Source organism: Micromonospora sp. HUAS YX12 (genome assembly GCF_040215685.1).
Taxonomy (GTDB): Bacteria; Actinomycetota; Actinomycetes; order Mycobacteriales; family Micromonosporaceae; genus Micromonospora; species Micromonospora tulbaghiae.
The window spans coordinates 2593939-2820274 of record NZ_CP157974.1 but is presented as its reverse complement, the minus strand read 5'-3'; the positions used below and the strand labels follow the sequence as shown (position 1 = coordinate 2820274).

Sequence of the window (226336 nt, the reverse complement as noted above, 5' to 3'; positions counted from 1 at the left end):
GGTCACCGTCAGCGACCCGGACACGTTCTTCTCCACCCATCAATGGGTGCCGGTGGTGGTCGGCGTGCTCATCGCGCTCGGCGTGCACCTGCTCAAGGCCGCCGCCCGGCCGGTCATCAACGCGACCACGGCCGGTGTGGGCGCGCCGGTGGCCAGCACCGCCGAGGACGCGACGAGCGTGGTCATGTCGGTGGTGGCGCTGCTGCTGCCGGTGCTGGTGCTGGTGTTCCTGGTCGCCCTGGTGTTCTTCGTACCGTGGCTGTTCCGCCGCCGCCGGGAGCGGCGCCGGGAACGCGCCGCCGCCCGGGAGGCCGGTTTCCGCGTCTGATCGCGGCGGCTCAGCGGCTCTCGTAGGTCATGCAGTCGGCCAGGTCCATGTCCGGGCCGACGGTGATGGCCGGGGCGTGGCACTCCAGGTCGGCGTTGTGCCGGCAGTCCGAGCGCGAGCACGCGCCGACCTGGGCCACGATCTGGTCGATGCCGCCCCGCACCGGCATCTCCACGAACGTGTGGCAGTGCGCGTGGTCGCTGCTGCCGATCGTGATGGCGAACGCGTGGCAGTCGTTCGTGTGGTTGTAGGCGCAGGACCGGACGGCGCACTCCTGGACGCGGGGCATCTCCAACGACGCGGTCATCACTCAGCCCTTCAGTGGGTGTCTTGCCCCGACTTTAGGCTTCGTGGTGCTTTCAGCGTGCCGGATCCAGCGCGTTCGCCTCGCGGATCACGGTGACCAGCTCGTCGATGATGCCGGTGAGCGCGAAGTCCTTCGGCGTGAACACCCGGGCCACCCCGGCGGAGCGCAGCGCCTCGGCGTCGACGGCCGGGATGATCCCGCCCACCACCACCGGCAGGTCGCCCCGACCGGCCGCGCGCAGCCCGTCCAGCACCGCGGGCACGGCCGCCAGGTGCGAGCCGGACAGCACGGAGAGGCCGACCAGGTCGACGTCCTCCTCCACCGCCGCCGCCACGATCTGCCCGGCGGTCAGCCGGATGCCCTGGTAGACCACCTCGAAGCCGGCGTCGCGGGCGCGTACCGCGATCTGCTCCGCGCCGTTGGAGTGCCCGTCCAGCCCCGGCTTGCCGACCAGCAGGCGCAGCCGGCCGCTGCCCAGTTCCCGGGCGGTCGCGACGACCCGTTCGCGGACCCCGGCGAGGTTCGCGTCACCGGCTGCCCCGGCCGCCCCCGCCAGGCCGGTCGGCGCGCGGTACTCGCCGTACACCTGGCGCAGCGCGCCCGCCCACTCGCCGGTGGTGACACCGGCCCGCACGCATTCGAGCGTCGCCGCCATCAGGTTCGCCGTGGTGGCGGCGTCAGCACGCAGCCGGTCCAGCGCCGTCTCGACCGCCGCCGCGTCCCGGTCGGCCCGCCACCGGCGTACGCCGTCGGTGGCCGCCTCCTCGACGGCCGGGTCCACCTGCTCGATCGCCTCGGCGCCGGCCGCGGTCAGCGGTGACGGCTCGGTCTCGGTGAACCGGTTGACGCCGACCACCACGTCCGAGCCGGACTCCATCCGGCGGCGCTTGTCGGCGAGCGAGGCCACCAGCGCGCTCTTGAGGTAGCCGGACTCGACGGCGGTCACCACGCCGCCCATCTCCAGCACCTTCTCCATCTCGACCCGGGCGCCGGAGACGATGTCGTCGACCAGCGCGGTCATCACGTGCGAGCCGGCGAACAGGTCCGGGTACTCCAGCAGGTCCGACTCGTACGCCAGCACCTGCTGCATGCGCAGCGACCACTGCTGGTCCCACGGGCGGGGCAGGCCCAGCGCCTCGTTCCAGGCGGGCATCTGCACGGCCCGGGCGCGGGCGTCGCGGGACAGCGTGACGCCGAGCATCTCCAGCACGATCCGCTGGATGTTGTTCTCCGGCTGCGCCTCGGTCAGGCCCAGCGAGTTGACCTGGACGCCGTAGCGGAACCGGCGCTGCTTCGGGTTCTCCACGCCGTAGCGGTCGCGGGTGATCTCGTCCCAGAGCGCGCCGAACGCGCGCATCTTGGCGATCTCCTCGACGAAGCGCACCCCGGCGTTGACGAAGAACGAGATCCGCTGGACCACGTCGCCCATCCGCTCGGGCGGCACCTGGCCGGAGTCGCGCACGGTGTCCAGCACGGCGACGGCGGTGGCCAGCGCGAAGCCGACCTCCTGCACCGGCGTGGCGCCGGCCTCCTGGAGGTGGTACGAGCAGATGTTCACCGGGTTCCACCGGGGCATCTCGCGCAGCGTGTACGCGATCACGTCGGCGGTCAGCCGCAGCGACGCCGCCGGCGGGAAGATGTACGTCCCCCGGGACAGGTACTCCTTGATGATGTCGTTCTGCGTGGTGCCGGCGCAGCGGCTCAGCTCCGCGCCCTGCTCGGCGGCGACGGTGCCGTAGAGGCCGAGCAGCCACATCGCCGGGGCGTTGATGGTCATCGAGGTGTTCATCTCGGCCAGCGGGATGCCCTCGAACAGCGCCCGCATGTCGCCCAGGTGCGCCACCGGCACGCCGACCCGGCCCACCTCGCCGGAGGCCAGCTCGTGGTCCGGGTCGTACCCGGTCTGGGTGGGCAGGTCGAAAGCGACCGACAGGCCGGTCTGCCCCTTCGCCAGGTTGCGGCGGAAGAGCGCGTTGGTGGCCGCGGCGGAGGAGTGCCCGGCGTACGTGCGCATCACCCACGGGCGGTCCCGCTCGGGCAGCCGTCCCGGCATCGCGTCGTCCATGGCCGGAGTTTAAGTTACCGTTCAGTAAAAGAGAGTGTGGAAAACCACACAACCCGATGCCCGCACCGGTGGGCCGGCGTGCGGCCGGCCCACCGTACGGGTCACTCGCTGCGGGCGGTCTCCGGGCCGGTGATCCGTTCCAGCAGTGGCAGGGTGGCCGCGATGACGGCGAGGCAGCCCAGCACGCCGAGGGCCACCACCGCGGCGAACCCGATCCCCGGCACGCGCAGGTCGTACTGCATCTGCGCGCGCAGGAACAGTTGCGCGGCGACCAGTCCCATCCCGACCGCCACCACGGAGACGGTCAGCAGCGGCACCATGCTCTCCAGTGCCACCACCCGGCGCAGCAGCCGTACCGGGGCACCACTGAGCCGGAGCAGGCTGAACGGCCGTTTCCGTTCGCTGAGGCCGGCCGCCACGGCCACGGCCAGGCTGCATCCGGCGAGCGCGAGACCGGCCACCACCACGAGATCGGCCAGCCGCTGCCAGCCCCGCATCGTGTCGGCGAAGTCGGCCTCGAAGTCGCCGGGCACGTTCGGCGCCACGAAGAAGGTGGGGAACGCGGCTTCGAGGACCGTCCGGGCCCGCTCCACAGCGACCGCGTCTTCCGCCTCGACTGCCACCGAACCCGCCGGCAGCGCCGCGAGGGCAGCCGGGTCCACAGGGGACGACGGCCAGACCCGGTCGGCCGAGGCCGACTCCCCCCAGGGGATCAGGTCCGGCGGCACCTCGGCGACGCTCGCCCCCGTGGCGCACCGCCCGTAGGCGGGCGGGATGTCCGCGCAGGCGATCACGCCGGAGTCGCGGCCGTCACCGCGTACCGGGTTCTCCCGGACGAGCACCGGGTTGCGGACGCCGGGAACCGCCGCCAGGTCGGCCAGCAGCGTGCCCGGCGCCGGGGCGTCGTCCATCAGCACCATCGACAGCCGACCGGCCTCCAGGGAACCCCGGGGCGCCGGACCGCGCTCGTGCGCGATCGTCCCCATCACGCCCACGGCCACCGTCGTGACGAACAGCGCGAGCATCACGCCGCTCACCGCCCGGAACCCGGCGGACGGGTTGTCGGCGAGCCGGCGCGCGGCGATCAGCGCGGCCGGCCGGCCGGCCCGGGCGGCCATCGCCCGGGCGCCGACCATGGTCAGCCACGGGCCGCCCGTGATCAGCCCGACCATGACCAGCAGCAGGGCGGGCAGGAACAGCGCGGTCTGACCGTCCGACGTGGGGGGCCGGTACACCAGGGCGAAGCCCAGCCCGGCCAGGCCGAGCGCGAGCGGGATCAGCCGGTACACCCGGGGCGGCCGGGGCGTGACCCGGCGGCTGACACCGAGCGGGGAGATCCGGACCCGGCGCAGCGCGACCCAGGCCGCCGCCGCCGCGCCCGCCGGCACGCCGAGCGCCACCAGGAGGGCCTCCGGCGCACCGAGGGCCATGTCCCCGGGGAAGAACGGCATGCCGGTGAACGGGATGCCGGCGAGCTGCCCACGGAACGCGAAGAACAACGCGAAGCCGACCGACGCGCCGGCCGCCGCCGCGAGCGCGGCCTCGACGGCCGCGACCGCCGAGATCTGCCGGGGCGTGGCCCCGACCAGCCGCATCGCGGCGAACCGTTGCTCCCGGCGCGCGGCGCCGAGCCGGGTCGCCGTGCCGATGAAGACGAGTACGGGAAACAGCAGTCCGCCCGCGGCCACGCCGAGGATGAGGTCGATCGCCGCCCTCGGCAGCGGAGCCCGGTTGTCGTCGAGCCGGGTGACCTTCCGGACCTGGTCCAGCTTCCCGACCTGCTCCGGGGTGCCGCCGACCAGGACGAGCAGGGTGTCCGGCGAGGTGAGCGCCGCCGGCCCGACGGCGCCGAGGTCCCGGCCCGGGTAGCGGTCGGCGAGCTGGTCGGCGGGAGTGGTGGCCAGCAGCTTGCGCAGCGCCGGGGAGGCGTAGTACTCGCCGGGCCCCGGGGCGCGGGGGACGCCGATCGGCGTGGGCGCGTCCGGACCGGTCGCGGCGACGTCGATGCGGAGGATCTGATCGCCCCGGAAGTAGTCGGTGCGGGTGGACCACAGCAGCGGGTCGGCGGACCCGCCCGCCGTCTCCTGCGGGTACATCGACGCGTAGCGGGTGAGCTGGGCGTCGGTGGCGTGCACACCGGCGAGCGTGGTGAGCAGCAGCCCGGTGCCGACCGCGACGGCGGCGGCGATGGCGACCAGCCGGACCAGCGCCTCCCGGCCACCGGCGACGGCGAGCCGGAGCGCGAGCCCGATCACGAGACCACCCCGGCGGGGGCGTTGACCCGGCCGTCCCGCACCATGACCTCCCGGTCGGCGTACGCGGCGATGCGCGCCTCGTGCGTCACCAGGACGACCGTGGTGCCCTTCTCTCGGGCGGCGTCCACCAGCAGCGTCATCACCTCCTCGCCGGTGAGCGAGTCGAGCGCGCCGGTGGGCTCGTCGGCGAACAGCACCCGGGGCTCGGCGACCAGGCCGCGGGCCAGCGCGACCCGCTGGGCCTGCCCGCCGGACAGTTCACCGGAGCGGCGGTGCTCCAGGCCGGCCAGGCCGAGCCGCTCGAACCAGCCCCGCGCGGCGCGCAACGCCGGGGTGCGGCGGACACCGCGCAGCAGCAGCGGCAGCGCCACGTTCTCCGCCGCGGTGAGTTCCGGCACGAGCTGGCCGAACTGGAAGACGAAGCCGAAGCTGTCGCGGCGCAGCGCGCTGCGGCCGGCCTCGCCGAGCGTGTCGATCCGGGTGCCGTCGAACCGGACCTCACCGGAGTCGGGGCGCAGGATGCCGGCCAGGCAGTGCAGCAACGTCGACTTGCCGGAGCCGCTCGGCCCCATCACGGCGACGACCTCGCCGGCCTCCACGGCGAGACTCGCGCCGCGCAGGGCGGGTGTCTCGCCGAACGCGTACGTGACGTCGCGTGCCTCGATCATCGGGCTCATGGCCGTACCGCCTTTCGCAGGGCGTCCAGCCGGGCGCCTGTCGTCTCGATCCACCGCAGGTCCGCCTCCAGGTGGTAGAGGCCGTGGTCGGCGAGCATCACGTCGACGAGTTCGCCGTTGCGTTTGATCTCGGTGAGTTCGCGCATCCGGCGCAGGTGGGCGGCGCGCTGGGTGTCCAGGTACTCCTCGGCCGGGCGGTCGAGCATCAGCGCGAGCACGACCTTGGTGAACAAGAGCGTCTGGAGGTGCGGTTCCGGTTCGACCGGCTCGGTCAGCCAGTGCTCCACCTCGGTGGCGCCGAGGTCGGTGATGACGTAGCGCTTGCGGTCCGGCCCGGCGCCGGGACCGACGTCGCCGACCACCACCTTGCCGTCGCGGGCCAGCCGGCTCAGCGTCGAGTAGACCTGCCCGTACGGCAGCGGCTTGCCGCGCCCGAAGAAGGTGTCGTAGTCGCGCTTGAGGTCGTAGCCATGGCTCGGTTCGCGTTCGAGCAGGCCGAGCAGGGTCAGGGGAACCGTCATGACCAGAGACTACACCGAGTGTATACCTCGCGTATATAGCTGACCCGGCAGTGGATCGGGCGACCGCACGACGCACACTTGACGTCATGGAGAACGAGCTCGCGATTTCCGTGCGAGGGCTGCGCAAGGCGTACGGCGACAACGTCGCCGTCGCCTCGGTGGACCTGGACGTCCGGCGGGGCGAGGTGTTCGCCCTGCTCGGCCCGAACGGCGCCGGCAAGACCACCACGGTCGAGATCCTGGAGGGCTACCGGCAGCGCGACGCCGGCGAGGTACGCGTCCTCGGCGCCGACCCCGCCCACCCCGACGCCGGCTGGCGCTCCCGGGTCGGCATCGTGCTCCAGGGCACCGGCGAGTTCGACGAGCTCAGCGTCATCGAGGTGGTCCGCCACTTCGCCGGCTTCTACGCGGGCGCCGACGACCCCGACAAGGTGGTCGAGCGGGTCGGGCTGGGCGCCAAGGCCAAGGCGCGTACGCACACCCTCTCCGGCGGGCAGAAGCGCCGCCTGGACGTGGCGCTGGGCATCATCGGCCGCCCCGAGCTGCTCTTCCTCGACGAGCCGACCACCGGCTTCGACCCGGAGGCCCGGCGCGAGTTCTGGGAGCTGATCCGGGACCTGTCCGCCGCCGGTACCACGATCGTGCTCACCACCCACTACCTGGACGAGGCCGAGGCGCTCGCCGACCGGGTCGGCGTGATCGCCGCCGGGCGGGTGATCGAGGTCGCGCCGCCGGAGGCGCTCGGCAACCGGCAGGAGTCGCTGGCGACCGTCTCCTGGCGTACCCCGGACGGGACGCCGGACTCGGCGGAGACCGCGACGCCGACGGCGCTGGTGGCCGACCTGGCCGCGCGCTTCGGCGGCGAGGTGCCCGGCCTCACCGTGACCCGGCCGACCCTGGAAGACGTCTACCTGCGGATGATCGGACACTCATGACCACCACGACGAAGCCCGCCGCCCCGGTCGCCACCGCGGCGGCCCGGCGGCCCGGCGCGGGCACGCTGGCGCTGCGTCAGGGACGGCTGGAGATCACCCAGTTCCTGCGCAGCCGGGAGTCCGTCGTGTTCACGATGGGCTTCCCGATCATCATGATCCTGATCTTCGCGGCGATCTTCAGCGACGAGATCGCGCCCGGGGTCAGCTACACGCAGTACTTCATCACCGGCATGATCGCGACCGGCCTGATGACCGTGAGCTTCCAGAACCTCGGCATCTGGATCCCGATCGAGCGGGACCGGGGCGTGCTCAAGCGCTACCGGGGCACGCCGATGCCGAAGTGGGTCTGGTTCGCCGGCAAGGTGATCATGGTGGTGTTCATCGGCATCGCCGAGACCGTGCTGCTGCTCGCCGTCTCGGTGGCGATGTTCGACCTGCAACTGCCGCAGACCACCGCCAAGTGGCTGACGTTCGGCTGGGTCTCCGTGCTCGGCGTCACCGCCTGCACGCTGTGCGGCATCGCCATCTCGTCGCTGGCCCGCACCGCCCGCAGCGGCTCGGCGGTGGTCACCCCGGTCGCGCTCGTGCTCCAGTTCATCTCCGGCGTGTTCTTCGTCTTCACCAGCCTGCCCACCTGGATGCAGCAGGTCGCGGCGATCTTCCCGCTCAAGTGGATGTGCCAGGGGCTGCGCTCGGTCTTCCTGCCGGACAGCTTCGGCGCCCGGGAGCCGGGCGGCTCGTTCGAGCTGGGCACCGTCGCGCTGGTGCTGGGCGCCTGGTGCGTCATCGGCCTGGTGCTGTGCCTGACCACGTTCCGCTGGACCACCAAGCGCGACGGCTGAGGTGTAAGGAAGGGCCCCCTCTTAACGCCTGCGGTAGAGGAAGGGCCCCTTCTTAACGCGCACGTGGCGGTGGCACACTCGCCGGCATGGCATCGACGCTGACCCGGCGTACCCTGCTCGGCGCCGCCGCCGGCGTGGCCGGCGCCGCGGTGGTCGGCGGCCTGGCCGCCCGGCAACTGTCCGGCCCCCGCCCGGGACCGGCCCCGGCCCTGCCGGACGCCCCGGCCGGCGACGAGCGGCTGATCCGCATCGCGTCCGGCGCGCGCGGCCGCGAGGTGGACTTCTGGACGGCCGTGCCCGAGGGGTACGGCGACGGCCGCGGCCTGCCCGTCTGCCTGGTGCTGCACGGCGCGTCGGCCACCCCGCGCGACTACGGCCGGTTCGGGCTGGCCCGCTTCCTCACCGACGCGGTACGCCGGGGAGCCCCGCCGTTCGCGCTCGCGGGCGCCACCGGCGGACGGCTGTCCTGGCGCGCCGCCGGTGACGACGACCCGCAGCGGATGGTGCGCGAGGAGGTGCCCACCTGGTGCGCCCGGCGCGGGTTCGACAGCAGCCGGCTGGCCGTGTGGGGCTGGTCGATGGGGGGCTTCGGCGCGTTGCTGCTCGCCGAGACGTACCCGAAGTGGCTGCGGATGGCGGCGGCCTTCTCCCCCGCGGTGAGCCCCGGCGACGCGGTCTTCACCGGCGTGGAGAAGCTGCGCGGCACCCCGGTAGGGCTCTGGTGCGGGCGGCAGGACAACTTCCTCTCCGACGTCCGCGCGCTGGCCCGGGCGCTGCCCGAGAAGCCGGTACGCGCCGCCTGGGCCGACGGGCGGCACAACTTCGGCTACTGGGGCACGGTCATCCCGGACGCGTTCGCGCTGATCGGCGCCGCGCTCAGCCCGCCCCGGACGTGAACCGGCACCGGACGTGAACCGCCCCCGGCCACGCGGGCCGGGGGCGGGACGGGCCGGTCAGTACGAGTAGAAGCCCTGGCCGGTCTTGCGGCCCAGGTCACCGGCGGTGGCCATGCGCTGGAGCAGCTCCGGCGGGAAGAACTTCTCGTCGGCGGTGTCGGTGTAGATGTTGCGGGTGGCGTTGAGCAGCACGTCCACGCCGGTCAGGTCGACGGTGGCGAGCGGGCCCATGGCGTGGCCGAAGCCCAGCTTGCAGGCGGTGTCCAGGTCCTCGGCGGAGATCACGCCGGACTCGACGAGCTTGACCGCCTCCATCGCCAGCGCGCAGATCAGCCGGGTGGTGACGAAACCGGCGATGTCCCGGTTGACCACCACCACCGTCTTGCCGATCCCCTCGGCGAACGACTTGACGGTGTCCATGGTCGCGTCGCTGGTCTTGTAGCCGCGCACCAGCTCGCAGAGCTTCATCATCGGCACCGGCGAGAAGAAGTGCGTGCCGACGACCGACTCCGGGCGCTCGGTGGCGGTGGCGATCTGGGTCACCGGGATGGCCGACGTGTTGGTGGCGAGCACCGCGTCCGCCTTGCAGATCTTGTCCAGCGCGCGGAACACCTCGTGCTTGATCTCGATCTTCTCGAAGACCGCCTCGACCACGATGTCCGCGTCGGCGGCGGCCTCCAGCTCGGTGGTCGGGGTGATCCGGGCCAGCGTGGCCTCGACGTCGGACGCCTCGATCTTGCCCTTCTCGGCGAACTTCGTCAGCGACTTCCGGATGCCGTCCACGCCGCGCTTCGTGGCCGCGTCGTCGATGTCGCGCAGCGTCACCTGCCAGCCCGCCTGCGCCGCCACCTGGGCGATGCCCGAGCCCATCAGCCCGGCACCGACGACCGCGAGTCGACCCGCCATCTGCTTCTCCCTCGCCGTGTTCTGCAACGTCTGGGAGAACCCTACTTAACGACGGATAAGCACCGGCTGTCAGATGGCCAGGTCCGGCTCCTCCGGCGCGGTGCCGCGCTCCACCTCGACGCCGAGCGCCCGCAGGTCGGCCACGAAGTCCGGGTAGCCCCGGTCGACGTGATGTACGTGCGAGACCTCGGTCAGCCCGTCGGCGCAGAGCCCGGCGATGATCAGCCCGGCGCCGGCCCGGATGTCGGTGGCGCGTACCGGGGCGCCGGACAGCCGCTCCCGGCCGCACACCAGGGCGTGATGACCGTCGGTACGGATCTCCGCGCCCAGCCGCATCATCTCGTTGGCGAACATGAACCGGCCGTCGAAGATGTTCTCGGTGATCAGCGAGCCGCCCTCGCTGACCGCCGCCAGCCCGATCGCCATCGGCAGCAGGTCGGTGGCGAAGCCCGGGTAGGGCAGCGTGACCACGTCGACCGCCCTCGGGCGGTCGTCCATGCGTACCCGGAAGGCGTCGCCCCGGGTCTCCACCAGGCCGCCGGCCGCGACCAGCTTGTCCAGCGCGACCTCCAGGTACGCCGGGTCCACGCCGGTCACCGTCACGTCCCCGCGGGTCATCGCGGCGGCGAACGCCCACGTGCCGGCCACGATCCGGTCCCCCACCGTGGCGTGCCGGACCGGCCGCAGCTCGGGCACGCCGACGATGTGCAGCGTCGACGTGCCGGCCCCTTCGATGAGCGCGCCCATCCGAGTCAGCATGGTACAGATGTCGACGATCTCCGGCTCCCGGGCCGCGTTGTCGATGGTCGTGGCGCCCCGGGCCAGCACCGCCGCCATGACCAGGTTCTCGGTCGCGCCCACGCTCGGGAAGTCCAGGACGATGTCGGCGCCGTGCAGGCCGCCCGGCGCCTCGGCGATGACGAAGCCGTGCTCACCGGAGATCTCCGCGCCCATCCGGGCCAGCCCGGCGATGTGCATGTCCAGCCCGCGCGAGCCGATGGCGTCACCGCCGGGGTGGGCCACCCGGACGTACCCCCGGCGGGCCAGCAGCGGGCCGAGCACGCAGATCGACGCGCGCAGCCGGCGGACCAGGTCGTAGTCGGCCTCCGCGCCCGGCCGCTCCGGCACGTCGATGAGGACCGACCGGGACCGCTCCGCACCACCGTGGGCCACCATCGGGTCGACCGGGTCGTCCGGGCCGAAGCGTACGCCGCAGCCGAGCCGCCGCAGCACCTCGCCCATGATCGCGATGTCGGTGATCCGGGGTACGTTGGTGATCAGGCTGCGGCCGGGCGCGAGCAGCGCGGCGGCCATCAGCTTCAGCGCGGAGTTCTTCGCACCCACCACGTGCACGGTCCCGGCGAGCCGGGCGTCGCCGCGTACCCGGATGACGTCGACGTCGTTGAGCGCCGGATCTCCCGCGTCACCCGGCCCCACCGGACTCGGCCGGGCCGGGATGGTCAGGTCCGGTATCCGTAGGCTGTGCGTCATGGCCGTCCACCTCACGCGCATCTACACCAAGGCCGGCGACGCCGGCATGACCAGGCTGAGCAACAACGAGCAGGTGCCGAAGACCGATCCGCGCATCGCCGCGTACGCGGACGTGGACGAGTGCAACGCCTCGATCGGTGTCGCGCTCGCCCTGGGGCAGCTCCCGGACGAGCTGCGAGCCGTGCTGGAGTCCGTGCAGAACGACATGTTCGACGTCGGCGCGGACCTGGCGACGCCGGTCGAGCCGGACCCGAAGTACCCGCCGCTGCGGGTGACCGAGGAGTACGTCGAGCGCCTTGAAGGCTGGTGCGACGAGTACAACGCGCGCCTGAGCAAGCTCGACTCCTTCATCCTCCCCGGCGGCACCGCGGGCGCGGCACTGCTGCACGTGGCACGGACGACCGCCCGGCGCGCCGAGCGTGCGGCATGGGCGCTGGTCGCACACGACCCCGATCGGACCAGTCCCCTCCCGGCAAAGTATCTCAACCGGCTCTCCGATTTGCTCTTTATCCTGTCAAGAACGGCAAATCCGGACGGCGACGTGCTATGGGTGCCGGGCGGGAAGCGCTGACCATCGGCGGCCTCCATCACGTGGAGGTGTGGGTACCCGACCTGGCGGCGGCCAGTCGTTCCTGGGGCTGGCTTCTCGGCGAGCTGGGCTGGACGCCGTACCAGGACTGGCCCGCCGGCCGGTCCTGGCGGCTCGGGTCCACCTATCTGGTGCTGGAGGAGTCACCGGCGCTCACCGGCCGCACCCACGACAGGTGTGCGCCCGGCCTGAACCACCTGGCCTTCCACGCGGGCCCGCCGGCCGCCGTCGAGCGCCTGGTCACTGCCGCTGGAGAGTACGGCTGGACGCTGCTGTTCCCGGACCGGCACCCGCACGCGGGCGGCCCGGACAGCTACGCCGCGTACCTCACGGACGGGCAGGGGTACGAGGTCGAGCTGGTCGCGGAGACGTGAAGAGGCCGGCACCCCGGGTTCGGGGTGCCGGCCTCTCGCTGTTTCTTACTTGTTCCAGTGCTCGGCGACGAGGTCGGCGGCCTGCTGTTCCCACTGGGCGTAGTGGTCCGGGTAGGCGGACACCTGGACGGTTTGGGCGGCCTTGGTCAGGGGCATGTCCTGCCAGCCGTCGACCTGCTTGAGACCCTTGAGGAACGCGGTGGTGGAGTACTCGGGGTCGGTGATCTGCTCGACCGTGCCCCAACCCGAGGAGGGGCGCTGCTGGAACAGGCCCTGTGAGTCGTGGTCGTTGCGGTCACCGAGGTGGCCGAGGTTCTCCAGCTTCGACTCCTGCAGCGCGGTGGCGATGGAGACGACCGCGGCGCGTTCGTCCATGCCGGCCTTCTTCGTGGCGGCGATGATCGCCTTCACGTTGGCGGTCTGCTCGTCGTTGAGGTCGATGCGGGACTGGGTGCCCTGCACGCCGTGCGGGATCAGCTTGTCACCCTGCACCGTCGCCGTGACCGGCTTCGCGTGGGTGGTGGTGTCCGCGGCGTGGGCGGCGACCGGACCGGCGAACACACCACCGGTGAAGGCCAGACCAGCGATACCCAGGATGCTCTTACGCAGAATCGTGTTCATCAGAAATGCTCCATTCGGGGGTCGACGCACCCGGGGGTGGATGCGCGGGCACCGTCAGGCGCTCAAGAAAGACTTCGAGGGGGGATCCGACTGCTCGCGGGGCACCCGGGGGGTGCCGCTGCGCGGCGCCGGAAGCATGTCCAACGACCCGCCACCCGCCACCATTCCCGAGGCGGTGCACGCCACCAGAGAGCGGCGCGCGGGGGTTCACGTCGCCGGAACCGTGTTCAACGACCGGCCGGCCGGGCTGATTCCCCGCGGCTCACGTCGTCGGAACCGTGTTCAACGACCGGCGGCCCGGGGCTGTTCCCGAAGGCAGCGCGACCCCGGTTCCGGGCTCGGCTAGTGCTCGGTCGTTCACCCGGTTACAACGCCCCCGGCCCGCCGCCGATTCCACCCCCAGAGTGCCGCCCACCACCCCCGAACCCGACACCCCGACCCCACGCAGCCAGACCCCCCAACCGGCCCAGCCAGGGCCAACACGCTCTACACCCCGGTGATCAAGGAGTTTGCGTTCAACGTCCGGCGCGGGCGAGGACACAAACTCCTTGATCACTGCCGAAGAAACCCTCCCCGCCACCCACCCAGAGCGTCGATCATGAGGTTAGCGGCGACAAAACAGACACCACACGCCGTCAACCTCATGATCGACCCGACCCGGGCAAGGCCGGCCGAGGCGCGGGGCAAGGGCGAGGGCGGGGTCACCCCCGCGCGATCTTGCAGGTCGAGTCCTCCGGGTGTCGCATTCGCGTGGCTTGCGGGGTACCGAATTGCAAGATCGCGGGTGCCGTGGGGAGAGGCTCGGGGATCTTGGAGGTGTGGTGCCTTGGGAACGCTGAGAACCGGGCATCGCGGGCGCCACAACTCCACGATCGGCGGCAGCGACGGCGCTCACCACGACCCTCGACGAGGGGTGGGGGTCAGGCGGCGGGCCAGTCCTGGGAGGCCAGACGCGGCGAGGCCGCCCCGGGTGGGGCGGCCTCGAGCCAGGACAGGAATCCGGTGACAGTGGATCGCGCCATGGCGATCTCGATCGGCGCGTGGTGGCTGGTACAGCGCAGGATCACCCACTCGGCGGGCATGGACATGCGCTCCTGCCCCTCGGGCAGCCGGCGTCGCTCGACCGCCAGCCCCTTGCGCGAGAGCACCCGCTTGGGGCGCAGCGCGAAGCTGAACATGCGATACCAGCGGAGTTCGTCGCCCACGAAGCGACCGAACCCGGGTGACCAGCCACGGCCGTCCAGGATCGTGTTGACCCGGACGCTCAGCCGGATGATGCCACCGCTACGCGTGAACAGGGCCCGCCGGATGAAGAGGATCAGAAGCGCGACGACGACGATCGCGACGCCGATTCCGATCCCTTCGACGATCTCCATCGGCGGGTCGGCTCAGCGGGCCGGGGTGGCGGGGGTTGCGCTCTCGGCGAGGACTGTGACGCCCTCACCGGTCACCGACAGGAAGCCGCCGGCCACGTCGTACGCGACCTGCTGGCCACCGGCCTGCTTGATGCGTACCTGGCTGGGTTCGGCGAGCTGGCCGAGCAGAGGTGCGTGCCCGGGCAGCACACCGAGCTCACCCTCGGTCGTCCGTGCGACGACCATCTCGGCCTCGCCGGTCCAGACCTTCTCCTCGACGGCTACGAGCTCGACGTGAAGCTGCTGTGCCACGCTGTCTCCTTGCTGCGGCGGCGGATTGCCGAAAGTCTAGTCGCGCCCCCGCAGCCCACCCAACGCGGGTGGTGAGAGCCGGACCACCACGGCCCCGCACCCGCTTCAGGCTACTTGGTCTTCTGGACGAAGTCGGGGTGCTCCAGCAGGAAAGCGCCGAGCTGTTCGGTACGCAGGGCGGTGAAGAAGTCCTCCGCGGGTTCGAGCAGTTGCTCACCCCGGTAGTTGCTGCCGGTGCCGATACCCCCACCCGGCAGCTTGATCGTCTCGATCGCGTCCGGGCGGATGTCCTTCAGGGCCAGCCCGAAGTCCACCACGCTGTTGCCACGCCCGTTGAAGACCAGCGACTTGCCGGCCGCGCGTAGCACCCGGTCCAGCTTGACCGGGTTGGTCACCACGTCGGCGCTGAACGCCTGGCTCGCCATCGCCTTGACGAACTGCTGCTGGTGCCGCTGCCGGCCGTAGTCGCCGTCCGGCACGCCGTTCTTCGGGTACCGCTGCCGGACGTAGTCCAGCGCCTGCCAGCCCTTCAGGTGGGCGTTGCCCTTCTCGTACACCGCCTGCGGCCCGAGGTAGCCACCGCCGCCGGGCCTGAGCTGGCGCGGTGTGCCGTCCGGCTGGAGGTGCTCGGAGCGCACCTCCCGTTCGATGTACATGTCGACACCGCCCATGGCGTCGACGATCTTCTTGAACCCGCTGAAGTTGATGATCGCGCCGGCGTCGAAGCGCTTGATGCCGGTGACCTCCTGCACGGTCTTGGCGAGCAGCTCGAAGCCCTGTGCGGTGCTGGGGTTCTGCCCCGGCACGTTGCTGCCGTGCGACATGGCCGCGTTGAGCCGGTCGTTGGCGCCCGCGTAGTCGGCCTTGGGGAACGCCGGGATGTCCACCCGCAGGTCGCGTGGGAGCGAGAAGAGGTAGCCGCGGTCCATCGTGGCGGGCACGTGCAGGACCATGATCGAGTCGGCCAGCGGGCGGGCGGTCGACGTCCGGGGGTCCACGCCGACGAGCAGGATGTTGAGCGGGCCCTTGATGTCGCTCTTCTTCTCGTTGGCGCCGGCGGCCTGGTCACCGAAGAGGTCGGCCTTGCCCACCGACCCCTCGTAGCGGGCGACCAGGGCGCGGGAGCCGATCAGCACGGAGCCGCTGAGCACCACCATGACGATGCCCAGGATCGTGCAGACGCGGGCCCACCGGGGCACGCCGCGCCACATGGACCGCTTCCCGCGATCCGCGCCGCCCTTACCACCCACGAGCATCTCCAATCGTCGCGCCCACGGGTAGGAAGACGGGCGCGGGGGTCCGTTCGGTTGCAGAGATCAACGGCCGGGATGTGAAGTCGTGTCAGGAACGGTACCGCGCGATCCGGCGGACTGCTTGCCGGAGAACCGGGCATCTGGTAGTGCAGGGCCCCGAACAGGCGAAGGCCGCCCCGGCTTTCGCCGGGACGGCCCTCGTGGGTGTGAGCGGGCTCTCAGCCCTCCTCGTCCATCAGCTCCTTGGCCTTGGCCCGAAGGTCGTCCAGGCCGCCGCACATGAAGAACGCCTGCTCCGGGAAGTGGTCGAACTCCCCCTCGCTGATCCGGCGGAAGGCGTCGATGGTCTCGGCGATCGGGACCGTCGAGCCGGGCACGCCGGTGAACTGCTCCGCCGCGTACGTGTTCTGCGAGAGGAACCGCTCGATCCGGCGGGCGCGGCCGACGGTGAGCTTGTCCTCCTCGGAGAGCTCCTCGATACCGAGGATGGCGATGATGTCCTGCAGATCCTTGTAGCGCTGCAGGATCCGCTTCACCTCGGTGGCGACGGCGAAGTGCTCCTCGCCGACGAACTCCGGGGCGAGGATCCGGGACGAGGACGCCAGCGGGTCCACGGCCGGGTAGATGCCCTTGTCGGAGATCGACCGCTCCAGGTTGGTGGTCGCGTCGAGGTGGGCGAACGTGGTGGCCGGCGCCGGGTCGGTGTAGTCGTCGGCGGGCACGTAGATCGCCTGCATCGAGGTGATGGCCTGGCCCCGGACGGAGGTGATCCGCTCCTGGAGCTCGCCCATCTCGTCGGCCAGGGTCGGCTGGTAACCCACGGCGCTCGGCATACGGCCGAGCAGCGTGGAGACCTCGGAACCGGCCTGGGTGAAGCGGAAGATGTTGTCGATGAAGAGCAGCACCTCCTGCTTCTTCACGTCACGGAAGTACTCCGCCATGGTCAGCGCGGACAGCGCGACCCGCAGACGGGTTCCCGGCGGCTCGTCCATCTGGCCGTAGACCAGCGCGGTCTTGTCGATGACGCCCGACTCGGTCATCTCGGCGATGAGGTCGTTGCCCTCGCGGGTGCGCTCACCCACGCCGGCGAAGACCGAGGTACCACCGAAGTTCCGGGCCACACGGGTGATCATCTCCTGGATGAGCACCGTCTTGCCCACGCCCGCGCCGCCGAACAGGCCGATCTTGCCGCCCTTGACGTACGGGGCGAGCAGGTCGATGACCTTGATGCCGGTCTCCAGCATCTCGGTCTTCGGCTCCAGGTCGGCGAAGGCCGGGGCCTTGCGGTGGATGCCCCACCGGTCGTCGGCCTGGATGGTCTCGCCCTCGGTGAGGTTGAGGCACTCGCCGATCGCGTTGAACACGTGGCCCTTGACCGCGTCGCCCACCGGCACGCTGATCGGCGCGCCGGTGTCGCGCACCTCGGTGCCGCGGACCAGGCCGTCGGTCGGCTGCATCGAGATGGCGCGGACCAGGTTGTCACCCAGGTGCTGGGCGACCTCCAGGGTCAGCGTCTTCTCACCGCCGGAGAGGGTCACGTCGACGTGCAGGGCGTTGAACAGCTCCGGCATCGCGTCGCGCGGGAACTCGGCGTCGACGACCGGGCCGATGACCCGGACCACGCGACCCGTGGCCGTCTTGGTCTCAACTGCGGATACAGTCATCACACTTCACTTCCCGACGCGGCCAGCGCGTTCGCGCCGCCGACGATCTCACTGATCTCCTGGGTGATGCCGGCCTGACGGGCCGAGTTCATCTCACGCGTGTACTTCTCGATCATCTCTTCGGCGTTGTCGGTGGCGCTCTTCATCGCCCGCCGACGGGCGGCCGACTCACTGGCCGCCGACTCCAGCAACGCCGCGTAGATCCGCGTGTTGATGTACTTCGGCAGCAGGGCGTCGAGCAGCGACTCCGGCTCCGGCTCGAACTCGTACGCCGGCAGCAGGCCCTCGGACCGGGGCCGGTCCTCGACCTGCATCGGGCCGACGATCCGGGTCACCGGGTTCTGCGTCATCAGGGACTTGAACTCGGTGTAGACGATGTGCAGTTCGTCCACGCCGAGGATCCCGTCGGCGCCGGCGTCGTTGTCGGTGTCGTCCGCGCCGGCGGTGAACGCCTTGATCAGCGTCTCACCGACCTCGCGGGCGTCCTCGAACGACGGCTGCTCCGAGAAGCCCGTCCAGCTCGCGGCGATCTCCCGGTTGCGGAACCGGTAGAACGCCACGCCCTTGCGGCCGATGACGTAGAGCACGGGCTCCTTGCCGTCGGCCCGCAGGCGGGCGATCAGCGACTCGGCGGTCCGGATCGCGTTCGAGCTGTAACCACCGGCCAGGCCCCGGTCGGCGGTGACCAGCAGGACGCCCGCCCGCCGCACCCGCTCGCGCGGGGTGAGCAGCGGGTGGTCGATCCGCGCGTTCGAGGCCAGCGCCGTCAGCACGCCGGTGATCGCCTCGGCGTACGGCAGCGACGCCGCCACCTTGGCCTGGGCCTTGGCGATGCGGCTCGTCGCGACGAGCTCCATCGCCTTGGTGATCTTCTTCATCCCCTTGGCGGAACGGATCCGCTGCCGGAGAACGCGTACCTGGGCGGCCATCGGATCAGCTCTCGGCCGGGCGGTCGGTGGTGCCGTCGCGGAAGCGGGTCACCGTCTCGCGGGTCTCCTCGCCCTCCAGCGGCTTGGCCGGCGCCTCGTTGACCCGGACCTCGTCCTCCTTGCCCAGGAAGACCTGCTTGAACTCGCTGATCGCGGAGTCGAGCGACGAGATGATCTCGTCGTCCCACTTGTTGTCGGCGATCGCGGCCAGCACGCCCTCGTGCTTGTGCCGGAGGTACTGCAGGAACTCCGACTCGAAGCGGCGGATCTCGCCGACCGGGACGTCGTCGAGCTTGCCCTCGGTGCCGGCCCAGACGGAGACGACCTGCTCGTTCACCGGGTACGGCGAGTAGTTCGGCTGCTTGAGCAGCTCGACCAGCCGGGAGCCACGGTTGAGCTGGTTCTGCGAGGCCCGGTCCAGGTCGGAGGCGAAGGCGGCGAACGCCTCCAGCTCACGGAACTGGGCCAGGTTGAGCCGCAGCGACCCGGCGACCTTCTTCATCGGCTTCACCTGCGCGGCGCCACCGACCCGGGAGACCGAGGTGCCGACGTTGATGGCCGGCCGGACGCCCTGGTTGAACAGGTCGGTCTCGAGGAAGATCTGGCCGTCGGTGATCGAGATGACGTTGGTCGGGATGAACGCCGAGATGTCGTTCGCCTTGGTCTCGATGATCGGCAGACCGGTCATCGAACCGCCGCCCAGCTCGTCGGAGAGCTTGGCGCAGCGCTCCAGCAGGCGGGAGTGCAGGTAGAAGACGTCACCCGGGTAGGCCTCACGGCCCGGCGGGCGGCGCAGCAGCAGCGACACGGCCCGGTACGCCTCGGCCTGCTTGCTCAGGTCGTCGAAGACGATCAGGACGTGCTTGCCGCCGTACATCCAGTGCTGGCCGATGGACGAGCCGGTGTAGGGCGCGAGGTACTTGAAGCCGGCCGGATCGGAGGCCGGGGAGGCGACGATGGTGGTGTATTCCATCGCGCCGGCCTCCTCCAGCGTCCCCTTGATGGAGGCGATGGTGGAGGCCTTCTGCCCGATCGCGACGTAGATGCAGCGGACCTGCTTGGTCGGGTCGCCGGAGCGCCAGTTGTCCCGCTGGTTCAGGATGGCGTCCAGCGCGACCGTGGTCTTGCCGGTCTTCCGGTCACCGATGATCAGCTGGCGCTGGCCGCGGCCGACCGGGGTCATCGCGTCGATGGCCTTGATGCCGGTCTGCAGCGGCTCGAAGACGGACTGCCGGGCCATCACGTTCGGGGCCTGCAGCTCCAGCTCGCGGTAGCCCTCGTTGGCGATGTCGCCGAGGCCGTCGATCGGATCGCCGAGCGCGTTGACCACGCGGCCGAGGAAGGCGTCGCCGACCGGCACGGAGAGCACCCGGCCGGTGCGCTTGACGCGCTGACCCTCTTCGATCCCGCCGAAGTCACCGAGGACGACGACACCGATCTCCCGGACGTCGAGGTTCAGCGCCACGCCGAGCGTGCCGTCCTCGAACTCCAGGAGCTCGTTGGTCATGGTCGAGGGGAGACCCTCGACGTGGGCGATGCCGTCACCGGCGTCGGCGACGGTGCCGACCTCCTCGCGGGAGACGTCGGCCGTGTAGGAGGAGACGTAGCGCTCCAGGGCGCCGCGGATCTCCTCCGTCGAGATGGTCAGCTCGGCCATCCTCTGCTTCCTTAAGTATCAGGGGCCCGGGATACCTAGTACCGACCGGTCCGATGGCGTCGAATCAGGGCTGCTAAGACGCTGGTCAGCGCTTCGCGAGCGCGTTGCGGGTCTCGTTGAGGCGGCGCAGGACGGTCCCGTCGTACAGGTCGGATCCGACCCGTACGCGCACTCCGCCGAGCACGTCGGGGTCGACCGTCTGCTTGACGGACACCTCCCGACCGTACATCTGGGAGAGGCGGGCGCCGAGGCGTCGCTCCTCCTCGTCGTTCAGCGGAGCCGCCACGGTCACGTACGCGACCTGACGGTCCCGCCGGTCGGCGGCCAGCTCGACCAGCCGGGTGAGCGCACCGGTGAAGGAACGTCCCCCGAAGCCCGCGAGCGCGGCCTCGACGAGGCTGACGGTGACCGGCTGGGCCTTGCCGGCGAGCAGCTGCCGGGCCAGTTCGGCCCGGCGCTCGACCGAGGCCATCGGGTCGGAGAGCGCGTTCGACAGCTCGGCGGAACCACCGACGACCTGCCCGAAGCGGAACAGCTCGTCCTCCACCTCGCCCAGGTCTCCGGACAGGTCCGCGCTGGCGAGCAGCGCTTCCACGCCGAGGCGCTCGACACCGTCGAGCAGCTCTGACGGGGCCGACCAGCGACCGGAGACCAGCGTGGTCAGCAGGTCGAGCGCGTCCGCGCCGACCTTGCCGCCCAGGATCCCGGTGAGCAGAGCGGAGCGGTCCTCACCCGAGCGCGCCGGGTCGGACAGCGCCCGGCGCAGCCGCGGCTCGCGCCGCAGCAGGGCGGCGACGGAGAGGATGTCGTCGGCGGTGGAGGCCACCGCCGACGGCTCCGCGCCGCGGACGTACGCGTCGAGGCGCTCGGCCCCGGCCCGGTACGACTCCCGGCTGGCGGCCTGCATCAGCGGGCCCCCGTGCTCTCGAGACCGCTCAGGAACCGGTCGACGGTGCCCTTGCGACGCGCCTCGTCGGCGAGCGACTCACCGACGATCTTGCTGGCCAGGTCCACCGCGATGGTGCCCACCTCGGTGCGCAGCTCGCGCACGATGGTGGCCCGCTCGGCGGCGAGCTGCTCCTTGCCGGCGGCGATGATCCGGTCGGACTCCTCACGCGCCTTGGCGAGGATGTCCTGGCGGATGCCGTCGGCGTCGGCCCGCGCGTCGTCGCGGATCTTGGCGGCGTCGGTACGCGCCTCCGCGAGCTGGGCCCGGTACTGCTCGAGCAGCTTGTTCGCCTCGGCCTGGGCCGCCTCGGCGCGCTTGATGCCACCCTCGATCGCGTCGACCCGCGCCTGGTACATCGCCTCCATGCGGGGCATGACGAACTTCAGCAGGACGAAGACGAGCAGGGCGAAGGAGATCGTTCCGACGACCATCTCCTGCCAGATCGGCAAGATCGGATTGTGCGCGCCTTCGGCGGCGAGATACATGTCAGACCTCCGGATCGGGAGAGCTCGCGTCAGCTAACGGCGAAGGCGAGCACCAGGCCGAACAGCGCCAGCGCCTCGACCAGGGCGAAGCCCAGCACCAGCCAGGTGCGGTTGTAGCCGGCCGACTCGGGCTGGCGAGCGCTCGACTGGATGTAGGCCGCGAAGACCAGGGCCACACCGATACCGGGGCCGATGGCGGCGAGGCCGTAGCCGATGGTGTTGACGTTGCCACCGATCTGGGCAAGAACGTTCATTGCAGGTATTCCTCCTAGTTCACACGTGAGGGCTCACGTGTACGCGGTCGGTACCAGATGCTTGGCCGGGCCGGGTGCCCGTCGAGCCGGATCTCAGTGCTCGTCGGCCAGCGACGTGCCGATGTAGTTGGCGCTCAGCGTGACGAAGACGTATGCCTGCAGCACCGCCACCAGCGCCTCGAAGAAGGCCATCACGATCGCCATCGCGAAGGAGAAGACCGAGGTCGCCTGGACGAAGACGCTGCTCGACCCGAGCATCACGAAGCCGCCGACGGTGAAGACCAGCAGGAGCAGGTGGCCGGCGAACATGTTGGCGAAGAGCCGCAGTGCCAGGGTGACCGGCCGGACGACGAAGTTCTGCAGGAACTCGATCGGAATCAGCAGGAAGTGCATCGGCCACGGCACGCCGGGCAGGATGAGGCTCTGCTTGAGGTACTTGCCGAGGCCGTGCTTGCGGACGCCGACGTAGTTGTACATGACGTACGAGATGGCGGCGAGCACGATCGGGAACGCGATGTGCGAGTTCGGCGAGATCTGCAGGCCGGGCACGATGCTGAAGATGTTGGTCAGCAGGATGAAGCTGAACAGCACGGTGAGGTAGGGCGCGAAGCGGATGCCCGCGTTGCCCATCTGCTCACGGGCGATGTTGTCCCGGACCAGCCCGTAGACGGCCTCGGCGGCCCACTGGCCCTTGCCCGGCACCAGCTTCGGCTTCCGGTACGCGGCCACGAAGAAGATGATCAGCAGCGCGACGGCGATCCAGATCATGATGCTGAACTTGGTGACCCAGGGGCCGGCCACGTTCGGCGGGTAGAAATCCCCGACGCTGGGGGGCCAGGGAAGGTCCTGGGCGACGACCAGCTGTCCGCTCACCGTGTCATCCTCCGCACTCAACAGACCCGCGTGTGCCGGAACTCAGGCACTGAGCCTCTTCATGATCAGGTAGATCGCCCCGGCCGCGCCGAGCATCATGCCGACGGCGACCCCGATGCCGGCTGGCAGACCGAGGAACCGTTCCGCCAACCAGCCGAGGCCACCCCACACCAGAATGCCGGCGAGCAGGTAACCCACGACGGCGCCTGCCACACCCTCCGACGAGTGCTCGTCGGACTTGTGGGAGTGGGGGTCATCGGCCATGACGTGGCGAACAATATCAGCAGCGCCGCGCGGGGATGTGCGGCACCCCCCACACTGCGGAGAGCGTGCGGGCCGTGCTGCGGGCGCGTCAACCTGGCGCCACGTTACTCCTGTCGCGCCCGTCAGGGCACCCGCCGGACCGGACACGATTCGGCGAACTCACTCGCCGTCGTCGCGACGCTCGAATGTGGGCAGCGGTGACCTCATCGCCCAGGTCAGGTGGGCGCCGGTCCACACCACCACCGCCGCGATGATCGCCACGCCCATGTCCGGCAGACCGGGCCAGCCGGTGGCCGCCACGGCGGCCATCACCACGCCCAGGATCACGATCTTGGTGGCGTAGGTGACCAGCCCGACCGACATGATCATCCGGGGGTGGATGGCGTCCGCCCAGGCCACCGAGAGGCTGGAGATCAGGTAGCTGACGATCACCAGCGCCACCCCGGCCGCGAAGCCGGCCGCCCCGGTCGGGCCGCGCAGCAGCGCCGCCGCCGGCACCCCCACCACCGCGAGGGCCGCGCACGCCAGCAACGGTAGGCGCAGGTGGTTCAGCCGGGACCGGATCGCGCCGGGCTCACCCGCCCGTGGCGCCGTCATCGGGGGTACGCCGGGAAGGCGGCGACCAGCTCGGTGACCTCGCGGGCCACCCCGGCCAGCGCGTCGGCGCCACCGGGAGCGGCCGGATCGGTGCGTACCGCGCGCCCGATCAGCCCCGCGATCCGGCGCATCTCGCCCTCCCGCATGCCCTGGGTGGTGACGCTCGGCGAGCCCACCCGGATGCCGGAGGCCACCGCCGGCGGCTGCGGGTCGTACGGGATCGCGTTCTTGTTGAGCGTGATGCCGGCGGCGTCGCAGCGGGCCTCGGCCTGGGCGCCGGTCACGCCGGTCTCGCACAGGTCGAGCAGGGCCAGGTGGGTGTCGGTGCCGCCGGAGACCGGCGGCAGCCCCTCCGCGGCCAGGCCGTCGGCGAGCGCGCGGGCGTTGGCGACGACCTGGGTGGCGTACGTGCGGAACTCGGGCTGCGCGGCCTCGCGCAGCGCGACCGCCTTGGCCGCGACGGCGTGCATCAGCGGGCCGCCCTGGGTGAACGGGAAGACCGCCTTGTCGATCCGGGCCGCCAGCGGCTCCCGGCAGAGGATCATGCCGCCGCGCGGGCCGCGCAGCACCTTGTGGGTGGTCGCGGTGACCACGTCGGCGTACGGCACCGGGGACGGGATCGCGCCGCCGGCGACCAGGCCGATGAAGTGCGCGGCGTCCACCATCAGGTACGCGTCGACCTCGTCGGCGATCTCCCGGAAGCGGGCGAAGTCGATCAGGCGCGGGTACGCGGTCGCACCGCAGATGATCATCTTCGGCCGGTGCGCGCGGGCCAGGTCGCGTACCTCGTCGTAGTCGATCGTCCCGGTGTCCCGCCGGACGGTGTAGCCGACCGGGTGGAACCACTTGCCGGAGAAGTTCACCCGGCTGCCGTGGGTCAGGTGCCCGCCGTGCGGCAGGTCCATGGCCAGCACCGTGTCACCCGGCTGCACCAGGGCAGCGTACGCGGCCAGGTTGGCGCTCGCCCCGGAGTGCGGCTGGACGTTCGCGTGCTCGGCGCCGAACAGCTCCTTCGCCCGGGAGACGGCCAGTTCCTCGGCCCGGTCCACCTCGGCGCAGCCGCCGTAGTAGCGCCGCCCCGGGTAGCCCTCGGCGTACTTGTTGGTGAGCGTGGAACCCAGCGCGGCCAGCACCGCGGGCGAGGTGAGGTTCTCGCTGGCGATCAGTTGCAGGCCGCCGCGCAGCCGGTCCAGCTCGCCCAGCACCACCTCGGCGATCTCCGGATCGACGGTACTGAGCTGCTGGAAGTCCGGTCCCCAGAAGGTGTCCCTCGCGTTCTCCACAGCAGAGGAGTCTACGGAGCCGCACACTGGATGCCGTGAGATGCCTCGTCACCGGCGCTACCGGCTACATCGGCGGGCGCCTCGCGCCCCGGCTGCTGTCCGAGGGGCACACCGTACGCTGCCTGGCCCGCACCGCCGGGCGGCTGCGGGACGTGCCGTGGGCGGCCGAGGCGGAGGTCGTCGAGGGCGACCTCCGGCGGCCGGAGACGTTGCCGGCCGTGTTCGCGGGCATCGAGGTCGCGTACTACCTGGTGCACTCGCTGGGCCAGCGTGGTTTCGAGGCGGCCGACCGGGAGGCGGCGACGAACTTCGCCGAGGCGGCGGGCGCCGCGGGCGTACGCCGGATCGTGTATCTCGGCGGGCCGGAGCCGGCCGAGCGCGAGGGCCTGCCCTCGGCGCACCTGCGTTCCCGGGCGGAGGTCGCGCGGATCCTGCTGGACGGCGGCGTGCCCGCAGCGGTGCTGCGCGCCGCCGTGATCATCGGATCCGGTTCGGCGTCGTTCGAGATGCTGCGCTACCTGACCGAGCGGCTCCCGGCGATGGTCACCCCGCGCTGGGTACGCAACCGGATCCAGCCGATCGCGGTCCGGGACGTGCTGCGCTACCTGGCCGGCTGCGCGCACCTGCCGGCCGACGTCAACCGGGCCTTCGACATCGGCGGCCCGGACGTGCTGACCTTCACCGAGATGATGCAGCGCTACGCCCGGGTGGCCGGGCTGCGGCCCCGGGTCATCCTGCCGGTACGCCCGCTCACCCCGTCGCTCTCCTCGCACTGGGTCGGCCTGATCACCCCGGTGCCGAACGCGATCGCCCGGCCGCTGGTGGAGAGCCTGGTGCACGAGGCGGTGGCGCACGAGCACGACATCGCCCGGTACGTGCCGGACCCGCCGGAGGGGCTGACCGGCTTCGACCAGGCGGTCGCGCTGGCGCTGAGCAAGGTGCGCGACGCACAGGTGGAGACGCGCTGGTCGAACGCGAGCGGGCCGGACGCGCCCGCCGAGCCGCTGCCGTCGGACCCGCACTGGTCCGGCGGCACCGCGTACACCGATCTGCGGGAGCGGGCGGTGGACGCGCCGCCGGAGGCGCTGTGGCGGGTCATCGAGGGCGTCGGCGGCGAGCACGGCTGGTACTCGTTCCCGCTGGCCTGGTCGGTGCGCGGCTGGATGGACCGGCTGGTCGGCGGCGTCGGGCTGCGCCGGGGACGGCGCGACCCGCACCGGCTCCAGGTCGGCGAGGCGCTGGACTTCTGGCGGGTCGAGGAGATCGTCCCGGGTGAGCTGCTGCGGCTGCGCGCCGAGATGCGGCTGCCCGGGCGGGCCTGGCTGGAGATGCGCGCCGAGCCCGACGAGGACGGCCGCAGCCGCTACGTCCAGCGCGCCGTGTTCCTCCCGCACGGCTTGCCCGGCCACCTCTACTGGGCCTCGGTGGCCCCGTTCCACGCGGTCGTCTTCGGCGGCATGGCCCGCAACATAGCCCGAGGCGCCGAACACCCCGGCTGACCGCCCCGCCCGGTGGGGCGGCGGGGTCAGTTGCCGGTTCGGGGGCTGGTGTGCTGGAAGGCTACGGCCTGGCCGGGCGGGACGAAGTCGCGTACCGGCTCGTCGCGCAGCGACCACGCGAGGATGCGGCCCACGGCGGCGATCTGCCGCTTCTGCACGCCGCCGCCGACCGCGTCCCGGGGGTCGTCCGGGTTCGCGGCGATCGTCGCCACCGAGAGCTGCGGGGTGAACGCGACGACCGTCTCGGTGGCGTTCCGCTCCGAGCTGCCGGTCTTGCCCGCCACCGGCCGGCGCAGGCCGGGGGCCAGTTCCTCGGCCGTGCCGCCGTCGCAGCGCCGGTACATGGACTGGTCGCCGACCGGGCAGCGGCTGGCGTCGGCCGCCGCGCGGGCGACCTCGGTGTCGAGCACCTGCCGGCAGTCGGTGTTCCCGGCGGCCACCCTCCGTCCGGCCGGGTCGGTGATCGAGGTGACCGGCGTGGGCCGGCACCAGGTGCCCTCGGCGGCCACCGCGGCGTACGCGCCGGCCAGGTCCAGCGGCGTGGTGGCGGAGACGCCGAGCGTGAACGGTCCCCAGCTCTCGGCGCCCTCGCGGGCCATCTCGGCGTCGGCCGGGGCGCGGAACACGATGCCCAGCCGCTGGGCCATCTCGACCACCCGGTCCGCGCCGACGCGCTCGGTCAGCCACGCGAAGTACGTGTTCACCGAGCGGCCGAACGCGTCCCACATGTCCCGGTCGCCGTCCATCCAGTAGGTGTTGGCGTTCGCCGGGCACCACCGGCCGCCGCAGCTCGCCGGGCCGGCGCCGACCGGGTACTGCGTCACGTAGACGCGCGGCGCGTCGAACTCGGTGTCCAGCGGCAGCCCGGACTCCAGCGCGGCCAGCAGCGCGAACAGCTTGAACGTGGAGCCCGCCTGGTAGCCGGTGATGCCGCCACCGCCGGCCACGAGCTGGTTGACCGTGTTCGGGTAGTTCTGCTGCCCGTCCGGGTTGGCGGTCGTGCCGTAGGTGCGGTTCACCGCCATCGCCAGCACCCGGCCGGTGCCCGGCTGCACGACGGCGGTCGGCGCCGCCCGCGCGATCGTCTCCGGGTAGATCTCCCGCACCTGCTCGCTCGCCTTGGCCTGCACGTCCGGGTCGAGCGAGGACACGATCTTCCAGCCGCCGCGGCGCAACGTCCGCTGCCGCTCGTCGACGTTCTCGCCGAACGCCGGCTGGGCGTTCCACCACTGGGTGAACCAGTCGCAGAAGAAGCCCCAGTCGTTGTGGTCGGCGGGCACCGCGGCGCAGTCGTTCGGCGTGGCGTTGGGCTTGAGGGCCAGCTCCGTGGCCTTCGCCGCCTCGGCGTCGGCCGCGGTCACCCGTCCGGTCTCCACCATCCGGTCCAGCACGTACGCCCGGCGCTGCCGGGCCGCGCCGGCGTCCCCGTTGATCGGGTCGTCGGCCGGGGACCGGACCAGCCCGGCGAGCAGCGCGGCCTTGGCCAGCGTGAGCCGGTCCGGTGTGGTGGAGAAGTAGCGCTTGCTGGCGGCGGCGATGCCGTACGCCCCGGCGCCGAAGTACGCGATGTTCAGGTAGCGCCCGAGGATCTCGTCCTTGCCGATCTGCCGTTCCAGCGTCAGCGCGTACCGCATCTCGCGGATCTTGCGCCCGACGGTGATCTCGGTGGCGGCGGCGCGCTGCTCCTCGGTCAGGCGGGGGTCACCGGCCAGCGCGTTGCGCACGTACTGCATGGTCAGCGTGGAGGCGCCCTGGCGGGTGCCCTCGCGGCGGTTGGCCGTGAACGCCCGCGCCACGCCGCGCACGTCGACGCCGTGGTGCTCGTAGAAGCGCACGTCCTCGGCGGCCACGATGGCGTCGCGCATCACCGGTGCCACCTCGCCGACCGGCACGTCCACCCGGTCCTCGACGTAGAACGAGGTGATCAGCGTCCGCCCGTCGTTGGCGTACAGGTTGGAGCGCTGCGCGGGCTGCGGCGTCTTGAGCGCCTCCGGCAGCGCCGTGTACGGCATCAGGTTCTTCACGCCGAGCCCGAAGACCAGCGCGGCCGGCAGTGCGGCGGCGGCCAGTGCCAGTCCGGCGAGCACGCCGGCGAGCACAACGGTGAACAGCTTGTCGAGATAGGCCCGGTTCATCAGCTCTCCCCGCAGGAGCCGGCCGTACGGACCCGTTCAGAATGACCGGAATGCCCGCTTTCGCCGACACCTTCCGCGAAATGCGCAGGAAGTTCGCGAGAAAGGATGAATCTCAGGGCAGCAGCGCGGCAGCCAGCGGCTGCACCGTCTCCTCGATCTCGTCCGCGACCCGGCTGAAGCACTGGTCGCCCCGGCCCCACGGGTCGTCCAGGTCGTCGGTGGGCAGCGCGGTGGCGTTCTGCCGGGCCGCGTCGGCGGCCGCGACGAGGGCGACGCCGCGCGCGTACACGGCGTCCGGCGTCGGCTCGGCCGGCGGCAGGGCGGACCGGTCCAGCCCGCCGAGCAGGCGGCCGAACTCACCGAGGACGAACGTGCGCGCGGCGGCGTCCGGCCGCAACGCCACCACGTACTCCTGCTGGTCGGCGGTGGCGGTGAGCACCAGGTCGGCGGCGTCGATCAGGTCGGAGCGCAGCCGCCGGGCGGCGAACCCCTCGGTGTCACCGCCGCGCGAGAGCACCTGCCGGGCGGCGGGCGGGTTCATCTCCTCGCCCGCGTGCCAGCCGCCGGTGCCGGCGCTGTGGCTGTGCACGAGCGCGTCCGACCCGGCCGGGTCGACGTCGAGGCGGGCCAGCCGCTCCCGGATCGCGAGCAGCAGCAGCCGCTCGGCCATCGGCGACCGGCAGATGTTGCCCATGCAGACGTGCAGGACGGTGAAGGGCGGCACTCAGACCCCCCGCTCGTCGAGGATGTCCGGCACGACCTCCCGCAGCTTCACCAGCGTCACCGCGCCCTCGCGCAGCACCCGCGGCACGTCGCCGGTCAGGTCGACGATGGTGCTCGGCACCGGGTCCACCGCCGGCCCGGCCTCCAGGTACGCCCGGACGCCGTAGCCGAGCTGGTCGCGCGCCTCCTCGGCGGTGAGCGCGGCGGGCTGGCCGATCTTGTTGGCCGAGGCGACCGCCATCGGCCCGGTCTCCCGCAGCACCTCCAGCGCGACCGGGTGCAGCGGCATCCGCACCGCCACCGTGCCGCTGTTGTCGCCCAGGTCCCAGGCCAGGCTCGGCGAGTGCTCCACCACGATGGTCAGCGCGCCGGGCCAGAACGCCTCGACCAGGTCGCGGGCCGCGCCGGGCAGCGAGAAGACCAGGCCGTCGAGCGTGTGCCGGGAACCGATTAGCACCGGGGGCGCCTGCCGGGCGCCGCCCTTGGTGTCCGCCAGGGCCTTCACCGCGTACGGGGTGAAGGCGTCCGCCCCGATGCCGTAGACCGTGTCGGTCGGCAGGACGACGAGTTCCCCGTTCTTGACCGCCTCGATGGCAGCGGCGATGCCGCGGTCCCGGTCGGCGGGCGACCGACAGTCGTAGAGCATCACGAGGAGTCAGTCTGCCACGCCGGGGCCGGGTCGTCGTGGGTGCCGTCCGCCCGCCGGGACGCGCTCGCCCAGCGGGGCCGCCCGGCGAGGTCCCGGTGTTCCGCGACGTGGTCGTAGCGTCCGTCTGCGCGCAGCAGCGCCGGCACCGCCGCCGCGTGCGTGTCGTCGTGCTCGATGCCGATCGCGCCGCCCGGGCGCAGCAGCACGGCGGCCCGGCCGACCACCGGCCGGATCACGTCCAGTCCGTCCGCGCCGCCGAACACCGCCTCGTCCGGGTCGTGCCCGGCCACCTCCGGCGGCACCGGGACCGACCTCGGCACGTACGGCGGGTTGCAGAGCAGCACGTCGACCCGTCCGGCCAGGTCGGCCAGCAGGTCCGGATCGGTCACGTCGGCGGACACCACCTCGATCGGCCGGTCCCCGGCGGCGGCCCGGCCGGCCGCGTTGCGCCGCAGCCACGCCAGCGCGGCCGGGGACCGTTCCACCGCCACCACCCGGGCCCCCGGCACCTCCTGCGCGACCGCGAGGGCGATCGCGCCGGAACCGCTGCACAGGTCGACCACGAGCGGCTCGGCGTACTCCCGGGCCCGCTCGATCCCCCAGCCGGCCAGCAGCTCGGTCTCCGGCCGGGGCACGAACACGCCCGGCCCGACGGCCAGCTCCAGGTGCCGGAAACCGGCCGAGCCGAGCAGGTGCTGCAACGGCTCCCGGGTCACCCGCCGCCCGACGAGCGCGTCCAGGCGGTCGCGCTGCGCCGGGGTGAAGCCGTCGGCGAGCGCCAGCCGGCCACGCGGCACCTGAAGGACGTACGCGGCGAGCTGCTCGGCCTCGGCGCGGGGCGCCTCGACGCCCGCCGCGGCGAGCGCGCGCGCCACCCGGGCGATCACCAGCGAGGGGCGTTCGCGTTCTGTCCCTTCGGACGGGTGTTGCGGGAGTGCGGTCACGCAATAATCATGAGGCGTCCCGGCCCGCCTCACGAGCGGGTGCGTCCGGGCGCACACCGCAGGGAGGTCGCGAGTGGGCTGGCTCGACCAGGTCGAGGACCAGGTTGACGCTCTCCGACGCGCTCGGTCACTCCAGGAGGCCAGCCGGTCCGCGGAGGCGTGCGCCCTGCTCGACCGCGTCATCCGCACCACCGACGACCCGTACGCCCGCGCCGACGCGCTGGTGCAACGCCTGTCCGCGCTGATCAATCTCGGCCGCACCGCCGAGTTCACCCGGGCCGTCGAGGACGCCTCCGCCGCCGTGCGCGACCTGACCGAGCCCTACCTGCACGGGCACCTCAACGCGCTGGCCGCGCTCGCCGCCCACCACCAGGGCGCGCTGGACAGGTGCGTGATGCACCTGGTCCGGGCCGCCCGCGCGCTCGGCGCCGACGACACCCCCGACCGGGACACCGCCTGGGGCTGGCACGACCTGGCGATGGCGTACTCGTACCTCAGCTTCCACGGCCACGCGCTCGGCGCGATCGAGCGCGCCCGGGAGGTCGGGCTCAGCGTCGGCATCCCCGAGGAGACGTTCGCCGCGCCCGGGATCCGGCTGCGCAACGCGGTCGCGCTCGACCACAACGGCGACAGCGACGGCTGCCTGCGGGTGCTCCGCGACGTCGCCGGTGACCTGGCCCGGTTCCTGCGTGGCGGGGGTGCCGGCAACCTGCGCCCGAGCAGCGTGACCGCGTACGGCTACGCCGCCGCCCGCCGGGCCGCGCTCGGCGACCGGGTGGAGTCCGCCGGGGACGCCGACCCGACCCGGCTGCTCGGCCACGGCGGTGACAGCGCCCGCGCCCGCGACCTGCGCCAGCTCGGTCAGGTCTGCCTCGCGGTGGCCGCCGGCCGCCCGATCGAGGCGGTCACCCGGCTGGACTCGCTGCGGGTCTCCGACGAGACGCTCGGCGCGGCCGAGGCGCCCCGGCTGCGCAGCGTCGCGCTGGCCCGGGCCGGTGACCACGCGGGCGCGCACCGGGCCGACCGGCACGCGTTCCGGCTGGCGGCGCGGCGCAGCGACCGGCTGCGGGACGTCTACATCGACGGCATCGCCGCCCGGATCGACCACGAGGAGATGCGCCGCGAGGCGGCCCGGTACGAGGGCGAGGCGCTCACCGACCCGCTCACCGGCCTGCCCAACCGGCGCCGGCTGGAGCGCTACCTGGGTGCCGTGGTGTCCCGGGGCGAGCGGGTGGTGATCGGCGTCTGCGACCTCGACGGGTTCAAGGCGGTGAACACCCGGCACGGCCACCACTCCGGGGATCTGGTGCTGCAACGGATCGCCGGGGTGATCAACCGGGTGATGCGGCGGGGCGACTTCGTGGCGCGCTACGGCGGCGACGAGTTCGTCGTGGTGCTGCCCGACACCGGCATGGCGGAGGCGGTCGAGGTGGCCCGCCGGATCGAGGCGGCCGTCCGCACCGAGGACTGGGAGTCCCTGGTCCCGGGCACGCCGGTCGGGGTGACGATCGGCTTCGCCGAGGTCGACGGCAGCACCACTGTGAGCGTCCGGGAGGCGCTGGGCGCCGCGTTCGAGCTGGCCGACCGGGAGATGCTGCACGCCAAGGCGCGGCTGCGGGCGAGCTGAGCGGTAAGGAGGGGGCCCTTGTTAACGCCTCCGGTAGAGGAAGGGCCCCCGCTTAACACCCCCGGCGGTCAGCGGCGGGACAGTTCGGTCTCGCCGGCCAGCCGGGCCGCGCGGTCCGCCTCGGCCAGTGCGTCGAGCACCCCGTCCAGCTCGCCGGCCAGCGCCAGGTCGAGGTTGTACGCGGTGTAGCCGATGCGGTGGTCGGTGATCCGGTTCTGCGGGAAGTTGTAGGTGCGGATCCGCTCGGACCGGTCCACGGTGCGGACCTGCGCCTTGCGGGCGTCCGACGCCGCCGCGTCCGCCTGCTCCTGGGCGGCGGCCAGCAGCCGGGCGCGCAGGATACGCATGGCCTGCTCCCGGTTCTGCAACTGCGACTTCTCGTTCTGGCAGGAGACCACGATGCCGGTCGGCACGTGGGTGATCCGTACTGCCGAGTCGGTGGTGTTCACCGACTGCCCACCGGGGCCGGACGAGCGAAACACGTCGATACGCAGCTCGTTCGGGTCGATGGTGACGTCGACGTCCTCCGCCTCCGGCAGCACCAGCACGCCGGCGGCGCTGGTGTGGATGCGGCCCTGCGACTCGGTGACCGGGACGCGCTGCACCCGGTGCACGCCGCCCTCCCACTTGAGCCGGGACCAGACGCCGTTGCCGCCCTCCGGCACGCCCTTGCTCTTGATCGCCAGCGAGACGTCCTTGACGCCGCCGAGGTCGGAGTCCTGCGCGTCGATCACCTCGGTGACCCAGCCGTGCCGCTCGGCGTACCGGGTGTACATCCGCAGCAGGTCACCGGCGAACAGCGCGGACTCCTCACCGCCCTCGCCGGCCTTGATCTCGACGATGACGTCCTTGGCGTCGTGCGGGTCGCGCGGGATGAGCAGTTCCGCGAGCCGTTCCTCAAGGGCCGGCAGGGAGGCGGCGATGCTGTCCGCCTCGGCGGCGAACGTCGCGTCCTCGGCGGCCAGTTCCCGGGCGGCGGCCAGGTCGGCGCGGGCCTGCTCCAGCTCACCGGCCGCCTTGTGCAGCGGGACCAGTTCGGCGTACCGACGGCCGACCCGCCGGGCGGTGCCCTGGTCGGCGTGGATGGCCGGGTCGGCCAGCCGCCGCTCCAGCTCGGCGTACTCGTCGAGGAGGGCGGCCAGGCGCTCACTGCTCATGCTGCGGATGCTCCTTGGAGACGAAAACCGGCGCAAACGGACGAACGCCCGTGCCCGGCAGGAGCCGGACACGGGCGTCGTCGACGGAGCTACTTGGCCTTCTTGGCCTGAACCTTGGCGTACTTCTGCTGGAACTTCGCGACCCGGCCGGCGGTGTCCAGCACGCGCTGCTTACCGGTGTAGAACGGGTGGCAGGCGCTGCAGGTCTCGACGCTGATGGCGCCGCCCTTGGCGGTGCTGCGGGTCGTGAAGGTGTTGCCGCAGGAGCAGCGGACCTCGGTGGTCACGTACTCCGGGTGGATGTTGGGCTTCATGTCGCCTCGGTCCTTTCGTCGGTGGTCGCCGGGTCGCCGTCGCTGCTCCCCGTCGTCACGACGGGCTCGGGCGTGAACCGGAACCGGTGGCCGATTGACCAGTCTGCCACGGGCGTCTTCCACCCGGCACAGGAGGTCCGCCACCCCCAACGCCGGCCCACCCGTCAGCATTCCCAGCCCCACCCCACCCACTCCCCCACCGGCCCGCCCTCCAGGCCGCCCTCACCCCGGCGGAGGGCGGGGGTCAGCGGGTCGTGGTCACGTGCGCCTCGGCCTTCACGCCGTTCACCGTCAGCGTCAGCTGCACCTGGGCGCCGGGGCGCACGGCGGTCAGCGTGCCGGTGGCCGGGTCGAAGCGGGCGGCGTGCCAGGGGCGTACGCCCGTCGCGCCGCCGATGTGCAGGTTCGGCGAGCCGGACCAGTCGGCGCTGACCGGCGCGGCCACCGGCACCTGCCGGCCGCTGGGCTGGGTGAGCGTGGCCGTGACGTCCACAGGCGCTCCCCGGCGCACCTCGGCGGGCGCGGTCACTGCGAGCCGGTCGACGTGGGCGTGCATCTCCGCGCTCACCCACCGCGGCCCCTCCGCCAGCGGGTCACGGCGGGCCCGCTCGGTCTCCCCCGGCGTCACCGGATCCACGCCGAACTCGGTCCAGCCGGTGAACCCGCCGAGCGCCGCCGGGGTGGACGGATCCTTGCCCGAGTTGCCGTTGATCACGTACGGCACGCCGTCCACCCGGTCGGCGTGGAACGTGCCGACGTGGCCGTTGACCATCAGCGCGCCCTTGCCGGTGCGGTGCTGGAAGTCGGCCAGCCACTGCTCGACCAGTGCCGCCTCCTTGCGGTCGCCGAGCTGGCTGGCCTCAGCCGGGCTCGGGTCGCGCGGCGGGTGGTGGAAGAACACCGCCACCGAACCGACCGAGCGGTCGGCGGCGGCCTGATCGAGCGTACGGCGCAGCAGCTCCACCTGGTCGAACCCGCCTCCGCGCAGCGACCCGGTGGCGGTGCTGAGCGTGACCAACCGGGTGCCCCGGTGGTCGAAGACGCGCGAGGTGTCCCCGAAGACGCTGCGGAAGTTGTCGATCGGTGCGCCCATGATCTCGTGGTTGCCCGGCACGTAGTGGTAGGGCACCTCGCCGCCCAGTTCCTCGTCCAGGATGCGCTTGGCCAGGGCGAAGTCCGCCGGGTAGGCGGTGTCCACGAAGTCACCGTTGATGATCAGGAAGTCCGGCCGGGCGGCGCGGACCTCGCGCAGCGTACGGCGGGCCTGGGCGACCAGGTCGCTGTCCGGGTTCGCGGCGACGAACTGGGCGTCGGAGAGCACCGCGAAGCGCCAGGGCGCCCCGTCCACCGTGCCGTCGCGCACCACCACCCGGTCGGTGCGGTTCGGCTCCGGCGGCGCCTGCACGTCCGGCGGTACCCGGGCCACCAGGTCGTCGATCACCACCTCGCTGCGGTACTGCTCGGCCGGGTCGGTCTCGGCCACGTAGAACCGGCGCACCCGCACCGGGTACTGCACGCCCGGCGGTACGGCGAACTCGACGTAGCGCCAGCCGGTCCAGTCCAGGTACGGGCCGCGCAGCACGAACTGGGTGTCCTGCGCGTCGTGCAGGTGCAGGCTGGGCCACTCGCCGGTGCCGTTGGCCTTGATCCACATACCGAACGCCTGCGGCTGGCCGGGGACGTCGATCCAGGCGGGCGGGTCGGCGTACGCGGCCCGGGTGCCGGTGGACTGGCTGAAGTCGTACGACATCCGCAGCCCGCCGCCGGTGTGCCCCTCGGCCGGGGCGACCGACCCGGAGGCGCGGGCCTGGCTGAACTTCCAGGCCGCCGCGTCGTCGAATCCGGCCACCGGCACGTCGGTGAGCCCGACCGTCACCGGCAGGACCGTGCTGCGGTTGCCGACCCGCGCGGTGACCAGCGCCGAGCCGGTCGCGGCGAGCGCCTTGACGGACAGGTTGCCGTCGGCGGTGGGGGTGACGGAGAGCAGGTCGCTGTCGTACTCCAGCGTCAGGTCGGCCGGCTCGATCGGTGCGGTGTTGCCCTCGGCGTCGTAGCCGACGACGCCGAACAGGCCGCTGTCACCGGCCCGGTCCAGGCCGACCCGGTCGACGGTGCCGTCGATGCGCGCCAGCGGACCGAGCACGGTCAGCTCGATCGTGCCCCGGGCCCGGCCGCGGGCGGCCGTGACCGTGCTGCGGCCGGGGACGGCGGCCCGGAACACGCCGTCGCCGTCCACCCGGCCGTGGGTGGCGTGCCAGCGCGGCTCGCCGGCGGCCGGGCCGTACGTCTCGTCGTATCCGGCCGCGGTGAGCCGGCGGGTGAGGCCGGGGAAGACCCGGTCCGGCCGGCCGCCGCGCACCGGCGCGACGCCGGGTGCGGCGGTCGGGTCGCTGGCGGTCTCCAGCCAGTAGCCGGTGAGCCGGCCGCTGCCCTTCGGGGCGTAGACGGCGAGCCCGTTGGGCACCGGCCGCTCGCTGCCGTCGGACGGGCTGTTCTCCACCTGGACCGTGGCCGCGCCCGGCTCCCGGGCCAGCAGCGTGGAGGAGCCGCCGCCGTCGAGGTTGAGCGCGTTCGCGGCGCCCAGCTCGGCCATCATGCGGCCCATCTCGGTCTGGGTGACGCCCCGGCTGTCCACCTGCCGGCCGTCCACCGTCAGCATGATCATCTTGCGGCCGTCGGCGGAGAAGCCGACAGCCGTCCGCGGGGCAAGCGACTGGTCGGCGATGGCCTGCACGACGCCGTCGCGGACGAGCACGTTGCCGCCGCCCACCGCGGCGCGCAGGTCGCCGCCGTCGGAGGCCCGCGGCCGCCAGGTCAGGTCCACCGCGTCGCCGGGACGCAGCGCGGCGAGCGCGTCGGCGCCGGCCTCCCGGCCGAGCAGCACGGTGCTGCCGGCCGGGATCGGCCCCTCGCCCGCCGTGGTGGCCACGCTCGCCACGCGGCCGCCGGTCACCGTCACCTCGACCGTGCGGGCCGCGCCCTCCACCGCCCGCTTGCGGGTGTACGAGCCCCAGAGCGGCGTGAACACGCCCACGCCGTCGCGCTGCACCATGTTGTTGAACTGGGTGAGCGGCACCGGCCCGGCGGGCAGCGTCGCGTTGCCCTCGAAGCCGACCTGGACCACCCGGCCGATGCCCTGGGCACTGATCCCGACGGCGTTGGGGTGCCCAGCGACGGCCGACTGCACCAGTTCGCCGGAGCGGACGCCGACGCCCTGGGCGGCTCCGGAGTTGTTGATGTCGAAGAAGTCGCCGTTCACCGCCGCGACGGCCCGGGACCGGTCCACCGCGGCGCGCAGCGGCTCGTCCTTGGTGACCTCGCCGGAGTTCACGTAGTCCACGGTCAGCCCGCCGGCCAAATCGGCGGTGAGGGCGTCGGCGCGCAGCCAGCCGGCCGCGTCGTACCTGTCGAAGGAGGTCAGGTCGAGGCCGGGCGCGACCGGCCGGGTGGTCTTGGCGGTCTCCAGGCCGCCGGCCGGCTCCACACCGGCGAGCGCGACGGCGGAGTCGGGACGGGACGAGGCGCGTGGCGCGTCCTCGGCGGCGGTGGCGGTGGCGGTGGCGGCCGACGGCGCGACAGCCGACGGTGCGGCGGTGGCGGCGGACGGCGCCGGCGCGGTGATGGTCAGCAACGGCGTCAGCAGCAGGACGCCGGCGAGGTGGGCGGGTCGACTGCGGGTTCGCATGGACGACAGTCAACCCGACGGTGAACAGAAGTTTCAATACCTCTCGGCTTAACCGTAGAAAAACTTCACGGTCGGCCGCCCGGTACGCGACGAGGGGCACGGCCGTAGCGGCCGTGCCCCTCGTTCGCCGGATCCGTCAGCTCACTCGCCCGGAGTGGACTTCGCGATCTGCATCAGGAACTCGATGTTGGTGCGGGACTGCTTGAGCCGGTCCAGCAGGAGGTCGAGTGCCGCCTGCGAGTCCAGCGAGTGCAGCACCTTGCGGAGCTTGTGGATGATCGCCAGCTCCTCCGGCGCGAGCAGGACCTCCTCCTTGCGGGTGCCGGAGGGGTTGATGTCGATCGCCGGGAAGACCCGCTTGTCGGCGATCTTCCGGTCCAGCTTCAGCTCGGCGTTACCCGTGCCCTTGAACTCCTCGAAGATGACCGTGTCCGCCATGGACCCGGTCTCCACCAGCGCGGTGGCGAGAATGGTCAGCGAACCGCCGTTCTCGATGTTGCGCGCCGCGCCGAGGAAGCGCTTGGGCGGGTAGAGCGCGGTGGAGTCGATACCACCCGACATGATCCGGCCGCTGGCCGGCGCCGCCAGGTTGTACGACCGCCCGAGGCGGGTCACCGAGTCGAGCAGCACGACCACGTCGTGCCCCAGCTCGACCAGGCGCTTCGCCCGCTCGATCGCCAGCTCCGCGACGGTGGTGTGGTCCTGCGGCGGACGGTCGAACGTGGCCGCGATGACCTCGCCCTTCACCGACCGCTGCATGTCGGTGACCTCTTCCGGCCGCTCGTCCACCAGCACCACCATCAGGTGGCACTCCGGGTTGTTGCGGGTGATCGCGTTCGCGATCGCCTGCAGCACCATCGTCTTACCGGCCTTCGGCGGCGACACGATGAGCGCCCGCTGGCCCTTGCCGATCGGCATGACCAGGTCGATCACCCGGGTGGTGAGGATGTGCGGCTCGGTCTCCAGCCGCAGGCGCTCCTGCGGGTAGAGCGGGGTGAGCTTGTAGAACTCCGGCCGGCGCTTCGCCTCGTCCGGCTCCATCCCGTTGATGGTGTCCAGCCGGACCAGCGGGTTGTACTTGTCGCGCCGCTGCTCACCGTCCCGCGCGGCCCGCACGGCGCCGGTGATCGCGTCACCGCGGCGCAGGCCGTACTTCTTGATCTGGGACATCGAGACGTACACGTCGTTCGGGCCGGCCAGGTAGCCGGTGGTCCGGACGAAGGCGTAGTTGTCGAGGACGTCGATGATGCCGGCGACCGGGACGAGCACGTCGTCCTCGCCGACCTGCGGCTCGCGGCCGCCACCGCTGTCGCCCTCGCCCCGCTCGCCGCGGCCGCGACGACGGTCCCGGAACCGGCTGCGCCGGCCCCGCCGGCCGCCGCCCTCGTCGTCGTCGCCGTCGTTGTCCCGCTCGGCGCGCTGACCACGGTCGTTGCGGTCACCCCGGTCGTTGCGGTCGCCGCCCCGGTCACCGCGCTCGTTGCGGTCACCGCGCTCGGTGCGCTCGCCCCGGTCGGACCGCTCGTTGCGGTCGCCACGCTCGGCCCGGTCGCCACGCTCGGCCCGGTCACCACGGTCGTTGCGCTCGGCCCGCTCGCCGCCGCGCTCGCCACGGTCGGCCCGCTCGCCGCCACGCTCGCCGCGCTCACGGCCCCGGCCCTCGTTGCGCTCACCGCGCTCGGCCCGCTCGCCGCCACGCTCGGCCCGCTCGCCGGTCTCGGCGGGCGCCTCCTCGGCGCGCGTCGTCTCGGCCGGCCGCGCCTCGGCCGCCGGCGTCTCGGCCGGTCGCGCCTCGGTGGTCGCGGCGGCGGCCCGGCTGCGGCGACCACGGGTACGACCCTCGGTCACCTCGGCGGCCGGCGCCTGCCCGGCGGGGCGTGCCTCGGCCCGCTCCTCACGGACCTCCGCGTGCACCTCCTCACGGGCGGGAGCGGACGCAGCCGCCACCTCGGCTCGCGGTCGAGGGGTTCCGGCCGCGGCGCCGCCCTGCTGCCGCTCGGTGATGGCACTGATCAGCTCGCCCTTGCGCATGCGAGCGGTACCAGAGATGCCGAGCGACGCGGCCAGGCTCTGGAGCTCCGGCAGCAGCATCGCCGACAGACCGGTGCCGCTCCGCCGGCGGCGCGTGGGGGCGGCGGTGGTGGTGGCATCGCCAGCGACGTTGGAAACATCCGACGTCACGTCGGTGGTGTCGCTCAATGGATTCCTTCCCTCGATAGGCCGGGGCTGCCCGGAGTCGTGGAACCAGGTGGCCGGGCGGCCTCGGTGCACCCGCCTCGCATGGACGCGTCGCGGGAGTCTGTGACACAGCAGCCGGTGGTTTCCCGACTCACCACCATCGGTGAGCAGGTCTCGCCGTCTGCGGCGACCTGTGGAAACTGCGGTGCGGCGTGGGCCTTGAGCAGGGGTGACGGGCTACCGCCGAGAGCTTCGGGGGTGCGCCGAACCGCAGGAAGATCGCATGCTTCGCGGCTGTGCTAGGTCTAGAGCGTAATCGCCTTGTCCGACCTGCGGCAACAGGGCCCCGCTCGGCGTGTCAAAGTCTACCCCGGATGACCCGGGCACCGCTGACATCTATCGGCAACTCCCACCGGCGCCAATCTGTTCCCGCCTGGAATCCCGCCGGAACCTCGGTGAGCGCCAGCACCGTCGGACCCGCCCCACTGACCACAGCCGCCACATCCGCCGCACGCAGCGCGGCGACGAGCGCCGCCGTGGCGGGCATCCCCGGCGCCCGCTGGTCCTGGTGCAGCCGGTCGACGGTGGCGGGCAGCAGCAGCGCGGGATCGGCCGTCAGCGCGTGCACCAGCAGGGCCGCCCGGCCCGCGTTGAACGCCGCGTCGGCGTGCGGCACGGTGGCCGGCAACGCCGCCCGGGCCACCGAGGTCAGGCCGCGCTCGGCGGGCACGAAGACGGTCGGGCACACCGCCGGCGCCACCGGCAACGAGACCGCCCGCGCGCCGCCCGGTTCCGTCCAGGCGATCGTGAAGCCGCCGAGCAGGCAGGGCGCGACGTTGTCCGGGTGCCCCTCCAGCTCGGCCGCCAGCCGCAGCGCGGCGTCGTCGTCCATCCGCCGGTCGCCGTCGGCCACCAGCGCGCGGGCCGCCAGCACCCCGGCCACGATCGCCGCCGACGACGAGCCGAGCCCCCGGGCCTGCGGGATGCGGTTGACGCACTCCAGCGCCAGGCCGGCCGGCTGCGCGCCGAGCACGTCGAAGGCGGCCCGCATGGCGGTGACGATCAGGTGCCGCTCGTCCGGCGGCAGCTCGCCCGCGCCCTCGCCGGTGACCGAAACCCGTACGCCGCCGTCGGTCACCTCGGCCGTGACGTCGTCGTGGCGGCCGAGGGCCAGCCCGAGCGCGTCGAAGCCGGGGCCCAGGTTGGCGCTGGTCGCGGGCACCCGGACCCGCACCGGGCCGGGGGTGAATGTGGTCGGCACCGGCTCATGCTAGGACGTCACCCCGACAGCCCGGCCGGACCGCCCGGAGCGTGGGACCGGCGTGTCAGGCGGCGCGCCCGGGGGACGGCGCGTCACCCGGGTCGGTGAGCGAGAGCCGCCGGGTGGCGAACCGCCAGCCGATCGCGTACACCACAGTGACCAGGCCACAGCCGGCCAGCACGGTGCGCTCGTCCACCCGGTCCACCACGAGCGCGACCACCAGCTGGCTCACCGCGATGGCGAGCGTCGCCAGCATCATGTCGGTGGCGAACACCCGGCCGCGGAGCCGGTCCGGCACCTCGCCCTGCAACGCGTAGTTGGACAGCACCCAGTTGCTGCCGCCGCCCAGGTGGGCCAGGAACACCAGGACCAGCACCAGCGGGAACCAGGTCACCACCGAGGCGCCCAGGTAGGCCAGGCCGTACATCGACATGGACAGCGCCAGCCCGGTGAGCAGCCAGGCCCGGTTGCTCAGCACCCGGCGCATCATGATCGGGCCGACCAGGGCCCCGGCGCCGCGGGCCGCGAAGAGCAGTCCGGCGCCGACCGCGCCGACGCCGTACACCCCGGCGAGCAGCGGGAAGACGGTGAGCACGCCGTTGCCCAGGCCGACCGCGGACTTGACCGTCACCAGCGCCAGCACGCGCGGCCGATGGGCGATGTAGCGCAACGCCTCGCGGATCGCCGCCCAGGTGCGCGGCACCGTCGCCGCCGGGTCGCGCGGCGCCTGCAACGGCCGGCGGATCAGCGCCGCCAGGCCCACGGCGGCGGCCAGGCCGGCAGCGGCCACCCAGAAGCTGGCGTACGGGCCGGCGACGGCGCTCAGGATGCCGCCGAGCGAGGCGCCGACCACTGTCATCGTGCCCCAGGCCGAACCGGCGACCGCGTTGCCGGCCGCCAGGTCCTCCGGGTCGACCACGTTCGGCAGCGCGGCCTGGGCGGCGGGCGAGTAGAACGCCTTCGCCACCGCCACCAGCGCGATCGCCGCCAGCGCCAGCCAGGCCGTACCGGCGCTGCGCACGCCGAGCAGCAGCAGCACACCGGCCAGCGCGCCCACGTTCGCCACCATCATCACCTTGCGGCGGTCGAACCGGTCGGCGACGGTCCCGGCGTACGGGAGCAGCAACGCGGTAGTGCCGGTGTCCACCGCCAGCACCAGCGCACCCCAGACGCCGCTGCCGGTCAGTTCGGGCAGCAGCACCAGCAGCGGCACCATGACGAACCAGTCCGCGCCGAAGACCACCAGCTCGGCGAGGAACAGATGGCGGAAGTCGCGGTTGCGGACGAGGACCGAGAGGGCGGGTGACACGCGGGCACCCTATCGGGCCGCCCCGGTCGCGGCGGCGCGACGCAGCAGGCCGGAGGCCGTGACGTAGGTGTATCCCGGGGCCCGCAGCCCGCCGATCGTGCCGGGAGGGGCCCGCACGGGCCCCTCCCGGCCGGTCACTCGGTGGGCGGAAGCGGCGACTGGCGGCTCTTGGGCAGGCGGAGCACCTCGAACTGGTCGGTGCCGTCGACCAGCGCGCCCGACGGGCGGGCCGGCGGCGGCGCGACCTCGGCCCGTTCCTCCGCCTGCTCCCGGCCGCCGACCGCCACCGGCACCCGGTCCGGCTCCGGCTGCGGCTCGACCGGCTCGGGAGCGCCGCCCCGACGCCGGTTCCGGAACGAGCCCTTGGTGTGCTCGACCATGGTGTAGAGCGTCGGCACCAGCACCAGCGTCAGCAGCGTCGAGCTGAGCAGGCCACCGATCACCACGATCGCGAGCGGCTTGGAGATGAAGCCGCCCTCACCGGTCAGGCCGAGCGCCATCGGCAGCAGCGCGAAGATGGTGGCGACGGCGGTCATCAGGATCGGCCGGAGCCGCCGCCGGCCGCCCTCGACCACGGCCTCGGTCACGTCCATGCCCTGGGCCCGGTACTGGTTGATCAGATCCAGCAGCACGATCGCGTTCGTCACCACGATGCCGACGAGCATGAGCACACCGATCAGCGCCGGCACGCCCAGCGGCGTACCGGTGACCAGCAGCAGCCCGATCGCGCCGGTCGCGGCGAACGGCACCGAGATCAGCAGGATCAGCGCCTGGGTCAGGCTGCGGAACGTAGCCACCATGATCAGGAAGACGATCGCGATGGCGGCCAGCACCGCGAGTCCGAGGTCCGCGAACGCGTCGGCCTGGTCGGCGCTGACGCCGCCGATCACGTACGTGGCGCCCGGCACGTCCAGCGCGTCCAGCCGCTTCTGCAGCTCCTGGGTGGTGGCGCCGAGGTTCGAGCCGGTCGCCGTGCCGGTGACCGAGACGCTGCGCTCCCCGTCGATCCGGGTCACCTGCTGCGGGCCGTCGACCTGCTCGACGTCCGCGATCGCGTCCAGCGCCACCGCGCCGACCCGCAGCGCCCGCAGCTCCTCGACGGTCAGCGGCGGCCGGGCGCCGCTGCTCAGCACCACGTTCTGCGCCGTACCGTCGAGCGTCACCTGCCCGATCGGCGCTCCCCGGTACGTCTGCGCGACGAGCTGACCGACGGCCGCCTCGGTGAGACCCGCGCGGGCCGCGGCCACCCGGTCCACCGTCACCTCGACGCGCGGCACCTGGGTGGCCAGGCTGCTGGTGACGTCCTCCACGCCCGGCGTGCCGGCCATCGCGCCCCGTACCGCATCGGCCGCCCGGGTCAGCGTCTCCTGGTCGGCGGCCTGCACGACCACCTCGATCTGGTTGGCGGACGCGTCCTGCCCGCCGCCGAACGTCAGCTCGCCCACCGCCGGGCCGAGCGCGTCGAACTCCTTGCGCAGGCCCTGCCGTACCGTCGCGGCGTCGGTGTCGTCGGAGAGCGACAGCGACCAGGTGGCCCGGTCGCTGCCGCCGCCGCCGGCGAACGGGTTGTCCCCACCACCGGCGCTGACCTGGTAGGTCTCCACCCCAGGGGTACGCCGCAGCACCTCCTCGACCCGCGCGGCGGCCCGGTCGGTGCCGGCGAGCGAGGTGCCGGCCGGCATCTCCTGCCGGATGGCGAGCGTGTCCTGGCCGGAGTCGTCCAGGAAGTTGGTCTCCAGCTTCTGCGCCAGGCCGAACGTGCCCAGGAGCACCAGCAGGCCGAGGCCGACGGTGGCCCAGCGGGTCTTCCGGGAGCGGGTGGCGAAGTCGATCACCGGCAGGTACGTCCGCTGCAGCGGGTTGCGCAGCTCCTTCTCCTCGGCGGCGCGCCGGGCGGCGGCGTCGTCGGCGCCGCCGCGCGGCCGGAGGAACCAGTAGGCCAGCACCGGGATGACGGTCAGCGACACCAGCAGCGACGCGAGCAGCGCCACCGTCACGGTGATCGCGAACGGGGCGAACAGCTGCCCGACGAAGCCGCCCACCAGGGCGATCGGCGCGAACACGGCGACGGTGGTGAGCGTGGACGCGGTCACCGCGCCGGCCACCTCGCGGACCGCGGTGAGGATCGCGTCGCGCTTCGGTTCGCCGTACTCCAGATGGCGTTTGATGTTCTCCAGCACCACGATGGAGTCGTCCACCACCCGCCCGACGGCGATGGTCAGCGCGCCGAGGGTGAGCAGGTTCAGCGAGTAGTCGCCGGACCAGAGCACGATCAGCGCGACGAGCACGGACAGCGGGATGGACACCGCGGTGACCACCGTGGAGCGCACCGACAGCAGGAAGACCAGGATCACCACGACCGCCATGACCAGGCCCAGCAGGCCCTCGGTGGTCAGGCTCTCGATGGACTTCTCGACGAACGGGGCCTGGTCGAAGACCACGGTCAGCTCGGCGCCGGAGGCGGCCGACAGCTCGTCCAGCCGGTCCCGGATCTCGTGCGAGATGTCCACTGCGTTGCCGTCCGGAGCGGCGGTCACCGCGATGCCGAGGCTGGGCTTGCCGTTGGTCCGGGTGAACGAGGTGGCCGGGGCGAGCTGCTGCTCCACGGCGGCCACGTCGCCGAGGCGTACCGGGGCGGCGGGGGCGGTGGTCAGCACGATGCCGCGCAGGTCGTCGATCGTACGGATCGGCGTGCCCACCTGCACCGGCAGCGACCGGTCGCCGTCGGCGAGCGCGCCCGCCGGCACGGCCACGCCGTTGCTCTTGAGCGCCGACGCGACGGCGGCCGGCGCCACCTTGGCGGCGGCCAGCTTCACCGGGTCCGGCGTGATCGTCACGACCTGGTTCCGGGCGCCGGTGACGTCCACCGAGCGGACCCCGTCCAGCGCCTCCAGCTCCGGTACGACGGCGCTGCGCAGCTTCTCCGCCAGCGCCCGCTCGTCACCGTCACCGGTCGCGGCGACGACCACGGCGGGCAGGTCGTCGGTGCTACCGGCGATCACCTGCGGGTCGACGCCCTCGGGGAGCTGGGAGTCGATCCGGTTGAGCGCGGTCTCCATCTTGTTGACCACGTCGTCCAGGTCGGTGCCGAACTCGTACTGCACCTGGACCGTCGCCGAGCCCTCGCGCGAGGTCGAGGTGACCTCGTCCAGGCCCGGGATGCCCTTGAGGCTGTTCTCGATCGGCTCGGCGACCTGCGATTCCACGATCTCCGGCGCGGCGCCCGGGTACGTCGCCACGATGAACGCGGCGGGGAACTCCAGCGACGGCAGGAGCTGCTGCTTCAGCGACGGCACGGCGAACAGGCCGAAGGCCGTGGTCACCAACGCGACGAGGGCGATCAGCCCCCGGTTGACGAGGCTGAATCTGGCGAGCAGCGACATCGGCGTTACTCACTCCTGGAGAGGTGTCTGCGGGGGGTGTCTGAGTCTGCCGCACGCCCCGGCACTCCCGGCATCCGCCCCAGCCGATGACACCGCCGATGAGGCGGGAACCTCAGACGAGGTCGAGGGAACGGGCGGCGGCCAGCGCGTCGTTGGCGATGGTCACCGGCGCCGGCGCGGTGGAGATGGCCCACTCCGGGTCCTTGAGGCCGTGCCCGGTGACGGTGCAGACCACGCGCGACCCGGCCGGCACCCGGCCGGCGGCGGACTGCTGGAGCAGACCGGCGACGCTGGCCGCGCTGCCCAGCTCGACGAAGACGCCCACCTCACGGGCCAGCAGCCGGTACGCCGACAGGATCTCCCGGTCGCTGACCGCCGAGATCAGGCCGTCGGAGGCGTCCCGCGCGTCGATGGCCTTCGTCCAGCTCGCCGGGTTGCCGATCCGGATGGCGGTGGCGATCGTCGACGGCTCCGGCACCACCTGCCCGGTGACGATCGGAGCGGCGCCGGCCGCCTGGAAGCCGTACATCCGGGGGGCCTTCGTGGCGTTGCCGTCGCGCAGGTCCTCGGAGTAGCCCATCCAGTACGCGGTGATGTTGCCGGCGTTGCCGACCGGCAGGCAGTGGATGTCGGGCGCGTCGCCGAGCGCCTCGACGATCTCGAAGGCGGCGGTCTTCTGGCCGTGCAGCCGGTCGATGTTGACGGAGTTGACCAGCGCGACCGGGTAGTCCTGGGCGAGCTTGCCGGCGAGCCCGAGGCAGTCGTCGAAGTTGCCCTGCACCTGGAGCAGCTTCGCGCCGTGCACGAGCGCCTGCGCCAGCTTGCCCAGCGCGATCTTGCCCTGCGGCACCAGCACCGCGCAGGTGATCCCGGCGCGGGCCGCGTACGCGGCGGCGGACGCGCTGGTGTTGCCGGTGGAGGCGCAGATGATCACCTTGTCACCGGCCTCGACGGCCTTGGAGACCGCGACCGTCATGCCGCGGTCCTTGAACGAGCCGGTCGGGTTGGCACCCTCGACCTTGAGCCACACGTCCGCGCCGACCCGGGCGGAGAGCACCGGCGCCGGCAGCAGCGGCGTGTCGCCCTCGTGCAGGGTGACGACGGGAGTCGCCCCGGTGACCGGCAGCCGATCCCGGTACGCCTCGATCAGTCCCCGCCACATGTCGTGCTCCTCGCCTCCGTCGCCCCGCTCCGGGGTCCGTCACCAGCGTGGACCAGCCCGCCCGGCCGGCCACCGGCACACCCTGCCCTAACCATCAGGCGGGACGCGCGGGTTACGCGCCACCCTCCACCCGCAGCACACTCGTCACCGAACGGACGATGTCGAGTCCGCGCAGCTCGCCGACGGTGGCCGCGAGCGCGGCATCGGGCGCGACGTGGGTGACGATGACCAGTTCGGCGTCCCCGCCGGCCGGTCCCTGCCGGACGGTGGCGATGGACACCTCGTGCCGGGCGAAGACGCCTGCCACCCCGGCCAGCACGCCCGGCCGGTCGGCCACGTCGAGGCTGATGTGGTAGCGGGTGAGCGCCTCGCCCATCGGCCGCACCGGCAGGTCCGCGTACGCCGACTCGCTCGCCGCGTGCACCCCGGCGAGGCGGTTGCGGGCCACCGCCACCACGTCGCCGAGCACCGCGCTGGCGGTGGGCGCGCCACCGGCGCCCCGGCCGTAGAACATGAGCTGCCCGGCGGCGTCGGCCTCGACGAAGACCGCGTTGAACGCGTCGCCGACGCTCGCGAGCGGGTGCGTCAGCGGGATCATCGCCGGGTGCACCCGGACGTTGACGGTCTCCCGGCCCTCCGCGTCGACGCCCCGGGCCGCGATGCAGAGCAGCTTGATCGTGCAGCCCATGGCCTTGGCGCTGGCCACGTCGGCGGCGGTCACCTCGGTGATGCCCTCGCGGTGCACGTCGGCTGCGGTCACCCGGGTGTGGAACGCCAGCGAAGCGAGGATGGCGGCCTTGGCGGCGGCGTCGAAGCCCTCCACGTCGGCCGTCGGGTCGGCCTCGGCGTACCCCAGCTCGGTGGCCTCCTCCAGCGCCTCGGCGAACCCGGCGCCGGTGGCGTCCATGGCGGAGAGGATGAAGTTCGTGGTGCCGTTCACGATGCCGGTGACCCGGGTGATCCGGTCGCCGTGCAGCGACTCGCGCAGCGGGCGCAGCAGCGGGATGGCCCCGGCGACGCTGGCCTCGTAGTAGAGGTCGGCGCCGCCCTCGGCGGCGGCGTCGTGCAGGGTGGCGCCGTCCTCGGCGAGCAGCGCCTTGTTGGCGGTGACCACGCTCTTGCCCGCGCGCAGCGCCTCGACCAGCCAGCCCCGGGCCGGCTCGATGCCGCCGACCACCTCGACCACCACGTCCACGTCGTCGCGCTTGATCAGCCCGAGCGCGTCGGTGGTGAACAGCGCCGGGTCGACCGGCAGGTCACCACGGTCACGGCCGATCCGGCGTACGGCGATCCCGGCGATCTCCAGCGGGGCGCCGATCCGGGCGGCGAGGTCTTCCGACTGCTCGTTCAGCAGTCGGACCACGTCGCTGCCGACAGTGCCGCAGCCGAGCAGCGCCAAGCGAACCGGTGAGGTCATCCCACATCCAATGCCAGCAGGTCGTCTTCGGTCTCCCGGCGGACGATCAGCCGCGCCCGACCTTCACGGACGGCGACGACCGGGGGCCGCGGGACATGGTTGTAGTTGCTCGCCATGCTCCGGCAGTAGGCCCCGGTGCCGGGCACCGCGACAAGATCTCCGGGCTGCACGTCAGCGGGCAGGAATTCATCCTTCACCACGATGTCCCCGGACTCACAGTGCTTTCCCACCACGCGGGCGAGCATCGGCGGTGCGGCCGACGTGCGGTTCGCCAGCGTGGCCGAGTACGAGGCGTCGTAGAGCGCGGTACGGATGTTGTCGCTCATCCCCCCGTCCACACTCACGTAGGTCCGCAGTCCGTCGACGTCTTTGACGGTTCCGGCCTCGTAGAGCGTGAACACGGCCGGACCGACGATCGCGCGGCCCGGCTCGACGGACAGGTGCGGCACGGCGAGGTTCTCCGCCGCGCACTCCCCGTCGACGATCTTGCGCAGGCGCTTCGCCAGGTCGTGGGGGGACGCCGGGTCGTCCTGCGTGGTGTACGCGATGCCGAAGCCACCGCCCAGGTCCAGCTCGGGCAGCTCCACGCCCCGGGCGTCGCGGATCTGCGACTGGAGGGCGAGCACCCGGCGGGCGGACACCTCGAAGCCGCTGGCGTCGAAGATCTGCGAGCCGATGTGCGAGTGCAGGCCGCGCAGCTCCAGCACGTCCTCGTCGAGGATCTTGAACGCGGCCGCCGCGGCGGCGCCGCCCGCGAGCGAGAAGCCGAACTTCTGGTCCTCGTGCGCGGTGGCGATGAACTCGTGGGTGTGCGCCTCCACGCCGACGGTGACCCGGACCAGCACCTTCGGGCGTACCCCGCGCTCGCGGGCCAGCTCGGTGAGCCGGTCGATCTCGGTGAACGAGTCGACGATGATCCGGCCCACGCCGGCGTCGACCGCCCGGGTCAGCTCCGCCACCGACTTGTTGTTGCCGTGGAAGCCGATCCGCGCAGGCGGCATCCCGGCCGACAGCGCGGTGGCCAGTTCGCCGCCGGTGCAGACGTCGAGGAACATGCCCTCCTCGGCGATCATCCGGACCACGGCGCGGCACAGGAACGCCTTGCCCGCGTAGTAGACGTCCGCGTCCGGGAAGGCCGCCCGGAACTCGCGGCAGCGCTCGCGCAGGTCGTCCTCGTCGAGCACGTACGCCGGGGTGCCGTACTCCGCGGCCAGGTCGCGGACGTCCAGGCCCGCGACGGTCAGCGCGCCGCAGGGACCGCGCGCCACGTTGCGCGGCCACAGTCGCGGCACCAGGGCGTTGACGTCGACCGGGGTACGCAGCCAGGCCGGCCCCCGGGTGCCGATCTCACCGTGCAGCGCTCCTGCCTCATGCGCTCGCATCTGGCATCACATCCGCTCCGGCGCGGACACCCCGAGCAGGTGCAGGCCGTTGGCGATGACCACCCGGGTGGCGTCGTTGAGCCAGAGCCGGGCCCGGTGGGTGTCGGTGATCTCCTCGTCGCCCTGCGGGGCGATCCGGCAGTTGTCGTAGAACCGGTGGTACGCCTGCGCGACGCTCTCCTCCAGGTAGCGGGCCACCCGGTGCGGCTCGCGCAGCTCGGCCGCGGTCGCCACCACGGCCGGGAACTCCGCGAGCGCCTTGAGCAGCTCGTTCTCCTTGTCGTGGCCGAGCAGCTCCGGCTGGAACGCGGCGGCGTCACCACGGGTCAGCCCGATCTCGGCCGCGTTGCGGGCCACCCCGGCGGTCCGGGCCGCGACGTACTGCACGTAGTAGACCGGGTTGTCGTTCTTGGCCCGGGTCCACAGCTCCACGTCGATGTCGATGGGCGAGTCGGCCGAGTAGCGGGCCAGGGCGTACCGGGCGGCGTCCACGCCGATCGCGTCGACCAGGTCCTCCAGCGTGACCACGGTGCCGGCCCGCTTGCTCATCCGCACCGGAGCGCCGTCGCGGACCAGGTTGACCAGCTGGCCGATGAGGATCTCCAGGTTGCGCGCCGGGTCGTCGCCGAAGCACGCGGACATCGCCTTCATCCGGCCGACGTAGCCGTGGTGGTCGGCGCCCAGCATGATCACGACCCGGTCGAAGCCGCGCTCCCGCTTGTTCAGGTAGTAGGCGCAGTCGGCGGCGAAGTACGTCCACTCGCCGTTGGACTTGCGCAGCACCCGGTCCTTGTCGTCGCCGAACTCGGTGGTGCGCAGCCAGGTCGCGCCCTCGGACTCGAAGACGTGCCCCTGCTCCCGCAGCCGGTCCAGCGCCGCGTCCAGCGCGCCCCGGTCGTGCAGGTCCTTCTCGTTGAAGTAGGTGTCGAACTCCACCCCGAAGTCGCGCAGCGAGGACTTGATCTCGGCGAACATCAGCTGGACGCCCTCGGTCCGGAACACCTCCTGGGCGGCGTCCGGGGCGAGGTCGAGCACGTCCGGGCGGCGGCGGACCACCTCGGCGGCGATATCCGCGATGTACGCGCCGCCGTAGCCGTCCTCCGGCGCGGGCTCACCGGTGGCGGCGGCCAGCAGCGAGCGGGCGAACCGGTCGATCTGGGAGCCGGCGTCGTTGAAGTAGTACTCCGTGCCCACGTCGGCGCCGGTGGCGCGGAGCAGGCGGCTGAGCGCGTCGCCCACGGCCGCCCAGCGGACCCCGCCGATGTGCACCGGGCCGGTCGGGTTCGCCGAGACGAACTCCAGGTTGATCCGCTGACCGGCGAGCGTGTCGCTGCGCCCGTACGCCGAGCCGGCCTCGACGATGACCTTGGCGAGCTGACCGGCGGCGGCCGCGTCCAGGCGGATGTTCAGGAAGCCGGGCCCGGCGATCTCCACCGACTTGATCCCCGGCGCCTTGGCCAGTTCGTCGGCCAGCGCGGTCGCCAGCTCCCGCGGGGGTACGCCCACCTTCTTGCTGAGCTGGAGCGCCAGCGTCGAGGCGTAGTCACCGTGATCGGGATTACGGGGTCGCTCGACGGTGGTCTGCGCGGGCAGCGCGGCGCGGTCCAGTCCCCGCTCGTCGAAGACGGCGTGGGCTGCGGCGAGGACGACCTCGGCGAGTTCTGCGGGAGTCACCGAACCATGTTATCGGGGGTAGACTCGGGCACCGCGGAGGCGACCCAGCATGTGAACCGGCCCCGCGCTCCCCTGACCGACCGACCTGACGAGGCACGATGAGCATCAGCACCCCGGGCGGCCCGGAGCGCCGTCCGACCGTGGTCAGCACCGGCAAGAAGCCGGCCGCCGGCCGGCCCGCGGCTGCCGACAAGCCCGCCGCGAAGGCCGGCTCGGGCAAGGCCGGGGGCGGCAAGGGCACGCCACGGCCGGGCGCCGGGGGCAAGGGCCGCAAGCCGATCGCCCCGGTGAAGGTGAGCCAGGGCCGCTCGTGGGGCCCGATCGCCCTCTTCGTCGCGGTCGGCGTACTGGCCGTGGGCATCATCGGTGTCGGTGCCTGGGCGGTCTACCAGGGCGGGCAGCCGTGGCAGAAGCGGGCCGAGGCGATCGACGGCATCGTCGACTACCGCGCCAAGGACAAGGACCTGGTCAAGGGCGGAAACCACCAGCCCGGTGCGATCAAGTACGACATCCTCCCGCCGGTCGGCGGCCCGCACAACCAGGCGTGGCAGAACTGCATGGGTGACGTCTACGACGCCCCGATCGCCAACGAGCACGCGGTGCACAGCCTGGAGCACGGCACGGTCTGGATCACCTACCGCCCGGACCTGCCCGCCGACCAGGTGGAGAAGCTCCGCAGCAAGGTGCAGGGCAAGGAGAAGACGATGCTCAGCCCGTTCGAGGGGCTGGACAAGCCGATCTCGCTCCAGGCCTGGGGCTACCAGCTCAAGGTCGACAACGCCGACGACGGCCGGATCGACGACTTCATCAAGACCCTGCGGGTGAACGCCTCCATCGAGGGCCCGAACGCGCTCTGCGACCAGGGCGTCACCGCCACCGGCACCACCCCGCGGGACAACCTGCAGAACACCATGCCCCAGCAGCCCACCCAGTGAGGACGCCGCGATGACCGCTCCGGTGACCACCGACAGCGACCTGGACGAGGCTCCGGCCGCCGACCAGGGCGGCCGGGGCGCGGTGCGCCGCTACGGTCTGCCGGCTGTGGTCGCCGCCCTCGTGGTCGGGCTGGTCCTCGGGTACGCGGGCGGCCTGCTCACCCCGACGCTCACCCGTCCGGGTGAGAACTCGGCGGAGGCCGGGTTCGCCCGGGACATGACCGCCCACCACACCCAGGCCGTGGCGATGGGTCTGCTGGCGTTCAGCCAGGGCCAGGATCCCGAGGTACGCCAGGTCGGCGTGGACATCGCCACCGGCCAGCAGGGCGAGATCGGCACCATGCAGACGTGGCTGCGGTCCTGGAGGCTGGACCCGACCGGCGAGCAGGCGCCGATGGCGTGGATGACGGACGGCGGCGGGCTGATCAAGAACGGCCTGATGCCGGGCATGGCGACGCCGGAGGAGATGGCGAAGCTGCGCGCGGCGGGCGGCCGCGAGTTCGACGTGCTCTTCCTCCAGATGATGATCCGCCACCACATCGGCGGGGTGCACATGATCGACGGCATCCTCGACGAGGGGCGCGACGACGACGTGCTGGCGGTCGCGCAGACGATGAAGAACACCCAGCAGAACGACCTGACCAACCTGAGCGCCGCGCTGAAGCGCCTGGGCGGCACCCCGTAACGCCCGCCCCGCCCGCCCCCGAGGCCCGGTCCCCCTCCCAGGGGGCACCGGGCCTCACCGTCCCCGCCCTCCCCCACCCTCGCCCCGCCCCTCCCACCCCCGCGATCTTGCAGTTGCGGCCCCCGGTGATGCCGGATTCGCCCCGCTATGGGAGGGCGGTAAGTGCAAGATCGCGCGGCTGGTGGGCCGGCGGCGGCCCGGGATGTCCTGGTTTGGGGGTTTGTAACGGTTTGGGGTTAACGGGTCATTGTGGGGGTTAGAGACTTTTCTACCCACATATCGTGACCAGTTGCGATTCGGGCTCGTTGCCCAAGACGTGGGGGTTGCACTCAGAGACGCAGGGCGGTCGGTGACCAGCTGGTGCCGACGCCACACCATCGGCGGTGACGGAGCGGTGGCAGCCGTCCGTCGCGGACTGCGGCAGGGCGAGCCGGGAACGCTCAGCCGCGAACAGGAACTCGAACTCATCGACGTGCTCCGGGGCGTCCACCCCGACGAGTTCGGCCTCGACGAGGAGCTCTGGACACGGCAGAGCCTGACCGCCCTCATCGAGCGCCGGTTCGGGCTGGCGATGGACGCCGGCACCGTCGGGGCGTACCTGCGGGCCTGGGGGCTCGGGCCGCGCGAGCCGCGCGAGCGGGCCTGCGGCCTGTGCGTCGGCGCGGTCGAGCGCTGGGTACGCAGCGAGTACCCGGCGATCACGCGGGCGGCCCAGGAGCACGCCGCGGAGGTCTACTGGATCGGCCGGGTACGCCTGCGCGGCACCATGCCCGCCGCCGACGTGGTCTCGGCGGTCTCCTCGCGGGGACGGGTGCGGTTCATGGTCACCACGCCGTCGGTGGACCCGCCGCTGCCCCGGGACTTCGTGCTGCGGCTCAGCGGCGCCGAGGAGCGCACGGTGCACCTGATCGTGGACGGCTCGTGGCCGCGCAACGAGTGGCCCCGCCGGCTGCCCCGGCGGGTCGTGCTGCACCCGCTGCCGAGCTGCGGCCGCGCCGTCGCCGCGGCCTGATCCGACGAAGATCGACTCGCGGGGTACCGATTCGGTGATCCGGGAGGGAGTTTGCTACTCTTCTCGGGTCGCTGAGCCCCCGTAGCTCAGGGGATAGAGCACCGCCCTCCGGAGGCGGGGGCGCAGGTTCGAATCCTGCCGGGGGCACGTAGAACATGGGAACGGATTTGATCGACAGGGGCGGACGCCAACGCGTCCGCCCCGTCTGTGTCGTGTTGGGGCTGCCGCTGCCTCGGGGACTTGCCCGTGGCGTCGGCAGCAGCCTGGCTGATGAGGTCGACCATCTCGGCGCGTACGGCGACGCGCAGTGTGATCCGCTGGAGGTGTCGGTCGTACCGGATCTCCAGTTGGAAGGCGTCGAACAGCTGCCTCTGCTTCTCGTCGGGCAGGTCGAGCACGTTCAGATCAACGTGAGGTAGCTGGTCCACCAGTTCGCGGGTTCCCGCCCCCTTCGGCTGTGCGGCCTTGGCCAGCTCCTGGAGTTCAGAAGCGAGTACCTGCTTCCGTTTCGCGTTGGCAGCGAACTGCTGCTGAATGCCGGTCCGCCATTGCGCGTCGATCTCGGGGTCGCCCGAACTCGTCATCTGCTGAAGTGACAAGATCAGGTTCTTGTTGGCCGCATCAAGATCGTTGATCTGCCGGGCGTGCGCGGCAGCCATCGCCTCCGTGCCGGACCGGATGGGCTCGTCTGCCGGTCCCTCCAGGTAGTCCAGCCGGTGGGCGCCGAACACCCTCTCGTTGAAGAACCGTGCGACGAAGGTGTCAACGATGTCTTCGTTCACGGTGAGAGCAGGTGGGTGGATTTCGTACCACATCTCGTTCTTGTGATGCTCGCGTTTGGTGACGCAGGCGTAGTACGTGTCGTCGGGGCGGGTTTTCCTTTGGCGGGTCTTTCCGGACATGCGTCGTGAACAGATGTCGCACTTGATGTAGGACCGGTATCGGTAGCTGCGCTTGGTCTTGGGGTGGGCGTTTGTGCTGGCCTTCGACCGCGAACCTTGCCGGTACCGCCCAACGGGACTGCCTGCGTCGAAATAGGCGCGGGTCGTCAGAGGGCGGTCCGCAGTAACTTGGTCTGATCTATGCGTTGCGTCCAGTTGGTAGCCTTTCGGCAGGTTCGCTACGGATAGCGGCGGGTCGACGGGTTGAATGTGAGTTCTGGTCGTGACCGTCAGGCGGATGGGGCGTTAGCCCGGTCATGGGTGATCGAAAGCCGTACCCGAGCGATGTCAGCGACGAGCAGTGGGAGCTGATCGGACCGTTTCTGCAGGCGTGGAAGTCCAAGCGCGTCGCGGTGTCGGTGTCGGGCCAGCCAGGCGACTACGACCTGCGGGAGATCGTGAACCGATCTTCTACCAGAACCGGACCGGTTGTCAGTGGGCGTACCTGCCGCACGACCTGCCGCCGAAGTCGGCCACGTACTACTACTTCGCGCTGTGGCGTGATGACGGCACCGACCAGGTGATTCACGATCTGTTGCGCTGCCAGGTCAGGGAGAAGGCGGGCCGTCGGGAGGATCCGAGCGCGGTCGTGTTGGACACCCAGTCCATCCGGGCGGCGAACCACGTCCCGGCCGCGACGACCGGCAAGGACGCCGGGAAGAAGGTGTCGGGGCGTAAGCGGGGCCTGGCGGTGGACGCGTTGGGGCTGGTCATCGCGGTCGTGGTGACCGCGGCGTCGGTCACCGACAACGCCATCGGCATCCGGCTGCTCGACAAGGTCACCGAACACACCCCGACGGTGAGCCGCGCCTGGGTCGACGCCGGGTTCAAACAGGACCTCGCGCTGCACGGCGCCGTCCTGGGCATCGACGTCGAGGTCGTCAAGCGCTCGGACACCCGGCCCGGGTTCGTGCCGATCCGCAGACGGTGGATCGTCGAGCAGGTCAACGGCACGCTGATGCTGCACCGACGCCTCGTGCGCGAGTACGAGAGCCGCCCCGAGTCCTCGGTGTCACGAACGTTGTGGGCGTCGACGGCGAACATCGTGCGGCGGCTGACCGGAACCAGCACACCTTCCTGGCGGCACCGGTGAATCTTCCCACGGTCCTCGACCTGATCATCGACCGCGAAGCCACCGCACGCCGGCACGCCGACCGGCTACGCGAGCAGATCACCGCCCTGACCGGCGAACTCGCCCGCCTCGACGGCGAACTGGCCGACCTGGCCACGACCCGCACCACCCTGCGCACCCTCGCCGCCGCCGAGTTCACCGCCGACGACCCCACCATCGCCAGCGGCCCCTACCAGCAGATCCTGACTGTCCTCGGCACCGCGCCCGCCGGCATGCGAGCTAAAGGCATCTGCCTCGCCCTCGGCGTCGAGCCCTCACCGAAACACGTCGAAGGCACCCGCGCGAAGCTGAAACGCATGGTCAACCGCCAGGTCCTCACCGAAGACGAACCCGGAGTATTCACCCTCAACCCGAAACGGACCTAACACTCCGAACCGCCCTCTCAGGCAGCGTCGTCGTCAGCCGGGCATGCACGCGCGCCCGTTTGCAGTGTCCTCAGCGTGCGTTGAGCAGGCAGGGGATGGGGCGGTTGGGCTGAGCCGTCAGGCTGAGTTCGTGGTCACGGACGGTTGGGCCATGGAACGGCTCGTAGGCGCCAACTGAGGACGAGGGCCAGGAGCGCTACTGTGGTCGTGATCCAGTAGTTGGTGTGCCAGGATCGGCCGGTGGAGAAGATCTTGCTGAGTAGCGATTCCGGTAGGGCTTGCTGAGCGACCACGAGTAGTGCGAACAGGGATGGCGTGGCGACGGTGGCGACCAGCGGGCCGAGAATGAGGCAGAGAATCGCGCCGGTGCTTGTGAAGACCACCACATTGCCGATGAGGCCGTGCAGGGGTGGGAACTGCGTGTCGGGGTGACGGATGGTGATCACCCAGTGCCAGACCGGCAGGACGGCCAGTGGGGCTGCGAGCATGATCGTGGAGTAGGTCAGGTGTCCGAGCCGCGCGGACCGGCGCGCGGTGAGTTCTCGCCCGTCGAATCGTGGAGTGGTGATCGCCGGAAGAACGCTGGCCAGCGCGATGGTAACTAGCTCCGGGGTGCCAACGCCTCGGGGCGGCAGGTCGAACACCGTGCTGACCGACAGACTCAACTCGGGAAACGCGGCAGCGATAACCAGTGCGACGACGATGACGGTCGAGGCGAGTGGCCCGCCGCGGGCGTGCCAGAGTCCGGCGACGCGGCCACGCATCACGGAAGGCTGGCGGGTGAGAGTAGGCACGATCGGATCAGCTGTTGGTTGATCTGGACGAACTCGATGAGTTGCTCGGCGTTCATGGTTGCCAGTTTCTGCGCTGCTGACGGTGGTTGGGCTGGTGCCACGGTGTTCGCCAGTTGGGCGAAGCCGGCTAGTTGAAGAATTCGTCCTTGCAGCACCGCCGCGATGTCGCGGCCTTCGATAGATCGGCCCGGCTGCGAGCAGGCGCGGAGGGTCATGGCTTCGCTCACGAGGAAGGCGACCTGGTCGGGGATGGTGGCGGCGACGAAACGACGGTCGAGAGGACCTGGATTGAGTTCAACGAATGCCTCTCCAGGGCGCGGCTTGTCGTGATCGGAGACCGCGAAGTCCGTCACACGGCGCAGCACCGGGGCCAGTCCCGCATCGCGCAAGCGCCCAACGACATCGACGGTTCGAGCCATCGCCGGAGCGTTAGCCGCATGTAGGCACACCTCCGTGTCCTGCACCTGCTGACACGTGCGCGCGACGGGGCGGTCCACGACATACAGTTCCGGCCGCCAGGCGAACGCGATCGCCGTGAGAGCTGCCGCTGCGGCTAGCCACGTCAGTAAGAGGCGGCCGTTGCTGCGGACCGACCCGCGTGACCTGGCCCAAGATGCCAGCGAGGCGGCGAGCAGGCAGATCGCGGTGGAGGCCACAACGGCGAAGATGGTCGTCGGGGGATTTAACTCGAACCTGGGGGTGGTGACGAACTGCCGCACCGGCAGGATCAACCCGATCGGTGTGAGCAGCGATGTATTGGGCAAGCCCATGACCGCGAAGGCGAGCAGCCCGACCGCGGGTGCGATCACCCAGTGCCGGACGGCCACGCCGAGGCAGAAACCGATCGAGGTCAACGTGGCCAGGCCGGCCAGGCCGACGATCACGTCCTGCAGTGCCAAGGCTCCGGCGGTAGCCTGGCGTGCCGCAGTGATCTCAATCGGAACCAGCCCGACGGCGTGCCCCAGGCAGAGCCAGAACGCCAGGGCAAGCCCATGGATGAGGAACAGGCCGTGGTCCACTCTCGGCCGCAGCGGCGCGGCCACTGGCGACGATCTCGGGAAGTAGGCCGCGCCCAGTGCCGCAGCTGCGGCAGCCGCCACCGACCCAGGGATCCACAGCGACTCATGCCAGGCGGCGGAGACGGCCGCCCAAGTGACGTAGTCGGCGGCGAGCATGCTCCTGTTGATAAGAAACGAACCGGCAGCCATCAGGGCACCTGCGGCCGGGAACACCCAGAGCGGGCCGGGCCAGCCGAGTAGCAGACGTATCCGGCTCATTCGGCACCACCGAACGACATGATCAGGTCGTCGTAGGCGCATTCGAACGGCGACCCCGGTCGGCCATCGACGCCGGTTTGGGTCGTGGCCAGTCCCGCCAGGGGACCTTGATACCGGATCTTGCCGTCGGCCAGGACGGCGACGGTATCCGCGAGATGCTCGACGTCCTCGGTCAGGTGGGTGGATAGCAGCACCGGCCGCTCGGTCCCCAGATGCCGGATCACCTCTCGCACCTTGAGTCGCTGCCCAGGGTCGAGACCGACTGTGGGCTCGTCCAGAATGACGATCCGTGGATCGTGCACGATGCCGGTGGCGAGGGCGACTCGTTGGCGCTGTCCCCCGCTGAGGGTGCGGATCCGCCGTGACCCCAGGTCCAGCGCCTGCATCTTGTCCAGCGCCACGTCGACCGCCTTGTCCGTCCGCGCGGCGTCCACGCCGCTGAGCCAGGCCGCGTAAGCGACGAGGTCGCGCACCTTCGCCAAGCCGGGAAGCGACGGGTTCTGCGGCACGTACCCGATCAACGCCTGCGCCGCCTTGCCGTCGCTGACATTGCGACCGTCGATGACCACCCGTCCTTGATCGGGCCGCGCCAACCCGACGATGCACTTGATCAGCGTGGTCTTCCCCGCCCCGTTCGGGCCCAGCAGGGCGGTCACTCCTCGACCGACGGTGCAGGAGGCGCCGGTAAGCACCCGGCGCCTCCTGTATGAGAACGAGAGGTCCTGAACCTCAACTGTGCCCGTCACTCAATGAACCTCTGTCCTCGTTCGAACGATCCGGTCAGCAGCGGTAGGCCCGCGACGACTCGGCCGACGCCCCGCTGCTGGACTCGAACCTCGAGTAGTAGTTGCCATCGCCGTTTCCGCAGGACCCGTCCACCAGCGCCGTTCCTGCGTCGAAGGACTTCTCGCCCACCTTGTCGTCGGGCCAGTTGTTCCGGTCCTCATAGATGTAGCCGGTGCCGGGAATCGTGTTGGAGCAGCCCTCGCGGCCGACCCATGCGTTGTTGTCGGAGTCCGGCACGTCGGCGCGGAGGGTGCAGGCCTGCACCGTGTTGGAGCCGGCGACGGCGACCCCGGCCCCCACGCCGACCAGGGTGAAGGCGAACGCGCCAGTAGCCAGCGCCCGTGAGATCTTTCGCATAACGACCCTTTCCGTAGTCGCTGCACGCCGCGCGGTTCACGGCGACTCAGCGAAACCTGACTGGGTTGTGATCCACTCGCCGGCTGGGGTCACTCATTGCAGTCGATACCTTGCCTACGGTGCCTGTCAAGGCTCCACGCCGAAGGACTTCATCGATATTTATGATCATTTCAAGCCTGGTCGGCGGCCGTTGTGTCCTGCTCATTGGCGTTGTGTGGTGCGGTCGCGGCGAGGATCGCCAGGGCGCCAGCCGCGTAGCGGTTTGGCGTACCGGTCAAGCAGTTCGGCGGCGCGCGGGTGTCCGAGCATGGCGAGCAGGGCGTGGCCGTCTTCGGTTGGGGTCATCGGGTGGCGGGGCCGGCCTCGGTTGAGCAGGGATTTACCGATGTCGGCCTCGAGCTTGGCGATCTGGGCGGTGAGGGTGGCGGCGCTGACCTTGATCGCGCGGGAGGCGACGTTGATGCTGGGGTAGCCGATAATCTGTTGGAAGCGGCGTAGTCGCAGCCAGCCGTGGGGTGGGCCTTCGACGGCGCGGCGGATCTCCTGCGGCAGGTCGGGGTGGGTGCGGCCGTGGGAGGGCATCCCGGCGAAGCCTTGCGGCCGTCGTGCGATGTTGAAGCGGATCAGGTTGCGGCGGACGGTTTCGGGGGTGAGCTCGACCTCGGCGGCGATGTCGGTGGCGGAGCGCTGGTGGACTTCGGTCTGTTCTCGGAGCCAGTCGGGGTCGAGTGGGACGGGCTTGTTCAGCGTGCGAAGGTCGGTGAGCTCGATGCCGTGGGCTTTGGCGTGTTTGGCGAGGAGTTTGCGGTGGATGCCGGTCTCGGCCTCGATGGTGCGCAGGTTCTTGCCGGCGTCCTGGTACTCGCGTCGGAAGAATTCAGCGGTCAGGAGCGCGGTGGCGCGCTCGCGCAGGCGTCGGCTGGCGGGTGGGGTGTTCCGGCCGTTGTGTTTGCCGGGTCGGTGCAGCTGGCTGATCGCGTAGCGGACGTGTTCGGTGGTGACGCCGAGCATGACGGCTGCGGCGCTGGCGGTGAGCCGCTGGCGGTTGATCAGCTGGTCGACTGCGGCGAGGTCGATGTCGTCAGGCTCGCGTCCGGGCAGGGTGAGCCCTGTGACGCAGTGCCCTGGAGGCGCCCAGGTCAATGGCTCGTCGATGGAGTGGGAGCGCAGCAGGGCGCGGGCGTAGTCGTGCAGGGCCTGGCGCAGCGGTGTGGATAGCCCGCCGTGGAAGGCGAAGAGGTAGTCGTTCTTGTCGCCGGCGTTCGGAAACGCCAGCGGATGCCGGGTGTTGGTGAGGCTCGCGCCGGTGAGCTGGACGAACAGGTAACGGCGGGCGTTGAGATGTCGCGTCGCCTGGCCGGGATGGGCGTCGACGGAGTAGCAGAGTTCTTCCCACTGGCGCCGGTTCATCGCAACGTCGGTGAACTGGGCACGGCGGCGGCGGTAGTCGATCGGGCTGCCGTGGATGTCGAGGTAGTCGGCGAGGTTGACCAGCGCGGTGAGCACGTCCGGGTTCCGCTCGGCGAGCAGGCTCAGTGTGCGGGATCTGTTGCCGCGCCAGGGGGTGAGTTCGGCGGTGGCGGCCTTGTTGTGCAGCGGGTTGCCGGGCAGCAGCAGCGCGGCGGGGATGTCGGTGGCGATGGTGTCAGTGAACGACCCTGCCACCGGTCGTAGCCGGATGATCCATTCCGGCCAGAGGTATTCGGGTAGGTGCCGGGCGCGTTCGGCTGCGACGGCTGCGGACTCACGGGTGACGAGCCGGGGCGTGCTGGTGGGGGTGCGGTAGCGCAGCCGGTCGGTGGGAATCAGGTGCGCGTCGGCGGCGGACAGCAACTGTCGGGGTACGGCCTGGAGTGCAGAGCTAGATGATCGATTCCAAGGGGTCAGTGGTCGTACGCGACCAGAGATCGCATGATCGGTTGGCCGGTGTGCCAGTTGTGCCAGATCGCGGCGGTCAGGGCAAGAACGCGTTGCAGGACCCGGACCGCGACGCCGGTGATGGTACGACCACCATGCTGTTCAAGATCCAGTTGGCCTTTGAAGGTCTGGTTGACCGATTCGATGCTCTGCCGTACGGCGCGGAGCAGGCCGCGGCCGGGGCGTGCCGGTTCGGTGCGGTACGCGGGTCGTACGACGGTGATTCCGCTGTCGTTGAGCCAGGTTTCGGTGTCGCGGTCGCGGTAGCCCTTGTCGACGATGAGGATCAGCCCGTCCGGGTGGTGGAACATGTTCGGCTGCAAGGTGACCAGGTCGGTGAGAACGGGGCTTGACCCCTGATCCTGGACACGGGGGTTATGCGGCCGGGGCCAGCGTAGCTGGCGCTGGGCGGGTGTTCTTCTCGTAGGTGATCGGTGATTGCTGTCCGAGCCTGGAGTGGCGTCGAACGGTGTTGTAGCGGTGCAGCCAGCGGAAGGCGGCGAGTCGGGCTTCGCGTTCGTCGATGAAGGCGCGGCGGCCCTGGAGGGTCTCGCGTTTGAAGGTCGCGTTGAACGACTCCGCTGCGGCGTTGTCGGCGGAGCTACCGACCGCGCTCATCGACTGCCGGACCCCTGCGGTGGTGCAGGCGGCGGCGAAGGCCCGAGAGGTGTATTGCGCTCCGTGGTCGGTGTGCATGATCGCCCCGTCGAGGCTGCCCCTGGTGCGCTGCGCTGCATGGAGAGCGTCGATGACCAGGTCGGTGCGCATGTGATCGGCGATCGCCCAGCCGGCGAGGCGGCGGGAGTGCAGGTCGATGACGGTGGCCAGGTAGAGGAAGCCGCGGTCTCCGACCGGCAGGTAGGTGATGTCGCCGACGTAGCGCTGGTTCGGCGCGCCGGCGGTGAAGTCCCGGCCGATCAGGTCGGGTGCCTTCGCCGCGGCCGGGTCCGGCACCGTCGTACGAGTTCGCCTGCGCAACCGCAGCCCTTGTACGCCGAAGCGGCGCATCACCCGCGCGACTCGCTTACGGTTGACCAGCTGCCCGGCATCGCGGAGTTCGGCGGTGATCCGTGGTGCGCCGTAGGTCAGCGCACATCCCAGCCAGGCGTTAGCGCCCGGCCGCACCCGCAGTGAACATGGGTCGGCCGCGAACCACCACCTACCTCACGGCCGACCTGCCCTCTGTCGCCGCCGCGCTGGTCGCGATGACCGGTCAGCCACACCCGCTCGCCCCGCCGCTGCGGACGTGGCTGACAGGCCATGATGACCGCGGGAACCGCCAGCCGCATCGTCAGCCCCCGAGCGGCTGTCGCCAGGGATGTTCGGTCACCGCAGATCGGACTCGCAACCGCTCGCCGAGGGTGGGGAGCTGGCCGACCCGTCCCGGTTCACCGGCATCCTTGCCGACCGGCTGGCCCGCCGTGAGCCCGGCACTGTGACGGTGATCGGTTAGGCACGAGAAGGGGAGTGGCGTCATCCGGACGCCGCCCCCGCAGATCTCCTGCATGTCGTCAGCCCCGGCAGGCGCGGGCGTCATGTGCGGGCCGGCACGGCGGGCCGGACCGAGAGGTCGAGTTCGCCGCCGACGACGTTGACCTCGATGGTGTCGCCTGGATTCGCCCCGTCCTCGAGCAGCAGGGTCGACAGCCGGTCTTCCAACTCGCGCTGGATGCTGCGCCGCAGTGGCCGCGCCCCGTACTCGGGCTGGTAGCCCCGGTTGGCCAGCCACTGCGTGGCGTCCGGGCTGATCTCGAGGTTGATGTTCTGTGCGTGCAACCGACGGCGGGTGCGGTCCAGCAGCAGGCCGGTGATCTCAAGGAGCTGGTCCCGGTCCAGGCCGGTGAAGACGATGATCTCGTCGATCCGGTTGAGGAATTCCGGCCGGAACCGCTGCCCCAGCAGCCCCATCAGTTCCTCGCGCTGGTCGTTGACCGGACGCCCTGCCGCCTGCGCGGCCAGAATGCGGTCCGCGCCGATGTTGCTCGTCATGATCAGGATGGTGTTGCTGAAATCGACCGTGCGACCCTGTGCGTCGGTGAGGCGACCGTCGTCGAGCACCTGCAGCAGCGCGTTGAACACATCCGCATGCGCCTTCTCCACCTCGTCGAAGAGCAGCACCGAGTATGGCCGGCGCCGGACCGCCTCGGTGAGCTGACCGGCCTCCTCGTACCCGACGTAGCCCGGGGGCGCTCCGACCAGCCGGCTGACCGTGTGCTGCTCCTGGAACTCGCTCATGTCGAAGCGGATCATGCTGGACTCGTCGCCGAAGAGCGCCGCGGCGAGGGCTCTGGCCAGTTCGGTCTTGCCGACGCCGGTGGGTCCGAGGAAGAGGAACGACCCGTCGGGTCGCTGGGGGTCACTCAGCCCGGAACGCGATCGGCGTACGGCGGCCGCCACAGCCCGTACGGCCTCGTGCTGGCCGACCACGCGCTCGTGCAGTTGCTCCTCGATGCGCCTCAGCCTCTGCTTCTCCACCTCCGTGAGCTGGGTGACGGGAACACCGGTACGGCGGCTGACCACCTCGGCGATGTCGCTCATGCGCACCTCGGGCACCGGAGGCGTGCCCTCCTGCGCCGCCGCCAGGTCCCGCTCGGCCGCACCGATCTCGGCTTTCAGCGCACCCGCGCGCTGATAGTCCTCGTTCGCCACCGCGCTGTCCTTCTCCCGGCGCAGCTGGGACAGCCGCTTCTCGATCTCCTTCTTGTCCGGAGCGGGTGTGCGGGAACGCAGCCGGACCCGGGCGCCCGCCTGGTCGAGCAGGTCGATGGCCTTGTCCGGCAGAAACCGGTCGGTGATGTAGCGGTGGGACAGTTCAGCGGCGGCGTCCAGCGCTTCGTCCGTGTAGCGCACCTGATGGTGCGCCTCGTACCGGTCACGTATGCCCTTGAGGATCGCGACGGTGTCCTCCACGCTCGGCTCCGATACCAGGATCGGCTGGAACCGGCGCTCCAGCGCGGGATCCTTCTCGATGTAGCGACGGTACTCGTTCAGTGTCGTCGCACCGACCACGTGCAGTTCGCCGCGGGCCAGGGCGGGCTTGAGCATGTTGCCGGCATCCATCGCCCCCTCGCCACCGCCGCCCGCGCCGACAACGGTGTGCAGTTCGTCGATGAAGAGGATCAGCCCGTCCTCGCCCGACGTCACCTCCTGGATCACGTTCTTCAGGCGCTCTTCGAACTCACCGCGGTACTTGGTGCCCGCCACCATCCCGGACAGGTCGAGTGCGACCACACGCCGGTTGGCCAGGGTTTCGGGCACCTCGTCGTTGACGATGCGCTGCGCGATGCCCTCGACGATGGCCGTCTTGCCGACGCCCGGCTCGCCGGTGAGCACCGGATTGTTCTTCGTACGCCGGGAGAGCACTTCGATCGTGTCGTCGATCTCGTCGTCACGGCCGACGACCGGATCGAGCCGACCGGCCCGGGCGTCCTCGGTGAGGTCCCGCCCGTACTGGTCGAGGGTGGGGGTGCTGCTGGCCCCGCGCCCGTCGGCACCGCCCGCCGGCGGCGTGGGCCCGGTGACGGCCCCACCGAGCGCCCGCAACGCCCGGCCCGCGGTCGTCTCCGGGTTCGCGGCGATGCCGAGCAGGAGGTGTTCGGGGCCGATGTACGTCGCGCCGGACCGTCGCGACTCGCGGTGCGCGTCGAGCAGGGCGCGCTTCGCCGCCGGCGCGAGCGGAGGCGTGTCCTCGCGTGGCCTGCCCTTGGGGACGGCCGACTCTATCTGGCGGGCCAGGTCGTCGGGGTCGGCGCCGCTCGCGCCGAGCATCCGGCGGGTGGGGTCGGCCTGGGCGGCGGCCCACAGCAGGTGCTCGACATTGAGATAGGGACTGCCCCACTCCGTAGCCTGCTCGGCTGCCCGTTGCAGCAGTTGCCGCGACTCGGTGGAGAGCAGCCGGGACAGGTCGACCCGCTCCACCGGACGTCCCGCGAACGGATCCCCCCCGAAGAACCGACTCATCAGGTCGTCCAAGGAGCCGCCGGGGATGCGGAACGCGTCGAGCGACATCTCATACCCTTTCTGCCGGTGGGGTGGGTCCTCGGCACAGGCCCACCTGAACGCTACGCACCTTTCGCCCACAGAGTTGGCCTTTGCGGGTTTGTGGGGAGGCCAGGGTTTGTACTCGCTGCGGGTGCGGGGGAGCCACTGCGGGTGGTTGTCGCGGATGTAGCCGATCAGGCCCTCGCGGAGGTCGCAGCGGAGGTCCCAGGCGCTGGCCCCGTCGGCGGCTGTGGCCTGCACCTCGATCACGACGCTCGCTGCGATGGCATCGACCATCTGCAGAACCCACCGGCGCCGGTCCCACAGCGGTGAGGACTCGACCAGCCGTTGCGTCTCCATGCGCAAGTCCTCGAGGTCGGCGGTGTGGCCCACGTGGATCTGGACCTTGCCGACCACCCGCGCCTCGTGCCGGGACCAGTTCTGAAACGGGCGCTCGGTGAAGTACATCGTCGGCAGGATGAGCACCCGGTCGTCCCACAGCCGGACGACCACGTTGGTCAGCTTGACCTCTTCGACCCGGCCCCACTCACCCTCGATGACCACCACGTCTCCGACGTGCAGACCGTCCGAGAAGGCGACCTGAATACCGGCGAACGCGTTGCCCAGCACGGTCCGGGCGGACAGGCCGATGAGCGCGCCGACGACGCCGGCCGAGCCCAGGACGGAGATCCCGAACGCGCGGATGGGCGGGAACGTGGTCATGATCAGGCCGATGGCCACGATCGTGATCACTACCGCGGTGAACCGGACCGGGCCGAGGCGGTACGGCTGCGACGGGCGCGTGCGGGTATTCCGGACGAGGTCCGGCACCGGGAGAAGTGGCGCCTTGCTCTGGACATGCTCGACGAGATGCTCGAGCAGTGGGACTGGGTAAGGCATCGCAGGACGGCGATCGCCTCGTCGACGACCGCGGTGTTGGGTCCGGTGGCGGTATGCGCAGCGATACCGACCGACAGGGCATCGGCCTGGTCGGTCTTGCGGCCGTGTCCGGTCGACAACATCCGCACGCGGCGGGCCAGCTTCGCGGGCACGTCGACCACCCCGATGTCGTCGGCGGTCAGTCTGGCGGTCAGCGCGGCGCCGAGGCCGCCTGCGCCTTCGACTGCCCAGACGGCGTGCGGCCAGCGGCCGGCGAAGCGACGCAGTTGTCGATAGCCGTCGCGGTTGACCTCGACACGGATCGCGGCGACGGGTTGGAGTCGGCTGTCGACCGCCACAGCAGTCCATGACGCCTTGTGAGGATCGATCGCGATGACGACCGGTGCGGATGCTGAGGGCAGGGCCAGGGGCACGGGCTTCTCCTTGCGGAGCCGGATAGGGGAGTCCGGCGAGGAGGGCAGACCAACTTCGGGTTAAACAGACCTCTCTCGAGGCCACTCTCGCCGGCGGTTGCGATCGGGGCGCAGGCCGTTAGGGGGCCAGCCCGAAGGCGGCAGGTGTTTCCCGAGCGACCCCGACCGCAACCTCGAAGATCATGGCTGCAGACCCTGATCTCCGCCACCAATCCAACAAGTTGGTGTTTCCGGCTTGACCCGCCGGGTGTAGTGCCTGGCGAGGAAGGTGCCGTGATGACCCCGTCGCAGGTAAATGGTCGGATCTGAGCCGGTCGCCGAACAGTTCGGCCGGTTTGGGGGAGGTCACGTCCGCGCTGGTGGTGTAGGAGACGGCCATCGCGGGATCCGGTCTGATGTTATGCGGCGATCGGGGTGGGGTCGGGCTGGTCAGCGTCGTGTTGGTCGGTTTCGATCGTGACCATGCGAGCCTTGGCGAGGAGTTCCAGGCCCATGTAACGCCGGCCTTCGGTCCACTCGTCGGTCTGCTCGGCCAGGACCGCGCCGACGAGGCGGATGATCGCCGGGCGGTTCGGGAAGATCCCGACGACGTCGGTGCGGCGGCGGATCTCCTTGTTCAGGCGTTCCTGCGGGTTGTTCGACCAGATCTGGCGCCAGATTTCGCGTGGGAAGCCCGTGAACGCGAGCAGGTCGTCGCGGGCGGCGTCGAGGTGTTCGGCCGCAGCCGGGAACTTCGCCTCGATCGTGGCCACGACCCGCTGGAACTGCGCCCGAACAGCATCAGCGTCGGGCTGGTCGAAGATCGTCCGCACCAGGGTCGCGATCCACGGCTGCGCCGACTTCGGCACCTTCGTCAGCAGATTCCGCAGGTAGTGGGTGCGGCACCGCTGCCACGAGGCTCCCGGCAGCGCGGCGCCGATGGCGGCGACGAGGCCGGCGTGGGCGTCGGAGATGACCAGGCGGACGCCGGACAGACCGCGGGCGGTCAGCGAGCGTAGGAACGCCAGCCAGCCGGCGCCGTCCTCGTCGGCGGCGACGTCCACGCCCAACACCTCACGTTGGCCGTCGGCGTTGACCCCGACCGCGATCAGCGCGTGGACGTTGACCGTGCGACCGGCCTCGCGGACCTTCATCGTCAACGCGTCCATCCACACGAACGTGTAGTGCTCGCTGTCGAGGGCCGGTTGCGGAACGCCTCGACCTGCGTGTCGAGGTGGGTGGCCATCTCCGAGACCTGCGACTTCGACAGCTGCCGGATGCCGAGCTGCTCGACCAGCTTCTCCACCCGCCGCGTCGACACGCCGAGCAGGTAAGACGTGGCCACCACCGAGACCAGGGCCTGTTCGGCCCGCCGCCGGTGCGTCAACAGCCAGTCCGGGAAGTAGGAGCCCTGCCGCAGCTTCGGGATCGCCAGATCGATCGTGCCGGCCCGGGTGTCCCACTCCCTCGGCCGGTAGCCGTTGCGGGAGTTGACCCGCTCGTCGCTGCGCTGCCCGTAGCCGGCGCCGCAGATCGCGTCCGCTTCGGCGGACATCACCGCCTGCGCGAACGTCTTGATCATCGCCTGCAACAGATCCGGCGACGCGCCCGCGATCTGCTCGCACAGCAGGTCAACAGGGTTCACACTCTCAGATGCGGCCATCGCGCATCACTCTCCTTCACTCGGACTTAGCCGTCTCGAAGGATCGCGCGGTGGCCGTCTCTCATCTACGCAACACGCCCATCACGGGCAAGTCGTACACCACTCCCGTGGACGCAACCTTTGGGGGATGAGGGGTCACCCGCTTGGTTATGCCTGCCGTGATGTGCGGACGGTGCGGGCGTGGGGGCGCAGCATCAGGTCAGGAAGCCACGAACCTGGAGGGAACAGGAATGACTACTGCGACGATGACCCGAAGCGATGAGCAGATCCAGCGAGATGTGCTGGCTGAGTTGAAGTGGGACGCCCGCGTCCAGCCCAACGAGATCGGCGTGTCGGCCAAGGACGGGGTGGTGACCCTGACCGGGTGGGTCGACTCGTTCGTGAAGAAGTGGGCCGCTGAGCAGGCGGCACACCGCGTACGGGGGGTGAAGGCGGTCGCGAACGACATCGAGGTGCGGTTGCCGACCTCGACGGAGCGCACGGACCCGGACCTGGCGGCGGCGGCGACCCGGGCCCTGGAGTGGGATGCGCTGGTGCCGAGCCAGAACATCCACGTAACCGTCACCAGGGGATGGGTGACCCTGAGCGGCGAGGTCGAATGGGAATACCAGCGACGGGCGGCGGAGCGGGCGGTGCGCCGACTGTCCGGGGTGCGGGGAGTGACCAACCAGATCTCCCTGCGGCCGCGAACGAGGGTGGACCTGGCGGAGGCGCGGCGCCGGATCGAGGAGGCGCTCGTCCGTACCGTGGACACGCCCGGCGAACGGCTCACCGTGACCATCGAGGGCGACAAGGTCATCTTGACCGGTGTGGTCCGGTCCTGGCGTGAGCGCGAAGAGGCAGCGCGGGTTGCCTGGTCGGCCCCAGGAGTGACGCAGGTGGAGAACCGCATCGTGGTCGTGCCCGAGGACTAGACGCGGGCCCCGGCCGTTGTCCTCCGGCGTCCGCTGGCCCCGGTCGGACGTTCGCGTGGCGATCCGTCAGAGAGGGCCGCCTGGCGTGGCCGCCTGCCGTCTCACATCGGCCCAGCCCTCTCTGACGACCACGCCGCACCTGCGGATCCCGCCTAGGAACGTCGCCGCACCCTCGGCAGGTGCATGCACACGTGCTGCCACTGGCAGCGGCGCGAGGCGAAGGCGGGGAGGAACCGACGCGGGGGACCGCGTTTCATCGAGGAGTAAGGCGATGCGAAGTAGACAGGACGTCTGGTGGCAGGCCCTTCGGGGGGCCGCCGCGATCGTGTTCGGATTGCTCGCCCTGGCGTGGCCCTCGGTGACGGCGCTCGCCCTCGCTGTGCTGTTCGGCGTGTACGCGCTCACCAGCGGAACGCTCAACCTGACTGGGGCTTTCAGCCGCGACAAAGCGGGCAAAGCTCGGCTGCTGCTTGTGCTGCGGGGTCTGCTCGGGATCGCGGCCGGCGTGGTGGCGCTGTTGTTGCCCGCGATCACGGCCCTGGCGTTGGCTGTGGTTATCGGGGTGTGGGCGGTCGCCACGGGCGTCCTGGAAATCGGGACGGCGGTGGTAGTGCGGCAGCACGGCCGAGGGCTGCTCGCCGTGGTCGGGGTCTTGTCGATTGTGGCCGGCATCCTTGTGCTGCTCCGCCCCGACGTCGGCGCTGTGGCCATCGCTCAGGTGATCGGCGCCTACGCCATCGTGGTCGGCGCGCTGACACTGGCAGAGGCATGGCGACGGCGCCGCTCCGCAGCCAAGACTGAACGCCACGCTGGCTAACACGAACGCCACCCCGACGAGACCGTGACTTGTAGGTGTACCGTCCCCGCCACCTCGGCGTACACCCGAACCGAGGCAGCCTTGGCGGCCACGTCCAAGATGCGTAAGCCGTCCAGGTGAGGAAACACCACGCGCAAGAGATCAGAGAGCTGACATAGCGGAAGAACATCGATCAACGAGTCTCGATCACCAAGTTGGTGCCAGAGGCAAATCTGATTGGCCGTTGACAGCACCAGCAGTTGTCCTCCTGGCAGCGCAGCCGGGGCTGGCTTTGCACGGAACCGCACGGCAGCACGGCTGAACCCCTTTACGAGCCCGACACCCTCGCCAACGGGGTCGTTCAAGGGCCCGACAGCGGCACCCCAGCCACCGCCGCGTCTCCAGCGCCTTGGCCTGCGACGCACAAAGCGACGCGCATACCCGGGTGCCGAGCAGCGCGGTCAGGGCCGGGCCGGTACGACATCCAGAGCAACGTGTGCGACGTTGATCGTGTCGAGTCAGACCTTGTATCGAGCTGCCAGTTCATCCGGTTGGTCGGCTGGAGGGATTTGCTCAAGCAGTGCTAGTCCTTCACGGCAGCGCGCTGGTAGATCGGCTCGTAGTCGCGGGCCATCCGCTGCGTGGAGAGGTTCTCCGCCACGTGGGCGACGCAGGCCGCCGGGTCGAGGGTGGTCGCCTCGTGCAGCGCCGCCGGCAGTTCCTCGTCTGCCTCGCAGACCAGGCCGGTCAGGCCGGGTCGGACGAGTTCCGGGACGGCGCCGCGGTTGAGCGCGACCACTGGGGTGCCGGTCGCCATGGCCTCCACCATGACCATGCCGAAGGGCTCCTCCCACTGGATGGGCATGATCAGGCAGCGGGCGTCGATCAGCAGCTGCAGCACGGCCTCCCGGTCGGCGTTGAACACCACCGTGATGTCGTCGTCGAGCAGTGGCCGGATGACTTCGTCGTAGTAGCGGCGTTCGATCGGCTCATTGCACTTGCCAACCAGCATCAGCGGCAGGCCGGCGGCCCGGCACGCCTGGATGGCAACGTCCGGTCCCTTGTCCCCCAGCGCCCGGACGGGTTCGTCCCTCTTCCTCGGGCCCACCGGCGTCGGTAAGACCGAGTTGGCCCGGGCACTCGCCGCAGCGGTGCGCTGACGCTGCTCAACGCCACCGGTCAGGTCCGCCGCGTCCTGGACCTCACGGGCGTCCTGCCGCTGCTCGGCCCCGATGACGCTGCCCCGGGGCCGCTGCCGGGCGACGCGTGACCGGGCACGACGCTCAACGCCAGCGGCGAGTCTGTACGCGTCAGCGGCAGGAGTCGCTGGCGGCGAGCCTCGGCTGGCAGGTGCGGGCCGAACGGGTGGGCGGCTCGGCGTGATCGGGGATGGCGCGCTCCTCGCGGGCAGGCCAGGGCGGTGCGGTGGAACTGAACGAGATCCGTCGGTGACACCCGCTGCGCGCAGGCGGCTGGACGATGCCGTCTCCGGAGAGTTTTCACCTGGTCAGAGCGGGGTAGCGATGGTCGCTGTCAGGACGGGAGCCTCGGGAGACAGGATCACGGCCGTGAGCGAGTTGACCACGCACCTCGACCTTCCTGTCGGTGTCGACGCTCTCGCCGCCGCCCGCCAGGTCACCAAGGCCGCCCTGACCGCATGGGGGCTCGGTGACCCGCAGTGGGTGGACGACGCCGTGATGATCGCCGACGAGCTGGTGGCCAACGCGGTGCGCCACGGCGGCGGCTGCCTGCGCCTGCAGATCCGCGCTACAGACGGCAGGGTGACGATCGCGGCCGTCGACGGCTCCGCCGTCGTTCCCCGCCGCCGTGAGCCAGACGGCGACGGTGGCCGCGGTCTAGCGATCATTGAAGCGCTGTGCGACGAGTGGGGCGTCACTGACCTCGACGATGGTCACAAGTGCGTGTGGGTCCGACTGGCGCCACCGCCGTCGTGACCCGCGACGAGCTGCTCGATCGAGTTCCGGGGCCTGCGGAAACGGTCATCAGTGACGAGTGGTGCTGGTAGCGTCAGCGGCGCCGGGAGCGGCGGGCGCAGCCAGGCGGCTGGCTTCCTCATAAAGCGCCCGCCGCTCCCACCTGATCCACCGCAGGGACCGCCCGCGGCAGTGCGCACCGCGCGGTTCCGAGGCTGGTTCGCCTCGACGAACTCCCCCTCCGAGACCAGAGGGCGAGGGCAGGTGGTGAGCGTTTACGGCCGCCGCTGCCGTGAGGCCGTCGGAGGTCGATGGCTGCAGCGGATCCTCCCGGCCAACAGGGTCGCATGGCTGGCGACGGATGTCCCATTCGCTAGCGTTTAGCTGGCCTGGGGACCGGCAGTGGGTACCAGGTGGGGCAGACGAACGGCGAGAGCGAGGCGCTGGGGCTGCCGGACACCTTGACCTCGAGTTCGCGGGTGACGGTGAAGTTAGCGGGGCGGCTCGGCCTGAGCGCTCCTGTGGCGCCGGTGGTGAGTCTTGATCCTCTGTGGCTCGGCTGGGCCGTCTGCCCTTGTGTCCGTGCGTGTTGACCACAGCCTGCTGTGCGGGTTGTGGCGACGCCTGCCGCCCTGGTGCCTGCCCCTGCGCGGGGTCTGGCCGGTTGCGTCTAGCAGAGTGGTGTGCGGAAGGTTCGTCGATGCGTTGACGGACACGACGTACGAGACGTGAGGCGGTCACCGCGTGATCCTTCGATCTGAGTTACCCGCTCAAGATCAAGGAGATCACGCGATGACCCCGTCCAGTATCGACCCTGCCCGCTTCCTGCACGAGCAGTTGGCGTCCGCGTCACCGGACCTGCTGCGTCACCTGCTGACCACGTTCGTCGACACGCTGATGTCGGCCGAGGCGGACGCGTTGTGCGGCGCCGAGTACGGCGTCAGCAGCCCGGAACGGGTCAACGTCCGCAACGGCTACCGGCACCGCGACTTCGATACCCGCGCCGGCACCCTGGAGGTGGCCATCCCGAAACTGCGTTCCGGCACCTACTTCCCTGACTGGCTGCTTGAACGCCGCAAGCGGGCCGAAGCCGCGCTGACCTCGGTCGTGGCGACCTGCTACCTGCTCGGCGTGTCCACCCGGCGCATGGACAAACTCGTCCAGGCCCTGGGCATCACCGGCATGTCGAAATCCCAGGTCAGCATCATGGCCCGGGAACTCGACGAGCACGTCACCTCGTTCCGCACCCGGCCCCTCGACCAGGGCCCGTACACGTTCGTCGCCGCCGACGCCCTGGTCCTCAAGGTCCGCGAAGGCGGCCGCGTCGCCAACGTGCACGCCCTCGTGGCGACCGGCGTCAACGCCGACGGGCATCGCGAGATCCTCGGCCTGCAGGTCACCAGCGCCGAGGACGGCGCCGGCTGGCTCGCCTTCTTCCGCGACCTGAGCGCCCGCGGCCTGACCGGCGTGCGCCTGGTCACCTCCGACGCCCACCGCGGCCTGGTCGACGCGATCGGCGCCACCCTTCCCGGCGCCAGCTGGCAGCGCTGCCGCACCCACTACGCCGCGAACCTCATGTCGATCACCCCGAAAGCCTCCTGGCCCTGGGTGAAAACCCTGCTGCACTCCGTCTACGACCAGCCCGACGCCGCCTCCGTCCACGCCCAGTACGACCGACTCACCGACACCATCGCCGAGAAACTGCCCGCCGTCGCCGAGCACCTGGACACCGCCCGCGCCGACGTGCTGGCGTTCACCGCCTTCCCGAAGGAACTGTGGCGTCAGATCTGGTCCAACAACCCCCAGGAGCGGCTGAACCGTGAGATCCGCCGCCGCACCGACGTCGTCGGGATCTTCCCCGACCGCAACGCCCTGATCCGCCTCGTCGGCGCCGTCCTGGCCGAACAACACGACGAATGGACCGAAGGCCGCCGCTACCTCGGCCTCGACATCCTCACCAAAGCCCGCACCACACCCGCCACCGGCACCACGACCACCGACCTGCCCGTCCTGGAGACCGCAGCATGACCGGCCCGACACCAAACCCGCAGATCCCTGACCAGGCCGACCGGCAGGCACTCAACGCCGCGCTGCACGCCACCGGCGCCGAGACCGGCTTCTGGGACGACCACGGCCGCCCCGCACCCTGGCCCGACGACATCGACCAATGGACCCCCACCAGCGAGCCCATGCCCCCCGAACCCGAACAATCCTTCTAAATCACTACACCAGATCGAAAGGATCACGTCTCAACCGCGAAACACCACTCCCAGGGACTTGACCGTCTGGCCTGTTCATTGGCTCGACCATAGTGACGTTTGTCGTCCCCCGCACCTGCGAGGCGTCCGCCCAGCCGGGCGTCAACGGCAGGTCGCGCCTGCCCGGACACCGACCGGGAGCCGGGCTGGCGCGGCCCGGGACGGACCTGAGCCACCTGAAGTCGAGCCGAGACCGGACGCTCGGCGGCGGTGCTGTCGGCCGTCACCACCGCCCGTCCGCGCGCAGCACGCGCTCGCCGGAGACGTAGAGGTCGTCCGGGGCGAGCAGGAGCAGCCGGACCACCTCGGCGGCGACCTGCTCCGGCAGCGCGGAGACCTCGTCCAGAAACTCGTCGCCGACCCGTTCCTGCAGCCGGGTCGGCATCGGCCCGGGATGCACCAGCATCACCTTGATCTGGTTGCTGTGCTGCACCTCGGCCAGCGACTCGACCAGGCTGCTGCCGTAGCTCTTGGTGGCCCGGTAGACCGGGATGCCGGGCCTGGGCTTCGCCACCGCCATCGCGCCGATGTACACGACGTTCCCCCGGCCCTGCCGCCGCATCTGGTGCAGCGCCTCCTTGATCACAAAGGTGGTGCCGAGCACGTTCACATCCACGGCCCGCCGGATGCGCTCCGGGGACAGGTCCGCCAGGTCGCCGCCCGCCCACATCGAGGCGCAGGCCGCCACCCCGTCGATCTCGCCGTACCGGTCGGCCACCTCGGCGAACGCCTGCCGAACCTGCTCGTAGGAGGAGACATCGCAGACGGCGCCCGCGCAGCCCAGGTCATCGGTCACCGCGGCAACCTCGTCCGGCGCGTCGCCGACGACGGCGACCCGGTGCCCGCCGACGAGCAGGCGAGCCACCGCCAGCCCGAGTCCGCTGGTCCCACCGACCACCACGAAGGTTCTGGCACCCATGTCCCTCCAGCCGTCGTAACCACGAGCCGTCATGCAACGGCTCGTGGCTTCCCGCTTTTGCCAGGTCCACACCCGGCCCACCGTCCCCCGGAGGCCGAATCGTTCGTGGACGGACGGCGAGGGCTGGTGACCGGCCCGTCAGCGACACTGCCGGCAAGACCGACCGGATAGCCAGGTGGCTGCCTGAACGCGCCAACGCCGCGGCCCGGGACGCCCGCCCCGCGCGGGCCGCCGCCGAGGGCCGAACCGGCCTGGAAGCCGAGACCATCACGTTCGGCGAACTGCTGGAGGAGCACAACGAGGCTCTGTGGCAGGTTCATTGCGACGCGTGCAACCCGCACCGCACGAGCGGATGCGAAGGGTGCTACTGGTTCGCCGTCGAACGCTGCTCGACATGGGCTCAGCTTGTGAACTGGACGGCACATCTCCTCAGGAAGGACTGGGTCGCTGCGACCAACTGGCTCGACTTCATAGAGGCCGCGGCTGATGGTAGAACCATGACGGGCCTGGTCTGCCACCCAGCCGACAGGTACCGAGACGCGTAATCAGTGACCTGGAAGGGGCGACCGTTCGTCCGCCCCTCCCCAGGTCTGGCGACTTCGTCATGGGCTGCTGTCCGACGAGAGCTTCGTGCTAGCTGTTCATGTGGGCAATGCCCAGGTGCCGCTGATGACGACGGCGTCAGCGGCCAAATCGGGCCGTTCCCATGTTCGACGGGACCCGCCGGGGGCACACTTGCTTAGAGGTCCTAACTAAATGATGTTGGGCGTAACCGACGGACGTGAGGGTCGTTTCGTCTGAACGTGAGGAGGGGTGAGCAGCCGCCGTGGATCGTCTCGGATGAGTTGTGGGCCGAGATCGCACCGTTGCTGCCACCCCGCCCACCCAGGCGGAGTCGGTATCCGGGGCGTAAGCCGCTGGATGACCGCAAGGTGCTGTGCGGGATCTTGTTCGTGCTCTACACCGCGATCCCGTGGGAGTACCTGCCTCAGGAGTTGGGGTTCGGGTCGGGGATGACCTGCTGGCGCAGGTTGCGGGACTGGAACGAGGCCGGGGTGTGGCAGCGGCTGCACGAGACACTGCTGGCCCGCCTGCGGGGCGCGGGCCAGTTGGACATGTCCAGGGCGGTGATCGACGGCTCGCACATCCGGGCGCTCAAGGGCGGCCCAAAACTGGTCCGAGCCCGGTCGACCGCCGCAAACCGGGCTCGAAACACCACGTCATCACCGACGCCGGCGGCATTCCCCTCGCCGTCACACTGACCGGCGGCAACCGCCACGACTCCACCCAGACCACCGCCCTGCTCGACGCCATCCCGCCCATCGGCGGCAAGCCCGGCCCACCCAGGCGGCGCCCCGACCGGCTGTATGCCGATCGGGGCTACGACTACGACAGCCACCGCCACCAGATCCGCGCCCGCGGCGTCACCCCCGTCATCGCCCGACGCGGCACACCGCATGGCTCCGGCCTCGGCACCCGACGCTGGGTCGTCGAACGCACCATCGCCTGGCTGCACTGGTTCCGCCGCCTACGCATCCGCTGGGAAATCCGCGACGACATCCACCAGGCATTCCTCAGCCTCGCCTGCGCCCTCATCTGCTGGCGCCAACTCCAACGCACCCAGAGTTAGGAGCTCTAAGAAGACCTTCACGAGCCCGACAGCCGCCCTGGCTGCCGGGCTCGTTCCGTTCGCGGGCGAATCGGCTCCCTTGACCACCGTCCACTGCTTTACTAGCTTCCTAGTAAAACAGTGAGGAGCGCCGTGTTCGTCTTCCGGCTCGACACCCACTCCGGCGTGCCGCCGTACCTGCAACTCGTCCAGCAGGTCCGCCAGGCGGTGCTGCTGGGCTTCCTCCAGCCCGGTGACCGCCTCCCGCTCATCCGCGAGGTGGTCGAGGATCTGGCGATCAATCCGAACACCGTCGCCAAGGCGTACCGGCAGATGGAGCAGGAGAACCTGGTCACCGGCCGGCCCGGCCAGGGCACGTTCGTCACCGAACAGCAGTCGGCCGCGATGTCGGCATCGACGTACACGTCGCTGCGCCGCGGCCTGGCGACCTGGTTGCGCCGCGCCTACGCCGCCGGCCTCGACGAGCAGGCGGTCGACGCGCTCTTCACGTCCGTCCACCAGCAGACGAGGAATGAGGACGTGGCGTGACAGCGTCCGAGCCGGCGCTGCGCACCGACGGTGTGGGCAAGCGGTACCGGAAGGGCTGGGCGTTGCGCGACTGCACCCTGGCCCTGCCGGCGGGCGGCGTGATCGCCCTGGTCGGGCCGAACGGCGCGGGCAAGACCACGCTGCTGCGCCTGGTCGTCGGGTTGCTGGCCCCGAGCACCGGCACGGTGCAGGTCCTCGGCCACGACGTCACGGCCAGCACCCCGCAGACGCTGTCCCGGGTCGGGTTCCTGGCCCAGGACCACCCGCTCTACAAGCGCTTCACCGTCGCCGAGATGCTCCGCTTCGGCCGGGCCTGCAACCTGCGGTTCGACCAGGGGCTGGCCGAGCGCCGGCTGGCGAAGCTGGGCATCCCGCTCGACCGCAGGGCCGGCTCGCTCTCCGGCGGGCAGCAGGCCCAGGTCGCGTTGGCTCTGGCCCTGGCGAAGCGGCCGGACCTGCTCGTCCTCGACGAGCCGGTGGCCAGCCTGGACCCGCTGGCCCGGCACGAGTTCCTCCAGGTCCTCATGGGCGCGGTGGCCGAAGGCGGGGTGACCGTCCTGTTCTCCTCCCACGTCGTGCACGAACTGGAGCGCGTCTGCGACCACCTGGTCGTGCTCAACCAGGGCCGGGTCACGCTCACCGGCGACATCGACACCCTCCTCGCCGAGCACCGGCTGCTCGTCGGCCCGCGCACGGCCACCGACCTCGACCGGGCCGCCGCCGTCGTGGAGGCCGTCCACAGCGACCGGCACACGACCCTGCTGGTACGCGACGGCGGGATCCCGGCCGCGCCCGGGTGGCAGGCCCGCCCGGTCGCGCTGGAGGACCTGGTGCTGGCGTACCTGCGCCGGCCGCCCGAGCCGAGCGCCGCGGTCACGTCGGGGGTGGCGGCATGACGTGGCTGATCTGGCGCCAGCACCGGACCGAGGTCTGCGTCCTGGGCCTGCTCGTCGGCATGTTCGGCATCGCCCTGCTCGTACTCGGGACGCAGGCCCACGACCTGTTCCCCGGCGGTGCCGCCCGGTGCGCGGGAGCGGCCGGTGCCGACGAGGCCTGCGCGGCCTCCTTCCGCCGGCTCGACGAGGAGTACGGGTACGTCGAGAACCTCCTGGCGGCCTTCTATCTGGTCCCCGTCGTCATCGGTGCGTTCCTCGGTGCGCCGCTGCTCGCGCGCGAACTGGAGGACGGCACCTGGCAGCTCGCCTGGACGCAGGCCGTGCCGCGGATGCGCTGGCTGGCGGCCAAGCTCGCGGCACTGGCCGGCGTCACCGTCGTGCTCACCGGGATGTTCACCGCGGTGCTCACCTGGTTCCGTCAGCCGTTCGACGCGTGGGAAGGGCGGTTCCAGTACGACGCCTTCGACCTGGAGGGACTCGTTCCGGTGGCGTACGCGCTGTTCGCGTTCGGCGTCGCCACGGCCGCGGGGGCGATCCTGCGGCGCAGCCTGCCCGCGTTCGGCGTCGCGTTCGGGGCGTTCCTCGCCGCCCGGATGGCGGTGGCGCTGCTGGCCCGCCCCGCGTACGCCACGCCGCTCACCACCATGGAGCCGGTCCCCGCCGGCGGCTCGACGGACCAGGCGGGGCGCCGGCCCGTGCCCGGCGGCGCCGACTGGGTGATCGAACACGGCTACGCGGACGCCACCGGGCGCAGGCTGAGCGGCGCCGAGTACCACGAGCTGGAGGGCGCCGCCGACCGGGCCGGCACCAACCTCAACCAGTTCCTGCACGCGCGGGGCATCCAGCAGTTCGGGGTCTACCACCCGGCCGAGCGGTTCTGGACGTTCCAGCTCATCGAGGCGGCCCTGTTCATCGCCGTCGCGGCGATCCTGACCGGCGTGGTGGTGTGGCGGGTGCGGCGCCGCGTGATCTAGCGTCACCCGGCCTCGCGGCGGGCCTTGGCGCGGCGCTTGCCCTCGTGCATCGCCTGCACCCGGGCCACCGGGATGGTCCGCCCCTGCTCGACCAGCTCCGCCGGCAGGCGCTGCGGCGCGGGCAACGCCTCCGCCCAGGGATCCCGGTCACCCAGCAGCGCGGGCACGGTCCGCACGGTGAAGTCGGCCGGGCTCGCGCTCTCCAGGTCGGTCCAGCCCACCGGGTACGACACCGGTGCGCCGGGCCGGATCCGAGGGCTGTAGGCGGCCACCACTGTCGCCCCGTACGCCCGGGTGGAGTCGACGAAGACGCGGCCGCCGCGGTCGGCGACGATGAACGCGGTGGTCGCGGCCGCCGGGTCGAGCCGTTCGGTACGGGCGGCGAGCGCCCGGGTCGCCGCGGCGGCCTCCTCCGCCGTGGTGGCGGGGTCCACCGGCACGACCACGTGCAGCCCCTTGGCGCCGCTCGTCTTCACCGCCCCGGTCAGCCCGGCGTCGGCGAGCGCCTGCCGCACCAGCAGCGCGACGCGCACCACGGCGCCGAACGCGTCCCCCTCCGGCGGGTCCAGGTCGAGCACCAGATGGGACGGGTGCTCGGGCGCGCCGGCGCGGGCCAGCGTCGGGTGGTACTCCACCGCCCGCTGGTTGGCGAACCAGAGCAGCGTCCGGCGGTCGTCGCAGAGGGCGTACGAGATCCGCCGGTGCGACGCCTCCGCCCACACCTCGGTGCGGCGTACCCAGCCGGGGGTGTACTTCGGCAGGTTCTTCTGCATGAACGGCTCCTGGCCGGGCCGCACCCGCAGCACCGACAACGGCCGGTCCCGCAGTTCCGGCAGGATCCGGTCGCACACGGCGTCGAGGTAGTCGACCAGGTCGCGCTTGGTCGCCCCGGCGCCGTCGAACAGCGGCTGGTCGAGGTTGGTCAGCGACACTCCGGCCCGGGTCTCGTCGGCGGCGCCCATCGGACCACCATCCCGGGCCGGGCCCGGCTCGGCAACCCCGACACGGTGCCCGGCGCTCCTCGCCGTCGCGCACCTGCGACGATCGGGGTGTGGGTGAGGCAGAGGCGGACCGGTGCGGGTCCGGCACGGCGGAGCAGGCCGGCGCGTGCACGATGCGGGAGGCGCTGGACCGGGTCGGCGGCAAGTGGGCCATCGGCATCCTGATCGCCGCCTCGGCCGGCCCGATCCGCTTCACCGAGCTGGAGCGCCGGGTGGAAGGGATCAGCCGCCGGATGCTCACGCTGACGCTGCGCAACCTGGAGCGGGACGGGCTGCTGCACCGGCACGTGCATCCCACGGTGCCGCCGAAGGTGGAGTACACGGCCACGCCGATGGCCCGGGAGCTGTACGAGTCGCTGGTGGCGCTGACGAGCTGGGCGGAGCGGCACCGCGAGGCGATCAGCGCGGCCCGGGCCGAGTACGACCGCACGCACGGCGGCCCACCGGCCTGACTCAGCCCGCCACCCGCTCCGTCCAGTCGATGTGGTGGCCGAACAGCCAGGCCTGGGCCGCGCCGCCGTTGCGCGCCAGGTACCGGGCGGCGAGCGGCATGCCCAGGTCCCGGACCAGCCGCCCGACCGGGCCGGCGACCTTCGTCGTGCTGGTCCGCCGCCCCTGCGCGACCACCCGCTCCACCCGGTCGCGGCGCAGCCGCTCGTAGGCCCGGAACGCGACCGGCACGTCCGGCAGGTCGCGCAGGCAGCGGGCGAGCTGGACGGCGTCCTCGAAGGCCATCGCCGCGCCCTGCCCGGAGGAGGGGGCGGCGGTGTGCGCCGCGTCGCCGATCACGATCATGCGGTCGCGGTGCCAGACCGGCACCGAGGGCAGGTCGTACGTCGGCCAGCCGTACTCGATCCGCGCGGTGTGGTCGAGGATCCGCGTCGCCGGTCCCCGATCGCCGGCGAGCAACGCGCGCAGCCGGGACCGGGCCTCGTCCGGGCCGATCGCGGCGAGTTGTTCCCGGCTCGCCTCGACCGGCTGCGGCGGGTTGGCGAACCACCAGACCTCGTCCTTCCCCACCACGATCCAGCAGAAGAAGCAGCGCCGGCCGAACATCATCTGCATCACGCCGCGCTCGTCGGGCAGGCGCAGCCCGCGGGCGAAGCCACCGGCGTTCAGCAGCGGCACGTAGCGCGGCGCGGGGGCGGCCGGGTCGATCAGCGCGCGGACCCGGGAGCGCAGCCCGTCGGCGCCGACGAGCAGGTGGCCGTGGGCGGTACGGCCGTCGGCGAACCGGGCGGTCACACCGCCGTCCGCCGTGTCGGCGCCGGTCAGCCGGGCGCCGTGGACGAACTCGACGCCCCGGCGCAGCGCCTCGTCGCGCAGCGCCCGGTAGAGGTCGGAACGGCCGACCGTACGGCTGCCGGGGGCACCGAACTCCGCGAGCCGGCGCCCCCTGTGGTTGTGCATGAGCATCCGGGGTGTCGGGTGTCCGAGCCCGGCCACCAGGTCGTCGAGGTCGATCGCACGTAGCGCGTCGAGCCCGTTGGCCGAGAGCGTCAGGAACGCGCCCACACCGACCGCGTCCCGCGGGTACGCCTCGTACACCGAGGCGTCGATGCCGGCGCGCCGCAACGCCATGGCGGCGACCGGGCCGGCCAGTCCGGCGCCGACGACGACAGCTTTAGTCATGTCATGACTATACATAAAATGACTATTACGCGACAGGGGGCACCTAGGGTGGGGCCATGACGGTTCGTCGCTCGCCGCTGGCGATGATGGTGCTGGCCCTCCTGGTCGAGGAGCCGATGCACGCGTACCGGATGCAGCAGCTCATCCGGGAGCGGGAGAAGCAGGACGTGGTCAACGTCGCGCAGCGCAACAGCATCTACCAGACCATCGAGCGGCTGCGCCGCGACGAGCTGATCCGGGTGGCCGAGACCAGGCGCGAGGAGGGGCGGCCGGAGCGCACCGTGTACGCGCTCACGAAGGCCGGCCGCCGCACGCTCGACGGGTGGCTCGCCGACGCGCTCGCCACCCCCGCCCGGGAGTTCCCGGAGTTCCCCGCCGCCCTGTCGTTCCTGCCGATCCTGCCGCCCGAGGAGGCGGCCCGACGGCTGGACGAACGGGCCGGCGCCATCGAGGCACGGCTGCGCGAGCGTGAGGCGGCGCTGGCCGGGGTACGACTGCCCCGCCTCTTCCTGGTCGAGGACGAGTACCAGCTGACCCTGCTCCGCGCCGAGCTGGACTGGGTACGCGGGCTTGTCGCCGACCTGCGCTCCGGCGCGCTCACCTGGTCCGGGGAATGGCTCGCGGACTGGACCGGAACACCGGCCTGACCTGCGGAAACAGGCCGTTGTGGCGAACGCCACGCGGCGGATCTGACCGATCGGTCAGCACCTGACCGATCGGTCAGGCATGCTGGAGGACATGGCGCGACCGACCACCGCCACCCACGACGAGCTGCTGGCCGCGGCCGCTCGCCGATTCGCCGTCACCGGGTACAAGGGCACCTCGCTGCAGGACATCGCGCGCGAGGTGGGCTGTTCCAAGGCCACCGTGCTCTACCACTTCGCCAGCAAGGACACCCTGCTCTGCGAGCTGATGGCCCCGGCCATCACGATGCTGGAGGAGCTGGACGCCCGGATCGCGGCGCACACCGGGGCCGAGGCCCAGCGCGTCGCCGCCGAGGGCTTCGTCGACCTGGCGGTCCGCTTCCGCCGGGAGATCGCGCTGCTGCGGGGAGAGTTCCCCGACCTGCTCCAGCAGCCCGCGTTCGCCCACATCCAGCAGATCTCCGAACGACTCGTCGCCGCCTTCTCCGGCTTCTCCGACCGTCCGGAGGCACGCGTCGCGGCGCTCGTCGTGCTCGCCGGCATCGCCGAGACCTGCGGCGAGTTCCTGGACATCCCCGACGAACAGCTGCGACCCGCGCTGCTCGCCGTGGCGTACCGCGCGCTCGAAGTCACCACCTGATCCGAAACTGCGAGGACAAGGAAGGTCCATGGCGACCCTGCTGTACCGGCTCGGCCGGGCATCCCTGCGCCGGCGGCGACTCGTCGCCGTCGTCTGGCTCGTCGTACTCGTCGGACTCGGCCTGGCCGCGGCCACACTGAAGGGCCCGACGGCGAGCAACTTCACCATGCCGGGCACCGAGTCGCAGAAGGCGATCGACCTGCTCAGCGACCGCTTCCCGGCGGCCAGCGGCGCCACCGGCACGATCGCGATCAAGGCCCCCCAGGACGGCACGCTGACCTCGCCCGCCGGACAGGCGGTGGTCAAGCAGGTCACCGAGGAGGCGGCCACGCTGCCCGGCGTGGTCGGCGCGGTCGACCCGTACCAGGCGCAGGCGCTCACCCCGGACGGCCGGTACGCGCTGATCCAGGTGCAGTTCGCCGGCGGGGCGGACGAGGTCACCGACGAGCAGCGCGACGCGTACGAGAAGGTCGGCGCGCAGGCCGAGGCTCAGGGCTGGCAGATCGCCCCCGGCGGCGAGGTGCTCAACGGTGAGCCGGAGGTCGGCTCGACCGAGGCGATCGGCGTGCTGGTCGCGGCGATCGTCCTGGTGATCACGTTCGGCTCGCTCGTGGCGGCCGGGATGACCATGCTGAACGCGCTGATCGGCGTCGGCGTCGGCATGGCCGGTCTGTTCGCGCTCAGCGGCGCGGTCGAGCTGACCAGCACCGCGCCGATCCTGGCGCTGATGCTCGGCCTCGCGGTCGGCATCGACTACTCGCTGTTCATCACCTCCCGGCACCGGCAGAACCTGCTCGACGGGCTCTCCCCCGAGGAGGCGGTCGGCCGGGCGGTCGGCACCGCCGGCTCGGCTGTCGTCTTCGCCGGCGCGACGGTGGTGGTGGCGCTCGCCGGCCTGGCCGTGGTGGGCATCCCGTTCCTCACCGTGATGGGCCTGGCCGCGGCCGGCACCGTGACGGTTGCCGTGCTGGTGGCGATCACGCTGGCCCCGGCGCTGCTCGGCTTCGCCGGTCCCAAGGTGCTGCCGCGCAAGCTGCGTGACCGCAAGGCGGTCGAGGATCCGGCCACCGGCTCGGAGGACCGCTCCGGCTTCGGCTTCCGCTGGGCGCGGTGGGTGACCAAGCTCCGCATCCCGGTGATCCTGGTCGGGCTGCTCGGCCTCGGTCTGCTCGCGATCCCGGCCCAGGACATGCGCCTGGCGCTGCCGGACGCCTCCGCCGCCGCCGAGGGCACCCCGGCCCGGGTCAGCAGCGACCTGATCCGCGAGGGCTTCGGCCCCGGCTTCACCGGCCGGCTCGCGGTCGTGGTGACCGCGGACTCGCCGCAGGCCACCCAGGCCGCCATCCCGCAGGTGACCGCGCTGATCCAGAAGACCGACGGGGTGCTGGCGGTGGCTCCGCCGCAGGTCGACCCGTCGGGGCGTACCGCGCTGATCGGGGTGATCCCGAAGACCGGGCCGACCGACGAGGCCACCGAGACGGTCGTGCACGACATCCGTGAGCAGGTCTCGGGCATCCAGAACGCCGACGTGCTGCTCACCGGCGTCACCGCGGTCGGCATCGACGTGTCGGAGAAGCTCTCCGACGCACTGCCGGTCTACCTGCTGGTGGTGGTGGGCCTGTCCATCCTGCTGCTGATGCTGGTGTTCCGGTCGATCCTGGTGCCGGTCAAGGCGGCGCTGGGCTTCCTGCTCACCGTGGCGGCCACGTTCGGCATCACCGTCGCGGTGTTCCAGCAGGGCCACCTGGCCGACCTGGTCGGCCTGGACACCCCGGCCCCGCTGGTCAGCTTCCTGCCGATCCTGCTCATCGGCATCCTGTTCGGCCTGGCCATGGACTACGAGGTCTTCCTGGTCTCCCGGATGCGCGAGGACTTCGTGCACGGCGACACCGCGCAGCAGGCCACCATCAACGGCATGGGGCACGGCGCCCGGGTGGTCACCGCCGCCGCGCTCATCATGATCTCGGTGTTCGGCGGCTTCGTCTTCCTGGAGGACCCGATCATCAAGTCGATGGGCTTCGCCCTCGCGATCGGTGTCGCCATCGACGCGTTCGTGGTCCGGATGACGATCGTGCCGGCGGTGATGTCGCTGCTGGACAACGCCGCCTGGTGGCTGCCGCGCTGGCTGAACAAGATCCTGCCCAACGTGGACGTCGAGGGCGAGGGCCTGCGCGCCCACCTCGCCGAGAAGCAGCACGCAAACGTGTGAGCCGCACGGGTGGGGCCCGGCGGGGCCCCACCCGGTCACACACCCGACGGATACGTCTCCATCTCACCGGGTGTGACGCACGCCGGCAGCGGGTGCAGCGCGGTGGCCTCGTCGCACCAGATGAACGCGTCGTAGCGCTCACCCAGCCGGGTCGGCACGTAGTTGCCCCAGGACTCGAAGCTCGGGTCGTACACCACCCCGATGGCCCGGTGGTCCGCCTCGCCGGTCACCCACTCCGGCTGGTCGTCGCCGCCGAAGACCAGCACCGCCCGGTCCGGCATCAGCTCGTGCAGCCGATGCTCCACCGAGCCCTCCCGGGCCGGCGGCACCACCATCTTCTCGGCCGGTGAGCCCCAGCGCGGCGCGGCGACCACGCTGCCGTGCCAGCTGCCGAAGCCGATCAGCGCCACCGCGTCCCGGCCGTGCCGTTCCCGGCCCAGCTGCCCGATGTTGACCATGCCGTCCGCCGCCATGTCGGTGGCCCGGGCGTCGCCGACGTGCGTGTTGTGCGCCCACACGATGCCCCGCGAGCCCGGTCCGTACCGGTCGAGCAGCCGGTCGAGCGTGTCGGCCATGTGGACGTCGCGCACGTTCCACGACTCGGGGCCGCCGCCGACCATCGCCCGGTAGTACCGCTCCGCGCCGGCCACCACCTCCGCGTTCTGCCAGGCCGAGAAGCGGTCCGGGCCGTCGGCGGCGGCCTGTTCCCGGGTACGCGCCAGCAGCCGGACCACCTCCTCCTCGCACCGGGCGGAGACGAACCGGCTGGCCATCCCGTACTCCTCGACGCGCTTGCCGTACGGCTCGAAGCAGCGGTACGCCTCCTGGGCCGCCTCCAGCGAGGCCGGATCCTCCTCACCGAGGTAGTCGAAGATGGCCTGCATCGACTCCCAGAGGGAATACACGTCCAGCCCGTGGAAGCCGGCCCGCTCCCCCTCGGGACGGTCCAGGTTCCACGCCCGCAGCCAGCGGCAGAAGCGGGCCACCTCGGCGTTCGCCCACATCCAGGTGGGCCAGCGTTCGAACCGTTCCAGCGCGACGAGCGGATCGGCCGCCCCGTCCGGCGCGTCGACCACCGATCGGTGCACCCGGTCGCAGTCCGGCCAGTCCCCCTCCACCGCCACGAAGTCGAACCCCTGTTCGGCGATGAGCCGCCGGGTCAACTGCTCCCGCAGCCGGTAGTAGTCGTAGCTGCCGTGCGTCGCCTCGCCGATCATCACCACCCGGGCGTCCCGCACGCGGTCCAGCAAGGGGTCGAAGTCGCTCGGCGCGCCGAGCCGCTGTACCAGCATGTCAGCGGCTACCCGGGGCCCGCCGGGACAAACCGCCGCCGAGGCCCGGCGGCACGGGCATGCCGCCGGGCCCAGCGGGTAGCCGGGCGGCATGACCGTCACCGGCGCGCAGTTGCAGGAGTTCCTGGCCGGGCTGGACTACCCGGTCTCCCGGGAGGATCTGGTCCGCTGGGGCCAGGAGAACGGCGCCAGTACCGAGGCGCTCCAGGCGCTGCGGTCCCTGCCGGCCGAGGAGTTCCAGTCCCCCACCGAGCTGGGCGAGGCGATTGTCACCCTGGCCGGCACCTGACCGGGCGGGTGTTAGGAGGGGCCCCCTCCTATACCGGAGGCGTTAAGAAGGGGCCCTTCCTTGCGTGCAGCAGCCGGAACAGCACCAGCCACTGTTCCGGCCAGACCAGCCCGACCGGGGTGTCCGGCGCGATCCGCGCGGCCCGCATCGCGCCGTCGACCCGCGGCCGGGGGTGGCCCGCGCGCAGCGAGGCCGCGAGCGAGCCGCCGGCTCCGCCGAAGCCCAGCTCCACCATCCGGCGGTACGCGGACAGCGCCGCCGGCGCCACGAGTGGCGTCGTCCGGCGCTCCAGCCGCAGGATGCCCCCGTCCACGCCCGGCACCGGCCGGAACGCGGCCCGGGGTACCCGCCCGGCCAGCCGCCAGTGGTACTCGGGCCAGGTCAGCACCGTGAGCCGGCTCCACCGGCCGTGGTCGCCGGTGCGCTTGCGGGCATAGTCGAGCTGGGTGAGCAGCGTCGCGGACCGCAGCCCTGGTGCGGCCAGGCACCAGCGGACCACCGCCGCGGTGAGCGACCAGGGGATGTTGCCCGCCACCGAGAACGGCCCGGCGGGCGGGGGCGCGGCCAGGAAGTCGGCCGCCCGTACCTCGACGTTCGGCAGCGGAGCGCAGGCCGCTGTCAGCTCGGGCAGCACGGCCGGGTCGACCTCGTACGCGATCAGCCGCCCGCACCGCGCGGCGAGCGGGCGGGTCAGCCGGCCGCGTCCGGCGCCGACCTCCAGCAGCAGGTCGTCCGGGCCGGGCCGGGCCGCGCGGACCATCCGCGCGACGGCGGCCGGGTCGGCGAGGAAGTTCTGGGACAGTACGCGACGGGACCGGTCGCGTGCGGTGGTTCGGCGGGGCGCCACGGGTTCGTCCTGTCTGTCGCCGGACGGCGACGGGTACGGACCGCTGCGCGGGTGTCCCCCGCCGTCGAGGCGGCGTGGGGCGGATCGGGCGGGCGGTCCGAGCGGATCGGGACTCGGACGACCCTGGAGAGTGGCCGGAACGCGGCGCATGCCTGAGACGGCCACCTCGGCGAGGTGGCACGGTCGACGGACCGCACGCCACCTCGGCGAGGTGGCACGACCGCGCCCTCGGGCGGGTCGGGAACCGGCGGTCAGGTCAGACGCGGGCGGCGTACCGGCCGGCCAGGGCCGGGCGCCGGAACCGCGGACGGGCGTCCAGGAGGAGCCCACACGCGGCCGGCGCGGCGGCCACGCGGATCAGGGCGTGCGTGAACATGCGGCCACGCTAACGACCGGGCCCGGCCCGGGCGACCGGTTTTCTACAGGTCGACGGTGCGTCCCTGCTCCCGGGCGGTCTGCGCGGCGTCCAGCACCGCCACCACCTCACGGCCGAACCGCACGTCGCACCGGTGGTCGCGGGTGCCGGCGTCGACCTCCTCCAGCAACTGGTCGAGCGCGGCGCCGAACGCCTGGAGCGCGCTGCCGTCGCCGGGCGGCACGGTCTCGGTGCCGTTCTCGCCGAAGAAGACGAAGTCCCGGGTGACCGCCTCGGACGGCGCGTCCAGGGTGAGCGAGAGCGAACTGGTCGCGCCGCCGTCGTGGGTGAGCAGCAGGTGCACCAGGCCGCTCGGGCCGTCCATCGCGGCGACCCGGGTGACCCGGCCGAGCACCGGCAGGATCAGCGACAACGCGTGCGGGCCGACGTCCCAGAGCGCGCCGCGCTCCCGCCGCCAGGCCGAGTCGCCGTACGGGTTCCCGGGCTGGAAGATCGACGCGAAAATGGTGGCGCGGGCGTGCTGCCAGCCGCCGGCCGCCGCGGTCGAGGCGAGGAAACCGGTGACGTTCGGGTGGAAGCGCTGGGTGAAGAAGACCACCGAGGCCACCCCGGACGCCTGCGCCGCCGCGACCACCCGGTCGGCGTCGGCGAGGCCGAGCGCCAGCGGCTTGTCCAGCAGCAGGTGCCGTCCGGCGGTGGCGGCCCGGACGGCGATGTCGGCCTGCACGTCCGGCGGGAGCGCCACGGCGATCGCGTCGCAGGCCTCGATGAGCGCGTCGACGTCGGTGAAGGCCGGTACGCCGTGCCGGGTGGCCAGCTCCTCCGCCTTCGCGGCGCTGCGCCCCCAGACGCCGGCGAGCCGTGCCCGCGGGTGCGCCTCGATGGCCGCGGCGTGCGTCTCCGCCGCCCAGTAACCGGTGCCGAACAACCCGAACCGCACCCGGACCCCCTGCAAAGTCGACGTCCGCCACCGGCGTACGCCGGGACCGTGATCCACGCTAGTCCCCCGGCCCGTCCGGCGCGCCCCGACCCGGCGGGCGAGCCGCTACTACACCGGTTAGTAGGCTGTGCCGGTGAACGACACCGTGTCGACGACCAGCGCGGCGGCCGCCTCTCCGGTGGACGGGCCGCTCGCCACGGTCGCGATCGTGATCTCGCTGGCGGTCGCCGTCTGGGCCCTGGTGGCGGCGGTACGCCACCGGCCGCCGGACCGGATCCAGTTCATCGGCCTGGCCGTACTGGAGGTGGCGCTGCTCGCGCTCACCGTGACGGCGCTCGTCGCGCTCGGCGGCGGGGACCGGCCGGGCGAGCCGGGCGCGTTCTTCGGCTACCTGGCGACGCTCGTCTGCCTGCCGCCGCTGGCCTGGGTGCTGGCCCGGATGGAGCCGACCCGGTGGGGCTCGGGCATCGTCTGCGCGATCTGCCTGGTCACGCCCGTGGTGGCGTTACGGCTCCAGCAGACCTGGGAGGCCCTCGGTGGCTGAGACCACGACCGGGCAGCGTGCCACCAACCGCGGGCCGGGCCGGTTGCTGATCGCCGTCTACATCGTCTTCGCCATCGCCGCGACCTCGCGGGCCGGGTTGCAGATCGCCACGAAGTTCGACGAGGCGCCGGTGGCGTACCTGCTCTCCGCGCTCGCCGCGCTGATCTACATCGTGGCGGCGGCCGGGCTGGCCCGGGCCGGGCACGCCGGCCGCCGGATCGCGCTCGCCTGCTGCACCGTCGAACTGGCCGGGGTGCTCGGGGTGGGCGTGCTGAGCATCGCCGACAAGGAGCTGTTCCCGGACGAGACGGTCTGGTCCGACTTCGGCAGCGGCTACGGCTACGTGCCGCTGGTGCTGCCGGTGCTCGGCCTGTTCTGGCTCTGGCGCACCCGGCGCGACCCCGCCTGAGCGGGCCCGCGCCGGGTGCGGCCGGTCAGTCCTTCGGACCGCCGGCGACGTAGATGACCTGGCCGGAGACGAAGGACGCGCCCTCGCTGGCCAGGAACGAGATGGTGTGCGCGACGTCCTCCGGGCGGCCGGGACGGCGTACCGGGATCTCGGCGGCGGCGTGCTTCTGGAGATCGTCGAAGTCGACCTTCATCCGGGCCGCGGTGGCAGCGGTCATGTCGGTGACGATGAAGCCCGGCGCGACCGCGTTGACAGTCACGCCGAACGGCCCCAGCTCGATCGCCAGCGTCTTGGTGAAGCCCTGGAGGCCGGCCTTGGCGGCCGAGTAGTTCGCCTGGCCCCGGTTGCCGAGGGCGGAGGTGCTGGACAGGTTGACGATCCGGCCCCACTTCGCCTCGACCATGTGCTTCTGCGCGGCCTGGCTGAACAGGAACGCCCCGCGCAGGTGCACGCCCATGACCGTGTCCCAGTCGCCGTCGGTCATCTTGAACAGCAGGTTGTCGCGCAGCACACCCGCGTTGTTGACCAGCACGGTCGGCGCGCCCAGTTCGGCGGCGATCCGTTCCACGGCGGCCTCGACCTGGGCCCGGTCGGACACGTCGGCGCCGACGCCGAGCGCCCGGCCGCCGGCCGAGCCGATGGCGTCCACCGCCTCCTTGGTGGCGGACTCGTCGATGTCGACCACGGCGACGGCCATGCCGTCGGCCGCCAGCCGGCGGGCGGTCGCCGCCCCGATGCCGCGCGCGGCTCCGGTCACGATGGCGACGCGGGGCTCCTCCGACATGCTTACCTCCCGGTAACTTGTGGCTCGATCGAAGGAGCTTAACCCGCCGGTACGCCGCCCCCTACCGCTCGTGGCCCCGGCAGAGCCGGATCCACCGGTAGCCGTACCCGCCGAGCTTGAGCCGGTCGAGCTTGCCCACGTCCTCGTAGTTGCGGTCGCTCAGCACGTCGATCGGCAGGTCCGCCTCCGGCGCCAGCGTGCTCAGGTCGACCTCGACGTCCTCAGTGCCGAGGTTGTGCAGGAACACCATCGTCCCGGTACGCCCGTCGGCGCGGTGCGCGAGCACGCCCGGCGGCATCGGCACGTCGATGTGGGTGGTGCTGCCCGACCCGGTCTCCGGCGCCTCCCGCAGCGTCCGGATCATCCGCTCGAACCAGCCGAGCAGCGAACGCGGGTCCTTGCGCTGGGCGGTGACGTTGACGTTCTGGTAGCCGTACTCGCCCTTGTCGATCACCGGACGGACCAGCTTCTCCGGCTCGGCCGTGGAGAAGCCGGCGTTGTCCTGGTAGGACCACTGCATCGGGGTACGGATCGCGTCGCGCCCGTCCAGCGACAGGTCCTCCCCCATGCCGATCTCCTCGCCGTAGCGCAGCACCGGCGTGCCGCGCAGCGAGAACTGCAACGAGTACGCCAGCTCGATGTGCCGGCGGTCGTTGCCGAGCATGGGCGCGAGCCGCCGGCGGATGCCCCGGCCGTAGAGCTGCATGTTCTCGTCCGGACCGAACGTCGCCAGCACGTCGTTGCGCTGGTCGGCGGTGAGCCGGGACAGGTCGATCTCGTCGTGGTTGCGCAGGAACGTGGCCCACTGGCCGCCGGTGGGCAGCTTCGGGGTGTCGCGCAACGCCTCGATGATCACTTCCGGGTCCTCCCGGGCCAGAGCGAGCATCAGCCGGCCGTTGAGCATGAAGTCGAACAGCATGTGGATCCGGTTGCCCGAGCCGCTGCCGTCGCCGAAGTAGACCGGCAGCTCGTCCGGCTCGACGTTCGCCTCGGCCAGCAGGACCGAGTCGCCGCGCCGCCACTGCACGTGCTGGCGCAGGTCGGTGAGGAAGTCGAAGTCCTTCGGTGAGTTCGGGTTGCCCGGCTCGGTGCGCTCGATGATGAACGGCACCGCGTCCATCCGGAAACCGGAGACGCCGAGCTGGAGCCAGAACGAGGTGATCTTCTTGATCTCCGCCCGGACCCGCGGGTTCTCGATGTTCAGGTCCGGCTGGAACTTGTAGAAGCGGTGGTAGTACCACGCCTTGGCGGTCCGGTCGTAGGTCCAGGTCTCGTGCTGTTCCCCCGGGAAGACCATGCCCTGGTGGCGGTCGTCCGGCTCGTGCTCGGCCCAGACGTACCAGTCCCGGTACGGCGAGTCGGGCGACGACCGGGCGGACTGGAACCACGGGTGCTGGTCCGAGGTGTGGTTGACCACCAGGTCGATGATCACCCGGATGCCCCGGTTGCTCGCCTGGTGCAGCAGTTCGGCGAAGTCGCCGAGCGTGCCCAGCCGCGGGTCCACGTTGTAGAAGTCGGTCGCGTCGTACCCGTCGTCCTCGTTCGGCGAGGGGTGGATCGGGTTCAGCCACAGGCAGGTCACGCCGAGCCGGGCCAGGTAGTCGAGCCGGCCGATCAGCCCCTGGAAGTCACCCACCCCGTCGCCGTCGGAGTCCGCGTACGTGTCGACGTCGAGGCAGTAGACGACCGCCTCCTGATACCACCTGTCACCCATGCGGCTACTACTTCTCCGAACGCGCGCGGCGGCAAACCCGGTACGGTGCCGGAATGGAGGAGGAGGCGTACGACTGGTTCGCCGGCACCTGGCTGAACCCGCCCGAGCGGGCCGAGCCGGTCGGCGGCGGCCTGCTGGTCGAGCCGCGCGGCGGCAGCGACTTCTGGCGGCGCACCAGCTACGGCTTCGTGCACGACGACGGCTCGGCGCTGCTCGCTCCGTTTCCGGTGGGCAGCGCCGTGGAGGTGTCGTTCCGGCTCGACTACTCGGTCCAGTTCGACCAGGCCGGCGTGCTGGTGCGGGTGGACGAGCGGCGGTGGGCCAAGGCCGGGGTCGAGGTGAGCGACGGTTCGCCGCAGGTGGGCGCCGTGGTCACCGACGAGTTCTCCGACTGGTCGGTGGCGCCGGTGCCGGACTGGTCGGGCCGGGAGGTGACGGTCCGGGTGAGCCGGGCCGGCGACGCGCTCACCGTACGGGCCCGGTGCGAGGACGAGCCGTGGCGGCTGGTCCGCGTCGCCCCGCTCGACCCGGCGGCGGCGGCTTCGGCCGGGCCGTACTGCTGCTCGCCCAGCCGCGGCGGCCTGCTGGTCCGCTTCACCGGCTGGCGGCGGGGTCCGGTGGACGCCGCGCTGCACCCGGAGGGCTGAGTCACAGGTGTGACATCCGCCTGTCCGGGTAACACCTTCGGATCTCCGGCTCTCGCGTGGAAGGACCGACATGGCCCTGGCCCAGGACGTCGACCCGAACCAGTTCACCGGGCTGACCGGCTGGGTGGCGAGCGTGATCGACTCGCTCGGCGCGGTCGGCGTGGCGCTGCTGGTGGCGCTGGAGAGCATCATCCCGCCGATCCCGAGCGAGATCGTGCTGGCGATGGCCGGCTACCTGTCCGCCGAGGGCCGGTTCAACGTGGTGCTGATCGTGGTCGCCGCGACTGTCGGCTCGCTGCTCGGCGCGCTGGTGCTCTACTGGCTCGGCGCGGCGCTCGGCGAGGAGCGGCTCAAGCGCTGGCTGGACCACATCCCGCTGGTCGACCTGGAGGATCTGGAGAAGGCCGACCGCTGGTTCGAGCGGCACGGCCGGTGGGCGGTGCTGATCGGCCGGGTGGTGCCGGTGGTACGCAGCCTGGTCTCGATCCCGGCCGGCGCCAACCGGATGCCGCTGGGCGAGTTCATCCTGCTCACCACGCTCGGCAGCGGGGTGTGGAACGCCCTGATCGTCGGCGCCGGGTTCACCCTCGGGTCGCGGTGGGAGGACGTCGACAGGTACAGCCAGTGGTTCAACTACGCGATCTTCGCCGTCTTCGGTTTCATGATCGTGAGCTGGGCGGTGAAGAAGGTGCGCCGGCGGCGCGCCCGGCAGTCGGTGACCACCGGGCGCTGACCCGGACCCCGAGGGGCCCGGGCCGCGTCCCGGCCGCGCTTCAGCGGCGGAAGGTGAACCAGTTGACGTTGACGAAGTCGGACGGCTGGCCGCTGCTGAACGTCAGGTAGACGGTGCGCCGCCCGGTCACCGCGCTGACGTTGCCCGGCACCGAGCGCCAGGTCTGCCAGCCGCCGGTGTTGCCGACCGCGAAACTGCCGATCGGCGGCGCGGTCGGGCTGTCCACCCGGACCTCCACCAGCCCGCTCACCCCGGACGCCGCGCCGGAGGCGACCCGGGCCACGAAGTCACGCGGCGGCGCCGAGCCGAAGTCGACGTTGTCGTAGCGGGCCCAGTCGCCGTTGGCGAGCCAGCCGATGTCCTGGCCGCCCTCGGCACACGTCTCCACCTGCACGCCGTTCTGCGCGTTGAACGACTCGGCCTGGATCGTGGCGTACGCGTCGCGCACCCCGCCCGGCGGCGGCGTGGTCGGCGTGGGCGACGGGTTGCCTCCGCCGCCCCGGGTGTAGACGGCCACGTAGTCGACCAGCATCGACCGGCCGGGCACGGTGGCCGCGGTGGGCGTCGCCGAGCCGGCCACGCCGTCCGGGAAGCCGCCGCCCATCGCCACGTTGAGCAGCAGGAAGTAGCCGGCGTGGTTGGTCATCTGACTCCAGTACGGCTCACCGATCTGGTTCTGCCCGACGGTGTGGAAGAGCTGGCCGTCGACGTACCAGCGCAGTTGCTGCGGGCTGGTCGAGGCGTCCCACTCGAACCGGTAGGTGTGGAACGCCGACTGGCACGTGCTGCCCGGGCACGCCCGGGATGCGCCGATGCCGTTGAACTCCCCGCACGGGCCGCCCGGCGCGACGCCGCAGTGCAGCACGCCCCAGACCGAGTTGATCCCGTTGACGTTCTCCATCACGTCGAACTCACCGATGCCCGGCCAGTTCTGGTAGTTGCCCCGGTACGGCGAGCCGAGCGCCCAGAACGCCGGCCAGTACCCGGACGCCGCCGCGCCGGTGACGTTCGGCATCTGGATCCGGCCCTCCAGGGCCAGCACGCCGCCCGACGGCGGCTTGAAGTTCGCCCGTACCGTCTCGATCCGGGCCGACGTCCAGCGGCCGGCCGAGTCGCGCAGCGGCGTGATGCGCAGGTTGCCCGAGCCGTCGTGGGCCAGGTTGGCGGTGCTGGAGGTGTAGGTCTGGATCTCGCCGGTGCCCCAGTTGGCCGGGCCGCCCGGGTAGCTGGTGCCGGTGTCGATGATCCAGTTGGCGGACGAGGGCAGCGTGCCGGCGGAGCCGGTGAAGTCGTCGCTCCACACCAGGCTCCACCCGGACGGCGTCGGGGGCAGCGCGGCCTGGGCGGTCATCGAGACGCCCGCGAGCGCTGTGGTGAGTGCGAGGACGCCGGCGGCCAGGGCGAGCCGGCGGCGTGGTCGGGGCACGGCGGCGGAGGCGGCCGGGGCCGCCGGGATCGGGTTCATTCGGGTGCCTCTCTGCGGGGACGGGTCCGGGAGAGCGCTCTCTGAGAGCGATTTCTACGCGCCCGCCCCCGCACTTGTCAACGCTTGTCGATGGCCGCCGCCGGCTGCGGCCGGCGCAGCACCACCTGCTCCCCCACGGTCCAGGCCGTGGTGGTGACCAGATAGAGCACCGCCGCCAGCGGCACCACGAGCGCGACGAGCACCGTGCCGTACGGCAGCAGCGGCAGCAGCCGCCCGAGCACCGCCGCGCCCGGACCCTCGGTCGGGGTGCCGGCCACGGTGCCGGTGGCGGCCGCCGCCCGGCGCATCCGCCGCGAGGACCACCAGGCCAGCGCGAGCAGCGCGGCCAGCAGCACCCCGAACACCAGCGGCACCGGGCCGGAAAGCCCGTCGCCGAGGTGCCACCCCAGCGGTACGCCGGCGAGCCGCTCCCCCAGCAGCTCCGGCGCGCCGTCACCGGTGGCGAACAGGCGGTACATGACCAGGAAGAACGGTGCCTGCAACAGAGCCGGCAAACAGCCCGCGACCGGGCTGGCCCCGGCGTTGCGGTAGAGCGCGAACAACTCGCTCTGGAGGCGGGCCGGATCGTCGGCGTACCGGCGCTGGAGTTCCCGCACCTCGGGGGCGAGCGCGGTGCGACGCCGCTCCCCGCGGACCTGGGCCACTGTCAGCGGCGAGATCACCAGCCGGACGGCGACTGTGAACAGGACGATGGCGGCGGCCGTCGCGGCACCGCCGGTGAGCGGGGCGAGCACGTCGGCGAGCCAGGTGACGACGGTGGCCGCGGCCGAGGCCGCGGAGTGCAACGGAGCGAAGGCGAGCATAGGTGGACCCCTCGATGGCGATTCCGGTGTCCCGGGCGGCGACGTGCCGCGCGGCGGGACGGATGACGACGGAATCGGCCGCGAAAGCCGGTGCGGAGCAGCCGGCGGCCCGCCGGCGCGGGCCGGCGGGTGGCTACGCGGCCGAGGGGCGCAGGCCGGGTGCGCGGGGGCGCGGACGCCCCGGTGCGTCCGGGTCGGCCTGCCGGGGCACGCCGCGACGGCGGGCGCGGGCTCGCAGCGCGGCGGCGAACCGGGTGCCGGGCGGCGTGGGCAGCGCGCGGACCCGCAGCGCGAGCAGGGTGGCGAGCAGCAGCGCGGCGACGACCGCCGCACCCGCGAGCAGCCCGGCCGGCCGGTCGGCGAACAGGGCGAGGGCGTAGGCCCACGCCCCCGTCAACACCGCCAGCATCCCCGCCACGCGCCCACCCTAGCCCGCCGTGTCACGCCCCGGGGCCCCACGCGCGCACGCCGGTCCGGTGCGCCGCAGCTCGGGCCCGGACGACCCGAACGGGCGAACCGACGCCGACACGCCCACCGGCACGTTTCCCGAAACGGACACGGTGGGTAACAGTGCCTCGACCACGCGGCACGGTGCCGCGAGCGGTCCGGAGGAGACGGTGGTGACGATGAGTGGCTCAGTGGCGGAGCGGGAGCGGAGCGCCGGGACCGGCGGGACCGACCTGCTGACAGTCGGCGTCGAGGAGGAGTTCCTGCTCGCCGACCCGCACACCGGGACCGCCGTACCCGCCGTCGACCTGGTGATGGAACAGGTGCCGGCCGAGCTGCGGGGTCAGGTGGAACGCGAGTTCCAGACCAGCCAGATCGAGATCGGCAGCCCGCCCGGGCTGGACCTGTCCTCGATCCGGCACTCGCTGTCGATGCTGCGCGCCGAGCTCGCCGACGCGGCCGAGCGGGCGGGCGTACGGCTGCTCGCGATCGGCACCGGGCCGGTCGACGGGCCGGTGCCGCCGGTGGTGGACAAGCCGCGCTTCGACCGGATGATCGAGCGGTTCCGGCTGCTGGTGCCCGGCCCCGGCAACAACGGCATGCACGTGCACGTCGGCATCCCCGACCCGGACACCGGCGTGCAGGTGCTCAACCACGTCCGGCCGTGGCTGCCGATCCTGCACGCGGTCACCGCGAACTCCCCGTTCGCCCGGGGCGAGGACACCGGGTACGCGAGCTGGCGCTCGGTCGAGTGGGAACGCTGGCCGTCGGTCGCGCCCACGCCGTTCCTGGAGTCGCACGAGCACTACGAGCGGCTGATCCGGCAGCTCATCGCCAGCGGGGTGATGCTGGACGAGGGGATGCTCTACTGGTACGCCCGGCTCTCCGCCAAGTACCCCACGGTGGAGATCCGCATCGGCGACGTCTGCCCCTCCGTGGACGACGCGGTGCTGGTGGCGGCGCTGGTCCGTGCGCTCGTCGCCACCGCGCTCACCGACGTCGCCGCCGGCCGTCCGGCCGTCAACACCGACCACCACCTGCTCGTGGCGGCGCACTGGCGGGCCGCCCACGACGGGCTGGAGGGCGAGGGCGTCGACCTCACCGACGGTGAGCTGCGCCCGGCCTGGGAGCTGCTGGACCGGCTGGTGGACCGGCTGCGCCCGGAACTGGAACGGCACGGCGATCTGGACCGGGTGACCGATCTGCTGGGCGGGCTGCGCCGGCACGGCAGCGGCGCGGCGCGGCAGCGGGCGGTGTTCGCGCGTACCGGCAGCCTCGTCGACGTGGTCGCGGACGTGGCGCGGCAGACCCGTGGCTGAGCGGCCGCGCGGCCGTGGCCCGGCGTGACAGGATGGGCGACGTGGCCGAGCGCATGATCGTCATCGGCGGCGACGCCGCCGGCATGTCGGCGGCGTCGCAGGCGCGGCGCCGCCGCCGCGACCGGTCCGACCTGGAGATCGTCGCATTCGAGCGGGGACACTTCACCTCCTACTCGGCCTGCGGCATCCCCTACTGGGTGAGCGGCCTGGTGGAGGACCGGGACGAGTTGATCAGCCGCGACCCGCAGACCTTCCGCGACGAGTTCGGCATCGAGGTCCGTACCCGGCACGAGGTCACCGCCATCGACCTGGACCGCCGCGAGGTGATCGCGCGGGACCTGGACGGCGGCGGCGAGGTCCGCGCCGGTTTCGACACCCTGGTGTACGCCACCGGCGCGTCCCCGGTGCAGCCGGACTGGGCGCGCGACGACGTGTCCGGGGTGTTCGGCGTGCAGACGCTGGACGACGGCGCGGCGCTGATCGGCTGGCTGGAACGCGAGCCCCGGCCCCGGCACGCGGTGGTGGTCGGCGGCGGTTACGTCGGCGTCGAGATGGCCGAGGCGCTCGTGCAGCGCGGGCTGAAGGTCCAGCTCGTGGAGCGGGCCGACCAGCCGATGTCGACAGTGGACCCGGACATGGGCGAGCTGGTGGCCGAGGCGATGCGCGGCACCGGCATCGGCGTCCGTTCCGGCCTCACGGTCACCGGCCTGCAGGAGCGGGACGGCCGGATCTCCGGGGTGGTCACCGACGAGGGGCCGATCCCGGCCGACGTCGTGGTACTGGGTCTCGGGGTACGCCCCAACACCGCGCTCGCCGAGGCCGCCGGCCTGCCGATCGGTCCCTCCGGCGCGGTCCGCACCGACCGCCGGATGCGGGTGCCGGGCGTGTCCGGCGTCTGGGCGGCGGGCGACTGCGTGGAGTCCCTGCACCGGGTCAGCGGCATGCCGGTGCACATTCCGCTCGGCACGCACGCCAACAAGCAGGGCCGGGTCGCGGGCATCAACATCGGCGGCGGGTACGCCACCTTCCCCGGCGTCATCGGGACCGCCGTCACCAAGGTCTGCGAGCTGGAGGTGGGCCGGACCGGGCTGCGCGAGCGGGACGCGCGGGAGGCCGGCTTCGAGTTCGTCACCGTGCTGGCCCAGTCGACGAACCGGGCCGGCTACTACCCGGGCTCGCGGCCGATGACTGTCAAGCTGATCGCCGAGCGGCCCAGCGGGCGGTTGCTCGGGGCGCAGATCGTCGGCTGGTCCGAGGCGGCCAAGCGGATCGACGTGCTCGCCGTGGCGCTGTGGAACGGCATGACGGTGGACGAGATGACCGCGCTCGACCTGGGCTACGCGCCGCCGTACGCCCCGGTCTGGGATCCGGTGCTCATCGCCGCCCGCAAGGCCGTCGACGCGCTCGCCGCCGGCGGCAGATGAGAAGTGTCGGTGCCCGGCGTTAGCGTGTGCGCGCTGTCACGTTGCCGGTCCGGCACTTCCCCTCGGAGGTAACCCCCATGTCGCAGGAGACGACCTACCTCGAACTGTCCGAAGTGGACGGTGGAGCGCACAAGTTCTACGAGGTGGCGGTCGACGACACCGCGATGACCGTGCGCTACGGGCGGATCGGCGACCAGGGCCAGGTGAAGACGAGCACCTACCCGGACAACACCCGCGCCCGCGCCGCCGCCGCGAAGAAGATCGGCGAGAAGATCCGCAAGGGGTACGCCCCGGCGGTGCCCGGCGTGCGCCAGAAGCGGACGGTGTCGCGCCGGCAGATCGTCAGCACCCGCTCGACCGCCCGCACCGCCCCGGTCCTCTGGCGGTACGCCTCGGGCGCGCCCGCCTTCGGCATCTTCGTCGACGACCGGCACTGCATGGTCGGCAACGAGCACGGCGTGATCACCACGCTCGACCACGACGCCCGGCTGGTCAACCAGGTCCGGCTCCCCGACGGGGTGAAGTGCATCGTCGCCGACGACGCCTGGGTCTACGCCGGCTGCGACGACGGCAACGTCTACGACCTGTCCGGCAAGGTGCCGCGCGCGGCGTACGCGATCGCGCCCGAGATCGACATCTACTGGCTGGACATCCACGACGGCGTGCTGGGCGTGTCCGACCGCGACGGCGGCATCTCGGCGATCGACCACGAGGACGAGTTCCTCTGGCGCCGGCCGGGGCGGGGCCGGTCGGCGTGGATGGTGCGCTGCGACGCCGACGCGCTCTACCACGGCCACTCGCAGGGCGTCACCGGCTACGACTGGCGCACCGGGCGGGAGCTGTGGCACACCGGCACCGGGGCGGTCCTGTTCGGCTGGCAGGAACGGGACGCCGTATTCGCCGGCACCGGCACACGCGAGGTGGTGCGCCTGCGCAAGGACGGCCGGGCCGAGCAGGTCTACCGCTGCGACGCCGCGGTCTTCTCCTGCGCCACCGCGGAGGGCGGCCGGTACGTGTTCGCCGGCGACAGCGCCTCCTCGATCTACTGCTTCGACCAGGCCGGCAACCGGCTGTGGAAGCTCGGCACCGGCTGCGGCTCGGCGTACTCGATGCAGTACCACGACAACCGGCTCTACGTGGTCACCACGAGCGGCTACCTGGCCTGCATCGACGCGAGCGAGGCGGCGATCCGGGCGGCCGAGGCGGGCAGCGTGCCCGACGTGGTCGACGTCAAGGCGCCCGCCCGGATGCCCGAGACCGCCGCGTGGACCTCGGTCGAGGTGACCACCGACGACCGCGACGGCGTGCTGGTGCAGTGCGTCGAGCAGGGCGGCCGGCTGCGCGTCCACGTCCTCGCCGACGGCTACCGGCGGGACTGGTCGGTGCAGTTCCCCAAGGGCATCCGCGAGCCGGGCGCGCGTTACCTGGTCACCGAGGTCCGCGAGTCCGGTCGCGGCGGCTTCTACCGGGCGTACGGGGACATCCGCCGGCTGCGCTGACGAGGCACCGGCCGGCCCGGAGCAGCGGGTCGTCGCCGTACAGGTCAGGATGTCCCGATGCAATACGACATCCCCGAAGGGCTGCGCTGGGTCGAGCAGACGGAGGCCGGCCGGGCGTGGCTCGCGGAGCTGCCCGGCCGGCTGGCCCACTGCGTCGCGCGGTGGGAGCTGACGCCGGGCCCGCCGTTCGCGTACGCGTTCGCCTCACTGGCGCTGCCCGCGACGCTTCCGGACGGCACCCGGGCGGTGCTGAAGCTCCAGTACCCGGACGACGACAGCGTCCACGAGGCCACCGCGCTGGCGCACTGGGACGGGCACGGCGCGATCCGGCTGCTCGGACACGACGCCGATCGGCGCGCGCTGCTCGTCGAGCGGTGCGACCCCGGCACGCCGTTGCACTCCCTGGCGGCCGACGCGGCGCTCGACGTCGCGGTCGGCCTGCTACCGGGGCTCGCGGTGCCGGCCGGTGCGCCGTTCACGCCGCTCGCCGAGGAGGCGGCCGGCTGGGCGGAGCGGATGCCGGGCAACTGGCGGCGGGCCGGCCGCCCGTACGAGCGGCGCCTGCTCGACGCCGCGCTCGGGCTGCTCGCCGACCTGGCACCGAGCCAGGGCGAGCAGGTGCTGGTCAACCAGGACCTGCACGCCGGCAACATCCTGGCCGCCGGGCGCGAGCCGTGGCTGGTGATCGACCCGAAGCCGCTGGTCGGCGAGCGGGAGTTCGCGGTGGTGCCGCTCGTGCGCGGCGCGGAGCTGGGTCACTCCCCGGCGGCGGTCCGGCACCGGCTCGACCGGCTCAGCACCGAGCTGGGCCTGGACCGGGAGCGGGTACGCGGCTGGGCGATCGGCCAGACGGTGGCCTGGAGCATCGGCGGCGACCAGGTCTTCCCCGGCAACGTCGAGGCGGCCCGCTGGCTGCTCGACGAGATGTGACTCAGCCGGCCTGGCAGGTGGGGCACCAGTAGAGGTTGCGCCCGGCGAGCGCGCCCCGGCTGACCGCGGTGCCGCAGACGTGACAGGGCGCGCCGGGGCGGCGGTAGACGTACACCTCGCCGCCGTGCCGGTCGACGCGGGGCGCGCGGCCGGTCACCTCCGGCAGGTCGGCGTCGCGCACGGTGTCGATCCGGCCCCGCTCGACCGCGCGGGTCATCAGCGTCACCAGGTCCGCCCAGAGTCCGGCCCACCCGGCCGGTGTCAGGTCCCGCCCCGGCAGCAGCGGCGGCAGACCGGCCCGGAACAGCGCCTCGGTCACGAAGATCAGGCCGGTGCCGGCCACCACCGACTGGTCGAGCAGCAGCGCGGCCAGCGGGGTGGGGCTGCGGCGGATCCGCGCGTACGCCCGGTCGGGGTCGGCGTCGGCGCGCAGCGGATCGGGCCCGAGCCGGTCCCGCAGCGCCGCCACCTCGGGCGGGGTCAGCAGCTCGCAGGCGGTCGGGCCGCGCAGCTCCAGCCAGTGCCGGTCGCTGTGCAGCCGCAGCCGCACCTGCCCGACCGGGGCCGGCGGCTCCCCCGGCCCGTCGGCGAACTTCCCGTACAGGCCGAGGTGTACGTGCAGCGTCAGCTCGCCCGCGTAGTGGTGCAGCAGGTGCTTGCCGTACGCCTCGGTGCCGTCCAGGACGGTGCCGCTCAGACGGGCCGCGCCCTCGGCGAAGCGCCCCTGCGGGCTGTCGGCGTGCACCTTGTCGCCCGCGAACAGCTCGGCGTGCCGGGCGGCGAGGCGGTGGATGGTGTGTCCCTCTGGCACGACCGCCAAGCGTAGTCAGCAGACCGCGGCACCGGCGACTGCGGGCCGTGGGACGCCATTGAATCGATGTTCGTCGACTGAAAGACTGGCGGCGGTAGCGCTCGGGAGCCAGTGCGAGCCGCTCGATCTCGCCGGAGGGACAAGCGCGGGTGATGCGCCACCCGGTGCCGGGCAGTCACCTTCGGCAGTCCGCCGTGCCGCCGCGGCGGCGACATCGCGGTCCACCACTCCGGCGCCGACCGCCCCCGGCGCCCCCAGCTCGGGAGAGACAGATGCTCCGTACGCTCGGCGCGGCACTGGCCGCCGCCCTCGCCCTGACCGGCCTGGCCGCCTCGGCCGGTGCCGACCGGTCGCCCGCCACCGCGGCGATGACGCCCGCCCCGGCGGCGACCCCCACCCCGACGCCCACGTTCGCGTGCCCGCCGGCACTGCCGGTCAGCGGTCAGGTGACCGGGGCCACCACGACCAGCATCACCATCACCTACTGGATGGTGCTCAGCCCGCCCTGCGGCTACGACCCGCCGCTCGTCGTCAGCCTCTTCACCAGCCGCGAGGACGCCACCGGGTGGCGCGACCCGGTGGCCGAGGCGGTCACCGGACCGGAACGGTCGGGCACCGTGACCATCGGCGGCCTGACCCCGGGCACCGCGTACTGGTTCCGGTTCGGCGACACCAAGGGCGTGCGGGATCCGTACGTGATCGGCGGACCGGCGAGCACGCTGTCGCTCTGCTCCGCGACGGCCACGATCGACAGCAGGTGGGGCGGTGGCTTCGTCGCCACAGTGAGAGTGCGCAACGACGGCACCGAGCCGGTCCCGGGCTGGCTCGTCTCGTGGCGGTGGTCCGGCGACGAGCGCATCCAGTCGGTCTGGGGCGGGGTGGCCGAGGGCGCCGGCCAGGACGCCGCGGTCCGCAACGCCTCCTGGAACGGGACGCTGGCGCCGGGCGCTTCGACGACGTTCGGCCTGCTCGTGGCGGCGAGCGCGACGCCCGCCGCCATCAGGCCGAAGTGCGGCAGGTGACCGGCGTACCGCGGACGGCGCGGACGTCCAGCAGTACGCCTGCGGTGCGGGCACCAATCAGCAGTGGTCACGCACCGTGTCCTGACCGGCGCTGATCTCCGCATGCTCCGGTGCCGGTCGCCGGAGCGTGCGGAGCCGGCCGCGGGTGTCGATTTCGGCGCACCTGGGTACTTCCTGCATGTCATGCGCGGCCTCCGCGCCTGGACCAGGAGGTGCCATCGTGAACATCTTGTCCCGCCGGAATGCCCCGGCGACCAGTACCGATACCAACGGCGACGGCGTGGTCGACGAGCGCGACCGGACCGCCGAGCAGCCGGCCGGCCGGCCCGTGGTCACCGACCGCGACGAGGAGCGGACCACGTACCGCAGCGCCGCCACCGCGAGCGACGACGAGCGCGCCCGGGACGCGGCGGCCGACCGGGACGCGCGCGACCTCGGCGCGGCCACGGCGGCCGACGGCCGGACGGCGGACACGACGACCGACGGCGGGAACGCGGCGGCCGTCGACGAGCGGGACGCGGAGGCCCGGCGACGGGCTGCGGACCGGGGTGCGGCGGCGCGCGCGGTCACCGGCCGGCGGATCGACGCGGACACGCGGACCGCTCCGGTGACCGACCCACGGACCGTCGGCGCGGCCCCCGCCGCCGAGCACACCGTCGACCTGGACCGCGACGGCCGCCCGGACCGCACCGATCTCGACCGGGACGGCCGGCCCGACGGTACGGATGCCGACCGCGACGGCCGGGTGGACCGGCCGGAGCCGTACACGACCAAGCGTCCCCGGGCCAGCCTGCTCGCCACGCTCGGCCTGATCGTGGCGGTGGTCGGGGCACTGTTCGTGCTCTCCGGCACGCTCGCCGGGTACGGCATCGGCGTCGGCGCGGCCGGCGCCGTGCTGGCGGTGCTGGGCCTGATCGCCACCCGTCGCCGGCACGTGGCGGGCAAGACCGACGCGCTCATCGGCATCGCGGTCGGCCTGGCCGCCGTGGTGCTCGGCATCGTGGCGATGACCGGTCAGTTCGACTGGCCGACCACCGACGGCGACTGGGTGGGCCGCTTCCGCGAGTGGCTCGACTCACAGTTTGGCAACTGGTTCTGACGGGCACTGTCCCGATCGCCGGCGCAGGGCGCCGGCAGCCTGATCAGCTCCGGTGGTTCACCGGCCGGGCAACACCTCTTTCGGGGGCGGCGGTTCGCCGCCCCCGAAGTGTGTCCGGCGTCGACGCAATGATCACTCGCAGCTGACCGATTCAACGCAACGATTCGCTGCCGAACGCAAGTTCTCGCGGTGGATGTCGTCTACCCGGGCCGCATAACGTTGGACCACGGCGCCAGCCCGTGGGCCGACGGTGGCCGGGCGCGCCCGACCCTGGGAGCACGACATGACGATGGACGCCATCCGCCAGCGCTTTCTGATGTGCCGGCCGACGTACTTCGCCGTCGACTACGCGATCAACCCGTGGATGGACCCCACCGCCCCGGTCGACGCCGACCTGGCGATCCGGCAGTGGGAGCAGCTTCGGCGCACCTACCTCGACCTGGGCCACGAGGTCGACCTGATCGAGCCGGTCGCCGGCCTGCCGGACATGGTGTTCGCCGCGAACGGCGGCACCGTGATCGACGGCAAGGCCATGGCGGTGCAGTTCCGCGACCCGCAGCGCGCCGACGAGGCGCCCGCGTACCGGGCCTGGTTCGAGGGCGCCGGCTTCGAGATGTACGACCCGAAGCACGTCAACGAGGGCGAGGGCGACGTCCTGCTGGCCGGCGACCACCTGCTCGCCGGCACCGGGTTCCGCACCGCGCACGCCTCCCACGCGCAGCTCCAGGAGGTCTTCGGCTACCCGGTGATCACCATGCAGCTGGTGGCCCCCCGCTTCTACCACCTGGACACCGCGCTGACGGTGCTCGACGAGCGCACCGTGGCGTACCTGCCGGAGGCGTTCTCCCCCGGCAGCCGGGCGGTGCTGCGCCGGCTGTTCCCGGACGCGATCCACGCCACCATGGCCGACGCCGAGGTGCTGGGCCTGAACGCGGTCAGCGACGGCCGGCACGTGGTGCTGCCCGCGCAGGCCACCGACCTGGCCGCGAAGCTGCGCGACCGGGGCTACGAGACCATCGGGATCGACCTGTCCGAGCTGCGCAAGGCCGGCGGCGGACCGAAGTGCTGCACGTTGCGACTCCGTCAGGGAAAGGCGAGCAAGTGATCATCGACGACATGCTGCGGACTCCGTCCGCGGTCCGGGACGCGGAGCGTCACACGGCGCACAACTACCACCCGCTGCCCGTGGTGATCTCGTCGGCCGAGGGCGCCTGGCTGACCGACGTGGACGGCCGCCGCTACCTGGACTGCCTGGCGGGATACTCGGCGCTGAACTTCGGCCACCGGCACCCGAAGCTGATCGAGGCCGCGCACGCGCAGCTCGACCGGCTCACGCTGACCAGCCGCGCGTTCATCCACGACCAGTTCGCCGACTTCTGCCGCGAGCTGGCCGCACTGTGCGGCAAGGATCTGGTGCTGCCGATGAACACCGGCGCCGAGGCGGTGGAGACCGGCATCAAGGTCGCCCGCAAGTGGGGCTACCAGGTCAAGGGCGTCACGCCGGGCCAGGCCAACATCGTGGTGGCGGAGGGCAACTTCCACGGCCGTACGACCACGATCGTAAGCTTCTCCACAGACGAGGACGCGCGCGCCGACTTCGGGCCGTACACGCCCGGCTTCACAGTGGTCCCCTACGGCGACCTGGACGCGCTGACCGCGGCGATCGACGAGAACACCGTCGCAGTGCTGCTGGAGCCGATCCAGGGTGAGCAGGGCGTCGTGGTGCCGCCGGAGGGCTACCTGCCGGGCGTGCGCCGGGTCTGCACCGAGCGCAACGTGCTGTTCGTCGCCGACGAGATCCAGTCGGGCCTGGGACGTACCGGCGCGACGTTCGCCTGCGAGCACGAGGGCGTCGAGCCGGACATGTACCTGCTGGGCAAGGCGCTCGGCGGCGGCATCGTGCCGGTGTCGGCGGTGGCCGCGAACCGCGACGTGCTGGGTGTGCTCCAGCCGGGCCAGCACGGCTCGACGTTCGGCGGCAACCCGCTGGCCTGCGCGGTCGCGACCGAGGTGGTCCGGTTGCTCGCGACCGGCGAGTTCCAGCGCCGCTCGGCCGAGCTGGGCGAGCGGCTGCACGCCGGGCTGCGCGGCCTGATCGGCAAGGGCCTGGTGGCGGTACGCGGACGCGGGCTGTGGGCCGGGCTGGACATCGACCCGGCGCTGATGACCGGCCGGCAGGCGTGCGAGCGGCTGATGGAGCGGGGTGTTCTCGCCAAGGACACGCACGGCTCGACCATCCGGCTCGCCCCGCCGCTGGTGATCACGGAGGAGGAGATCGACCACGCGGTGGCGCAGCTCGCCGCCGTGCTGGCCGGCTGAGCCCGTACGCGACGAGGCTCACTCCGTACGCGAGAAGGCGCCGGGACCGCGACGGGCCCGGCGCCTTCGCACGTGCCCGTCAGGGACGCGGCAGCCGCATCGCCATGGTCGGCGCCTCGGCCATCACCGAGTTCGGCGTGTACTTCGCGTCGCTGCTCATGTCGTCGGCGCGGCCCACCTGCACGCCCGGGTACAGCTCGACCAGGTCACCCTCGCCGAGCACCCGGGACTGCTGCGGCGCCAGCGCGATCCGCTCGTGCTCCGCCATCGAGCCACCGGGGCGTACGCCGGAGCCGTTGGTGCTGACGTCGGTGACCACCACCTCGCCCACCCGCAGCTCCAGGCGGATGTGGCTGCGGCTGATCCAGCGCCGGGCCTCGTCGTTGAGCCACTGGCCGAGCGTCACCCCGCCCGGCCCGTCCGGTGCCCGGCCGACCGCCACCGGCTCGGTCTCGGTGAGCGCGAACCGCTTGCGGACCAGCCCGCCGATGCGCACGGCGAGCACAGCGGTACGCGGGCGCGGGCCGGCGTCGGAGAGCCGCGCGCCGTGCCGAGGGCAGGTCGGCGCGCCGGTACGCAGCGTGGGCGGCGGCTGCTCGGCCGGCGCCCGGTCCACGGCGGCCAGGTCGGCGAAGGCGCCACCGCCCCCACCGCCGCCGAACAGCGCGCAGCCCGGCTCGGGGCAGCGCCACTTCCGGGAGAGCACCTTGACCCCGGCCGGCGATCGGCTGCCGGTGGCCGGGTCCTGGCCGCCGCCGACGTGCGCGATGAACACCGGCCCGCCGGCGCCGGGCACCGGGGCGAGCACCCGGCCCGCCTGCCCGATCCACGGGTACCGCCCGACGAGCCCGTCCAGCCGCGCCCGGGTGAGCACCGGCAGGCCGAGCAGGTCGGCCACCTCCAGCATCCGGTCACCGGGCTGGTCGAGCACCTCCACCAGGCCGTCGTCGGCCCACCGGCGTACCACCATCCGCTCGTTGGAGGTCAGGTCGGCGTCGGACAGCAGCGCCCGGTGCACGATCGCGTAGACCGGGACGCTGTCCTCGCCGATCTGCCGGGACAGCGCGTCGATCACCATGCCGAGCCGCAGCAGGCTGGCCGGACGGCCGCCGTCCAGGTTCTGCCAGCGGATGACCTCGGCCAGGTCGACCACGGCCCGGGCCAGCGACGGATCGGTGCAGACCCGACCCTCGATGGCGTCGAGCACCTTGCTGATCTCGAATCTCATGCCGCAGCTCCGCACGATGTCGTCCCGGACGCGGCCGGGACCGTTCACCCCGCCGCGCCGCGCGCCACCACCGTGGCGCGCCCTCCACCATGCGACGACCCTACCGGCCACCCCCGTCGGCGGCGTCGCGGCGCACTCCGGAAAGGGGCACACGCCACCGGGCGGGTGCCGTTAGATTGATCATCCTGCCCCGGCGGGGGCCTGACGCCGGGCGAGGGCGCCCCCACTCGCCCCGCCCGGCCCGCCGCGCTCAGGCCGCGCGCAGCGGCCGGCCCACGTCGTGCAGGTGCGCCAGAGCCTGCCGGTACGACTCGAACAGCCCGGTCTCCGCGTACGGGACGCCCTGCTCGGCGCAGTACGCCATGACCAGCGGCCGGGCCCGGCGCAGGTTGGCGCGCGGCATGTTCGGGAACAGGTGGTGCTCGATCTGGTAGTTGAGCCCGCCCAGCGCCAGGTCGACGAACCGGCCGCCGCGGACGTTGCGCGAGGTCAGCACCTGCTTGCGCAGGTAGTCCAGCTCGTCGGAGGCGGTCGGCATCGGCATGCCCTTGTGGTTCGGGGCGAACGAGCAGCCCATGTATAGACCCCAGAGCCCCTGGTGCACGGCCACGAACAGCAGCGCCTTGGCCGGGGACATGACCGCGAACAGCAGCCCGAGGTAGCCGGCGGCGTGCGCGGCGAGCAGGAGCGCCTCCACGGCCCGGTGCCGCATCGGCACGCGCCACCGCCCGTCCGGTTCCCGGCCGGTGAGCGCCTGCACGCTCGCCACGTGCAGCGCCAGCCCTTCCAGCAGGAGCAGCGGGAAGAACAGCCACGCCTGGCGCCGGGCCATCCACCGGCTCAGGCCGCGCGTGGCCGTCGCCTGCTCGTACGTCCACACCAGCGCGCCCGCGCCGACGTCCGGGTCCTCGCCGGTGTGGTTCGGGTTGGCGTGGTGCCGATTGTGCTTGTCGACCCACCAGCCGTAGCTGAGCCCGACCGCGAGGTTGCCGGCGACCAGTCCGGCCGCCTCGCTCGGCCCGCGCCGACGGAACATCTGCCGGTGCCCGGCGTCGTGGCCGAGGAACGCCACCTGCGTGGTCGCCACCGCCATCACCACCGCCAGCGGCACCTGCCACCACGAGTCACCGACGAGCGCCACCACGACCCAGCCGGCCAGGAACGCGCCGAGCGTGAGCGCGATCCGTAGCGCGTACCGGCCGGGCCGCCGCTCGAGCAGTCCCGCCTCGGCGATCCGGCGGGACAGCCGCGCGTAGTCGCTACCTCGCCGTGCCGCCGGCGCCGTCGACGTGGAAGAACTCATGTCGCCCCCGATGCCGCGAGCCACGCTCTCGTACGCGACTCTCCGTCACTGATTCTGGCGACGATCGTCGCCGTGGGTAATCCCGCAGCCCCCCGGATCCGGGGTGGTGCTGTCCCTACCCCTCATGGCCGGAGCGGCGCAAACGATCTCCGTCACACCGCAGAATCCGTGGCACGTCAGCCGAGCCGGGCGACGGCGTCGCGCAGCCGGACCAGGTCGCGCCGGCGCCGCTCGTAGGTGGCGGCCAGCCCGATCAGCAGCAGCCCGCCGAGGCCCAGGAAGATCCAGCGGGGCAGCAGATCCCAGCCCCGGGCCAGCTCGTGCAGCGCCAGCGGCACCAGCGTGGCCGCGCCCAGCACCACCGGCGCCTGCCAGCGCCGGGCCGCCCCGCCGAGCACGACGGCGAGCGCCGCCGCGCCGAGCGCCAGCCGCCGCCACGGCTGCGGCTCACCGGAGACCAGCACCGACACGAGACTCGGCAGGAACGCCGCGCCGAGTCCCGGACCGAGCGCAAGCCAGCTCGTGAGCCCGGGCCGGCGCCGCAGCGCCAGCAGCCCGGCGGCCAGGGCGAGCGCCGCCGCCGGCAGCGTGTACGCCTCCAGCACGACCACCCCGCCCGCGGCCAGCAGCAGCCAGCCGCCGACCAGCTCGCTGCCCGCGGCCACCGCCGCCAGCACGCGACGCCCGGCCGGCGACTCGCCCCGGCGCGGCACCCGGACCGCGACGGCCACGCCCCACAGCACGCAGACCGCCGCCGCGTACCGCAGCGAGCCGCCGGTGAGCAGCAGCGCGAGCAACGCCACGGCCTGCGCCGCCGCCTCCAGCGCCCACTTACCGGCCGGCTCGACGCCGCCCGGGACGCCCGCCGGGCGGCCCGGACCGGCCGCGCCCGGCCCGACAGCCGGCACGGCCCGCCCCGCGACGCCCGGCCCGACACCCGACACGGCCGCTGCCGCGTCCGGCCCACCGGACCTGCCGGCGCGCAGCAGCGGCGCCGCGTGCAGTGTCACCGCCGCGACGGCCAGGGCGGCGAACGCCGCGGTACGCAGCGGCAGCCCGGCCGCGAGCGACGCGGTGACAGCGAACCCGGTCGCCGCCGTGACGGCGCCCAGCCACCCCGCGATCCGGATCACCGCCGGCCGCCCGGCCGCCCCGGTGACGGCACCGGCCACCACCAGCGCCCCGAGTGCGGCGAGCGTCCCGGCCCGGGTGGCGAGCAGGCCACCGAACCCGGGTACGGCCAGCACCGCGCCCAGTGGCACGAGCACCGCCGGCCGCGCACCGGTGAGCGCGGCGACCAGCAGCGCGCCCAACCCGACGCCGAACGCCACAGCCGGCCCCACCGGCCACGGCGCACCGGCGGCCGCCGCCAGCACCGGCAGCGCCACCGCGCCGGACGGCAGCGCGGCGAGCCACCACGCGACGCGGCGATCCGTCGCGGCGTACGCCCCGGCGGCGGCGCCCAGGAGCAGCAGCACCAGCCCGGCACGGGCGGTCCCGGCGGACGCCGCCGCGACGGCGGGCACCCCGGACCACGGCCGCACCGGCAGGTCCACCAGCACCGTCAGCACCGCCGGTGCGACTGCGAGCAGCGCCAGGACGGCCAGCGCGGCACCCACGGCGCGCAGCGCGACCGCCGGCCGGGAGCCGGCCCCGGCGGCGAGCGCCAGCAGCACCCCCACCGCGGCGTACAGCGCCACCGGTTCCCCGCCCGGCGCGACGAGCGGCCCGAGGCCGGCCCCGGCGAGCGCCACGGCGAGCCCCGTCGAGGCGTACCCGCTCAGGTCGGCCCACAGGCGACGGACGGCGAGGACGACGACGACCGGCACCACGACGGCGGCGGTCGCGCCGCGCAGCTGCCACCAGGCCGGCGCGCCGAGGCCGAGCAGCGCGACCGCCACGCCCGCCGGTACGGCGAGCAGCGCCACCGCGAGCGCGACGCCGCCGACGACCGGCTGCGCGCCCTGTCCACGCCGGCCCAGCGTGGCGAGCGCCGCGCCGAGCACCGCCGTGACGGCGAGTACGGCGACGGCACCGGCCGGGGCGGCACAGCCGACCAGCAGCGCGTGCCCGAGCAGCACCGCCCCGGCCGACGCGGTGACCGGCACGACGACCCGTCCCCCGCGCGGCCGGGCGACCGCCGCCAGCAGCAGCGCGGTGGCCGTCGCGAGGTCCACGACAAGCACCAGCGGCCACGGCGTCGCCGTCACGGCCGGCACCGCGAGGGCGACCAGCCCGGCGGCGGCCACGCCGGCGAGCGGCCGGACGGCCCGGGGCGTCAGCAGCGCGACCGCCCCGGCGGTCAGCAGCAGAGCCACCGGAAGCTGCCAGCCCCAGGACGGAACCGGCACGTCCCGGCCGCCCTGCCAGACCGGGAAGCCGGCACTCGCGGTGGCCGCGCCGACCAGGCCGGTGAGCACGACCGCGACCTGGCCCAGCGCGGCGGCCACCGCGAGCGCGCCCACGAGCGGGCCGGTCCGGATCGACGCCGGCAGCGCCCGGACCGCACCGGCGAGCGCCGCCACCACCAGGCCGGCGGCGAGCAGCAGCAGACCGGGACGCAGCTCGCCGACCGGCCGGACCAGCGCGACCGCGAGCACGGGCACCAGCAGCCCGGCGGTCGTCGCGCGCCAGGGGCGGCCACCGGCGGCGAGCGCGCCGGCGACCACTGCCAGCGCCACCACCAGCAGCGGGCCGCCGGCCAGCAGCGGGGTGCCCGCCGCGCGGCCGAGCGCCAGCGGCACCAGCGCGCAGCCGGCCGCCAGGACCAGAGCCACGCCGTGCCCGGTCCAGCCCAGCACCCGCCCGGCCACCAGCGCCGCGCGCGTGCCGGAGGTACGGCGGCGCAACGCGACCACCACCGCCAGGTCGCCGAGCGCCACGGCGGTCAGCACCAGCGCCCAGCCGGCGGCGGTGGGCCGGAACGCGGCCGCGGCCAGCGGCAGCACCGGCTGCGCGAGCAGCCACGCCGCGAACCAGGGCGCGGTGAGGCGGCTGACCAGGGCGTACCCGGCCGCCACCGCCGCACCGATCGCCGTCACCAGCGCCGCGTACCGGCTGCCCGGCAGGCCGGTCACCCCGAACAGGTCCACCGACCAGGCGGCGTACCCGTCCAGGACCACCAGGAGCAGCGCCACCGAGGCGAGCGTCTCGGCGGTGCCGCGCAGCCCGCGCGCCCGGGCGACGAGCGGCGCGACCAGGGCCAGCGCGGTGACGGCGAGCAGGATCAGCGCCCGGCCGGCCACCCCGAACGTGGCCCACGCGACGGCGGTGAACACCACGGCGGCGGTGCCGAGCAGCAGTCCACCGAGGACGAACAGCACACCCTGGACCGCGCGGGTGGAGGTCTCGGCGCCGCCGGGGCGTACCGCGGGGGTGGGTGGAACCGGACGCGGCGGCATCAGCGCCGGGAGCGGCGCGGGACCGGCGGCGCGCGGCGCGGGGATCTCCTGGCGGATCCGGGCGGCCAGCGCCGCCCGCCGCTGCCGGGCCGTGACCAGCCGGCCGGACAGATCCTGGTACGCGAGCCGGGCCGCCTCGACTCGCGGCACCAGCTCGGTGATCTCCCGGTCCAGCCGGACCACCTCGGCGGCCGGCGGGTAGGGCGGACGGCCGCAGGCGCGGCATCCGGCGACGAGGTCGGCCGGGGCGCCGCAACCGGGGCAGGGGTAGCCGGTGTTCTCCACCTCGCCAGCTTCGTCAGCGGCGGGGCGGGCGGACAGAGTAGGAGTACCTAGGGCCGGGTCTGCTCGTGTACCCAGGCGGTGTAGCCGGGGTTGCCGCTGTCCTCCCGGCTGACCAGGATCTCCGGCACCTCGTACGGGTGGTTGGCGCGGAGCTGGTCGACCAGGGCGTCCACCCGGTCCGGCGCGGTCTTGAACCGCACCTGCCACTCGGCGGTGGTCTGGATCGCCGACTGCCACCAGTAGGTGCTGTCCACCGGGCCGCCGACCTGGGCGCAGGCCGCCAGCCGGCCGGCGACGGCCGCGGCCGCCAGCACGTCCGCGACCCCGCGGGCGTCCACCACAGTCGTCACCACGCAGATCTGATCCACCAGCGCACCCTACGCGGCGTAGCTGCCGGCGCGCTGAACACACGCGGCGATTCCGCTCAGGCGTCGGCCGCGCCGCTGTGGTTGGCGGCGATCCAGGTGTCGATGCGGGCCCACCAGTCGAACAGCCAGTCGATGCGTTCCTGCTCGCCGGCCGGGATCTCCTCCGGCGGCACCGACCAGAACCGCATCACGATCCGCTTGTCCATCGGCAGCTCGCGCCACACGTCCCCGACAGTGAGCATCTGGTCCAGGCCGGTGTGCGCCACGAAGATCACCCCGGCGTCCGGCGCGGCGTCGAGCGCGGCGAGCAGCCCGCCCGGCTGCGGGGCGAGCACGTGCCGCATCCGTTCGGCCCGCCGCGCCATCCGTTCCAGCCCGAGCGACCGCAGCCGGTCGATCGCGCGCAGCCGCCGCGACGGGGTGAAGTTGCCGCCCTCCGGGAAGATCACGAAGGCGTCGTCGTCGTCCAGGCCGGTGGCCAGGTGCCCGATCTGCCGCACCACCGACTCCCGCCCGTCCGGCCCGGCCGCGATGAACCGGTTGGGCAGCCGGTTCAGCAGCACGTCGATGGCCGGATCCCACTGGAGGGTCTCCTTGAGCACGATCCGGGGTTCCCGGTTGAACCAGTTCACCAGCGCGTGGATCAGGATGAACGAGTCGCCGGGCCCGGCGTGCCGGCAGACCACCAGTTCGGGGCGGCCCGGCAGGGCGGTGTCCGGGTCGGTGCCGACCATGTCGATGCTCAGCCGCAGCGTCCACCGGGCCTGCCAGAACATGATCCGCAGGAACCAGCCGGCCAGGACGTAGTGGGCCCGCTGGAAGGCCGGCGCGCGCTTGTACGCGCCGAAGCCCGAGGCGAGCCAGAGCAGGAACAGGGCGAGCAGCGCGGCGGCGTCCCAGACCAGGTAGACGGTGCCGATCCAGAGCAGCCGCAGCGGGCGCAGCCGTCCCGGCACCAGCGGGGACGCGGCGAGCGCCAGCAGCGCCCAGCCGGGCAGCGTGGTCACCACGAAGAAGGCCAGCAGCACCACTCCAGGAGCGAGCACCAGCCGGCGCAGCCAGCGGGGTGGCAGCGGCATTCAGCGCTCCAGCGCGGTGTCCAGGTATCGGCGGGAGGCAGTGTACGCCCGGCTGATCCGCCGTCCCACCGCCGCCGTGTCCCGATACGCCCACGGGCTGTCGTCGCGCGGCTCCAGCCCGCCGGTGGGCAGCACATGCACCTCGACGTCCTCGGGCAGTGCCGCCATCTCCCGCGCGAACCGGTGCCGGCGGGCGATCTCGAACGCCACCTGGGCGATCTCCCAGGGGCGGCGCGGCGGGCTCAGCTCGCGTTCGATCCGGCCCACCTGGAGCACGAAGATCTGCTTCGCGCCGAGCATCACCGCCTCGCCGACCGGGATCGAGTTGACCACCCCGCCGTCGATGTAGTGCTGGCCGTCGATCTGGGTCGGGGGCAGCAGTCCCGGCACCGAGGCGGACGCGAGCACCGCCGGCACCAGCGGTCCGGTGTGGAACCAGTGCTCGGCGGCGCGCTCGATGTTCGCGGCGCAGCAGCGGAACGGCACGGCCAGGTCGGCGAACGTGGTCCCCTCGCCCAGCGTGCTCTCCAGCAGGCGGTACAGCGGGCGGGGCGAGTGCAGGTGGGTACGGGCGGCGAACCGGCGCAGCTGCCGGGCGACCGAGTCGCCGTACACCTCACTGGCCTCGGGCGACGCCCAGAGGCGGACCAGCCGGTCGGTGACCGCCTCGGTCGGGTCGGCGGCGACCAGGGCGCCGTTGACCGCGCCGATCGACGTGCCCAGCACCAGATCGGGTTTGATCCGGGCGCGGAACAGGGCACGCAGCATGCCCACCTCGACCGCGCCGAGCACTCCCCCGCCGCCGAGCACGAACGCCACCGGACCTGCTGCCATGCCGTTCATCCTGGCACGCGGCCCACACCCGGCCCGGCGGCCGCCCCGGCCGAGGTGGGAGCGTCACGCGACACCGCCCGGGTCATGACCCAGCGCGATCGTCAACGGGACGACTGTTGACAGGTCAGACACATTCCCGCAACCTGATAGCGCTCCCGAGCCCAGGCAGGTGCGAGCTGATGGCGACACTCCAGGCCGGCCGTCTGCTGGCCCGGCGGTACCGGCTCATCGACCGGATCGGCGCCGGTGGCATGTCGGTGATCTGGCGTGCCCGCGACGAGGTGCTCGACCGGGTGGTGGCGGTTAAGGTGCTCGCCCCCTCGCTCGCCGCCGACGCGCGGTTCCGCGACATGGTGCGCGAGGAGGCCCGCTCGGCCGCCCAGCTCGACCATCCGCACGTCACCGCCGTGCACGACTACGGCGAGACGGTGGCCCCGGACGGCTCGATCACCTCGTTCGTGGTGATGGAGCTGCTCAGCGGCGAGGAGCTGGAACACCTGCTGACCCAGGGGCCGCTGCCCTGGCCGGCGGCGGTGGAGACCGGCGCGCAGGTGGCCGAGGCGCTGGCCGCGGCGCACCGGCTCGGCATCGTGCACCGCGACGTGACCCCGGCCAACGTGATGATGACCGGCACCGGCGCGAAGGTGCTCGACTTCGGCATCGCCACCCGGATCGGCACGCCGGACGACGACGAGGACGGCGGTACGTTCGGCACCCCGGCGTACGTGGCCCCGGAACGGCTCGACGGCGCGCCCGCCCAGCCGGCCACCGACGTGTACTCGCTCGGCGTGCTGCTGTTCGAGACGCTGACCGGGCAGCCGCCGTACCCGGCGGAGACCTGGGAGCAGCTGAGCGCGGCGCTCGCGGACAGTCCGGAGCCCACACTGGACGACGTACCGGGACTGCCCGGCCCGGTCGCTGAGATCTGCCTGCGCTGCCTGGCCCGCGACCCGCGTCGCCGGCCCACCGCGCACCGGGTCGCCGCCGTGCTGCGCGACCAGATGCTGCCCGCCGACCCGCAGGCGGCCACCATGCTGGCGCCGACCGTGACGCTGCCCGCGCTGACGTCCCCGCCGCCGGCCGACCCGGCGGCGCAGCCGGTCCCGGTCCCCGCCGCGCGGCCGGTCCCGGAGCCGGGGCAGGTTCCCGCCGCGCAGCCGGTTCCGGCCGCCGCGCCGGGCCGGCGCCGGAACCTCATGCTGGCGGCCGCCGGCGTGACAGTGGTCGCCGCGGCGGCGCTGCTGGCGCCCGCGCTGACACCGGACCGGTCCGCCGGTCCCCGGGTGCTGCCGACCGCCGGGCCGGTACAGCCGCCGGCCGCCGGACCGCCGGTGACCGAGGCGCCGGCCACCACTGCGCCGGCCGCGCCGACGACTCTGCCGTCGACCGGTGGCGCCCGCCCGCCGGCCGCCGGCCAGGCCGACGCCGCCGAACGGGTGGACGGGCTGATCGAGGCCGGGCTGACCGAGGGCCAGATCCGCGAGGACGTCGGGGTGGACCTGCGGAACCTGCTGCGCAACGCGGTCGCCGCGAACGGCGAGAGCGAGGTGACCGCCGCCGTGGACCGGCTCCGCGGCAAGATCGACGAGCGCCGCCGCGAGGGCAGCATCAGCCCTGGGTACGCGCGGCGACTCGACGCCGCCGCGGCGGAACTCGTGGCCGGGCAGACCTGACGGGGGTCAGCCGGCCACGGTCTGGCGCCGCCTGACGGTTCAGTCGGCGACGGCGGGCGCCACCGCCCGGGCTGCCCCTGCGGGCGCCCGCGCGGCCAGGAAGCCCCGGTAGACCGCCTCGTAGCCGGCGGCCATCCGCTCCACCGAGAAGTTCTCCGCCACGTGCGCCACGCAGTCCGCCGGGTCCAGGTCCGCCGCCGCCCGCAACGCCGCCGGCAGCTCGCCCGGGTGGTCGCAGACGAAACCCGTGACACCGTCACGGACCAGCTCCGGCACCGCGCCCCGGCCCAGCGCCACCACCGGCGTACCCGTCGCCATCGCCTCCACCATCACCATGCCGAACGGCTCCGCCCACTGGATCGGCATGATCAGACAGCGGGCCTCCAGCAGCAGCCGCAGCACTGTCGGCCGGTCGGCGTTCACCACGGGGGTCACGTCGTCGCCGAGCAGCGGCCGGACCACCTGCTCCAGGTAGTGGCGCTCGGCCGGTTCGTTGCACTTGCCCGCGAGCGTGAGCGGCAGCCCGGCCGCCCGGCAGGCCGCGATCGCCACGTCCGGGCCCTTGTCCGGACTGAACCGGGCCAGCCAGAGCACCGGGCCCGCGCCCGGGCTGCGCTTGCGCGGGATGTCCCGCAGCGGCATCGCGTTGTGCACGGTGCCGGCCCAGGGCAGCCCCGGGTTCGCCCGGCGCTGGGCGTGTGAGATCGCGACCAGCCCCACCCCGCGGTCGGTGTTGCCGAGCACCGTGCCGTACTCGCCGACCGGGTTGCCGTGCACGGTGGCCACGGTGGGCACCCGGCGACGGCCAGCCACCATCGGGCCGATCATGGTGTGGTCGTGGATCAGGTCGAAGCCGGCCGGGTCGACCAGGCGGTCCACGTGGGCCAGGTGCGCCAGTTCGGGCAGCGACTCGCCCATCCGCTCGTACTGGAGGTCGTCGCAGGTGGAGACGAAGTCGGCGGCGGTGCCGTGCTCGGTCCCGGCGCCGAACAGCGTGACGCGGTGCCCCCGGTCCACGAGCGCGTCGACGAGCCCCGCCACCACCGTCTCCAGCCCGCCGTAGCCCGGCGGCGGCACGGTCAGCCACGGCGGCACCACCATGGCGATCCGCAACGGACCGGCCCACCCGCGCTCCGAGGGCTGCTGGTTCACGGCCACGAGTCCTCCCGTTCGGTCCCCCGCGTACCCCGCTGGGCGCGGGTTTCCCGACCCGGCCCGCGGTAAACGACAGCCGGTCAGCCGGACACCACGATCCCGACGTGCACCTCCCGTACGCCGGGCAGCGCCCAGGCGGCCCGTTCCGCGTCCTCCCGCTGCCACCACGCGCTCACGACGCCGTCGAGCACCACCGTGTCCCCGTCGACCCGGGCGTCGACCCCCTCGGTCCCGGTACGCCGCAGCAGCAGGCGGCGCAGGTCGAGCCGCTTCTGCTCGTCGCTCGGCGGGGTCGGTGGCCGCACCTCGACCAGGTTCGTCACCCCGCGTACGCCGCGCAGCCGGCGCAGTTCCCGTTCGGCGGTACGGCGCTGGAAGCCGAACTCGACCTCGCCGCGGAGCATCACCCAGCCGTCGGCCACCGTGACGTCCAGCCGCTCGGCGGGCACGAAACTGTCCCACTCCAGCGCCCGGCTCGCCGCGATCGCGATGTCGGCGTCGGTACGCAGGTCCGTGGCGGGCAGGTCGACCGCCAGGTCACTGGCGACCGCCCGTACGCCGCGTACCCGGTGGGCGCAGCGCTCGACGGCCCACCGCCGGGCGTAGCTGTCCACCTGCCCGGTGAGGGTGACGACGCCCCGCGAGACCGTCACGCCGACCTCGGTGGCCCGGGTCTGCGCGTCCCAGTCCAGTTCGGCGAGGACGTCGCGCTGGATCTCCTGGTCGGTACGCACGGCCGACGTGGTGGTCATGCCCCGAGCCTGCCGCCGGTACGGGTGAGGCGCGCTCACCCGCACCGGGTGAGAAACGAGGAGGGGCGGGGGGGGGGGGGGGGCCCCCCCCCCCCCCCCGCCCCCGGCGGGTGACGGAGCCAACCCCCTTGGCTCCGTCACCCGCCGCCCCCCCCCCCCCCGGGGGGGGCCCCCCCCCCCCCCCCCCCCCCCCCCCCCCCCCCCCCCCGCCCGGGAGGGAGGCAGGTCCTCGGGACTATGACGTCTCGGCGAGCGTCACGGTTGCTTTCTCGGTGGATCCGTTTCGCTTGTACTGCACCTCGACCCGGTCACCGACCTTGCCGGCCTGCACGGCGCCGACCAGGTCGTTCGAGTCGTTGATCACCTTGTCGCCGAACTTGGTGATCACGTCGCCGCGCTGGAGCCCGGCCTTCTCGGCGGGGCTGCCGGGCGTGACGGCGACGACCAGCGCCCCGCCGTCCTCGGCGCCGTTCACGCTCACCCCGAGCGAGGGGTGGCTGATCTTCTCGCCGCGCTGGAGCTTCTCGGCCACGTCCTTGGCCTTGTTGCTCGGGATGGCGAAGCCGACGCCGATGTTTCCGGTGCTGCCCTGCCCGGCGGTCGCGATGGCGGTGTTGATGCCGATCACCTCGCCCCGGGTGTTGACGAGCGCGCCGCCGGAGTTGCCCGGGTTGATCGGGGCGTCGGTCTGGAGCAGGCCGGAGATCGAGCTGGCGCCCTGCTGCGGGTTCTGCTGGCCGCCCTCCCCCGCCTGGATGGTGCGGTCGCGGGCGCTGAGGATGCCGGCGGTGACCGAGCCCTGGAGGCCGAGCGGGCTGCCCAGGGCGAGCACCTGGTCACCGACCTGCATGGCGTCGCTGTCGCCGAACTTGGCCGCCTTCAGGTTGCTCACGCCGCCGGCCTGGACCACGGCGAGGTCGGTCTTCGGGTCGGTGCCGACGATCTTCGCGGAGGCGCTCCTGCCGTCGGCGAAGACCACCCGCACGCTGTCGCCACCGGCGCCGGCGACGACGTGGTTGTTGGTGAGCACGTACCCGTCGGCGCTGAGGATCACCCCGGAGCCCTCACCGCTGTTCGTCATGATCGTGACGATGCTGTCCTGGACGGAGGCCGCGATCTTGGGCAGGTCGGCGCTGTTGATCACCGGCGCGGCGGAGTAGGTGCGGGTGGGGCCGCCCTCGTCGAACGCGAGGGCGAGCGCGCCACCGGCCACGCCGGAGCCGAGCATCAGGACCAGTGCCAGCGCGCCCGCGCCGACGAACTTCCCGGCCCGGCTGGGGCGTGCCGGCTGCTGCGGGCCCCACTGCGGCATCGGCTGCCCGGGCTGGTACGACCCGTACCCCTGCTGCGTCTGGTACGGCTGCGCCTGGTACGACGGCACCGGCCCACCGTGCTGCGCGGACGGGTAACCCGTGGCGGCCTGCTGGTTCCAGCCGCCCTGCTGCTGATGCTGCTGCTGCTGCCCGTACCAGGGGTGGGGCTGCTGCGGCTGCCCTGAAGCCGGGTACGGCGTCGCCGGCTGCGGCGGGTACGGCCCGGCGGGCGTGCCGGTTCCGGCGGCCGGGGAGTCGGCCGGAACCGACGCCGCGGCCGGGGTGGTGGAGGAGTCCGACGTCCCGCTCTCGACGCGGGGCAGCTCGGCGGTGTGGTGCGACGGCTCGGCGTCGGCGGGGGCCGGCGACCGCTGCGGATCGGTCTCGTGGTCGGTCATGTCACCAGCTTTCCCCTTAGCACTGTCACCAGCCTGGAATCCGCCTGGAAGTTTTCTGAATGTCACTCGCCCGGCTCGGGCGCCTCGGGCAACAGCGGCAGCTTCACCCGGAACGTCGCACCGCCACCCGGCGTCTCCGCCACCTCGACCGTGCCGTGGTGCGCGGCGACGAGCGCGGCCACGATGGCCAGGCCGAGGCCGGTGCTGATCGGCCCGCCGGCCCGGCGGGTACGCGCGGCGTCCACCCGGTAGAACCGCTCGAAGACCCGCTCGGCCTGCACCGGCGTGAGCCCGGGGCCGGTGTCCGCCACCTCCACCACGGCGAGGTTGCCCGCCTCCGCCCGCAGCCGCAGCGTCACCGAGGCCTCCGGCGGGGTGTGGGTGAGCGCGTTCGTCATCAGGTTGCCGATCACCTGGCGCAGCCGGGCGTCGTCGCCGAGCACCACCAGCGGGCCGGCGCCCGGCTCCCGTTCCAGTTCGATCCGCCGGTCCGGGTCGACCACCCGGGCCGCCTCCACCGCGTCGGACGCCAGCACCGGCAGCTCGACCGGGCTCAACGCGATGGGCCGTTCCCGGTCCATCCGCGCCAGCAGCAGCAGGTCCTCCACCAGCAGCCCCATCCGGGACGCCTCGTCCTCGATGCGGCGCAGCAGGTCGGCGGTCTGCTCCGGCGCCCGCGCCGCGCCCTGCCGGTACAGCTCGGCGAAGCCCCTGATGGTGGTCAGCGGCGTGCGCAGTTCGTGCGAGGCGTCGGCGATGAACTGCCGCATCCGCTCCTCGGACCGGCGGGCCCGCGCCTCCGACGCCTGCGCGTACGCGGCGGCGTCCCGGGCGCCCATCTCGGCGCTGCGCGCCGCCGCCTCGGAGGCGGCCCGCGCGGTGAACGCGGCCTCGATCTGCGCCAGCATCGCGTTCAGCGCCCGGGACAGGCGGCCCAGCTCCGAGGTCGGGCACGCCCGCCCCTCCTCCGGGTCGGGCACCCGCCGGGTCAGGTCGCCCCCGGCGATGGCCGCCGCCGTACGCTCTATCTCCACCAGCGGCTTCAGGCTGGTACGGACGATGCCGGCGCCCACCGACGCCAGCGAGATCAGCACCGCGCCACCGACCAGCAGGTCTATCCAGACCAGCTGCCGGACGGCGGAGTCGACGCCGGTGAGGTGCTGGCCGAGCGCGATGATCCGCCCGTCGGGCAGGGCGGTGTAGAGCATCCGCCACCGGCTGCGACTGTCCTCGGAGCGCACCGTGAACGGTTCGCCCACCCGCTCCCGGTAGCCGGCGTAGTCGGCGGGGAACCGGGGCAGTTCCTCGTCGCGCAGAGCCTCGTAGCGCGTCGGCTCCTCCGGCAACTCGCCGGGCGCCATGACGGACGCCACGTAGTCCGACGGAATGGTGATCTTGATTGGGCCGCCGCCGGCCTTGTCGAGCGTGTTGGCCACCGTGAGCGCGCCGCCGCGGAGCTGGTCGTCCGCCTGCCCGATCAGATAGTTACGCAGCAGGAACGCCGTCAGGCCGCTGATCACGACGAGCGCCACGGCCACGAGCGCGAGGACCGCGGCGACGAGCTTCAGCCGGAGCGGGACGCTGCGCAGCCTGCCCTTCGCGTCGTGGACGACGTTCACGCCGCCGGCTTGCGTAGCACGTATCCCACTCCCCTGAGCGTGTGGATCAGCCGGGGCTGGGTGTTGTCGACCTTGCGCCGCAGGTAGGAGATGTAGGACTCGACGATGTTGTCGTCACCGCGGAAGTCGTAGTTCCAGACGTGGTCGAGGATCTGCGCCTTGCTGAGCACCCGGTTGGCGTTGAGCATCAGGTAGCGCAGCAGCTTGAACTCGGTCGGTGACAGCTGCACCCGCTGGCCGGCCCGGTGCACCTCGTGCGTCTCCTCGTCCAGCTCCAGGTCGGCGAACGTGAGGCGGGACGGTGCCTGCTCACCGGTCGCGGTACGTCGCAGCACGGCCCGGATCCGGGCGGTCAGCTCCTCCAGGCTGAACGGCTTGGTGACGTAGTCGTCGCCGCCCAGGGTGAGCCCGCGGATCTTGTCGTCGGTGGCGTCGCGCGCGGTCAGGAACACCACAGGGGTACGCGTACCGCCCTCGCGCAGCATCCGGATGACCTCGAAGCCGTCCAGGTCGGGCAGCATCACGTCGAGCACCACCAGGTCGGGCCGGTGGTCCTTGGCGGCGTTGAGGGCGGCGCTGCCGCTGGTCGCGGTGGCCACGTCGAAGCCCGCGAAGCGCAGGCTCGCGGAGAGCAGTTCGAGGATGTTGGGATCGTCCTCGACGACGAGAAGCCGGGCCTCGGTCTGGGTAGCCGCCATGGCACCCATCATCCGTGCTCCGGCTGCGGCCGCGCTGGGTGCTCCCTGGAAACAACCTGTGAGATCAGCGGAGCAGCCGCCGCAGTCCCTCCAGCGCGCCGTCGAGCAGCCGGATCGCGGTACGGAGCTGGTTGTCGCTGAGCCGTCGGGCCCGGACCAGCGCCCCGACCTCGACGGTGAACGCAGCGAGCCGCTGGTCGAAGTCGGCGAGCAGCGGCGACTCGTCCGGGCGGGCCGATCCCCCGCCGTCCGCCGGCCGGGTGGTGGCGGACGCCGTCCAGCCGCCCTGCCGGGTCTGCCGGGCCACCTCGCGCAGCTCGCGCTTCAGGTCGCGCACCGATCCGCGTACCTCGGTGCGGATCTCCCCGGCCAGCGCGGAGAGATCCTCGACGGCGGCGCCGATGTCGCTCTCCAGCGTCGACAGCTCGTCGGCGCGCCGGCGCAGTTCGGCGCGGCCCGCCTCGGTGATCTCGTAGACCTTGCGCCCGCCCGCGGCGGTGTGCGTGACCAGCCCCTCCGCCTCCAGCCGCTGCAGACGCGGGTAGATGGTGCCGGCGCTGGGCGCGTACAGGCCGAGGAAGCGCTCCTCCAGCAGGCGGATCAGCTCGTAGCCGTGCTTCGGGCCGTCGTCGAGCAGCTTCAGCAGGTAGAGCCGGAGCCGGCCGTGGCTGAACACGGCGGTCACGGCACGTCCTCCACATGGTCGGCGGGCGCGACCGGGCGGGCGAGCAGCGCGATGCTGCCGGAGGTCGCGGAGGCCCAGAGCCTACCCGCACCCCCGCCGAGCACGCCGTGGCTGTCCTTGATCGAGCCCAGCCCGCGCCCACCGCCGTCCACCTGGGGAAAGCCGCTGGTGATCTTGCCGGAGGTGGTGTGCAGGTGCACGGTGAGGTCGCTGTCCTCGCGGACCCGCACGGTGATGCTGCCGGAGATGGCGCTGAGCCGGATCTCGCTGCCGCGCGGGTTGTCCAGGTCGCAGGTGATCGAGCCGGAGACGGCGTGGGCGCGGACCCGCTCGGGCGCGCTGTCGGCCAGGATCAGCTCGCCGGACACCGTCTCCAGGTCCAGGTCGCCGCCGATGCCGAGCGCCTCGACCGGCCCGGAGATGACCTTCGCGCTGGTGCGCCCCCGCAGCCCGCGCAGCGTGACCTGGCCGGAGGTGACGTCGACCCGGGTCTCCCGGCGCAGCCCGGAGGCGACGAGCGCGCCGCTGACCACCGACAGGGTGGCGAGCACGTCCGGCGGAACGGCGACCGACACCTCGGCCCGGATCCGGTTGCCGAACCAGGAGAAGACGCCGAGCCAGCCGGGCTTGCGCTTGTGCCGGATCGTCAGCCGCCCGTCGCGTACCTCGACGAGGAGCGGCCGGCTGCTGATCCGGGTCACGTCGACCCGGGCCGGCCCGTCGGCGCCGACCACGTTGAGCCGGCCGCTGATCAGCTCGGCGTCGAGCCGCGTGATCGGCTCGTCCAGCGTGATGCGCTGCGGGTTCTCGACCGTCCAACTGGCCATGACACGCTCCCCTCGTCGGCGTGCCGGCCCACGGCGCGCCAGGTGTTGCGAGGAGCATAACGCGATACATCGCGACTGAACAAGACACTATCGCGACTATGTCGCGTCCCCGACCATCGGGCGGTCAGGCGGCCAGGTCCAGCCGGGTCGCGAGCACGGGACGTGGGGACGGGTGGATCGCGGCCTCGGCGATCCGTGCCAGCGACCGGCGGTCCGCACCCCCGGCCGGGTGCAGCGCGGCACTCACCGTCACCGACACGGTCAGGTCCCGGGCGGCGAGCACCCGGCGTACCGACGCCCAGAGCGTCTCCGCACCGAGGAAGGCGGGCAGCGTGCTCGGGTCGTCCGCGTACCGGTAGCCGAGGCTCAACGGCACCACCGGCGCGCCCGCCACCACGGCGGCCTCGAACATCGCCGGGCGGAAACCGCGGCTCGGGCGGCAGTCCGTGGCGGCGCCGCACCAGGTCGTACCCTCCGGGAACACCGCCACCGACCGCCCGGACCGCAGCGCGCCGGCCACCCGCGCGACGGTGGCCGGCAGGTCACGCGGCCGGGACCGGTCCACGAAGACGGTGCCCGCCGCGGCGGCCAGGGCGCCCACCAGCGGCCAGCTCCGGACCTCGCGTTTCGCCAGCATCCGGGCCGGTGACACGGCGAGCACCGCCAGGATGTCCAGCCACGAGACGTGGTTGGCGACCAGCAGCGCCCGCCCGCGCGGCGCCCGGCCGCGGACCAGCAGCCGGACCCCGAGGGTACGCAGCGTCCACCGTGCCCAGCCGCGCAACGCGGCCCGGCCCCGGGCGGCGGGCAGCAGCGGCAGCAGTACGGCCAGACCCGTCCCGGCCAGGAGCATGCCCAGTACGCCGAGCAGCCGTCCCGCCCGGCGCGGCGGTGACACGTCCGGGGCGGCGGGCGCCGGCAGGCAGTCCGGCCCGCAGCCCGAGGCGGGCCGCCACAGGCCCGCCCCGTCGACGCCCGAGCACGGGTCCGCGCCGAGCCCGGGGACAGCGGCGGTCACGACCCGGCCTCGCCGAGGAAGTGCCGCAGGTAGCGCGGGTTCATCCGGTCCAGCGAGAACAACACGTAGAAGTCGGCGCAGCCGAAGTCCCTGTCGTACGCGGGCTCGCCGGCCACCCAGGCGCCGAGCCGCAGGTAGCCGCGCAGCAGCGGCGGCACGAGCGCCCGGCGTTGCGCCGGGGTGAGCGCGGTGAGGTCGGCGGCGGGCGCCTCGGCGAACCAGGGCCGGCGCGGGGTGACCCGCAGCAGCGGCGGGGCGAGGTGCCGGGCGGTGACCTCGGCCCACACCTGCGCGGCCGCGGTCCCGCCGTCGGCGACCGGCACCGAGGCGCAGCCACCGAGCCAGCGGGCGCCGCGCAGGTGCAGGTAGCGGCAGATCCCGGCCCACATGAGGTTGATCACGGCGCCGGTGCGGTGGTCCGGGTGGACGCAGGAGCGGCCCGCCTCGACCAGGTCGCCGTGCAGCGGGGCCAGCGGGCCCAGGTCGAACTCGGCGTCGGCGTACCGGCGGTCGGTGCGGCCGGGCGGCAGCAGCCGGTACGTGCCGACGACCTCCCCGGTGCCCTCGCGCAGCACCACCAGGTGGTCGCAGTGCGCGTCGAACTCGTCGGTGTCGAGCCCGGTGGCGGCGGTCGGCAATGTGGCGCCGAGTTCGCCGGCGAACACCTCGTGGCGCAGGCGTTGCGCGGCCGCGACCAGTGTCGGGTCGTCGGCGATCAGCAGGGTGTAACCGCTGGTGGTAAGCGGTGCGCCAGCGGCGTGCAGAACGGCCATGACTCCTGTGTAGGTGCCCCGGGTTGCCACCGGACGGGGTGAGGGGTGTCGATCCGGTGAACGCCGGTCGGCGGCGGCGTGCGAACCGGGACGGCCGGGGCGGGACCGGCGTGTGCGAGGCTGCCGGGCGGACCGCCCGCGACGGCGCCGGCGGAGGTGAACCCGGAGGTGCACATGCTGGTCGAGGCCCGCTTCCAGGGGCCGGACGGCTCCGGCAACGGCGGCTGGAGTGCCGGGATCTTCGCCGCGCTGATCGACGACCGGGGGCCGGTGGAGGTCACGTTGCGCCGGCCGCCGCCGCTGGACACCCCGCTGACCGCCGCCGACGGCGAGGTACGCGATCCGGACGGCCACCTGGTCGCCCAGGTACGCCGGGTCGAGCCGGTCGACGCGGTGGTGCCGCCGGTGGACCTCACCACGGCGGCCGGGGCCGCGCGGGCGTACCCCGGTCTGGTCGACCACCCGTTCCCCCGCTGCTACGTCTGCGGCCCGGCGAACCCGGACGGGCTGCGGATCTTCCCGGGACGGCTGCCGGACGGGCGGACCGCCGCGCCGTTCCGCGCGCCGGCCGAGGTGGTGCCCGCGACCGTGTGGGCGGCGCTGGACTGCCCGGGCGGCTGGGCGGTGCTCGCGCCCGGCCGGCCGTACGTGCTGGGGCGGATCGCCGCGCAGGTCACGGCGCTGCCACGGCCCGGCGACGAGTGCGTGGTGACGGGCCTCGCGGTCGGCGGCGAGGGACGCAGGGCCGAGGTGCACACCAGCCTGTACGGTTCGGACGGCGCGCTGCTCGGCCGCGCCCGGGCCACCTGGGTGGCGCTGCCGACGGCCTGATCTCCTCCCTGAGGAGGACGGCGCGTACGCGTCCCGCCTGATTGACCCCCTTGCGCCGGGTTGGAAGGCTGTTGCGGGGCGCCCCCGCAACGGCGCCCCACCGGCGCGCGTCGAGCCCGCCGGGGCAGGAGAGGAGAATGATGTCCGACGGGCAGCCACGCCCCAGTGCCGGGACCGGCCAGATCACCGTGTCCGGCCTGACCAAGCAATACAAGACCGTCCGCGCGGTGGACAACCTTTCGTTCACGGTCGAGCCGGGCCGGGTCACCGGCTTCCTCGGCCCCAACGGCGCCGGTAAGACGACCACGCTGCGCATGCTGCTCAACCTGGTGACGCCGAGCGCCGGCACGGCCACCATCGGCGGCAGCCGGTACGCCGACCTGCCCGACCCGCTGCGTACGGTCGGCGCGGTGCTGGAGGCGTCCAGCGCGCACAAGGGCCGCACCGGCATCAACCACCTGCGGGTGATCTGCGCGGCGGCGGGCCTGCCGAAGGAGCGCGCCGACGAGGCGCTCGCCCTGGTCGGGCTCTCGCCCGCGGCGAAGCGCAAGTTCAAGGGCTACTCGCTGGGCATGAAGCAGCGGCTCGGCATCGCGGCCGCGATGCTCGGCAACCCGCAGGTGCTGATCCTGGACGAGCCGGCCAACGGCCTGGACCCGGAGGGCATCCGCTGGATGCGCGGCTTCCTCAAGGGGCTGGCGGCCGAGGGGCGTACGGTGCTGGTCTCCAGCCACCTGCTCTCCGAGATGCAGCTGCTCGCCGACGACGTGGTGATCATCGCGGCCGGCAAGCTGGTCCGGCAGGGCCCGGTCGACCAGGTGATGGCCTCGATGACGCACGACGTCCGGGTACGGGTGCGTACCCCGCAGGCCGACGACCTGGCCGCGGCGCTGCGCGAGCAGTCGGCCACGGTCGACGCCGACCCGCACGGAGCGCTGCTGGTGACCGGCGTGGACGCGCCGGCGGTGGGCCGGATCGCGCTGGCCGCCAAGGTCGAGCTGCACGAGCTGACCACCGAGCGCCCCGACCTCGAAGGGGTCTTCCTGGAGCTGACGGCCGGAAAGGCGGAGATCCGATGACGCTGGTCCGATCCGAACTGCTCAAGATCCGTACCACCAGCACCTGGTGGATCTTCGGGCTGATCAGCCTGGCGCTGTGGGCGCTCACGCTGTTCTTCAACTGGTTGCAGACCGAGGCGCTGGCCGGCGGGGACTTCGGCGAGGTGCCGGCCGAGCAGTCCGACCAGTTGCAGGCCGTCTCGGCCGCCGACAACCTGGCGGCCAACCTCTACACCAACGGCCAGTTCTTCGGGCTGCTCATCGTGCTGCTGCTCGGCATCGTGGTGGTGACCAGCGAGTTCTTCCACCAGACGGTGACCACGACGTTCCTCACCGCGCCGCACCGCACCGCGGTGATGCTGGCGAAGCTGGCCGCGGCCGGCGTGCTGGCGCTGCTGTTCTGGCTCGTCACCACCGTGCTGAACCTGATCGTCGCGCCGCTGATCCTCAACTCGGTGGGCGTCGGCTCGCAGCTCGGCAGCGGGGCGATCTGGCGGGCGATCGCGCTCAACGGCCTGGCGTACCTGCTCTGGTCGGTGCTCGGCGTCGGGCTCGGCGTGCTGATCCGCAGCCAGATCGGCGCCACGGTGACCGGCATCCTGTTCTACCTGGGCGGCGCGATCGGCGCGGTCATCGTCCTCAGCCTCCTCGCCTCGCGGTACGGCGACTGGATCAACAAGCTCCAGCTGCTCGTCCCGTCGCTGGCCTCCGGGCTCATGGTGGGCGGCGACACCGACATCCCGGGCAACCCGCCGCAGTGGGCCGGCGCCCTCGTGCTGATCGGATACGCGGTGGTGGCCGGCGCGATCGGCGTGGCCACGATCCGCAAGCGCGACATCTCCTGACCTCGTGGTCGGGGCGGACCCCGGCCGGTGACGGACGTCATCGGCCGGGGTTCTGCTCGTCTAGCAGGAGTCGGCGGATCACGCAGCGTTTGCCGAACTTCTGGCATCTTCTGTGAAACGGACCACCAGCCGGAGGCGAGAATGCCTGCGCGCAGCGCACGGCGTAGCCTTGGCATCGGTTTACCCAGCGTCGGCAACCGGGGGTCACCGGGGGCCACCGTGACATTCACAACCGCGTGAAAGAGGCGATTAGCGGCCGTGTCGACCCAGCAGACTTCGCAGGAGAACCCACTGGCGGGTTTCGGCCCGAACGAGTGGATCGTCGAGGAGATGTACCAGCGCTACCTCGCCGACCCCTCAAGCGTCGATTCGGCCTGGCACGACTTCTTCGCCGACTACCGGCCGGCCCCGGGCGCCGCCACACCGCGCCCGGACGGGCCGGCCAAGCCGGCCGCGAAGCCGGAGCCGGCCGAGCAGCAGGAGGCAGCGGCCACCGTCGCCGCGCAGCCCGCCAAGACCGAGCCGAAGGCCGCCCCGAAGGCCGCGCCCGCCCCGGCCAAGCCCGCCGCCAAGCCGGCGGCGAAGGCCCCTGAGCCGGCCAAGAAGTCCGTACCGGCCAAGCCGGCCGCCAAGGCACCGACCGCGAGCGCCGCGGGCACCACGCCGCTGCGCGGCGTCGCCGCCAAGATCGTGCAGAACATGGACGCGTCGCTCGCCGTCCCGACCGCCACGAGCGTGCGCGCCGTCCCGGCCAAGCTGCTCGTCGACAACCGCATCGTGATCAACAACCACCTGACCCGTGGTCGCGGTGGCAAGGTCAGCTTCACCCACCTGATCGGGTACGCGCTCGTCCGCGCGGTCGTCGAGCACCCGGAGATGAACAACTCCTTCGCCGAGGTCGACGGCAAGCCGGCGATGGTCCGCCCGGAGCACGTCAACCTGGGCATCGCGATCGACCTGGTCAAGCCGGACGGCTCCCGCAACCTGGTGGTGCCGTCCATCAAGGGCTGCGAGCAGATGGACTTCCGGCAGTTCTGGCAGGCGTACGAGGACGTGGTCCGGCGCGCCCGCCGCAACGAGCTGACCATGGAGGACTACTCCGGCACCACGATCTCGCTGACCAACCCGGGCGGCATCGGCACGGTGCACTCGATCCCGCGCCTGATGCAGGGGCAGAGCGCCATCATCGGCGTCGGGGCGATGGAATACCCGGCCCCCTACCAGGGCATGAGCGAGGCCACCCTGGCCCAGCTCGCGGTCAGCAAGGTCATCACGCTGACCAGCACGTACGACCACCGGATCATCCAGGGCGCGCAGTCCGGCGAGTTCCTGAAGGTCATGCACGAGCTGCTGCTCGGCGAGCGCGGCTTCTACGACGACATCTTCACCTCGCTGCGCATCCCGTACGAGCCGGTGCGCTGGATGCGCGACGTGGCCGTCGACAGCGAGGGCCAGATCAACAAGACCGCGCGGGTGCACGAGCTGATCCACGCGTACCGGGTGCGCGGCCACCTGATGGCCGACACCGACCCGCTGGAGTTCAAGATCCGCAAGCACCCGGACCTGGACGTGCTCCAGCACGGGCTCACGCTGTGGGATCTCGACCGCGTCTTCCCGGTCAACGGTTTCGCCGGCCAGCAGCGGATGAAGCTGCGCTCGATCCTCGGCGTGCTGCGTGACTCGTACTGCCGCCGGGTCGGCATCGAGTACATGCACATCCAGGACCCGGAGGAGCGCCGCTGGATCCAGGAGCGGGTCGAGCGCAAGTACGAGAAGCCCAGCTCCGACGAGCAGAAGCACGTGCTGAACCGGCTCAACGCCGCCGAGGCGTTCGAGACGTTCCTGCAGACCAAGTACGTCGGCCAGAAGCGCTTCTCGCTGGAGGGCGGCGAGTCGCTGATCCCGCTGCTCGGCGAGGTGCTGGAGTGCTCCGCCGAGGCCGGGCTGGACGAGGTCGTCATCGGCATGGCCCACCGCGGCCGGCTCAACGTGCTGGCGAACATCGTCGGCAAGCCGTACGAGAAGATCTTCTCCGAGTTCGAGGGGCACCTCGACCCGCGGTCCACGCAGGGCTCCGGCGACGTGAAGTACCACCTCGGCCAGAACGGCAAGTTCAGCACGCCGGACGGCGAGCACGCGGTCAAGGTGTCGGTGGTGGCGAACCCGTCGCACCTGGAGGCCGTGGACCCGGTGCTGGAGGGCATCGTCCGGGCCAAGCAGGACCGCATCGACCTCAAGCTGGAGGGCTACACCGTGCTGCCGCTGGCGGTGCACGGTGACGCCGCCTTCGCCGGCCAGGGCGTGGTCGCCGAGACGCTCAACCTGTCCCAGCTGCGCGGCTACCGCACCGGCGGCACCGTGCACGTGGTCGTCAACAACCAGGTCGGCTTCACCACCGCCCCGGAGTACAGCCGGTCCAGCCTCTACAGCACCGACGTGGCCCGGATGATCCAGGCGCCGATCTTCCACGTGAACGGCGACGACCCGGAGGCAGTGGTCCGGGTGGCCCGGCTCGCGTTCGAGTACCGGCAGGCGTTCAACAAGGACGTCGTGATCGACATGGTCTGCTACCGCCGGCGCGGGCACAACGAGGGCGACGACCCGTCGATGTCCAACCCGCAGATGTACCAGATCATCGACTCGAAGCGGTCGGTCCGGAAGCTCTACACCGAGGAGCTGATCGGGCGCGGCGACATCACCGTGGAGGACGCGGAGGAGCTGCTGCGCGACTACCAGTCGCAGCTGGAGCGGGTCTTCAAGGCCACCCGGGACGCCGCGACCACGCCGCGTCAGCTCAGCCGCCCGGCGCGGGAGGAGGAGCCGGAGCCGCAGGTCGACACCGCCACCGACGCCTCGGTGGTCAAGGCGATCGGCGAGGCGCACGTCAACCTGCCGGAGGGCTTCACCCCGCACAAGCGGATCCAGCAGCTGCTGGAGCGGCGCCGCAAGATGTCCGTCGAGGGCGGCATCGACTGGGGCTTCGCCGAGATCATCGCGTTCGGCACGCTGCTGCACGACGGCGTCACCGTCCGGCTCGCCGGGCAGGACTCGCGTCGCGGCACGTTCGTCCAGCGGCACGCCTCGGTGGTCGACGCCAAGACCGGCGAGGACTACCTCCCGCTGAAGTCGCTCACCGCCGACGGCGAGCGGTCGCGCTTCTTCGTCCACGACTCGCTGCTCTCCGAGTACGCGGCCATGGGCTTCGAGTACGGCTACTCGGTGGAGAACATCAACGCGCTGGTGGCCTGGGAGGCCCAGTTCGGTGACTTCGTCAACGGCGCCCAGTCGGTGATCGACGAGTTCATCTCCTCCGGCGAGGTGAAGTGGGGCCAGCGCTCCGCGGTGACCCTGCTGCTGCCGCACGGCCACGAGGGCCAGGGCCCGGATCACACCTCCGGCCGCCCGGAGCGGTTCCTCCAGCTCTGCGCCGAGGACAACATGCGGGTGGCCATCCCGACCACCCCGGCGAACTACTTCCACCTGCTGCGCCGCCAGGCCCTGTCGCCCAAGCGCAAGCCGCTGGTGGTGTTCACGCCGAAGTCGCTGCTGCGGCACAAGCTCTGCGTGTCGCCGGTGGAGGACTTCACCACCGGGACGTTCTCCCCGGTGCTGGCCGACACCGCGGCTCCGGCGCCGGAGCAGGTCAAGCGGGTGCTGCTCTGCTCGGGCAAGGTCTACTACGACCTGTTCCAGGCCCGGCAGGAGCGGGGCGTGACCGACACCGCGATCATCCGGATGGAGCAGCTCTACCCGCTGCCCGTCGAGGAGGTCCGGGCCGCGCTGGCGCAGTACCCGAACGCCGAGGACTTCGCCTGGGTCCAGGAGGAGCCGGCCAACCAGGGCGCCTGGTCGTTCGTCGCGCTCAACCTGCTGGAGCACCTGCCCGAGGTCCGGCTGCGCCGCATCTCCCGCCCCGCCGCCGCCGCACCGGCGGTCGGCTCGGCGAAGATGCACGAGGTCGAGCAGAACGCGCTGATCGAGGCGGCTCTCCCCCGCCCGTGACACCACCGGCAGCGGCCCGTCCCGACCCCGGGGCGGGCCGCTGCCGTACGACGACGAGAGGAACACCGTGTACTTCACCGACCGTGGCATCGAGGAGCTGGTCGAGCGCCGTGGCGACGAGCAGGTCAGCATGGAGTGGCTGGGCGAGCGGCTGCGTGACTTCATCGACCTGAACCCGGAGTTCGAGACCCCGATCGAGCGGTTCGCCACCTGGCTGGCCCGCCTCGACGACCCGGACGACGACTGACGCCCATCCCCTCCCTCCCCGCGATCTTGTGGTTGCGGCCCTCCGCGTGTCCGGTCAGTGGCGTTTGCCGGGGCGGCAACCGCAAGATCGGTGGCGGCGGAGGGCGTGGGGAGGGTCGAATGACCCGGGCGGGGGCCAGGGCGATCTTGTAGGTTGGGTGCCGTGGCGCGCAGCGTGTACCTGACCGGCGTTGGTTCGGGCGGCGGAAAATCAACGGTGGCGCTCGGGCTGGCCGAGCTGTTGTCCCGACAGGTGGAACGGATAGGCGCGTTCCGGCCGCTCGTCTCCGGTGACGGCACCGACCCGATCCTGGCCCTCCTCACCGAGCGCTACCGGATGGAACTGCCGGTCGACGAGCTGCACGGCGTCACGTACGCCGAGGCGAGCGCGCTCGTCGCGGACGGCCGCCGGGAGGAGCTGATCTCCCGGATCGTCACCCGCTACCGGGAGGTCGAGCGGCGCTGCCCGGCGATAGTGGTGGTCGGCAGCGACTTCGCCTACGGCGACGGCACCGGCCCGCGTGAGCTGGCCTTCAACGCCCGGCTGGCGACCGAGTTCGGCAGCGTCGTGGTGCCGGTGGTGGACGGGTTCGGGCAGGAGCCGGACGCGATCGCGGCGGCGCTGCGCGGCGCGTACCACGATCTGGCCGACCTCGGCGCGACGGTGATCGCGGCGCTGGCCAACCGCGTGCCGGAGCCGATGACGCTGCCCGAGCTGCCGGTGCCCGCGTACGCGATTCCGGAGGTGCCGACCGTGTCGGCGCCGACGGTGGCCGAGGTGACGGCGGCGCTGCGCGGCACCGTGCTCACCGGCGACGAGACCGCGCTCGACCGCGACGTGCTCGACTACGTGGTGGGCGCGGCGCACGTACCGACGCTGCTGGACCACCTCACCGACGGGGCGCTGGTGATCACCCCGGGCGACCGGGCGGACCTGCTGGTGGCCGCCGGCGCCGCGCACGTGGCCGGGCAGGTGTCGCTTGCCGGGCTGGTGCTCACGCTCGGCGAGCAGCCCGACCCGCGGGCCATGCGCCTGGTCGAGCGGATGAACACCGGGCTGGCCGTGCTGTCGGTGCCGAGCGACAGCTACGACACGGTGGCCGCGTCCAGCCGGATCGAGGGCCGCCCCAGCACCGCCAACCCGCGCAAGGTCGAGGCAGCGCTCGGCGCGTTCGAGCGCTGCGTGGACACCGACGACCTGGCCCGCCGGCTGCGGGTCAGCCGGTCCGCGCGGGTGACCCCGCTGATGTTCGAGAACGACCTGATCGACCGGGCCCGCGCCCGGCGCCGCCGGCTGGTGCTGCCCGAGGGCGCGGACGAGCGGATCCTGCGCGCGACGGAGGTGCTGCTGCGCCGGGGCGTCGCGGAGATCACCCTGCTCGGCCGCCCGGACGAGATCGCCAGGCGGACCCGGGAACTCGGCGTCGACCTCGGTGACGCCCAGGTCGTCGACCCGGTGACCAGCCCGTGGCGGGACGAGTTCGCCGAGGCGTACGCGCAGTTGCGCGCCCACCGCGGCGTCACGCCGGAGCTGGCGCACGACATCGTGGCGCAGCCCAACTACTTCGGCACGATGATGGTGCAGACCGGTCACGCCGACGGCATGGTCTCCGGCGCCACCCACACCACGGCCGCCACCATCCGCCCGGCGTTCGAGATCATCCGGACCGTGCCCGGCGTCTCGGTCGCCTCCAGCGTCTTCTTCATGCTGCTCGCCGACCGGGTGCTGGTGTACGGCGACTGCGCCGTCAACCCCGACCCGGACGCCGGCCAGCTCGCCGACATCGCCATCTCGTCGGCCGGCACCGCGGCCCGGTTCGGCATCGAGCCGCGGGTGGCGATGCTGTCGTACTCCACCGGCAGCTCCGGCGCCGGCGCGGACGTGGAGAAGGTCGCGGCGGCCACCAAGCTGGTCCGGGAACGCCGGCCGGACCTGCTGGTCGAGGGCCCGATCCAGTACGACGCGGCGATCGACCCGCAGGTCGCGGCCACCAAGCTGCCGGACAGCCCGGTGGCGGGGCGCGCGACGGTGTTCATCTTCCCGGACCTGAACACGGGCAACAACACGTACAAGGCGGTGCAGCGGTCCGCCGGTGCGGTGGCGGTCGGGCCGGTCATGCAGGGCCTCCGGCGGCCGGTCAACGACCTGTCCCGCGGCGCCACCGTGCCGGACATCGTCAACACGGTGGCGATCACCGCCATCCAGGCCGCCGCGGAGGCGTCGGAATGAGCCGCATCCTGGTCCTCAACAGCGGATCCTCGTCGGTCAAGTACCGGCTGTACGACGGCGACGACGTCCTGGACAAGGGCACAGTCGAGCGGATCGGTGAACCCGGTGGCGGGCCGGCCGACCACGAGAGCGCGGTCCGGGAGATCATCGGCCGGCTCGACCTGACCGGGCTGTCCGGCGTCGGCCACCGGGTGGTGCACGGCGGGCGGAAGTTCAGCGCCCCGGTACGCATCGACGACGCGGTCGTCGACGCGATCGCGGGTCTGGTGCCGCTGGCACCGCTGCACAACCCGGCCAACCTGGCCGGCATCAGGGTGGCCCGGGAGGCGCTGCCGGACACGCCGCAGGTGGCGGTCTTCGACACCGCGTTCCACCACACACTGCCCGAGGCCGCCGCCACGTACGCGATCGACAAGGCCACCGCCGAGCGCTACGGCGTACGCCGCTACGGCTTCCACGGCACCTCGCACGCGTACGTCTCGCGTCGCGTCGCCGACCTGCTCCACCGCCCGTACGACGAGATCAACACGATCACCCTGCACCTGGGCAACGGGGCGAGCGCGTGTGCCGTACAGGGCGGGCGCAGCGTGGCCACCTCGATGGGCATGTCCCCGCTGGAGGGCCTGGTGATGGGCACCCGCAGCGGCGACCTCGACCCGACCGTCGTCTTCCACCTGCGCCGCGAGGGCGGCATGGTCGTCGACGACATCGACGACCTGCTCAACCACCGCAGCGGCCTGCTCGGGCTCACCGGCGTCAACGACATGCGGGAGGTGCTGGCCCGCCGCGACGCCGGTGACCCGGACGCGACGCTCGCGTTCGACGTCTACTGCCGCCGGATCACCGGCTACGTGGGCGCGTACTACGCGCTGCTCGGCCGGGTCGACGCGATCGCGTTCACCGCCGGGGTCGGCGAGCACGCCGCCGCGGTCCGGGCGGCGTCGCTCGCCGGGCTGGAGCGGCTGGGCGTCGCGGTCGACCCGGCGCGCAACGACGGCCACGGCGACCGGCTCGTCTCGCCCGACGGCGCGGAGGTGGCGGTGCTCGTGGTCGGCACCGACGAGGAGCGGGAGATCGCCCGCGAGACCCGCGAGGTGCTGGGCGTCTGACCGCGTGCGCCCGGCCTCTCCGCGCGGACCGGGCCGGCCGGGATCACCCTCGGTCAGCCCAGGGCGATCCAGGCGACCAGGGCGACCACCACCACGGCGGCGACGGCCACGCCGGCGATCAGCGGCAGACGGGACGGCGCCGACGCCGACGCGGCCGGCTCGGGGGAATCGACGAATGCGCGGAACTGCGCGGTGTTGCCACTCGGGTCGGTGTAGTTCTCAGCCATGCGGCTGACCCTAGCGAAGCCGCCCGGCCCGGTCCGACCCGCCGGGCCGCCACCTGCGGATCCGGGTGGCGGGATCGGGCAAACCCGGCCACCCGGTGGAGGCGGGAGCCGCCCGGGTGGCGCCACCGACCGGCCCGGACGGCGGGCGCGGGCCGACCGCTCGGCTGCCTACCGTGCAGGTGTGAGGGGGCAGCGGCTGGTCGCCGCGCTGATGACGGCGCTGCTGGCCGGTTGCGGTCCGGCCGTGGCCACGTCCGACCCGGTTCCGGCCGCTGTCGGGCCCGCGCCGGAGCGCCAGTACGCGGTGGGGATGCGGCAGTTCACGCTCGATCCGGACGGCAGGCGGCCGCTGCCGGTCACCGTCTGGTACCCGGCGCAACAGTCTCCCGCACCGTCGCACACGGCCGGCTCCGGCCCGACCGGCTCCGGCCCGGCTGGTCCCGGCCCGGCTGGTCCCGGCCCTGGTTCGGCCGGCGCTGGTTCGGCCGGTCCCGGCCCGGATCGCGGGCCGCGTGTGCGGCCGGGAGCGCCGTTCGCCGCCGGACGGTTTCCGGTGGTGCTGTACAGCCACGGGCTGCGCAGCCTGCCCGCCCTGCACGCGGCGCTGACCAGCCGCTGGGCCGCCGCCGGTTTCGTGGTGGTCGCGCCCGCCTATCCGCGTACGAACCAGCGCGCCCGCGCCTTCACCCGCGAGGACGTCCGCAACCAGCCGGCCGACGCCTGGCGACTGATCCGCCACCTGGTCCGGCTGGGCGCCCGCCCCGGGGATCCGCTCGGCGCGCACATGGCCGTGGACCGGTTCGCCGCCGCCGGGCACTCCGCCGGCGGGCACACCACGCTCGGCATGTTCGCCTCCGGGCAGCCCTCCCCGGTACGGGCCGGAATCGTGATCGCCGGTGGCCGCATGGTCGCCGGACTGTCCCGGCCGCTCGCGCCGATGCTGTTCGTGCACGGGAGCGCCGACCGGATCGTGCCGGAGTCGATCGGCCGGGCCGCGTACGCCCGCTGTCTCGGGCCGGCTGCCTTCCTGAGCCTCACCGGTCAGGGCCACGGCGAGTACCTGACGCCGGGGCGACCCGGCTTCGCCCAGGTGCTCGCCACCACCACCGACTTCCTGCGCTGGACGCTCTACGCCGACCGCGCCGCCCTGCACCGCCTCCCCACCGACGCCACAGCCCCCGACCTGACCACCTTCACCACCCGCTCCATTCCCACCTGACCGCAACCCGCCCGAGATCTTGGAGCATTCCGGCCCCCAGAGGGGCCATTTCGTACCAAGATCTCCCGGACCGGCCGGCCCAGCGCCGCCGACTTCATGATCGACGCGTCAGGGTCTCCGGGCGTCAGCGGATGGTCACCCGGTGCGCTGACCGGGCCTGGTGGCCCGGATCGCGAGGCACAATCGGGTTCATGCGCCGTCGTCCCGTCGCCCTGCTCACCGCCGCCGTGCTCGGCGCCGCCCTCGCCGGCTGCTCGGAGCAGCCCACCGCCCCGGCCGGGCGGCCCGCTCCCGACGCCCCACCGACGACCACCACACCCGCTCCGCGCGTACCCGCCGGCAAGGCGCCTGCGGAGAGCTTCGCGGTCGGCGTACGCCAGGTGAAGCTGAACCGCGACGGCGACCGGCCGTTGCCGGTGACGCTCTGGTATCCGGCGGCGGGCGCGGCCGGCGGCGCGGTCGAGCGTTCCGCCCCGGCGGCGGACGGGCGGTTCCCGGTGGTGCTGTTCAGCCACGGGCTGAGCGCGCGGCCGGAGGACTACCAGGCGCTGCTGACCCGCTGGGCGGCGGCCGGTTTCGTGATCGCCGCGCCGCGTTTCCCGCACACCTCCCGGGGCACCGACGGCAACCCGCTGGACGTGCTCAACCAGCCGGCCGACGTGTCGTACGTGCTGACGCGGGTGCTCGCGCTCGGCGAGAAGGCGGGCGATCCGCTGCGCGGCCGGCTGGACCCGGAGCGGGTGGCCGCTACCGGGCACAGCGCCGGTGGCGTGACCACGATCGGGCTGTTCACCGCCGGCCGGGACGAGCGGCTGGACGCGGGCATCGTCTTCGCCGGCACCGCGCTCGGCGTGGGCACCGCGTTCGCCGGCGCCGCCGCGCCGCAGTTGTTCGTGCACGGCGAGGCCGACGAGGTGGTGTCGTACGCCGCCGGCAAGGCCGTGTACGACGCGGTGCCGTGGCCGAAGGCGATGCTCAGCCTGCCCAAGGGTGACCACGGCCGGGCGCTGCTCGGCGACGGCAAGGCGCTGGGCGTGGTCGCCGACACGACTGCCGAGTTCCTCCGCTGGGCGCTCTACGGCGATCCGGCCGCGAAGAAGCGCCTCCCGGCCGACGCAGCCCGCGGCGGCCTGGCCACCCTCGACGACCGCCTGTAAGGAAGGGCCCCTTCTTAACGTCTCCGGTAGAGAAGGGGCCCCTTCTTAACACGCCGTCCGCGCCGCGCGCGCCGTCCGCGTCAGGCGGTGTGGTCGACGACCACCTTGCCGAAGACCTCACCGGAGTGCAGCCGGGCGAACGCCTCGGCGATCTCGCTGAACGGCACCACCCGGTCGACCACCGGGCGCACCTCGTGCTCGGCGCAGAACGCGAGCAGCTCGGTCAGCTCGTCCGGGGTGCCCATCGAGGTGCCGAGGATCTCCAGTTGCATGGCGAAGACCCGCCGCAGGTTGATCTTGGGCTCGTGCCCGGCGGTGGCGCCGGAGACCACGATCCGGGCCGTCGGGGCGGCCGACTTCAGCGAGTGGTCGAAGGTGGCCGCGCCGACCGTCTCGATCACCACGTCGACCCGTTCCGGCAGCCGCGCGCCGGGCTCCAGCGCGGTCGCGCCCAGCTCGGTGATCCGCTCCCGCTTGGCGGCGTCGCGGCTGGTCGCGTACACCCGCTTGCCGAGCGCGACGCCGAGCGCGACGGCCGCGGTGGCCACGCCACCGCCGGCGCCCTGGACCAGCACCGACTCGCCGTCGGCGACCCGGCCCTTGGTGGTCAGCATCCGCCAGGCGGTGAGCCACGCCGTCGGCAGGCACGCCGCGTCGGTCGCCGACAGGCCGTCGGGCAGCGGCAGCAGGTTCATCCGGGGTACGGCGACAAGCTCGGCGAACGTGCCCTGGTAGTGCTCGGAGAGGATGGAGACCCCGCGCGGGTCACCCGGGGTGGGCACCACCGGGTAGATGACCACCTCGTTGCCGTCCGGGTCGGTGCCGACCGCGTCGCAGCCCAGGATCATCGGGAGCTGGTCGGCGGTCAGGCCCACGCCGCGCAGCGACCAGAGGTCGTGGTGGTTGAGCGAGCTGGCCCGCACCCGCACGGTGACCCAGTCGTCCTGCGGATGAGTCGGCTCGGGACGGTCGCCGACGGCGAGCGCGGCGAGCGGGTTGTCGGCGTCGAAGGCCGAGGCATAGGCAGCACGCATGATCGGCACGGTAACAAGCTGAGCGGCCGTTAAGAAGGGGCCCTTCCTCTACCGGAGGCGTTAAGAAGGGCCCCTTCCTTACATCTCAGCGGCGGGCGACCCCGTCGCGGCGGGCGGCCTCCGCGACCGCCTCGGCCACCGCCGGTGCGACCCGCGGGTCCAGCGGCGAGGGCACGATCGCGTCGGCGGTGAGCGACTCGGCGACCACTCCGGCGATGGCGTCGGCGGCGGCCACCTTCATGGCGTCGGTGATCCGGGTGGCCCCGGCGTCCAGCGCGCCCCGGAACACACCCGGGAACGCGAGCACGTTGTTGATCTGGTTCGGGTAGTCGCTGCGCCCGGTGGCGACCACCGCCACGTGCCGGGCGGCCACCTCGGGGTGCACCTCCGGGGTGGGGTTGGCCAGCGCGAACACGATGCCGCCGGGGGCCATGCCGGCCACCGCCGCCTCCGGGATCTGGCCGCCGGAGACGCCCACGAGCACGTCCGCGTCGCGCAGCGCCTCGGTGATGTCGCCCTGCCGGCCCTCGGCGTTGGTGATCTCGGCCAGCTCGGCCTTGGTGCCGGTCAGCTCGCGGTGCCGGCCGATGATGCCGCGCGAGTCGCACACCACCACCCGGTCCGGGTCGACGCCGCCGGCGATCAGCATCTTGGTGACCGCCACCCCGGCCGCGCCCGCGCCGCTGACCGCCACCCGCAGATCACCGAGCTTGCGGTTGAGCAGCGTCGCGGCGTTGCGCAGCGCGGCGAGCACCACGATCGCGGTGCCGTGCTGGTCGTCGTGGAAGACCGGGATGTCCAGCGCCTCGTCGAGCCGGCGCTCCACCTCGAAGCAGCGCGGGGCGCTGATGTCCTCCAGGTTGATCCCGCCGAACGAGGGCGCGAGCGCCTTGACCGTCGCGACGATCTCGTCCACGTCCTGGGTGTCCAGGCAGACCGGCACCGCGTCCACGCCGGCGAACTGCTTGAACAGCACCGCCTTGCCCTCCATCACTGGCAGCGCGGCGCGCGGGCCGATGTTGCCCAGACCGAGTACGGCGGAACCGTCGGTGACCACGGCGACGGTGTGCGACACCCAGGTGTAGGTGTCGGCCAGCGCGGGGTCGGCGGCGATCGCCTCGCACACCCGGGCCACACCCGGGGTGTACGCGAGGGAGAGATCCTCGCGGCTGGTCAGCGGCACTGTGGAGGCGACTGCCATCTTGCCGCCGACGTGCAGGCGGAAGACGGGATCGGCGGGGTCCGGGGTGGACGAAGACATGGTGACTCCAGGATCTGTCGAGCAGACGGACCGGCCGGCGTGGTCAGCGGTGGTCAGCGACCGGCGGCGCGGCGGTGCGGGGGTCACCCGGGCACTTTTCGAGCATAGTCACGCTTCGGCACCCAGTATGTGAGCGGGGTCATATCCGCTCCGGTCGTCACCGGCCCCTGACCCGTCCCGGACGCGGCCACCAGCGGGCCACCACCCGGCCGCGGACGTCGGCCACGCCGTACGCCCGGGAGTCGTCGGCGACGAACTCGTTGTCGCCGCGCAACCACCATCCGCCGTCGCGGGGTTCCACCGCCCGCTTGACGACGAGCAGGTCGGGACGGCTGCGGAACACCGCGACGACCACGTCCCCGGGGCGTACCGGCCGGCCTCCGGTGCGGACCAGCACCGCGTCGCCGTGGCGCAGCGTCGGGGACATGGACGGGCCGGTCACCAGCACCGGCACCAGCGGGCCGCGCAGAGCCGGAGGTCCACCGGTGGGCGCCATGTCACCTCCCAGCCCCCGAGGGCGTCTCCAGGAGTAATGTCGTCTTGGATCATCGCAAACAACCCATGGAGGACCCTGATGCGCCTTCCCCGCATCCTCACGCCCCGGGTGACGGCCAGCGCTCACTGCGACCTGCCCTGCGGCGTATACGACCCGGCCCAGGCCCGGATCGAGGCCGAGTCGGTCAAAATGATCTGCGAGAAGTACCAGGCCAACACCGACCCGGAGTTCCGCACCCGCGCCATCCTGATCAAGGAGCAGCGGGCCGAGCTGGTCAAGCACCACCTGTGGGTGCTCTGGACCGACTACTTCAAGCCGCAGCACTTCGAGAAGTACCCGCACCTGCACCAGCTGTTCAACGAGGCCACCAAGCTGGCCGGCGCGGCCGGCGCCAAGGGCGGCACCGACCCGGCCAAGGCCGACGAGCTGCTGGCGAAGATCGACGAGATCTCGAAGATCTTCTGGGAGACCAAGCAGGCGTGACGTCGCCCGACGGCACTCCGACGATCCGGCCGGTACGTCCCGAGGACGTACCGGCCGTCGTCGCCATGGTGCACGAACTCGCCGAGTACGAGCGCGCGCCCGAGCAGTGCCACCTCACCACGGCACAGCTCGACGCGGCCCTGTTCGGCCCGTCCCCGGCGCTGTACGGCCACGTCGCCGTCGACGCGGCGGACCGGCCGATCGGTTTCGCGCTCTGGTTCCTCAACTTCTCCACCTGGGCCGGCGTGCACGGCATCTACCTGGAGGACCTCTACGTCCGCCCGGACGCCCGGGGCACCGGCGCGGGCCGGATGCTGCTCGCCACGCTCGCCGCGATCTGCGTGGAGCGCGGCTACCAGCGGCTGGAGTGGTGGATGATCCACTGGAATCCGGCGGCCCGCTTCTACGCCGCGATCGGCGCCACGCCGATGGACGAGTGGACTCCGTACCGCCTGGCCGGGCCCGCGTTGCGCGAGCTCGCCACGCACGCGACGGCCGTGCCCACGCGGCCCGCCCCCTGACCGGGTAGAGTCCCGCACCGGGGGGGGAGGAGCCGTGACTCAACTGACCGGGCACCCGACGACCGATGACGACGTCGTCCACCTCACCGTGCCCGCCGACGGTGGTTACCTCGGCGTGCTCCGCACCGCCACGGCCGGCCTCGCGGCCCGGCTCCAGTTCGCCCTCGACGAGATCGAGGATCTGCGCATCGCCGTCGACGAGGCGTGCGCCATGCTGCTCGCCATCGCCACCCGCGACGCCGAGCTGGAGTGCCGCTTCGCGGTCACCGAGGACGCGCTCACCGTCGAGGTGACGGTGCCGACGGTCCGGGGCGCCACGCTCCCGTCCGAGTCGTCGTTCGCGTGGAAGGTGCTCACCGCGCTGACCACCGGGGCGAACGCCAACGCGTCCGGTGGCCGGGCCACCATCTCGCTGCTGACCCGCCGCGCCGGCGGCTTCTGACCGGTCTTCGCGGCCACCGGCCCGGCGGAGTCCGGGCCGGGCCGGCGCTCAGCCCGGCCGGGCCCGCGCTCAGCGGGCCGGCTCGCCGAAGCCCAGCGCGCGGTTGGTCGGACCGCTCACCAGCAACCCGACCATGCCGATCCCGAGCGCCATCAGCGGCACCCCGAGCCAGCCCATGCCGCCCTCGGTCATGAACCAGCCGACCGGCAGCAGCATGAGCTGGAGCACGATGGCCGGCGCGCGGGCCCCGGCACGGCGGCGGGACAGCGCGCCGCCGAGCGCCCAGAGCGCCACCGCGCCGCCGGCGGCGAAGGCGGTCACCAGCAGCGCCGAGGTCAGATCCGTCGCGTCGGCGGTGAGGTCGGACCAGATGAGCCACACCGCGATCAGCCCCAGCGCCACCGCCTGGGCACGCAACAGGAGCACCGCGGCGCGCAGCGTGCCGGGGAGCGGGTCGGAGTCGATCGTCACGGGCGCCACGATACCGGTGGGTAGTCGCGGTACAGTGCCGCCCATGCGGGCCGTCCTGGTGGTCAATCCGAAGGCCACCACCACCAGCGAGCGCAGCCGGGACGTGCTGGTCCGGGCGTTGCGCAGTGAAGTCGACCTGTCGGTGCGGTACACCCGCCGGCGGGGCCACGCCATGGACCTGGCCCGGGAGGCCGCCCAGGAGGGCGTCGACCTGGTCGTCACGCTCGGCGGCGACGGCACCGTCAACGAGGTGGTGAACGGCCTGATGGCGGCGGAGCCGCCGACGTTCCGTACCGGGCAGACCTCGGCCGAGCGGCTGCCCGCGCTGGCCACCGTGCCGGGCGGTTCGACCAACGTCTTCGCCCGCGCGCTCGGGCTGCCCCGGGAGTGGCCGGACGGCACCAGCATGATCCTGGAGGGGCTGCGGCTGGGCCGCTCCCGCACGATCGGGCTGGGCCGGGCCGACGACCGCTACTTCACGTTCTGCGCCGGCTTCGGGCTGGACGCGGCGGTGATCCGCCGGGTGGAACAGGCCCGCAAGAAGGGGCGCGTCTCCACCCCGGCGCTCTACTTCCGCTCCACGGCGAGTCAGTACTTCGTCGGCTCGGACCGCCGCCACCCGTCGATCACGCTGGAGCGCCCGGGTGAGGCGCCCGAGGCGGAACTGGCCACCGCGATCATCCAGAACACCGCGCCGTGGACGTACCTGGGCGACCGGGAGATCAACCCGAACCCGGAGGCGTCGTTCGACCTCGGGCTCGACGTGCTCGCGCTGCGGCGGCTGCGGGTCGCCAGCACGGCCCGTACGGCGGCGCAGTTCTTCTCCAAGCGACCGGATCCGCACGGCAAGCAGGTGCTGCGGCTGCACGACGTGGCGGAGTTCACGCTGGTCTCGGAGCGCCCGTTGCCGTTCCAGCTGGACGGGGACTACCTCGGCGAGCGGGAGAAAGTCCGATTCACATCCGTACCGGCCGCACTGAGAGTAATCTGCTAGGTCTCGGGTATCCCAGTCGGTTGACGCGGACCCCCCCGCCGCGCGGGCGCGGTGGCCGCCACGCCGAGGAAGGGTGCCGGAAATGTCAGCAACGTCACGCAGACCGTACTACATTGATTATCGACTGTGGCACGCCGGGTAACCAGGGCTCTGGCAAACCGGGACAAATGGGTGGTGAGCCCGCTCACTGTTCGGAGTTTTTCCGAGCGTCACCCTTGACATCGCTGTAGTTCGTGAAAGTATTCACAAGCGAACTCGTGTTGCCGGGACATTGCCTGGATATGCTCGTTCGGTTGAGCTGTTCCAGCAGGTCCGGGCACCCCACAGCCTGCTCACGCTGCGCCGAATTGATGGATGCTGACCGTCACCATTCGGCAATGCGGACGCAAATAGAAATAGCAACGAAGCGTTATCTGGCCACCCACTAAGAATGAGGAGTGTTGCCGCCATGGACTGGCGCCACGATTCGGTCTGCCGCGACGAGGACCCGGAGCTGTTCTTCCCGATCGGGACGTCCGGCCCGGCCCTCCTGCAGGTGGAGCAGGCGAAGGCCGTCTGCCGGCGCTGCCCCGTGACCGACCAGTGCCTGCAGTGGGCGCTGGAGTCCGGTCAGGACGCCGGCGTCTGGGGTGGGATGAGCGAAGAGGAGCGTCGCGCGGTGAAGCGCCGCGGCGGCCTCCGGGTGCTACGCGCTCACTCCGCCTGACCCGTACACGCTGACCGCCCCGGCCGGGATTCCGGCCGGGGCGTTCTGCTGTCCCGGACCGGGTCAGCCCGTCACCGCCTCCACCCGCCGCCGGACCAGGTCCGCCAGCTCCGGCAGGTCGGTCAGGGGGTCCGCCACCGCCACCGCGCCGGCCGACCGGGCCGACGCCCGCACCCCGTCGTGGAACCGGCCCGGGGCCAGGAAGTAGGCGGCCACCGCGACCCGGCGGGCGCCCGCCGCGCGCAGTCGCGTCACCGCGCCGCCGACCTCCGGGGGCGCCGCCGAGGCGTACGAGACACGGCAGGGCACGCCCAGCCCGGCGCCGAACGCCGCGGCGACCCGCCCCACCGAGGCACGCGCCGCCGGATCCCGGGTGCCGGCCGCCGCCAGCACCACCGCGTCCAGCCCGCCCGGCCCGTCACCGGTCGCCTCCGCCAGGCGGCGGCGCAGCCCGTCCAGCAGCCCGCCGTCCACCCCGCCGCCGGTCGGCCCCAGCACGTCGGTCACCCGTACCTCGATGTCCGCGCCGGCCGCCGCGACCGCCGCCGGGATGTCCACCTTCCGGTGGTACGCGGCGGTCAGCAGCAGCGGCACCAGGACCGCCCGGGAGTGACCGGCGGCGGCCAGCCCGCGCAGCACCTCGGCCGGCCCGGGATCGGTGTGGTCGAGCCAGCTCGGCAGCACCGGACGACCGGGGCACGTGTCCGCCACGGCCCGGGCCAGCGCCCGGGTCGCCTCGGCCGCACGCGGGTCACGGCTGCCGTGGGCGACCAGCACCACTGGTGGCCCGGCGCTCAGGTGTGCAGGCCGCACTCGGTCTTCTCGAACATCGCCCAGCGCCCGGACCGGGGGTCCTCCCCCGCCCGGGTCCGCCGCGTGCACGGCCAGCAACCGATCGAGCCGTAGCCGCGCGCGAACAACTCGTTCACCGGGATGTCGTACCGGGCCACGTAGGCGTCCACCTCCCGCTGCGTCCACGCCGCGATCGGGTTCACCTTGACCTTGCCGCGCCGCGCGTCGAAGCCCACCACCGGCGTGTTCGCCCGGGTCGGCGACTCGTCCCGGCGCAGCCCGGCGGCCCACGCGTCGTACCCGGACAGCGCCCGCTCCAGCGGCTCCACCTTGCGCAGCTGGCAGCAGTCGTCCGGGGACCTGTTGAACAGGCGCGGACCGTACTGGCCGTCCTGCTGGCCCACGGTCATCCGGGGCCGGATCGAGCGCACCCGCACTGGCATCCGCCGGGCCACCTCGTCGCGGACCTTCAACGTCTCCGGGAAGTGCAGCCCGGTGTCGAGGAACACCACGTCGACGCCGGGCGCGACCCGGGAGACCAGGTGCGCCAGCACGCCGTCGGCCATCGAGCTGGTCACGCAGAACCGCTCGCCGAACGTCTCCACCGCCCACCGCGCGATCTCCAGCGCGGGCGCGTCCGCGAGTTCCCGGCCGGCCTCCTCGGCCAGCGCGCGCAGCTCGTCCGGATCACGGCGGGCCGGCTCGGCCGAGCCGATCAGCCCGAGGCCGGCGGCGGAGACGAGGCCGGTCACCGGTTCACCGCCCGGCTCAGCAGGCCGGTGAACTTCACCGCGAAGACCCGCGCGCAGGCGTGGCACTCCCAGGCGCCGTGCCCGGCCTCGTGCGGTCGCAGGTCCTCTTCGCCGCAGTACGGGCAGTAGAGAGGCGCAGATCGGGCGTCGCTCATCGGAGCTCCTCCTCGTCGACTCTGATCACCCAGTTGGCGAACGTCTCACCCTCGGTCCGGTCGGCCAGGTAGCGGCGGGCGAGCCGTTCCACGTACTCCGGAAGCTCCTCGGCGGTGGTCTTCAGACCGCGCAGCTTGCGGCCGAAGCCGGCGGTCTGCCCCTGCGCCATGCCGAGGCCGCCGCCGAGGTGCACCTGGAAGCCCTCGACCTGCCGGCCGTCCGGGCCGACCACGAGCTGGCCCTTGAGCCCGATGTCCGCGACCTGGGTGCGGGCGCAGGCGTTCGGGCAGCCGTTGAGGTGGATGGAGATGTCCGCGTCGAAGTCGCGCAGCCGCTCCTCCAGGCGCGCGACCAGCTCCTCGCCGCGCCGCTTGGTCTCCACGATCGCGAGCTTGCAGAACTCGATGCCGGTGCAGGCCATCGTGCCGCGCCGCCAGGCCGACGGCCGGGCCTCCAGGCCGATCCCGCGCAGCGCCGTCACCAGCTCCTCGGTCCGCTCCGGCGCCACGTCCAGCACGAGCAGCTTCTGGTACGGGGTGAGCCGCACCCGGTCGCTGCCGTGCGCCTCGACCACGTCGGCGAGCTGCGCCAGCTGGGTGCCGGAGACCCGGCCCACCACCGGGGCCGCGCCCACGTAGTTCGCGCCGTCGCGCTGCGGGTGCACGCCGATGTGGTCGACCGGCTTCGCCGGCAGGTCCGCGGCCGGACCGTCGAGCAGCGTCCGGCCCAGGTACTCCTTCTCCAGCACCTCGCGGAAGCGCTCCACGCCCCAGTCGGCGACCAGGAACTTCAGCCGGGCCCGGTTGCGCAGCCGGCGGTAGCCGTAGTCGCGGAAGATGCCGACCACACCGGCCCACACGTCCGGTACCTCGTGCAGCGGCACCCAGACGCCGAGCCGCTTGGCGAGCATCGGGTTGGTGGAGAGACCGCCGCCGACCCACACGTCGAACCCGGGCCCGTGCTCCGGGTGCTCCACGCCGAGGAACGCGATGTCGTTCGCCTCGTACGGCGTGTCGACCAGCCAGGAGATCGAGGTCTTGAACTTGCGGGGCAGGTTGGAGTACGCCTTGTCGCCGACATACCGGCGGACGATCTCGTCGATCGCCGGGGTCGGGTCGAGCACCTCGTCCCGGGCCACCCCGGCGACCGGGCTGCCCAGCACGATCCGGGGGCAGTCGCCGCACGCCTCGGTGGTCTGGAGGCCGACCGCCTCCAGCCGGCGCCAGATCTCCGGCATGTCCTCGACCCGGATCCAGTGGTACTGGATGTTCTGCCGGTCGGTGATGTCGGCGGTGTCCCGGGCGAACTCCCGGGAGATGTCCGCGATCACGCGGAGCTGGGCCAGGTTGAGCTGGCCGCCGTCCACCCGCACCCGGAGCATGAAGAACTCGTCCTCCAGCTCGTGCGGCTCCAGCACCGCGGTACGCCCGCCGTCGATGCCGGCCCGGCGCTGGGTGTAGAGGCCCCACCAGCGGAACCGGCCGCGCAGATCCTGCGGGTCGATCGAGGCGAAACCGCGGTGGGCGTAGATGTTCTCGATCCGGTCCCGCACGTTCAGCGGGTCGTCGTCCTTCTTGATCCGCTCGTTGGGGTTGAGCGGCTCACGGTGCCCGAGCGCCCACTGCCCCTCGCCGCGTGGCCGGCGGGGCGCACGGGCGGCAGGCGCCGGGCTGTCGGGACGGGTCGGGGTGCTGCTGACCGCCATCGCGGCGTCCTCCATGGGTCTGCTGCGGTGCCTGGGGCGCGGACGCGGCGGCCGGCCCTGGAGAGGGCCGTGGACGGCGATGTCGATGACGGCCGGCGCGAGTACGCGCCCGAGACGGAAGGGTCGGGCGTCGTCAGTGGGCCGGACAGATCGCGCTGCGCACGCGGCCGTAATCGACGTGGCGACGAGCCACGAAGCGGCGGACGACAGCGGCGGTCATGTGCCTCATGCTGCCACACCCCGCCCCGCCCGACCACAGCTCCGCCCCGTGATCCCACATCACGGGCCCCACCCAAGATCGACCCCCTTCCCTCCCCGCCCCACCCCCACCGCCACCCACCCCGTCGATCATGAAGTTGGCCGGAACAAAAGGGACGGTGAGTGCCGTCAACTTCATGATCGACCGGGTCGGGGCCAGGTCGGGGGCGGGTCGGGGCGGGTCGGGGTGGGTGGGAATCGGTGGAGCGGGCGGGTGGGAGGGTCTGGGCGTGTGACGCTGCGAGGGTGAGGAGGTTCGTGCCCGCGTCTGTCCGTGCCCGTTCGGGTCCGGTGGTGTGGGTGGTTCCGGGACTGCTCACGCTCGTGGTGACGCTGGCCGGCATCGGGCACGCCCAGCCGTGGCGGGACGAGCTGGCCACCTGGAGCGCCGCCACCCGGCCGGTACCGGACCTGGCCCGGATGACCCGCACCATCGACGCCGCCACCGGACCGTACTACCTGCTCATGCACGGCTGGACCGCGGTGGCCGGCACGTCGCCGACCGCGCTGCGGCTGCCCTCGGCGCTGGCCATGGCGGTGGCTGCCGCGCTCACCGCCCGCCTCGGCGCGGCGCTGGCCGGCCGCCGCGCCGGGCTGCTGGCCGGGCTGCTGTTCGCGGTGCTGCCGGTCACCTCGCGGTACGGCCAGGAGGCCCGCCCGTACGCCCTCGCGACGCTGCTCGCCGTGCTCGCCACGCTGCTGCTGGTCGGGGCGCTGCGCCGGCCGGGACGGTGGCGCTGGGCCGGGTACGCGGTCGCGGTCGCCGCGCTCGGTCTGCTCCACCTGCTCGCGCTCACGCTGCTCGCCGCGCACGCAGTGGTGGTGCTGCTGGTCGCCGCACGTGGCCCCGCGGCGGTCGTCGATCCGCCCGGCCAGTTCCGAGCCGAGATGCCCGACGCGAGCCGGCCACGCCGCAGACACCCACGGCGTTCCACCCAGCCACGAGATCGAGCGCCGGTGGAACGCCACAGGTGTCACGGCGCCCCGCAGACACCCACGGCGTTCCACCCAGCCACGAAATCGAGCGCCGGTGGAACGCCACGGGTGTCACCGCATCCCGGGAGCAGGGAGCACGGCACGGACGCGCCGGAAGCGGAACCGCAGGAGGCGTCGGCGCCCGGCCGACGGGTGCTGGCCGGGTGGCTGCTGGCGCTGGTGCCGGTCGTCGTGCTCGTCACCCCGCTGGCGCTGGTCGCCCGGGGGCAGCGCGGTCGCCAGCTCGACTGGGTGGACCCGGCGCGGCTGCCCGACCTGGCGGCACTACCGGGCGCGCTGGCGCAGAGCGGCGTCGTCGGCGGGTTCGTGCTCGCGCTCGCGGCGCTCGGCGCGGCCCGGCTGGGTCGCCGGGCGCTGCTGCCCACCGCCGCCGTGCTGCTGCCGGTGGTGCTGGTCTTCGCCGCCGGAACGACGGTGCCGCTCTGGGTGACTCGCTACCTCGTCTTCACCGTGCCGTTCGCCTGCGTGCTGGCCGGCGCCGCGCTGGCTGCCGCGCGGGTCACTCCCGCACCGGCCCGAACGCCGCAAACAGCAACGCCCGCCGAACCCGAGCGCACGGCGACACCCGCCGCAGCCGGCCGCACTGCCGCGCCCGCGGAAGCAGAGCAAGGGCCGACGTCGCCGCGCGGACGGATCGCGGCGGGAATCGCGGTGGTGGTCCTGGCCGGGCTGCTCGGGCTGCCCGACCAGGCGGCCCTGCGCCGTACCCACGAGTGGCCGCGCAGCGCCCCGGTCGACTACGCGGGCGCCGCCCGGATCATCCGCGCCGAGCAGCGGCCCGGCGACGCGATCGTCTACTCGCCCCGGGACGGGTGGCTGTTCCCGGACCTCGGCATGGCGTACCACCTGGGGTCGAGGCTGCCGCGCGACGTGCTCGTGGTGCGCGACCAGCGTCAGGACGGGAGCCTCTGGGCCGTGGAGTGCGACGACCCGGCGCGGTGCCTGGCCGGGGTGGACCGGGTCTGGCTGGTGGTCACCGGCCGGCGCGCGGACCCCCTGGCGGCGGTGCCGGGCGCGAAGGGTGACGCGCTGCGGGCGGGCTACACGGTGCGGCGGGTGTGGCCGCGGCCGGGGATCACGGTGGCCCTGCTCGTCCGGTGAGGCGGTCGGTGGTGCCGCGGGCCAGCGGTACGACGATGGCCGCCTCGGTGCCGCCGTCGGCGCCGTTACGCAGGTCGATGGTGCCGCGCAGCTCGCCGGTGACGAGCGCCCGGACGATCTGGAGGCCGAGGTTGCCGCCGCGTTCGGCGTCGAACTGCTCGGGCAGCCCGCGGCCGTTGTCGGTGACCGAGACGTGCAGCTGCTTGCGGGCCCGGTGCGCGGTGACCACCACCTCGGGCCGGGGCGCGGTGACCTCGGCATCGGGCCGGAGCGCGTCCGCGGGCGCGGGGACAGCGGCGTCCTCGTCGGCCGGCGGGAAGCCGTGCTCCACGGCGTTGAGCAGCAGCTCGTTGAGCACCATCACCAGCGAGGTGGCGATCTCGGCGGGCAGTACGCCGAAGGTGCCGCGGCGCCGCATACCCACGCTCACCTCGGTGGCGGCGACCTCGGTGGCGGCGCTGGCGACGCGGTCCACGATGCCGTCGAACTCGACCACCTCGTCGCTGGACATGGAGAGCGTCTCGTGTACGAGCGCGATCGAGGCGACCCGGCGTACCGATTCTTCGAGCGCCACCCGCGCCTCGGGCATGGCGACCCGCCGGGCCTGGAGGCGCAGCAGCGCGGCGACGGTCTGGAGGTTGTTCTTCACCCGGTGGTGGATCTCCCGGATGGTGGCGTCCTTGGTGATCAGGGCGCGGTCGCGGCGGCGGACCTCGGTGATGTCGCGGACCAGAACCAGCGCGCCGATCGGCACTCCGGCGGGCATCAGCGGCAGCGCCCGGGTGAGCATGGTGGCGCCGCGGGCGTCGATCTCCCGGCGGGGTGGCGCCTCGCCGCGCAGCGCGGCCAGCACGGCGTTGCCCGCGTCGGTGCCCTCGAGGGGGTCGCCCGCGAGCCGGCGGTGCAGCTTGGCCAGGTCCTCACCGACGAGGTGGGAGGCGTAGCCGAGGCGGCGGTACGCGGACTGCGCGTTCGGGCTGGCGTAGGTGACCTTGCCGTTGGCGTCGAGCCGCACCAGGCCGTCGCCGACCCGGGGCGCCGAGGTGGTCTCGCCCGGGTGCCGGGGCGGCGGGAACGTGCCGTCGGCGATCATCTGGGCGAGGTCGTCGGCGGTGGTCAGGTAGTTCAGTTCGAGCTGGCTCGGGGTGCGCGCGGTGGACAGGTTGGTGTCCCGGCCCACCACGGCGATCACCTCGCCCGCCTCACCGTCGCCGGTGCGCAGCCGGACCGGGATCGCCTCGTGGCGGGCCGGGACGTCGCCGTACCAGACCGGGTCGCCCTCGCGCCAGATCCGTCCCTGCCGGTGGGCCACCTCCAGGTGGGCCACCTCGGCCCCGCCGACGATGCGCCCGACCTGGTCGTCCAGGTAGGCGGTCGGCGCGGTGGTGGGACGGACCTGGGCCACGCAGAGGAACGTGCCGTCACCGTCCACCGGCACCCAGAGCAGCAGGTCGGCGAAGGACAGGTCGGACAGCAGCTGCCAGTCGCCGGCGATCCGGTGCAGGTGGTCGATGTCGGCCGGGCGGAGCGCGGTGTGCTCCTCGGCGAGGTCACGGAGGGTGGACACGCCACACAGCGTGCCACGCCGGGCCTCACATCGTCGCCGTGACCTTCTTCAAGCCGCGCGGCGCGTCCGGATCCTCGCCCCGGGCCAGCGCCAGGGACAGCGCGAGCCGTTGCAGCGGCAGGATGTCGAGCAGCGGCGCGTACCGCTCGTCGACCTCGGGCACCACCATCCGGGTCTCGCCGACCTCGGCGGAGCCGACCACCACCACGTCCGCGCGGCGCTCGCCGAGCCGGGGCAGCACCTCGCGCATCGACGTGCCGCCGGGGCCGGAGCCGACCACGGCGAGCACCGGGACGTCCGGGTCGGTCATGGCGAGCGGGCCGTGCAGCAGGTCGGCGCCGGAGAAGGCGAGCGCCGGGAGGTACGAGGTCTCCATCAGCTTCAGCGCCGCCTCCCGGGCGGTCGGGTACGCGTACCCACGGCCGGTGGTGACGAGCTGGGCGGCGAACCGGTAGCGCGGGGCGAGCCGGGCCGGGGTGTCGTCGGCGAGGGTCTGCGCGGCCAGCTCGGGCAGGCGGCCCAGGGCGGCGCGCTCCTCGGCGGGCAGCACGCCGTCGCCGGCGCGTACGCCCTCGATCAGCATGAGCAGCGCGAGCAGCTCGGCGGTGTAGGTCTTGGTGGCGGCGACGGCGCGCTCGTGGCCGGCGGCGATGTCGACGCTCAGCTCGGCGGTCTCCACCAGCGGCGAGCCGGGGTTGTTGGTGACGGCGAGGGTGAGCGCGCCGGAGGCACGGGCCACGCGCAGCACCTCGGCGAGGTCGGGCGAGCCGCCGCTCTGGCTGACGCCGACGACGAGCGCGTCGGAGAGGTCGGGCCGGGCGCCGAAGACGGTGATCGCGCTGGGTGAGGCGAGCCCGGCGGGCAGGCCGAGGCGGATCTCGGTCAGGTAGGCCGCGTAGAGCGCGGCGTGGTCGGAGGTGCCCCGGGCGGTGAAGACCACGTGCCGGGGGCGCCGTTGCGCGACGACGGCCGCCACCTCGGCGACGGCCGCCGCGTGCTCGGTGGAGAGCAGACGCTCGTAGCCGGCCGGCTGCTCGTCGATGTCGGCGGCCATACCGGCCCCTGGACGCGTCACTCCAGAACCTCCTTCTGCGCGTTTCCCGCGCGTTCGATGCTCAGTCTTGCACGTTTCAGCGGTCTCAATCAACGCAACGAACAGGAGTGCGCAGTGGATCACTAATCGACGGAAGATCCCCTAGGCTTGCCCGGCTGACCGACCGACCCCGGCGAGAGGACGACGTGCCCGAGGACGACGCCGCGCTCTCCGCGGAGGAGGAACTCGCGCTGGCCCGGCTGGCGCTGGGCGAGGGCGACCTACGGCACGCCGCCGACCACGTCGCCGCCGCGCTGGTCCGCTCCCCCACGCTGCCCGAGGCGCACGAGACGCTCGCCCGGCTGAACGCGGCGAGCGGCGGGGATCTGGACCTCTTTCCGCTCGGCCAGCAGGCGTTCGTCGGCGCCGTGGTGGCCCGCGCGCACCTGCTCGCCGCCGCCGGCCGCCACGCCGAAGGGCTCGACCTGCTGGCCGCCGCCACCGGCTACGCGCCCGCCGCGCCCTGGGCCGCCGTACCCTGGGTTACCGCCGCCGACCTGCCGGAACGCCTCGATCCCGAGCGCACCGCCCGGATCCTCATGCAGGTCTGCGCGGCGGCGCCGGACCCCGCGCCGCGCCGGCTGCGCGAGCCGCTCGCGCCGTACCTCACGCTGGCCCGCAACGCGATCACCGTCCATCCGGCCCACCCGCTGCTGCTGGGCGCGGCGTCCGCGCTGGCCCGGCGCCTCGGCGAGGTCACCCTCGCCGTCACCTGGGCCACCCGGGGGGTACGCGCACAGCCCACCAAACTCGGCGAGGTGTGGCTCGGGTACGCGTACCGCAGCGCCGGCCGGACCGCCGAGGCGCTCGCCGCACTGGAACGCGCTGTCGCGCTCGACCCCGACGACCTCGCGGTCTACGCGGACATCGCCGGCACCCTGGCCGACCACGGCCGGCTCGACGCGGCGCTGGGCTGGGCCGACCGGGCGCTGGCGAAGGATCCGGCGTTCGACTGCGCCGTGCACACCGCGCACCGGCTGCGCTACCTGCGCGACGGGAACGTGGACCACCTGGTGGCGCTCGCCGACTTCGTCCGCGACCACCCGGACGACACGCACGAGCACGGTGACCTCGCCGAGTGCTGCCGGGGGCGCCCCTGGCTCGGGCAGGTGACCCCGGCGGGCGACGACGCCCCGGCCCCGGACGGTCCCGCCCCCTCGGCCGAGGCGGTACGGCGGCTCCAGCAGCTCGCGCACCCGGCCTGGGCGCACCCGCCGGCCGCGTACGACGCCGCGGTCGGGCTGGCCACACTGGACCTCGCCGACCTGCTCGCCCTGCTGGCACACCCGCCGGAGGCGCCCACGACCGCGCTGGGCCGGGTGCTCGGCGGGCAGGATCCGGCCCTGTGGACGCGCTGCGCGCAGGTCTGGGCCTGCCTCGGTCTGCTGCACCACCGCACCGACGAGCCGTGGGAGCAGTCCACCCGGCGGCGGGTGCTGGGGGAACTGGCCGCCGCCGATCTCGGCCCGGCCGCCGAGGCGGCACTGTTCGCACTGGTCACCGCCGCCTGGGTGCACCCGGACACCCGCGCCGACGTGGCCGCGCTGGTGGCCGGGCGGATCGCCGAGGTGGCGACCGGGCCGATCCGGCGTGACCCGGTCGCGGTGTCGCTGGCGTACCTGGCGCGGGCCACCCCGGCGCTCGACGCGGCGACACGCGCCACCGCCGGCCGGCTGATCGCGGGCGCCGAGGGCGGCCCGCTGCGGCGTCTCTGGCGACGCCTCACCGCTCTGTTCCGCCGCGGCTGACCGTGTAGCGGCAGACGCGGCGCGGCCCCGCGTACCCCCTCAGGGATGGCGGGGCCGCGACGGTGCGTCAGGCGACGGGGGCCTTGCCGAGCGCGGCCTCGGCCTGGTCCTCCGGTGTGGCGCCGGCCGGCGGTACGTCGTTGGTCGCGCGCAGCGGCACCTCCTTGATGAACCAGGCGAGCACCGGTACGGCCACTGTGAAGAGGACGGCCCAGAAGAAGACGTGCGAGATGGCGCCGGAGAGGCCGCCGAGCACCGCCTCGCGCATCGGGCCGGTGAGCTTCTTGAGGGCCTCCAGGTTCATCGCGCCGCCCTCGCCGCCGCCCGAGCCCGCGAACGCGGGACCGGCCGCCGAGTCGGCGAGACGGTTGGCGAATATCGCGCCGAAGAGGGAGACGCCGAACGAGCCGCCGATGGACCGGAAGAAGGTGGCCGCGCCGCTGGCCGCGCCGAGGTCCTTCTGTTCCACGCTGTTCTGCGCGATCAGCATCGAGGTCTGCATGAGGAAGCCCATGCCGACGCCGAGCACGATCATGTAGAGCGAGGACTGCGTCTTGCTGGTGTCCACGTCCAGCAGGCTGAGCAGGCCCATCCCGGCGGCCATCACCACGCCGCCGACGATCGGGAAGACGCGGTAGCGGCCGGTCCTGGTGATGGTCCGGCCGACCACGAGCGACACCACGAGCATGCCGAACATCAGCGGGAGCAGCAGCAGGCCGCTGTTGGTGGCCGACGCGCCCTGGACGGTCTGCTGGTAGAGCGGCAGGAAGTTCATCGCGCCGAACATGGCGAAGCCGAGCAGGAACCCGATCACCGAGATCAGCGCGAAGTTGCGGTTGGTGAACAGGCTCAGCGGCAGGATCGGCTCCGGCGCGCGGCGCTCGACCAGCGCGAACACGCCGAGCGCGAGCACCGCCAGCACGGCGAGGCCGAGGATCTGCGGCGAGACCCAGTCGTACTCGTTGCCGCCCCACGTGGTCACCAGCACGATCGCGGTGATGCCGACGGACAGCAGCGCAGCGCCCAGCCAGTCGATCTTGTGCTCGGTGCGGTACTTCGGCAGGTGCATGGTGGTGGCGAGGATCAGCAGCGCCGCGCCGCCCAGCGGCAGGTTGACGTAGAACGCCCAGCGCCAGGAGAGGTGGTCGGTGATGAAGCCGCCGACGAGCGGGCCGGCGACCATGGCGATGGCCATGATGCCGGCGATCATGCCCTGGTAGCGGCCCCGCTCGCGCGGCGGGACCAGGTCACCGATGATCGCCATGACGCCGACCATCAGGCCACCCGCGCCGAGGCCCTGAACGGCGCGGAACGCGATCAGCTCGGTCATGCCGGTGTCGGCGCCGCCGAAGACGCCGGAGCCGGACATGCCGCAGAGCGCGGAGCCGACCAGGAACACGACCACGGCGGTGAGGAAGACCGTCTTGCGGCCGTAGAGGTCGCCGAGCTTGCCCCAGATCGGCGTGGAGACGGTCGTGCCCAGCACGTACGCGGTGACCACCCAGGTGAAGTGGTCGGCGCCGCCGAACTCGAAGACGATCCGCGGCAGCGCGGTGCTGACGATCATGTTGTCGAGCATCGCGAGCATCATCGCGATCATCAGACCGAACAGGACGACCCGGACATTGGGTCTCGCGGTCACCTGGGCTGGTTGACTCATCGGTAGGCTCCCCCGGAGATCGGATGATCGACTTACTTGCCGCCCGGCTAGTTTACTTACTAGCCGGACGGTAAGCTGATGGGCGGGTGCACGTCAAGCGGATTGAAGGGATGTCGGCCGGTGAGGCAGACCACAGGTGGCACGCGGGAGCGGATCCAGGCCGTCGCCTTGGAACTCTTCACCGAGCAGGGCTACGAGAAGACGTCGCTGCGGGAGATCGCCGAGCGGCTGGGCGTGACCAAGGCGGCGCTCTACTACCACTTCAAGAGCAAGGACGAGATCGTCACCAGCCTCGTGGACGACCGCTTGCGCCGGATGGACGAGCTGATCGCCTGGGCCGCCGACCAGCCGCCCACGCTGGCGACCCGGCGCGCCCTGATCGGCCGGTACGCCGACAGCATGTTCGCCGGCGACCTGCCCCAGGTGATGCGCTTCTTCGAGCAGAACCAGACAGTGCTCAAGAGCCTGGTCGCCGGTCAGCAGATGCGGGACCGGATGATGCGGCTGGCCCACGAGCTGTGCCGGGGCGACGACTCACCCGCCGCCCAGCTCCGCGCCGCGCTCACACTGTTCGCGGTGCACAGCAGCTGGTTCGCGGTGCGCGCGCCGGGCATCACCGACGACGAGCGCAAGCGGATCGCGCTCCAGGTGGCCGACGAGCTGCTCGCCAAGATCGGCGAGACCGGCCAGGGCTGAGCCGCGGTCAGGTTCAGCCTGCCGGGGTGAGGCTCAGCCTGCCGCGGTCAGGTTCAGCCGCAGGGCGCGCAGGTCGATCCCGGGCAGCGGGGTCCAGTCCTTCTCCGGGTACCTGACGAAACCGAGCCGCTCGTAGAGGCGCTGTGCGCTCGCCGCCATCCCGGCGCGTACGCAGATCACCACAGCCGTGCAGCCCAGCTCCGTCGCGCGCGCCACGCACGCGGCCGCGAGCGCGGCGCCCGCGCCCCGGCCCTGGGCGGCCGGATCCACCGCGAGCATCCGGAACTCGGCCTCGCCCGGGCCGGCGAGTTCGGCGTACGGGGTGCCGGGCAGCACGAACGTCACCGCGCCGAGCACCTGGCCGGTGGCGTCGTCGACGGCCACCAGCACCTCGCCGGTCTCGGCGCGCGTGGCCACGTCGGCGAGCACCGGCGCGTACCCGCTCTCGTCCTTGAGCTGGCCGTCCGCCTCGTACGCGGCGACGGTCAGCCGGGCCACGGCCGGGAAGTCCGCCGGCTCGGCGCGGCGCACCCGCAGGCCGGTCAACCGATCTCCGCGATCAGGTCGCCGTCCTGCACCACGTCACCCTCGTTGACCGCCAGCCTCTGCACCACGCCGTCGGACTCGGCGACCACCGGGATCTCCATCTTCATCGACTCCAGGATGACGAGGGTGTCGCCCTCGGACACCGTGTCGCCGGCCGACACGACGACCTTCCAGACGTTCGCCACCATCTCGGCGCGGATCTCCTCGGCCATCTCCGGCCCTCCCTCTCCCCGACAATCCTGCGAACGGTATCCAATCATGACGCCGGTCACGCCGGGCCGCGCACCACCGCCGCGCGATCCGCCCCGCCGCGCCCGGGCGGGCGGTGACGGCACTAGCATCGTGCGGGTCGGCCACCGGCGAGCCCGGAGGGCCACACCGCGACCTCCGCCGCGCCCAGCCGCGGACGGAACCGTGACCAGCACAAGGAGGCAGAGCATGGCGAAGAAGGCCCGCAAGAAGAAGGCCCGTAAGAAGAGCAGCGCCAACCACGGCAAGCGCCCCAACTCCTGATCATCCGATCAGCGCGGCGCAGGCGCCGGACAGCGCAACGGCCCGGGTCCGTCATCGGACCCGGGCCGTTGCGTTCGCTTGTCAGTCGGCCAGTTCGCGGGACTCGGTGCTCTCGAAGACCACCAGCTCGGTCAGCCGCAGGCGCAGCCGCTCCCGCAGCTTCTCCGGGGCCGCCTCGTTGCCGCAGCACCGGGCCACGAGCGCCTTGACCTCCTGCTCGATGCCGTACTCGCGCAGGCACGGCCCGCACTCGTCCAGGTGGTGCCGGATCAGCACCCGGCGCTCCTCCGCGCACTCCAGGTCGAGGTAGAGGTAGACCTCGGCGAGCACCTCGCGGCAGTCCGTCTCGTGCGGTTGTCCACAGCTCACGGTCACACCTCCCGGCCGGCGGCGGCGGTCGAACCCTTCTTCGACGAGGCGGCGCTGAAGCCCCGCTCCGCCGCGTACTGCTCCAGCAGCTTCCGCAGATTACGTCGGCCACGGTGCAGACGGGACATCACGGTGCCGATCGGCGTACCCATGATGTCGGCGACCTCCTTGTAGGAGAAGCCCTCGACGTCGGTCAGGTAGACGGCCAGGCGGAACTCCTCCGGCAACTGCTGGAGGGCCTCCTTGACGTCGCTGTCCGGCAGCCGGTCGAGCGCCTCCGTCTCGGCCGAGCGCAGGCCGCTGGACGTGTGCGACTCCGCCTCGGCGAGCTGCCAGTCGGTGATCTCCTCGGTCGGCGCCTGGATGGGCTGGCGCTGCCGCTTGCGGTAGGTGTTGATGTAGGTGTTGGTCAGGATCCGGTAGAGCCAGGCCTTCAGGTTCGTGCCCTGCTCGAACTGGTGGAAGGCGGCGTACGCCTTCAGGTACGTCTCCTGAACCAGATCCTCCGCGTCCGCCGGATTGCGGGTCATCCGCAGTCCGGCAGCGTAGAGCTGATCGACGAAGGGCATCGCGTCCCGCTCGAAGCGGGCCCTGCGCTCGTCCGTCTTCTCGGTGGTCAACCGCACATCCCCTCGCGTCGGATGCTTTCCCGCCGAGGATACGCGCACCCACCTACCGGCAGATTCACTTCCGGAGTGTGTGCCGGTGCTCACGACCGACGCCGCCGGGGGCCACTCCGGCGCGTCGAGCAGCCGCCGGAGCTGACGCTCGTCCCGTTCGTCCCGTTCCCGGCTCCGTGTCTCGATCGGCACCGGTCACCCCCCTCGCGCTGGCTCTGTCGTCGTCCAAGGGGCGTAACGCGAGGTGTGGGGTGCGGCATTCCTCCGGCCCCACCCGATCCTGGTCCCGGCCTCGGCCGCGACCGACGCTGGGACCAGGAAGGGCCTGGGAGGGTGGCCCCGGCGCGCCCGAACCGGGCGGCCGGCACCAACCGGTGCAACGACCCGCCTCGGCGGACGGTCACGGCGCGCGTCGTCCGGTCAGGACGACCACCCGTGTACGCGCAGCCAGTCCCGCACCACGGCGGCCGTGCCGGCCGGATCGCCGCGCAGGTCGTGGCGCTCCCCCGGCCGGACCACCACCTCGATGCCGGGGCCGGGCTCGGGCACGCCGAACGGATCCCGGTCGCCGTTGACGACGAGCGTGGGCAGCCCGGTGAGCAGCTCCCCGGCCCGGGAGCGCTCCGGTCGTCCCGGCGGGTGCAGCGGGAACGCCAGCGCCACCACTCCGGCCGCCCCGACGGCGGTGGCGGTACGGCAGGCCACCCGCGCGCCGCTGGATCGGCCCCCGACCACCCAGTGGCGCACCCGCGGTGCGCGCCGGCGCAGTTCGGCCAGCACCGCCGTCCACGCCTCGTCGAGGTGCCCGGCGGGAGCGGGCGCGCGTCGCCCGGCGACCCGGTACGGCTGGGTCACCAGGGCCACCCCGGCCCCGGCGGCGAGCACCGCGTCCCGCACGGCGGCCAGGTCGGGCGCGTCCACGTCACCGCCGGCGCCGTGGCCGAGGACCAGCACCGTCGCGCCGCCGGCGGGTGGGTCGAACCGGAGCCGGGCGGCCCCCCGTGGTGTGTCGATGTCGTCGTCGTGCCGCACCGGCTCATTCTGCGCGGGCCGGCCGGCGCGCCGGTGCCCGGGCGCGGAAACGGACGTCGCCCGCGGCCTGCCGGAGCGGGCCACGGGCGACCCCAGGATCAGCTCAGCGGGACCAGCGTGAGCAGGCGGTCGCGCACCGGCGGGCCGGCGTCGTCGAGCGCGTCCGGATCCAGCTGCACCTCGCTGCGCCAGGCCACCAGCATGGCGCGCCGCTCACGCGGCGTGGTGCCGCCCCAGACGCCGTGGCAGTCGCCCACCTCCAGCGCCCAGGCCAGGCAGGAGCCCTGGACGTCGCAGGTGCGGCAGAGCGCCACCGCCGCGTCGGCCGGTTCGTTCGGTGCCGGAAAGAACGTCTCCGGATCGACGTTCTGACAGGTGCCCCTGGTGCGCCACGCGTCGTCCTGGCGTCGTTCGCTCAGCGCCCGCAGCAGTCGCGGATCGCGCCGCGCGGCGGCTACCTCGTGCGGACGGGGCATACGTGCCCGTGTCAATACACCCACCTCCCCCGTGGGAACCGGCGTAGATCTCTGCAAGATCGATGGGTGTCATCCGCCCCGTGCGAACAGACGCCCATCACCGGCGCTGTGTTCTATCGCATTCGCATACGTAAGGACAAGGGTCTTCAATGAAACTGACTGAACGTCCCGGCGACTTTTCCGACCCAACCCCGGCAAACGGGTACATGCAAATGTGGCGGAGCGTGATCAGAACAGCGTCGCTCCGGCGGCCGTCCCGGCACCCGCCGGAGCCACCGCGGCGATCAGCTCCGGGCCGTCGTTGCGGACGTCGCCCACGGCCCGGGAGACGGGCCGGATCTCCAGCCCGGCGAGCAGGCCGGCGTCCGGCGGCGTGAGCAGCTCCGCCGGCTCCTCGGCCGGGCCGAGCCAGCCCGCCCAGCGCTCCGGCGACAGCAGCAGCGGCATCCGGTCGTGCACCTCGGCCAGCTCGCCGACCGCAGCGGTGGTGAGCACGCTGAACGTGAGCCGGGCCGCACCGGCCGACTCCCACACCGACCAGATGCCGGCGAAGGCCAGGACCGAACCGTCCCGCGGGGTCATGAAGTAGGGCTGGCGCCCGCCGTCGGCGAGACGGACCCACTCGTACCACCCGTCGGCGGGGACCAGGCAGCGGCGGCGGGCGAAGGACGGCGCGTACGCCCGGCTGGTGGCGACCGTCTCGGCCCGCGCGTTGATCATGCGGGCGGCCCCGGCGGCGCTGCGCGACCACTGCGGGAGCAGGCCCCAGCGGCCGAGGGAGAGCAGCCGGTGCCCCTCCGGGGCGAGCCGGACCAGCGGCACCGGGTCGGTCGGCGCGACGTTGTAGTCCGCCGCCACCCCGCCGGTCTCGTCGGCCGAGGAGAACAGCGCGCTCAGGTCGGCGGCGCTCCGGGTCGTGGCGTACCTCCCGCACATGGCGCCCACGCTAGCCGCATCCGGGCGTTCCGGCTGTCCCGCCCAACGGGAGCAGCGGCGACGGACGGTTCCACCGGCCCGTGAGCTTGGCAGAATGTGACCGTGAGCAATCCGACCGCGACGCGTCCGCCGCAGCCGTGGACCGCGCCGACCGCGAGCGACCCGGTCGCCGCGACGCTGCGCCTGCCCGGTTCCAAGTCCATGACCGCCCGGGCCCTGGTGCTCGGCGCGCTCGCCGGCGGGCCGTCGACACTCGCCCGGCCGCTGCGCGCCCGGGACACCGAACTGATGGCCGGTGGCCTGCGCGCCCTGGGTGCCCACATGTCCGTCTCGGACGACGACCGCTGGCTGGTCCGCCCCCATCCGCTGGCCGGCCCGGCGCACGTCGACGTCGGCCTGGCCGGCACCGTGATGCGCTTCCTGCCCCCGGTGGCCGGGCTGGCCGCCGGGCGGGTCACGTTCGACGGCGACCCGCACGCCCGGACCCGCCCGCTCGGGCCGCTGATCGGCGCGCTGCGCACGCTCGGCGTCCGCATCGACGCGCCCCCGGCCGGCAGCCTGCCGCTCGTCGTGCTCGGCGCGGGCCGGGTGACCGGCGGTGACGTGGTGATCGACGCCTCCGCCTCCAGCCAGCTCGTCTCCGGGCTGCTGCTCGCCGCGCCGCGCTTCGACCGGGGCGTCGTGGTCCGGCACGAGGGGCCGCCGGTGCCGTCCGCGCCGCACCTGCGGATGACCGTGCAGATGCTGCGCGCCGCCGGCGCCGCCGTCGACGACACCACGCCCGACGTCTGGACGGTCGAGCCGGGCCCGCTGTCCGGGCGCGGGTGGGAGATCGAGCCGGACCTGTCCGGCGCCGCGCCGTTCTTCGCCGCCGCCCTGGTCACCGGCGGCGAGGTGACGCTGCAGGGCTGGCCGCGCAGCAGCCTCCAGCCGGTCGAGCGGCTCCGGGAGCTGCTGCACCGGATGGGCGGCGAGGTGAGCCTCGGCACCGGCGGCCTGACCGTGCGGGGCACCGGCACCGTGCGCGGGCTCGACGCCGACCTCTCCGACGTCGGCGAGCTGACCCCGGTGCTGACCGCGCTCACGCTGCTCGCCGACGGGCCGTCCCGGCTCACCGGCATCGGCCACATCCGCGGCCACGAGACCGACCGGGTCACCGCGCTGGCGAAGGAGTTCACCGCGCTCGGCGCGGACATCACCGAGACCCGTGACGGGCTGGACATCCGGCCCCGCCCGCTGCGCGGCGGTACGTTCCGCACGTACGCCGACCACCGGATGGCGCACGCGGCGGCGGTGGCCGGGCTGGCCGTCCCCGGCATCGAGGTCGACGACGTGGCGTGCACCTCCAAGACCATGCCGGAGTTCCCGGCACTATGGTCGGGGATGGTGACCGGCAAGAACTGAGAGCGGGGGACGTCCTGGCGACGAAGCGGCGTGAGTACGACGAGGACGACGTCCGGGTCCGGCCGGGCCGGTCGTCGCGCCCGCGAACGCGCACCCGGCCCCGCCACGCCGACGCCGTCGAGGGCTTCGTCATCGCCGTCGACCGGGGTCGCTACACCTGCGTGCTGTCCGGGGCCGGGCCGGACGCGCCGCTCGTGACCGCCATGCGCGCCCGCGAGCTGGGACGCAAGTCGGTGGTGGTGGGCGACCGGGTGGGGCTGGTCGGGGACACCTCCGGTGCGCCGGGCGCGCTGGCCCGGATCGTGCGCATCGCCGAGCGGACCTCGGTGCTGCGGCGTACCGCCGACGACGACGAGACCACCGCCGAGGGGCGGCTGGAACGGGTCGTGGTGGCCAACGCCGACCAGTTGGTGATCGTCAGCGCGCTCGCCGACCCGCCGCCGCGTACCGGGTTCATCGACCGCTGCCTGGTGGCCGCGTACGACGCCGGCATCGAGCCGCTGCTCTGCCTCACCAAGGCGGACCTGGCCGGCCCGGAGGCGGTGCTCGGCTACTACACCGAGCTGGAGCTGCCGTACGTGCTGATCCGCCCGGACTCCGACCTGGCCGCGCTGCGGGCGCTGCTCGCCGGCCGCGTCTCGGTGATGGTGGGTCACTCCGGGGTGGGCAAGTCGACGCTGGTCAACCGCCTCGTCCCGGAGGCCGAACGGGCGGTGGGCACGGTCAGCGCGATCGGCCGGGGCCGGCACACCTCGACCAGCGCGGTGGCGCTGCGCCTGCCCGCCGGGCCCGGCGCCGGCGGCGACACCGGCTGGATCGTCGACACCCCCGGGGTACGCAGCTTCGGGCTGGCCCACGTGTCCGCCGAGAGCCTGCTGCACGGCTTCCCCGACCTGGTCGAGGCGACGGTGGACTGCCCGGCCAACTGCCCGCACACCGCCGACGAGCCGGACTGCGCGCTCGACGCCTGGGTGGCCGCCGGGAAGGCGGACCCCCGCCGGCTCGCCTCGTACCGCCGGTTGCTGGCCTCGCGCAGCGGCGAGGGCGACCCGCGCGAGCCGGAGCGCAACCCCGGCGACCCGCTCGCCGGTTCCTGACCGGCGGACCGGCGGCGACCCGCCGTCGCCGGCCGGGCCGCCGCCACTAGCGTGTCCGTCATGACCGGGTACGCCGACGACCTCGCCCTCGCCCACCTGCTCGCCGACGCCGCGGACGCCGTCTCCTCGGCCCGGTTCCGCGCGCTGGACCTGCGCGTCGAGTCGAAGCCGGACCTGACCCCGGTCTCCGACGCGGACACCGCGGTGGAGCGGGAGATCCGCGCGCTGCTGGCCGCCCACCGTCCCGGTGACGGCCTGCTCGGCGAGGAGTACGGCGAGCAGCCGCCGGCCGGTCCGGACGGGCGGCGCTGGGTGATCGACCCGATCGACGGCACGAAGAACTTCGTCCGGGGCGTACCGGTCTGGGCCACGCTCGTCGCGCTGCTGGAGCACGACCGGCCGGTGCTCGGCCTGGTCTCCGCCCCGGCGCTGGGCCGCCGCTGGTGGGGCGCGCTCGGCGCGGGCGCGTTCGCCGGCACCGGCCCGGCGGACGGCACGCCGATCCGGGTGTCCGGCGTGACGGCGCTCGGCGACGCGAGCTTCTGCTACTCGTCGCTGACCGGGTGGGAGCAGGCCGGCCGGCTGGACGCGGTGCTCCAGCTCATGCGGGACACCTGGCGCAGCCGCGCGTACGGCGACTTCTACGGCTACATGCTGCTGGCCGAGGGGGCACTGGACGTGATGGTGGAGCCGGAGCTGTCGCTGTGGGACATCGCCGCGCTGGTCCCGATCGTCACCGAGGCGGGCGGCCGGATCACCGACCTGGCCGGGCGGCCCGCCCCGGCCGGCGCCGACACCGGTGACATCAGCGCCGTGGCCAGCAACGGGGCGCTGCACGACGACATCCTGGCCCGGCTCGGCCGTCCAGCCGAGCGCTGACCCGGGGGAAGCCTCTATCCTCGCCAGGTGGTTTCCTCCGGTTGGTGCTTCCTGGCAGCGATGATCATCGCGTACGGCTTCGCCAACCTCCTCCAGTCGGTCGCGGCCGCGCGGACCACGGTGCACCACACGTTCGATCCCGGGCTGCTGCTGCGCCTCGCCGGGCACCGGACGTACCTGATCGGCCTGACCTGCCAGGTCGTCGGCTTCGTGCTGGCCTTCCTGGCCCGCCGTGACCTGCCGTTGTTCCTGGTCCAGGCCAGCGTGGCGGCCGGGCTCGGGGTGACCGCCGTCCTCGGCGTGCTGGTGCTCAAGTGGCGGCTGCCCGCCGCCGAGGTGGCCCTGCTGGTGCTGCTGTTCGCCGGCATCACCGCGCTCGTGCTCTCCGCCCAGCCGGCGCCGTCGCGGCAGCTCGGCACCGCCGGCCTGGTCGGCCTGGCGGTGGCGGTGGTCGCGATCGCCGGCTCCGGCTTCTTCGCCGCCCGGCTGCACGGCGCGCTCGGGTCGGTGGTGCTCGGCTCACTGGCCGGGATGGCGTTCTCCGCCGCGGCGGTGGCGGCCCGGCCGCTCGCCTCGGCCGGATCGGTGGAGGCGTTCGTCCGCGACCCGCTGTTCTACCTGCTGATCGTCCACTCGGTGATCGGCCAGCTGCTGCTCGGGCTGGCCATGCAGCGCGGGTCGACCACGGCGGCGGTGGCAGCGATGGACGCCGCCGGCGCGGTACCGGCGGCGATCGTCGGCCTGCTGCTGCTCAACGACAAGATCTGGCCCGGCCGGGAGTGGCTGGCCGGGCTCGGCTTCCTGGTGACGCTCGCGGCGGTGGTCGGCCTGACCCGGTACGCCGAACCGCAGCACCACCACGCCGGCGCCCGCCAGAAGGCGATCGTGGGCGCCGGGATGGTGCCGGTTCAGGCCGCCTCGACCGGCCCGCGTTCGGAGACGACCACCTCGACCGGTGGCGTCACCTCGACCGGCGTCGGCTCGATCGGGGTGGCCGGGCGGCGGCGCCCGATCACCCGCTCGTAGAGGCGCTCCAGCGCGGCGGCGGTACGTTCCCAGGTGTAGCTGCACCGGACCCGGTCCACAGCGGCGTGGCCGTACGCGAACCGTCCGGCGTTGTCCGACAGCAGCCGGCGCAGCGTGACCCCGAGCGTGCGCACGTCACCCGGCGGCACGAGCTTGCCGGTCACCTCGTCCACCACCGCGTCCGCGACGCCGCCCAGGGCGTAGCCGACCACCGGAACGCCGCAGGCCATCGCCTCCAGCGACACCCGTCCGGCTGACGCGTAGTGCGGCGTGCAGGCCACCACGTCGGCGGAGCGGTACCAGGTGGCCATCTGGTCGTGCGGCACCGCGCCGACCAGCTTCACCTGCTCCGCCACGCCCGCGCGTTCGGCCAGCTCGCGCAGCCGGCGCGCCTCCGCGTGCCCGGCCAGCCGCTCGGCCGGCGGGCCGCCGGCGATCACCAGCTCCGCGTCGCCGACCAGCCGCATCGCCCGGATCAGGTCGTCCTGGCCGTGGCCGGGCGCGAGCCCGCCGACGGAGAGGATCCGGGGCCGCTGGTCCCGGGGCGCCGCCTCGCCGTCCGGGTGGAACCGGCCGGTGTCCACCCCGGTCGGCACCATCGCCACCGAGGTGCGTTGCAGGCCCATCCGGGTCAGCTCGTCGACCTCGTCGTTGGACTGGGCCACCGCCACGTCCACCGCCCGGGTCAGCGCCCGTTCCAGCGGGATGCGCTCCCCCGGCCCGCCGTACTCACGGCCGAGGTGACGCAACTGCTCCACCCCGAGCGAGTGGAACGTCTGCACCACCGGGATGTCGGTGGCGCGTACCGCGTGGGCGGCGGCCAGGCCGCCGACCCAGTAGTGCCCGTGCACCACGTCGGGGGTCCAGTCACCGGCCCACTGCCCGGCCAGCCAGCGGCCGTACTCGGCGACGAAGGGGACCAGCTCGGCGGTGGAGAGCATGTCGGGCGGGCCGACCGGGACACGTTCCACCCGGTAGCCGTCGAGTTCGGTCAGGGCGGGCTGGGCGGATGCGGCACGGCGCTCGTAGACGCGGACGTCATGGCCCCGGGCGGCGAGTTCCGCCGCCACGCGCGCAATGTGCTCCTGCGTCCCGACGATGGGACCGTCGGTGGACGAGCCGGCGTGCGCGCATACAAGGCCGACGCGCATGGTGCACCTCCATGCGTTCTCGCGAGCGGGTCTCCGGTCAGAGCGTCCCATTAACCCAGGTCCGGTGCGCCCAAACCTGACAGATCGGGGTCACCCGCCCACGGCGTCCCGGGGACGGGACAGCCGACCGAACCCGATCACCGTCGAAAACGGTCGGCATGACCGCCCGGACCGGGGGTACCGACGGGGAATGCCGCTGACCCGCAGCCTCTCCGACGCCACAGTCGTCATCACCGGCGCCTCCAGCGGGATCGGCGCGGCCACCGCGTACGCGCTGGCCCGCCGGGGCGCCGACGTGGTACTGGCCGCCCGGACCGAGCCCGCGCTGCGCCGGGTCGCGGCGTACTGCCGGGAACTGGGCGGGCAGGCGCTGGTGGTACCCACCGACGTGACCGACCCGGAGGCGGTGGAGCGGCTGGCGGGACGGGCGGTGGCCGAGTTCGGCCGGATCGACGCCTGGATCAACAACGCGGCGGTGGGCACCGTCGGGCTGTTCGACGAGATCCCGGTGGCCGAGTTCCGCCGGGTGGTGGAGGTGAACCTGCTCGGCGCCGTGTACGGGACGCGGGCCGCGCTGCCCTGGCTGGGCGCGGCCGGCGGCGGGGTGCTGGTCAACAACGCCTCGGTGCTGGCCGAGGTGGCGATGCCGTACCAGTCGGCGTACAACGCGACCAAGCACGCGATCCGCGGGCTGGCCGACACGGTCCGGCAGGAGCTGCGGGTGACCGGCCGGGGGAACATCTCGATCTGCACCGTGCTGCCCGCCACCATCGACACGCCGTTCTTCCGGCACGCGGCCAACCACTCCGGCCGGGAGCTGACCCCGCCGCCGCCGGTGTACCCGCCGGAGATGGTCGCCGAGACGATCGTCCGGCTGCTGCGCCGGCCCCGGCGCGAGGCGTACGCGGGCGGCGCGGCCCGGCTGATCGGGCTCCAGTGGCGGCTCGCCCCGGCGCTGGCCGAGCGGGTGCTGGGCTGGTACACGGCGCACACCCAGTTCGGCCCCGGCATACGCGCCGACTCCACCGGCGCCGTGTTCACGCCGGACTCGGCGGCGGAGCGGACCGACGGGTGGTCCGGCCGGCGCGGTCAGGTGCTGCGGCTGACGGCGGCGGTCGGGCTGGCCGCCGGCACCGCTGTCGGCACGGTGGCGGCGATCAGCCGCCGGTCCCGGGCCGGTCGGCCGTGAGTCCCGTCGACCGGACCGATGCGCGGGCGCGGACCGACGTGCACAATGGGGCGATCATGCCGACGGATGCGCGTTGCCTGGTGGAGGCCGACGATTTCTCCCCGACGGTCCGGCTGACCGGGGTGCTCGACCGCTCCGAGGTGGAGGCCGTACGGGACGCCCTGCTCGCCCGGCTGTGGCAGCGCCCCGGGTTGCTGCTGGTGGACCTGTCCGGGGTACGGATCCCCGATCGGCTGGCACGTGACGCGCTGGACGAGGTCTGCCGGGCGGTCGCCGACTGGCCCGCCACCGAACTGCTGCTCGATCCGGGCGAGCCGCCACCGGCCGCGCCGCCCGAGCCGATCGACGCCGAGCTGACCCCGGTGGTCGAGGCGGCCCGCGAGGCACGTGTGCTGGTCACCGGCGGGTGCGTCAGGTGGGGACTGCCGGAGCTGATCGAGCCCGCCTGCATCGCGGTCACCGAGATGGTCAACAACGTGGTCGCGCACGCCGTCACGCCGATGACGCTCCGGCTGGCCCCGCGCGGCGGCGCGCTGCACGTGGCCGTCCGGGACCGTTCGACCGGGCGGCCCGCGTACGGCGGTCCGGCGCCGGTGGACTCGGTGGGCGGGCGGGGGCTGCTGCTCATCGACACGGTGGCCCGGCGCTGGGGCAGCACGGCGCTGCCCGACGGCAAGGTGGTGTGGTGCGTGCTGCACGCCGAGGACGAGATGGCGTTGCACAACTGAGGCACCCTTTCGCCCCGTTGCTCCCGATCCACCCGGCCGGTCGCGGTTAGGGCGGGGAGCGCAGTGGGTAGTTCCCGAGCATGCGCGACGACGAGTACCCCACCCCCGTGTCCGATCCCGAGGCGCAGGGTCTGCCCGACACCGCCGACGACGACTCCACCGCCAACGACGACGTGCTGACCGGGCGCGAGGCGGACGGCCCCGAGCCGGCCCAGCTTCCCGGTGACCGCACGCCGGTCGCCGTGGACCAGTTCGGCACCACGGCGGAGGAGCAGCTCGACGGCGAGTCGCTGGACTACAAGCTCCAGCGCGAGCAGTACGAGCGCCCCGCGGACGATCCGCTCGCCGGCCCGGTCGACCCGGACATCGCCGCCGAGGCGGACAGCGAGGAGGCCGCCGCGCAGGCCCAGCTCGACGCCGACGTGATCGACCCGGGCCCGGTCTCGGACCCGAACTCCCCGGTGTCGGTGTACGACCACGGCCAGCTCGGCACCGTCGCCGACCACCAGGTGGGCCGGCTGGTCGAGCCGGACGAGGGCGCGCACACCGACCAGGAGACCGACAACGTCGCCTACGACGCCGGCGCCGCCGGTGGCGGGGCCAGCGCGGAGGAGCTGGCGGTGCACGAGACCCGGCCGCCGGACGCGCGCTGACCGCTCAGTCGTCCAGGCCCCGCTCGATGGCGTACCGGGTCAGCTCGACCCGGTTGTGCAACTGGAGCTTGCCCAGGGTGTTCTGCACGTGGTTCTGCACGGTCCGGTGGGACAGGCCCAGCCGGTCGGCGATCTGCTTGTAGGACAGCCCCTTGGCGACCAGGCGCAGCACCTCGGTCTCCCGCTCGGTGAGCCGGGGTGCGTCGTCGTGCGGCACGGGCGGCGCCGCGGCCAGCCGCCGGTACTCCCCCAGCACCAGCCCGGCCAGGCCGGGCGTGAACACCGGCTCACCGGCCGCCGTGCGGCGCACCGCGTCCAGGAACTCCGCCGGCGCGGCCGACTTGGTCAGGTAGCCGGTGGCGCCGGCCTTGACCGCGTCGAGCACGCCCTGCGGCTCGCCGCTGGCCGAGAGCATGAGCACCCGCACGTCGGGCAGCGCGGCGCGCAGCCCCCGGATCACCTCGACGCCGGAGATGTCCGGAAGCTGGAGGTCGAGCACGACCAGGTCGGGGCGGGCCGCGGCGGCCACCCGTACCGCCTGCCGCCCCTCCCCGCTGGTCGCCACCACCTGGTGACCGGCCTCGGTGAGGTCGCGGGCCACGCCCTCGCGCCACATCGGGTGGTCGTCGACCACCATCACCCGGATGCTCACCCGCGGCTCCTCGGCACGACCAGCTCGATCTCGGTGCCGGCGCCGGGCGCGGAGACGATCCGCACCTCGCCGCCCAGGTCGGCCACCCGGCCCCGGATGGACTGCGCCACCCCGAGCCGCCCCTGCGCGGCAGCCTCCGCCAGCCGCCCCTCCGGGATGCCCGGCCCCTCGTCGCGTACCGAGACGGTCACCGTCTCCTCCTCGTCCTCGATCAGCACCCAGGCCCGCCCGCCGGCGTGCCGGGCCACGTTGTCGAGCGCCGCGCCGACCGCCGCGCCCAGCTCACCGGCGGCCCGCGCCGGCAGCGGCACCGGTGTGGCGGGCGCGGACACCACGACGGTGGCCGAGGCGTACCTGTCGATCAGGTCGCGCAGGTCCTGCTCGTCACCCGCCGGGTCCGGCGGCGCGCCCGCCCGGCCGATCAGCGCCCGCAGCGCCGCCTCCTGCTCGCCGGCCAGCCGGGCCAGCTCGGCCGCCTCGCCGTCCAGGTCCGCGCCACGCCGCCGGACCAGGGCGAGCACCTGGAGCACCGAGTCGTGGATGTCGCGGGCCAGCCGCTCCCGTTCCCGGGTGGCCGCCTCCAGCTCCACCGCCCGCTGCAACCGTTCCTCCGCCTCCACCGCCAGCCGCGCCACGTGCCCGACCACCACGCCGGCCAGCAGCATCAGGATCGCCCCGGTCAGCGCGGACGGGCTGATCCGGTCCCGGGTGGCGAGGTCGGCGCCGCCGAGCACCAGCGCGGCCACCGCGCCGCGCCGCCGCCCGCCGGAGACCGCCCAGGCGAGCACCGGCCCGGCCAGCCAGGCGGCGGTCAGCATCGGCACACCGGCGGCGAGCGCCGCGCGGCCCACCACCCAGGGCGTGACCAGGATGATCGCGAGCACCACGCCGAGGTCGGCCAGGAGCAGCGGCCAGCGCCGCCCGGCCGGACGGCCGTAACCGGCCGCCGTCACGCCGCTCCACACCAGCATCGCCAGCAGGACACCGCCCGCGGCGACCGGGTGCGCGTAGCGGTCCGCGTCGCGCAGCACGACCAGTCCGACGTACGCGAGCGCGGCGAAGCGGAACACCGCTATCGATCGCCAGAAGGGGCCCTCGAGGCCGGCGGACGACGGCATGTGCGCCACCCTGTCACAGCCGGTCCCGGGCACCCCGGGCGGTGCGGCTAGAGAAACCCTGACGTACGGTGGAAATGCCGCGAAAGTCGTCGAGGAGCATCGTCGGGACGGGGTCATGACAGACGCAGAACTCCCCGCACCGCGTACGGTTGTGCCCATCGAACCTTCCCTGCTTCTCGCCACGGCCTTCGACCAGGCGCAGGTGACCGAGCTGCGGCACGCGGTCACCTCCTGCGCACACGAGTCGGGCCTGTCCGGCCAACGGCTGGACGACTTCGTACTGGCGGTCAACGAGCTGATCACCAACGCGGTCCGGCACGGCGGCGGGCAGGGCTGGCTGCGGCTCTGGGAGCGGGACGGCGAACTGGTCTGCGAGGTCGCCGACCACGGGCCCGGGATCAGCGAACGGCGGCTGCGCGACCGCGACCGGCCCGCGCCGGACACCGCCGGTGGCTGGGGCCTCTGGCTGGCCCGGGAGCTGAGCGACGCGATGGAGGTGGAGACCGGCGACGCCGGCACCGTCGTCCGGATCACCGCCGCGCTCGCCACCCGCCAGCCCGCCGCCGGCCCGCTGGACGGCTGACCCGCCCCGTCAGGCGAACAGGGCGCTCACCGACTCCCCGTTGTGGATCCGCCGCATCGCCTCGGCCAGGGCCGGCGCCACCGACAGCACCTCCAGCTTCGGCACCCGCTTCTCCGCCGGGATCGGCACCGTGTTGGTGCAGACGATCTCCAGGACGCCCTCCTGTGCGCTCAGCCGCTCCAGCGCCCCGCTGGAGAACAGGCCGTGCGTACAGGCCAGCCGGATCGAGCGGACCCGCCGTTCGCGCAGGTGGGAGATCAGCTCGATCACGGTGCTGCCCTTGGCGATCTCGTCGTCCAGCACGATCACGTCCCGGTCCGTCACGTCGCCGATGATCGTGCTGATCTGCACCCGGTCGTCGCTGTAGCGCTGCTTCGCGCCGGCCGCCACCGGCGTGCCCAGCATCCGGGCGAACGCGGCGGCCTCCTTGGCGTTGCCCAGGTCCGGCGAGACCACCACCGCGTTGCTCAGGTCGTACCCCTTGAAGTGGGTGGCCAGCTCGCGCAGCGCGTGCAGGTGGTCCACCGGGACGCTGAAGAAGCCGTGCACCTGCGGCGAGTGCAGCGTCATGGCCAGCACCCGGTGCGCGCCGGCGGAGGTGAGCAGGTCGGCGACGAGCCGGCCGCCGATGGAGATACGCGGCGCGTCCTTCTTGTCCGACCGGGCGTACGCGTAGTGCGGCAGCACCACGGTGATCCGCGCGGCCGACGCGCCCCGGGCCGCGTCGATCATGAGCAGCAGCTCGACCAGGTGCTCCTGCACCGGCGGCACCAGCGGCTGGATGAGGAAGACGTCGCGCTCCCGGCAGTTCGCCTGCAACTGCACCTCCAGGCAGTCGTTGGCGAACCGGGACACCCGCACCGGGTGCAGCGGGACGTGGAGGTGGGCGCAGATCTCGGCGGCGAGGTCGGGATGGGCCGACCCGCTGAACACGGCAATGTCACGCACGTCTGATGATCGTACGGGCCGCCGGAGGGAGACGGTGGACGCTCGCGGCGGGTACGGTGCTGCCGTGACCGCAGAGCTCGTCGCCGCCATCGACCAGGGCACCACGTCCTCGCGCTGCATCGTCTTCGACCGGGCCGGTGAGATCGTCGCCGTGGCCCAGCGCGAGCACCGGCAGGTCTTCCCCCGCCCCGGCTGGGTCGAGCACGACGCCGAGGAGATCTGGACGAACGTCGAGCACGTGGTGCGCGAGGCGCTGGCGAGCGCCGACATCGGCACCGAGATGCTCGCCGCGGTGGGCATCACCAACCAGCGCGAGACCACTGTGGTGTGGGACCGGGAGACCGGCCGCCCGGTGGCGAACGCGATCGTCTGGCAGGACACCCGCACCGGCCCGCTGCTGCGCGAACTGACCGGGACGTACGACGAGGAACGGCTGCGGACCCGCACCGGCCTGACCCCGGCCACCTACTTCGCCGGCCCGAAGCTGCGCTGGCTGCTGGACCACGTCGACGGGCTGCGCGAGCGCGCCGAGCGCGGCGAGGTGCTGTTCGGCACCATGGACAGCTGGCTGATCTGGAAGCTGACCGGCCGGCACGTCACCGACGTGACGAACGCCAGCCGCACCATGCTGATGGACCTGGAGACACTCGACTGGGCCCCGGAGCTGCTCGACGCGCTGCGGATCCCGGCCGCCGTGCTGCCCGAGATCCGCAGCTCGGCCGAGGTGTACGGCACCGCCCAGGGGGTGCTGGCCGGAGTGCCGGTGGCGAGCGCGCTCGGCGACCAGCAGGCGGCGCTGTTCGGGCAGACCTGCTTCCAGCCCGGCGAGGCCAAGTGCACCTACGGCACCGGCAGCTTCCTGCTGCTCAACACCGGCGCCAGCCCGGTGCCGTCGCGGCACGGCCTGCTCACCACCGTGGCGTACCGAATCGAGGGCCAGCCCGCCGTGTACGCGCTGGAGGGCGCCATCGCGGTCACCGGCTCGCTGGTGCAGTGGCTGCGCGACAACCTCGGCCTGATCTCCACCGCCCCGGAGGTCGAGGAGCTGGCCCGCACCGTCGACGACAACGGCGGCTGCTACGTGGTGCCGGCCTTCTCCGGCCTGTTCGCCCCGCACTGGCGCAACGACGCGCGGGGCGTGATCGCCGGGCTGACCGGCTACATCACCAAGGGGCACCTGGCGCGCGCGGTGCTGGAGGCGTCCGCGTTCCAGACCCGGGAGGTGGTGGACGCGATGAACGCCGACTCCGACGTGGCGCTGCGCCGGCTGCGGGTCGACGGCGGGATGACCGGCAACGAGCTGCTCATGCAGTTCCTCGCCGACGTGCTGGACGTGCCGGTCGTGCGGTCCCGGATCACCGAGACGACGTGCCTCGGCGCCGCGTACGCCGCCGGCCTGGCCGTCGGGTTCTGGCCCGACCTGGCCACGCTGCGCGAGAAGTGGCGCTCGGACGCGCAGTGGGAGTCGACGATGGACCCGGCGCACCGGGAGCGCGAGCTGCGCCAGTGGCACAAGGCCGTCCGGCGCACGCTCGACTGGGTCGACTGAGCGTCACTCCCAGCGGTTGCCGGTCAGCTGCTCGTACACCTCGACGTAGCGGGCCCGGGTCGCCTCGATCACCTCGGCCGGCACCTCCGGCGCGGGCGGCTGCTTGTCCCAGCCGCTCGACGTGGCCCAGTCCCGCACGTACTGCTTGTCGTAGGAGAACTGGGAGCGGCCCGGCTGGTACGACTCGGCCGGCCAGAACCGGGACGAGTCGGAGGTGAGCACCTCGTCGCCGAGGACCAGCGTGCCGTCCGCCGCCCAGCCCAGCTCCAGCTTCGTGTCCGCGATCAGGATGCCCCGCTCGGCGGCGATCTCCGCGCCGCGCCGGTAGACGTCGACGGTGATCTGCCGCAGCCGCTCGGCGACCTCCGGCCCGACCTTGTCCACCACCTGCTCGTACGTGATCGGCTCGTCGTGCTCGCCCTTGGGCGCCTTGGTCGACGGCGTGAAGATCGGCTCGGGCAGGATCGACGCCTCGACCAGGCCGCGGGGCAGCGGCACCCCGGAGACCGAGCCGGTGCGCTGGTATTCCGCGAAGCCGCCGCCGGTCAGGTAGCCCCGGGCCACGCACTCGACCGGCACCATGTCCAGCCGCCGGCAGCGGATCGCCCGGCCGGCGAACTCCGCCGGTACGTCCGTCGCGGAGATCACATGGTTCGGCACCAGGTCGGACAGCTGCTCGAACCACCACAGCGACAGCGCGGTGAGCAGGCGGCCCTTGTCCGGGATCGGGGTCGGAAGCACCACGTCGTAGATGGAGACGCGGTCCGTGGCGACCAGGATCAGGTCCTCGCCGTCGGCGTAGACGTCCCGGACCTTGCCGGAGTGCAGAAGTTCCACGGCGCTAGTACACCATGACCGGCGCGGATCGCCGGGCGCGCCCACCGGCCCCCGCCCGGCGTTGACACCCGGCCGGGGGCCGGTGAAATGATCCGTCCACCCCACCTTCGGAGAGACCCGTGCGCGCTCCGCAGTCCGTACCCCGTCCCGGGCTCGACCGGCGACGGTTCCTCGGCGCGCTCACCGGGCTGCCGCTCGCCGCCGGCGCGCTGCCGCTGCTCACCGGGTGCAGCCCGGAGGAGGTGGCCGCCGACGACGGCCCGATCGAGCTGTCCGTGTTCTGGTGGGGCGGCGCCCGCCGGGCCGCGGCCACCGAACAGGCGCTGCGGCTGTACTCGCAGCAGAACCCCCGGGTCAGCTTCCGGGTCACCTGGCAGGGGCTGGGCGGCTACTACGACCGGATCGCCACCCAGGCCACCGGCGGGAACGCGCCGGACCTGTTCCAGATCGACGACACCCTGCTCGCCGAGTACGCCGGCCGGGACATCCTGCTCGACCTCACCCGGTACGTCGCCGACGAGCGGCTCGACCTGCGCGAGGTGCCGGAGCAGCTGGCCCGCTACGGCCGGGTGGACGAGCGCACGGTGGGCGTGCCGGCCGCGCAGACGAGCGCGGCGCTGGTGTTCAACCGCAGGCTGCTGCGCCGGCTGGGCCAGCCCGAGCCGCGTACCGGGATGTCCTGGAAGGAGTACGTGACCTGGGCCGCCCGCGTCACGCGCGCCTCCGGCAACCGGGTGGCGGGCACCATGGACGCCTCCGGCGACTACCGGGCGTTCTGGCTCTGGCTGCGCGGCCAGGGCAGCGAGCTGTACCAGGGGCGGCAGCTCGGCTTCAGCTCCGCCGAGCTGCTCGCCTGGTTCGAGTTCTGGGAGGTGGCGCGCTTCGACCGGGCCACACCGAGCGCCGCGCTGGTCGAGCAGGCCGACAGCGGCGAGCTGGCCCGCCAGCTCGTGGTCACCGGGCACACCGCGGCCTCCTTCGCCTGGTCGCACCAGCTGCCCGAGCTGCAGAGCCTGACCGACGACGAGCTGGGCGCGGTCGCCTTTCCGGGCACGCCCGCCGCGCAGTGGCCACGCGCGTCGATGTACTGGGCCGGTTTCCGGGGCACCCGCCACCCGGAGACGGTGGTGGACGTGCTCGACTTCCTGACCACGAACGTGGCCGCCGGCCGGCTCCTCGGCGTCGAGCGCGGCCTGAACCCCAGCAAGCAGGTGCGATCGTTCGTGGCGGCGGAGGTGACCGGCCGGGCCGAGAAGCGCATCGCCGCGCTCGGCGCCGAGCTGGACGACCTGGCCGGCCCGTCGCCCGCGCCGCCGCCCAAGGGGCATGCCGCGGTGCGCACGCTGCTGATCGACGCGGCCGAGAGCATCCGCGGCAAGCGGGCCGGCGCCCGCACCGCCACCTCCCGCTTCATGGCCCAGGCGAACGCCGCCCTGGCCGCCTGACCGCCTCACGCCCCCGCCCACCCAGCCCTCGCCCCGGCGATCATGAGGTTAGCGGCGACAAATCGGACGCGCCGCACGGCCAACTTCATGATCACCGCGGCCGGAGGGCGGGTGCGCGGGATGCCCGGGTGAGGGGGTCAGCGCGGGGGGCGGTTGCGGCGGTTGCGGGTGAGCAGCACCACCAGCAGCACGATGCCGCCGACCACCACGAGGCAGCAGAGCAGGCCGAGGAACCCGAACCCGCCCCGGGAGCGCCGGCGCGCCGCCTCCACCACGATCTCGCCGGTGCCGGTCGACGCCCAGGCCGCGACCGGCACGAAGACCGAGAGCACGACCGTACCGAGGACCGCGCCCAGGCGGCCCCACCACTTGTTCCATGCAGACATGCCCCCATCCTCGCCGAGACCCGCAACCGGGGCACGGCGGACGGGAAGGATGTCGCCGGACACGATGAAGGGCCCCGGAGAGAACTCCGGGGCCCTTCATCACGAGTAGCGGGGACAGGATTTGAACCTGCGACCTCTGGGTTATGAGCCCAGCGAGCTACCGAGCTGCTCCACCCCGCGTCGGCTTCTACAGCTTATCGCACCCCGATCCGGGAGATCAGCCGGGTACCCGATCCCGCCGCCGACCCTTCCCGGGGCGCCTCGGGCGGGAACGGCGAAGGGCCCCGGAGAGAACTCCGGGGCCCTTCGTCACGAGTAGCGGGGACAGGATTTGAACCTGCGACCTCTGGGTTATGAGCCCAGCGAGCTACCGAGCTGCTCCACCCCGCGTCGGCTCGACAACCGTAGCGCACCGACCCGGGGAGGCGCAAAACGGGTACTCAGTCCAGCCACCGCCGGATCGCCTCGACCGCCCGGCGGCTGTCCGCGTCGAACTGGGCGCGCTGGGTAGAGGTGCTCTCCCAGCCCTGTTCCCACAGCACCGTCACCACGTCGCCGGAGCGCACCGCACGCACCAGGTGCACCTCGTCGCCGCCGCTCGGATCGCCGTTGGCGTCCCGGTACGGCGTCCGCGTCTCGAACAGCACCGACTCGTCGCCGTACCCGGTGTCGGGCAGCAGACGCTGCCGCACCGTCACCGGCGGCGCGCCCCGGGCGGGCTGCTCGGGGCAGGCCCGGACCGCCGCGCGCAGCTCGGCCAGCGCCTCGCCGGCGCCGCCGGACCGGTAGATCGTGATGCTGTGCCGGTAGTTGCCGGACGGCACCTCGTCCGCCGGCGCCCCGGCCCGGCGGTACGGCAGCGACCGGGCCCGCTGCGCCACCACCCGCTCGTCGCCGGGTGTCGCGCCGCACAGCACCGGCAGCACCGGTCCCGGGCCGAAGTAGTTACCGGTACCGGCGTCGTTCGCGGCGGGCAGCACGAAGAACGCCCGGTCCGGGATCGTGGTCGGGGTGGCAGCGGCCGGAGGCGTGGTGGTCACGACCGGGCTGCGCGAGCCGGGGGTACGGCCGATGGTCGGCGACGGCGTGGTGGGCGACGGCGCGACCGAGGGCGTGGCGGCCGACGGCCGCGGGGTGGGCGTACCCGCGGGGGGTGGAACCGGGCCGGGGCCCGGCCCGGCGGCGAGCACCAGCTGGCTTCCGGCCACCGTGCCCGCGACCAGCCCGGCGGCGGCCAGGACGGTGATCGCGGCGCGGCGCCGGGCCCAGCGGTCGGCGCTGCGGCGCAGCCGGTCCGGCGCCGGCAGCACCCGCTCGTCGGTGTCGGCCGCGAGGGACCGGTAGTAGCGGTGCAGTTCACGCGACATCGTTGACCTCCAGCTCCTCGGCGGCGACGCCGGGCAACAGCTCGGCCAGCCGGGCCCGTCCCCGGGACAACCAGGACTTCACCGTGCCGGTGGGCACGCCGGCCTCCCGGGCGATCTCCTCCACGGGCAGGTCGAACAGGTAGTGCAGGGCGAGCGCCTGCCGGTGCCGGGGCGGGAGCTGCCGCAGCGCCGCGACCAGCAGCACGGTGTCCTCACCCGGCGGCCCGACGTCGGGTGGCGGGCCGGTGCGGCTGGCCGCGAGGCACCATCCGCGCAGCCGCCGGAACCGGTCGGTCGCCAGCCGGCTGATCACCAGCCGCAGCCACGCCTCCGGGGCGGGATGGCCGGCGAGCTTCGCCCACTGCCGCCAGGCGCGGGCGTACGCCTCCTGCACGAGATCCTGGGCCTCGGCCGGGTCGCCCGCCACCGCGTAGCCGTACCGGACGGCCCGCCCCGACGTGCTGCGGTAGAAGTCGTCGAAACTGTCCGCGTCACGCATGTGCCCTCCCGCCCCCACACGTTCACCTGCACTGTTGACGGCGCGGCGGGGTGCGGGGTTGCGGCCGGGAAGTCGGCTTGGCGACAGGAGCCCGTGGTCCGGGTGACCGTTGCGGTCCCGGACCACGGGCTCGTGGTGTCAGCTCGGCGTCAGCCGCTCGGTGTCGGAGCGGGCGACGTCGGCGCCGGTGGCGAGACGCTGCCCGACGGCGCCGGGTTGCCCGAGCCGCCGGCCGCGGCCTGGGCCTGCTGGAACGCGCTCATCGCCTCGTCCAGCGCCTTCAGCGCACGCCCGTACCGCTCGAAGTCGCCGGACGTCTGCGCGGCCTTGACCTCGGCGATCGCGGTCTGCACCCGGGCGGCCGCCTGGGCCAGCTCCCCGCTCATCGGCGGCGGCGTGGCGTTGTTGCCGCCCCCGGCCGGCGGCGGCGGGTTGTCGTCGGTGCTGGGCGGCGGGTTGTTGTTCGGCGCCCGCTTGCCCTGCTCGACGAGCTGCTTGATGCCGTCGTCGAGGTTGTTGGCGAGCACCACGTACGAGCCGCCGTCACCGTAGGAGAGCAGCACCTTCTGCAACAGCGGGTACGCGTCGGTGCTGCTGCTCTTCACGTACACCGGCTCGACGTAGAGCATGCCGTCGGCGAACGGCAGCGAGAGCAGGTTGCCGTACTGCACCTGCGCCTGGTTGGACGAGAGCAGATTGAGCTGCTGCCGGATGTCGCCGTTGTTCGTCATCTGCTGGTGCACCTGCGTCGGCCCGGAGATCCGGGTCTGGTCCGGCAGTTCCAGCACCTCCAGCTTCGGCTGCCCGTCGACGTACGACCCGGAGACCAGCGCGGCGAGGTTCTGCCGCCCGTTCGGGGTGACCGCGGAGGTCAGCTGGAAGCGCGGTGCGTCCTGCCCGGGGAACTGGGTGAACAGGTAGTACGGGGGCTGCCTCTGATCGCTGTCCGGCGCGTCCGGCACGTTCGGCACCTGCCAGAAGTCCTGGCCGGAGTAGAAGTCGCCGGGGTCGGTGACGTGGAACTTGGTCAGCAGGTTGCGCTGCACCTTGAACAGGTCGGCCGGGTAGCGGAAGTGCTCGGCCAGCTCGGCCGGGATGTCGCCCTTGGGCAGCACCAGGTCGCCGCCGAACGCCTTGTTCCACGCCTTGAGCACCGGGTCGGTGTCGTCGTACGAGTAGAGCTTGACCGTGCCGTCGTACGCGTCGACAGTCGCCTTCACCGAGTTGCGGATGTAGTTGACGTTCTCCCGGGCGAGCTGGAACGTGCCCCGGCCGGTCAGCTCGTCGGCGGTCTCGGCCTGGAGGTTGACCCGCTCGGCGTACGGGTAGGTCGCCGCCGTGGTGTAGCCGTCGATGATCCACAGGACGCGCCCGTCGACCACCGCCGGGTACGGGTCGCCGTCGAGCGTGAGGAACGGCGCGACCTTCTCCACCCGGTCGCGCGGGTTACGCACGTACAGCAGCTTCGAGTTCTCGTTGACCGCCTCGGAGAGCAGGAAGTTCGACTCCTGCTCCTTGATCGCGTAGAGCAGCCGGCGCGGGAACGAGCCGATCTTGACGCCGCCCTCGCCGGTGTAGGTGTAGTACTGCTCACCGCCGGTGGAGGTGGGCCGGTCGAACTCGACGTTGCGGTCGCCGGTCTGCCCGACGATCGCGTAGTCGGCCGGCTCCATCCGCTCGCCGTAGTAGATCCGCGGCTGCTGGGCCGGGATCTCCTCGGTCGGCGCGGAGCACGCCTCCTGGGCCTTGTCGCCGAGGAAGCCGGAGACGAAGTACGGCTGGCCGCCGCAGACCACCTGGTTCGCCGGGGCGGCCACCAGTCCGTACCCGTGGGTGTAGACGGTGTGCCGGTTGATCCAGTTGCTCTGCTGGTCGGTCAGCTCGCCGTAGTTGATCTCACGGACGCCGACCACGTAGTCGGAGGTCTTGTCCTTGACCGAGTACCTGTCGATGTCCAGCTTCGAGCCGAAGTCGTAGAAGCCGCGGACCTGCTGGAGCTGCGTGTACGTCTCGGAGACGAGCTGCGGATCGAGCAGCCGGACGTTCGACACCACGGAGGTGTCGGTGGCCAGGCTGGCGGGTGGAACGAGGTTGCTGGCCGCGTACGGTGTGGTCTTCGTGCCGTCGAGACCGAACGCGGACCTGGTGGCCTTGATGCTGCGTTCGATGTACGGCGCCTCCTTGTCCCGGGCGCTCGGCTTGACCTCGAACGTCTGCACGGCCCACGGGTAGATGCCGCCGATCGCCACCGCGGAGACGCCCAGCAGGGCGAGCGAGATGCCCGGCCAGACCAGGTTCCGCATGACCGCGTTGGAGAACACGATGATCGCCAGCGCCACCAGGACGGAGATCCAGGCGAGGATCTCCTTCGCCGGGAGCAGCGCGTTCACGTCGGCGTAGCCGGCGCCGTAGAGCTTGGCGCCCTCGTTGTACTCCAGCAGCATGGCCCGCCGGTCGAGCACGTAGGCGACGGCCTTGAGCAGCACGAACACGGCGACCAGCGTGCTGAGGTGGGCGCGGGCGGCGTTCGTCATCCGGTCGCCGATGCCCTGGAGGCGCACGCCGCCGAAGATGTAGTGCACGGCGAGCGCGCCGAGCAGCGACAGCACCACAGCGGTGAAGCCGACGCCGAGCACGTAGCGCCAGAACGGGAGCTGGAAGACGTAGAAGCCGACGTCGACGCCGAACTCCGGATCCTTCACGCCGAAGTCGCCGCCGTTGCGGAACAGCAGCCACTGGCCCCAGCGGCTCTGCCCGGAGAGGCCGGCGAACAGCCCGACGACGGCGGCGGCGAGCGCGATCCAGGTGCCGAGCCGCGGGCTCAGCAGCATCCGGTAGCGCTCCAGGGTGGCCTGCTCGGCCGAGTGCGGACGCATCTTGGGCCGCAGCCGGTGGGCCAGCCAGAGGTTGCCGCCGACGAGCAGCGCCATGCCGGCGCCGACCACCAGGAACAGCAGCAGGCGGGTGGCGAGCACGCCGGTGAAGACCTGGGTGTAGCGGACCTCGTCGAACCAGAGCCAGTCGGTCCAGGCGTTGACCCCCCACCCGAGGAGGGTGAACAAGATGAACACCCCGATCAGGACACCGATGGTGACGCGTCCGCGCCGGCTCATCCTCGGTAAGGGACTGCTACGCATGACCACTGTTGGCTCCGCACGCTCGATGTGATCGGCTCCGACCAGGCACCAAGAGTACGGGGTGTTCCTGAGCACGTCGGGTCAAGGTCACGTCACGATCCGCCCGGTTTCCGCCGCCCGGCCCGCCTCAGCAGCGCGTCGGCTGCCCTCCGGCGCGCAGCGTCTCGAGTGCCTTCAATGCCTCATCCAGCGTGGCGACCTTCAGCAGCGGCAGGCCCGGCTGCGGGTTGCGGACCGCCTCGGCGCAGTTGTCGGCGGGCACCAGGAACGCCTTCGCGCCCGCGTCCTTGGCGCCGACCAGCTTCTGCGCGATGCCACCGATCGGGCCGACCCGGCCCTCGTCGTCGATGGTGCCGGTGCCAGCGATGATCTTCCCGCCGGTGAGGTCGGCCGGCTCCAGCTTGTCGATGATGCCGAGCGAGAACATCAGCCCGGCGCTCGGCCCGCCGATGTCACCCAGGTCGATCTTCAGGGTGAACGGGTGCGGCTGCTGCTGGTCGATCTCCACGCCGATCCGCGGCCGCCCGTCCTGCTCACGGCTGGTCACAGTGGCCGTTCCCGGGGTGTCGCCCCGGGTGTAGCCGATCTTCAGCGCGGTGCCCGCCGGTTTCGCCCGGACCAGCTCGGTGAGCTTGGCCGCGCTCGTCACCGGCACCCCGTCGACCGAGGTGACCACGTCGTCGGGCCGCAGCACGTCGACCGACGGTCCGCCCGGCGTGACCGCCTTGACCCGCACCTTGATCGGGTAGCCCAGCTCCCGCAGCGCCGCCGTCTCGGCGCTGGTCTGCGAGTTCTGGAAGTCCTCCGCGTTGCGCTTCTCGACCTCCTCCTGCGACTCCCCCGGCGGGTAGACCAGCTCCCGCGGCACCACCGCCTCGTCCGAGGAGAACCAGCCGGCCAGCGCCGACCGCAGCCGCACGGTCGGCTGCACACCGACAGTGGTGAGCCGGAGCTGACCGGCGGAGGTGGACGTCGCGCGGCCGGTCACCTGGATGACCTCCTTGCCGTCCGCACTGCCCAGCGTGTTCACCGTCGGACCGGGGCCGAGCACCACGTACGGCAGCGGCACGCTCAGCACGCCGACGCTGAGCAGGGCGGTGAGCAGGGCACCGAGCAGGACGGTCACGCCGCGACGTCTCATGGGCCAGAGCGTACCGATCCGTCCCCGGCCGTCCGGCGCGGTGACCGGCGGACTTCGCCCTCAGCGCAACGCCGAGTGGCACGACCTGCGGCGGGGCCCGCGTACCGTAGAGGTCGTGCCTGATATTCCGTTCGGCTTCGCGCTCCCGGGTGGTCAACCACCAGACCCCAACGATCCCGCGGCGATGCAGCAGTTCATGTCGCAGTTGCAGCACCTGCTCTCGGCGCCGGGCAGCGGGCCGGTCAACTGGGACCTCGCCCGGCAGGTAGCCGCCAGCCAGCTCGCCGCCGCCGGCGACCCGGCGGTGTCGCCGTTCGAACGCAACGCGGTCGAGGAGGCGCTGCGCATCGCCGACCTCTGGCTGGAGCCGGCGACCTCGTGGCCCTCCGGCATCCGCACCTCGGTCGCCTGGAACCGCAACGAGTGGATCTTCAAGACGCTCGACGTGTGGCGCAAGCTGTGCGACCCGGTGGCCAGCCGGATGGTCGGCGCGATGGGCGACCTGGTGCCGCCGGAGGCCCGCGCCCAGCTCGGCCCGATGCAGTCGATGGTCGCCACGCTCGGCGGCGCCCTCTTCGGCGGCCAGCTCGGCCAGGCGCTCGGCTCGCTCGCCGCCGAGGTGCTCTCCGCCGGTGACATCGGCCTGCCGCTCGGCCCGGCCGGCACCGCCGCGCTCGTCCCCGCCAACATCAAGGTGTACGGCGAGGGCCTGGAGCTCCCCGAGGACGAGGTACGCCTCTACGTGGCCCTGCGCGAGGCCGCCCACCAGCGGCTGTTCCAGCACGTGCCGTGGCTGCGCGGGCACGTGCTGACCGCGGTGGAGAACTACGCCGCGGGCATCCGGGTCAACCGGGAGGCGATCGAGGAGGCGATGGGCCGGGTCGACCCGACCGACCCGGAGTCGATGCAGGCGATCGCGCTGGAGGGCATCTTCACGCCGGAGGACACGCCCGCGCAGAAGGCGTCGCTGGCCCGGCTGGAGACCGTACTCGCCCTGGTCGAGGGCTGGGTCTGCCACGTCGTCGACAGTGCCGCCGGTGACCGGCTGCCCAACGTCGTACGCCTCGGCGAGGCGTTCCGCCGCCGCCGCGCCGCCGGCGGCCCGGCCGAGCAGACGTTCGCCGCGCTCGTCGGCCTCGAACTGCGACCCCGCCGCCTGCGCGAGGCGACGGTGCTGTGGGCGGCGCTGACCGAGCACCGCGGCATCGCCGGCCGGGACGCGGTCTGGGGCCACCCGGACCTGCTGCCCTCCGACGACGACTTCGCCGCACCGGAGGCGTTCGCCACGACCAGCACCGATCTCGACGACGAGCTGGCGAACTTCGACTTCTCCGCCCCCGGCGCCCCGGAGGAGAAGTCCCCCGGCGAGGACGACGACAAGCGCTGACACGTACGCGACGGGCCCGCACGGATCACCGTGCGGGCCCGTCCCCGTCCCACCCGCCCCGCCCCGCCCCGCCCCGCCCCGCCCCGCCCCGCCCCGTCGATCTTGGAGTTGTGGCGCCCAGCATGTCCTGAATGCGGCGTCTGCCAGGCGCCACAACTCCAAGATCGCAGAGGTTTCGGGGCGGCGCGGACGGGAGTTCCTCGTCCGGCTTGTTGCTGCGTCGAGCGCCGCCCATCGAGCGAGACTGGCGTTCCGCGAGGTGGGATCGGTGGAGATCTTGGTAGGAAAGGGCCCCTATGGGGGCCGTTTGGTACCAAAATCTCTCGGAGCCGGGAGTCCCTGACAACCCCACTCACGGATGGGCGCGGGCATGACGGGCAGACGGCGGTGGGTCAGACGGGGCGGCCGGACAGCAGGGCCCGGGTGGCCTCCCAGCCCTCGACGGCCGGATCGAGGGCGGCCAGGTCGGCCGGGCCGCGCATCCGGTGCCACCCTGCGGTGACCGCCACGTCCCCAGGGCTCGGCGCCGCCCGCCGCACCTCGGCCGGCTCGGTCGTGTCCAGGTCCAGCGCGGGCAGCCACGCCGGTACGGGCAGTCGCGCCGCCACCCCCAGCAGCCCGGTTCCGCCTCCCTCGACCGGGGCCACCGCCACCGGCCGGGTGGTGAGCGGGCGCAGCAGCTTGCCGAGCGTCAGCCCCGGCAGGTCCGGCGCGTCCGCCGCCACCACCGCCACCTGGTCGTAACCGGTCTTCGACGTGTGCCGCCCGGCTGCCAGCGCCGCGAACACCGCGTTCGGCGTCGGCTCGGTCACCTCGTACACACCGGTGCCCGGCCAGACGACCGCGTCGGCCAGCCATCGGTCCTGGGCGGTGACCGCCACCGCGGTCTCCACCTCGTTCAGCGTGGCCAGCAGGTCCACCACGTCCTCGGCGAGCGCGGTACGCCATCGCGCCGGATCGATTCCGGGCGGCGACCAGGTCACCGGGCCGAGCAGCGCCACCACCACACGTCGCGACATCCGCCGACCTTAACCCTCACCCCACGCAGGTCCGCGGCGATCATGAGGTTGGCGGTGACGAAGCGGACGAAACGCCGGGCCAACTTCATGATCGACCGCGACGGGCGGTGGTCAGGGGATGGCGGCGGTGGCGGCCACGCCCTCCAGGTAGCCGCGTGCACGTTCCGACCTCGGGTAACGGGCGACCAGCGCCCAGAACTCGGCGTTGTGGCTGGGCACGATGAGGTGCGCCAGCTCGTGCAGCAGCACGTAGTCGATCACCCAGTCGGGCATGTCCTGAACCCGGTGCGAGATCCGGATGGTGCGGTCGGCGGGCGTGCAGGAGCCCCAGCGGCCGTTCTGGTTGGTCACCCAGCGGACGCTGGCCGGCGCGGCGGCCGAGCCGTGTTCGGGCAGGTAAAGGTCGATCAGGCGTGCGGCGCGGGCGAGCAGTTCTGCGTCCGAGCGGGCCAGGCGGCCCTCGCGGGCGGCGAGCCGGGCGAGCATCCGGTCGACCCACTCGCTCTCCTCGGCCCGGGAGAACTGGTCGGGGATCAGCACGACGACGCGCTCCCCGTCCCGGTACGCGGACACCGTGCGCCGCCGACGCTGGCTGCGCCGCACCTCGACGACGGGCTTCCGCGTCACGGCCATTACCGGTCCGCGCAGCCTCGGTTGACTGTCACGATGGAAAGCTAATGCGTTCTGACCAGGACTCCGCAAGAGTCAACACGACGACACGCGCCCGGAAAGTGGCGGTTGATTGTCAGGAGTCCGGAAAAAATTCTTTGCGACGGTAGCTGACCATCACCTGACCGGCCCTGTTCACGTTAAGTGATCTACGACGAGTGACGGTCGGCGGGGCCGCGCGAAGCGGATCTGGGTGCATTCATCCGGCGTGTCCGCGCGAAACTGACTTATCCGACGTTACTCGGCATGCACACTCTCGACGTCGACTTGCTCACAGAGTCGGCGTACAGCTGACATGGAACCGCCCAGACCTGGGTAGGGTCCGCCAACCACGGTCAGGTGACTGACCGCGGAGAACCCCCGGCGCCGGGCCACGCGTGGACCGCCGCAGGGAGACCCGCCGGGACACCTCCGGCGGACGAGACGAGGAGGCTACCGTGGCCGACCAGGCCCAGACCTACAACGGTTACTGCGTGAAGTGCAAGGAGAAGCGGGACTTCGAGGGGCACGTGGAGGTCTCGAAGACCGGCATGAACATGGCCAAGGGCAAGTGCCCGGTATGCGGCACAACAGTGAACCGCATCCTGGGCAAGGCCAAGGTCTGACCCCTACGCGGACACGGAGGAGGACGGCCGCCGGCCGTCCTCCTCCGTCGTGTAGCCGACACAGTTACCGGCTAGTTGTGGAAAACCGGCGAAATCCTGTGGACAACGCTGGCCACGGCTCGCCGCACCTGTGGACAACGAGCGACGGAGCGCATGGAGACGGTCACCATCAGTGGCGTGACCGATCCGACGCCGCTCGCCCGTCCCGTCCTGCTGCCCGGCCTGACCCGGCTCTGGCGCGACCGGCACACGCTCCAGCTCGGCGAGCCGCCCGGCCGCGCGGTGCTGCTGGAGATGTCCTCGCCGGGGACGGCCCGCCTGCTCGACCTGCTCGACGGCACCCGCAGCGAACGCGCCGTGCTGGCCCAGGCGGGCGCCGCCCGAGTCCCGCCCGACGAGGCACGCGCCCTGCTCGACACGCTCCGGGACGCCGGGCTGGTGGTGCCGGCGCAGGCCCTGCTCCCCCGTGACCTCGCCGGAGCGGCCCGGGCCCGGCTGGCCGCCGAGGCCGCCGCGCTGGCGCTCGCGTCGCCCGACCTGCCCGGCACACCGGCCCGGCTGCTGCGCCGCCGCCGTGCCGCCCGGGTGCTGGTCACCGGCACGGGACGACTCGGCGCGGCGGTCGCCGTCGCGCTGGCCCAGGCCGGGGTCGGGCACGTCGTACCCGATCTGACCGGCCCGGTCGGCGCCGGTGACCTGGTCGGGACCGGCCTGACCGCGGCGGAGCTGGGCCGGCCGCTGGCCCCGGCGGTACGCGCGGCGCTGGAGCGGTGCGCGCCCGGAACGGTCACCGGCCCGTCCCGGGCGACCCGGCCGGACCTGGTGGTGCAGCTCGGCGTCGACCGTCCGGCCGAGCTGCTGGCCACCGGGTACGCCCGCCGACGTCAGCCCCACCTGCTGCTCGACCTGCGCGGCGGCGTACCGGTGGTCGGTCCGCTGGTCCGCCCGCCCGTCGGTCCCTGCCTGCGCTGCCTCGACCTGCACCGCGGCGACCGGGATCCGGACTGGCCCGCGCTCGCCGCCCAGCTCGCCGCCGACCGGGGCGAGCGGGGCGAGCGGGCCTGCGCCGCCGCCACCCGGCTCGCCGCGGCGGCCTTCGCGACGGCCGAGGTGCTGGCCCACCTCGACGGCGCCCAGCCGGAGACGCTCGGTGGCGCGGTGGAGATCCGTGGTCCGGGCCGGGTCCGCTACCGACGGTGGCCGCCACACCCCTCCTGCGGTTGCTGCCGGCGTCGCCCGATCCGGTCGGGCCCGGCCGCTACCCGCCGCACGGCAGCAGCGGAGGCCCCGAGTCGGTAACAATGGCCGGGTGACCGACATCCCGCGCCGGGCCGTGTCCCGCACCGCCAAGCTCGCCGCCCTGCCGCTCGGGTTCGCCGGTCGAACCGTCCTCGGCATGGGCAAGCGGGTGACCGGCCTCGCGTCCGACGTCATCTCCGCCGAGATCCAGCAGCGCACCGCCGAGCAGTTGTTCAGCGTGCTCGGGCAGCTCAAGGGCGGGGCGATGAAGTTCGGCCAGGCCCTGTCGGTGTTCGAGGCGGCGCTGCCCGAGGAGGTCGCCGCGCCCTACCGGCAGGCGCTGACCAAGCTCCAGGAGGCCGCCCCGCCGCTGCCGGCTGCGACAGTGCACAAGGTGCTCGCCGAGCAGCTCGGCCCGGACTGGCGCGACCGGTTCGTCGAGTTCGACGACACCCCGGCCGCCGCGGCCAGCATCGGCCAGGTGCACCGGGCGGTCTGGCGCGACCCGGGGTACGGGCCGAACGGCGGCCCTCGGCACCGGGACGTGGCCGTGAAGATCCAGTACCCGGGTGCCGGTGACGCCCTGCTCGCCGACCTCAAGCAGCTCTCCCGGCTCGGCGGCATGTTCCGGGCGATCCAGCCGGGGCTGGACGTGAAGCCGCTCCTGGCCGAGCTGCGCGAGCGCATCACCGAGGAGCTGGACTACGAGCTGGAGGCGGAGTCGCAGCGGGCGTTCGCCGCCGCGTACGCCGACGACCCGGACATCTTCATCCCGGAGGTGCTCGACGCCGCGCCGCGGGTGCTGATCACCGAGTGGGTGGAGGGCATCCCGCTGTCCCAGATCATCCGGGAGGGCACCGAGGAGCAGCGCGACGAGGCCGGCCGGCTGATGGCCGAGCTGCACCTGTCCGCGCCGGAGCGGGCCGGGCTGCTGCACGCCGACCCGCACCCGGGCAACTTCCGGCTGCTGCCGGACGGCCGGCTCGGCGTGATCGACTTCGGGGCGGTGGCCCGGATGCCGCAGGGCACGCCCGAGCCGATCGGCCGGATCGCGGCGCTGGCGCTGCGCGGGGACGCCGACGCGGTGGTGGAGGGGCTGCGCGCCGAAGGCTTCGTCAGCCGCACCGAGCCGATCGACGCCCCGGCGGTGCTCGACTTCCTGCGTCCGATGCTGGAGCCGATCGCCGCGGACGAGTTCCGCTTCACCCGGGCCTGGCTGCGCGGCGAGGCGACCCGGCTGGCCAGCCCTCGCTCGCCCGCCTACCAGCTCAGCCGGCAGCTCAACCTGCCCCCGTCGTACCTGATGATCCACCGGGTGACGCTGGGGTCGATCGGGGTGCTCTGCCAGTTGGAGGCGAAGGCGCCCTACCGGTCGATCCTGGAACGCTGGCTGCCAGGCTTCGCGCCGGTGGCCTGAGCGCAAGCCGGCGCCGGAAGACTACGAAGGGGCGGTGACCTGGTCGGTCACCGCCCCTTCCTCACGCGATCGTTCTACAGAACACCCAGGTCGCGGGCCGACTGGCTGCGACCCCGCATGGCGACGGTACGGGCGGAACGGGTTGCCTCAGTGCTCGTGGTGGTGCGACCGGCCTGAGGCCGGCGCATTCGGGCCCTGGACAACGCTTCGTGGAGTAGTTGCATCTCGAATCCGTTCGGCAGGTTCAGCATCAGGGTTTCTCTCTTCAGGTCGGCCGGTGGAGGGACACCGGCATCGGTCGGTTTCGGAACGTAGGTGTGTCAGGCTGCCAGCCGGACGGAGTTACGCGACTCGGACAGCCCGCTGGCCGCCAGTCGCGCCTCCGCCTCGACCCGGAGCTGCGCGTCACGGGCGAGGTCCTCCTTGCGCGGACGGCCACGGGGCCGCTTGCGCGGGACGACCGCGCCACGCTCGAAGATCTCGCCGCCCCAGACGCCCCAGGGCTCGGCTCGCTCCGCCGCCCCGGCCAGGCACTCGACGCGCAGCGGGCAGTCCCCGCAGAGCGACTTGGCCAGCTCGAGCTCGGCGGGCGAGTCGGAGAACCACAGGTCGGGGTCGAACTTCCGGCAGGGCAGGTTCGCCTCCACGTCGACGCTCACGTCGAGCGGGGCCAACGCCAGACTCATCCTCCGGTCACCTCTCTCTCACTTCGATCTCGTGGATCGCATTCCGACGTACTTCGGCGGGACAAAAAACTGAGGCCGCGGATCCCGGTATGCGGGTTCCGCGGCCTCGAGGTGAGCCGGTGGTCTGATGGATCAGACCGGTCTACCTCGAGGTGGAACACCGCGGACATCCGTGCGCTTCTTGGCGCCATCGATGCCCTTGCCCGCGAAGCCACTGGTGCCCTCGACTCCGGCGATCGGCGCAACGGTCAGGGTCAGCTCGGCCTGAACCGGGACCTGGTGCACCTGCGGAGCCGACGGTCGAGCGGCGAGGGCCACCCGGACAGCCGACAGCGGAGCGACGGCAGACGGCATCGCCGCAAGACGCTCGTAGGTGAAGATCTTCATTGGTGCCACCTCCCTGACTCTCCTCGTGCCGACCGTGGACTCATCCCCTTTGAGCAGCCAGAACGGCGCCGCTCGCGAGGTGTGTCATGAGGCTATTCCTCGCCCTCGGGCGAGGGCAAACGATTTACGGCTAGTTTTCAGAAGTTTTCTGTGGGCAGACCTCGTCCACCGTGGCGCCCGCCACCAGGGCGAGCACCAAATCCCCGTATAGCCCGACTTTTCGGGGCCCGATTCCGGCGATCGCCACCAGCTCCTCGGTGCGGCCGGGCTTCCGCTCGGCCAGCGCGGTGAGCGTGGCGTCGGTGAAGACCACGTACGCCGGCACCTTCTGCGCGCCCGCCACGCGCTGCCGCCACTCGCGCAGCCGCTCGTACAGCTCCTCGTCGATGTCCGACGGGCAGGTCGGGCAGCGGCCCAGTTTGCGGTCCGCGCCGGCGAGCAGCGTGGCGCCGCAGATCCGGCACGGCACCACCTGCGGCCGGCGCCGCTCGGCCCGCCGCGCCGGCCCGGCGCCGCCGGCCCGCTCACCGCCGCCGGACCGGTCGAGCTGGGGCAGGAACCGGGAGGGCCGCCGGGCCCGCCCGCCCGGCGAGCGCGCGGTGGCGTACGACAGCCAGAGCCACTCCCGGGCCCGGGTGATCCCGACGTAGAGCAGCCGCCGTTCCTCCTCGACCTGCTCCATGGTCTTCGCGTACGTGGTGGGCAGCGTGCCCTCGGCCAGCCCGACCAGGAACACCGCGTCCCACTCCAGCCCCTTCGCCGAGTGCAGCGACGCGAGCGTCACGCCCTCGACTGTGGGCACGTGCTGCTGGGCGGCCCGCCGGGCGAGTTCCTCGGTGAACCCGGTCAGGCCGGACTCCGCCTCAGGCTGCGCCGCGTACTCCTCGGCGAGCTGGACCAGCGCGGCGAGCGCCTCCCACCGCTCGCGCGCCGCGCCGCCGGGCGGAGGCGCGTCGGGCGCCCAGCCGACAGCGGTGAGCGCCTCGACCACGGCGGCCGGCAGCGGGGTTCCCGCGTCGGCCGACCTGGTGGCGGCGCGCAGCGCGATCATGGCCTGGCGCACCTCGGGCCGTTCGAAGAACCGCTCCGCGCCCTGGAGCACGTACGGCACGCCGGCCTCGGAGAGCGCCTTCTCGTACGCCTCGGACTGCGCGTTGGTGCGGAACAGCACCGCGATCTCCCGGGCCGGGGTGCCGCCCGCGACGAGCGCGCGGCAGCGGGCGGCGACCGCGTTGGCCTCGGCCGGCTCGTCGGTGAAGATCCGCAGTTCCGGCTCCGGGCCGGGCCGGCGCTGGCCGTGCAGCTCCAGCCGCAGCCGCGCCTCGGTGCCGCGGGCCTGGGAGATCACCGCGTTGGCGAGCCCGACGACCTGCGGGGTGGAGCGGTAGTCGCGGACCAGCCGGACCACTGTCGCGCCCCGGTGCAGGCGGGGGAAGTCGACCAGGTACGACGAGGTGGCGCCGGTGAACGAGTAGATCGTCTGGCTGGCGTCGCCGACCACGGTGAGGTCGTCCCGGCCGCCCAGCCACGCCTCCAGCAGCCGCTGCTGGAGCGGGTTGACGTCCTGGTACTCGTCGACCACGAAATGCCGGTACTGGTTGCGCACCTGCTCGGCCACGTCCGGGTGCTCCTCGATCCCCCAGACCGCGGCGCGCAGCATGTCCTCGAAGTCGATCACCCCGTTGCCGCGCTTGAGCCGCTCGTACGCGTCGAACACGTCGGCCACCCGGGCCGGCTCGTACGGCGTCTCGCGCAGCGCCTTGGCCGCGGCCACGACGTACTCCCCGGGCTCGACCAGCGACGACTTGGCCCACTCGATCTCGGCGGCCAGATCCCGCGCGGCGGCCCGGTCGGCGCGCAGGCCGACCTTGGCGGCGGCGAGTGTGACCACCCGCACCTTGCTGTCCAGCAGCTCCGGCATGGCCCGCCCGGCCAGCAGCCGGGGCGCGAAGTAGCGGACCTGCCGCAGCGCCGCCGCGTGGAACGTGCGGGCCTGCACGCCCTGCACCCCGAGCACGCCGAGGCGGCTGCGCATCTCGGCGGCGGCGCGGGCGGTGAACGTGACCGCCAGCACATGCCGGCCGGCGATGTCGCCGGTCAGCGCCCGGTACGCGATCCGCGAGGTCACCGCCCGGGTCTTGCCGGTGCCGGCGCCGGCCAGGATGCAGACCGGGCCGGCCGGGGCGGTCACCGCTGAGCGCTGCTCCGGATCCAGCCCGGCCAGCACCCGTTCCGCCGCTGAGTGAACGCCCACAGCAGGGAATCATCCCAGCATCGTGTGACGTTGCAGCGGTTAGCCTGGCCTGATCGGACCGGGCGCGAGCCACCCCTTGGAGGACCAGACCATGCTGACGATGTATTCCACCCCGTGGTGCGGCTACTGTCACCGGCTGAAGTCGCAGCTCGACCGGGAGGGCATCGCGTACGAGGTGGTCGACATCGAGCAGGACCCGACGGCCGCGGACTTCGTGATGAGCGTCAACGGCGGCAACCAGACCGTCCCGACGCTGCGCTTCGCCGACGGCAGTGCCCTGACCAACCCGTCGATCACCCAGGTCAAGCAGCACCTGGCCGCGCTGCCCGGCTGATCCGCCCGCGACGCCACGAGCGGCCGTACCCGATCCGGGTGCGGCCGCTCGCCGTCGTTCAGGAACCCCCGCGACTGAGCACCCCGTCGTCGGCGGGCTTCCGGGGCGCCGGGATCCGGACCGGCCCGGTGACCGGCGTGGTCAGCCCGCGGCCCCGCCACAGGTAGAGGCCGGCCGCCGTGGTGACGGCCCCCACCAGGGCGAACAGCAGCCGGTAGTCGAACACGCCGACGAGCAGCGCGCCGGTGCCGATGGAGAGCGCCTGCGGCCCGCTGACCAGCGCCTCCGACGCGGCGGTCACCCGGCCCAGCAGCCGCGGCGGGGTCCGCCGCTGGATCAGCGTGTTCAGCCCCACCATGGTCAGCGGCAGCGAGAGGCCGGCCAGCAGCAGCGCCACCACCCCGAGCCACAACCGGGGGTACGCCAGCGCCAGCGCGGCCGGCCCGAAGAACGTCACGCCCGCCGCGAGCGCGCCGACCTCGCCGAACCGGCGGACCACGGCGGCCGAGAACAGGCCGCCGACCAGCCCGCCGACGCCCTGCACCATGACCAGCACGCCGACGAACGCGGCGTCGCGGTGCAGGCCCAGATCGACGTACGCGAAGATCAGCGACTCGGTGAAGCCCATCACCAGCGAGCCGAGCCCGTACCCGAGCAGCGCCCGGCGCAGCGCCGGCTCGCCGGTCAGGTGCCGCAGCCCGGCACCCAGCTCGGACGGCCCGCGACGACCGGACCGCGACGGTGTGCCCTCCTCCACGCGCAGCCGCGCGACCACCGCCGCCGCGGTCAGGAAGCCGGTCATGGCCAGCAGGACCAGCAGCCAGCCGCCCACTGCGGCGTAGACACCGGCCCCGGCCAGCGGCCCGATCAGCCGGAGCCCCTGCCGGACGGTCTGCAGCAGCCCGTTCGCGTCGGCCAGCAGATCGGGCGGAACCAGATGCCGGATCAGTCCGTTGAGCACGGCGGTGAGGGTGATGTACGAGAGTCCGTACAGCGCGGCGACCACGTAGATCACCCAGACGTCGGACCGGTCCCGGACCGTGAGCAGCGGACCGAGCAGCACCGCCGCGACCAGGTTGGCGGCGATGAAGAAGGGTCGCCTGCGGTAGCGATCGACCACCCACCCGACCAGCGGGGCGAGCGCCATCGGCGCGATGACCGCGAAGATGGTCGCCCCGGCCATGCTGTCCGAACCGGTCAGATCCTTGACCCAGACGGCCAGGGCGAGCAGCAGGACCGACTCCGCCGCCATGCTCGCGACGAGCGCGGCGAACAGGAGACGGAAGTCGGGGCGGCGCAGGACGGTGCGCATCGGTTCCCTCCGGCGGGGGTGCGCCACCAGGGCGCGTCGGGGGCGGGCGCCGGTGAAGACACCCTCCACGGTCCTCTTTTTGTCTCGTGACACGCCCGTGCCGGAACCTCCGGCGCCGGTCGCGCCGTCCATACTGACCGTGGGGGGCGAATTTCATACAGTTACCGTCGCGTCAAGCGACGGTCGACGGGAAAGAGGACGCCGTGCCTCCTGCCGTACCAGGCCCGATTCTGCGCCGTCGTCGACTCGGCACCGAGCTGCGCCGGCTCCGCGAACAGGCCGGTCTGACCGGTGACCAGGTCATCGAGCGGATCGGCTGGGCCTCCGCATCCAAGTTGTCCCGCCTGGAGAACGGCCGCAGCCGCCCCGACCCGGACGACGTGGACGTGTTGCTGACGCTCTACGGCGCCGACGAGGAGCAGCGCGCGGAGCTGACCGGGATCACCCACGAGGCCGGCGACATGCGCGGCTGGCTGCGCAACTTCCCGGTGATGACCCAGCAGCAGCGCGCCTTCGCCGAACTGGAGGCGGGTTGCGCGGAGATCTCCGAGTACAACCCGGTGCTGGTGCCGGGGCTGTTGCAGACGCCCGGGTACGCCCGGCACCGGATCATGTCCGCCGCGCAGGTCGCCGCCGAGGCCGGCGACCCGGAGAGCGAGGATCCCGAGACCGAGGTACGCGCGCGGCAGGCCCGCCAGTCGCTGCTGACCCGCTCTCCCGAGGTGCCCCGCTACACGGCGGTGCTGGAGGAGGCCGCGCTCGGCCGGCGGGCCGGGCCGCCGGAGGTGCTGCACGAGCAGCTCGTCCACCTGTGCGAGATGGCGCTGCTGCCGAACGTGACGCTGCGTCTGCTGTTGCGGGACACCCGGGTCGGTGACTGGTACCTTCCGCCGACCGCGTTCTCGGTCTACCGGTTCGCCGATCCCCTCGATCCGGAGACACTCGCCATCGAAGGTGGGTTCACCGACGTCATGTCGACCGAGGTAAACACCCTAAATCGCTATAAAGTGGTGTTCGAGTGGCTATGCTCGTCGGCGCTCTCCGCATCGGACACCCTCTCCTGGTTGATCGAGGCGACGGGACGGCTGACCGGCACGGCAGTCGAGTCCACGGTGGCGTACGGGCCGGCAACGGCGCCGGCCCAGCGTCGCCGGGACTCGGGGCGCCTCACCACGGAACGGTGATCCGGCACGGACACCGCCCGCGCTCCGGCGTCGCTCGGTCCCATCGGAGCACCTCACCAGGAGCAAGCACCATGAACGAGATCCACACCAGCACGACCGCCCTCTCGGGACGGCTCGCCGGCGCCGCCTGGCGCAAGAGCACCCGCAGCCAGACCTCCAACTGCGTGGAGGTCGCGCCGCTCGGCTCCGGGCCGGCCACAGTGGCGCTGCGGGACAGCAAGGATCCGAGCGGAGCGGTCCTGCTGTTCGACCGGGCCGGCTGGCTCGGCTTCCTCGCCGGAACGAAGAACGGTCAGTTCGATCTGGACTGATCCGGCGAACCACCGGGGGGCCGTCGGCGCGAGCCGGCGGCCCCCCGCGCGTCCATCCCCGACAACGGTGCTGACCTGGGATCCTCCGATCGGTCGAGCTGGCGCGTTCCCCTTGCCGGGCGGACACATCGGCGTAACATGACGCGGGAGTGACGTGGAAGTTCCAGCGTGTAACCGCCGATTGTCCGGGGGACACCATGCGGTTCCTGATCGTCCGCACCGAGATCCGTACCGCCGCCGACGCCGACATCGCCGCCGCCTGGGCGGGCGGGAGTCGCCTGCGTGACGAGACGAGCACGCCGGAGCCCCGCCGCCAGGTCGTCCACGCCGAGGACCGGGACGCCGCACTCCTGCTCGCCCGCGCACTGTCCGCAGTCGGGGCCGTGCGCGCGGGCCGGCACCGGGTCAAGGTGCTGCCGATCGAGGAACCCGCCCCCGGGCACCCGTACCGCTGGGACGGTGGATGACCGGACGCTGACGTCCGTCGTGGCCGGACCGGCCTCCCCCGCCGCTTTCCCGCCTCACCCGGCCACGACGGAACGTGTTCCCGGCCCGCGGCCGTCGCGGCAACGACGGTCCGGGTCGGGGCCGCGTCCACCCGCGGCCGGTCAGCCGGTCAGCAGTGGCCGTCGAGCCAGCGGTGCACCAGGAACAACGCGATCGAGGACGGCGGCGGCAGGACCAGCCGGTCTCCCCCGCCCACCGGCACCGGCTCGTCCGCGAGCGCCGCCCCGATCTCCCGGCGGGTGAACCAGCGGGCGTGCGCGATCTCGGCCAGGTCGACCCGGATCGGCGCGTCCGCGTCGGCGCGGGCCAGGAAGCCGAGCATCAGCGAGCCGGGGAACGGCCAGGACTGGCTGCCCACGTACACGATCTCCTCGACCGGGACGCCCACCTCCTCGCGGACCTCGCGCAGCACGGCGGCCTCGGCCGACTCGCCGGGCTCGACGTATCCGGCCAGGCAGGAGTAGCGGCGCTGTCCCGGGGTGCGCGGCCAGGCCGCGTTGTTGCCGAGCAGGCAGCGGCCGTCCGGGCCGTCCACGCCGTCGTGCACCAGCACGATCATCGCCGGGTCGGTACGCGGCCAGACCCGGTCGCCGTCCGGGTCGATCCGCGACCAGCCGGCCTCGTCGGCGCTCGTCGGCTTGCCCGTCGTCGACGAGTACCCGTGCCGCAGGTGCCAGTTGAGCAGCGCCAGCGCGGTGGTGAACAGGCCCGCGTCCCGGTCGGTCATCAGGTGGCCGACCTCGCGCAGGTGGACCGGACGGGTGTCCGGCAGCGCCGGCAGCGGCCCGTCCACCGCGAACACGGGTACGCCGTCCGGCTCGACGCCGAGGAACATCGGTACCGACCGGGGCACCTCGGGCAGCTCACCGGGGCCGACCAGGACCAGCTCCGGCGGGTTCGCCGCGCCGCGGACCAGCGCCCGCCCCTCGGCGGTCGAGTCCAGCACCAGCACCCGGGCCCGTTCCCACGCCTCGGTCAGCCAGCCCGGATCGGTACGCCGGTGCGCGGCCCGGTCGAGCGTCGACCGGGCCAGCGGCGGGGCGGACTCGCCGCTCATGCGGATTCCGTACGCACCGGTGTCAGCGCGGCGAGCGAGTCGGCCACCCGCTCGGCGTCGCCGAGCACGACGGTGACCGCGCGCGCCGGGGCCAGGTAGCGGGCGGCCACCTCGGCCACGTCGTCCACCGTCGCGGCGGCCAGCCGGGCGGCGTGCTCGGCGAGGAAGTCCAGCCGCAGCCCGTTGCCCGCGTACGCGCTGGTCAGCGACGCGAGACCGGCCTGGGTGGACATGCCGAGCTGGAGCGTGCCGAGCGCGTACTGGCGGGCCTGCTCCAGCTCGTCGGCCTTCGGCGGCACCGTCGCCAGGCGGCCCAGCTCGTAGTTCGTCTCCACCAGTGCCGCCGCGGTGACCTCGGTGGCCACCTCGGCGCCGGCGACGAGCAGCGAACCGGCCACCGAGTGCTCGACGAGCGAGTGCGGCCCGTACGTGTAGCCCTTGTCCTCGCGGATGTTCTCCACCCAGCGGGAGGAGAAGTAGCCGCCGAAGATCAGGTTGGCGAGCTGCAACGCGGCGTGGTCCGGGTGGGTACGCGGCACCGCGGGGAGCGCGAGGCGTACCGACGACTGCACCGAGCCGGGCCGGTCGACCAGCAGCAGCGGCCCGGGCTCCAGCGGCGGCGCGGGAGGCAGCTCGGCGACGTGGCCGTCACCGCGCCACCCGGACAGCGCCTGCTCGGCCGCGTCCAGCGCCCGGTCCGGGGCCACGTCGCCGACGAGCACCAGGACCGCGCCGGCCGGATGCACCCGCTCGGCGTGCAGCCGGCGCAACGCGGCCGGGCGGACCGCCCGGACCTGGTCCGGGTCGGGCGTCTGCACCGCGTACGGGTGCCGCCCGTACACCCGCTTGAGCAGCGCGGTGCGGGCCAGGTGGGACGGCTGGCTCTGGGCGACCTGGATGCGGTCGACCAGCCGGTCCCGCTCGGTCTCCACCCAGTCCGCCGGGTAGGTGGCCCCGGTGAGCACCTCGGCGAGCAGCTCCAGCATCCGGTCCAGGCCGGTGACCAGGCCCGCGCCGGAGAGCATCAGCCGGTCCGGGTCGAGACCGGCGGTCAGCCCGCCGCCGACCTTCTGCAGCTCGGCGGCCAGCTCGGTGGCACTGTGCGCCTCGGTGCCGGAGAGCATGGTCTGCGCCAGCATCGCGCCGCGGGCCAGGTGGGTACGCCCGAACGGCATCCACAGTCGCAGCTCGACGAGCGGTACGGCGGAGCGGCGCACCGCGATCACGGTGAGGCCGTTGCCCAGCGTGCGCTCGGCCTGCTTGGGCACCTTGAGGCGGCGGTTCGGGCCGAGTGCCGGCAGCGGCCGGACGGTGGTGGCAGCGGTGGTGGCGGTGGCAGTCATCGGGCTCCTCCGGCGACGACCTCGACGGACGCGCGGCGCTCGGGCAGCAAGGTGGCGGCGGCGGCGCGGACCTGCTCCTCGGTCACCTCGCCGACCAGCCGGGGCAGGTCGTTGAGCAGGCCGGGTTCGCCGCGCTGCTGTTCCAGCACCGCCATCCGCAACGCGCGGCCGAGCACCGCGTCCGTGTCGCGCAGCAGGTGGGTGGCCATCCGGGCCTGGGTACGCGCCAGCTCCCCCTCGGTCAGCCCGTCGGCCGCCAGCCGGTCCAGTTCCTCGTCGATCGTGCGCAGCACCTTGTCCACGTCGCCGCCGGGCGGCAGGTGCGCCTGGAGCAGCAGCGCGGTGGGGTCGCGCACGTCGAACGGGTCGCCCATGAAGCCGAGGTACCCGCCGAGGCTGGTGACCGACCGGTCGCGCTGCACCAGCCGCTCGACCAGCCGGGAGGCGTCGCCGTCGGTGAGCACCTCGGCCAGCACCACGTACGGCAGGTAACCGGCGAAGTCGCTGATCGGGTCGGGCACCCGCCAGGCGCCGGCCACCGCGGGGAGCGGGGCCAGCGCGTCGGTGTACGTGCTGCGCCGCTCGGCGGTCAGGTCGGGCTCGGCGAAGTCGGGCCGCTGCGGGGCGGGCCGGGCCGGCACGTCCCCGAAGTGCCGCTCGATGAGCGTGGTCGCCTCGGCCACGTCGATGTCGCCGCTGACCGCGAGCACCGCGTTGCCGCTGGCGTAGTAGCGGCGGAAGAAGTCGGCGGCGTCGGCGACGGTGGCCGACTCCAGGTCGACGAAGGAGCCGTAGCCGTCGTGCGCGTTGGGGAAGGTGTCGAACATCACCGGGGGCAGCGTCAGCCAGGGGAACCCGCCGTACGGCCGGTTCAGCACGTTGACCCGGATCTCCTCCTTGACCACGTCGACCTGGTTGCGCAGGTTCTCCTCGGTCAGCCGGGGGCCGCGCATCCGGTCGGCCTCCAGGAACAGCGCCCGTTCCAGGGCGTTGGCGGGCAGCGTCTCGAAGTAGTCGGTGTAGTCCAGGTGGGTGGAGCCGTTGAACGTCCCGCCCGCGCCCTGGACGTGCCGGAAGTGGGCCAGCTTCTCCAGGTTCTCCGAGCCCTGGAACATCAGGTGCTCGAAGAGGTGGGCGAACCCGGTGCGTCCCTCGGGCTCGGAGCGGATGCCGACGTCGTAGACCACAGCCACCCCGATGACCGGGGCGCTGCGGTCCGGCGTGAGCACCACGCGCAGGCCGTTGTCGAGGGTGAACCGTTCGACCGGGTACTTCGTCGCTGGGATCTTCGCTATCCGCGTCGGCACGAGATCGACACTAGCGCCTCGGTACCGGCTCTACCGGCGGTGTGCCCTGGCCGAACGGTGGACTGTCGCGGGACGGGTCTTGACGCCGACGGTCACTTGCCCCAGTCTTCCTACCAACTAAATAGGAATACTGCGGATTGGACATTCGATGAGAGGGCTTCCCCTGCGCCGCCTGGTCACCCTGGCGACCCTGGCCGCGGTCGGCGCGGCCACGCTCGGCACCACCGCCGCCTGCGGCGAGGACAGCGACGCCGCCGGCGACTCCGGCCCGGTGACGCTGCGCCTGGGCTACTTCCCCAACATCACCCACGCGCCCGCCGTGGTCGGCGTGGAGAAGGGGATCTTCAAGGAGAAGCTGGGCGGCGACGTCACGCTGGAGACGAAGACCTTCAACGCCGGCCCGGCCGCCATCGAGGCCGTCTTCTCCGGCGCGCTGGACGCCACGTACATCGGCCCGAACCCGACCGTGAACGCCTTCTCCAAGTCCAAGGGCGAGGCGGTCCGGGTCGTCTCCGGCGCCGCGTCCGGCGGCGTCGCGCTCGTGGTCAAGCCCGGCATCACCTCGGTGGAGCAGCTGCGCGGCAAGAAGATCGCCACCCCGCAGCTCGGCAACACCCAGGACGTCGCGCTGCGCTACTGGCTCAAGGAGAAGGGCCTGGAGACCACCAAGGAGGGCGGCGGCGACGTCAAGGTCGTGCCGCAGGAGAACGCGCAGACGATCGAGACGTTCGGCAGCGGGGCCATCGACGGCGCCTGGGTGCCGGAGCCGTTCGTCTCCCGCCTGGTCAACGCCGGCGGCAAGGTGCTCGTCGACGAGCGCGACCTCTGGCCGGACAAGAAGTTCGTCATCACCAACCTGCTGGTCAGCACCAAGTTCCTCAAGGCTCACCCGGACGTGGTGAAGAAGCTGGTCGAGGGTCAGGTCGCGGCGAACGAATTCGTCAACACCAAGCCGGACGAGGCGCAGCAGGCCATCTCCGACCACATCGGCAAGATCACCGGCAAGCCGCTGGACCTCAAGCTGATCAAGCAGGCCTGGCCGACGCTGGAGTTCACCAACGACCCGATCCCGTCGTCGCTGAAGACCGGCCTGGACCACGCGGTCGCGGTCGGGCTCACCCAGCCGGTCGACCTGAACGGCCTCTACGACCTGAAGTACCTCAACGAGGTGCTCGAGGCGCAGGGCAAGGCCGAGGTCAGCCAGCCGTGACGTCGGCCAGCACGACCCCGCGCAGCGCGACCGGCTCGGTCGCGCTGCGCGGCGTGACCAAGGTGTACGGCCAGGGCGAGCAGGCGGTCCTGGCGCTGGACGGGCTGTCGCTGGACGTCGCTCCGGGCGAGTTCGTCTGCATGGTCGGCGCGTCCGGCTGCGGCAAGAGCACGCTGCTCAACCTGGTCGCCGGCCTGGACCGGGCCAGCGGCGGCGCGATCGAGCTGGGCGAGGGCGTCAACCCGGGACTGATGTTCCAGGAGCCGGCACTGTTCCCGTGGCTGACCGTCGAGGGCAACGTCGAGGTGCCGCTGAAGCTGCGCGGACTCCCCCGCGACCAGCGCAAGGAGCGGGTGGCCGAGCTGCTGCGCACGGTCCACCTGTCCGAGTTCGGCCGCAAGCGGCCGCACCAGCTCTCCGGCGGCATGCGGCAGCGGGTCGCGCTGGCCCGCACGCTCGCGCTGGAGACGCCGGTGCTGCTGATGGACGAGCCGTTCGGCGCGCTGGACGCGATGACCCGCGACATCCTGCACGACGAGCTGGAGCGGATCTGGACCGAGCGCAAGCTCACCGTCCTGTTCGTCACGCACAACGTCCGCGAGGCGGCCCGGCTCGCCGACCGCATCGTGCTGCTGTCCAGCCGGCCCGGCCGGATCATCTACTCCACCGAGGTCGCCGTGCCGCGCCCCCGGCGGATCGACTCGCCGGAGGTCTCGGCCATCGCCGCCGAGGTCACCGACCGGCTGCGCAAGGAGGTGGGCCGGCATGGCCAGTGACACCCTCACCGGGTCGGCGCGTACCGACGCGGAGATCTCCGGCCTCGACGCGCTGGAGATCGCCGGCCGGGAGAAGGGAACGTCCCGGGTACGCCGCCTGTGGTCGGCCACCTGGCCCAAGTTCGCCGCGCTCGCGCTCGCGGTGGCGATCTGGCAGGCGGTGGTCTGGTCCGGCTGGAAGGAGCCGTGGGCGCTGCCCGGCCCGGCAGTGGTCTTCGGCGATCTCGGGGAGTACCTGCTCAGCTCGGCGCTCTGGGACGGCCTGGCCACCACCGCCCGCCGTGCGGCGGTCGGATTCGCCGCAGCGGTCGCGGCCGGCCTGCTGCTCGGCCTCGGGGTGGCCCGGGTCAAGGTGCTCCGGGCCGCGCTCGGCTCGATGATCACCGCGTTGCAGACCATGCCGTCGATCGCCTGGTTCCCGCTGGCCATCCTGCTGTTCCAGCTCAGCGAGCAGGCGATCTTCTTCGTGGTGGTGCTCGGCGCCGCGCCGTCGGTCGCCAACGGCGTCATCCACGGCGTGGACTACGTGCCGCCGCTACTGGTCCGCGCCGGCCGCAACCTCGGCGCGCGCGGGCTCAACCTCTACCGGTACGTGATCGCCCCGGCCGCGCTCCCCGCCATCGTGGCCGGGCTCAAGCAGGGCTGGGCGTTCGCCTGGCGCAGCCTGATGGCCGGTGAGCTGCTGGTGGTGATCGCCACCCGCACCTCGATCGGCGCGCAGCTCACCTACGCGCGCGAGCTGAGCGAGGCGCCACGCCTGATGGCCATCATGATCGTCATTCTGGTGGTGGGCCTGCTGGTGGACACCGCGTTCGGGGCCGCCGACAAGGCGATCCGCCGCCGCTGGGGCGTGCTGGACCAGGCCGGCAACTGACGTCGTGTACATCTCCGCGCGCGCCGACTACGCGCTCCGGGCCATGCTCGCCGTCGCCGACGCCGCCGGGACCACCGGCGACCCGGCGGCCGGCGGCGAGCTGGTCAAGGCGGCGAGCCTGGCCGAGAGCCAGGACATCCCGCTCAGCTTCCTCCAGGGGATCCTGCTCGACCTGCGGCGGGCGGGACTGCTGCACAGCCATCGCGGCACCGAGGGCGGGTACGCGCTGACCCGACCGCCGGACGAGATCAGCGTGGGTGACGTGCTGCGCGCGGTGGGCGGCGCGATCACCAGCATCCGGGGCATCCCCGCCGACCGGGCCGGCTACCACGGCGTGGCAACCGGCCTGCGGGACGTTTGGCTCGCGGTGGACGGCGCGATCGCCCTGGTCGTGGACCGGACCACGCTCGCCGACCTGCTGAGCGACCGGGCCACGGCACCCTGACGCGCGGGCTCGAGGCCACCCGGCCGCCCCCTGCCCGGCCGGAGAAGGCATGGCTCTCGATCGATATGACTCTCGGGCATATTCATGCCTGAGAGTCATATCGGTTTTCGGGCATCACCCCTGGGCAGCCGCTACGGAGCGTGCGGCGCGCTCATTCCGGGGGTGAAGCTGCGGGCCGCGCCCCGGTCCTGCGGGGGACCGTCGTCGGATGGTTGCCACGGCCCGAACGCGGCCACCGCGGCGAGCGCCAGGCCGGCGCCCGCCACCGCGAGCACCAGCAGCACTTCCCGCGCTCCGCCTGAGCCGGCGTCCTCCGCCATGACCGCTCCCTCCGCGTCCGGCCGACCCCCCGACCGGTCCCCCGCGCGACAGCATCACCGTCACGCGGCGGTCGCACAGTCGGGCAGCCGACCCGACATCGACTGATTCCCGACTCAGGACCGGGCGGGCGCGGGACTGCGGTCAGCGGCGGCGCGGGCGCCGGCGGGGACGGGTCGCCGGGGCGGGGTGCGCGGCGGCGGGCGCGGTGATGGTCACCGGGACGCCGGACGGCTCCCGGGCGCCGGTGAGCCGGCTCAGCTCGCTGTCGCCGGGGCGTACCCGCGTGGTCTTGGGGTTGATGCCCGCGGTGCTCATCAGCCGGGCGACGTCGCGGCGCTGGTCCGGCAGGACGAGCGTGACCACGGTGCCCGACTCCCCGGCCCGCGCGGTCCGGCCGCCCCGGTGCAGGTAGTCCTTGGCCTCGGTGGGCGGATCGGCGTTGACGACCAGGTCCAGCCCGTCGACGTGGATGCCCCGGGCCGCCACGTCGGTGGCCACCAGCGCGCTGACCTGGCCGGTGCGGAACTGCTCCAGGATCCGGGTGCGCTGCGGCTGGGACTTGCCGCCGTGCAGCGCCGCCGCGCGTACGCCCTTGGCGAGCAGCTGGCGGGCCACCCGGTCGGCGCGGTGCTTGGTGGCGATGAACACGATGGTGCGGCCCTCGCGGGCGGCGATGTGCGCCAGCGCGTCCGGCTTGTCCTCCGCCTCCAGGTGCAGCACGTGGTGCGTCATCGCGGTGACGGTGGCGGTGCCCGGGTCGACGGAGTGCGTCACCGGGTCGGCCAGGAACCGGCGGACCAGCCGGTCCACGCCCCGGTCCAGGGTGGCCGAGAAGAGCATCCGCTGGCCACCGGGGGCGACCTGCTCCAGCAGCTTCGTCACCTGCGGCAGGAAGCCCATGTCGGCCATCTGGTCGGCCTCGTCCAGCACGGTGATGGTCACCTGGTCCAGCCGGGCGTCACCCCGGTCGATCAGGTCGTGCAGCCGGCCCGGCGTGGCCACCAGCACCTCGGCGCCGGCGCGCAGCGCGGCCGCCTGGCGGGTCAGCGAGAGGCCGCCGACAACTGTGGCGCAGCGCAGGCCGAGCGCGGCGGCGTACGGGGCGAGCGCTTCGGTGACCTGCGCGGCCAGTTCCCGGGTGGGTACGAGCACCAGCGCGAGCGGGCGGCCCGGGCGGGCCCGGCGGCCGGCCGTACGGTGCAGCAGCGGCAGCCCGAACGCGAGCGTCTTGCCGGAACCGGTCCGGCCCCGGCCGAGCACGTCACGGCCGGCCAGCGAGTCCGGGATCGTGGCGGCCTGGATCGGGAACGGCGCGGAGATGCCCTGTGCGGCCAGCTCGGAGACGAGCGCCGGAGCCAGGCCGGTGGCGGCGAACGTGGGCAGGGTCGTGGTCATGCGGAAAGCCTTCCTCGACGCGGCACGTGTCGAGGAAGGGCGCCGGAAGACGGCGCGTCACCGGCATCACCGGTGGTCACAAGCACGAACCGAAGGGACGGGCCGGCCCGGCAGAGGCGGGCCGGCCCGTGCACCACGCCCGAGAGGGCGCGATGGTGGTACCGGTTGATCCGGAGATCAGAGCGGGCGGATGTTCTCCGCCTGCGGGCCCTTCTGGCCCTGGGTCACCTCGAACTCGACCCGCTGGTTCTCGTCCAGGCTCCGGTAGCCGGAGGTCTGGATCGCCGAGAAGTGGGCGAAGACGTCGGCGCCGCCGTCGTCCGGGGTGATGAAGCCGAAGCCCTTGTCAGCGTTGAACCACTTGACGGTGCCAATTGCCATGTGTTTCGTCTCCTTGACGGAACGGTCGGCCCGCACGTGTTGCGTGCCGGAGAGGAGCACCCCGCGCGTGGAATACGCGGCGTGCCTGTCGCTGCTGGTCGCCCCGCCCGGAGAACTCCGGACACAACAAAGAGCGCCTGGGGCCACAATCCGCCAGGCGCACACAGAGTCTCTGGAAACCAAAACTGCAACCACGTCAACGTATCACGGATTCGTGCGCTCCGGGAGATCCCCCGGGATTTCCGGCACGGCGGCCACCATCGCGGCCAGCCCCGCCGCGTCGAGCAGGTCGGCCGGGCGGACGGTCGCGGAGTCCCGCACGTAGTGGAACGCGGCGCCGACCCGCTCCACCGGCACCCCGGCCAGCTCCGCCCAGGCCAGCCGGTAGACCGCCAGCTGCACCGCCGCCGCGTCGGCCTCCCGGCCGGCCGGCTGCCGCCCGGTCTTCCAGTCGACCACGTCGTAGCGCCCGCCCGGGCGGGCGAACACGGCGTCCATCCGCCCCCTGACCACCACCCCGGCGATGACAGTGGCGAACGGCACCTCCACCTCCACCGGCACCCGGTCGGCCCATTCGCCGGCCAGGAAACGCTCCTGCAACTCGGCCAGCGCCTCGTCCGGGGCCGCGTCCTCGTCCGCCGCGCCGGGCAGCTCGTCCACGTCGAGCAGCCGGTCGGCGCCGAAGCGCTGCTCCAGCCAGGCGTGGAACGCGGTGCCGCGCCGGGCGTACGGGTTCGGCTCGGCCGGCATCGGGCGGCGCAGCGTACGGGCCAGCGCCTCGGGGTCGCGGCGCAACGCCACGAGCTGGGTCACCGAGAGCTGGCCGGGCAACTCGACCTCGACCGCCTCGGCCTGCCGGGCCAGCTCCGCCCGCTCGGCGAGCAGGAGATCGGCCTCGCGCCGCCAGCGCGCCACCTCGGCGTCCTCCGCCGCTCCGGTGGTGGCGAGCAGGGCCGCTTCCCGACGGGCGGTCTCCGGGTCGGCCAGGTGGCGGCGGACCAGCGCCGCCGCCTCGGTGAGCGCCGGTCGGCGGGCGCCCAGCGGGTCGGCCGGCCACTCGGCCCGCAGCACCGTCTCGGTGGTCGGATTCACCGCGTCGCCGGCCGGCTCGGGCGTCCACGCGTCCACCACGTGCCCGTCCGGGTCGGCCAGGCAGGCGTCGTGCACCTCGCGCAGGAACACCGACGGGCCGCGGAACCGCTTGGTCCCCTCCCCCCACCAGTAGCCGGAGCAGAGCAGCAGCCGGCGGGGGCGGGTCACCGCCACGTACGCGAGCCGGCGCTCCTCCCGCTCGTCGTGCGCCCGCCAGGCGTCGGTGAAGTCGGTGAGCGCCCGGGCCACGCCGCGCTGGTCCTCCGCCTCCGGCAGGGCCAGTTCGGGCAGCCCGTCCGCGTCGCCGCGCAACGGGAACGGCAGCACGCCCAGCCCGCCCAGCCAGTGGTCGGAGTTGCGGACCGGCCCCGGCCAGACGCCCCGGGTCATCCCGGCCACCGCCACCACGTCCCACTCCAGGCCCTTCGCGGCGTGCGCGGTGAGCACCTGCACCGCACCGGCCACCACCTCGACCTCGCCGGGCGCCAGCCCGCGCTCCTCGTCCTCCGCGGCGGCCAGGTAGGCGAGGAAACCGGCCAGCGTGGCGCCGGGCGTCTCGCCGCTGAACCGGGCCGCCACGTCGCCGAGCGCGTCCAGGTGGGCGCGGGCCAGCCCGGCGTCGCCCGCGCCGTCCCGGCCGGCCCGGACCGCGACCTCCACGTCGAGCCCGATGGTCCGCTCGATGTCCGCGATCAGCTCCGGCAGCGACTGGTCCAGCCGGTAGCGCAGCAGCGCCAGCTCCATCCCGTACGAGCGCAGCCGCGCGTAGCCCTCGGCCGAGTACGCCTGCGCCGGCCCCGGATCGGCCAGCGCCTCCACGAGCGTCGCCTCGTCCAGCGCGTCCACGGTGATCTCCGGGCCCTCGTCGCCGGTCAGCTCCCGGCGGCTGCGGGCGATGGCGCGGGCGCGGCGGTGCAGGGCCACCAGGTCACGCGGGCCGATCCGCCAGCGCGCGCCGGTCAGCAGCCGCAGCAGCGCCGCCCCGTCGGTCGGGTCGGCGAGCACGCGCAGCGTGCACACCACGTCCCGTACCTCCGGGGTGTCCAGCAACCCGCCCAGGCCGACCACGTCGACCGGCAGTCCGCGGGCGCGCAACGCCGCCTCGATCGCCGGGATCTGGCTGCGCAGCCGCACCAGCACCGCCGTGGTCGGGCGACGGTCGGCGGGGATGTGCTCGGGCAGCGCGCCGGGCATCCCGGCCGCGCCCCGCCAGGCCGCCAGCACGCTGTCCGCGATCCAGTCGGCCTCGTCGGCGTACGTCTCCAGCAGCGCGCAGTGCACGGTGCCGCCGGCCTGCCCGCCCGGGGTGCGGTGCGGGATCGGGTCGCGGACGCTGAGCGCGGCGTGCAGTTCCGGCACCCGCGCGCCGGCCGCCCGCAGCGGCACCGAGAGCGTGTTGGCCACGCCGAGGATCTCCGGCCGGTTGCGCCAGCTCGTGGTCAGGCTCAGCACGTCGGCGGGGCTGCCGTCGGTCCGCGCGAACTCGGTGGGGAACCGGTCGAGCGTGCCGGCGCTGGCGCCGCGCCAGCCGTAGATGGACTGGCACGGGTCGCCGACGGCGGTGACCGGGTGGCCGCCGCCGAACAGCGCGTTCAGCAGCACCACCTGGGCGTGGCTGGTGTCCTGGTACTCGTCGAGCAGCACCACCCGGAACCGGTCCCGCTCGATCACGCCGACGCCGGGGTGGTCGCGGGCCACCCGGGCCGCGCGGGCGAGCTGGTCGGCGAAGTCCATCGCCTCGAAGTCGTCCTTGCGCCGGGCGTACGCGCGCACCAGCGGCAGCAGCTTCAGCCGGGTCCGCTGGAGCTGGAGCGCCTTGCGGACGTCGGCGTAGACGCGGCCGGGCCGGGACTGCACGTCGGCGAAGAACCGGCCGGTCCAGGCGGCCAGCTCGTCCGGGTCGACCAGGTGCTCGTCCAGCTCACCGGCGAGCGCCAGCACGGCGTCGGTGATGGTCGACGGCATCCGGTCCACCTCGGACATGTCGCCGTCGTAGTTGCGCACCAGCAGGTCGACCAACTGCCAGCGGGACGCCTCGGTGAGCAGCCGGGTGGTCGGCTCGTACCCGGCGCGCAACCCGTGCTCGGTGACGATCCGCCCGGCGTACGAGTGGTAGGTCGACACGGTCGGCTCGCCGGCCAGCGGGTCGTCGTGCGGATCCCGCCCCTGCCGGCCGAGCCGCCGGATGAGCTGGTCGAGGCGGGTCCGGACCCGGTGCGCCAGCTCACCTGCCGCCTTACGGGTGAAGGTGAGGCCGAGGATGTGCTCAGGGCGTACGTAGGAGTTGGCCACCAGCCACATCACCCGCGCGGCCATCGTCTCGGTCTTTCCCGAGCCGGCGCCCGCGACCACCAGCAGCGGTTCCACCGGCGCGGCGATGATCGCGGCCTGCTCCCGGGTGGGCGCGGGCAGCCGCAGCAGCCGGGCCAGCTCGACCGGTGTGTAGCGCGGCCCGGCGTCGGCGGCGCGCGGCGCGGGCGTGGCGGAGGCGCCGAACAGCGCCGGCTGAACAGTCACGGTGCCGTCCTTGTTCGCGACTGCGGGGCTCGCAAAACCGGCTCACTCCTCGCGCTCACGGCTGATTCTCCGGTGGTGGCTCGACCACCTGGCGGCCCTGGCCGGAGACCGGGCAGCTGGTGCGTACCGGGCAGACCCGGCACTTGGAGTTCGCCACGGCGGCGAACGTGGACGCGGCCATCGTGTCCGCGGTACGGCGCACCAGCGCGGTGGCCCACCCGGCCTCCGGCCCCTCCCCGGCCGCGGCCTGGGTCTGCTCCTTGGCGTCCCGCGCGCCGGTGCCGAGCTGCACCAGCGCGGCCCCGCCCGGTTCCTCGCCGAACTCGGCGAACCCGCCCGCCTCCACCGCCGCCTGGTACGCACCGAGCTGCGGATGCTCGGCCACCTCCCGCTCGGTGACCGCCGTCGACTTGCCGGTCTTCAGGTCGATCACCACGAGCCGCCCCTCGGCGTCGACCTCCAGCCGGTCGACCCGGCCGGTCAGCTCGATCGGGCGGGCCGGGTCGTCGAGGCGGACCGCGAACTCGTGCTCGATCGCGAGCAGCCGCCGCGGGTTGCCGGCCAGCCAGCGCAGCAGCTTGTCCACCATCGCCTCGGCGCGCTGCCGCTCCGGGCCGGCCATCCACCGGGCGGCCAGCTCGATCGCGTCGAACCGCGCGGCCACGTACTCCAGCAACGCCTCCCGGTCGACGCTGGCGTCCTCCGCGAGCATCGCGGCGGCGTGCACCAGGTTGCCGACGCCCTGCGCGGCGCTCGCCGGCCCGCTGCCGCCGTGCCGTTCCAGCAGCCAGCGCAGGCTGCACCGCAACGCGCTCTCCATGGCCGACGGGGTGACCCGCACCGGCTCGCCCTCGTCGACCAGCGGCCGGTCGTCGGACAGGCCGCGCAACCCCCACCAGTCGTCCGGGTGCGCGCCGGGCACCCCGGCGGCGGCCAGCCGCGCCAGCTCACCCGCCGCCGCGTGCCGCCGGATGATCGGCGTCGCCGGGTCGGTGACGGCGGTACGCAGTTCCGCCACCAACGCGGACAGGGTGAGCCCACGCGGCGGCAGGGTGACCGGGAGCGCCGCGGGTGGCCCGTCCTGCGGATGCTCGTCCCCGTGCGGCACCGGCCCGTCCGCGGCTCGCCCGCGCGTGGCCTGGGCTGCCGGGCCGTTTCCGGCCGGGCCGCTCGGAGCCGGACCCGTCGGAGCCGGACCGTTCTGGTTCGGGCCGCTCGGAGCCGGGCCGGTCGGCGCGGGGCCGGTCGGCGCGGGGCCGGTTCCGCCGGTGGCGGGTGGGCCGGCGGCGGCGAGTTCGTGCAGGAATCGGCTCGGCTGCTCCTCGTGGTCGTCCCCGCCGACGGCGGCGGACGCGACAGCGGTGACCAGCAGCCGCCGCCGCGCCCGGCTGATCGCGACGTGGAACAGCCGCCGCTCCTCGTCCAGCAGCGCGGAGGTCTGCCCGACCAGGCTGGCCCGCAGCCCGGCACCGTCGGCGCGGCCGGCGAGCACGTCGACGAGCCGCTCCGAGCCGAGCAGGCTGCCGCGCAGGCGCAGGTCCGGCCAGACGCCCTCCTGCACCCCGGCCACCGCCACCAGATCCCACTCCAGGCCCTTGGCGGCGTGCGCGGTGAGCAGGCGTACCGCGTCACCCCGGTCGGCGGCGGCGGCGAGCGTGTCGGCGGGCAGCTCCTGCCCGAGGACGTGGTCGAGGAACACCTCGGTACGCGCGCCGGGCAACCGGTCGGTGAACCGGGCCGCCGCGTCGAAGAGGACGAGGACCGCGTCGAGGTCACGGTCGGCGGCCTCGGCCCGCCAGCGCTGGGCGGTCTCGTGCTCGCCGGTGGCCGCACGCCCCCGGGTGATCGCCCCGGCCCAGCGTTCGGCCAGCCCGCTCTCCCGCCACACCGCCCAGAGCACGTCCTCGACTGTGGCGCCGGGCCGGCCGGCCGTCTCCCGGGCGGTCGCGAGCAGGTGCGCCACGGCCTGCGCGGGTGCCGCCCAGCGACGCTCGATGGTGGCCAGTTCGGCCGGATCGCGCAGTGCCTCCACCAGCAGCTCGCCGGAGGGACGGCGGTCGCCGCCGGCCAGCGCCAGCGCCCGCAACCCCTGGCGTAGTCGCCGTTCGGCCAGCGGGTCGGCGCCGCCCAGCGGCGAGTGCAGCAACGCGACCGCCGCCTCCTCGTCCAGCCGGTCGGGTTCGAGCGCGCAGCGCAGCAGGAGCAGCAGCGGGGCGACCGCCGGCTGGAGGTGCAGCGGCAGGTCCTCGCCGTGCACGACGGTCGGCACGCCGGCCGTGTGCAGCGCGCGCCGCAGCGACGGCAGTTGCCGGCCGGTGGAGCGGACCAGCACCGCCATCCGGGACCAGGGCACGCCGTCGAGCAGGTGCGCCTCCCGCAGTGCGTGCGCCAGCCAGGCCGACTCGCTGGTGGCGGACCGGAACGTCCGTACCTCCACCGATCCGGCGGGCGCGCCGGGAAGCGGGCGCAGCCGCCGGTGCGCCGCCGGGCCGCGCAGCCGGCGGGCCAGCCGGGCGGTGGCCGCCAGCAGTTCCGGCCCGGCCCGGTACGAGGTGGTCAGCGTGACCTGCGCGGCCGGGGCACCGGAGGCGGTCCGGAAGCGGTGCGGGAACGTGGTGACGCCCGCCGGGTCGGCGCCGCGGAACGCGTACGTGGACGAGTCCGGGTCGGCGAACGCCACCAGGGAACGCCCGCCTCCGGCCACCACGGCGAGCAGGTCGAGCTGGGCCGGGTCGGTGTCGGCCAGCTCGTCGACGTACACGTGGGACAGCCGACGGCGCTCGGCGGCGAGCAGCTCGGGATCGTCGAGCAGCATGCCGGTGGCGGCGCGCACCAGCTCGGCCGGGTCGTACGCGACCGAGCCACGGTTGCTCACGTCACGCAGAGCGAGTACGGCGACGTACTCCCGCAGGAAGCGCGCGGCGGCCGGCCAGTCGGCGCGGCCCAGCTTCTCGCCCAGCCGGGCCAGCTCGACCGGGCCGACGCCGCGCTCCGCGGCACGCATCAGCAGGTCGCGGAGCTGCTGGGCGAACGCCCGGGTCCGCAGCGCCGGGCGCAGATCCTCCGGCCAGCCGACCGGGTCGTCGCCGGGCTCCTCCCCCACCACGTCGAGCAGCTCACGGATGATCAGATCCTGTTCCGGGCCGGTGAGCAGCCGGGGCGAGGGCTCGCCGCGTTCGGCCGCCGCGCGGCGCAGCAGACCGAAGGCGTACGCCGGGAACGTGCGCACCAGCGGCTCGCGGACCACGCGGTGCCCGTCCCCGGCGATGCGCGCCTCGATCCGGTGGCGCAGCTCGGTGGCGCCGCGCCGGCCGAAGGTGAGCACGAGGATCCGCTCCGGGTCGACACCCTCGGCCACGCGGGCGGCGACCGCCTCGACGAGCGTCGCCGTCTTGCCGGTGCCGGGACCACCGACGACGAGCATCGGCCCGTCGGTGTGCGCGACCACCTCGGCCTGCACCGGATCGGCGTTCGTGCCCGCCCCGGCTGCGGCCGGCGACGGAGACGGCGTGGCGCTCTGCGGGTGCGCGGCATCGCCCGCCGACCCCCCGGATCGCGGCTCCACTTCGGCCGGCCCGCCGGGCCGACCCACCCCCTGCCCCGCCCCGGCGTCGTGGGTGACCCCCGCCTCCGCGCCGCCGGGCCGGCGCACCAACCGGTACGCCTGCATCACCGACATCCCACCACGCCGGTACGACACCCGGAAACCGACGTCCACCCCGCGCGCCGCAGCTCATCCGGCTGACGCGGCAACCGCACCCGCCGATGCCCGTCAACGGATGGCCAGGCGGCGGATGCCGAGGCAGCGCCCCGTCCGGAGCAGCCGGACCCATGCCGGCCGCGCCCACGATCAGCCCAGCCGGCACACGCCGACACGAACCGACGCCCCACCCACCCTCCGAGACAGGATTCCCACTTCCCGAGATCCGCTTAGATCTTGGTACGAAAGTGCCCCTATAGGGGCCATTTGCTACCAAGATCTGCCGGCGGGGCGACGCGGGGCGACGCGGGGCGACGCCGGGGCGACGCCGGGGCGGGGCGGGGTCAGGTGAGGCGGGCGTCGATGAGGTCCAGGGCGGCGGGGACGCTGTCGGCGACCATCAGCAGGTCCAGCGCGGCCGGCTTGAGGAACCGCTGTTCGCCGAGCCCGCGGATCCAGTCGAGCAGCGGCCGGTAGAACCCGTCCACGTCGACGATCACCATCGGCTTGGTGTGCAGGGCCAGGGTGGCGGTGGTCCAGACCTCGAACAGCTCGTCGAGCGTGCCGAGGCCGCCGGGCAGCGCGACGAACGCGTCGGACTTCTCGTCCATCAGCGTCTTGCGGCTGGCCAGGCTGTCGGTGACCAGCAGCTCGTCGGAGTCCAGGTCGGCGACCTCCAGGTCGACCAGGGACTGCGGGATGACGCCGACGGTGCGACCGCCGGCCGCCCGTGCGCCCTGCACCACGGCGCCCATCATGCCGACGCAGCCGCCGCCGCTGACCAGGGTGTGCCCGCGCCGGGCCAGTTCCTCACCGGTCTCGGTGGCGAGCGCCAGCCAGCGGGCGTCGAGGGTACGGGAGGACGCGCAGAAGACACAGACGTTGGCCACGGGGTCAGCTCCGTTCCGCCGGGCCCTCGGGGGCGGCCTCGGCGGCGGCGCGCTGGTCGGCGGCCACCCGGGCGACCGCCTCCTCGCGGACCGCCTCCTGCTCGGCGGAGAGCACGGCCTCGGCCTCCACGATGTGCCGTACCGCCTCGTTGACGTCGTCGGTGAGACAGATCAGGTCGAGGTCGGCCGGGCCGATCTTGCCCTCGGCGGCCATGGTGCCGCGCAGCCAGTCGAGCAGCCCGTGCCAGTAGTCGGTGCCCATCAGCACGACCGGGAAGCGGGTCACCTTGCCGGTCTGCACCAGGGTGAGCGCCTCGAACAACTCGTCCAGGGTGCCGAAGCCGCCGGGAAGCACCACGAACGCCTGGGCGTACTTGACGAACATGGTCTTGCGGGCGAAGAAGTAGCGGAAGTCGATGGCCAGGTCGACCCAGTCGTTGAGGCCCTGCTCGAACGGCAGCTCGATGCCGAGCCCGACGGAGAGCCCGCCGGCCTCACCGGCGCCCCGGTTGGCGGCCTCCATCACGCCGGGACCGCCCCCGGTGATCACCGCGTACCCGGCCCGGGCGAGGGCGCCGCCCAGTTCCTCGGCCATCCGGCACTCCGGGCTGTCCGGCTTGCTGCGGGCGGAGCCGAAGACGCTCACCGCCGGGGGCAGGTCGGCGAGGGTGTCGAAGCCCTCGACGAACTCGGAGAGGATCCGCAGCGCGCGCCAGGCGTCCTTGGTCTTCCAGTCGCTGCGCCCCCGGGAGTCGAGCAGCCGCTGGTCGGCGGTACTCGTCGGAATCGCCCGATTGCGCAGCGTCACCGCACCGCGGTGCCGTTCCCCCCGGTTCTGCTCCCCCCGCCGGCCGTCCCCGGCCGACATTCCCCTGCTCTCGCCCATGGGGTCACCGTAGTGGAGCGGCTCCGGCGCGGCGCGCAGGCCCGGGAGCCGGAGAAATCTTTGGGATCCGGGCAACTAATTCGGTCGCACGGACGTCTTACTATTCACATACCCGGTATACCCCGGGCGACGCGCCTTCGGGGGAGGAGCCAGCGTTGATCAGTAACAGCGAGATGATCCGGATCCGCCGTCAGATGCAGCGGCGGATCCGTGACGTGGTGGCCGAGCGCCGCCGCGCCCGGATGATGGAGACCCACCGGTCCGACCTGACCGGCGAGACCGGCGAGGCGGAAGCACCCCTGACGACGACGACCGTCTGACGATCCGGGGCCCGCGAGGCGGGCGCGGGCCCCGGATCGCAGGGCGTCAGGCCGGGGCCAGCCAGCGGTGCAGCGTCGCCGCGCCGTCCCGGATCTTGGTCAGTTCGACGTGCTCGTCCTTGTGGTGCGCAAGGTTCGGGTCGCCGGGGCCGAAGTTCAGCGCCGGGATGCCCATGGCCGCGAACCGCGCCACGTCCGTCCAGCCCAGCTTGCCGACCGGCGCGGCACCGACCGCCGCCAGGAACTCCTGCGCCGCCGGGTTGTCCAGCCCGGGCGGCGCGCCGGCCGCCGCGTCGGTGACCTCCAGCTCGAAGCCGGCGAAGACCTCGCGCAGGTGCGCCTCGGCGCCCGCCGGGTCGCGGTCCGGGGCGTACCGGTAATTGATCTCGATCTCGCAGCGGTCGGGGATGACGTTGCCGGCCACCCCGCCGGTGATCCGTACCGCGTTGAGGCCCTCGCGGTAGTCGCAGCCCTCGATGGTCACCCGGCGGGCCTCGTACGTGGTCAGCCGCCGCAGCACCTCGCTCGCGCCGTGGATGGCGTTCACCCCGTGCCAGGAGCGCGCCGCGTGGGCCCGCTCGCCGTGCGTGGTGACCACCGCCCGCATGGTGCCCTGGCAGCCCGCCTCGACGATCCCGTACGTCGGCTCCAGCAGCACCGCGAAGTCGGCCTCCAGCCACTCGGGGTGGCTCTGCGCGACCAGGGTGAGGCCGTTGTACTTCGACTCGATCTCCTCGGCCTCGTAGAAGAAGTACGTGACGTCGTAGCGCGGGTCGGGCAGCGTCACCGCCAGGTGCAGCGCGAAGGCGACCCCGGACTTCATGTCGGAGGTGCCGCAGCCGTACATCAGGTCGCCGCGCATGGTCGAGGGGAAGTTGCCGTTGAGCGGAACGGTGTCCAGGTGGCCGGCGAGCACCACGCGCTGCGCCCGGCCCAGGTCGGTACGGGCCATCACGGTGTTCGAGTGCCGGTAGGTGGTCAGGTGCGGCACACCGCGCAGCACCTCCTCGACGCAGTCGGCGATCGCCTTCTCGTCGAGGGACACCGACTCGATGTCGACCAGGGCGCGGGTCAGCGCCACCGGATCGGCCAGGACCTCGGGGGTCAACGGGTTCTGCATGTCTCGCACGGTACCGTCATCCTCGGTGGGCGCGAGGAACACGTGCCGCGCCCCCGGCCGCGAGCAGCGGCGGACGCCGCCGCCGGAGGAGAAGGGTGACACCGTGACGTCCGCACCATCCGCCTGGGGCATCGGCCTGGCCACCGTCACCGCGCAGGACCAGGTGCTCGACACCTGGTACCCGACCGGCAAGCTGGGTCTGGGCGAGCTGCCGCTGGTGCCCGGCGAGGACCGGGCCGACGTGCTCGACCTGCCTCCGGGCGCGATCGGCGAGCGGGCGCTGCCCGGGTTGCGCACGGTCGAGGTGACCACTGTGATCGGCTCGCTGGACGACCCGATCAAGGACGCCGCCGACGCGTACCTGCGGTTGCACCTGCTCTCCCACCGCCTGGTGCGGCCCAACGAGCTGAACCTCGACGGCATCTTCGGGAAGCTGGCGAACGTGGCCTGGACGTCGGCCGGGCCGTGCCCGCCGGAGCGCGTGGACGAGCTGCGCGTCATCGAGCGGGCGGCCGGCCGTCACCTGGCCGTCTACGGGGTGGACAAGTTCCCCCGGATGACCGACTACGTGGTGCCGTCGGGGGTGCGGATCGCCGACGCGGACCGGGTCCGGCTGGGCGCGCACCTGGCCGTCGGCACGACTGTCATGCACGAGGGCTTCTGCAACTTCAACGCCGGCACGCTGGGCACCTCGATGGTCGAGGGCCGCATCGTGCAGGGCGTGGTGGTCGGCGACGGCTCCGACGTCGGCGCGGGCGCCTCGATCATGGGCACGCTCTCCGGTGGCGGCACCGACAAGGTGCGCATCGGCGAGCGCAGCCTGGTCGGCGCGAACGCCGGCATCGGCATCTCGCTCGGCGACGACTGCGTGGTGGAGGCCGGCTGCTACGTCACCGCCGGTTCCAAGGTCACGCTGCCGGACGGCCGGGTGGTCAAGGCTCGCGAGCTGTCCGGCGTCGACGGGCTGCTGTTCTGGCGCAACTCGGTGACCGGCGCGCTGGAGGCGAAGCCCCGCACCGGCCAGGGCATCACGCTCAACGCCGCGCTGCACGCCAACGACTGAGCCGTACCCCCGTCCGGGTCCGCGACGGCAACCGCCGCGCGGACCCGGACGGCCGGCTCACCGCAGGCGGTACGCCTGGATGATCCGCTGGGTCACGGTGTTGCCGGCGTCGTCACGGGCGGTGGCCCGCAGCGACGCGTACCCCGGGCCGGCCGGGTGCCGGACGGTGGCCGTCCACGCCCCGCCCTGCTTCTTCAGGGCCGCCTTGCGCCAGGTCTTCCCGCCGTCGTAGGAGACGTCGACGGTGAGTGCCACGACCCGGCCGGACGGCGCGCCGGGCTGGCGCTGCACCGCCACCGGCACGGTGAACGTCCGGCCCGCCGGGGCGGAGCTGTCCACCGCCAGCGGCGGGGTGAACCGGACCGCCATGGCCGGGAGCCGGGCCGGCACGTCACCCGGCACCCGCTTGGAGCGGAACGTCCAGCTCGCCGAGACCTCGGTGCTCAGGTCGGTGAAGCCGCGCGTCGCCGTGGTCTCCACCCGGTAGTTCGCCGTTCCCGGCGGCAGCGTGAACTCGCCGTACCCCGGGTAGGGCGACTCGGCGAACAGCTTGCCGTTGCGGTAGAGCCGCGTCTGCTCGGTGTCGTTCAGCGAGCCGCCCGGGTGCCCGGCCGCGTCGCTGTGCACCGGCAGCGCGACCACGAGGGTGTCGCCGGTACGGGTGATGCCCTCCTCCGGCCACTGCGGCTGCGGGAACGACGGGCCGAACGGGGCCTTGTTCCACTCGTCGCGGTAGGTGTGACCGGCCCGGTAACGGGTCGGCCCGGACTCCAGCACCGCACGCGGCTGCAACCAGCCGTCCTCGTCCCGCTCACCGAAGGCCAGCTCGGCGCTCCAGCGGATCCGGTTGGTGCTGAGGTGGTCGATCCGCTTGCCGGGCACCTGGACGGGCAGGACGATCGCCGAGCCGCCCATGTTGTAGTCGGGCTCCCCGTACACGACCAGTTCGTTGTCCATCCCGGTGTAGCCGGCGGCGAACCGGTTGGCGACGGTGGCCAGGTCGGCCGGCCGGTAGTTCCGGACGAAGCCGGTCGGGAACCGGCCCGGGAACAGCTCGTTCAGTCCGTAGAAGTACGGGCTGCGCTCGGGCGCGGTCGGCTCGGCCCACTGGCTGGCGAGCGAGCCGACGAACACCTTGTCGGAGACGTTGCGGCCGACCTGGGCCGAGTAGAGGCCCTCGAACCTGTCGGTCCAGAGCCCGAAACCGGCGTAGTAGTCGCCGAATCCCCAGGCCGCGGTGACGTCGATCAGCAGCGGCGCCGCGCCGCGCTGCGGCACCGTGGTTCGCACCGGCTTCGCCCGCCGGGCGTCCAGCGCCAGCCGCTGGTTCCCGGTCACCACCAGCTCCGGCTGGGCGAGGAAGGAGACCTCCGACCAGCCCTGGTCGCCGTCCACGAAGATCAGGCTCTGCACGCCGTACCGGCCCTTCGGCACCCGGATCCTGGCCTCGCCGTCGGCGCCGTAGACGTCGCGGTAGCTGCCGTCGTCGAGCCCGAGCAGACTCGTGTAGTAGCCGTCGGTCAGGGCGCCGGAGCGGTTGCGGTGCGTCACGGTCAGGTCGTAGCTCTCCACCTCGCGGTCGACCGCGAGCGGGGTCACCGCCACCGCGTCGCCGGCGCGGGCGAGCAGGCGGCCCGTCCAGTAGCCGTCGGCGCCGCCGAGCCGGGTGTCCACCACCACCGTCACCGGGGCCGTGCCGCCCGCCGGGACGGTCAGCCGGGAGGTGCTGAGCGTGAGCATGCCGGCCGGCGCGGTCCGTCCGCCCGGGCCGGTGAACTCGGTGCTCAGGTCCAGCGTGAGCGGGGCGTTCCCGCCGTTTCGGTAGGTGATCGTCCGGCTGATCGGCTGGTCGTCGGTGTGCGGCCAGGCCGCCACGCCGAACGAGACGGACGCCGGTTCGCTCGTCACCTGCTGGGTGATCGCACGGGCGAGGTCGACCCGGCCCGCGCCCTGCTGGAACGCGGTCTGCTCCGGGTGCGGCTTCGCCGAGGCCATCAGCGTCGCCTTGTAGCGGGCCGGCGTCCAGCCGGGGTGCTGCTGGGCGAGCAGCGCGACCGCGCCGGCCACGTGCGGGGCGGACATCGAGGTGCCGGACAGCGAGGCGTACCCGTCCCCCACCGGGTCGCCGATCTGGCCGTTCGCGGCCCGCGCGGCCACGATCTCCACGCCCGGCGCGGTGATGTCCGGCTTGATCGCCCCGTCACCGGCCCGGGGGCCGCGGCTGGAGAAGTCGGCGAGCGCGTCGTCCCGGTCCACCGCGCCGACCGCGAGCGCGGCGTCGGCGGTGGCCGGCGAGCCGACCGAACCGTCGGCGCCGGCGTTGCCGGCGGAGATCACGAAGAGCGTCCCGTGCTGCTCGGTGAGCGTCCCGACCGCCTCCTCCAGCGGGTCCACCTCGGGGGAGTCGCCGCCGCTGAGGCTCATGTTGACCACCGTGGCGTCCTGCTCGGCCGCGGCCCACTGCATGCCGGCCAGGATGGCGGACTCGGTGCAGCCGTAGACCTCGCAGACCTTCCCGGACAGCAGCGTGGCGTCCGGCGCCACGCCCCGGTACTTCCCGCCGGAGGCGGCGCCGCTGCCGGCGATGGTGGAGGCCACGTGCGTGCCGTGCCCGACGATGTCGTCCGGGTTCGCCTCCTCGGTGAAGTTGCGCGACTCGGCGACCTTGCCGGCCAGGTCCGGGTGGGTGAGGTCGACGCCGGTGTCGAGCACCGCGACCCGCACGCCCTTCCCGGTCCAGCCGGCGGCCCAGGCGGTCGGCGCGCCGATCTGCGGCACGCTGTGGTCGAGCGTCAGCCGCCGCCGGCCGTCGAGCCAGATCCGGTCGACACCCCCCGCCGCGTCGAGCCGGGCGCCGGAGCGGTCCGCGCTCACCGCCTTCCAGAGCGCGCCGGTGTCGCCCTTGTCGGCGACGAGAGCCGCGCCGCCGATCGCCGGCAGATCGCGGATCACCCGGGCGCCGGCGAGCGGGTCCGCCGTCCGCCGGGCCACCCCCGGCCGGTACGACACGAGCAGCGGTACGGTGCCGCGCCGCGCGTCGTCGTACCCGGCCTCGATCAGCCCGGTCACGTCGAACAGCCGCCGGTCGAGCTTGCCCGCGCGGACCAGCGGTAGCGCGTCCTGGGGCAGCACGGTGAGCCGGTCGCGCTCCCGCCCGACCATGAACTGGATGCCGGCGCGGCCGGCGCCGGGACGTACCGCGGCACGGCCGCCGGGGGCGACGCTGACCCGGTCGCCGGTGATCAGGGTGACGGTGACCGGGTGGGCGCCGGGCTGGGCGGACGGCCCGGTACGGGCGGACGGGCCGGTCGGCGCCGTGGGCGCGGCGGCCAGCGCGGGCACCGGCAGGCCGAGCGCCAGCGCCAGGCCGAGGCCGAGCGCCGTCAGCTTTCTGCGGTTCCGGAGCAACCTTTCCTCCTTCGTCGGACGTTTCATCGATGAGAGGCACATCGACGCGGGTATCAGGATTGCATACCGCGTATGCAACAGGAAGTCGCCGATCCGACGGAACCACCACCCCGCTCCCGGGCGGGCCGGGACGATCGAGCGATGACCTCCATGAAGGACCGGATGCTGGCCGGCGAGCAGTACATCGCCGACGACCCCGCGATCATCGCCGACCTGGAGCGCGCGGCCCGGCTCGGCGAACGCTTCAACCGCAGCTCCGCCGACGACCCGCCGGGCCGCCTCGCCGCGCTGCGCGAACTGCTCGGCTCGCTCGGTGAGGACGCCTGGGTCCGGCCGCCGCTGTACTGCGACTACGGACACCGGACGCACATCGGCCCGCGTACCTTCGTCAACTTCAACGCGGTCTTCCTCGACGTCGCCCGCATCACCATCGGCGCGGACGTCCAGATCGGACCGAACGTGCAGCTGCTCACCGCCACCCACCCGGTGGAGCCGGAGGCGCGCCGGGCGAAGTGGGAGTCGGCCCAGCCGATCACCATCGGTGACAACGTCTGGCTCGGCGGGGGCGTGATCGTGCTGGCCGGCGTGACCATCGGCGAGAACACGGTGGTCGGCGCCGGCGCGGTGGTGACCCGCGACCTGCCGGCCAACGTGGTGGCGGTGGGTAACCCCGCCCGCCCGATCAGGAGCCTGACTCAGCCGTCCTGAGCTGCGGGAACAATCGTTCCAGCGGATGCGAATTCCCGACCCGTCGCGCACTCTGGGTAGTAGGGCGTTTACCGGGAGGCGCAATGGAACGGGTCCTCGAACTGCGGGTGCACGGGGTCTCCAACACCCCGCCGGATCAGCTGCTCGGCCTGACCGCCGGCGTCACCAGTGACGGTGCGCAACCAACACTGGTCGCCGGCGGTCAGGTGACCGGCTTCTACCGGTCCAGCACCGCGGGCCGGGACGACCCGATCACGGTCGAGGCGTACAGCTGGGGGCAGTTGACCTCCGGCGCGCGGACCCGGCGGGACGTGGAACGGGCGCTGTGGACGCTGATGCTCCCTTTCGCGCTGGCGAACGTCGCGTTGCACGCCCGCGCCGGCATCCCGCCCGACCCGGACCAGGAACGCTGGGCCAGCCGGTCCGGCATCACCGCCTGGCTCATCCGCCTGTTCTGCCTGAGCCTGACCTGCACGCTCGTCGTCACCGTGACCGGCGTGGGGGTGGATCTGATCGGCTGGCAGTGCGTGGAGGCGGACTGCCTCGGCCGGCTCCCCGGCCCGTGGGAGGTCCTCGGCGACTCCTGGTGGCGCGAGGACACCCGGGCGCTCGCGCTCGGGCTGCTGCTGCCACTGCTCGTGCTGGCCGCGATCGGACTCGTCGCCTTCCGCACCTACCAGTACGAGGCGCAGATGCCCGCCGACCCGCACCACCACGCGCCGGCCCGGGAGGACGGGGAGCCGGTCGAACGACCGGACCCGCGTGAGCCCTCGCAGAACCCGCTCCAGGACCCGACGTTCTGGAACGGGGAGGGGCAACTGCGCCGGGCCGCCGTGCTGCACCTGTGCACCGGTGCGGTCAGCGCCGCCGCCGTACCGGTCAGCGCGGTGCTGATCATGGACCCGCCGCGCGGTCTACGTGCCGCCGTCGCCTGGCCCACCGTGGCGCTGCTCGCCGCCGTCGTGGTGATCGCCGTGGTAGCGGTCGCCCGGCCCTGGCTGAGCCGGCGCCAGGGCGCCACCCCGCTCGGCCGGTGGAGCGCGGCGGTCGCGACGCTCACCGCGCTCGGGCTGATCGGGGCGTTCGTCCTGCTGCTGCTCCCCGACGGGGCGGCCGGGCAGCCGCTGTCGACGTACCGGCCGCCGGACGGGTGCGCGGCGTACCCGGACGCCGGGGGCTGTCACGCCGACCGGTCCCTGCCCGGGTACGACACCGCTATCGCCTGGCTCATCGCGTACCAGGTGCTGTTGCTGCTCGCCATCGCCGCGGCGAACCGCTCCGGCCGCCGCGCGCTGATCGGCCCCGCCGCCGGGATGCTGCTGCTGCCGCTCGGTGCGGCCTGGATCGAACGCGGCCTGCCCGCGCTGCCCGCCGCGCCGGACGAGCTGCGCACCTGGATGCTCGTCGGCCCGGCCGTCGCGCTGGCCACCGCCGGACTGTTCCTGCCCGGCCGGCGGCCGGCGGTGCCGACCCAGCCGCTCGGCGCGTACACCGATCTCGCCTGGCGCGGCTGCGCCCCGGCGGTCATCGCCGGGTTCGGCTGGATGATGGCGGTGGCGTACTGCGCCGGGCTGCTCTACTGGGTCAGCGACCGGCTCGACGCGTCGGCCGAACCGAGCGGCCCGAGCCGGGTCGTGCCGCCGCTGGCCGTGTTCTGGGCCGGGCTGGCCTGCGCGATCGGCCTGGCCGCGTTGATCGGGTTGCTGATCCGGGCCGTCGTCCTGCTGCACCGCCTGCGCCGGGCCGAGTACGCCCGGCTGGCCGCCACACCCGGCCTGTCCGCGCACGACCTGCGGCGCTGCCGCGACGTCAGCACCTACCGCGCGCTGCACCGGCTGGTCGGCGAGCACGCGGTACGGCTGGTGGGCTGCTACGCCACGTTCTGCGCGATCCTGGTCACCCTCTGCTGCGCCGCCGCGCTGTCCGGCGAACGCCCCAGCCCGCTGTCCCCGTCCGGCTGGCAGACCGCCATCCACTGGACCGCCGAGCGCGGCGACGCGCTCCTCGGCTGGCTGCCGGTGGTGACGGCGGCGCTCGGGCTGCTCGTCTACCGCACCGACTCGGTCCGCCGCTCGGTCGGCGTGATCTGGGACGTGTGCACGTTCTGGCCCCGGGCCGCGCATCCGCTCGCGCCGCCCAGCTACGCCGAACGTGCCGTACCGGAACTCCAGACCCGGGTGGCAGGGCTGCTGGCGCTGCCGCCGCACCACAGCGACCGGATGGACGGCGTCATCCTCTCCGGGCACAGCCAGGGCACCGTCATCTGCGCCGCGGTGCTGCTGCAACTGCCCCGCCGGTGGCGGCTGCGGACCTGGTTCTTCTCCTACGGCTGCCAGCTCACCCGCCTGTACGGACGGGTCTTCCCGTCCTACTTCGGGCCGGAACGGCTGCGCGCGCTCGCCGGTGCGCTCACCTGGCCCGGCGGGCACGTGGCCTGGACGAACTTCTGGCGGGACACCGACCCGCTGGGCTGGCAGGTCAGCGCCGGGCAGCGGGACGTACCGGTGGCCGACCCGGAGGCGCTGCACCCGTCCGGCGGCGAGGTGGCCGACCCGCCGATCCGCAGCCACAGCGGCTACCCGGACGCGGTGGAGTTCACCCGCGAGCGGGCGGTGGTGGCCCGGCTGCTGCGCCGCACCGTGCCGTCACCCCGGCAGCGGACCGGCTGACCGTGCGCCACCGCGGCGGCGGGCCGGCCGGCGGCGCCCGGCGTCACGCCTGCGGCGGGTCGGCCAGCCGTACCACCAGGTCGGCGTGCCCGGCCGTGCCGGCGACCCGGCGGGCGTTCTCCTCGTCGCTGCCGAGCGCCCAGGCGCGGGCCTGCTCGGGCGACTTCCCGTACGCCTCGTGGCGGGCGGTGAGCCGGCGCAGCCGCAGCTCCGCGTCCAGGTCGAGGAACCAGATCCGGTGTACGAGCGTGCGCACCTCCTCCCACGGGTCGTCCCGCAGCAGCAGGTAGTTGCCCTCGGTGACCACCAGGCGCACCTCGGGCGGCACCTCGATCGCCCCGGCGACCGGCTCCTCCAGGTCGCGGCGGAACTCCGGCGCCCACACCGACGTCGGCTCCAGCCGGCGCAGCCGGCGCAGCATGGAGACGAAGCCGTTGACGTCGAACGTGTCCGGCGCGCCCTTGCGGTCGGCGCGGCCGAGCCGCGCCAGCGCCGAACCGGCCAGGTGGAAGCCGTCCATCGGGACCAGCCGGGCGACCGGGCCGAGCGCGGCCACGATCCGTTCCGCCAGGGTGGACTTGCCCGCCCCCGGCGCGCCGGTGATGCCGAGCAGCTGACGCGGGCCGTCCTCGGCCAGCGCGCGCGCCCGGGCGACCAGCTCGTCGAGCCCGAGCACCTCCGCCTGTGGCATCAGCCCAGCACCGGCTCGCTGATGGTGAACCGCGCCTCGACCGCCGCCTGCACCGGCTGCGGTGCCGGGTCCAGCTCCAGCTCGAACTCCGGCTCGCCGGACCGCGCGTACGCCGCCTTGACCATCATCGGCGGGCCGGCGCTCATCCCGGTGTCGGACAGCTCCCGCAACGCGATCACCCGGGCGCCGAGCGCCTCGGCGTACTCCCGGGCCCGGACCAGCGCGTCGGCGATCGCGGCCTGCCGCGCCTCCCGGTAGGCCGGGCTGTCCGGCCGCAGC

203 protein-coding genes, 3 tRNA genes and 6 pseudogenes (2 of these 212 running past the window's edge) are annotated in these 226336 nt (G+C 73.0%); 85 read left to right on the top strand and 127 right to left on the bottom strand.

Features of this window, described 5'->3' with window-relative positions; translation table 11 throughout:
- Positions 1 to 328 carry the 3' portion of a DUF4126 domain-containing protein gene (locus ABIH81_RS13740; protein WP_349880608.1) on the top strand. The gene continues 290 nt to the left of window position 1, outside the view, so 328 of the gene's 618 nt are visible here — the last part of the coding sequence; the start codon falls outside the window, past its left edge; it ends in the stop codon at positions 326 to 328.
- A 10-nt stretch (positions 329 to 338) separates the two neighbouring features.
- Here ABIH81_RS13740 and ABIH81_RS13735 read toward each other — a convergent pair whose 3' ends face one another.
- The 5 genes from ABIH81_RS13735 to ABIH81_RS13715 form a co-directional block, all read right to left on the bottom strand.
- Positions 339 to 635, bottom strand: a complete 297-nt coding sequence (locus ABIH81_RS13735) for a DUF1540 domain-containing protein (RefSeq protein ID WP_349880607.1) — start codon at positions 633 to 635, stop codon at positions 339 to 341.
- Between the two features lie 52 nt (positions 636 to 687).
- Positions 688 to 2700, bottom strand: coding sequence for a protein meaA (locus ABIH81_RS13730; protein WP_349880605.1), 2013 nt, complete (start codon positions 2698 to 2700; stop codon positions 688 to 690).
- A gap of 101 nt (positions 2701 to 2801) precedes the next feature.
- Positions 2802 to 4955 (bottom strand): ABC transporter permease, encoded by a 2154-nt coding sequence (locus ABIH81_RS13725; protein ID WP_349880604.1) that lies wholly within the window; start codon positions 4953 to 4955, stop codon positions 2802 to 2804.
- Positions 4952 to 5632 (bottom strand): ABC transporter ATP-binding protein, encoded by a 681-nt coding sequence (locus ABIH81_RS13720; protein ID WP_349880603.1) that lies wholly within the window; start codon positions 5630 to 5632, stop codon positions 4952 to 4954. The genes ABIH81_RS13725 and ABIH81_RS13720 overlap by 4 nt, the downstream gene beginning before the upstream one ends.
- Entirely contained in the window at positions 5629 to 6153 is a 525-nt protein-coding gene (locus tag ABIH81_RS13715; protein WP_349880601.1) for a PadR family transcriptional regulator, read from the bottom strand. Before ABIH81_RS13715 ends, ABIH81_RS13720 begins: the two co-directional genes overlap by 4 nt.
- Before the next feature lie 86 nt (positions 6154 to 6239).
- Here ABIH81_RS13715 and ABIH81_RS13710 point away from each other — a divergent pair, with 86 nt between their 5' ends.
- The 3 genes from ABIH81_RS13710 (at position 6240) to ABIH81_RS13700 (ending at position 8826) form a co-directional block, all read left to right on the top strand.
- Positions 6240 to 7088, top strand: coding sequence for an ABC transporter ATP-binding protein (locus ABIH81_RS13710; RefSeq protein ID WP_349880600.1), 849 nt, complete (start codon positions 6240 to 6242; stop codon positions 7086 to 7088).
- The gene (locus ABIH81_RS13705; protein WP_349880599.1) at positions 7085 to 7930 is read left to right on the top strand and encodes an ABC transporter permease; all 846 of its coding nucleotides are present in this window, start codon (positions 7085 to 7087) and stop codon (positions 7928 to 7930) included. Before ABIH81_RS13710 ends, ABIH81_RS13705 begins: the two co-directional genes overlap by 4 nt.
- Positions 7931 to 8016: 86 nt before the next feature.
- Positions 8017 to 8826, top strand: a complete 810-nt coding sequence (locus tag ABIH81_RS13700) for an alpha/beta hydrolase-fold protein (RefSeq protein WP_349880598.1) — start codon at positions 8017 to 8019, stop codon at positions 8824 to 8826.
- Between the two features lie 57 nt (positions 8827 to 8883).
- On the opposite strand, the gene ABIH81_RS13695 is transcribed toward ABIH81_RS13700, so the two are convergent.
- Together ABIH81_RS13695 and murA are read right to left on the bottom strand one after the other, a co-directional pair.
- Positions 8884 to 9732 (bottom strand): 3-hydroxyacyl-CoA dehydrogenase family protein, encoded by an 849-nt coding sequence (locus ABIH81_RS13695; protein WP_302905155.1) that lies wholly within the window; start codon positions 9730 to 9732, stop codon positions 8884 to 8886.
- A 69-nt stretch (positions 9733 to 9801) separates the two neighbouring features.
- On the bottom strand, positions 9802 to 11223 hold the full coding sequence (murA, locus tag ABIH81_RS13690) for a UDP-N-acetylglucosamine 1-carboxyvinyltransferase (protein ID WP_349880597.1): 1422 nt from the start codon (positions 11221 to 11223) through the stop codon (positions 9802 to 9804).
- Here murA and ABIH81_RS13685 point away from each other — a divergent pair.
- Positions 11222 to 11794, top strand: coding sequence for a cob(I)yrinic acid a,c-diamide adenosyltransferase (locus tag ABIH81_RS13685; RefSeq protein WP_047893386.1), 573 nt, complete (start codon positions 11222 to 11224; stop codon positions 11792 to 11794). The genes murA and ABIH81_RS13685 overlap by 2 nt on opposite strands.
- A complete protein-coding gene (locus tag ABIH81_RS13680; protein ID WP_349880596.1) occupies positions 11770 to 12186 on the top strand; it encodes a VOC family protein in 417 nt (138 codons plus the stop codon). Before ABIH81_RS13685 ends, ABIH81_RS13680 begins: the two co-directional genes overlap by 25 nt.
- A 45-nt stretch (positions 12187 to 12231) precedes the next feature.
- On the opposite strand, the gene ABIH81_RS13675 is transcribed toward ABIH81_RS13680, so the two are convergent.
- The 14 genes from ABIH81_RS13675 to glyA all read right to left on the bottom strand — a co-directional run bounded on the left by ABIH81_RS13675 (position 12232) and on the right by glyA (position 24682).
- Positions 12232 to 12807, bottom strand: a complete 576-nt coding sequence (locus ABIH81_RS13675) for a hypothetical protein (protein WP_349880595.1) — start codon at positions 12805 to 12807, stop codon at positions 12232 to 12234.
- 920 nt (positions 12808 to 13727) lie between these two features.
- The gene (locus ABIH81_RS13670) at positions 13728 to 14183 is read right to left on the bottom strand and encodes a DUF2550 domain-containing protein (protein ID WP_013288250.1); all 456 of its coding nucleotides are present in this window, start codon (positions 14181 to 14183) and stop codon (positions 13728 to 13730) included.
- Between the two features lie 12 nt (positions 14184 to 14195).
- A complete protein-coding gene (locus ABIH81_RS13665; RefSeq protein WP_047893558.1) occupies positions 14196 to 14474 on the bottom strand; it encodes a F0F1 ATP synthase subunit epsilon in 279 nt (92 codons plus the stop codon).
- A gap of 110 nt (positions 14475 to 14584) precedes the next feature.
- Positions 14585 to 15730 (bottom strand): LCP family protein, encoded by a 1146-nt coding sequence (locus tag ABIH81_RS13660; protein WP_349880593.1) that lies wholly within the window; start codon positions 15728 to 15730, stop codon positions 14585 to 14587.
- 215 nt (positions 15731 to 15945) lie between these two features.
- Positions 15946 to 17391, bottom strand: coding sequence for a F0F1 ATP synthase subunit beta (atpD, locus tag ABIH81_RS13655; protein ID WP_349880591.1), 1446 nt, complete (start codon positions 17389 to 17391; stop codon positions 15946 to 15948).
- Positions 17391 to 18320, bottom strand: coding sequence for a F0F1 ATP synthase subunit gamma (locus ABIH81_RS13650; RefSeq protein WP_349880590.1), 930 nt, complete (start codon positions 18318 to 18320; stop codon positions 17391 to 17393). The genes atpD and ABIH81_RS13650 overlap by 1 nt, the downstream gene beginning before the upstream one ends.
- A gap of 4 nt (positions 18321 to 18324) precedes the next feature.
- Positions 18325 to 19977 carry a F0F1 ATP synthase subunit alpha gene (gene atpA / locus ABIH81_RS13645; RefSeq protein WP_349880589.1) on the bottom strand — a complete coding sequence of 551 codons (1653 nt, stop codon included), beginning with the start codon at positions 19975 to 19977 and terminating at the stop codon, positions 18325 to 18327.
- Positions 19978 to 20062: 85 nt separating this feature from the next.
- Positions 20063 to 20884, bottom strand: a complete 822-nt coding sequence (locus ABIH81_RS13640) for a F0F1 ATP synthase subunit delta (protein ID WP_349880588.1) — start codon at positions 20882 to 20884, stop codon at positions 20063 to 20065.
- Positions 20884 to 21411, bottom strand: a complete 528-nt coding sequence (locus tag ABIH81_RS13635) for a F0F1 ATP synthase subunit B (RefSeq protein WP_030504731.1) — start codon at positions 21409 to 21411, stop codon at positions 20884 to 20886. Before ABIH81_RS13635 ends, ABIH81_RS13640 begins: the two co-directional genes overlap by 1 nt.
- 29 nt (positions 21412 to 21440) lie before the next feature.
- A complete protein-coding gene (gene atpE, locus ABIH81_RS13630; RefSeq protein ID WP_349880587.1) occupies positions 21441 to 21665 on the bottom strand; it encodes an ATP synthase F0 subunit C in 225 nt (74 codons plus the stop codon).
- Between the two features lie 93 nt (positions 21666 to 21758).
- Positions 21759 to 22538 carry a F0F1 ATP synthase subunit A gene (gene atpB, locus ABIH81_RS13625; protein ID WP_030504732.1) on the bottom strand — a complete coding sequence of 260 codons (780 nt, stop codon included), beginning with the start codon at positions 22536 to 22538 and terminating at the stop codon, positions 21759 to 21761.
- A 42-nt stretch (positions 22539 to 22580) separates the two neighbouring features.
- A complete protein-coding gene (locus ABIH81_RS13620) occupies positions 22581 to 22802 on the bottom strand; it encodes a hypothetical protein (RefSeq protein ID WP_030504733.1) in 222 nt (73 codons plus the stop codon).
- Positions 22803 to 22961: 159 nt separating this feature from the next.
- On the bottom strand, positions 22962 to 23399 hold the full coding sequence (locus ABIH81_RS13615; RefSeq protein ID WP_349880586.1) for a hypothetical protein: 438 nt from the start codon (positions 23397 to 23399) through the stop codon (positions 22962 to 22964).
- Complete coding sequence (glyA, locus tag ABIH81_RS13610) at positions 23396 to 24682, bottom strand: serine hydroxymethyltransferase (RefSeq protein ID WP_349880584.1); 1287 nt, start codon at positions 24680 to 24682, stop codon at positions 23396 to 23398. Before glyA ends, ABIH81_RS13615 begins: the two co-directional genes overlap by 4 nt.
- Before the next feature lie 35 nt (positions 24683 to 24717).
- On the opposite strand from glyA, the gene ABIH81_RS13605 reads away from it, so the two are divergent.
- Positions 24718 to 26181: an SDR family oxidoreductase gene (locus tag ABIH81_RS13605; protein WP_349880583.1), complete on the top strand. Its 1464-nt coding sequence runs from the start codon at positions 24718 to 24720 to the stop codon at positions 26179 to 26181.
- 26 nt (positions 26182 to 26207) lie between these two features.
- Here ABIH81_RS13605 and ABIH81_RS13600 read toward each other — a convergent pair whose 3' ends face one another.
- The 4 genes from ABIH81_RS13600 to prmC form a co-directional block, all read right to left on the bottom strand.
- On the bottom strand, positions 26208 to 28316 hold the full coding sequence (locus ABIH81_RS13600) for a transglycosylase domain-containing protein (RefSeq protein ID WP_349880582.1): 2109 nt from the start codon (positions 28314 to 28316) through the stop codon (positions 26208 to 26210).
- Positions 28317 to 28428: 112 nt separating this feature from the next.
- Positions 28429 to 29040: a phosphotyrosine protein phosphatase gene (locus ABIH81_RS13595; protein WP_349880581.1), complete on the bottom strand. Its 612-nt coding sequence runs from the start codon at positions 29038 to 29040 to the stop codon at positions 28429 to 28431.
- Entirely contained in the window at positions 29041 to 29685 is a 645-nt protein-coding gene (locus ABIH81_RS13590) for an L-threonylcarbamoyladenylate synthase (RefSeq protein ID WP_349880580.1), read from the bottom strand.
- Positions 29685 to 30632: a peptide chain release factor N(5)-glutamine methyltransferase gene (gene prmC, locus ABIH81_RS13585; RefSeq protein WP_349880579.1), complete on the bottom strand. Its 948-nt coding sequence runs from the start codon at positions 30630 to 30632 to the stop codon at positions 29685 to 29687. Before prmC ends, ABIH81_RS13590 begins: the two co-directional genes overlap by 1 nt.
- A gap of 73 nt (positions 30633 to 30705) precedes the next feature.
- On the opposite strand from prmC, the gene ABIH81_RS13580 reads away from it, so the two are divergent.
- Positions 30706 to 32259 carry a GGDEF domain-containing protein gene (locus ABIH81_RS13580; protein ID WP_349880578.1) on the top strand — a complete coding sequence of 518 codons (1554 nt, stop codon included), beginning with the start codon at positions 30706 to 30708 and terminating at the stop codon, positions 32257 to 32259.
- A gap of 68 nt (positions 32260 to 32327) precedes the next feature.
- On the opposite strand, the gene prfA is transcribed toward ABIH81_RS13580, so the two are convergent.
- From prfA to argS, 11 genes are all read right to left on the bottom strand, one after another.
- Positions 32328 to 33416, bottom strand: coding sequence for a peptide chain release factor 1 (prfA, locus tag ABIH81_RS13575; protein WP_349880577.1), 1089 nt, complete (start codon positions 33414 to 33416; stop codon positions 32328 to 32330).
- An 89-nt stretch (positions 33417 to 33505) separates the two neighbouring features.
- Positions 33506 to 33730, bottom strand: coding sequence for a 50S ribosomal protein L31 (gene rpmE, locus ABIH81_RS13570; protein WP_013288272.1), 225 nt, complete (start codon positions 33728 to 33730; stop codon positions 33506 to 33508).
- A 244-nt stretch (positions 33731 to 33974) separates the two neighbouring features.
- Positions 33975 to 37415, bottom strand: a complete 3441-nt coding sequence (locus ABIH81_RS13565) for a phosphodiester glycosidase family protein (protein ID WP_349880576.1) — start codon at positions 37413 to 37415, stop codon at positions 33975 to 33977.
- 141 nt (positions 37416 to 37556) lie between these two features.
- Positions 37557 to 39614: a transcription termination factor Rho gene (gene rho / locus ABIH81_RS13560; RefSeq protein WP_349880574.1), complete on the bottom strand. Its 2058-nt coding sequence runs from the start codon at positions 39612 to 39614 to the stop codon at positions 37557 to 37559.
- Between the two features lie 337 nt (positions 39615 to 39951).
- A complete protein-coding gene (gene thrB / locus ABIH81_RS13555) occupies positions 39952 to 40854 on the bottom strand; it encodes a homoserine kinase (RefSeq protein ID WP_349880573.1) in 903 nt (300 codons plus the stop codon).
- Positions 40855 to 40918: 64 nt separating this feature from the next.
- Complete coding sequence (locus ABIH81_RS13550; RefSeq protein ID WP_349880572.1) at positions 40919 to 42163, bottom strand: MFS transporter; 1245 nt, start codon at positions 42161 to 42163, stop codon at positions 40919 to 40921.
- 134 nt (positions 42164 to 42297) lie between these two features.
- Positions 42298 to 45546 (bottom strand): efflux RND transporter permease subunit, encoded by a 3249-nt coding sequence (locus ABIH81_RS13545; RefSeq protein WP_349880571.1) that lies wholly within the window; start codon positions 45544 to 45546, stop codon positions 42298 to 42300.
- Between the two features lie 112 nt (positions 45547 to 45658).
- Complete coding sequence (gene thrC, locus ABIH81_RS13540) at positions 45659 to 46708, bottom strand: threonine synthase (protein WP_349880570.1); 1050 nt, start codon at positions 46706 to 46708, stop codon at positions 45659 to 45661.
- A gap of 112 nt (positions 46709 to 46820) precedes the next feature.
- Positions 46821 to 48125, bottom strand: coding sequence for a homoserine dehydrogenase (locus tag ABIH81_RS13535; protein ID WP_349880569.1), 1305 nt, complete (start codon positions 48123 to 48125; stop codon positions 46821 to 46823).
- Entirely contained in the window at positions 48122 to 49507 is a 1386-nt protein-coding gene (lysA, locus tag ABIH81_RS13530) for a diaminopimelate decarboxylase (protein ID WP_349880568.1), read from the bottom strand. The genes ABIH81_RS13535 and lysA overlap by 4 nt, the downstream gene beginning before the upstream one ends.
- Before the next feature lie 6 nt (positions 49508 to 49513).
- Positions 49514 to 51181, bottom strand: a complete 1668-nt coding sequence (gene argS / locus ABIH81_RS13525; protein WP_349880567.1) for an arginine--tRNA ligase — start codon at positions 51179 to 51181, stop codon at positions 49514 to 49516.
- Positions 51182 to 51279: 98 nt separating this feature from the next.
- Between argS and ABIH81_RS13520 the strand changes: the two genes are divergently transcribed.
- The 5 genes from ABIH81_RS13520 to ABIH81_RS13500 all read left to right on the top strand — a co-directional run bounded on the left by ABIH81_RS13520 (position 51280) and on the right by ABIH81_RS13500 (position 54232).
- Positions 51280 to 52116 carry a DUF3105 domain-containing protein gene (locus ABIH81_RS13520; RefSeq protein ID WP_349880566.1) on the top strand — a complete coding sequence of 279 codons (837 nt, stop codon included), beginning with the start codon at positions 51280 to 51282 and terminating at the stop codon, positions 52114 to 52116.
- A 10-nt stretch (positions 52117 to 52126) separates the two neighbouring features.
- Positions 52127 to 52801, top strand: a complete 675-nt coding sequence (locus ABIH81_RS13515) for a DUF305 domain-containing protein (protein ID WP_349880565.1) — start codon at positions 52127 to 52129, stop codon at positions 52799 to 52801.
- A 316-nt stretch (positions 52802 to 53117) separates the two neighbouring features.
- A complete protein-coding gene (locus ABIH81_RS13510; RefSeq protein WP_026267749.1) occupies positions 53118 to 53813 on the top strand; it encodes a winged helix-turn-helix domain-containing protein in 696 nt (231 codons plus the stop codon).
- A 75-nt stretch (positions 53814 to 53888) separates the two neighbouring features.
- Positions 53889 to 53960, top strand: a tRNA-Arg gene (locus tag ABIH81_RS13505).
- A 65-nt stretch (positions 53961 to 54025) separates the two neighbouring features.
- Positions 54026 to 54232 carry a hypothetical protein gene (locus tag ABIH81_RS13500; protein ID WP_349880563.1) on the top strand — a complete coding sequence of 69 codons (207 nt, stop codon included), beginning with the start codon at positions 54026 to 54028 and terminating at the stop codon, positions 54230 to 54232.
- Between the two features lie 387 nt (positions 54233 to 54619).
- Here the strand turns inward: ABIH81_RS13500 and ABIH81_RS13495 are convergent.
- Positions 54620 to 54715: pseudogene (locus tag ABIH81_RS13495) on the bottom strand (hypothetical protein); the annotation flags it as partial.
- A 296-nt stretch (positions 54716 to 55011) separates the two neighbouring features.
- Between ABIH81_RS13495 and ABIH81_RS13490 the strand changes: the two are divergent.
- Positions 55012 to 55847, top strand: a pseudogene (locus ABIH81_RS13490) (IS5 family transposase).
- Positions 55844 to 56251, top strand: a complete 408-nt coding sequence (locus ABIH81_RS13485) for a hypothetical protein (RefSeq protein WP_349880562.1) — start codon at positions 55844 to 55846, stop codon at positions 56249 to 56251. Before ABIH81_RS13490 ends, ABIH81_RS13485 begins: the two are co-directional and overlap by 4 nt.
- A 134-nt stretch (positions 56252 to 56385) precedes the next feature.
- Here the strand turns inward: ABIH81_RS13485 and ABIH81_RS13480 are convergent, their stop codons facing one another.
- The 11 genes and pseudogenes from ABIH81_RS13480 to ABIH81_RS13430 form a co-directional block, all read right to left on the bottom strand.
- Positions 56386 to 57015 (bottom strand): hypothetical protein, encoded by a 630-nt coding sequence (locus ABIH81_RS13480; protein WP_349880561.1) that lies wholly within the window; start codon positions 57013 to 57015, stop codon positions 56386 to 56388.
- Positions 57015 to 58253, bottom strand: coding sequence for a hypothetical protein (locus ABIH81_RS13475; RefSeq protein WP_349880560.1), 1239 nt, complete (start codon positions 58251 to 58253; stop codon positions 57015 to 57017). The genes ABIH81_RS13480 and ABIH81_RS13475 overlap by 1 nt, the downstream gene beginning before the upstream one ends.
- Before the next feature lie 65 nt (positions 58254 to 58318).
- Entirely contained in the window at positions 58319 to 58978 is a 660-nt protein-coding gene (locus tag ABIH81_RS13470; RefSeq protein WP_199236037.1) for an ATP-binding cassette domain-containing protein, read from the bottom strand.
- Between the two features lie 124 nt (positions 58979 to 59102).
- Positions 59103 to 59465 (bottom strand): hypothetical protein, encoded by a 363-nt coding sequence (locus ABIH81_RS13465; RefSeq protein ID WP_109904541.1) that lies wholly within the window; start codon positions 59463 to 59465, stop codon positions 59103 to 59105.
- A 201-nt stretch (positions 59466 to 59666) separates the two neighbouring features.
- Positions 59667 to 61298 (bottom strand): LysR family transcriptional regulator, encoded by a 1632-nt coding sequence (locus ABIH81_RS13460; RefSeq protein ID WP_349880559.1) that lies wholly within the window; start codon positions 61296 to 61298, stop codon positions 59667 to 59669.
- A gap of 50 nt (positions 61299 to 61348) precedes the next feature.
- Positions 61349 to 61693 (bottom strand): hypothetical protein, encoded by a 345-nt coding sequence (locus tag ABIH81_RS13455; RefSeq protein WP_349880557.1) that lies wholly within the window; start codon positions 61691 to 61693, stop codon positions 61349 to 61351.
- A gap of 64 nt (positions 61694 to 61757) precedes the next feature.
- Positions 61758 to 62468 (bottom strand): annotated as a pseudogene (locus ABIH81_RS13450) (IS3 family transposase); the annotation flags it as partial.
- A 447-nt stretch (positions 62469 to 62915) separates the two neighbouring features.
- Positions 62916 to 65390 carry an ATP-dependent Clp protease ATP-binding subunit gene (locus ABIH81_RS13445; protein ID WP_349881095.1) on the bottom strand — a complete coding sequence of 825 codons (2475 nt, stop codon included), beginning with the start codon at positions 65388 to 65390 and terminating at the stop codon, positions 62916 to 62918.
- 462 nt (positions 65391 to 65852) lie between these two features.
- Positions 65853 to 66086, bottom strand: a pseudogene (locus ABIH81_RS13440) (mechanosensitive ion channel domain-containing protein); the annotation flags it as partial.
- Between the two features lie 29 nt (positions 66087 to 66115).
- Entirely contained in the window at positions 66116 to 66676 is a 561-nt protein-coding gene (locus ABIH81_RS13435; protein ID WP_244296014.1) for a transposase, read from the bottom strand.
- Between the two features lie 398 nt (positions 66677 to 67074).
- Positions 67075 to 68318: pseudogene (locus tag ABIH81_RS13430) on the bottom strand (IS256 family transposase).
- Positions 68319 to 68548: 230 nt separating this feature from the next.
- On the opposite strand from ABIH81_RS13430, the gene ABIH81_RS13425 reads away from it, so the two are divergent.
- Together ABIH81_RS13425 and ABIH81_RS13420 are read left to right on the top strand one after the other, a co-directional pair.
- Entirely contained in the window at positions 68549 to 69232 is a 684-nt protein-coding gene (locus ABIH81_RS13425; protein ID WP_349880556.1) for a BON domain-containing protein, read from the top strand.
- A 271-nt stretch (positions 69233 to 69503) separates the two neighbouring features.
- The gene (locus ABIH81_RS13420) at positions 69504 to 70049 is read left to right on the top strand and encodes an HdeD family acid-resistance protein (RefSeq protein WP_349880554.1); all 546 of its coding nucleotides are present in this window, start codon (positions 69504 to 69506) and stop codon (positions 70047 to 70049) included.
- A gap of 562 nt (positions 70050 to 70611) precedes the next feature.
- Here the strand turns inward: ABIH81_RS13420 and ABIH81_RS13415 are convergent.
- Positions 70612 to 71094 (bottom strand): annotated as a pseudogene (locus tag ABIH81_RS13415) (glycosyltransferase); the annotation flags it as partial.
- Positions 71095 to 71596: 502 nt separating this feature from the next.
- Here ABIH81_RS13415 and ABIH81_RS13410 point away from each other — a divergent pair.
- The 3 genes from ABIH81_RS13410 (at position 71597) to ABIH81_RS13400 (ending at position 74181) form a co-directional block, all read left to right on the top strand.
- Positions 71597 to 71983 carry an ATP-binding protein gene (locus ABIH81_RS13410; protein WP_167493834.1) on the top strand — a complete coding sequence of 129 codons (387 nt, stop codon included), beginning with the start codon at positions 71597 to 71599 and terminating at the stop codon, positions 71981 to 71983.
- Positions 71984 to 72754: 771 nt separating this feature from the next.
- Positions 72755 to 73990, top strand: coding sequence for an IS256 family transposase (locus tag ABIH81_RS13405; protein WP_349880553.1), 1236 nt, complete (start codon positions 72755 to 72757; stop codon positions 73988 to 73990).
- Positions 73987 to 74181: a hypothetical protein gene (locus ABIH81_RS13400; protein WP_349880551.1), complete on the top strand. Its 195-nt coding sequence runs from the start codon at positions 73987 to 73989 to the stop codon at positions 74179 to 74181. The genes ABIH81_RS13405 and ABIH81_RS13400 overlap by 4 nt, the downstream gene beginning before the upstream one ends.
- Positions 74182 to 74443: 262 nt before the next feature.
- On the opposite strand, the gene ABIH81_RS13395 is transcribed toward ABIH81_RS13400, so the two are convergent.
- Positions 74444 to 75139: an SDR family oxidoreductase gene (locus tag ABIH81_RS13395; RefSeq protein ID WP_158630811.1), complete on the bottom strand. Its 696-nt coding sequence runs from the start codon at positions 75137 to 75139 to the stop codon at positions 74444 to 74446.
- Positions 75140 to 75969: 830 nt separating this feature from the next.
- Between ABIH81_RS13395 and ABIH81_RS13390 the strand changes: the two genes are divergently transcribed.
- The 4 genes from ABIH81_RS13390 (at position 75970) to ABIH81_RS13375 (ending at position 79167) form a co-directional block, all read left to right on the top strand.
- A protein-coding gene (locus ABIH81_RS13390; protein ID WP_349881094.1) for an IS5 family transposase occupies positions 75970 to 76769 on the top strand; the annotation gives its coding sequence in 2 pieces (ribosomal slippage) (positions 75970 to 76306 and positions 76306 to 76769; 801 coding nt in all).
- Positions 76770 to 76901: 132 nt separating this feature from the next.
- Positions 76902 to 77297, top strand: a complete 396-nt coding sequence (locus ABIH81_RS13385) for a GntR family transcriptional regulator (RefSeq protein WP_349880550.1) — start codon at positions 76902 to 76904, stop codon at positions 77295 to 77297.
- Positions 77294 to 78193 carry an ABC transporter ATP-binding protein gene (locus ABIH81_RS13380; RefSeq protein WP_349880549.1) on the top strand — a complete coding sequence of 300 codons (900 nt, stop codon included), beginning with the start codon at positions 77294 to 77296 and terminating at the stop codon, positions 78191 to 78193. Before ABIH81_RS13385 ends, ABIH81_RS13380 begins: the two co-directional genes overlap by 4 nt.
- A complete protein-coding gene (locus tag ABIH81_RS13375; RefSeq protein WP_349880548.1) occupies positions 78190 to 79167 on the top strand; it encodes an ABC transporter permease subunit in 978 nt (325 codons plus the stop codon). Before ABIH81_RS13380 ends, ABIH81_RS13375 begins: the two co-directional genes overlap by 4 nt.
- A 2-nt stretch (positions 79168 to 79169) precedes the next feature.
- Here the strand turns inward: ABIH81_RS13375 and ligD are convergent, their stop codons facing one another.
- Positions 79170 to 80129, bottom strand: a complete 960-nt coding sequence (gene ligD, locus ABIH81_RS13370) for a non-homologous end-joining DNA ligase (protein WP_349880547.1) — start codon at positions 80127 to 80129, stop codon at positions 79170 to 79172.
- 152 nt (positions 80130 to 80281) lie between these two features.
- Here ligD and ABIH81_RS13365 point away from each other — a divergent pair, with 152 nt between their 5' ends.
- Positions 80282 to 80620, top strand: coding sequence for a helix-turn-helix domain-containing protein (locus ABIH81_RS13365; protein WP_349881093.1), 339 nt, complete (start codon positions 80282 to 80284; stop codon positions 80618 to 80620).
- A gap of 1 nt (position 80621) precedes the next feature.
- Here the strand turns inward: ABIH81_RS13365 and ABIH81_RS13360 are convergent, their stop codons facing one another.
- Positions 80622 to 81800, bottom strand: a complete 1179-nt coding sequence (locus ABIH81_RS13360; protein WP_349880546.1) for an NAD(P)/FAD-dependent oxidoreductase — start codon at positions 81798 to 81800, stop codon at positions 80622 to 80624.
- Positions 81801 to 81856: 56 nt separating this feature from the next.
- Here ABIH81_RS13360 and ABIH81_RS13355 point away from each other — a divergent pair, with 56 nt between their 5' ends.
- The 3 genes from ABIH81_RS13355 (at position 81857) to ABIH81_RS13345 (ending at position 85293) form a co-directional block, all read left to right on the top strand.
- Positions 81857 to 82447 carry a PadR family transcriptional regulator gene (locus tag ABIH81_RS13355; RefSeq protein WP_349880545.1) on the top strand — a complete coding sequence of 197 codons (591 nt, stop codon included), beginning with the start codon at positions 81857 to 81859 and terminating at the stop codon, positions 82445 to 82447.
- A 91-nt stretch (positions 82448 to 82538) separates the two neighbouring features.
- Entirely contained in the window at positions 82539 to 83084 is a 546-nt protein-coding gene (locus ABIH81_RS13350; protein WP_349880544.1) for a TetR/AcrR family transcriptional regulator, read from the top strand.
- A 28-nt stretch (positions 83085 to 83112) separates the two neighbouring features.
- Entirely contained in the window at positions 83113 to 85293 is a 2181-nt protein-coding gene (locus ABIH81_RS13345) for an MMPL family transporter (protein ID WP_349880543.1), read from the top strand.
- A 35-nt stretch (positions 85294 to 85328) separates the two neighbouring features.
- Here the strand turns inward: ABIH81_RS13345 and ABIH81_RS13340 are convergent, their stop codons facing one another.
- The gene (locus ABIH81_RS13340; protein WP_349880542.1) at positions 85329 to 86585 is read right to left on the bottom strand and encodes an erythromycin esterase family protein; all 1257 of its coding nucleotides are present in this window, start codon (positions 86583 to 86585) and stop codon (positions 85329 to 85331) included.
- Positions 86586 to 86676: 91 nt separating this feature from the next.
- On the opposite strand from ABIH81_RS13340, the gene ABIH81_RS13335 reads away from it, so the two are divergent.
- Entirely contained in the window at positions 86677 to 86874 is a 198-nt protein-coding gene (locus ABIH81_RS13335) for a DUF2795 domain-containing protein (protein WP_349880541.1), read from the top strand.
- 28 nt (positions 86875 to 86902) lie between these two features.
- Here ABIH81_RS13335 and erm read toward each other — a convergent pair whose 3' ends face one another.
- Together erm and ABIH81_RS13325 are read right to left on the bottom strand one after the other, a co-directional pair.
- Positions 86903 to 87721: an ErmE/ErmH/ErmO/ErmR family 23S rRNA (adenine(2058)-N(6))-methyltransferase gene (gene erm / locus ABIH81_RS13330; RefSeq protein ID WP_349880540.1), complete on the bottom strand. Its 819-nt coding sequence runs from the start codon at positions 87719 to 87721 to the stop codon at positions 86903 to 86905.
- Between the two features lie 419 nt (positions 87722 to 88140).
- Positions 88141 to 89037: a Gfo/Idh/MocA family oxidoreductase gene (locus ABIH81_RS13325; protein ID WP_349881092.1), complete on the bottom strand. Its 897-nt coding sequence runs from the start codon at positions 89035 to 89037 to the stop codon at positions 88141 to 88143.
- A 127-nt stretch (positions 89038 to 89164) separates the two neighbouring features.
- On the opposite strand from ABIH81_RS13325, the gene ABIH81_RS13320 reads away from it, so the two are divergent.
- Together ABIH81_RS13320 and ABIH81_RS13315 are read left to right on the top strand one after the other, a co-directional pair.
- On the top strand, positions 89165 to 89581 hold the full coding sequence (locus tag ABIH81_RS13320) for a hypothetical protein (protein WP_349880539.1): 417 nt from the start codon (positions 89165 to 89167) through the stop codon (positions 89579 to 89581).
- Positions 89574 to 89990, top strand: coding sequence for a hypothetical protein (locus tag ABIH81_RS13315; protein WP_349880537.1), 417 nt, complete (start codon positions 89574 to 89576; stop codon positions 89988 to 89990). The genes ABIH81_RS13320 and ABIH81_RS13315 overlap by 8 nt, the downstream gene beginning before the upstream one ends.
- A 25-nt stretch (positions 89991 to 90015) precedes the next feature.
- On the opposite strand, the gene fabG is transcribed toward ABIH81_RS13315, so the two are convergent.
- On the bottom strand, positions 90016 to 90774 hold the full coding sequence (fabG, locus tag ABIH81_RS13310; RefSeq protein WP_128136557.1) for a 3-oxoacyl-ACP reductase FabG: 759 nt from the start codon (positions 90772 to 90774) through the stop codon (positions 90016 to 90018).
- A 61-nt stretch (positions 90775 to 90835) separates the two neighbouring features.
- Positions 90836 to 92488 carry an alpha-amylase family protein gene (locus ABIH81_RS13305; RefSeq protein ID WP_349880536.1) on the bottom strand — a complete coding sequence of 551 codons (1653 nt, stop codon included), beginning with the start codon at positions 92486 to 92488 and terminating at the stop codon, positions 90836 to 90838.
- A gap of 53 nt (positions 92489 to 92541) precedes the next feature.
- Between ABIH81_RS13305 and ABIH81_RS13300 the strand changes: the two genes are divergently transcribed.
- A complete protein-coding gene (locus ABIH81_RS13300) occupies positions 92542 to 93135 on the top strand; it encodes a DUF1349 domain-containing protein (protein WP_349880535.1) in 594 nt (197 codons plus the stop codon).
- Between the two features lie 70 nt (positions 93136 to 93205).
- Positions 93206 to 93868: a DedA family protein gene (locus ABIH81_RS13295; RefSeq protein WP_349880534.1), complete on the top strand. Its 663-nt coding sequence runs from the start codon at positions 93206 to 93208 to the stop codon at positions 93866 to 93868.
- A gap of 40 nt (positions 93869 to 93908) precedes the next feature.
- Here the strand turns inward: ABIH81_RS13295 and ABIH81_RS13290 are convergent, their stop codons facing one another.
- The 3 genes from ABIH81_RS13290 to ABIH81_RS13280 form a co-directional block, all read right to left on the bottom strand.
- Positions 93909 to 95333: a carbohydrate-binding protein gene (locus ABIH81_RS13290; protein WP_349880533.1), complete on the bottom strand. Its 1425-nt coding sequence runs from the start codon at positions 95331 to 95333 to the stop codon at positions 93909 to 93911.
- Positions 95334 to 95410: 77 nt separating this feature from the next.
- Complete coding sequence (gene yidC / locus ABIH81_RS13285) at positions 95411 to 96157, bottom strand: membrane protein insertase YidC (protein WP_349880531.1); 747 nt, start codon at positions 96155 to 96157, stop codon at positions 95411 to 95413.
- A 133-nt stretch (positions 96158 to 96290) separates the two neighbouring features.
- Positions 96291 to 96566 carry a DUF6412 domain-containing protein gene (locus tag ABIH81_RS13280; RefSeq protein WP_318336421.1) on the bottom strand — a complete coding sequence of 92 codons (276 nt, stop codon included), beginning with the start codon at positions 96564 to 96566 and terminating at the stop codon, positions 96291 to 96293.
- A gap of 208 nt (positions 96567 to 96774) precedes the next feature.
- Between ABIH81_RS13280 and ABIH81_RS13275 the strand changes: the two genes are divergently transcribed.
- From ABIH81_RS13275 to ABIH81_RS13260, 4 genes are all read left to right on the top strand, one after another.
- Positions 96775 to 97923: a glutamate--cysteine ligase gene (locus ABIH81_RS13275; protein ID WP_349880530.1), complete on the top strand. Its 1149-nt coding sequence runs from the start codon at positions 96775 to 96777 to the stop codon at positions 97921 to 97923.
- Between the two features lie 41 nt (positions 97924 to 97964).
- Complete coding sequence (locus ABIH81_RS13270; RefSeq protein WP_349880529.1) at positions 97965 to 99347, top strand: FAD-dependent oxidoreductase; 1383 nt, start codon at positions 97965 to 97967, stop codon at positions 99345 to 99347.
- A 77-nt stretch (positions 99348 to 99424) separates the two neighbouring features.
- Complete coding sequence (locus tag ABIH81_RS13265) at positions 99425 to 100846, top strand: WGR domain-containing protein (RefSeq protein WP_349880527.1); 1422 nt, start codon at positions 99425 to 99427, stop codon at positions 100844 to 100846.
- Between the two features lie 57 nt (positions 100847 to 100903).
- Entirely contained in the window at positions 100904 to 101776 is an 873-nt protein-coding gene (locus tag ABIH81_RS13260; protein ID WP_349880526.1) for an aminoglycoside phosphotransferase family protein, read from the top strand.
- A 1-nt stretch (position 101777) separates the two neighbouring features.
- Here the strand turns inward: ABIH81_RS13260 and ABIH81_RS13255 are convergent, their stop codons facing one another.
- Positions 101778 to 102587, bottom strand: a complete 810-nt coding sequence (locus ABIH81_RS13255; RefSeq protein WP_349880525.1) for a DNA-formamidopyrimidine glycosylase family protein — start codon at positions 102585 to 102587, stop codon at positions 101778 to 101780.
- A 272-nt stretch (positions 102588 to 102859) separates the two neighbouring features.
- On the opposite strand from ABIH81_RS13255, the gene ABIH81_RS13250 reads away from it, so the two are divergent.
- The 4 genes from ABIH81_RS13250 (at position 102860) to rocD (ending at position 107027) form a co-directional block, all read left to right on the top strand.
- Entirely contained in the window at positions 102860 to 103609 is a 750-nt protein-coding gene (locus ABIH81_RS13250; RefSeq protein ID WP_349880524.1) for a cellulose binding domain-containing protein, read from the top strand.
- A gap of 220 nt (positions 103610 to 103829) precedes the next feature.
- Positions 103830 to 104708, top strand: coding sequence for a DMT family transporter (locus ABIH81_RS13245; RefSeq protein ID WP_349880523.1), 879 nt, complete (start codon positions 103830 to 103832; stop codon positions 104706 to 104708).
- A 289-nt stretch (positions 104709 to 104997) separates the two neighbouring features.
- The gene (gene ddaH / locus ABIH81_RS13240; RefSeq protein ID WP_349881091.1) at positions 104998 to 105813 is read left to right on the top strand and encodes a dimethylargininase; all 816 of its coding nucleotides are present in this window, start codon (positions 104998 to 105000) and stop codon (positions 105811 to 105813) included.
- Complete coding sequence (gene rocD / locus ABIH81_RS13235) at positions 105813 to 107027, top strand: ornithine--oxo-acid transaminase (protein WP_181726754.1); 1215 nt, start codon at positions 105813 to 105815, stop codon at positions 107025 to 107027. Before ddaH ends, rocD begins: the two co-directional genes overlap by 1 nt.
- A gap of 79 nt (positions 107028 to 107106) precedes the next feature.
- Here the strand turns inward: rocD and ABIH81_RS13230 are convergent, their stop codons facing one another.
- From ABIH81_RS13230 to ABIH81_RS13205, 6 genes are all read right to left on the bottom strand, one after another.
- Positions 107107 to 108255, bottom strand: coding sequence for an FHA domain-containing protein (locus ABIH81_RS13230; protein ID WP_349880521.1), 1149 nt, complete (start codon positions 108253 to 108255; stop codon positions 107107 to 107109).
- Between the two features lie 250 nt (positions 108256 to 108505).
- Positions 108506 to 109558: an acyl-CoA desaturase gene (locus ABIH81_RS13225; RefSeq protein ID WP_349880520.1), complete on the bottom strand. Its 1053-nt coding sequence runs from the start codon at positions 109556 to 109558 to the stop codon at positions 108506 to 108508.
- A gap of 176 nt (positions 109559 to 109734) precedes the next feature.
- Positions 109735 to 113244 carry a hypothetical protein gene (locus ABIH81_RS13220; RefSeq protein WP_349880519.1) on the bottom strand — a complete coding sequence of 1170 codons (3510 nt, stop codon included), beginning with the start codon at positions 113242 to 113244 and terminating at the stop codon, positions 109735 to 109737.
- Between the two features lie 47 nt (positions 113245 to 113291).
- Positions 113292 to 113612, bottom strand: coding sequence for a divalent-cation tolerance protein CutA (gene cutA / locus ABIH81_RS13215; RefSeq protein ID WP_013288324.1), 321 nt, complete (start codon positions 113610 to 113612; stop codon positions 113292 to 113294).
- Between the two features lie 56 nt (positions 113613 to 113668).
- Positions 113669 to 114691, bottom strand: coding sequence for a 1-acyl-sn-glycerol-3-phosphate acyltransferase (locus ABIH81_RS13210; RefSeq protein WP_349880518.1), 1023 nt, complete (start codon positions 114689 to 114691; stop codon positions 113669 to 113671).
- Positions 114692 to 115525, bottom strand: coding sequence for a patatin-like phospholipase family protein (locus tag ABIH81_RS13205; protein WP_349880517.1), 834 nt, complete (start codon positions 115523 to 115525; stop codon positions 114692 to 114694). It lies immediately after the preceding gene.
- Positions 115526 to 115704: 179 nt separating this feature from the next.
- Between ABIH81_RS13205 and ABIH81_RS13200 the strand changes: the two genes are divergently transcribed.
- The gene (locus ABIH81_RS13200) at positions 115705 to 117198 is read left to right on the top strand and encodes a serine/threonine-protein kinase (RefSeq protein WP_349880516.1); all 1494 of its coding nucleotides are present in this window, start codon (positions 115705 to 115707) and stop codon (positions 117196 to 117198) included.
- Between the two features lie 39 nt (positions 117199 to 117237).
- Here the strand turns inward: ABIH81_RS13200 and ABIH81_RS13195 are convergent, their stop codons facing one another.
- The 9 genes from ABIH81_RS13195 to ABIH81_RS13155 all read right to left on the bottom strand — a co-directional run bounded on the left by ABIH81_RS13195 (position 117238) and on the right by ABIH81_RS13155 (position 126436).
- On the bottom strand, positions 117238 to 118299 hold the full coding sequence (locus tag ABIH81_RS13195) for a glycosyltransferase family 4 protein (protein WP_349881090.1): 1062 nt from the start codon (positions 118297 to 118299) through the stop codon (positions 117238 to 117240).
- Between the two features lie 134 nt (positions 118300 to 118433).
- On the bottom strand, positions 118434 to 119105 hold the full coding sequence (locus ABIH81_RS13190) for a BON domain-containing protein (RefSeq protein WP_349880515.1): 672 nt from the start codon (positions 119103 to 119105) through the stop codon (positions 118434 to 118436).
- Between the two features lie 235 nt (positions 119106 to 119340).
- Positions 119341 to 120816 carry a trypsin-like peptidase domain-containing protein gene (locus ABIH81_RS13185; protein WP_349880513.1) on the bottom strand — a complete coding sequence of 492 codons (1476 nt, stop codon included), beginning with the start codon at positions 120814 to 120816 and terminating at the stop codon, positions 119341 to 119343.
- 62 nt (positions 120817 to 120878) lie between these two features.
- Positions 120879 to 122435, bottom strand: coding sequence for an ATP-binding protein (locus ABIH81_RS13180; RefSeq protein ID WP_349880512.1), 1557 nt, complete (start codon positions 122433 to 122435; stop codon positions 120879 to 120881).
- Positions 122432 to 123133, bottom strand: coding sequence for a response regulator transcription factor (locus tag ABIH81_RS13175; protein ID WP_030271847.1), 702 nt, complete (start codon positions 123131 to 123133; stop codon positions 122432 to 122434). Before ABIH81_RS13175 ends, ABIH81_RS13180 begins: the two co-directional genes overlap by 4 nt.
- Positions 123134 to 123197: 64 nt before the next feature.
- Positions 123198 to 123818 (bottom strand): PadR family transcriptional regulator, encoded by a 621-nt coding sequence (locus ABIH81_RS13170; protein ID WP_349880511.1) that lies wholly within the window; start codon positions 123816 to 123818, stop codon positions 123198 to 123200.
- The gene (locus ABIH81_RS13165) at positions 123815 to 124645 is read right to left on the bottom strand and encodes a DUF4097 family beta strand repeat-containing protein (RefSeq protein WP_349880510.1); all 831 of its coding nucleotides are present in this window, start codon (positions 124643 to 124645) and stop codon (positions 123815 to 123817) included. Before ABIH81_RS13165 ends, ABIH81_RS13170 begins: the two co-directional genes overlap by 4 nt.
- A 124-nt stretch (positions 124646 to 124769) precedes the next feature.
- Positions 124770 to 125663, bottom strand: coding sequence for a lysophospholipid acyltransferase family protein (locus tag ABIH81_RS13160; protein WP_349880509.1), 894 nt, complete (start codon positions 125661 to 125663; stop codon positions 124770 to 124772).
- On the bottom strand, positions 125660 to 126436 hold the full coding sequence (locus tag ABIH81_RS13155; protein WP_349880507.1) for a GNAT family N-acyltransferase: 777 nt from the start codon (positions 126434 to 126436) through the stop codon (positions 125660 to 125662). The genes ABIH81_RS13160 and ABIH81_RS13155 overlap by 4 nt, the downstream gene beginning before the upstream one ends.
- Positions 126437 to 126610: 174 nt before the next feature.
- Here ABIH81_RS13155 and ABIH81_RS13150 point away from each other — a divergent pair, with 174 nt between their 5' ends.
- From ABIH81_RS13150 to ABIH81_RS13120, 7 genes are all read left to right on the top strand, one after another.
- Positions 126611 to 127267: a hypothetical protein gene (locus tag ABIH81_RS13150; protein ID WP_349881089.1), complete on the top strand. Its 657-nt coding sequence runs from the start codon at positions 126611 to 126613 to the stop codon at positions 127265 to 127267.
- Between the two features lie 140 nt (positions 127268 to 127407).
- Positions 127408 to 128346 (top strand): ABC transporter ATP-binding protein, encoded by a 939-nt coding sequence (locus ABIH81_RS13145; RefSeq protein WP_349881088.1) that lies wholly within the window; start codon positions 127408 to 127410, stop codon positions 128344 to 128346.
- Positions 128343 to 129170, top strand: coding sequence for an ABC transporter permease (locus tag ABIH81_RS13140; protein WP_349880506.1), 828 nt, complete (start codon positions 128343 to 128345; stop codon positions 129168 to 129170). The genes ABIH81_RS13145 and ABIH81_RS13140 overlap by 4 nt, the downstream gene beginning before the upstream one ends.
- 258 nt (positions 129171 to 129428) lie before the next feature.
- Positions 129429 to 133172 (top strand): multifunctional oxoglutarate decarboxylase/oxoglutarate dehydrogenase thiamine pyrophosphate-binding subunit/dihydrolipoyllysine-residue succinyltransferase subunit, encoded by a 3744-nt coding sequence (locus ABIH81_RS13135; protein ID WP_349880505.1) that lies wholly within the window; start codon positions 129429 to 129431, stop codon positions 133170 to 133172.
- Between the two features lie 67 nt (positions 133173 to 133239).
- The gene (locus tag ABIH81_RS13130; protein ID WP_013288341.1) at positions 133240 to 133419 is read left to right on the top strand and encodes a DUF6104 family protein; all 180 of its coding nucleotides are present in this window, start codon (positions 133240 to 133242) and stop codon (positions 133417 to 133419) included.
- Between the two features lie 153 nt (positions 133420 to 133572).
- Positions 133573 to 135648, top strand: a complete 2076-nt coding sequence (pta, locus tag ABIH81_RS13125) for a phosphate acetyltransferase (RefSeq protein ID WP_349880504.1) — start codon at positions 133573 to 133575, stop codon at positions 135646 to 135648.
- A complete protein-coding gene (locus tag ABIH81_RS13120; protein ID WP_349880503.1) occupies positions 135645 to 136757 on the top strand; it encodes an acetate kinase in 1113 nt (370 codons plus the stop codon). Before pta ends, ABIH81_RS13120 begins: the two co-directional genes overlap by 4 nt.
- 53 nt (positions 136758 to 136810) lie before the next feature.
- On the opposite strand, the gene ABIH81_RS13115 is transcribed toward ABIH81_RS13120, so the two are convergent.
- Positions 136811 to 136984 carry a hypothetical protein gene (locus tag ABIH81_RS13115; RefSeq protein ID WP_013288346.1) on the bottom strand — a complete coding sequence of 58 codons (174 nt, stop codon included), beginning with the start codon at positions 136982 to 136984 and terminating at the stop codon, positions 136811 to 136813.
- 181 nt (positions 136985 to 137165) lie between these two features.
- Here ABIH81_RS13115 and ABIH81_RS13110 point away from each other — a divergent pair, with 181 nt between their 5' ends.
- Entirely contained in the window at positions 137166 to 138203 is a 1038-nt protein-coding gene (locus ABIH81_RS13110; RefSeq protein WP_349880502.1) for an alpha/beta hydrolase, read from the top strand.
- Between the two features lie 191 nt (positions 138204 to 138394).
- Positions 138395 to 139360: a chlorophyllase gene (locus ABIH81_RS13105; protein ID WP_349880501.1), complete on the top strand. Its 966-nt coding sequence runs from the start codon at positions 138395 to 138397 to the stop codon at positions 139358 to 139360.
- An 80-nt stretch (positions 139361 to 139440) separates the two neighbouring features.
- Here ABIH81_RS13105 and ABIH81_RS13100 read toward each other — a convergent pair whose 3' ends face one another.
- From ABIH81_RS13100 to ABIH81_RS13090, 3 genes are all read right to left on the bottom strand, one after another.
- A complete protein-coding gene (locus ABIH81_RS13100) occupies positions 139441 to 140403 on the bottom strand; it encodes a zinc-binding dehydrogenase (RefSeq protein ID WP_349880500.1) in 963 nt (320 codons plus the stop codon).
- 76 nt (positions 140404 to 140479) lie between these two features.
- A complete protein-coding gene (locus tag ABIH81_RS13095) occupies positions 140480 to 141655 on the bottom strand; it encodes an NADP-dependent malic enzyme (protein ID WP_349880499.1) in 1176 nt (391 codons plus the stop codon).
- A gap of 157 nt (positions 141656 to 141812) precedes the next feature.
- Positions 141813 to 142151 carry a S26 family signal peptidase gene (locus ABIH81_RS13090; RefSeq protein ID WP_349880498.1) on the bottom strand — a complete coding sequence of 113 codons (339 nt, stop codon included), beginning with the start codon at positions 142149 to 142151 and terminating at the stop codon, positions 141813 to 141815.
- Positions 142152 to 142229: 78 nt separating this feature from the next.
- Between ABIH81_RS13090 and sodN the strand changes: the two genes are divergently transcribed.
- Genes sodN through ABIH81_RS13075 form a run of 3 tightly spaced genes read left to right on the top strand, consistent with a single transcriptional unit; the run spans position 142230 to position 143597 of the window.
- On the top strand, positions 142230 to 142634 hold the full coding sequence (gene sodN / locus ABIH81_RS13085) for a superoxide dismutase, Ni (protein ID WP_135241884.1): 405 nt from the start codon (positions 142230 to 142232) through the stop codon (positions 142632 to 142634).
- The gene (locus ABIH81_RS13080) at positions 142631 to 143155 is read left to right on the top strand and encodes a GNAT family N-acetyltransferase (protein WP_349880497.1); all 525 of its coding nucleotides are present in this window, start codon (positions 142631 to 142633) and stop codon (positions 143153 to 143155) included. The genes sodN and ABIH81_RS13080 overlap by 4 nt, the downstream gene beginning before the upstream one ends.
- Positions 143156 to 143189: 34 nt before the next feature.
- Entirely contained in the window at positions 143190 to 143597 is a 408-nt protein-coding gene (locus ABIH81_RS13075) for an ATP-binding protein (RefSeq protein ID WP_349880496.1), read from the top strand.
- Between the two features lie 69 nt (positions 143598 to 143666).
- On the opposite strand, the gene ABIH81_RS13070 is transcribed toward ABIH81_RS13075, so the two are convergent.
- On the bottom strand, positions 143667 to 144068 hold the full coding sequence (locus ABIH81_RS13070; protein WP_349880495.1) for a hypothetical protein: 402 nt from the start codon (positions 144066 to 144068) through the stop codon (positions 143667 to 143669).
- A gap of 43 nt (positions 144069 to 144111) precedes the next feature.
- Here ABIH81_RS13070 and ABIH81_RS13065 point away from each other — a divergent pair, with 43 nt between their 5' ends.
- Both ABIH81_RS13065 and ABIH81_RS13060 read left to right on the top strand, forming a co-directional pair.
- A complete protein-coding gene (locus ABIH81_RS13065) occupies positions 144112 to 145062 on the top strand; it encodes a diacylglycerol kinase family protein (RefSeq protein WP_349880494.1) in 951 nt (316 codons plus the stop codon).
- Between the two features lie 448 nt (positions 145063 to 145510).
- Positions 145511 to 145768 (top strand): WhiB family transcriptional regulator, encoded by a 258-nt coding sequence (locus tag ABIH81_RS13060; protein WP_013288358.1) that lies wholly within the window; start codon positions 145511 to 145513, stop codon positions 145766 to 145768.
- A 63-nt stretch (positions 145769 to 145831) separates the two neighbouring features.
- Here the strand turns inward: ABIH81_RS13060 and ABIH81_RS13055 are convergent, their stop codons facing one another.
- The 4 genes from ABIH81_RS13055 to ABIH81_RS13040 are packed head-to-tail and all read right to left on the bottom strand — an operon-like array spanning position 145832 to position 149173.
- Positions 145832 to 146581 (bottom strand): CbiX/SirB N-terminal domain-containing protein, encoded by a 750-nt coding sequence (locus tag ABIH81_RS13055; RefSeq protein ID WP_252454426.1) that lies wholly within the window; start codon positions 146579 to 146581, stop codon positions 145832 to 145834.
- On the bottom strand, positions 146563 to 147312 hold the full coding sequence (locus tag ABIH81_RS13050; protein ID WP_349880493.1) for a phosphoadenylyl-sulfate reductase: 750 nt from the start codon (positions 147310 to 147312) through the stop codon (positions 146563 to 146565). Before ABIH81_RS13050 ends, ABIH81_RS13055 begins: the two co-directional genes overlap by 19 nt.
- Positions 147309 to 147467, bottom strand: a complete 159-nt coding sequence (locus ABIH81_RS13045; protein WP_349880492.1) for a hypothetical protein — start codon at positions 147465 to 147467, stop codon at positions 147309 to 147311. Before ABIH81_RS13045 ends, ABIH81_RS13050 begins: the two co-directional genes overlap by 4 nt.
- Positions 147464 to 149173, bottom strand: coding sequence for a nitrite/sulfite reductase (locus ABIH81_RS13040; protein WP_349880491.1), 1710 nt, complete (start codon positions 149171 to 149173; stop codon positions 147464 to 147466). The genes ABIH81_RS13045 and ABIH81_RS13040 overlap by 4 nt, the downstream gene beginning before the upstream one ends.
- Positions 149174 to 149689: 516 nt before the next feature.
- Between ABIH81_RS13040 and ABIH81_RS13035 the strand changes: the two genes are divergently transcribed.
- Positions 149690 to 151528 (top strand): glycosyltransferase family 39 protein, encoded by a 1839-nt coding sequence (locus ABIH81_RS13035; protein ID WP_349880490.1) that lies wholly within the window; start codon positions 149690 to 149692, stop codon positions 151526 to 151528.
- Here ABIH81_RS13035 and ABIH81_RS13030 read toward each other — a convergent pair.
- The gene (locus ABIH81_RS13030) at positions 151503 to 153095 is read right to left on the bottom strand and encodes a histidine kinase N-terminal domain-containing protein (RefSeq protein WP_349880489.1); all 1593 of its coding nucleotides are present in this window, start codon (positions 153093 to 153095) and stop codon (positions 151503 to 151505) included. The two genes, ABIH81_RS13035 and ABIH81_RS13030, sit on opposite strands and share 26 nt — an antisense overlap.
- A 25-nt stretch (positions 153096 to 153120) precedes the next feature.
- A complete protein-coding gene (locus tag ABIH81_RS13025) occupies positions 153121 to 154149 on the bottom strand; it encodes an SIS domain-containing protein (protein ID WP_349881087.1) in 1029 nt (342 codons plus the stop codon).
- Between the two features lie 185 nt (positions 154150 to 154334).
- On the opposite strand from ABIH81_RS13025, the gene ABIH81_RS13020 reads away from it, so the two are divergent.
- Complete coding sequence (locus ABIH81_RS13020) at positions 154335 to 155936, top strand: tetratricopeptide repeat protein (RefSeq protein WP_349880488.1); 1602 nt, start codon at positions 154335 to 154337, stop codon at positions 155934 to 155936.
- 67 nt (positions 155937 to 156003) lie between these two features.
- Here the strand turns inward: ABIH81_RS13020 and ABIH81_RS13015 are convergent, their stop codons facing one another.
- Positions 156004 to 157596, bottom strand: coding sequence for an MDR family MFS transporter (locus ABIH81_RS13015; RefSeq protein WP_349880487.1), 1593 nt, complete (start codon positions 157594 to 157596; stop codon positions 156004 to 156006).
- Positions 157597 to 157716: 120 nt separating this feature from the next.
- On the opposite strand from ABIH81_RS13015, the gene ABIH81_RS13010 reads away from it, so the two are divergent.
- Positions 157717 to 158292, top strand: a complete 576-nt coding sequence (locus ABIH81_RS13010; RefSeq protein ID WP_349880486.1) for a helix-turn-helix domain-containing protein — start codon at positions 157717 to 157719, stop codon at positions 158290 to 158292.
- Positions 158293 to 158325: 33 nt separating this feature from the next.
- On the opposite strand, the gene ABIH81_RS13005 is transcribed toward ABIH81_RS13010, so the two are convergent.
- The 7 genes from ABIH81_RS13005 to ABIH81_RS12975 all read right to left on the bottom strand — a co-directional run bounded on the left by ABIH81_RS13005 (position 158326) and on the right by ABIH81_RS12975 (position 162784).
- Complete coding sequence (locus ABIH81_RS13005; RefSeq protein ID WP_349880485.1) at positions 158326 to 158838, bottom strand: GNAT family N-acetyltransferase; 513 nt, start codon at positions 158836 to 158838, stop codon at positions 158326 to 158328.
- Positions 158835 to 159050, bottom strand: a complete 216-nt coding sequence (locus ABIH81_RS13000; protein WP_043328500.1) for a biotin/lipoyl-binding carrier protein — start codon at positions 159048 to 159050, stop codon at positions 158835 to 158837. The genes ABIH81_RS13005 and ABIH81_RS13000 overlap by 4 nt, the downstream gene beginning before the upstream one ends.
- A gap of 382 nt (positions 159051 to 159432) precedes the next feature.
- A complete protein-coding gene (gene rsrA, locus ABIH81_RS12995; protein WP_013288372.1) occupies positions 159433 to 159720 on the bottom strand; it encodes a mycothiol system anti-sigma-R factor in 288 nt (95 codons plus the stop codon).
- Positions 159721 to 159722: 2 nt separating this feature from the next.
- Positions 159723 to 160532, bottom strand: a complete 810-nt coding sequence (locus tag ABIH81_RS12990) for a sigma-70 family RNA polymerase sigma factor (RefSeq protein WP_349880484.1) — start codon at positions 160530 to 160532, stop codon at positions 159723 to 159725.
- Between the two features lie 228 nt (positions 160533 to 160760).
- Entirely contained in the window at positions 160761 to 161372 is a 612-nt protein-coding gene (locus ABIH81_RS12985; RefSeq protein ID WP_349880483.1) for an alpha/beta family hydrolase, read from the bottom strand.
- Positions 161373 to 161470: 98 nt separating this feature from the next.
- Positions 161471 to 161863, bottom strand: a complete 393-nt coding sequence (locus tag ABIH81_RS12980; protein ID WP_349880482.1) for a WhiB family transcriptional regulator — start codon at positions 161861 to 161863, stop codon at positions 161471 to 161473.
- A gap of 213 nt (positions 161864 to 162076) precedes the next feature.
- Positions 162077 to 162784 (bottom strand): SOS response-associated peptidase, encoded by a 708-nt coding sequence (locus tag ABIH81_RS12975; RefSeq protein WP_349880481.1) that lies wholly within the window; start codon positions 162782 to 162784, stop codon positions 162077 to 162079.
- Positions 162785 to 162886: 102 nt separating this feature from the next.
- Between ABIH81_RS12975 and aroA the strand changes: the two genes are divergently transcribed.
- The 4 genes from aroA to ABIH81_RS12955 are packed head-to-tail and all read left to right on the top strand — an operon-like array spanning position 162887 to position 167190.
- Positions 162887 to 164188 (top strand): 3-phosphoshikimate 1-carboxyvinyltransferase, encoded by a 1302-nt coding sequence (gene aroA, locus ABIH81_RS12970; protein ID WP_349880480.1) that lies wholly within the window; start codon positions 162887 to 162889, stop codon positions 164186 to 164188.
- The gene (rsgA, locus tag ABIH81_RS12965; RefSeq protein WP_349880479.1) at positions 164158 to 165285 is read left to right on the top strand and encodes a ribosome small subunit-dependent GTPase A; all 1128 of its coding nucleotides are present in this window, start codon (positions 164158 to 164160) and stop codon (positions 165283 to 165285) included. The genes aroA and rsgA overlap by 31 nt, the downstream gene beginning before the upstream one ends.
- A gap of 60 nt (positions 165286 to 165345) precedes the next feature.
- Complete coding sequence (gene hisN, locus ABIH81_RS12960; RefSeq protein ID WP_349880477.1) at positions 165346 to 166164, top strand: histidinol-phosphatase; 819 nt, start codon at positions 165346 to 165348, stop codon at positions 166162 to 166164.
- A 60-nt stretch (positions 166165 to 166224) separates the two neighbouring features.
- The gene (locus ABIH81_RS12955) at positions 166225 to 167190 is read left to right on the top strand and encodes a hypothetical protein (protein ID WP_349881086.1); all 966 of its coding nucleotides are present in this window, start codon (positions 166225 to 166227) and stop codon (positions 167188 to 167190) included.
- Here ABIH81_RS12955 and ABIH81_RS12950 read toward each other — a convergent pair.
- Positions 167073 to 168341: a glycosyltransferase gene (locus ABIH81_RS12950; RefSeq protein ID WP_349880476.1), complete on the bottom strand. Its 1269-nt coding sequence runs from the start codon at positions 168339 to 168341 to the stop codon at positions 167073 to 167075. The genes ABIH81_RS12955 and ABIH81_RS12950 overlap by 118 nt on opposite strands.
- 190 nt (positions 168342 to 168531) lie before the next feature.
- Between ABIH81_RS12950 and ABIH81_RS12945 the strand changes: the two genes are divergently transcribed.
- From ABIH81_RS12945 to ABIH81_RS12935, 3 genes are all read left to right on the top strand, one after another.
- The gene (locus ABIH81_RS12945; protein ID WP_349880475.1) at positions 168532 to 169530 is read left to right on the top strand and encodes an SDR family oxidoreductase; all 999 of its coding nucleotides are present in this window, start codon (positions 168532 to 168534) and stop codon (positions 169528 to 169530) included.
- A 56-nt stretch (positions 169531 to 169586) separates the two neighbouring features.
- The gene (locus ABIH81_RS12940; RefSeq protein WP_349880474.1) at positions 169587 to 170258 is read left to right on the top strand and encodes an ATP-binding protein; all 672 of its coding nucleotides are present in this window, start codon (positions 169587 to 169589) and stop codon (positions 170256 to 170258) included.
- Between the two features lie 80 nt (positions 170259 to 170338).
- Positions 170339 to 170911 carry a DUF5709 domain-containing protein gene (locus tag ABIH81_RS12935; protein WP_349880473.1) on the top strand — a complete coding sequence of 191 codons (573 nt, stop codon included), beginning with the start codon at positions 170339 to 170341 and terminating at the stop codon, positions 170909 to 170911.
- 4 nt (positions 170912 to 170915) lie between these two features.
- Here the strand turns inward: ABIH81_RS12935 and ABIH81_RS12930 are convergent, their stop codons facing one another.
- The gene (locus ABIH81_RS12930; protein WP_349881085.1) at positions 170916 to 171548 is read right to left on the bottom strand and encodes a response regulator transcription factor; all 633 of its coding nucleotides are present in this window, start codon (positions 171546 to 171548) and stop codon (positions 170916 to 170918) included.
- 11 nt (positions 171549 to 171559) lie between these two features.
- Entirely contained in the window at positions 171560 to 172681 is a 1122-nt protein-coding gene (locus ABIH81_RS12925; RefSeq protein WP_349880472.1) for a DUF5931 domain-containing protein, read from the bottom strand.
- 115 nt (positions 172682 to 172796) lie between these two features.
- On the opposite strand from ABIH81_RS12925, the gene ABIH81_RS12920 reads away from it, so the two are divergent.
- Positions 172797 to 173264, top strand: coding sequence for an ATP-binding protein (locus tag ABIH81_RS12920; RefSeq protein WP_349880471.1), 468 nt, complete (start codon positions 172797 to 172799; stop codon positions 173262 to 173264).
- A gap of 9 nt (positions 173265 to 173273) precedes the next feature.
- On the opposite strand, the gene ABIH81_RS12915 is transcribed toward ABIH81_RS12920, so the two are convergent.
- Positions 173274 to 174212, bottom strand: a complete 939-nt coding sequence (locus ABIH81_RS12915; protein ID WP_349880470.1) for a ribose-phosphate pyrophosphokinase — start codon at positions 174210 to 174212, stop codon at positions 173274 to 173276.
- A 64-nt stretch (positions 174213 to 174276) separates the two neighbouring features.
- Here ABIH81_RS12915 and glpK point away from each other — a divergent pair, with 64 nt between their 5' ends.
- Positions 174277 to 175761 carry a glycerol kinase GlpK gene (gene glpK, locus ABIH81_RS12910; protein ID WP_349880469.1) on the top strand — a complete coding sequence of 495 codons (1485 nt, stop codon included), beginning with the start codon at positions 174277 to 174279 and terminating at the stop codon, positions 175759 to 175761.
- Between the two features lie 3 nt (positions 175762 to 175764).
- On the opposite strand, the gene ABIH81_RS12905 is transcribed toward glpK, so the two are convergent.
- Positions 175765 to 176598, bottom strand: coding sequence for a phosphoribosylaminoimidazolesuccinocarboxamide synthase (locus ABIH81_RS12905; protein WP_349880468.1), 834 nt, complete (start codon positions 176596 to 176598; stop codon positions 175765 to 175767).
- Positions 176599 to 176717: 119 nt separating this feature from the next.
- Here ABIH81_RS12905 and ABIH81_RS12900 point away from each other — a divergent pair, with 119 nt between their 5' ends.
- Positions 176718 to 178043, top strand: a complete 1326-nt coding sequence (locus tag ABIH81_RS12900) for an extracellular solute-binding protein (protein WP_349880467.1) — start codon at positions 176718 to 176720, stop codon at positions 178041 to 178043.
- Positions 178044 to 178180: 137 nt separating this feature from the next.
- On the opposite strand, the gene ABIH81_RS12895 is transcribed toward ABIH81_RS12900, so the two are convergent.
- The 7 genes from ABIH81_RS12895 to ABIH81_RS12865 all read right to left on the bottom strand — a co-directional run bounded on the left by ABIH81_RS12895 (position 178181) and on the right by ABIH81_RS12865 (position 184573).
- Positions 178181 to 178429: a hypothetical protein gene (locus ABIH81_RS12895; protein WP_349880466.1), complete on the bottom strand. Its 249-nt coding sequence runs from the start codon at positions 178427 to 178429 to the stop codon at positions 178181 to 178183.
- A 106-nt stretch (positions 178430 to 178535) separates the two neighbouring features.
- A tRNA-Met gene (locus ABIH81_RS12890) sits at positions 178536 to 178609 on the bottom strand.
- A 136-nt stretch (positions 178610 to 178745) separates the two neighbouring features.
- Positions 178746 to 178819, bottom strand: a tRNA-Met gene (locus ABIH81_RS12885).
- 50 nt (positions 178820 to 178869) lie between these two features.
- Entirely contained in the window at positions 178870 to 179796 is a 927-nt protein-coding gene (locus ABIH81_RS12880; RefSeq protein ID WP_349880465.1) for a hypothetical protein, read from the bottom strand.
- Positions 179786 to 180295: a SigE family RNA polymerase sigma factor gene (locus ABIH81_RS12875; RefSeq protein ID WP_349880464.1), complete on the bottom strand. Its 510-nt coding sequence runs from the start codon at positions 180293 to 180295 to the stop codon at positions 179786 to 179788. Before ABIH81_RS12875 ends, ABIH81_RS12880 begins: the two co-directional genes overlap by 11 nt.
- 149 nt (positions 180296 to 180444) lie before the next feature.
- Positions 180445 to 183432, bottom strand: coding sequence for a UPF0182 family protein (locus ABIH81_RS12870; RefSeq protein ID WP_349880462.1), 2988 nt, complete (start codon positions 183430 to 183432; stop codon positions 180445 to 180447).
- Positions 183433 to 183559: 127 nt separating this feature from the next.
- On the bottom strand, positions 183560 to 184573 hold the full coding sequence (locus ABIH81_RS12865; RefSeq protein WP_349880461.1) for a PDZ domain-containing protein: 1014 nt from the start codon (positions 184571 to 184573) through the stop codon (positions 183560 to 183562).
- Positions 184574 to 184688: 115 nt separating this feature from the next.
- On the opposite strand from ABIH81_RS12865, the gene ABIH81_RS12860 reads away from it, so the two are divergent.
- Positions 184689 to 185960: a zinc-dependent metalloprotease gene (locus ABIH81_RS12860; RefSeq protein WP_091423230.1), complete on the top strand. Its 1272-nt coding sequence runs from the start codon at positions 184689 to 184691 to the stop codon at positions 185958 to 185960.
- Between the two features lie 392 nt (positions 185961 to 186352).
- Here the strand turns inward: ABIH81_RS12860 and ABIH81_RS12855 are convergent, their stop codons facing one another.
- Both ABIH81_RS12855 and ABIH81_RS12850 read right to left on the bottom strand, forming a co-directional pair.
- Positions 186353 to 186979, bottom strand: coding sequence for a hypothetical protein (locus tag ABIH81_RS12855; RefSeq protein ID WP_349880460.1), 627 nt, complete (start codon positions 186977 to 186979; stop codon positions 186353 to 186355).
- 111 nt (positions 186980 to 187090) lie between these two features.
- Complete coding sequence (locus tag ABIH81_RS12850; RefSeq protein WP_091040904.1) at positions 187091 to 187612, bottom strand: M48 family metallopeptidase; 522 nt, start codon at positions 187610 to 187612, stop codon at positions 187091 to 187093.
- A gap of 473 nt (positions 187613 to 188085) precedes the next feature.
- Here ABIH81_RS12850 and ABIH81_RS12845 point away from each other — a divergent pair, with 473 nt between their 5' ends.
- The 3 genes from ABIH81_RS12845 (at position 188086) to ABIH81_RS12835 (ending at position 190909) form a co-directional block, all read left to right on the top strand.
- Complete coding sequence (locus ABIH81_RS12845; protein WP_007464795.1) at positions 188086 to 188253, top strand: DUF5679 domain-containing protein; 168 nt, start codon at positions 188086 to 188088, stop codon at positions 188251 to 188253.
- Positions 188254 to 188430: 177 nt separating this feature from the next.
- Entirely contained in the window at positions 188431 to 189552 is a 1122-nt protein-coding gene (locus tag ABIH81_RS12840) for a TOMM precursor leader peptide-binding protein (RefSeq protein WP_349880459.1), read from the top strand.
- Positions 189553 to 189562: 10 nt separating this feature from the next.
- Complete coding sequence (locus tag ABIH81_RS12835) at positions 189563 to 190909, top strand: AarF/ABC1/UbiB kinase family protein (RefSeq protein WP_349880458.1); 1347 nt, start codon at positions 189563 to 189565, stop codon at positions 190907 to 190909.
- 320 nt (positions 190910 to 191229) lie between these two features.
- Here ABIH81_RS12835 and ABIH81_RS12830 read toward each other — a convergent pair whose 3' ends face one another.
- The 3 genes from ABIH81_RS12830 to ABIH81_RS12820 all read right to left on the bottom strand — a co-directional run bounded on the left by ABIH81_RS12830 (position 191230) and on the right by ABIH81_RS12820 (position 194236).
- On the bottom strand, positions 191230 to 191595 hold the full coding sequence (locus ABIH81_RS12830; RefSeq protein WP_349880457.1) for a WhiB family transcriptional regulator: 366 nt from the start codon (positions 191593 to 191595) through the stop codon (positions 191230 to 191232).
- Between the two features lie 132 nt (positions 191596 to 191727).
- On the bottom strand, positions 191728 to 191982 hold the full coding sequence (locus ABIH81_RS12825) for a hypothetical protein (RefSeq protein ID WP_349880456.1): 255 nt from the start codon (positions 191980 to 191982) through the stop codon (positions 191728 to 191730).
- A 130-nt stretch (positions 191983 to 192112) separates the two neighbouring features.
- Positions 192113 to 194236, bottom strand: a complete 2124-nt coding sequence (locus tag ABIH81_RS12820) for an ATP-dependent DNA helicase UvrD2 (RefSeq protein WP_349880455.1) — start codon at positions 194234 to 194236, stop codon at positions 192113 to 192115.
- A gap of 91 nt (positions 194237 to 194327) precedes the next feature.
- Between ABIH81_RS12820 and ABIH81_RS12815 the strand changes: the two genes are divergently transcribed.
- Complete coding sequence (locus ABIH81_RS12815; protein ID WP_018784736.1) at positions 194328 to 194570, top strand: mycoredoxin; 243 nt, start codon at positions 194328 to 194330, stop codon at positions 194568 to 194570.
- 58 nt (positions 194571 to 194628) lie between these two features.
- Here ABIH81_RS12815 and ABIH81_RS12810 read toward each other — a convergent pair whose 3' ends face one another.
- Positions 194629 to 195882 carry an MFS transporter gene (locus ABIH81_RS12810; RefSeq protein ID WP_349880454.1) on the bottom strand — a complete coding sequence of 418 codons (1254 nt, stop codon included), beginning with the start codon at positions 195880 to 195882 and terminating at the stop codon, positions 194629 to 194631.
- A 203-nt stretch (positions 195883 to 196085) separates the two neighbouring features.
- Between ABIH81_RS12810 and ABIH81_RS12805 the strand changes: the two genes are divergently transcribed.
- From ABIH81_RS12805 to ABIH81_RS12795, 3 genes are all read left to right on the top strand, one after another.
- Positions 196086 to 197066, top strand: a complete 981-nt coding sequence (locus tag ABIH81_RS12805; RefSeq protein WP_302905275.1) for a helix-turn-helix transcriptional regulator — start codon at positions 196086 to 196088, stop codon at positions 197064 to 197066.
- A gap of 71 nt (positions 197067 to 197137) precedes the next feature.
- Positions 197138 to 197377, top strand: coding sequence for a DUF397 domain-containing protein (locus tag ABIH81_RS12800; RefSeq protein ID WP_349880453.1), 240 nt, complete (start codon positions 197138 to 197140; stop codon positions 197375 to 197377).
- Positions 197378 to 197574: 197 nt separating this feature from the next.
- Complete coding sequence (locus ABIH81_RS12795) at positions 197575 to 197844, top strand: hypothetical protein (protein ID WP_349880452.1); 270 nt, start codon at positions 197575 to 197577, stop codon at positions 197842 to 197844.
- Positions 197845 to 197993: 149 nt separating this feature from the next.
- Here the strand turns inward: ABIH81_RS12795 and nudC are convergent, their stop codons facing one another.
- Genes nudC through ABIH81_RS12780 form a run of 3 tightly spaced genes read right to left on the bottom strand, consistent with a single transcriptional unit; the run spans position 197994 to position 201591 of the window.
- Entirely contained in the window at positions 197994 to 198941 is a 948-nt protein-coding gene (nudC, locus tag ABIH81_RS12790) for an NAD(+) diphosphatase (RefSeq protein ID WP_349880451.1), read from the bottom strand.
- Positions 198938 to 200284 carry a pitrilysin family protein gene (locus tag ABIH81_RS12785; protein WP_349880450.1) on the bottom strand — a complete coding sequence of 449 codons (1347 nt, stop codon included), beginning with the start codon at positions 200282 to 200284 and terminating at the stop codon, positions 198938 to 198940. Before ABIH81_RS12785 ends, nudC begins: the two co-directional genes overlap by 4 nt.
- Positions 200281 to 201591 (bottom strand): pitrilysin family protein, encoded by a 1311-nt coding sequence (locus ABIH81_RS12780; RefSeq protein ID WP_349880449.1) that lies wholly within the window; start codon positions 201589 to 201591, stop codon positions 200281 to 200283. The genes ABIH81_RS12785 and ABIH81_RS12780 overlap by 4 nt, the downstream gene beginning before the upstream one ends.
- Positions 201592 to 201739: 148 nt before the next feature.
- On the opposite strand from ABIH81_RS12780, the gene ABIH81_RS12775 reads away from it, so the two are divergent.
- The 4 genes from ABIH81_RS12775 to ABIH81_RS12760 are packed head-to-tail and all read left to right on the top strand — an operon-like array spanning position 201740 to position 204896.
- Entirely contained in the window at positions 201740 to 202801 is a 1062-nt protein-coding gene (locus ABIH81_RS12775; RefSeq protein ID WP_349880448.1) for an ABC transporter substrate-binding protein, read from the top strand.
- Entirely contained in the window at positions 202798 to 203577 is a 780-nt protein-coding gene (locus ABIH81_RS12770) for an ABC transporter ATP-binding protein (RefSeq protein ID WP_349880446.1), read from the top strand. The genes ABIH81_RS12775 and ABIH81_RS12770 overlap by 4 nt, the downstream gene beginning before the upstream one ends.
- Entirely contained in the window at positions 203567 to 204451 is an 885-nt protein-coding gene (locus tag ABIH81_RS12765) for an ABC transporter permease subunit (RefSeq protein WP_349880445.1), read from the top strand. The genes ABIH81_RS12770 and ABIH81_RS12765 overlap by 11 nt, the downstream gene beginning before the upstream one ends.
- Before the next feature lie 4 nt (positions 204452 to 204455).
- Entirely contained in the window at positions 204456 to 204896 is a 441-nt protein-coding gene (locus tag ABIH81_RS12760) for an Rrf2 family transcriptional regulator (RefSeq protein ID WP_349880444.1), read from the top strand.
- Positions 204897 to 205027: 131 nt separating this feature from the next.
- Here the strand turns inward: ABIH81_RS12760 and ABIH81_RS12755 are convergent, their stop codons facing one another.
- From ABIH81_RS12755 to ABIH81_RS12725, 7 genes are all read right to left on the bottom strand, one after another.
- Positions 205028 to 205216, bottom strand: coding sequence for a hypothetical protein (locus ABIH81_RS12755; RefSeq protein WP_349880443.1), 189 nt, complete (start codon positions 205214 to 205216; stop codon positions 205028 to 205030).
- 142 nt (positions 205217 to 205358) lie between these two features.
- Complete coding sequence (locus ABIH81_RS12750) at positions 205359 to 206612, bottom strand: DEAD/DEAH box helicase (protein ID WP_349880442.1); 1254 nt, start codon at positions 206610 to 206612, stop codon at positions 205359 to 205361.
- Between the two features lie 177 nt (positions 206613 to 206789).
- On the bottom strand, positions 206790 to 206993 hold the full coding sequence (locus ABIH81_RS12745) for a cold-shock protein (RefSeq protein WP_013288421.1): 204 nt from the start codon (positions 206991 to 206993) through the stop codon (positions 206790 to 206792).
- Between the two features lie 204 nt (positions 206994 to 207197).
- The gene (locus tag ABIH81_RS12740; RefSeq protein WP_349880441.1) at positions 207198 to 210602 is read right to left on the bottom strand and encodes a UvrD-helicase domain-containing protein; all 3405 of its coding nucleotides are present in this window, start codon (positions 210600 to 210602) and stop codon (positions 207198 to 207200) included.
- A 55-nt stretch (positions 210603 to 210657) separates the two neighbouring features.
- On the bottom strand, positions 210658 to 214272 hold the full coding sequence (locus ABIH81_RS12735) for a PD-(D/E)XK nuclease family protein (RefSeq protein WP_349881084.1): 3615 nt from the start codon (positions 214270 to 214272) through the stop codon (positions 210658 to 210660).
- A gap of 374 nt (positions 214273 to 214646) precedes the next feature.
- Positions 214647 to 215192: a TIGR00730 family Rossman fold protein gene (locus tag ABIH81_RS12730; protein ID WP_349880440.1), complete on the bottom strand. Its 546-nt coding sequence runs from the start codon at positions 215190 to 215192 to the stop codon at positions 214647 to 214649.
- A gap of 4 nt (positions 215193 to 215196) precedes the next feature.
- Positions 215197 to 216060, bottom strand: coding sequence for a TIGR00730 family Rossman fold protein (locus ABIH81_RS12725; protein WP_349881083.1), 864 nt, complete (start codon positions 216058 to 216060; stop codon positions 215197 to 215199).
- Between the two features lie 173 nt (positions 216061 to 216233).
- On the opposite strand from ABIH81_RS12725, the gene ABIH81_RS12720 reads away from it, so the two are divergent.
- Positions 216234 to 216398, top strand: coding sequence for a hypothetical protein (locus tag ABIH81_RS12720; protein WP_349880439.1), 165 nt, complete (start codon positions 216234 to 216236; stop codon positions 216396 to 216398).
- A gap of 46 nt (positions 216399 to 216444) precedes the next feature.
- On the opposite strand, the gene dapE is transcribed toward ABIH81_RS12720, so the two are convergent.
- Positions 216445 to 217518 carry a succinyl-diaminopimelate desuccinylase gene (dapE, locus tag ABIH81_RS12715; protein ID WP_349880438.1) on the bottom strand — a complete coding sequence of 358 codons (1074 nt, stop codon included), beginning with the start codon at positions 217516 to 217518 and terminating at the stop codon, positions 216445 to 216447.
- 103 nt (positions 217519 to 217621) lie between these two features.
- Between dapE and dapD the strand changes: the two genes are divergently transcribed.
- Positions 217622 to 218581, top strand: a complete 960-nt coding sequence (dapD, locus tag ABIH81_RS12710) for a 2,3,4,5-tetrahydropyridine-2,6-dicarboxylate N-succinyltransferase (protein ID WP_349881082.1) — start codon at positions 217622 to 217624, stop codon at positions 218579 to 218581.
- Between the two features lie 57 nt (positions 218582 to 218638).
- On the opposite strand, the gene ABIH81_RS12705 is transcribed toward dapD, so the two are convergent.
- Positions 218639 to 221989 (bottom strand): S8 family serine peptidase, encoded by a 3351-nt coding sequence (locus tag ABIH81_RS12705; protein ID WP_349880437.1) that lies wholly within the window; start codon positions 221987 to 221989, stop codon positions 218639 to 218641.
- A gap of 141 nt (positions 221990 to 222130) precedes the next feature.
- Here ABIH81_RS12705 and ABIH81_RS12700 point away from each other — a divergent pair, with 141 nt between their 5' ends.
- On the top strand, positions 222131 to 222697 hold the full coding sequence (locus tag ABIH81_RS12700) for a sugar O-acetyltransferase (protein ID WP_349880436.1): 567 nt from the start codon (positions 222131 to 222133) through the stop codon (positions 222695 to 222697).
- Between the two features lie 83 nt (positions 222698 to 222780).
- Positions 222781 to 225366, top strand: coding sequence for a hypothetical protein (locus ABIH81_RS12695; RefSeq protein WP_349880435.1), 2586 nt, complete (start codon positions 222781 to 222783; stop codon positions 225364 to 225366).
- Between the two features lie 43 nt (positions 225367 to 225409).
- Here the strand turns inward: ABIH81_RS12695 and ABIH81_RS12690 are convergent, their stop codons facing one another.
- On the bottom strand, positions 225410 to 226057 hold the full coding sequence (locus tag ABIH81_RS12690; RefSeq protein WP_349880434.1) for a nucleoside/nucleotide kinase family protein: 648 nt from the start codon (positions 226055 to 226057) through the stop codon (positions 225410 to 225412).
- A protein-coding gene (locus ABIH81_RS12685; protein ID WP_349880433.1) for an SIMPL domain-containing protein crosses the window boundary here: on the bottom strand, positions 226057 to 226336 show its end. The gene runs 362 nt beyond the window's last position; 280 of the gene's 642 nt are visible here — the last part of the coding sequence; its start codon lies off the right edge, out of view; it ends in the stop codon at positions 226057 to 226059. Before ABIH81_RS12685 ends, ABIH81_RS12690 begins: the two co-directional genes overlap by 1 nt.

Excerpts from the sequence above, each read along its gene's own strand:
- ABIH81_RS13735 (WP_349880607.1), bottom strand. The coding sequence starts at position 635 with ATGACCGCGTCGTTGGAGATGCCCCGCGTCCAGGAGTGCGCCGTCCGG.
- ABIH81_RS13730 (WP_349880605.1), bottom strand. The coding sequence starts at position 2,700 with ATGGACGACGCGATGCCGGGACGGCTGCCCGAGCGGGACCGCCCGTGG.
- ABIH81_RS13720 (WP_349880603.1), bottom strand. The coding sequence starts at position 5,632 with ATGAGCCCGATGATCGAGGCACGCGACGTCACGTACGCGTTCGGCGAG.
- ABIH81_RS13715 (WP_349880601.1), bottom strand. The coding sequence starts at position 6,153 with ATGACGGTTCCCCTGACCCTGCTCGGCCTGCTCGAACGCGAACCGAGC.
- ABIH81_RS13710 (WP_349880600.1), top strand. The coding sequence starts at position 6,240 with ATGGAGAACGAGCTCGCGATTTCCGTGCGAGGGCTGCGCAAGGCGTAC.
- ABIH81_RS13705 (WP_349880599.1), top strand. The coding sequence starts at position 7,085 with ATGACCACCACGACGAAGCCCGCCGCCCCGGTCGCCACCGCGGCGGCC.
- ABIH81_RS13700 (WP_349880598.1), top strand. The coding sequence starts at position 8,017 with ATGGCATCGACGCTGACCCGGCGTACCCTGCTCGGCGCCGCCGCCGGC.
- ABIH81_RS13695 (WP_302905155.1), bottom strand. The coding sequence starts at position 9,732 with ATGGCGGGTCGACTCGCGGTCGTCGGTGCCGGGCTGATGGGCTCGGGC.
- ABIH81_RS13685 (WP_047893386.1), top strand. The coding sequence starts at position 11,222 with ATGGCCGTCCACCTCACGCGCATCTACACCAAGGCCGGCGACGCCGGC.
- murA (WP_349880597.1), bottom strand. The coding sequence starts at position 11,223 with ATGACGCACAGCCTACGGATACCGGACCTGACCATCCCGGCCCGGCCG.
- ABIH81_RS13680 (WP_349880596.1), top strand. The coding sequence starts at position 11,770 with ATGGGTGCCGGGCGGGAAGCGCTGACCATCGGCGGCCTCCATCACGTG.
- ABIH81_RS13675 (WP_349880595.1), bottom strand. The coding sequence starts at position 12,807 with ATGAACACGATTCTGCGTAAGAGCATCCTGGGTATCGCTGGTCTGGCC.
- ABIH81_RS13670 (WP_013288250.1), bottom strand. The coding sequence starts at position 14,183 with ATGGAGATCGTCGAAGGGATCGGAATCGGCGTCGCGATCGTCGTCGTC.
- ABIH81_RS13660 (WP_349880593.1), bottom strand. The coding sequence starts at position 15,730 with ATGCTCGTGGGTGGTAAGGGCGGCGCGGATCGCGGGAAGCGGTCCATG.
- atpD (WP_349880591.1), bottom strand. The coding sequence starts at position 17,391 with ATGACTGTATCCGCAGTTGAGACCAAGACGGCCACGGGTCGCGTGGTC.
- ABIH81_RS13650 (WP_349880590.1), bottom strand. The coding sequence starts at position 18,320 with ATGGCCGCCCAGGTACGCGTTCTCCGGCAGCGGATCCGTTCCGCCAAG.
- atpA (WP_349880589.1), bottom strand. The coding sequence starts at position 19,977 with ATGGCCGAGCTGACCATCTCGACGGAGGAGATCCGCGGCGCCCTGGAG.
- ABIH81_RS13640 (WP_349880588.1), bottom strand. The coding sequence starts at position 20,884 with ATGCAGGCCGCCAGCCGGGAGTCGTACCGGGCCGGGGCCGAGCGCCTC.
- ABIH81_RS13635 (WP_030504731.1), bottom strand. The coding sequence starts at position 21,411 with ATGTATCTCGCCGCCGAAGGCGCGCACAATCCGATCTTGCCGATCTGG.
- atpE (WP_349880587.1), bottom strand. The coding sequence starts at position 21,665 with ATGAACGTTCTTGCCCAGATCGGTGGCAACGTCAACACCATCGGCTAC.
- ABIH81_RS13620 (WP_030504733.1), bottom strand. The coding sequence starts at position 22,802 with ATGGCCGATGACCCCCACTCCCACAAGTCCGACGAGCACTCGTCGGAG.
- ABIH81_RS13615 (WP_349880586.1), bottom strand. The coding sequence starts at position 23,399 with ATGACGGCGCCACGGGCGGGTGAGCCCGGCGCGATCCGGTCCCGGCTG.
- ABIH81_RS13600 (WP_349880582.1), bottom strand. The coding sequence starts at position 28,316 with ATGAACCGGGCCTATCTCGACAAGCTGTTCACCGTTGTGCTCGCCGGC.
- ABIH81_RS13590 (WP_349880580.1), bottom strand. The coding sequence starts at position 29,685 with ATGCTCTACGACTGTCGGTCGCCCGCCGACCGGGACCGCGGCATCGCC.
- prfA (WP_349880577.1), bottom strand. The coding sequence starts at position 33,416 with ATGAGCAGTGAGCGCCTGGCCGCCCTCCTCGACGAGTACGCCGAGCTG.
- rpmE (WP_013288272.1), bottom strand. The coding sequence starts at position 33,730 with ATGAAGCCCAACATCCACCCGGAGTACGTGACCACCGAGGTCCGCTGC.
- ABIH81_RS13565 (WP_349880576.1), bottom strand. The coding sequence starts at position 37,415 with ATGCGAACCCGCAGTCGACCCGCCCACCTCGCCGGCGTCCTGCTGCTG.
- ABIH81_RS13545 (WP_349880571.1), bottom strand. The coding sequence starts at position 45,546 with ATGTCGCTGCTCGCCAGATTCAGCCTCGTCAACCGGGGGCTGATCGCC.
- thrC (WP_349880570.1), bottom strand. The coding sequence starts at position 46,708 with ATGTGGCGGGGACTGATCGAGGCGTACCGGGATCGGCTGCCGGTCACC.
- ABIH81_RS13535 (WP_349880569.1), bottom strand. The coding sequence starts at position 48,125 with ATGACCTCACCGGTTCGCTTGGCGCTGCTCGGCTGCGGCACTGTCGGC.
- lysA (WP_349880568.1), bottom strand. The coding sequence starts at position 49,507 with ATGCGAGCGCATGAGGCAGGAGCGCTGCACGGTGAGATCGGCACCCGG.
- ABIH81_RS13520 (WP_349880566.1), top strand. The coding sequence starts at position 51,280 with ATGAGCATCAGCACCCCGGGCGGCCCGGAGCGCCGTCCGACCGTGGTC.
- ABIH81_RS13515 (WP_349880565.1), top strand. The coding sequence starts at position 52,127 with ATGACCGCTCCGGTGACCACCGACAGCGACCTGGACGAGGCTCCGGCC.
- ABIH81_RS13480 (WP_349880561.1), bottom strand. The coding sequence starts at position 57,015 with ATGCGTGGCCGCGTCGCCGGACTCTGGCACGCCCGCGGCGGGCCACTC.
- ABIH81_RS13475 (WP_349880560.1), bottom strand. The coding sequence starts at position 58,253 with ATGGCTGCCGGTTCGTTTCTTATCAACAGGAGCATGCTCGCCGCCGAC.
- ABIH81_RS13465 (WP_109904541.1), bottom strand. The coding sequence starts at position 59,465 with ATGCGAAAGATCTCACGGGCGCTGGCTACTGGCGCGTTCGCCTTCACC.
- ABIH81_RS13455 (WP_349880557.1), bottom strand. The coding sequence starts at position 61,693 with ATGTTCCACCACCCGGACGGGCTGATCCTCATCGTCGACAAGGGCTAC.
- ABIH81_RS13445 (WP_349881095.1), bottom strand. The coding sequence starts at position 65,390 with ATGTCGCTCGACGCGTTCCGCATCCCCGGCGGCTCCTTGGACGACCTG.
- ABIH81_RS13425 (WP_349880556.1), top strand. The coding sequence starts at position 68,549 with ATGACTACTGCGACGATGACCCGAAGCGATGAGCAGATCCAGCGAGAT.
- ABIH81_RS13420 (WP_349880554.1), top strand. The coding sequence starts at position 69,504 with ATGCGAAGTAGACAGGACGTCTGGTGGCAGGCCCTTCGGGGGGCCGCC.
- ABIH81_RS13405 (WP_349880553.1), top strand. The coding sequence starts at position 72,755 with ATGACCCCGTCCAGTATCGACCCTGCCCGCTTCCTGCACGAGCAGTTG.
- ABIH81_RS13400 (WP_349880551.1), top strand. The coding sequence starts at position 73,987 with ATGACCGGCCCGACACCAAACCCGCAGATCCCTGACCAGGCCGACCGG.
- ABIH81_RS13395 (WP_158630811.1), bottom strand. The coding sequence starts at position 75,139 with ATGGGTGCCAGAACCTTCGTGGTGGTCGGTGGGACCAGCGGACTCGGG.
- ABIH81_RS13375 (WP_349880548.1), top strand. The coding sequence starts at position 78,190 with ATGACGTGGCTGATCTGGCGCCAGCACCGGACCGAGGTCTGCGTCCTG.
- ligD (WP_349880547.1), bottom strand. The coding sequence starts at position 80,129 with ATGGGCGCCGCCGACGAGACCCGGGCCGGAGTGTCGCTGACCAACCTC.
- ABIH81_RS13365 (WP_349881093.1), top strand. The coding sequence starts at position 80,282 with ATGCGGGAGGCGCTGGACCGGGTCGGCGGCAAGTGGGCCATCGGCATC.
- ABIH81_RS13360 (WP_349880546.1), bottom strand. The coding sequence starts at position 81,800 with ATGACTAAAGCTGTCGTCGTCGGCGCCGGACTGGCCGGCCCGGTCGCC.
- ABIH81_RS13355 (WP_349880545.1), top strand. The coding sequence starts at position 81,857 with ATGACGGTTCGTCGCTCGCCGCTGGCGATGATGGTGCTGGCCCTCCTG.
- ABIH81_RS13350 (WP_349880544.1), top strand. The coding sequence starts at position 82,539 with ATGGCGCGACCGACCACCGCCACCCACGACGAGCTGCTGGCCGCGGCC.
- ABIH81_RS13345 (WP_349880543.1), top strand. The coding sequence starts at position 83,113 with ATGGCGACCCTGCTGTACCGGCTCGGCCGGGCATCCCTGCGCCGGCGG.
- ABIH81_RS13340 (WP_349880542.1), bottom strand. The coding sequence starts at position 86,585 with ATGCTGGTACAGCGGCTCGGCGCGCCGAGCGACTTCGACCCCTTGCTG.
- ABIH81_RS13335 (WP_349880541.1), top strand. The coding sequence starts at position 86,677 with ATGACCGTCACCGGCGCGCAGTTGCAGGAGTTCCTGGCCGGGCTGGAC.
- fabG (WP_128136557.1), bottom strand. The coding sequence starts at position 90,774 with ATGTCGGAGGAGCCCCGCGTCGCCATCGTGACCGGAGCCGCGCGCGGC.
- ABIH81_RS13305 (WP_349880536.1), bottom strand. The coding sequence starts at position 92,488 with ATGGGTGACAGGTGGTATCAGGAGGCGGTCGTCTACTGCCTCGACGTC.
- ABIH81_RS13300 (WP_349880535.1), top strand. The coding sequence starts at position 92,542 with ATGGAGGAGGAGGCGTACGACTGGTTCGCCGGCACCTGGCTGAACCCG.
- ABIH81_RS13295 (WP_349880534.1), top strand. The coding sequence starts at position 93,206 with ATGGCCCTGGCCCAGGACGTCGACCCGAACCAGTTCACCGGGCTGACC.
- ABIH81_RS13290 (WP_349880533.1), bottom strand. The coding sequence starts at position 95,333 with ATGAACCCGATCCCGGCGGCCCCGGCCGCCTCCGCCGCCGTGCCCCGA.
- yidC (WP_349880531.1), bottom strand. The coding sequence starts at position 96,157 with ATGCTCGCCTTCGCTCCGTTGCACTCCGCGGCCTCGGCCGCGGCCACC.
- ABIH81_RS13280 (WP_318336421.1), bottom strand. The coding sequence starts at position 96,566 with ATGCTGGCGGTGTTGACGGGGGCGTGGGCCTACGCCCTCGCCCTGTTC.
- ABIH81_RS13265 (WP_349880527.1), top strand. The coding sequence starts at position 99,425 with ATGTCGCAGGAGACGACCTACCTCGAACTGTCCGAAGTGGACGGTGGA.
- ABIH81_RS13260 (WP_349880526.1), top strand. The coding sequence starts at position 100,904 with ATGCAATACGACATCCCCGAAGGGCTGCGCTGGGTCGAGCAGACGGAG.
- ABIH81_RS13250 (WP_349880524.1), top strand. The coding sequence starts at position 102,860 with ATGCTCCGTACGCTCGGCGCGGCACTGGCCGCCGCCCTCGCCCTGACC.
- ddaH (WP_349881091.1), top strand. The coding sequence starts at position 104,998 with ATGGACGCCATCCGCCAGCGCTTTCTGATGTGCCGGCCGACGTACTTC.
- ABIH81_RS13230 (WP_349880521.1), bottom strand. The coding sequence starts at position 108,255 with ATGAGATTCGAGATCAGCAAGGTGCTCGACGCCATCGAGGGTCGGGTC.
- ABIH81_RS13225 (WP_349880520.1), bottom strand. The coding sequence starts at position 109,558 with ATGAGTTCTTCCACGTCGACGGCGCCGGCGGCACGGCGAGGTAGCGAC.
- ABIH81_RS13210 (WP_349880518.1), bottom strand. The coding sequence starts at position 114,691 with ATGCCGCTGCCACCCCGCTGGCTGCGCCGGCTGGTGCTCGCTCCTGGA.
- ABIH81_RS13205 (WP_349880517.1), bottom strand. The coding sequence starts at position 115,525 with ATGGCAGCAGGTCCGGTGGCGTTCGTGCTCGGCGGCGGGGGAGTGCTC.
- ABIH81_RS13200 (WP_349880516.1), top strand. The coding sequence starts at position 115,705 with ATGGCGACACTCCAGGCCGGCCGTCTGCTGGCCCGGCGGTACCGGCTC.
- ABIH81_RS13195 (WP_349881090.1), bottom strand. The coding sequence starts at position 118,299 with ATGGTGGTGCCGCCGTGGCTGACCGTGCCGCCGCCGGGCTACGGCGGG.
- ABIH81_RS13190 (WP_349880515.1), bottom strand. The coding sequence starts at position 119,105 with ATGACCACCACGTCGGCCGTGCGTACCGACCAGGAGATCCAGCGCGAC.
- ABIH81_RS13185 (WP_349880513.1), bottom strand. The coding sequence starts at position 120,816 with ATGACCGACCACGAGACCGATCCGCAGCGGTCGCCGGCCCCCGCCGAC.
- ABIH81_RS13175 (WP_030271847.1), bottom strand. The coding sequence starts at position 123,133 with ATGGCGGCTACCCAGACCGAGGCCCGGCTTCTCGTCGTCGAGGACGAT.
- ABIH81_RS13165 (WP_349880510.1), bottom strand. The coding sequence starts at position 124,645 with ATGGCCAGTTGGACGGTCGAGAACCCGCAGCGCATCACGCTGGACGAG.
- ABIH81_RS13155 (WP_349880507.1), bottom strand. The coding sequence starts at position 126,436 with ATGGCCGTTCTGCACGCCGCTGGCGCACCGCTTACCACCAGCGGTTAC.
- ABIH81_RS13150 (WP_349881089.1), top strand. The coding sequence starts at position 126,611 with ATGCTGGTCGAGGCCCGCTTCCAGGGGCCGGACGGCTCCGGCAACGGC.
- ABIH81_RS13145 (WP_349881088.1), top strand. The coding sequence starts at position 127,408 with ATGTCCGACGGGCAGCCACGCCCCAGTGCCGGGACCGGCCAGATCACC.
- ABIH81_RS13140 (WP_349880506.1), top strand. The coding sequence starts at position 128,343 with ATGACGCTGGTCCGATCCGAACTGCTCAAGATCCGTACCACCAGCACC.
- ABIH81_RS13120 (WP_349880503.1), top strand. The coding sequence starts at position 135,645 with ATGAGCCGCATCCTGGTCCTCAACAGCGGATCCTCGTCGGTCAAGTAC.
- ABIH81_RS13115 (WP_013288346.1), bottom strand. The coding sequence starts at position 136,984 with ATGGCTGAGAACTACACCGACCCGAGTGGCAACACCGCGCAGTTCCGC.
- ABIH81_RS13105 (WP_349880501.1), top strand. The coding sequence starts at position 138,395 with ATGCGCCGTCGTCCCGTCGCCCTGCTCACCGCCGCCGTGCTCGGCGCC.
- ABIH81_RS13095 (WP_349880499.1), bottom strand. The coding sequence starts at position 141,655 with ATGTCTTCGTCCACCCCGGACCCCGCCGATCCCGTCTTCCGCCTGCAC.
- ABIH81_RS13090 (WP_349880498.1), bottom strand. The coding sequence starts at position 142,151 with ATGGCGCCCACCGGTGGACCTCCGGCTCTGCGCGGCCCGCTGGTGCCG.
- sodN (WP_135241884.1), top strand. The coding sequence starts at position 142,230 with ATGCGCCTTCCCCGCATCCTCACGCCCCGGGTGACGGCCAGCGCTCAC.
- ABIH81_RS13065 (WP_349880494.1), top strand. The coding sequence starts at position 144,112 with ATGCGGGCCGTCCTGGTGGTCAATCCGAAGGCCACCACCACCAGCGAG.
- ABIH81_RS13060 (WP_013288358.1), top strand. The coding sequence starts at position 145,511 with ATGGACTGGCGCCACGATTCGGTCTGCCGCGACGAGGACCCGGAGCTG.
- ABIH81_RS13045 (WP_349880492.1), bottom strand. The coding sequence starts at position 147,467 with ATGAGCGACGCCCGATCTGCGCCTCTCTACTGCCCGTACTGCGGCGAA.
- ABIH81_RS13040 (WP_349880491.1), bottom strand. The coding sequence starts at position 149,173 with ATGGCGGTCAGCAGCACCCCGACCCGTCCCGACAGCCCGGCGCCTGCC.
- ABIH81_RS13025 (WP_349881087.1), bottom strand. The coding sequence starts at position 154,149 with ATGGCCGCCGACATCGACGAGCAGCCGGCCGGCTACGAGCGTCTGCTC.
- ABIH81_RS13015 (WP_349880487.1), bottom strand. The coding sequence starts at position 157,596 with ATGAGTCAACCAGCCCAGGTGACCGCGAGACCCAATGTCCGGGTCGTC.
- ABIH81_RS13000 (WP_043328500.1), bottom strand. The coding sequence starts at position 159,050 with ATGGCCGAGGAGATCCGCGCCGAGATGGTGGCGAACGTCTGGAAGGTC.
- ABIH81_RS12975 (WP_349880481.1), bottom strand. The coding sequence starts at position 162,784 with ATGTGCGGGAGGTACGCCACGACCCGGAGCGCCGCCGACCTGAGCGCG.
- rsgA (WP_349880479.1), top strand. The coding sequence starts at position 164,158 with ATGGTCGGGGATGGTGACCGGCAAGAACTGAGAGCGGGGGACGTCCTG.
- hisN (WP_349880477.1), top strand. The coding sequence starts at position 165,346 with ATGACCGGGTACGCCGACGACCTCGCCCTCGCCCACCTGCTCGCCGAC.
- ABIH81_RS12955 (WP_349881086.1), top strand. The coding sequence starts at position 166,225 with ATGATCATCGCGTACGGCTTCGCCAACCTCCTCCAGTCGGTCGCGGCC.
- ABIH81_RS12950 (WP_349880476.1), bottom strand. The coding sequence starts at position 168,341 with ATGCGCGTCGGCCTTGTATGCGCGCACGCCGGCTCGTCCACCGACGGT.
- ABIH81_RS12945 (WP_349880475.1), top strand. The coding sequence starts at position 168,532 with ATGCCGCTGACCCGCAGCCTCTCCGACGCCACAGTCGTCATCACCGGC.
- ABIH81_RS12940 (WP_349880474.1), top strand. The coding sequence starts at position 169,587 with ATGCCGACGGATGCGCGTTGCCTGGTGGAGGCCGACGATTTCTCCCCG.
- ABIH81_RS12935 (WP_349880473.1), top strand. The coding sequence starts at position 170,339 with ATGCGCGACGACGAGTACCCCACCCCCGTGTCCGATCCCGAGGCGCAG.
- ABIH81_RS12930 (WP_349881085.1), bottom strand. The coding sequence starts at position 171,548 with ATGGTGGTCGACGACCACCCGATGTGGCGCGAGGGCGTGGCCCGCGAC.
- ABIH81_RS12925 (WP_349880472.1), bottom strand. The coding sequence starts at position 172,681 with ATGCCGTCGTCCGCCGGCCTCGAGGGCCCCTTCTGGCGATCGATAGCG.
- ABIH81_RS12920 (WP_349880471.1), top strand. The coding sequence starts at position 172,797 with ATGACAGACGCAGAACTCCCCGCACCGCGTACGGTTGTGCCCATCGAA.
- ABIH81_RS12895 (WP_349880466.1), bottom strand. The coding sequence starts at position 178,429 with ATGTCTGCATGGAACAAGTGGTGGGGCCGCCTGGGCGCGGTCCTCGGT.
- ABIH81_RS12880 (WP_349880465.1), bottom strand. The coding sequence starts at position 179,796 with ATGTCGCGTGAACTGCACCGCTACTACCGGTCCCTCGCGGCCGACACC.
- ABIH81_RS12875 (WP_349880464.1), bottom strand. The coding sequence starts at position 180,295 with ATGCGTGACGCGGACAGTTTCGACGACTTCTACCGCAGCACGTCGGGG.
- ABIH81_RS12870 (WP_349880462.1), bottom strand. The coding sequence starts at position 183,432 with ATGCGTAGCAGTCCCTTACCGAGGATGAGCCGGCGCGGACGCGTCACC.
- ABIH81_RS12865 (WP_349880461.1), bottom strand. The coding sequence starts at position 184,573 with ATGAGACGTCGCGGCGTGACCGTCCTGCTCGGTGCCCTGCTCACCGCC.
- ABIH81_RS12855 (WP_349880460.1), bottom strand. The coding sequence starts at position 186,979 with ATGTCGCGACGTGTGGTGGTGGCGCTGCTCGGCCCGGTGACCTGGTCG.
- ABIH81_RS12850 (WP_091040904.1), bottom strand. The coding sequence starts at position 187,612 with ATGGCCGTGACGCGGAAGCCCGTCGTCGAGGTGCGGCGCAGCCAGCGT.
- ABIH81_RS12830 (WP_349880457.1), bottom strand. The coding sequence starts at position 191,595 with ATGAGTCTGGCGTTGGCCCCGCTCGACGTGAGCGTCGACGTGGAGGCG.
- ABIH81_RS12825 (WP_349880456.1), bottom strand. The coding sequence starts at position 191,982 with ATGAAGATCTTCACCTACGAGCGTCTTGCGGCGATGCCGTCTGCCGTC.
- ABIH81_RS12815 (WP_018784736.1), top strand. The coding sequence starts at position 194,328 with ATGCTGACGATGTATTCCACCCCGTGGTGCGGCTACTGTCACCGGCTG.
- ABIH81_RS12810 (WP_349880454.1), bottom strand. The coding sequence starts at position 195,882 with ATGCGCACCGTCCTGCGCCGCCCCGACTTCCGTCTCCTGTTCGCCGCG.
- ABIH81_RS12800 (WP_349880453.1), top strand. The coding sequence starts at position 197,138 with ATGAACGAGATCCACACCAGCACGACCGCCCTCTCGGGACGGCTCGCC.
- ABIH81_RS12795 (WP_349880452.1), top strand. The coding sequence starts at position 197,575 with ATGCGGTTCCTGATCGTCCGCACCGAGATCCGTACCGCCGCCGACGCC.
- nudC (WP_349880451.1), bottom strand. The coding sequence starts at position 198,941 with ATGAGCGGCGAGTCCGCCCCGCCGCTGGCCCGGTCGACGCTCGACCGG.
- ABIH81_RS12785 (WP_349880450.1), bottom strand. The coding sequence starts at position 200,284 with ATGACTGCCACCGCCACCACCGCTGCCACCACCGTCCGGCCGCTGCCG.
- ABIH81_RS12775 (WP_349880448.1), top strand. The coding sequence starts at position 201,740 with ATGAGAGGGCTTCCCCTGCGCCGCCTGGTCACCCTGGCGACCCTGGCC.
- ABIH81_RS12765 (WP_349880445.1), top strand. The coding sequence starts at position 203,567 with ATGGCCAGTGACACCCTCACCGGGTCGGCGCGTACCGACGCGGAGATC.
- ABIH81_RS12755 (WP_349880443.1), bottom strand. The coding sequence starts at position 205,216 with ATGGCGGAGGACGCCGGCTCAGGCGGAGCGCGGGAAGTGCTGCTGGTG.
- ABIH81_RS12750 (WP_349880442.1), bottom strand. The coding sequence starts at position 206,612 with ATGACCACGACCCTGCCCACGTTCGCCGCCACCGGCCTGGCTCCGGCG.
- ABIH81_RS12745 (WP_013288421.1), bottom strand. The coding sequence starts at position 206,993 with ATGGCAATTGGCACCGTCAAGTGGTTCAACGCTGACAAGGGCTTCGGC.
- ABIH81_RS12735 (WP_349881084.1), bottom strand. The coding sequence starts at position 214,272 with ATGCAGGCGTACCGGTTGGTGCGCCGGCCCGGCGGCGCGGAGGCGGGG.
- ABIH81_RS12725 (WP_349881083.1), bottom strand. The coding sequence starts at position 216,060 with ATGTCGGCCGGGGACGGCCGGCGGGGGGAGCAGAACCGGGGGGAACGG.
- dapE (WP_349880438.1), bottom strand. The coding sequence starts at position 217,518 with ATGCAGAACCCGTTGACCCCCGAGGTCCTGGCCGATCCGGTGGCGCTG.
- ABIH81_RS12700 (WP_349880436.1), top strand. The coding sequence starts at position 222,131 with ATGACCTCCATGAAGGACCGGATGCTGGCCGGCGAGCAGTACATCGCC.
- ABIH81_RS12695 (WP_349880435.1), top strand. The coding sequence starts at position 222,781 with ATGGAACGGGTCCTCGAACTGCGGGTGCACGGGGTCTCCAACACCCCG.
- ABIH81_RS12690 (WP_349880434.1), bottom strand. The coding sequence starts at position 226,057 with ATGCCACAGGCGGAGGTGCTCGGGCTCGACGAGCTGGTCGCCCGGGCG.